We start from the raw sequence: 179,364 nt of genomic DNA, 5'->3' as shown, positions 1-179,364 counted from the left end.
GGGGGGAGTACCCCCGTGCGCTTCTTCACATTACTTCCAATGCCACGGTTACATTTAAGGCCGTCGAACCGAAGGCGCATCGTCATGCGGTTTCATGGCGGACAAGTGCATAAATGGCGATTACTCTCAACGGATAATGTCGCGCGACTGGAGGCCGGCCGTTCATCCCCCGCGTTGTACGTGCGGTCTGACCGGGTGTTGGTCGCGCAGACGAAACTGACAGGGCTGTCGTGAAAGGCGTATCGACTGGCGAATTAAGTCTTTCACGCACGTGCGTACACGCGCGTTAAGAAGGTCGAGCGTTCGTCAGGCTACTCGTCGAGGTGCTCGATTCCCTTTTTGGAGACGTTCCCCTTGGTAATCTTCCCTTCCATCCACCCCGGTTTATCTTCGGGTGCGTCGCTGTTCCACGCCCACGCGTCGAAGATGTGAACCTTGTCGGTTCCCTTCTCTCGAAGCCGAATCTCGATTGCGTTCGACTCGGCCTCATCTTCAGAACCGTGAGGGTCGAGCCGGCGTGCCGCCTTGAGCGCCGCTTGGCGTGGCATACTTCCCGAGAAGACACTTGTCTCTGTACCGTCCTCCTCTCGGAGCACAAAGTTCCGCTTACCGTCCTCGCGTACCATGATTTTCCACCTCTATGCCAATGAACCACATGGCACGTCATAAATATATCGCCGATTTTCGACCGACGACGGTACTGTACTTATATACTTGCCCCAGCGAGAGGTGCCTATAGTAGTCAAAAGATGAATATGTAATCGGATGTGAGCGTCAGTTCGAGGCGAAAAATCACCCTCAACGAGCAGACGGAGACAACACTTATGTATTCCCTGCGGCGAACCAACGGATAGACCCCCAGATGGTCCGGAAAAAGAAGCTCAGTCCGAGTGGCGCCAAAGACGAAAACGGCGAGTACCACAACGTCCACGTCAACCTCCACGAAGATGAACTCGCAGTCGCCGGAATGGAGATCGGCGACGAGGTATTCGTTCGCGTTCGAGACGGCAAAATCATCATTCAGAAAGCAGACCCAGAACAGGTCGAACACGACTTCTGATACGACCCCGTGACGTCTCGAAATAATTCCACCGACAGCGAACCGCACAAAGTACCACAATGAACCCCTACGCTCTCGCCAAGCCGTTTCTCTTCTCGCTCCCGCCGGAGACCGCACACGGGACTATCCACGGACTCCTCAAGACGGTCCGCGGGACGCCCGTCGAATCACTACTCGAACGCCGATACCGCGTCACCGACCCGCGACTTGCGACGAGCGCGTTCGGACTCGACTTCTCGAATCCGGTTGGAATCGCCGCGGGGTTCGACAAGAACGCGGAACTACCGACTGTCCTCACGGCGCTCGGATTCGGCCACGTCGAAGTTGGTGGCGTAACGGCGAAGCCACAGACCGGCAACCCGCGTCCCCGGATGTTCCGCCTGCCCGAAGACGGGGCGCTCATCAATCGTATGGGTCTCAACAACGACGGCGCGGACGTAGTCGGAAAACGACTCTCGACGGGAGCAACCCCCGACATTCCCGTCGGCGTCAACCTAGCACTCTCCGAAGTGACGCCGACCGAAGAGGCCCCGGAGGACTACCGCTACACCTACGAGCGTGTCGCCGACGGCGCAGACTACTTCGTCGTCAACGTCTCGTGTCCCAACAGCGAGGGCTTCCGCGACCTGCAAAACCGCGACTCGCTGGAGGCGATTCTCGGGACGCTCGTCGATGCCGGTGCCAACCCGCTTCTCGTGAAACTCTCGCCCGACCTTCCGGACCCCGCGGTCGAAGAGGCCCTCGACGTCGTCAACGACCTCGATTTGGACGGCATCATTGCGAGTAACACAACCACGTCGCGCCCCGACTCACTTCAGAACCCGAACCAAGCCGAACGCGGCGGTCTCTCCGGAAAACCAATCGAATCGGCCGCAACAGACATGATTCGGTTCATCGCCGAGCGGACCGACGCGCCGATTGTCGGCGTCGGCGGTGTTTCAGACGCAGAAAGCGCCTACCGGAAAATCAGGGCCGGCGCGTCGATAGTCCAACTCTACACGGGCATGGTCTACGAAGGCCCGGCTATCGCCCGGAACATCAACCGCGGACTCGTCGAACGACTCGAACGCGACGGCTTCGACTCAGTCGCCGACGCTGTCGGTGTAGACCTGTAAAAAACGTTTTTGAGGGCGTTTCAACAACCGATTGAACCTCAGTCTTTGATGATGATGAGTGCGCCGTCGGTCTCGACGAACTCACCCTCGCCGGAGTAGGTACGTTCTTCGTTGACCTCGAACGCGTCTGGACCGAGTTCGACACCGGCGACGTGGAGTTCGTCGCCGACGAGTTCGTAGTCGTCCTGTGCGAGTGCGGCCTCGATATCCGGAACCTTGCTTCCGTACTCGGGGCCGACGATGGAGTAGTCGAGGTCGATACCCGAGATGACGGACTCGATAGGCGGCTCCTCGTCGGTCGAGGTGAGCGAATCGACGTGCATCACGCCGCTGATGTCGTCTTCGAGACCAGAGATGTGCCCGTAAACTTCGACCTCGCCGAGCGGCGCGTTCATCGAGAGTTGTGCGTCGCTTTTGTATTTCCGGAGCGCGCCGACGACGGCCATCGCGGTTTCGCCGGCCTCGAAGTCGGCGTCGAGTCCGAGCGGGTCGGGCCACGACTGGTCGTGAACGCTCGACTCGTCGTACATGTCGCGCCACAGTTCCTCGGTAACGTGTGCGAGGATGGGTGCGAAACAGACGAGGAAGCGCTTGTGAGCGGTCTGGAGCGTGTAGGCCGCCGCGGGGTCGTCGCCCTCTCGAAGCCGCTGTTTTGCGATTTCGAGATAGTCGTCACAGAACGTGTGCCAGAAGAAACTCCGGAGGCGGTCGCGCGCCTTCGAGAACTCACGGGTCTCCAGTTTCTCGGTGACGAATTCGAGTTCGCGGTCGAGCGACGCGAGAAGCCAGCGGTCGATGGCCTCCAGGTCGTCGTGGTCGAACGATTCCGGCGCGTCCTCGGTGAGGCTCTCGACGAGTTTGGAGGCGTTCCAGAGCTTTCGCATCAGTTTCTCGCCCGCGACAAGACCTTTCTCTTGATACGGCAGGTCGTCGCCGACGGCGCTTCCGGCGGCCCAGTAGCGAGCGGCATCGACTGGGAACTTCTCTAGGACCTCGTCGGGCGAGACGACGTTGCCGACGGACTTCGACATCTTCTCGCGGTTCTCGTCGAGGACCATTCCGTTTATCATCACGCTGTCGAACGGAACTTCGCCGGTGTGCTCGTAGCATTTGACGACCGTGTGGAACAGCCAAAAGGAGATGATGTCGTGGCCCTGCGGGCGCATGTCGAACGGGTAGAGTTCCGGCTGTTCGAGTTCCATCGTCTCGGTTTCGGGGTTCCAGTCCCACCCACCGTTGATGAGGGGCGTCAGCGACGAGGTCGCCCACGTGTCGAACACGTCGTCTTCGGCGACGAACTCGTCGTGGCCGCAGTCGGGACAGCGATCGACCGGCGGGTCGTCCGAAAGCGGGTCAACCGGCAGGTCCGCGCGGTCGGCGACGACGGCGTGTTCGCAGTTCTCGCAGTACCAGACCGGGAACGGAATCCCCGACGAGCGCTGGCGAGAGATGGCCCAGTCCCACTGGAGTCCCTCGATCCAATTTTTGTACCGCGTGAACATCTTTTCGGGATACCAGTCCATCTGCTCACCCGCTTCGAGGTACTCCTCGCGCTTGTCGAGCAGTTTGATGTACCACTGGTCTTTGACGAGGAACTCGACGCTCGTGCCACAGCGTTCGTGGACGTTGACCGTGTGCGTGATGGCCCGCTTTTCGAGCAGTGCGCCGACGTCTTCGAGGTCGGGTACGATAGCCTCGCGCGCCTCGTTCGCAGACAGTCCGGCGTACTCACCCGCAACGTCAGTCATCGTACCGGATTCGTCGATAGCGACGCGGAGCGGCAGGTCGTGGGCCTGATACCACTCGATGTCGGTCTGGTCGCCGAAGGTACAGCACATGACGAGCCCGGTCCCGGTTTCGAGGTCAACGCGCTCGTCTTCGAGGATTGGGACGGTCTGACCGAAAAGCGGCACCTCGGCTTCCTGTCCGACGAGGTGTTCGTTCTCGTCGTCGTCGGGGTGGACGAAGACGGCGACACAGGCAGGAAGGAGTTCGGGGCGCGTCGTCGAGATGACGAACGACTCCTCGGAGTCGGCGACGCCGAACTCGATATCGTGGAAGTGCGCGTGCTGTTCGTCGTCTTCGGTCTCGACCTGCGAAATCGCGGTCTCACACTCGGGACACCAAATCGCCGGCGCTCGCTGGCGGTACTGGCGGTCCTTCTCGTAGAGGTCGATAAAGGAAAGCTGGGAGACGCGCTGGACCTCAGGTGAGATGGTCTGGTACGTCTGTTCCCAGTCGATGGAGATACCGAGGTTCTGCATCTTCTCGGTGAACTCCGCTTCGTACTTCGAGGTGACTTCGCGGCAGAGATTCTGGAACTCACGTCGCTCGTAGTCTTGGTGTTTGATACCGAGTTCATCCTCGGCCAGAAGCTCCGACGCGATACCGTTGTCGTCGTATCCGAACGGGAAGTAGACCTCCTTGCCGCGCATCCGGTTGAACCGGGCGACGAAATCCTGGAGGGTGAAGCCGTAGACGTGGCCCCAATGGAGACTCCCGGACACCGTCGGCGGCGGCGAGTCGATAGAGAATACAGTGTCGGGGTCTACCGCACGCTCCGGGTATGCGTACAGGTCTTCGTCAACCCACCTCTCTTGCCACTTCGCCTCGACGGTTTCCGGGTCGTATTCTCCGCTCGGCATTGCGTTGCCGTACCTACTGCCGGGCGGACTGTTAAACGCCTCGGTTAGATGGCCGACGTGACGGATTTCGAGCGACCGAGCGGTGAAACGGAAGAGGCTTCTCAGACCGTCGCCAGCGCTTCGTCGAGATCCGAAAGCAGGTCGTCAACGTGTTCGACACCCACGGACAGCCGAAGGAACGAATCCGAGATACCGAGAGTATCCCGGTCGGCCTGCGAGAGCGGCGAGTGCGTCATCGTCGCCGGGTGTTCGATGAGGCTTTCGACGCCCCCGAGACTGACCGCGAGCGGGAACTCGTCGAGGTGTCCGAGGAACGCGGCCGTGCCGTCGGGGTCGGTGTCGAGTTCGAACGAGAGAACGCCGCCAAATCCGGACTGCTGGCGGGCGGCGAGGTCGTGTTGCGGATGCGACTCCAGACCCGGGTAGAGGACGCGCGTGACGGCGTCGTGTGATTCGAGGAAGCGCGCGATTTCCATCGCGTTTTCCTCGTGTTGGCGCATCCGAAGCGGGAGCGTCTTGATGCCGCGGAGCGTCAGATAGGAGTCGAACGGCGAGAGCATCGACCCCATGCCGACGCGCTGGAGGAACGCGAGTTCGTCCATGATGTCGTCGCGGTCGGTGACGACGGCACCACCGATGGAATCAGAGTGGCCGTTGAGATATTTCGTGGTGCTGTGGACGACCACGTCGGCACCGAGCGACAACGGGTTCTGGAAGTACGGACTGAGGAACGTGTTGTCAACGCCGAAAACCGCGTTCCAGTCGTCGGCGATAGCCGCAATCGCCTCGATGTCACAGAGGTGCATGAGCGGATTCGACGGCGTCTCCATCCAGACGAGTCGCGTCTCGTCGCGCATCGCGGCTTCGACTTCGTCGGTATCGGTCGCATCGACGAACGTCACGTCAACGCCGAGTCGCTCGGCGAACAGGCGGTTCAGCATCGTCTTCGTGCCACCGTAGAGGTCTTCGAACGCGACGATGTGGTCCCCGGGGTGGACGACCGCTGTCATGGTCGCCGCGATAGCCGCTGTCCCGGAGACGAACGCGAGCGCGTGTGTACCGCCTTCGAGCGCCGCGAGTCGGTGTTCGAGAGCGTTCCGCGTCGGATTCGAGAGCCGAGAGTAGAGATACTCGCCCGCGTCGGGGTCGAGCGATTCGAGGTCGGCATCGGGGTCTACGTCGGGAATCGAGTACGTCGAAGAGAGATGGACCGGGATGGTAACGTCCTCGACGCCCGGTGCAGGTGTCTGGCCGCGTTCGCCGTGGGTCACCGCGAGAGTCTCACGGTGTAATTCATAATCGTTCATACGAGAACCGCAACGAGTTACATCCTAAAAGTTTCTATCGTATTCTGACTAAATGCACAAAAGGAATGACGTAGAATTGTAAATTACCACAAGTTATTGTTAACGTCCTGAACGACTGTTCATCGCCGAATTTGTCGGAGCGATGATGGGCGCGACGCCGAGACTCCGGCCGGAAAGTGGGTTCAAACAGCCACGCATGTGCTACTGCTGAGCCACGCGGTGGCGTTTCTCGTCGTCTCGCTTTCGGTCAGCAGTGCTCACCGCTCGGCGGTGAGACGCTCGTAAAAAGTCGAATCGAGAGCGCGCTTACGCGAGCGCCGACAGGTCGAACTCGAACGCCGCGACCGGTAGTTCGAGATCGTGTTCGACGATGACTTTGGGATGCAGTTCACCGACGACACCGACTTCCTCACCGTCGATGACGACAGCGGCGGTCCGTCCGGAGATGAACGACGGGTGGTCTGTCGGCGGCGTCTCGAGTTCGACATCGAAGTCGCGGCAGAGGGCCGCGAGCCGACCTTTCGCGTCTTCGTAGGTCGCGTCGTGACGAGCGAGCACGGCGGCGACGTGGCGAGCCTCAGAAACGCGCGTGTTCTCGTCGTCGTCGCGGTGGGCCACGTGGCCGATTTCCGCGAGGTCCTGCGGGTACGCTCGGTGGGTGTTATTCTCCAGAACCATCGTGAGCGACGGGAGCACCCACGAGCGGAGCATAGTGTAGTCTTCGCTGTACGGTTCGGTGATAGAGACGGGGTCGCCGCCGCCGAGCGTCGCCGTCCCGGGTTCGACATCCATGCGCTCGTAGTTCTCTTCCTCGGATATCATGTGGAAGTTGAGCAGGTCCTCGAAGCCGAGACCGACGAGCGATGTTCGCGCGGCGTCTTCCAGTCGGGAACGCTCGTGGCGCTGGCCGACCGTGCCAACGTCGGGGTAGCGCGGTTCGAGTTCGTTGAAGCCGTAGGCGCGGCCCACGTCGTCAACGAGGTCGAGTGGGTGAAGCACGTCAACGCGGTACGGTGGGATAGAGACCTCATAGACGGTCTCATCGCCTAGTTCCGCATCCGCGTCCAGTCCGGAGCGCTCGAACAGGTCGATGACCTCGTCGAGTTCCAATTCGACACCGAGGACCGTCTCGATTCGGTCGTGACTGACGCGTTTCGTCTCGACTTCGAAGTCGGGTTTGACGACGGTGCCGCCTTCGTACTGCACCTTGATATCCTCGATAGTTGCCCCGCGGGCGGCCAGCGCGTAGCAGATGATGTTGCACATCCGGTCGATAGTCCACTGGTCGGTCCCGGTCAGTTCAACGAACAATTCGCGCGAGTCGGTCGAAACTTCGGTTCGGCGGCCGTTGATGACCGGCGGGAACGAGAAGAGACCGATTTCGTCGTAGATGGCAGGGAACCGCTCGTACTCACCTACGAGGTCGGCGTACTTCCGGCCCGTCTCGTGTCGTTCGAGCACTTCGGCGGGCGTGAGTTCCTCGTCGGAGTCGAGCGCGACGAAGGTGTCGCCGTCGGGTTCGATACCGGTGTAGGTGATGGTGTTCCCCGAGGCGTCTTCCGAGAGCACCTCGCCTTTCAGCATCGTCAGGTCGTGGATGCCGATGGCACCTTTGGCGCGCTTTCGGCCCATCGTCGCGTGCAGTTTCTCTTGCAGTTGGATGAGCGAGTCGAGCGCGGCCTCGTCGAGGTCAACGCCGCGGACGACCGCACCCGTGACGTAGGGTCTCTCTTCGGGGACTGACTCGTCAACGGCGATAGTCCAATCGGAGTCGTTCGTCTTCGGGACGGCCACGCCGCGGGCATCGCCATACTGGTAACGAAGCGACCGAGCGACGCCTTCGACAGAGAGGCGGTCGAGACGGTCAGGACCGAACTCCAGTTGGAACGCCCCGTCGTCGGTCACGCCCTCGAATTCGAGGCCGAGCGCGAACAGGTCGTCTTTGAACTCCTCGTCGGACTTGTCTTCGTGGCCGGTCAGGCGGCGCAGTTCGTCTGGTTGAACGTCTACGACAGGCATTACTTGAGCACCTCCGTTTCGCGGAGCAGATCGAGGTCACACATCGTTCCGTGGACGTCGCGGATATCGTCGAACCCGTACATGAGCATCAACAGACGCTCCAGCGCGAGTCCCCACGCCATCACGTCGCACTCGACGCCGAGCGGCGAGAGGACTTCCTCGCGGAACATCCCGGAGTTGCCGATTTCGATAAGTTCGCCCGTCTCGGGGTGTCGGCCGAACAGTTCGAACGACGGCTCCGTGTAGGGGTTGTAGTGCGGTTTGAACTGGATGTCCGTGATGCCGAAATGCGAGTAGAACTCCTCGAAGGTACCCATCAGGTCGCGTACCGAGAGGTCTTCGGCCATCACCCAGCCCTCGATCTGGTAGAATTCGAGCAGGTGCGTCGGGTCCAGCGTGTCGTTGCGGTAGACCTTTTCGACCGAGAAGTACCGCTGCGGTGGCTCTAACTCGCCGACTTCGTGACCGGAGAGGTAGCGCATCGACAGCGACGTAGTGTGGCCACGCAGGGCGACGGCGCGGGCGAAGTCCTCACTCCACGGCGAGTGATAGCCGTCACCGTCGTCGCCGACACCGTTCAGGTGGGCCGAGCGAACGCGGTCGATGAGGTCCTCGGGGATGTCTTCCATCGGCGGTACGTCGAGGGCGAAACGGTCCCAGTGGGTTCGCGCCGGGTGGTCCTGCGGCATGAACAGGCAGTCGTTTATCCAGAAGTCCGCGTCGGCGTGCGGGCCTTCCATCTCCGCGAAGCCCATGCCGACGAGCACGTCTTTCACGCGGTCTGCGGTCTGCCGAAGGATGTGTTTCTTGCCGCCGCGAACTCCGGGCGCGTCGGCTTCGACGTTGTACTCGGTGAACTCGACGTCTTCCCACTCACCGGAGGTGAGCATCTCGGGCGTGAGTCGGTCAACCGTTTCGGCCGCCTCGACGCCCTCCATCAGCGCCGTCACGCCCTCGTCCGTGAGGGTGACCGCGCGGATAGTTCGCTCGTGGCGAACGACGAGGTTCCGCGATTCGAGTTGGTCGAGCACGTCGGCGGTGACCTCGTCGCCCGCGACGAGCGCCGCGAGCGCGGCGGCTTCTTCGTCACTGTCGGGGTCGGCGTCCGCGTCGGGGGCGAGTTCGCCCGAGTCGATGCGGCCGTAGCCCTTTCGCGCGAAGTTCGACAGCGCGATATCAACTTGGGGACCGCCGAGCGACGACGCGCCGATAACCTGTCCCATCGGGACCGATTCGCCGTCGTCCACGTCGAGCGCGGCGCGGTAGAGTCGAACCTCCGGGAGGCCGTCGTCGGCGTACTCGACGCCCTCGTCAGTCAGTTCGATGTCTTCTTCGACGGTCTCCGTGACGGAGACGAGACCGTCGTCGCGGAGGTCGAAGACGGCACCCGTCACCGTTTCGGGCTTCAGGTCCGTCTCCTCCGCTAACTGTGCTATCGTCTGTTCGTCCGTGGCGCTCGCGGCGTTCAACACCGCGACCTGTGATTCCGGAAGTCGCATCTGGTTCGTTGTGGCGTTAGCCGTCTGGTGGTCGGTTAGCAGTTTCGAAGCCTCGCCGTGCCGGCGAGTCTGACCGGAGGGGGTCGGTTTCGTCCGTCGGGCGCGGTCACACCCGAGTGGAGTCCGCCGACCTCAGGCGGTCAGAAAGAAAAAGCCGAACCCGTCGGTGGTCGGTTCGTGAGTGACGCAGACACCATCACAGACAGGTTCGGATGCCATTATCTTCGGGGATGACGTGTTCATTCAAAACAATTCCGGAATCGTGGGGCGTAGTGTCACGACCGTCGCTGATGCCGCCAGCCTGCAACGAATCCGACAGGGAGGGTAATCCACCACGTCAGTATGAGTCCGTAGACGAGCGCGACTGGACCGGCAATCGCACCCGCTTCCAGTCCCCCGATGAGCCTGGCCAGCGTCCACTGGTCGAAGAACATCGCAGACTGGACGTTCTCGGCGAAGACCGCGAGTGCACCGAGCACCGACACCACGAGGGCCGCACCGAGATACGTCCCGAGGACGGTCACGACGCCACCGAGGCCGCCCCGTCTGGCAGATGCGCCCGTCGGGACGACCCAACGCCACACGAAGATGCCGATTGCGAACGCGACGGGCGTCACGATGACGGTAGCGACGAGCCCGAGAAGCGGAAATAAAAGGAAGAACGAGCTACCCCACGGCTGCGACGCGGCCTGAACGGACTCGAAGACAGCGAGTGCGCTCACGCCGAGGACGAACACGAACGCGGCGACGAATGCTGCAGCCGCCATCGTGTACGCGGCCGCAACATGCGGAGCGTCGCCGTGAGGAAGCGACTGTGGAGACGGGAGAGAGGGAGTCGAACCCATAGTCGATATCGTGTTCGACGTGGCATAACAGTTTCACTCGAAGGGGCGTAATCCGCAGACTGCACATGGGTCGCACCCCGCGTCGGAACTGAGAGGATACCTTCATATCGGCAGCACTCCCACGGGCGACGAAGACGTATGCGAGATTTGGACGCGATGCTGTCTACGATTTGCCTCGGCGAGGAGGCGGCCCTCATCGTCAAACCACCGAACCGCCCGGACGACAGAGACGACGTTGACGCCGTTCTCGTTCAGTCGAATCCGGCCTACGAGTTCGACGACGGCGAGGTGACGTACCGAGTCGTCGAAGACGATGACCGCTATCGCGTCCTCGCGTCGCGCGACGTTGGCGACCCGGTTCGCGTCCTCGGCGAACTCCGAGCCGTCGTCAACATGAGCGCGTGAGCATCGACGCTCGTCTACGCCACGTTCTGTTTTCGTAACGTCTCACCCGATTCGAATCGGTCGAGCGAGAGCGCCGACACGTCTCTCTCGCATACGAGTCCGACGATACCGCCGCCGACGATGAGAGCGTGCATAGTCGTTTTTGAACTCCCTTCATCGTCATGACCCTATATGTGACACACTAGCAATTCACGAAACGTTCACCAGACAGCCCCGAGTAGGTGACGTATGGTTCGGATTCTCTCGGCGGACGCCGTCCGCGAGGTCCTCTCGCTTCCGGAGTTGCTCCCGGTGGTCGAGGCGGCGTTCGTCAAACAGGGTCGCAGAGCGGTCGAACGACCGCCGAGGGCGCACTTCCCCGTCGGCATCGACATGGACGCGGACAGCGAGGTGAGAGAAGACGACGCGGAGGAAACGACGGGCGATACCGGCGACCTACCGCCAGAGCGCGACACTCGCCCACCGCTCGGGACGGCGCTGACCATGCCGGCGTACATCCACGGTCGCGCGATGTACGCGACGAAACTCGCCTCGGTTCACGCCGCAAACCCCGACCGCGGGCTTTCGCCCGTGAACGCGCAGGTCGTCCTCAACGACGCGGCAACCGGCCTTCCGCTCTCGTTTCTCGACGGAACGGTCATTACCAACGCTCGAACGGGCTGTATCGGCGGGTTGTCCGTGACGCATCTCTCGACCGGTCCCGTCCGACTCGGCGTTCTCGGCGCGGGAACGCAGGCTCGGTGGCAAGCCCGCGCCATCGCCGCCGCGGCCGACGTCGAATCCGTCCGCATCTACTCGCCGAGTGAGTCGCGCGAGACGTGTGCCGCCGACCTCCGAGACGCGGGTCTCGACGCGGAAGCCGTCACGTCGCCGAAAGCGGCCGTTTCGGACGCGACCGTCGTCGTCACCGCGACGACCAGTACGGAACCAGTCTTTTCGGCTGAGTGGCTCGCTCCCGGAACGCTCGTCATCGCCATCGGTGCCTACACCGGCGAGATGCAGGAAGTCGGTCCCGCGACGTTCGAGCGCGCGGCCCGCGTCTTCGCGGACGTGCCCGAACCAGTCGCGGCCGTCGGCGACGTGCGTGAATCCGGGCTTTCGGAGGCCGACCTCCTGCCGCTTTCCGACGTGTTCGAGGGGAAAATCGGCCGGCAGTCGGACGACGAGATACTACTCGTCGAGAGTGTCGGCTCCGCGGTACTCGACGCGGCGGCGGCGGAGTACCTGTACGGGAAAGCGAGAGCGAACGACGTCGGAAAGACGGTTCGGGTGTAGACAACCGTCAGACGCCCCGAAAACCAAAAATCTCGGCGTTTGTCTCGCTCGCACTCGACAAACCACCGTATCGTCCTTCGCGCCTCACGAGCAACCGCCTCGCTAATGCTCGGCGGCTACCCCTCGTCGTTCCGTCTCCAAGTCGATGTCGAGCGAATCGAGGACTTCCTTCGCCTCGTCGCGCTTTTCGTGGTGGTCTTCGAGGAACTCGCGCATCAGCGTCGCGGCCTGTTCTTTACACCCGCCGCAGAGGCGCTCGCCGCCGACGCACTCGTCGTACACTTCCTTGGCGAGTTCGTCGTCGTCGCCCGTGAGGAGGTACGCGTAGAGTTCGTAGACGGGACATTTGTCGGCCTCGCCACCGAGTTCGCGCTGTTCGTCGGCAGTGTCGCGGCCGCCGGTCGTCGCTGACTTGACCTTGTCGTAGCCGTCTTCGGGGTCGTCGAGAAGCGAGATGTGGCTCGCCGGAATCGACGAAGACATCTTCCCGCCCGTCAGGCCGGTCATAAAGCGGTGATAGATTGACGACGGCGGGATGAAGCCGTAGCCGCCGTGGCGGGCCTCGACCTTCCGGGCGAGTTCCTCGGCTTCTGCAACGTCGAGGTCGAACGCGTCGATGTGCTGGTCGTATCGCCGCTTTTCGCCCTCGATGTCCTCGATGAGCGCCTCGAACGCCTCGTCGGTCGCCTGCCGGGCGAAGAAGCGAACGCGGGGGCGGAGCGGTTCACGACCTGAGCTGTTGAATCGACGCAGGAGTGCGTTGTATGCCGCTTCTGAGAGGGTCTCAGGAGGTGAGATATCAAACGGAACTAAGGCATCGGTTACCTGCTTCCACTCGTTTGCACTGTGGTCATGATTATCCAGTTCAACGAGCTGTTCAATGTCGACCTCCACTTCAGATGGCGAAACAGAGCCCGGATTAAGGAGGTAGTTTTCAAGACCTCGGAAGATTACCTCAGCCTGCGCATTATTGCAGTTTGCTTTGACCATGGGCGACTCCATTCCAAGCCCACCCTCGAATGCACGCTCAATTTCGTGATAGAACCACTTGAGGCACTGCCGTAAATCATCAGTGACCTCGTAACTGGAGTACGCCTCGGTTACTTTAAAGAATCGCATCCGCGTCGAGAGGTCACGAGCGAATCGAACGTGCGGGTCTTGGTCGGGACCGACCGGAATGACCGTCGGCTTGGGGTCGTCCAACTGCGGGTAGAGGATGTCGGCCATCTGCGTGACGACCGACTGCATGTGCGAGATGTTCGTCTCGCCGTCGAAGCCGTAGATGGACTCGAACTCGGAGAAGTTGGCCTTGCCGCCGAGTTCGAAGGCGAGTCGCTGAAGCGTGTCGTTGTCCGACTGCCGGTAGAGTTCGCCCTCTTCGGGGTCGAATCCGAGCGCGATGAGCGACAGCAGGTAGTCGCGGCTGTGCTCGTTGATTTCGTCCCACGCGATACCGCGGGCGGAGTGCGCCTCCATGTCGGCGATGAGACCGTACGCGTCGCCGCCCTGCTGTTGATGCCAGATGATTTCGTCGAAGACGAGTTTGTGGCCGATGTGGGGGTCGCCGGTAGGCATGAACCCCGAGAGAACGGCGAAGTCGTCGCCGTCGCGCATCGCTTCCAACACGCGCCGGTAGTCGCGGTGCCCGAAGATGACGCCGCGGCGCATCAGATAGTGGGGGTTCGGCACTTCGTCGAGGACTTCGTCGAACTCCTCGATGCCGAACTCCTCGAACAACTTCCGGTAGTCGGCGATGGTTGACGAGCCCCACGGGTCGAGAGCGACTTCGTCTGCTCCCTGTGCTGTGCCTCCGTCGGTGCGGATTCGCTCCGCGGGTTCGTCTCGTGTCATGGCGTGAGCCGACTGACCGAAAGCCAGTCTATCTCTCCGTTGGCATCGGTCAGCGCAAAAACCATTCGCTTGCGGACACCGCCAGCGAGTCGAACGTCCAACGAGAGGTCACGCGGGACGAACGTGTGGTCGGGCGTGACCACGCGCACGAGGAACTCGGAGTGTGAGAGGTCGTCTACCGTCTCGAAGTCGGTGTAGACGCGGAAGTCAGACCCGAACTTGAAGCCGCTTTTCGGAACCGTCTGCATCTCTCTGAGCGAGGCGTAAACCGCAAGCCTGCGGTCGAATCGCTCACCTTCGACGTCGTGACCGCAGGATATTACGTCGGCCTCGTCGATGGCGAGCACGTCCTGTCGGGCGAGATACGCGGCTTCGAGAAGCGACAGTTGAAGCGGGCCGCTGTCGGCGTTGCGGCCGTAGAGGCGCTGACCGAAAAAGCCGCCCTGATAGAGGCGGTCCACGCCATCCCACACGAGCGCGCGGTCCGAGAGGAGTTCGGCGTCGAGACCGGTGGGGAAGTCCTCGAAGGCGGTCCCGTCGGGAGCGTAGTCGCCGGTGTCGAAGTACGTCAGGTCGCCGTCTTCGTCAACGATGGCGAGCACCACGTCTCCGGAATCCGTCCGGCGGGCCGCCGAGCTTTGCTCGGCGACATCGCCGAGCGAATCGACGGGAATCGGCTGTCGCTCGCCGACGACTCGCATCCGATATTCGACGTCGCCATCCCACGGTCCCTTGCCGCGGGGGTAGACGAGGAAGTCAGCGCCCTCGGCGTCGGCGACGCCGGGCCAGTCGTCGCGGGCGGGCGAGAGGTAGAACCCGCGGTCGCGGAGGTCTTTGTAGACGACGAAACCGAGCGTCGTGCCAGTGCGCGCGAGGAGTTCGCGCAGGCCCATCCCGTCCACGCCGTCGATGTCGCCGCGCGAGAGCAGGTGTGCGGCCTCGACGGGCGCGACGTCGAGGTCGTTGCCGCCGGTCGGTCTCCCGTATCCGCGCGAGTCGTGGAACCGCTGTCGGGCGTCGCCCGGGAGGTGGACGACACCGTCTTCGAGGCGTCCTTGCATACCCGAATCGGGGCGTCCCGACGACAAAGGGACTGCGATGCCGACAGCGCAGGTTCCAATACGTCTCGGTTAGCTGTGTTCGCAGGTCGAGTCGAGACACCGCCGGCCGCGACCCGTCTCGAATATCGGGAGTCCGCAGTCGCAGTCGGCCGCGACCACACCCGCCGGAATCGAAAACGCGGTCTCGCACTCAGGATACGCGTCACAGCCGGCCAAGAGGCGGCCGTTCCGCCGGATGATTCGCATCGGCGACCCGCAGTCTGGACAGTGCCAGTCGCCGTCGAACCGGTCTCGAACGCGGTCGTCGAGCGGGTCGCACTGGCGGTCGATACAGACCTCGAAGGCCGCCCCGCGCTCGACGCGCATCAGGGGAAGTCCGCAGTCGTCGCACGTCGAATCGAGGACGATTGCACCGGCTGGGAGGCGGAACTCAGTTCCCGAGTCGAGACCGACGACCGCACCGTTCGTTCGAACCAGCGGCTCACCGGTTTCGGGGTGTGCGCCGACCGGAATGCCAGCCTCGCTGGCGGGGTACTCGGCACGGCCGGTCACGTCGTTCGATTCGACGGTGAGGACTTGCTCGCCCGCGCGGGCGACGAGACCAAACGACCTCGGTCCGGATTCGACGGTCAGCGAGTCGGCGCGGGTGAGCCACGCGACGGGTTGGTAGCCGGAGACGTCGTGGACGAGCACGGTTCGGTCCGGCTTGACCACGACGACGACACGGCCGCGTTGAGTCCGGTCGCGGGTGCCTTCGAACGTGACGGTACAATCGCCAGCGAAGATTCGGATGGATTCCATGCGTCGGACGTGGTCCCGCACTCCGAGTTGAACCTACGCGCGAAGGTTGACGTACGAAAGCGGATAGATGGGTTGGTGGGTGGGCTGAGCCATGCCGCGGCACGAAGGCCTTTGGTCGGGCGCTGTGGAGGGCAAACCATGGACGCGAGCGTCGTGCTGTTCGACATGGATGGCGTGTTGGTTGACTCGGAGCAGTACTGGCATGCTTTCGAGGACGACTGGGTGTTCGCCGAGGCCATCGAAGACGGCGACCCGGCCCACGAGGAAATCACGGGCATGAACTTCCGCGAGATATACGACTACCTCGACGAGACGTACGGAACCACCGTCTCGAAAGACGAGTTCGTCGCGGCGTACCACGAAAACGCCGAGGAACTCTACGGCGAGAACGTCGTCTTGATGGACGGTGCGGAAGCACTCTTTTCGGACCTCCGCACGGCGGGAAAAGTGGTCGCTATCGTTTCTTCGGCTCCACAGGCCTGGATTTCGACCGTCCGCGAGCGATTCGACCTCGACCCGCTCGACCTCGTGCTCTCCGCCGACGACATCGACAAGCCCGGAAAGCCGGAACCCCACATCTACGAGCACGCCGCCGCAGAACTCGGCGTCGCACCCGAAGACTGCGTCGTCGTCGAGGACTCGATAAACGGCATCGAATCGGCCGTGCGGTCGGGTGCGTACACCATCGCCTACCGCATCGACCACAACGCGGCGTTGGACCTGTCGCTGGCGGATGAAATCGTAGACGGGCCGGAGGAGTTGCGGGCGGCGTTGCTCGGCGAGGACGAGTGAACCGAGTAGAGACGCACTCGGTGAAAATCAGCCCCGAACCGACGAAAGATCGGGGCTGTCGTCACTTCGTTGCCGACCATTTCCGAGATGCAGGCACACTCTTTTGAGCAGGGGGCAAGTTGCCCCCAGCTACTTGCCAATTACCGGGTCTCTTGCGATTGCCGGGTCGAGGACATTAGTCCAAGTTCCGCAGTTGCATCAGTCTAACCGCGATGGTCAGCGTCACTGCAATGAACTTCAGTCCCATGAGTGTACCAACACACATGGTCGGTGGGCAACCACGATTAGTCACCCACTAGACAATACGGTACTCAGGCATAAAAATATGTTCCTGTAGTTGAGCAGACAGAATGTGTCTGAAGGCCACTACGGAACGCAAAATTTCGATTTCATTCGTGCTAACTATCTGTGAATCCACAATATATAAAGAATTGTACACTTCCCGGATTGTAAGGTGAGAGCCGAACAGACCGACTGGTAAAAGACGAGTAGAAGCGCGGTAGGATAAACACCCACCGCCCTGTGTGTTGGTACAGCTTTTACTTCGGACTTGATAGATATAATTCTTCCCCATACCAACCGACAGAGCGGATAAATCACTGGTTCGAAAGCGCAGGCTAGAAGCGTCATTCACTAAAGGTAGAATCGGACTGACGCTCTAAGACCTACGTCACCCGAACCGTCCGCGACTCCCGAATCGGGAGCAGTGGCAGGTCGGGGAACGTCACTTCCACGACGAACTCCAGTTGGTCGTCTTTTGCGCCGAAGACGCCGACAGGGACGGTCACGTCGTCGGAGAGGTAACACGTTTTCGCCGACATCTCGACGTCGTTGACGGTGACACGAACCCCGATAGAACCGCCGCCGCCGCCGTTCGTGACGCGGATGTCGTGCATGTCGCTCTCGCCGCGGCCGACCGAGTCGGGGAAGTCGCCCCAGTCGATTTCGGGTGCTGGAAGGTTCTTCGCGCTCTTGATGACGCGCTCGGCGACACCCTTCGAGAGTCCCGCGCGAGTGAGTTCTTTCACGCCGGCGTCGAGCACGTCGGCCGGGGCAGAAATCCCTCCCGTCGCAAGTTTGCGGGCGCGTCCGGGGCCGATACCGTCAACCGCCGTGAGCGCCGCGGCATCACTACTGACACCGTGTTCGACGCGTGCTTCGACGCGCTTTGCGAGGTTGGCCGCGCGAGCGTCAGCGAAGGTGTCGAGGAACTCGCGGAGCGCAGAGAGCAAGCGAAGCGCGTTCTGTCTGATGACCCACGCGTCGCTTCTGAGTTCGCTCGGCGTCGAGTTCGCCATGCTGGCGTGGAGAATGGCGAGTACCTTTCGTGGGCCGTCTTCGAGTTCGGTCGAGACGCCGGTCAGGACGGAATCGACGGCATCGACCTCGGACTGGCGGGCCGACACCTGCCGGAAGTCTGCCGCACCGGCGACCGTTTCGAGGATGTCGTCCGCGGAGATTCGGTCGCGGTTTGCGAGCGTCGAAAAGCGGGTTGCGGTCCCCAATCGAAGGTAGTATTTCGAGGTGAGCCGACCCAGCGCGGTCGCGTCGATAGCGAGGTCGTCGTCCATCTCGACGAAGCCGCGAGAGACCAGTCGGTCGAGCACGTCGCGGACGCGCTCGCGGAGGTCTTCGAAGTCGTAGGCCGCCGGGTTCGACTGCGCCCGGCGGTAGTAGAACGTCGTCTCCAACCACGACAGCACGTCGTCGAGGTCGCGGATGGTCCCCATCGCAATCTCGGCGTTGAGGTGCGAATCGAGGTCTTCGGCGAGTCGTGATTCGATTTCCTTGCCCTCGCGGAGCAGGCGGCGATACTTGTTCTGGTCTGCGTGGTCGCAGACGACCCAACCGTAGCCGACGTCGTCGTAGCCGGGGCGACCCGCCCGTCCGAGCATCTGGAGGATGTCGAGCGGCGAGATATCGACCTCGCCTTCGAGCGGGTCGTGGTGTTTCGTATCGCGGATGACGACACAGCGGGCGGGGAGGTTCACGCCCCACGCGAGCGTCGAGGTGGAAAAGAGAAGCTGAATCTTGCCCTCTTTGAACCACTCCTCGACGGCTTCGCGGTCGTCGCGGGCGAGACCTGCGTGGTGGAATCCGACGCCGTCGAGGACGCCCTTCCGAAGCGAGTCGTTGCTCAGTTCTTTGGTCTCGTTGTGGAAGTCGTAGTCTCCGCGGGCACCGATTGGAACGTCGCGTTTGGCGAGTTCGTCGCGGGCTTTGGCGGCGGCGCGAACCGCGTCCTGCCGCGAGGAGACGAAGACGAGTGACTGGCCGCCGTCGCGGATATGCGGCTCCGCGAGGTCGAACGCCCGGTAGAGTCGGCGGTACTTGTCGGCGAAGGAGTTCTCGCCGTGGGTGTAGGTTTTGACCCCCGCGTGGAGGTCCACGGGACGGTAGTCGTCGCCGAACTCGAAGGTCGTCTCGTCGGGCGCGTCGAGCCACGCGGCCACGTCGTCGATGTTCGGCATGGTCGCAGAGAGCGCGACGATTCGAGGGTCACAGATGCGTCGCATCCGCGAAACGGTCACTTCGAGGACGCCGCCGCGGGTCTCCGAATCGAGCAGGTGGACCTCGTCGATGACGACGCAATCGACATCCTCGATAAAGGAGTACCGCGCGGAATCGTGTTTGCGAGTCGCCGAGTCGGTCTTTTCGGGCGTCATGACGAGGATGTCGGCGCGCGCGGCGCGACGCGGGTTCAAATCACGTTCGCCGGTGACGACGTAGACCGAGTAGCCGAGGTCTTCGAAGCGCTCCCACTCGGACTCCTTCTCGGTCGTCAGCGCGCGCAACGGTGCGATAAAAAGCGCCGTCCCCTCGTCACGGAGCGTCCGGCAGATGGCGAGTTCGGCGAGCGCCGTCTTCCCGCTGGCGGTGGGCGCGGAGGCGACGACGTTGTGGTCGGTGTCGAGGATGGCGGACAGAGCCTCCCGTTGCATCCTGTTGAACTCCTCGAATCCGAACGCATCGGCGAACTCGGGGACCGCCTCGGAGACTTTCACGAAGCGCACCCCCGGGTGTGTGTCGATGCCGGAAGCGAGGCGAAGACGAGCGTCATACACGAAGCCGAGTCGTCCGGGGGGAAAGGCGTTTCTCCATCCAACGCGGTCGCTCACTGGGTGAAAAGTACAAAAGAGAGCCGGGGCGAGTGGGACCGAAAGCGGTGGGAAAGCGGCTTACGCGGCGACGGCGAGCGCGGCGATGAACGACCAGTTCGTTCCCGCGGTGGCCTCTTTCTTCTTCGATTCGACCTTCGACAGGTCGCGGCGGTGTTTCCAGTTCATACCTGTTCTAAATCTTTACTCGCGTATAAGTTTTTCAGTTTCATGATACATCTTGCACGGTTGTACATGCACGATGATGGAAAGAGATGATATATTCGAACCATACGTTTTCTTTTTCGTGATTATAGTGTCCGTTTGACCGATTTTTGACAAGCAGTGATAACACGGGGCAACCCGTCGCAGGCCGTCGATTTCGTGTGCCGCCGTTGCGGTCGGGTGCTCGGTCCACGACGTTTCACTGTCGGGAGGCTGACGCTACGCTTACCCTCACGTTTTTTCCCGGTTGCCCCGAAACTGACTGACCATGCGCACGCGGCGGAAGCCAGACTGGTTGAAGATGCGACCGCCATCCGGCCGGCGTTTCACCGATATCAAATCCACGCTCCGGGACCGCGACCTCCACACCGTCTGTGAGGAGGCCAACTGCCCGAACCTCGGCGAGTGTTGGAGCGGTGAAAACGGGCCGGGGACGGCGACGTTCATGCTGATGGGCGACCGATGCTCGCGCGGTTGCAACTTCTGTGACGTGACGACGGGCGGCATGGAGCCGCTCGACCCAGACGAACCGGCGAACGTCGCAGACGCAGTCGCCGAAATCGGCCTCGATTACGTCGTGTTGACCTCTGTGGACCGCGACGACCTGCCGGACCAAGGTGCGGGCCACTTCGCGGAGACGATTCGAGAGATCAAACGCCGCGACCCGGGCATCCTCGTCGAAGTGTTGATTCCAGACTTCCAAGGCGAGCCAGAACACGTCCGAAAGATAATCGATGCCGGTCCCGACGTCATCGCTCACAATATCGAGACGGTCGAACGACTCCAGTGGCCGGTCCGCGACCGTCGCGCGGGTTACAAACAATCTCTGTCGGTGCTCCAGCAAGTGACAGACGAGTCCGACATTCACACGAAAACCTCGATTATGCTCGGTCTCGGCGAGTACGCTCACGAGGTGTACCAGACGCTCTCGGACCTCCGCGAGGCCGACGTGGACATCGTGACGTTCGGCCAGTACCTCCAACCGTCGCGGAGTCACCTCGACGTGTTCGAGTACGTCCACCCGGACGCGTTCGACACATGGCGAGAAGTCGCCGAGGAGGAACTCGGCTTCCTCTACTGCGCGTCCGGCCCGATGGTCAGGTCGTCGTACAAAGCCGGTGAACTGTTCGTCGATGCACTCCTCCGCGAGGGGACGAGCGTCGAAGAAGCGCGACAGACTGCGCGTGCGGCGGCGGGTCAGTAACGACCAGAGAATCAACACCGCACCACCAACAACACTGGAACGCCGTCGGACCAGAGAACCGAAAGACGGCAGTCGAACCAGAGAACTGAAAGACGGCAGTCGAGCTAACATCGACAGCCGAGTGACGGTAGCTAGCGAACCACTCGGTTACGATTCGAAGGCGCACTGGCGTCAACCTCGACCGCGTTTTGCAACGTTGTCGATATTTCCGATTATTTCTCGGTGATGTGTGGGTTCACACTAATGACCATCAGGAAGAATCGTTTAGGAGCGAAAATGTCCAATTTTGTCCCGTGTGGGTTTACATAGCACGGCATGTGTGGAGGTATTCCGAGTCAAAGTAAATTATATACGAAAACAATATAACGGCGGCGGGAGTCGATTTTGCCATGAACAGGAGGGTTCTCCCGTGAGCGTGCTTCAACGTGACCCACAGGACCAGGTACAAGTACTCGACGAGAACGGAGCCGTCGTCGGCGAGGTTCCTGACATCGACGACGAAACACTGGTCGAGATGTACCGTAACATGCGTCTCGCCCGGCACTTCGACACGCGGGCGGTGAGTCTCCAACGACAGGGACGGATGGGAACGTATCCGCCGCTGTCGGGGCAGGAAGGCGCACAAATCGGCAGTGCAACCGCGCTCGAAGACGACGACTGGATGGTTCCGAGCTACCGCGAACACGGCGCGGCGATGATTCGCGGCCTGCCGCTGAAACAGACGCTTCTCTACTGGATGGGCCACGAGAAAGGAAACGAGATGCCGGAGGGTGCGAACATTCTGCCGCCGGCCGTGCCCATCGCCTCGCAGATTCCGCACGCGACGGGTGCCGCGTGGGCGAACAAACTCCGTGGAGAGACCGACACAGGTGTTCTCTGTTACTTCGGTGACGGTGCGACCTCTGAAGGCGATTTCCACGAAGCGCTGAACTTCGCGGGCGTCTTCGACACACCGAACGTCTTCTTCTGTAACAACAACCAGTGGGCGATTTCCGTCCCCCGCGAGCGACAGACCGCCGCGGAAACGATCGCACAGAAGGCGACGGCCTACGGCATGGACGGCGTGCAGGTAGACGGGATGGACCCGCTTGCGGTCTACTCCGTGACCGAGGCGGCACTGGAGAAAGCAAAGAACCCAGGCGAGGGCGAGACGCGCCCGACCCTCATCGAAGCGGTCCAGTACCGCTTCGGCGCACACACCACCGCCGACGACCCGACCGTCTACCGCGACGACGAGGAAGTCGAGCGATGGAAGGCGAAAGACCCCATCCCGCGGATGGAGACGTTCCTCCGCGAGACGGGGCGTCTCGACGACGAGAAATACGACGCAATCCAGACGGACATCGAAGAGACGGTCGCAGACGCCATCGAAGCGGCCGAGTCCGACCCGCGTCCGGACCCCACCGAGATGTTCGAATACGCCTACGCCGAACAGACCCCGGAGATTCGCGCCCAGCGCGAAGAGTTCGAAGCGCTCCGTGAGAAGGTCGGCGACGAAGGATTCCTCAGAGAATGAGCGAGCAGAATCTCACTATCGTACAAGCGGTACGGGACGGTCTCTACACCGAAATGAACCTCGACGACGAGGTGTTGGTCATGGGCGAAGACGTCGGCAAAAACGGCGGTGTCTTCCGCGCGACCGAAGGCCTCTGGGACGAGTTCGGTGACGACCGCGTCATCGACACCCCGCTCGCCGAGTCCGGCATCGTCGGCACGGCCGTCGGCATGGCCGCGATGGGCCTAAAGCCGGTTCCCGAAATCCAGTTCTCGGGCTTCATGTACCCCGGCTACGACCAAATCGTCAGCCACATGTCGCGGTTCCGCACCCGCACTCGCGGGCGGTACACCCTCCCGATGGTGCTCCGCGCACCCTACGGCGGCGGCATCCGCGCCCCGGAGTCCCACTCCGAATCCAAGGAGATGTTCTACGCGCACGAGGCGGGCCTGAAGGTCGTCATCCCCTCGACGCCGTACGACACGAAGGGACTTCTCATCTCCGCGATTCGTGACCCCGACCCGGTCATCTTCCTCGAACCGAAACTCATCTACCGCGCGTTCCGCGGCGAGGTTCCCGAAGAAGATTACACCGTGCCAATCGGCGAGGCCGCCGTTCGCCGCGAGGGGACGGACGTGTCGGTGTTCACCTACGGCGCGATGACGCGCCCGACGCTCGAAGCCGTCGAGAACCTCGAAGAAGAGGGTATCGACGCCGAGGTCGTCGACATTCGAACCATCTCGCCGCTCGACCGCGAGACCGTCGTCGAGTCGTTCAAGAAGACGGGTCGCGCGGTCGTCGTCCACGAGGCCCCCAAGAACGGCGGCTTCGGTGCCGAAATCACGGCGACGATTCAAGAGGAGGCGCTCCTCTACCAAGAAGCGCCTGTAAAGCGCGTCGCGGGCTACGACGTGCCGTACCCACTGTACGCACTGGAGGACTACTACCTCCCGTCTGTCGCCCGCGTCGAAGAAGGTATTCGTGAGGCGGTGGACTTCTGAAAACAATGGCACTTGAGGAATTCAAACTCCCCGACGTCGGTGAAGGCGTCGCAGAAGGCGAACTCGTAACGTGGCACGTCGCACCCGGCGACGAAGTAACCGAAGATCAGGTACTCGCAGAGGTCGAGACCGACAAGGCGCTCGTCGATGTTCCCTCGCCGTTCAACGGGACGGTCAAGGAACTGCTCGCCGAAGAAGGCGAAGTCGTCCCCGTCGGCAACGTCATCATCACCATCCAGGTCGGTGGCGAAGCCGAAGCCGAAGCCGAAGCGGCCGACCCCGAGACCGAAACACCGACCGACTCGTCCGCCGACGAAGGCGACGAGACCGAGGCTAAGGCCGACTCCGGCGGGCGCGTGTTCGCCTCGCCGAGCGTCCGACGCCTCGCCCGCGAACTCGACGTTGATCTCGCGTCCGTCGATGGAAGCGGTCCGAGCGGCCGCGTCACCGAAGGTGACGTTCGGTCGGCCGCCGAGTCCGCCGAGGCATCCGCGTCCGAGGACGCTGGCGAAGACCGCCCGCGCAACGTCGAGATAAACGGAAAGTCCGCGACGGCAAAGCGCGACGAGGGAACCGCGGCGGTGGCCGAAAGCGCCGACCGCGACAAGACGCTCGCCGCGCCCGCGACCCGTGCGCTGGCCGAAGAGAAGGGCGTTGACCTCGACGCCATCCCCGCAAGCGAGATGCGCGACGGCGACGCGTTCGTCACGCCCGAAGCCGTCTCCGAGTACGCAGAAGCCCAGCAACAGGCACAGGCCGCAGACGCAAACGCCGTCTCCGCCGAGGCCGATGCGGGCACCGCGTCCGCCGAGACGACGAGTGCAGACACCGGTCCCGCCGCCGGCGAGCGCGTCCCCTACAAGGGCGTCCGCAAGGCTATCGGCAACCAGATGGAGCAGTCGAAGTACACTGCACCGCACGTCACGCACCACGACGAGGTTGACGTGACGGAACTCGTCGAACTGCGCTCGCAACTCAAACCCGTCGCCGAAGAACAGGAGACGAAGCTTACCTACATGCCGTTCGTGATGAAGGCGGTCATCGCGGCGCTGAAGGACTTCCCGTACATGAACTCGCAACTCGACGAGGAGAACGAGGAAATCGTGCTCCGCGACGAGTACAACATCGGCGTTGCCGCCGCGACGGACGCTGGTCTTATGGTCCCAGTCGTCCACGACGCCGACCGCAAGGGCATGCTCCAACTCGCCGACGAGATGAACGAGAAGGTCCAGAAGGCCCGCGACCGCAAGATTTCGCCCGCAGAGATGCGCGGTGGTACCTTCACCATCACCAACATCGGCGGTATCGGTGGCGAGTACGCGACACCCATCATCAACTACCCCGAAGTGGCGATTCTGGCGCTCGGAGCCATCAAAGACAAGCCGCGCGTGGTTGACGGTGAAATCGTGCCGCGAAAAGTGCTCACGCTCTCGCTGTCGTTCGACCACCGCATCGTTGACGGCGCACAGGGCGCTCGCTTCACGAACCGCGTGAAGGAACTGCTCGAAGACCCCAAGCTGTTGGTGCTCGAATAATGGTCGTCGGAGACATTGCGACCGGAACCGACGTGCTCGTCATCGGTGCCGGACCGGGCGGCTACGTCGCCGCGATTCGCGCCGCACAGCAGGGCCTCGACACGACGCTCGTCGAGAAGGACGCCTTCGGTGGTACCTGCCTGAACTACGGCTGTATCCCCTCGAAGGCGCTCATCACGAGCGCAGATCTCGCTCACGAGGCGGGTCACGCCGAGGAGATGGGTATCCATGCAGACCCCGTCGTCGATATGTCGCAGCTGCGCGACTGGAAGGACGGCGTCGTAGACCAACTCACCGGCGGCGTCGAAAAGCTCTGTAAGGCGAACGGCGTCAACCTCGTCGAGGGAACCGCCCGCTTCAAAGACAAAAACGCGGTCCGCATCGCACACGGCGGCGAAGGACAGGGTTCGGAGACCATCGAGTTCGAACACTGTATCATCGCAACCGGCTCGCGCGTCATCCAGATTCCCGGTTTCGACTTCGCAAACGAGCAGGTCTGGTCGTCGCGCGACGCCCTCGCGGCCGAGACCGTCCCGGACGACCTCGTCGTCGTCGGCGGCGGCTACATCGGAATGGAACTTTCGACGACGTTCGCCAAACTCGGCTCCAACGTCACCGTCGTCGAGATGCTCGACGACATCCTCCCGACCTACGAGTCCGACGTGGCCCGCGTCGTCCGCAAGCGCGCCGAACTCCTCGGTATTGACATGCACTTCGGCGAAGGTGCAAGCGGCTGGCGCGAGGACGACGACGGTATCGTCGTCACCACCGAGACCGAAGACGGCGAAGAAAGCGAGTACTACGCCGACAAGGTGCTCGTCGCCGTCGGCCGCTCGCCCGTCACGGACACGATGGAACTCGAAAACGCCGGTATCGAAGCCGACGAACGCGGGTTCATCGAGGTCGATGACTTCCGCCGGACCGACGTAGACCACATCTACGCGATTGGCGACATCGTCGCCGACACGCCGATGCTCGCCCACGTCGCCTCCCAAGAGGGCGTCGTTGCGGCCGAGCACATCGCCGGCGAACCGGTCGCCTTCGACAGTCAAGCCGTTCCGGCCGCCGTCTTCACCGACCCCGAAATCGGCACGGTCGGAATGACGGAAGAAGAGGCCGAAGAGGCCGGCTTCACGCCCGCAATCGGTCAGATGCCGTTCGGTGCGTCCGGCCGCGCGCTCACCACGGGCCACGCCGAAGGCTTCGTCCGCATCGTCGCCGACGAGGACTCCGGATTCATCCTCGGGGCGCAAATCGTCGGTCCCGAAGCGTCCGAACTCATCGCCGAACTCGCGCTCGCTATCGAGATGGGCGCGCGACTCGAAGACGTCGCGGCGACCATCCACACCCACCCGACGCTCGCCGAAGCGGTCATGGAGGCCGCAGAAAACGCGCTCGGGCAGGCGATTCACACGCTGAACCGGTAATTCAGCAAAAAGGCGGCTTTTTTACGCGGTCGAATCGGCGTCGAGTTCCGGGTCGAAAAGGTCCTTGACGCGACACTCGAAGCGCGCGGCGAGTTTGAACGCCAGTTCCAGCGAGGGGTCGTCCCGCTCAGTCGGCGTCGCTCATTCGTTATCGAGCCACCACAGTCCCAACATCGTCCCCACCACTGCCACGGCGGCGGGAATCGACTGATCGACGCCCATCGTTTGGATATTAACGAGGACGACACCTTCGAGTTGGGCGGCGACAGCGAGAACGACGAAGGCGAACCCCGCTACCCATATCTCGGGTGTGTCAACGTCACTAATTGACATAACTTCCGATACGATGCCCCACATGATAAGTGTTAGCAACCCTCAGTAGTCACGCTTCGTCGGCTTCGAGGATGTTGTCGTCCTCGAACACCTTGCCGAGACGGTTCATCGAGGAGACGACGACGTCACAGGCCGGACGAACGGCGTCCTTCGGAGCGAAGCCGACCGAGAGACCGGCGACTTCGAGCATCGGGAGGTCGTTCGCGCCGTCGCCGACTGCGACGGTTCGGTCCATCGGAACGTCGTGTTCGGCGGCGTGGTTTTCGAGAGCGGTGTCTTTCGTGCCCTCGATGAGCGGCCCCTCCACGTCACCGGTGAGTCGGCCGCCCTTTACAGGGAGACTGTTCGAAACGATATCGTCTACTTCGACGTCCTCTTTTTCGAGTGCGCGCTCGACGCCGCGGCGGAACCCGCCGGTGAAGATGGCGACGTGGTGGCCGTAGTCGCGGAGGCGTTCGATGAGGGCGGCCGCGCCGGGCCGGAGTTCGACCTCGTCGTAAGCCTCCTCGGCGAGTTCTTCTTCGAGTCCTTCGAGCAGGCGGGCGCGCGACCGCAGACTCTCCGCGTAGCTGATCTCGTCGTTCATCGCTCGCTCGGTGATGTCGGCCATCTCGTCGGCGGTGCCGTTTCGTTCGCCGAGAAGGACAGTCATCTCCGAATCCGAAAGCGTGCCGTCGAAGTCAAAGGCAATGATTCGCATACGTGCCCGTCGTCCTCGCGGGGTTTCAAACCTTCCGCGTCGGCAGTTATCTGCGGCCGACCCGACCGCGCACCCACATACCAGTTGCGTAATTGACATGCAGTATGGACGACTCGCACGACGCCGAACACGAGACACTCCGCGAGGTAGAAGCCGACCTAACCGACGACTTCGGCGACAACGAGGAGAGTCCGCGGACCCTGTATTCGGGGTCGCCGTCCGTCTCGCGGGTCTCGACAATCCCGTCGAAGGGCTGTTTCAAAAGCGCCAGTTCGCGGTCCTTGACGAAGCCGGTGTCGAGCGTGAAGACGCCCGAAAACCCAGTCGCCGAGATACGACCGGTGATGACGTGAAGGAACTGAAACAGGTTTCAAGTCGGCGTACATGACGAGCGTCAAGAGGACGTGGAGACCGGCCCGCGCCAGCCGACTCGCCTCGTAGTGTTCTCTGAGCGCCTCTGTCAGGTGGATGCCGATACCGGTGAGGTCGTCCGGACTGGAGACGTACCGGAGGTTACTCTCGGCGGCCCGGTGATAGGGACGGACCCGGCATCGGGAAGCGACGGGCCGACAGCCAACTCGGTCATCGGCGAATGGTCGGGGCGCAAGCTCATTTGTTTACTCCACCACAGGTTTGTTAATAATACTAGTGCGAACGCGGGTAGAAACGCCGGCGGAACGAACCACTAGTAGATTCAAAGCGTGTGCGAGACATTTACAATGTCACGAAATCAGCCGTTGTGACAACTCTTAACCCCTGTGAGTCTGTGCCTATCCGCATGAAGGTACTCGTCACGGACCCGATTGCCGACGCGGGTCTGGACCGGTTACGCGAAGCCGGTTACGAGGTAGAGACCGCATACGATGTCGAAGGCGACGCGCTTCTCGAAGCCGTCTCTGGCGTGCACGGACTCATCGTCCGCTCCGGAACACAGGTCTCCGAAGACGTGTTCGAAGCGGCATCTGACCTCGTTATCGTCGGCCGCGCCGGAATCGGCGTTGACAACATCGACATCGAGGCCGCGACCGAACACGGCGTCATCGTCGCCAACGCGCCCGAAGGGAACGTTCGCGCCGCCGCCGAACACACGGTCGCCATGGGCTTTGCCGCCGCGCGCTCGATTCCGCAGGCACACACCCGTCTGAAAGACGGCGAGTGGGCGAAATCCGACTACCTCGGCAACGAGGTCAACGGCAAGACCCTCGGTGTCGTCGGTCTCGGCCGCGTCGGTCAAGAGGTCGCAAAGAAGTTCGCCTCACTCGGGATGGACATCGTCGCGTACGACCCCTACATCGGCGAGGAACGCGCAGAACAACTCGGCGCGGAACTCGTCGAGTTCGACCAGTGTCTCGCCCGTGCCGACTTCTTGACGGTTCACACGCCGCTGACGCCCGAGACGGAGGGTCTCATCTCAGCCGACGAACTCGAAACCATGGGAAGCGGCTACCTCGTCAACTGCGCCCGCGGCGGCGTCGTGGACGAAGCGGCCCTCGCGGCGGCCGTCGAATCCGGCGTCATCGACGGGGCCGCAGTTGACGTGTTCGCCGACGAACCCGTTTCACCCGACAACCCGTTGCTCTCGGTCGATAACGTGGTCGTCACGCCACACCTCGGTGCGTCCACCTCGGCGGCACAAGAGAACGTCGCCGTCTCGACGGCCGACCAAATCGTCGCCGCGTTCCGCGAGGAACCCGTGATGAACGCGCTCAACGCGCCCTCCGTCGATGAGAGCGCCTTCCCGCGCATCCGGCCCTACATCGGTCTCGCCGAAACCGCGGGCAAGATTGCGGGCCAACTCCTCGACGGTCGCCTCGGCGAAATCGAAGTGACCTACAACGGAGAGATAGCCGCCGAAAACGTCGAACTCGTCACCGCCTCGGCGCTGAAGGGCGTCTTCACGCCGCTCGAATGGCAGGTCAACGCCGTCAACGCCCCGAAGATTGCGAAAGAACGCGGTATCGAGGTCATCGAGTCGAAGTCCCGCCAGTCGGAAGACTTCCAGAGTCTCGTGACGGTGACGGTCCGCAACGGCGACGAGGAGATGACCATCTCCGGGACGCTCTTCGCCGGCGACGACCCGCGTATCGTCCGCATCAACGGCTACCGTCTCGACGCCATTCCCCACGGTCACATGCTCGTCGCCCGAAACTACGACAAGCCGGGCGTCATCGGCTTTATCGGGACTATCCTCGGCGAACACGACGTCAACATCGCCGGGATGTTCAACGCCCGCCGCTCCAAAGCGGGCGGCGAGGCACTGACCGTCTACAACCTCGACGACGAGGTGCCGGCGGACGTCCAGCAAAAGCTCCTCGACGACGACCGAATCATCGACGTGGACGCCATCACGCTCTAAACAGCCGCAATCAGCGGAACCCGAGCGACGACGCCACGCTCGCCACCGCGCGGCCGACGGCGGCCCGAACAGTGGCTATCGGCCCATCGGCTCGGTTTGACGGCCGTCGGTTCGACGACCCGCTCGCCGAGTGCCGACCGCGTTGCGGGTGGGTTCGACGCCGACTCTCGGCTAAGAGCTGTTCGTATCGGTCGATGATTTCCTGACGGTCCTCGTCGGCGGCGGCAAGTTCCGCCTTGAGTTGTGCGTTCGCCCGACGGAGCGCGTCGTTCTCGCGTTGGAGCGCGGTCTCGTCCGGGGTCGAACTGACCCGGTTTTCCGGAGGAGGTGACGCGGCTGTAGTTCCCGAACTGCGCCCGGAGTCGTCCGGCGGGTACGTTCTCGACCCGGCCCCGTCCCGGCTGACGGTCCCGGTCGGCATGCTACTGAGGGACATCGTGTGCCACATAGTACCACAGAATCAAAAGGATGCGTCAGACGGATCCCTGACGCGCGTCAGCTATGTCTTCGATGCGGGGTAGAAAGCGTCTGGGTCGAGCCGTGATGGTGGCCAGCAGGCTGTTTCAGCCGTTTCGTTGCGACGACAGCAGACCGAACGCACGCAACCCCAGCACGAATCCCGGGAACGCGAGAAACAACAGCGCATAGACATCGCCGAAAGTCGCACCGGGGCGAGCGAGATACGTGATCACCCCGTAGATTGCGGTCGAAAGACAGATTCCAGACGCCACCGCGAAGCCGGCGGCCGCGTCGTCTCGGAGCGGCTTGCGCCAGTCACCCATGTCGTATTTCGAACATTCTCTCGGCGTGTAAATAGGTGCCGAGAAAACGGGATGTGGTTACCGCGTCACTCCGCGAGGTGTTCCAGCACTGCTTCGGTGTCGTTCGGAACGGGTTCTGGGTCGTCGCCCGCTTCGAACGCGGCGTCGGGGTCCTTCAACAGGTGCCCCGTCGTGAGACAGACGACTCGTTCGTCGGCGTCGATGGTACCCGATTCGCGGAGTTTTCGAAGACCAGCGACGGACGCGGCGGACGCGGGTTCGACGCCGACGCCTTCAGCCGCGAGGTCGCGCTGTGCCTCGGTGATTGCTTCGTCGGAGACGGCGACGGCGGTGCCGCCCGTCTCGCGGATACCGGGGAGCGCTTTCGGCGCGTTGACCGGGTTACCGATGCGAATGGCGGTTGCCTTCGTCTCGACTTCGTCCCACCGCTTGGTCTCGTCCCAGTCGTGTTCGATGGCTTCGACCATCGGCGCGGCACCCTCTGCCTGAACGCCGGTGAGTTTCGGCACGTCCTCGGGGTCGAGCGCGCCCGACTGCACGAGTTCGCGGAACGCCTTGTAGAGCGCCGACGTGTTGCCCGCGTTGCCGACGGGGAGGACGATGCGGTCCGGGTAGGTGCCGTAGTCATCGGAGAACGCTTCGAGAATTTCGAGACCGATGGTCTTCTGGCCTTCGAGACGGAAGGGGTTGAGTGAGTTGAGCAGGTACGCCTCGCCGCGGGCGGCGAGGTCTTGGACGATGTCGAGACAGGAGTCGAAGTTGCCGTCAACTTCGAGGATGCGCGCGTCGTGCAGGGAGGCTTGTGCAATCTTACCGGCGGCGACCTTTCCGGCAGGGAGAAGCACGAGCGTCTCCATCCCGCCGCGAGCGCCGTAGGCGGCGAGTGCGGCCGAGGTGTTGCCGGTCGAGGCGCAGGCGAGTCGGTCCACGCCGAGTTCTTTGGCGACGCGGACACCGACGGTCATCCCGCGATCTTTGAACGACCCGGTTGGGTTCATCCCCTCGTGTTTGATGCGAAGCGTCTCGACGCCGATGTCGGATTCGAGACGCGGGACCTCGTGTAGGGGCGTCGCGCCCTCGGGGAGCGAGACGCCTTCTTCGAAGGGAAGTGCGGCGTTGTATCGCCAGACGCCGCGGCCCTCGAAGTCGTCCCACGTCGGCGGGGATGAATAACGGACTTCGAGGAGACCGTCGCAGTCGTCGCAGGTGTATCGAATGTCCTCGAAGGGCGCGAACTGCGCGCCGCACTCGATACATTCGAGCCAGGTGCCGTCTTCGGCGACAGATGGCTCCTCGGGAACAGGTGCCGTGAGTTCGAGGCTCATTGCTCGGGCGGTGGCACCAGAGGGACAAAAACGGGTGGGTTCGGGCGGCACCTGCCGGCCGAGCGAAACTGACACCCGAGTGTGGTGATTCTGTAGTCTTACTCGCCGAAGTTGTCGATGCGGGCGTGTACGTCCTCGGCCCACTCGTCGAGTGCGGTGTGCATCATCTCTTTTGCCTCCGGGAGCGGCGTCGCCGTGTACTGGTAGACGTAGCCACCGGGGTCGAGTAGGCGGCGTTTTCGTTCCGCCAGCCCCTTATCTAAAAGCGTCGTCAGCGAGCGATTGACGTTGCTTCGGTCGCGGTCGAGGACCTCCGCGAGTTCGGCGACGGTGCTTCCGGGATTGTCGAGAAGCGCAAGATACGTCCGGCTCTCGTGGCTCTGGATTCCGAAGACGCAGGCGAGGACGTGCCCGAAATCCGGGTCGTCGGTGTCCATCAACTCGTCCATGTCCGGTGCATCGGTCATGCACATCTGTTCGCCGTGCGTCGAATTAAAGCCTCACCTGCCGGAAACACAACCGCTGTCGTGGGACCGACATTCCGTCGTGAAACTCGCGGAGGCCCGACGGGGTAGACGCGGTGCAGTCGGTTATTCGGTGTCGTCTTTCGCGTAGCCCATCTTCGTCACGCAGGTCCGCATTCCCGCTTCGTCTTCGTGTTTGTGGAGCGTCGTCGGGGTGTCACAGTAAAAGGTCGTACCGTCGTGTCTGAGCGTGACTTCGTGGATACCACCGAGCATCTCCGCGCGGACGATGATACGGCGTCCCTCGCGGAGCGCGTCGAGGATTTCGTCTGCGGTCAACTCTCCGGACTCGACTCGGAGTGGCTCGGGCATAGTCCTACATCTCGGTCGAGTCGTATCAGTATTGTCGGTAGAGGACACATGTGCACTGCGAGCGTCAGAGCGCACCGAAACCGAAGTGAGCACGAATCGCCCGCGAGAATCAGTTCGTCGTGGACTTCGAGCGCTGTTCGTCGTCTGTGACCGGGACTTCCACGCCTTCAACCGCTTCCGCGACTTCCGTCTCTTTTGGCGTGTCGATGTGCCAGCGGTCGATTTCGTTTTCGAAGCCGCGGAGCGTCTCCGAAACCTCCGATTTCAGCTCGTCGTCGTTGACGTTCACCTCGAAGACGAACTCCTCGTCCGCCGTGCCGCGGCCGACCTTCTGGATGTTGGCGCTGACGAGTTCGTTGTCGAAATAGTAGGGAGCCAACTGGGTCATGACGTTCCGATACACGGTGTCTTCGACTTTCCGGAGGGCTTTCCGTCCGGCGGAGTCGGCGGCGCGGGCGACGTAGTTGATGGAGTCTTGCCACGATTCGACCGCTCCCTCGTCGTCGCCTGCTTCGACTTTCTCGTACGACCGCGAGAGTTTCTCACCGGCGGTTTTGAGGTCGTCGTTGGGCGTCTTCCCGGCCTTCTCACCTTCGCCTTCGCCGACGCTCGCCTGTTGTGACGTCTTCTCGCTCACGTCCTTGGAGAGGCGTTCGTGCGATTTGGGTCGCCACTCGTCCCAGTCATCGAAATCGTCGCCCCCGACGTCGGCGTCGCGGAGCGCACGGGTGATTCGCTCCCCGTGTTCGACGACCTCGTCCCAGGTACCGCGGCATTTGAACCCGGAGATGCTCTCTTCCATATCGTTGCCCAAACTACGTGCCAGACAGTATAAACTCTGCGAGGAACTCGATTTTCGACACTATCGCTCGCCGTAAATAACGCGCTCGGCGACGGCGTCGAGGCGTGCCGAAAGTCCCGCGACCCACGCCGCGGGCGAGACTGCGCGCAACGACGAGGCGGCGAGTTCGATTCGCTCCCCTTCGAACGGGTCTGTCCTCTCGGTTCCGGTCGCATCGACGACGGTCGTCATCGCACACCGGCCGCACGGTTCGCGGGGCGGGTCGGTCATGCGACACGCTTCGAAACCACCACGAATAAAAGATGGGTTCAAGCCGGTCGCGGTGGGCTTATACGCTCGAACGTGTTGCACCGTGTCATGGGATACCGAGTCGTTGACACGGAGACCGTCGAGCCGGTGTCGGACCGGCCGTGCGAACTCCGGCGCGTCGGGAGCGAGGCCGGACTGGAGACCGTCGCGCTCAACCGCTTCCGGGCGGTCCCTGGCGAGCAGGTACCGCTCACGTATCACTATCACACCGAACAGGAAGAGGCGTTTTACGTCCTCTCGGGGACGCTCTTCGTCGAGACGCTCGACGGGACGTTCGAGGTTCCGACCGACGGATTGTTCGTCGCCGACCCGGAGAGTCCGCATCGCGCGTACAACCCCGAAGACGCGAGCGAGCCGGTCGAACTTCTCGCGCTCGGGTCTCCTGCGGTGTCCGGCGATGCCGAGCGATACGAACCGGACGAAGAATGACCGACGCCGACTCACGAGAGCGGACAGAACAGGACCGCGCCGACTCGCAGGGGCGGGCGGGACAGAGCCGCGCCGACAGCCCCGTAGAGCGCCCCGAATGGGACGACGAGTACATCGACCGCGTCGCCGATAACCTCGTATTCAATTACGACCTCGAACGGGACTACACGGTTCGTGACGAGCGATTCGACCTCTTTGCGTCGATGCGGATGGAGAGCCAAAAGCAGTTCCTACACCGGTCTGTCAACTACGCCAATCACCACGCGAGAGAGTACATGTTCGCCCGTCGCGTCGAAACCCCGACGATTACCGAATTGGAGCGACTGGTCGAAGTCGGCCACGCGCTCGCCGACGAGTGGGTCGAACCGAGCGAAGAACATTTCGGGACGGATTTCACGTTCGTGCTCGTCGCCGACGCGGTGCCCGAGTCCGTCCGCAAGTTCGTTTCCGACTTTTCGGACCGGACGCTCATCAAGTTCGGTTACCACGGTCACTACGAAGTGAACGTCGCGGTCGTCGCGCCCGACGACGAGGACGCGATTGCGAGCCAAAACGCGGATTCAGTCGCCGCCTTTACGCTCTGGTCGGCGGCGTCGCCGGTCGCCTCTGGGGGGCTGTTTCGACGACTCGCCGAGCGATTTCGAAAACGGTGACCTGCGGGCGTCTCAGTCGTCGCTCGGTTGCGGACGACCGCCACCACCGCCGCCACGCGACCCACGAGCGTCGCTGATGTTCTCGTAGCCGAGTTTGACCAGCGACAAGGCCAAGTAAATCAACACGAGCGCGAGGACGATTTGGACGACCGCCGAGACCATTGCGAACGTCCCCGCCTGTTCCATCCACGACGGATTCATGAACTTCGCGTAGAGGTTGTCGTGGAACGCGATCCACAACAGTCCGAGCGACGTGATAATCGTCATGAGCGCCATCGGCGCGCCGGTGCTGATGAGTTGCTTCGAATCGTCCCAGTTAGCCAGCCAGACCGTCGTCGTCAAGAGCGCCAGCGCGGCGAGCAGTTGGTTCGCGCCGCCGAACAGTTGCCAGAGCGTCAACCACGACCCGCTCGTGATGAGGATGTACGCCGGAAGGGATTGGACGAACGCGTTGCCGTAGCGGTTCGTCGCAAACTCCTCGACGGGCGTCTCGGGCGTGCCGACGATTTCTTCCATCATGTAGCGACCGAGACGAACCGCCGTGTCGGTCGAGGTGAGAAGGAAGCTCACCAACACGAGCGCCATGAATGGCCCACCGAAGCTCGTCGGAATCCCGAAACTCGACAGGATGACGCCGCCACCGGCCGCGAACGTCGGCAGTGCCAGACCGATTCCGCCGCCGACGTCGGGTGCAACGATAGCGACCGCGGCGAGCGCGACGGTGGCGAGCAGTCCCTCGCCGAGCATGCCGCCGTAACCGATGGCCCGCGCGTCGGACTCCTTGTTCAGTTGCTTCGAGGTCGTGCCCGACGAGACGAGCGAGTGGAAACCGCTGATGGTCCCGCAGGCGATGGTGATGAACAAAAGCGGGAACAACGGCGCGCCGGAGCGACCGATAAAGCCGTAGAACGGGTCGAGATTCGTCACGAGCGGTTGGGTTGGGGTCGTGACGAACGTGCCGACGATGATAGCCACGAGCGACCCACCGACACCGGCGTAAAGCAGGAACGACGAGAGGTAGTCGCGGGGTTGCAGGAGAACCCACACGGGAAGCGCACTCGCAACCGCGCCGTAGATGAGAATAACCGGGACCCACGCCGCGGTGTTTCCGTTGAACGAACTCGCGCCCGGGAGCCACGCACCGGACCCCGAAAACAGGACGAACGTATCGGCCGGGGCGCGAGCCGCCGGTTCGAACAGCGCAATCGGGAACTGAATGCCCGCGTACACGCCGATAAACATCGCCGTGACGAAGGCGACGGTCCCCGGCAGGAACGGCAGGTTCAGTTGGTAGAGATACATGCCGAACAGCACCGCGAGAACGATGTAGACCAGACTCGCGGTGGCCGCCTCGGGGTAGGCGTTAAACACGATAGCCACGACGAGCGCGAACACCGCGACGACGAGGACGATAGTGAGGAACGCGAACCAAAGAAGCATGTTCTTGCCGCGCTCGCCGACGTACTCGCCGATGATGTAGCCGATGGACTTCCCGTCGTGTCGCAGACTGCTCGACAGCGATACGAAGTCGTGGACGCTCCCGAGAAGCGGATTCCCGATGGCAATCCACGCCAACGCGGGGGCCCAGCCCCACACGACACCCGCCGTAATCGGGCCGACGATGGGCGCGCCGCCCGCGATACTCGAATAGTGATGCCCCAGTAAGACCGGCTTTTTCGCCGGAACGTACTCCTGTCCATCCTCGTATTTGTGCGCTGGTGTCTCTCGGTCGTCGTCAAGTTCGACGAACTGCGCGAGATACCGCGAGTAGCCGAAGTACCCGACGGTAAACAACGTGAGTACCGTGACGACCAGCCAGATTACTTGTACCATGGTATTGGTGACCTATGTCAGACTCACGAATAGTCGTCTTAATTGTAACGATAGATGTGAATGTTCCATTCGAAAACAGGACCTCCGGACGGCGACGGGACGGAAAGACGGCCGAGAACAACGGGAGCGTGTCAGACCGGCGTCTGTACGCCGAGTTCGACGTCGAGTTCGTCGGCAACGTCGCCGAGAAAGTCGCCTTTGATTTCGGCGACGCGCGTCTCGATGGCCGCGACGAGCGGTGGTTCGAGGGTGTCGCGGAGTTCGCGGAGTCTCGCCTGTTCGGTCTCGACACGGTTTCGGAGGAATGTCGCACCCCGACCCTCCTCGTCTGGGTCGGGTTCGGGCGTGAGGCGGTTGACCGCAAGCCCTCGAACGTCGAGTCCGTAGGAGTCGAGTTCTTCGACGGCGCGTTTCGTCTCCCGAATCGAGAGTTCGTCGGGGTTGACGACGAGGAAGAAGGCGGCGTTCGCTTGGAGCGTCTCCTTGGCGAACGCGAACGCGTCGCGTCGCTGTTCGAGTCGGGCGATAATCGGGTCGCCGTCCATCATCCGCCGCGGTTCGTTGTTCCCGATTGCCGCGCGCTCGAACAGTTTGACGGACTGTTTTCGCTTGTGGAGGAGTCGTTGAATCCAGCCGTCGAGATGGCCCGGAAGCGAGAGCAATCGGAGCGTCCCGCCCGTAGGCGACGTGTCGAAGACGACGCGGTCGTAGTCGTCGGCCGAGCGCATCACGTCGATAAAACGGTCGAACAGCGCCGACTCGTGAGCACCGGGCGTTTGGTGAGCCATCTCTATCTGGCGGTCGATTTCGTTGACCATCGCCGGACTCACTTGGTCACCCATCGCCCGCTTCGTCTCCATGAGGTGGTCACGAACCTCCGTCTCGGGGTCAATCTCCATTGCGTCGAGATTCGTCTCACCTTCGACGGACGACGGGGAATCAGTGAACTGCTGGTCGAACACGTCGCGGGTGCTGTGTGCCGGGTCGGTCGAGACGAGGAGCGTCCGAATTCCGGCGCGGGCGCACTTGACGGCGTAGGCGCTGGATAGCGTCGTCTTGCCGACGCCGCCCTTCCCGCCGAAGAAGACGAATTTACGCATCGTGAGGGAGGTTAGAGGTGGTCGTGTGCATGTCGAACGTAGTTCGCGCGCATGTTAGAAGTGGTACTGGTGGCCCTTGCGTTCGAGGAGCGACCCGCGGTCCCACATCCGACGCTCCCACGCCTCGAACTCGTCTTCGAGAAACGGAAGCAGTTCGGCAGTGTAATACGAAACGGGCGACGGGATGCCGAAGGCGTCGGGAAAACACGCGAGCATGAACGCGTCTTCGTGGTCTTCGGCCTGTTTTTCGATTTTCTCGTAGGCGGGGTGAGAAATCATCCCGTGGTAGAGACCGCGTAGCCACTCCGCGGCGAGTTTGCGGAACGATGCGATTCGTTCGACAAGTGCCATCAGTTTACATACTCTTCCGTTCCGGGACAAAAACGTGTCGTTCACGAACAATCACGTCGGTTCCCGCGCGTTCATAAGCGAGGCCGCGGAAAGGCAGTCAATGAATCCGCACGAGGCGATTCCGGTGACAGTACTCGGCGGGAGCCTCGGCGCGGGGAAGACGACGCTTCTGAACCACCTGTTGACGAACGCGGGTGACCGCGACATCGCCGTGCTCGTCAACGATATGGGTGCTGTCAACGTCGATGCGGAGTTGGTCGCGTCGGAGTCCGACCTCTCGGTCGGAAACGGCGTGACCGAACTCTCGAACGGGTGTATCTGCTGTGAGTTGCAGGACGACCTCGAAACCGCCGTCGTCAGACTCGCACGAGAGCGGTCGTTCGACCACCTCGTCGTCGAGGCGTCCGGCGTCTCGGAACCCGGCCCGGTCGCGCGACTGTTCGTCACGTCGCGGGCGGCCGCGAGATACGAGGTCGCCGGTCTCGTGACCGTCGTGGACGTGCGTCTCTTCGCGGACACCTTCGTCGGTGGCGACCCGGAACGAACCGTCGCCGAGGAAAGCGACGGCGGGGTTCGCCCGCTTTCCGATCTCTTGGTCGAACAGGTCGAAAGCGCCGACATCGTCGTTCTCAACAAACGCGACCTCGTCGCCGACGCCGAACTGGGGGCGGTCCGCGAGGTCGTCGAAGCGCTCCGCCCCGACGTCGAAATAGCGGAGACGGCCTACGGCAACGTCGCCACGAAGAGACTGCTTGCTTCGCTCCACGACCCCGATGCGCCGGTTGGGTGGCGGACCGTTCTCGATGGGAACGAGGGCGACTCTCGTGTCAGTGACGGCGACGATGGCCACGGCGACGGCGACGACAGCCATCGCCACGGTCACGGCCACAATACCTCACACGCCGAAGCGACCTACGGCATCACCTCGTTCGTCTACCGACGACGGGCACCTCTCGACCCCGACGGTGCGGCCGCGGTGCTCGGTTCCCTCCCCGACTCGGTCGTTCGCGCCAAAGGCTCGCTGTGGCTCGCGGGGACCGAAAGCGTCCACTACACATACAGTCAGGCCGGACCCTCGGCGACCGTCACCGCCGCTGGGCCGTGGATTGCGACGCGTCCATCGTTCGAACAGGACGCGTACCGCCGGAACCACCCCGAACTCGACTGGCACGACACGTACGGCGACAGACGAACCGAACTCGTGTTCATCGGCCGCGACATCGACGAGGCAGGTCTCGCGGAGGCGCTCGACGAGCAGTTGCTCGAACCGGGGGCGTCAGTAGCGGACACCCGTTACCCGACCGAGGCCGGAAAAGAGCGCAGACTCGCCGAACCGGGGCGGAAAGAGCGACTGACGGCGATGGGCGGAGGGGCGGGAGATGAGTGACGGTACGGGCGAAATCGAGTGGGGCGACGGCGACCCGCGAGTGCTGTTCGTCATGAACCTCGGTCTCTCGACCGTCTTCGCGTCGATCGTCGTCTACGGACTCTCGTCTCTCGACCTCGCGGCGTTTTCGGTCGTCAACGTCGCGTCGGCGGCGCTGGTGTTGACGGCGGTTACATACCTCGTAACCAAGTGAGGCGGTTCGACGAGTAGACTATTCTATTCGTGAACTACCCGCAGGGGACCGCTGGCGGCCGATAGCCGCATTTATGTCCTTCGGGAGTCCGCATATTCGGTAAGATGCCAATCGAAGACCGAGACGATGCGTACCTCATCACGCATGCGCTGGCGAAGGACACGCTCTCACGCCTTCGGGACGTGGAAACGACGCAGGTCGCATTCCGGAAGGGCCTCGTCAAACTCGGCCGTATCTGTGGCTACGAGATTATCGACGGCGCGATGGAAACCGAGTACGTCAGTATTCAGACGCCGCTCGCTGAGACGACCGGTGAGCACGTGAAGGGTCTCGACGACGTGGTTATCATCAACGTGCTCCGCGCCGCGACGCCGTTCGTCGAAGGACTACTCAAGGCGTTCCCGCGCGCGAAGCAGGGCGTCATCTCTGCCGGCCGCGACGAAGAAGCCGGGATGGACGACCAAGGCGGCTTTCCCATCACCATCGACTACGTGAAGCTTCCCGAAATCACCGAGAAAGACACCGTCATCGTGGCCGACCCGATGCTCGCCACGGGTTCGACGATGTGTGCCGTTCTCGACCACATCCTCGAAAACGCCGACGTCGACCCCGAAAAACTGTTCGTTCTGTCTGCCGTCTCGGCTCCCGACGGACTGCTCCGCGTTGACGGCGAATTCCCCGACGTTGACCTGCTGACGGTCTCCATCGACGATTACCTCGACGACAACGGCTACATCGTCCCCGGTCTCGGCGACGCCGGCGACCGCGCGTTCCGTACGACGTAATCCGCGTCTCTTTCCTCTCTGTACTCGCCGTTCGCATCTGTGCGACTCGTGTTCGGGTAACGACTAAGTTACCACCCGCGCACCTCCGAACCATGGACGATATTCGCGTCACTGGAGGGACTCGACCATGAGCGACCCGTGCGACGGGTGTGGGCGCGCGGTCGAAGATGCGCTCGCCCGGGCGGTCCGCCTGCAAGTCGATGGCTCGGCAGTTGACGACCAACGGCTTTGCCCGACGTGCTTCGCCGACTGGATAACGAGATACGAAGAACAGATGTCGCCGAAAGCGTCGTCGTCGGCGTCGTCCGACTCCGAGATAATCGTCGATTGAAGCGCGGCCGACGGACAGACGGGACAACCCCTTCTTTTCGGGTCGAAAAGCGCCCGACTCGAATCCGATTGTGTTCGAGTTGAACGTCCCGAACTGCACCCCCGTTACCTATTGTGAGAGAGGGTTACACGGGGTTCGGTGGGGCGAGCCATGAACTCGCCGAACCCCTTCGTTTCGTGTCGAAAAACGTGTTCTGACGGCGGTGACGCCGACGACTCGTCGGCCACCGTGTGGGAATCAGTCTACGGACGCTGGTCTCGGCGTCGTGTCGTCACTCCAGTTCGACTCGACCGCTCGTCGCGCTCCGCAGTCTGTCGCGGAGACCGGGTCCGTCTTCGACGGGGACGCGAACCGAAAAGGAGACGCGCTGGTCGTAATCGGCGTCGAACTCGACGCCGGTCGATTCGAGGATTCCGCGCACGTCGCCGGAATCGTCGTACTCGACGGTCGCGGTGAATCGCTCGTGGGGAATCTCCGTTACGACACCCGCCGCGTCGAGGGCCTCCTTGACGGCGCGGGAGTACGCTCGGGCGAGTCCACCGACGCCGAGGTTAGTGCCGCCGTAATATCGGGTTACGACCGCGGCGACGTTGCGAATGTCCTGTTGGACGAGGACGTTCAACGCGGGTTTTCCCGACGAACCGGTCGGCTCACCGTCGTCGCTCTGGTACTCCCGGAGCATGACGTTCCCATCGCCGGGGACCGCAGAAGAGCCACTGCCGGCGGGGACTCGATACGCGGGGACGTTGTGTGTCGCGTCGGGGTGTCGCGCTTCGATGTCGGCGACGAACGCTTCCGCCTCCTCGACCGTCTCGGCGGGGGAGATGTATCCGATGAACTCCGAGCCGTTGACCTCGAAACGGGCTTCGGCCCGTTCCGCGACGGTTCGATAGGCGTCAGTCATGACTTCGAATTGGCGTCGCGGCATGCAAAAACATTCCTTCCCGTGCGGGCCGTGCGCCCGCTACGAGAGGACCGAGAAACCCGAACTACTGTCCGCAAGTGTTGGCGTACGACGTACAGCCGTTCTGAATACAGACACCGCACAGGTGTCGAACGTCCGAAATCGTCGCCCCACAGCACATACACGCACGGGTTCGAGTCATGACATAACATACCTCATTGAACTACATAAGTACTGTCCAGTTTAGAACACGATGTGGAGCAATTTGTTCATTAAAATGAGTAATGGTTGTTCGTTCGAGGTTCGATTGTCGTGATTCGTTTATCTATTCGAATAATTCCTGAGTCAGGCGATAGTGATTCGGCGGACGAAATCGAGACTCGAAAGCTCGTTGAGCAGGTCGCCCGGAACCGGTTCGTCGGTGATGATGTAGAGTTTCGGGTCGTCGGTGAACTCGGGGTCCTCGCTAATCGTCTGCCGGATGGAGATGTCCGCGTCGGCCAGTTTCGAGGTGACGGTTGCGACGATACCGGGTTCGTCGGCGTCGGCGACCTCGACGGTGAGCACGGAGAGGTTGAGCACCGGCGCGAGGTCCATCAGACTCGGAATCGCCGAGATGTTCTGGAAGATTTGGCGGAGGTCTTCGTCGGCGAGGATGGCGTCGGTGGTCGAATCGACGACTCGCCGGTCCACGTCGGCCTCTCTTGCGATACCGGTGTTCGGTATCTCGATGCCGCCGGAGACGACTCTGCCCTCGTCGTTGACGGAAAAACCGCGTTCCAAAAGGAGTCGAATGACAGCCTGCTGGCTCGGACTGCCCTCGAACTTCTCCATAATCTCGTCGAACATTCGTTAGGTCGGGGGTTTGCGGTCAGCCACATTAAGTGGTACGTCGGCCGCTTCGAACCGAGGGCCGAGAACCGCCAGACACGTGCCGGGTTCGGAACACGGCCGACTCCCGGAGATGGGTTTAACCGTCGGCGCGAACACCCGTCGTGCATGCGCGAGTTACGTACGTGCGACTTCTGTGGGACCGACGCGGTGGGTGTCTTCGAGGTACTGCCGCCGGAGTTGACTCCTGCCGACGACCAGCGCCGCGTCATCCTCTGTGAACACTGCCAAGAGACGCTTACCGACGTGATTGCGCCGCTTTTGTCTCGACTCGGCGTCGGTGCGGACGTGGACATCCCCGACGACGCGCCAGCAGAGACGGGTGCATCCACGACGCCGACGAGAGCCGGAGGTGAGTCAGTCGGCAACGCGGCGTCTGTCGACGTGGAATCCGTTGACCCCGCGCCGACGCCCGACGAATCGACCGACGGGCAGGACGACAAAACAGGTGGTGAATCGGTCGAGACCGAACCAAGCGGCGACGAACCGACCACCGGTGAACCCACCGAGGGTGACTCGCCGGACCCGCTCGGTGACGCGGGTCACTCGGCGACCAGCGTGGAAGCCGACGAAACGAGCGAAAACGACTCCGAGACGACTCCGGGTGTCGAAGCCGACCAGACGGGAGCGTCTGACGCGTCAGAGACGGAATCGGCGGACGAAGAGAAGTCCGGAGACAGCGACATGCGGCCCGAACCACCGAAGTTCCGCAAAGTCATTCGCATCCTACAGAACCGTGAGTTCCCCGTCGAACGGGCGGAAATCGAGTCGTTAGCGTCGGGCGCGTACGACCTCGACGACGACGAAGTTGCGGACATCTTCGACTACGCCATCGAACGGGACCTGCTCGTCGATGACGGCGGCATGCTTCGTCGCCCCTGAAGCGAGGGGGAGGAGAGAAGCGGGGAAGAAAAGAGAGGCAGGGGCGAGGCGATTCTCGGCCTAGAGTTTGCCTTTCGTACTCGGCGTGTCGGAACGCCGCGGGTCAACTCGCGTCGCATCGTCGAGGGCGCGCGCGAGGGCTTTGAACAGCGCTTCGACCTCGTGGTGGGCGTTTTCGCCTTCGACGCCGGCGTGGAGCGTGAGTCCGGCGTTCATCGCCAGCGACATGGCGAAGTGTTCGGCCATGACGCTCGTGAACTCGCCGACGAAGGGCTGTGAGAACTCGCCGGAGAACTCGAAAAACGGTCGTCCGGACACGTCAACGACGACCGAGGCGACAGCCTCGTCGAGCGGGACTTTTCGGTCGGCGTAGCGGACGATACCGCGTTTGTCGCCGAGCGCCTCCGTGAAGGCCTCACCGACGACGATAGCCACGTCTTCGACGGTGTGGTGGTCGTCGATGTGGAGGTCGCCGTCGCACTGGACGGTCAGGTCGAACAGGCCGTGTTTGGCGAAGGCTTCCAGCATGTGGTCGAAAAAGCCGATGCCGGTATCGACGACCGCGTCGCCGTCGCCATCGATGGCGAGTGTCACGTCGATTGTCGTCTCGGCGGTCTCCCGGGAGACGGCCGCGGTTCGGTCGGCGTCGCTCATGTCGCGTTCGAAGGGAGCCGCCCATATATGAATTCTCGTCGTGGCCAGTTTCGGCGATGCGGCGGGGAACGCGGCACGTCGACAGGCTCGCCGACCCGACGGCCCGTCGCCGGTACAAAAGCGATTAGTCGTCTATCTCCGGCGGCGGTCCCGCAGTGTTGACGCTGACCGAATACCGGTCGTGGTAGGCGAACACCGCCGACGAGACGAGAAACGAGACGGCGACGAGCTCGGCCCACGCCACCCCGGAGACGAGCGAAAACGGATAGAAACCGAGCCAGACAGCGCCGACGAGCGTGGTCGTCCCGAGCGAGAGGAAAAGAAAGTAGACGCTCCACGGCGCGTCGGTTCCGGTCGCCGTCTGCAGATACACGTCGAGTTCTCGGCCGGCGTCTGTGAGTTCGACCGTGCCTCGGCACGTATCGTAGTTGATGAGTCCTAATTCGTCCATCTTCGGCGCGTGAAACTGGTACAACGCCGTGTGGACGTTCTTTCGGTCGTCATAGGACAGTTGTTGGGGGTCAGTGCCCCGTTCCCAGGCCGCGACTTGTGCCGAAACCGCTGAGAGTTCGACGGGACCGTCCGCGTCGAGTTGCTTCAGGTAGTGCAAGGCGTACCGCCGCCTGCGGTTGCTCAGCGCCTCGAATACGTCGTCGCGCGTCGGTTCGGCGGCCGACTCACCAGCCACGGTCGAGCCAGTCCGGCCCACGCTCCCGTCGATTGGTTTAGATTCACTCATGGGTGTTCCGGTGAGGGATAGTAGTGTTTGCGCGTCAGTGTACACTCGGCCGAACGCTGTCGTTCGATTGGCCGTGTCCCCGGTTGCAAACGCAACTATAGGTAGCCCCAGCACTGCCAGCACGTACTGCATCACAGACAGTAGCTTAGTTACGGACCTCGTAGCCCGAATAATCGCAGTGTAACCATGATATTCACCGCTTACTGGAGCTGTTACGACTACCATGATGTCGTCTCAGCCGAGTGAATACACAATGTATATCCGAGAAACAGTATTATAAATTGAGCATATCAATGAATAATCCATCGTCAGACGCTCGTCTGCCGGAAGTTCATACCTTCGGATGAGAAGGGTCGTACATGCAGCGCAAGGGAGCGCTGGTGGTTGGCTACACCATCTGCGTTGGGGGGCTACTGCTCACTGCCCGCTCGGGAGTTGCCATCGCGCTTGGGGTCGTGCTCGTGTTGTTGGCAGTCAGTGCGGCGGTTATCGACGGAGGGGAACGGGACAGACGATAGGAAAGCGGGTTCAGTCACGATGCGAGACAAGAGACACCGACTGAGAGGTCGTCGCCGATGACGCGACGTGGGCCGGTAGCGAGTCCGAAGCGCGACGTGGTGACGCTCAGTATGCTCCTCCTCAGCGGGCCGTTTCTCAGTACGTCTCGCCCCGAAACGACGGCAATCGGGGTGTTGTTCGTCGCGGTCGGCGTCTACGGAACGGTTGACAGCCTCGGCAGACTCGTCGAGCGCTACGTTCGGTTCTGAGGGCGATTAGAGGCGGGTGGACAACCGTCTGCGGCGACTCGGCCGTGACGGCAGGGTTCGGGTTGTCTCCAGTTGCCTCAAACTGGTCCGTGCTCCGCAATCCTACACGTCTCTCGCTTCTTCGAGCGTAAACCGACCCTCGTAGAGCGCGGTGCCGACGACAGTCGCGGCCGCCCCGGCGTCTCGGAGCGCCCGAACGTCTTCCAGCGAAGCGACGCCGCCGGAGGCGACGACAGGAATATCGACCGCATCGACGACGCGAGAGGTCGTATCGAGGTGGACGCCTTCGAGTCGGCCCTCCACGTCCACGTCGGTAAAGAGTATCGCGGCGGCTCCGAGGTCCTCGTAGCGGGCGGCGGCCTCGGCGGGGTCGAGACCGGTCCCCTCGGTCCATCCGGAGACGACGACTTCGCCGTCTTTCGCGTCGAGACTGACCATCACGCCGTCGGGGTAGTCGGCGGCGAGTTCGGCGACGATATCGGGGGTTTCGACGGCGGCAGTGCCGAGGATGACGCGGTCAACCCCTCGGTCGAGGAGGTCGCGGGCACCCGCCGCGGTGCGGATGCCGCCACCGAGTTGGACCGGAACTTCGACCGCGTCGAGGACTGCATCGACCGCCGGAGCGTTCTTTCGGTCGCCTTCGAACGCGCCGTCGAGGTCAACGAGATGGAGAGTTTCCGCGCCGGCATCGACCCAACGGCGAGCGGCCTCGACCGGGTCGCCGTACGTCGTTTCCGTGCCGCGTTCGCCTTGGACGAGTTGGACGACTTCGCCGTCTTGCATATCGACCGCGGGGACGACTTCGAACTCCGGGAACATACGCCAGTGTGGGCGAGCGACGTGCCTAAACGCACCGAATGCGGAGACTGTCGCTTCGCCACGAGACGAAGTGGCCGGCGTGACGACGCGAAATTCGAGACGCGCGAGCGGCCGGCTATCTGTCAGCGAATCTCAGTGCTCGGGTAACCGAGAGTCAATAGTTCGGAACGGCTTTGTCTCGCCGGGATACAGACACACTCAATGAAACTCTTCGGTTCCAGCGGAACGCGGGGCGTGGTGGGTGAGAGCCTCACCCCGGAGTTCGTTCTTCGCGTTGCGAAGGCCGCTGGCACGGTCTGGAACGCTGACCGCGTTGCCATCGCACGAGACACGCGAACCACGGGAGAGATGTTCGTCAACGCCGCCATGTCCGGTCTCGCCAGCGTCGGCGTCGATGTGGACGACCTCGGCGTCGTGCCGACGCCCGCCGCCGTCAAGTACTGCGAAAACCAGCGCGTTCCGGGCGTCGTCATCACGGCGTCGCACAACCCGCCGGAGTTCAACGGCGTCAAACTCGTCGGCGACGACGGCGTCGAACTCGCCGTCGAAGAGTTAGAGCGCATCGAAGACCACATCCTCGCCGAGGAGTTCGACGTGGCCGCGTGGGACGGCGTCGGCGCTACCCGAACCGTCGAAACCGTCAACGACGACTACCGCGAGGAACTCCTCGCCAGTATCGACCGCGAGGCAATTGCGGACGCGAATCTCACCGTCGCGCTCGACCCCGGTCACGGTGCCGGGTCGCTCGTCACGCCCGATTTCCTCCGCGAACTCGGCTGTGAGGTTCGGACTGTCAACGCCCAACCCGACGGCCACTTCCCCGGTCGCCAGTCGGAACCCGTCCCCGAGAACCTGCGCGACCTCGAACGACTCGTCCGCGCGACCGACGCCGACGTCGGAATCGCTCACGACGGCGACGCCGACCGGGCCGTCTTCGTTGACGAACACGGCGATAGCATCTCCGGCGAAGCGTCGCTCGCGGCGCTCGCGGCCGCCGCCCTCGAACCCGGCGACGTGACCGTCTCCGCGGTAAACGTCTCTCAGCGACTCGTAGACGTGTGTGACGAGGTCGGTGCCGACCTCGAACTCACGCCCATCGGCGCGACGAATCTCATCACCCGCATCCGCGAACTCTGGCGCGAAGGCGAGACTGTCCCCGTCGCCGGCGAGGGCAACGGCGGCGTCTTCTTCCCGAACTACCGTCTCGTCCGCGACGGCGCGTACATCGCGGCGAAGTTCCTCGAACTCGTCGCCGAGCGCCCCGCGAGCGAAATCGTCGCCCCGTATCAGGGCTACTACAACGTCCGCATCAACCTCGGATACACCGAAGAAGCCGAGTTGACGGCGATGCTGAACGCCGCCGACGAGTACGCCCAGTCGGCCGATGCGACGCCGAACACGACCGACGGCTACCGACTCGACTACGGCGACGCGTGGGTGCTCGTTCGCCCCTCGGGGACCGAACCGAAGGTTCGCGTCTACGCCGAAGGACGAAGCGAAACGCGTGCGACCGAACTCGCCGAAGACGCCGCGGACGCGCTCCGGGCCGCCGTCAAAGACCTATAGGCGAGTAACGACTTTTGGTCAGGAGCGAGACGTTGCCGTATGGACGCCGACAGCCTCGTGACTATCGATATCAGGCCGCCAGCGTCACGCGCAGAGATACGAGGCGTCTGGCGGGTGAACGCCCGGTGTTGGGTCAAAGCGTACGACCACATTCTGCCGCCCGAGGCACTTCCCGACCGGAGCACGCCGCCCGACGAGACACGGCTTCGGGACCGACTGGACTACGCCAATACGCTCAACGAGACCGAATCGGGGCGGCACGTCGTCGCAGTCGAAACCCAAGGGGAAACCGACGAGGTCGTCGGGTTCGCCGCGACTCGATGGAACGACGACGAGACCAAGTCGTTCGTCGGCGACGACGACGCCGGATTGTGGCTTCTCTACGTCGAACCGTCGCGGTGGGGTGAGGGTATCGGGTCGGCACTGCTGGCTGACGTTGCCGCCGCGGTTCCCGACGGGTACGACCGTCTCGTCCTCGAAGCGTTCGCAGAAAACGAGGCCGCAATCGGGTTCTACCGCTCGCAGGGGTTCGAGACGCTTTACCGAGACGAATCCGAGGTCGGAGGCGAAATGTATCCGGTGGTCGTCATGGCGCGCCCGCTCACAGGCTAATCGCCGCGAAGACCAGCGCCAACCCGCCGAAGACGAGAAGCATGAAGCCGCGTTCGAGGTCGGTGGCGTCAATATCGTCGTCCGGGGGGTCCTCCCGAGTCGGGTCGAGGACGAACTCGGGGTCGTCGGAGCGAGCGACGCGTCGGGCGGCCGCACCGCTTTTGAGCAGTCGGGCACCGAAAACGAAGCACCCGAGACCGACGGCCGTCGCCACTACGAAGACCGCATTCACCATCGTTCTACTCTCGTGTTCATCTGTTCAGTCGTCGTAGACGTCGGCGGGGTCGAAGACGCGCTCGCCGACGTTCTCGCCTTCGACCGTCCGGTAGAAACACGACCGGTGGCCGGTGTGGCACGCGCCGACGTTCTGTTCGACGAGATAAAGAAGAGTGTCGGCGTCGCAATCGACACGAATTTCTCGAATGTCCTGTGTGTGGCCGCTCGAAGCACCCTTTTCCCAGAGTTCGTCGCGGCTTCGTGAGTAGTAGTGCGCTCGCCCCGTCTCGATGGTCCGTTCGAGGGCTTCGGGCGAGACGTAAGCCAACATCAGCACCGCCCCGGAATCCGCGTCCTGCGCCACGGCAGGAACGAGTCCGTCTTCGCCGAAATCGACATCGACCGTCATGGCTCTGCTTCGTGCCACGGATTCACGAAGGATATCTCTTGTGCGTCGTCAGTCGTCAGAAATCAGACGATTCCGAGCGCGCGGAGGGCACCGAAGAGGATGTCACCGTAGACGAACGCGACGACGAGACCGACGAACATCGGGACGATAAACGGGATGCCAGGCGAAATCCAGACCGAGTTGCGCGTCGAGACGAGTTCGAGACCGCCGCGCAGTTTGTCCGGCGTCGTCCCGTAGGCGGACCCCTCGATTTCGTCGAGGAACGCTTCGGCACCCCATGGGTCGTCGGAGTCGGGAGCAACACCGGAGTCGTCATCGGCGTCGTGAGTGAGTTCGGACGCTTCGGGGTGGTGGTCGGTCCCGTCTGCCGATTCAGCCGCAGTGTTCTCGCCTTCGGGAGTTCCCCCGTCAGTCGTCGCGCGGTGGACCGCACCGTCGGTCGGGTCGAACGTCTCGCCGATGCTTTCTGGGTCACGGAGCGACGCCGGATTCGCTCGGACGTCCGAAAGCGTCAGACCGCGCCAGCGGAGATACATCCGAAGTGCGTCGAGGTCGAGTCCACTTCTGGTGATGCCGTCGGGCGATTCGAACAGTCGGCCGTGGGCGGTCGAAAGGGACGAGACGGAGACTCGGCGGCCGACGAACGAAAGCGGAAACTCGAACTCGCCGTCGGCGAGGTTGCGAGCGGCGAGCAACAGCGGATAGGCGAGACCGACGATGACGGTGTTCGTGAGGATGGTCATCGAGAAGACACCGAGTCGCGTCGGCTCTGCGAGTGGAAAGCCGACGCCGACGAGTTCGTAACTCGGGAACGTCGGAAGGAGAATTGCAAAGACGATGAGAGCCTTCGCGTCGGCACCTCCGAAGCCACCGAGTCGCCAAAACAGGTACGAAAGCGGGACGACGAAGAAGACGCTCACGCCGACGCGGATGAGATAGAGTCGGTCGAAGACCGTCTCGGCCGGGAAGTGGCCCAGCAGTTCCCACGCGAGCAAGCCGAGTCCCAAGGCCGCAAGCGGATACCAGACGAGGTTGGGGACGCGCCGCGTGCGAATGTCGCGCCACGCGGTCCACGCGAGAACCGGGATGACGACCAGTCGCAAGAGGTCAGGGAGCGTACCGATACCGAACATACCGGCAGACGGAGGGGAGAGGAGTTAGGTGTTCGGGACGGGTATCAAACCTGAAACTGGCTGTGCCGGGGAGCAATTAAAACAACGCGGGTTCGAAGTGCGATACCGAGACGACTGTAGGGGCAAATCACCGCCGATTCGTGACGGTACTGTTGCTCACCGACGCGGCGTCAAAAGAAAATGCTGAGTTAGCGCCTTAGATGACGCGGTTCTGCAGGTAGTCGAGGTGCTTCGCGTTGTAGACGATCTTGACCTCGTCCGCAGTAGGCGAACCGATACAGGTGAGACGGACGTCCTTGTCGTTGACTTCCTCGTCGGAGAGGATCTGCTGCATGTCCATCTCGATGTCGCCTTCCTTGACGATGGCTGCACAGTTCGCACAGGCACCTGCGCGGCAGCTGAAGGGCCAGTCGTAGCCCTGCGCCTCGGCGGCTTCCAGGATGTATTCGCCCTGGTTGACCTCCATCTCACCGTAATCTTCGGCGTCGAGACCGGCGTCAGCGGCCTTGTTGAAGAGGTCGTCGTCGTCGAGGTCCCAGCCTTGGTCATCAAGAACTTCGTAGTTGAGGTAGGTTACCGTGGGCATCAACAAGCGATTCGGAGGCCACCCCATTAGACTTTGCTGTTCCGTGCGCCGAATTTGGGCCACATGGCGGCTTCTATCACAGATAACGGGTAACACACAACATGTCAAGCAGTAATTGAATTCGGGTGTGAAAGGGGAGAAATATAGCGTCTAAACGACACCTGAAGTGAGAACACCCGAAGAAAACAGCGCGTACGAAGCAATCGCTGAGAGCGACGGCGTGAGCATCCAAAAGAAGATGACGCGACCCGTCGTTCCGGGGTCGAACAAGTCCTGTGCGGAGAGTTCGTCGGGTGCCTCTTCGCCCATCTTCGGCACCTCATCTTCGCGTTCTGCGGCGAGGGCGTTGACCGACACTTTCGGTGCTTCACCACCACTGAGCGCCTCGCCGAGCGTGACGGTTCGGGTGGCACGGCCCCACCCGAGTCCGACGATGCACATGGTGGCGCTCACCGCGAGACTCGCTGGGATGCCGATTGCGGAGAGAAACGAGATGAGCGACGCACTCACGGTCTCGACGATGAGCGCGGCGAGGATAGGAAGTTGCGTGAGGTCGTTTCCGACGGTATCGAGCGTCCGGCGGGCGATGGTGAACGCGCCGAGACCGATTGCGCCGGCGGCCAGGAGGATACCGGCGTTCATCCCAATCGAGCCGTTGCCGACGAGCGGCGCGACGGCGTTGGCGACGTTGGACGCGCCCGCCGAAAACGCCATGTAACAGGCGACGAGGACGACGAGAACGGTACTGGCGAACTCGCGTACAGTCGTGTTTGGACCAAGTGTGAACGACGGAACCAACCGGTCGCGGTCGAGTTCCACGAGCGGGCCTGGACTCTGATCGAGTTTGAGCCATGCGTCGAGGTAGGGGTAGACGTAGCGACCGATGACGGCGCAAATCCAGAAGGCGATGACGGGGGCGACAATCCACCACGAGATGATTTCGAGCATCACGCCAGAGTTGAGCGACCCGCGGGCGAGGCCGAGACCGGCGATTGCCCCGACCGCCGTCATCGACGTGGAGGCGGGGACACCGAAGGTGTTGGAGACGAGAAGCGCCAGGCCGACGAAAAAGAGGACAGCGACGCTCGCTGTCAGCGTGAACTCGCTCTGTGGGACGATTTCGCCGCCCATCTTGGCGACGACTTCGCGGCCGATGGTCCAGCCCCCGAGGAGCGCGAACCCGGTCATCAACGCCGCCGCGGCGAGTTTTCCGAGCACGTTGCTTCCGACCGCCGGGCCGAAGGCGACTCCCGTAGACGACCCGCCGATGTTGAATCCGACGAACACTGCCACCAGCAGTCCGACGAAGAGGAGTACTTCTACCACGCAGTCACCTAACGGTCCAACCACAAAAGGGACGGCGGTCGGCCGGTGAGACGGTGTGTCGGGTTCCCGTCAACCTGATGCGACAGCGTGACTGTTTCCGGACATCCGACGCGGCAGTGCGGTCGATTCCCGACAGTCTGATTCGACAGCCAGTCGAATTTCATCAGCCCGTCGAGTCGCTATCAGTTCGACGCGGTTCGGATTGCTTGGTCGAGGTCTGCGACGATGTCGTCAACGTTCTCGATGCCGACCGAGAGACGGACCATGTCGGGGGTGACGCCCGCGGCGGCCTGCTCGTCTTCGGTGAGTTGCTGGTGTGTCGTCGATGCCGGGTGGATGACGAGCGTCTTCGCGTCGCCGACGTTGGCGAGAAGCGACGCGAGTTCGACGTTGTTGACAGTGCCTTTTGCGGCCTCGTAGCCGTCGGCGAGACCGAAGGTAATCATCCCGCCGTACCCACTCGAAAGGTACTCCGAGGCCAGCTCGTGGGTCTCGTGGGATTCGAGACCGGGATAGTTCACCCACGACACCTTCTCGTGGTCCGCGAGGAATTCGGCGACGACCTGTGCGTTCTCACAGTGTGCGCGCATCCGAAGCGGGAGCGATTCGAGCTTTTCGAGCGTCTGCCACGCGTCGAAGGGTGACTGGGAGTTGCCGAGGTCGCGTAGACCACGGGCGATTGATGCGTATGTGAACCCCGCATCGCCGAACGTCTCCGCGAAGTTGACGCCGTGGTACGCCGGATTCGGTTTGGCGATTTCGGGGTAGTCGTCGGCGTACTCGCTCCACGGGAAGGAGCCACCATCGACGAGCACTCCGCCGATGGTCGTGCCAGCCCCGTGAATCCACTTCGTCGTGGACTCCCAGACGATGTCCGCGCCGTGTTCGATGGGGTTACACAGGTAGGGCGTTGCGAACGTGTTGTCCACGACGAGCGGCGTCCCGTGGTCGTGGGCGATGTCGGCAATCGCTTCGATGTCTGGCGTCACGAGCGCCGGATTGCCGATCGTTTCGAGGTGGACGAAGGCCGTGTCCTCGTCGATTGCCTCCTCGTACGCGTCCACGTCGAGCGTGTCCACGAAGCGGGTCGTGACCCCGCGGCGCTCGACGGTGTGCGTGAGATACGTGTAGGTGCCGCCGTAGAGCGACGAGGCAGAGACGATGTTGTCGCCGGCGGAGGCGAGAAGAAAGTTCACGAGGTCGAACGCGGCCATCCCCGAGGCGGTGGCGACCGCGCCCACGCCGCCTTCGAGCGAGGCGAGACGCTCCTGTAACATCCCGACCGTCGGATTCATCAGTCGAGAGTAGATGTGACCTGGTTTTTCGAGGGCGAACTGCGCCGCGGCGTCGGCGGCGTCGTCGAAGACGTACGACGTGGTCTGGTAGAGCGGCGGTGCGCGAGCGCCGGTTTCGGGGTCGGGGTCTTGTCCGGCGTGCAGACTCCGCGTGTGGAATCCGGGCGTGGTATCGTCGGTCATATCTCGACTGTCGGCGGCGACGGGCCTAAATCGCGGTGTCGCGTGCAATTCCCGCCGGTGTCTGCAATTGATTCGCATGCGTCGCTGGACGGACCGCAACACCGCTGAACCCCGCCGAATCGGCGCTACCGACTGAAAAGCGACGAGTGAACCGGTGCGAAATCGGTGTCGGTGTCGGGTTCGCCGCCGTCGGTCGCCGTGTCCGTTACGGCCCGGCCGGCGACGCCTTCGGCGACGAAGTCCGCCAGCGGCGGGCCGACCTTCTCGGGTTCGACGAGGAAGGCGTCGTGGCCGTGGTCGGACTCGACGACGTGGTGGGCGACCGGGATGCCGACACGACGGAACGCGCCCGCCAGCGACTCCGACTGGTCGGTCGTAAAGTGCCAGTCGCCGGTGAAAGAGACCAAAAGCGCCTCACCCTCGAAGGCGGCGAGTGCGGCCGCGTCCGACTCGTAGCCCTCGGCGAGGTCGAAGTCGTCCATCGCGCGCGTGAGATACAGGTACGAGTTGGCGTCGAACCGGTCGGTGAACTTCTCAGCCTGATAGTCGAGGTACGACTCCACCTCGCGGTAGGGGAAGAACACCGCCGCCGGGTCCGCGGGGTAGGCGTCGCCGCGACCCCCACGCCCCGCAGACCGCCGACCGAACTTTCTGTCCATCGAGTCCTTCGAGAGGTACATCAGGTGACCGAGTTGCCGGGCGAGACCGAGACCCTGTTCGGGATTTGGGTGGTCGTCGCCGTAGTAGTCGCCGCCGTTCCAGTTCGGGTCGGTCGTGATGGCGCGCCGGGCGACGGCGTCGAGACCGAGACACTGCGGGTCGAGGCGGGCGGCCGACGCGACGACGACGAGGCGAGCGACGTCGTCGGGATACCGCACGGCCCAATCGAGGGCGTTCATGCCGCCGACAGACCCGCCGACGACGGCGTGAAGACGGCCGACGCCGAGCGAGTCGAGCAGGCGGCGCTGGGCGCGCGTCCAGTCCGCGACCGTGACGGGCGGGAAATCGGTTCCCCACGGCTCTCCGTCGGGTCCCTCGCTCGCCGGACCGCTGGTGCCGTAACACGACCCCGGAACGTTCACGCAGACGACGTAGTACTCGTTCGTGTCGATGGCTTTCCCCGGCCCGACGATGTCGGACCACCACGCGCGTGCTTGCCCGGAGACGCCCGATTCGTCGCCGTAGCCAGCGACGTGCTGGCTCCCGGTGAGACCGTGACAGACGAGCACGGCGTTTTGACCCGTGAACTCGCCGTAGGCTTCGTACGCGACTTCGAGGTTAGGAATGCGCTTGCCCGACTCGAACTGGTGGTCACCGAGGTCGATAACGCCGGATTCGACCTGTCTACCGACAGGGGTTCGGGTGCGACTCATGGCGCTGTACCCCGGTTCGACGACTGCCGACTCAGCGCGCGCTCGATGGCGTGGTCGAGGTCGGCGATGATGTCGTCGGCATTTTCGATGCCGACAGAAAGCCGAAGCATGTCGGGTTCGACGCCCGCGGCGCGCTGTTCGTCAAGTGAGAGTTGGGCGTGGGTCGTCGATGCCGGGTGGATGAGGACCGTCTTCGCGTCGCCGATATTGGCGAGGAAACTCACGAGTTCCACCGACTCGCAGACCGTCTTTGCGGCCCCGTAGGCGGCCTCGTCGTCCGCGCCGTCGAGACCGAACGTGAGCATCCCCGCGTACCCACCTTCCAGATACCGCGACGCGAGGTCGTGGGTCTCGTGGGTCTCGAAGCCGGGGTAGGTGACCCACGCGACACCCTCGCGCTCGCGGAGGAACGCGGCGACGCGACGGGCGTTCTCGCAGTGAGCATTCATTCTGAGCGCGAGCGTTTCGACGCCTTGGAGCGTCTGCCACGCGTCGAAGGGCGATTGGCAACTGCCGGTACTTCGAACCGCTCGCTGGCGGACGGTCTCGGCGAAGGCGCGCTCGCCGAACCGCTCGACGAAATCGACGCCGAACGCCGGGTTCACCCCGGAAAGTTCGTCGTAGTCGGCCGCGTCCCACGGGAAGGTACCGCCGTCAACGACGACGCCGCCGATGGTCGTTCCGGAGCCGTGGAGCCACTTCGTCGTGGACTCCCAGACGATGTCCGCGCCGTGTTCGATGGGGCGGCAGAGCGCGGGTGTTGCGAACGTGTTGTCCACGACGAGCGGCGCGCGATTATCGTGAGCGACGTCGGCGATGGCTTCGAAATCGGGGGTTTTGAGCGATGGGTTCGCCACCGTCTCGACGTGGACGAAGGCCGTATCCTCGTCGATGGCCTCCTCGTACGCGTCGATGTCGAGAGTCTCGACGGTTCGGGCTTCGATACCCCGACGCGGCGTGGTCTTCGAGAAGTACGAGGCGGTGCCGCCGTACATGTCCTCGGAGAGAACGACGTTGTCGCCGACGGAGCAGAGAACGGTCGTGATGGCGTCGATTGCGGCCATCCCCGAGGCGGTGGCGACCGCATCGACACCCGATTCGAGGGCGGCGAGTCGGCGTTCAAGAATACGAGTCGTCGGGTTCGAGATGCGCGAGTACACGTCGCCGTCGGCCTCAAGCGCGTAGAGGTCCGCGGCGTGGTCGGCGTCCTCGAAGACGTACGACGTGGTCTGGTAGAGTGGCGGGGCGCGGGCCCCTGTCGCCGAGTCGGGGTCCTGACCGGCGTGGAGACCGCGAGTGCGGAAGCCTCGGTTCATGTATGAGGTGCATAATACTGTACAGATGAATAACCGTCAGTTACGGCAATCGTTGCCCGTGTCCGGAGCCAGCCGGTTCGGAGGCGTATCTAACATATTGACACTCTGATTGGATGTGTCCAAAAATCATCCACATTAAGAGAGTTTAATCGCCGTATTGTCTACTTCGGAAAGTAAATTGCATACGCCCGCGGGGACGAGTACACGCATGAAGTGTCTCAGGGCTCACTTCGACGCCGACGAAAACCCGTTCGGGAGCCCCTACGACCTCTTTACCGTCGATGGCCAGTGGCCGCGCGGCGAGTTGCGCGACCTTCGGCTTCGCTCCGACGGGACGGTGGTCGAGCTTTGTATTCTCGAAGACGTGCCACCGAACATCGAGTCGCGGCTGGCTGAGCACCCGGATATCGTCGATTTCGACGTCGGTATTTCGTCCGACGGCGGCGCGGTGTGTCACGTCCACCTTGTCCCCGACGACGGGGTCCGGCAGTTGCTCGAACTCGTGGACGAACACGACCTACTGCTCGACACGCCGATTCGACTCACCCGCGACGGCGTCGTCGTCAACGTCCTCGGGAACCACGCGCAACTGAGAGGTGCCGTCTCCTCGCTACCGGATTCGCTCACCGACGCCTTCTGTGTCGAAGGGTTGTCCGACTACGAACCCGTGCGGAACGGCGTCCGCTCGGAACTCACGAGTCGCCAGCGCGAAGTCCTCGAAACAGCGGTCGAAAGCGGCTATTACGACATCCCGCGGCAGATTTCTATCGAAGAACTCGCAACCGAACTCGACTGCTCACAGAGCACCGTCTCCGAACATCTCCGGAAGGTCGAGTCGAGAGTCCTGACCCGGCTTGGATAGCCACTATATAAAGGGCCGATGGGCATCGGCAGTAAGGCCATCGGGGACTACCCCGTACCTCTATGTATGTCAGAAGCACCGCAACAACACCGTGAACAACCGCCGGGCCCTTCGGGCGTGCCGGTGGTACACAACACGCTCCAGTACGCGGACGACCCGCTTTCGTTTATCACCGAGGTCGCACGCGAGTACGGCCCAGTCGCCGAGTACGACATCGGTGGGATGTCGTTCTATCAGCTGAGCGACCCCGAACTCGTCGAACACGTCCTCGTACAGGAGAACCAGCGGTACATCAAGGGCGAACTCTTTCAGGATTCGCTCGGGACGGTGCTCGGAGACGGCCTGCTCACGAGCGAAGGCGAGTTCTGGCGGCAACAGCGCCACCTGATGCAACCGTCGTTCCTCCCGCAGATGCTCGAACGGTACAGTGACGTGATGGTCGAGTACACAGAACGGATGCTCGCGTCGTGGGAAGACGGAGAAACGCGTGACATCCACGAGGACATGATGAGCCTGACGGTCGAAATCGCCGCCAAGACCCTCTTCGACGTGGACATCCGCGACGAAGAGTCAGCCGTCGGCGATGCGCTCGAAACCGTCATGGACTACTCGTCCACCTCGCTTCGCCGCCCCGTTGACGTACCGCAGTGGGTTCCGACCCCGCGCAACCGTCGGTACAAACAGGCGCTCGAAGACCTCACCGACGTCGTCGGCGGCATCGTCGAAGACCACAGAGCGGGCGAACTCGACCCCGAGTCGAACGACATCGTCTCGCTCCTGTTGACCTTCCGCGACGACGACGGCAACCCGCTTCCGGACGAGCAGATTCGTGACGAACTGGTCACCATCCTGCTCGCCGGGCACGAGACGACGGCGCTCGCGCTCACCTACACGCTTCACCTCCTCGGGAACAACCCCGAGCAGGCCGACACCCTCCGCGACGAACTCGACAGCGTCCTCGACGGCGACAGCCCGTCGTTCACGGAGCTCGACGACATGACCTACACCGAACAGGTCGTCACCGAGGGGATGCGTATCTACCCGCCCGTCTGGGAACTCGTCCGCGAGGCCGCCGAACCCGACACCGTCGGCGGCTACGATATCGAACCCGGACAGACGGTCTCGGCCCAGCAGTGGGTCATCCACCGCGACCCCCGGTTCTACGACGACCCACTCGACTTCCGCCCGAGTCGGTGGACGAAAGAGTTCAAACGCGACCTGCCGAAGTTCGCGTACTTCCCGTTCGGCGGCGGCCCGCGCCGTTGTATCGGTGACCGGTTCGCGCTCCTCGAAGCGCGCCTCGCGCTCGCCACCATCGCGCAGTCGTGGACCGTCGACCCGACCCACGAACTCGAATTCGACCCCTCGATTACCCTCCGCCCTGAGGGTACCGTCGAGATGGTCGTCAACCGACGGTAACCGTCGGTACTCGGTCGATTCGGTCCCCTACAGGCTCAGACGGTGAACTCGAACAGTTTGTAGGAGTCTTCACCAGTGACTGAGCCGGGGTTGACCCCTTGAACCGGCTGGGTGTTCCAGTAGATACCGATTGTCGTTCCTGCCGCCGTACTTCCCGAAGGGTCGAGATACACAGTCTCGCCAGCCTCCCACGTCGGTCCGATGCCGACCTGCGGGTCGTTGTCTCCGCTGGCTTCGGTGAACGTCTCCCTCTGACTGGCGTACGCGTCGTTCGCGGGCGTACTACTCGTGGGAGACCCACCGATATCCAGTTTTTTTGAACCCATAACGTACAGATGGTCGGTCCTCACGGCATCGCCTGCTTCGAGCGTGACAGCGACTATTTCTCCGTCGTCAACGACCGTGTGCGAGACTTCTATCATCGGTGCTGGCGATGGCTCGGACGAAGCCTCACCGAATACGAACGTCGATGCCGTCGCAGCGAGAATGACGACGACCGACACCAACACAACAGTACCAATCACCTGGGATACGCCTCGACCGTCTCGTCTCAACGCGGGAAGCATTGACAGCAGATAATAGTTGAACAGTAAGAAACTGTCGTCTGATTTCCACTCAGCAGTGCGGACATCGGCTGATTGCCGCTCGATAGAGACACCGCACAGGGTACAGACTCCGCAGTACGGAACGTCGCATCCGAAAGAATATGCGAAAGTCGCTTTCCGTCGCCGACAGCGTACTTACCGTGTCTGTTCTTCGGCGAGTTCGGCTTCCGCGGCTTCGATACCGGCTTCGACATCCACATCGACACCGGCGTCTGCCATGGCCTCGCCGACGGTTCTAATCCCGCGAACGATGTGTTCGGGGGCGAGACCGCCCATGTTGGAGACGCGGAAGATTTGCCCGCCGAGGTGTGCCTGCCCGCCGGAGATGCTGACGTTTCGAGCGGTCACGCCGTCGAAGAACGCGTCCGAGTCGTCTCCGTAGACCGCTTCGGGGAGCGAGACGGCGGTAAGCGTGTTCGACAGTTCGGTCTCGCCGTCGGCGTTCGCAAAGAGTTCGAGACCCATCGCCTCGAATCCGGCGCGGAAGGCGGCAGACTGTCGGCGGTGACGCTCGATTCGGGCAGACATCGTCTCTTCGACGATGTCTTCGACCGCGACGGCGAGCGCTCGGAAGAGCGGGACAGCACTCGTAAAGGGCGTCTGGTGCTGTTCGGCCTTCCGGAGGTGCCAATCGAGGTCCTCGTAGAACGGCGCGGTCTCACCGTCGATTCGGTCTTTCACGCGCTCTGTGACGTACATCGCGCTGACGCCCGGCGGCGCGGCGAGCGCTTTCTGGGAGTCAGTGATGGCGATATCGACGTTCCAGTCGTCGATTTTGAACTCGTCGCCGCCGATGGACGTGACGCCGTCAACGACGAACGTCGCGTCGTGTGCCGCGGCGACCTCGCCGACCGCCTCGGCGGGATTCAAAAGTCCCGTCGAGGTCTCGTTGTGGACCATCGTGACCACGTCGGTGTCGTCGGTGATGGCCGCTTCGACGGCGTCGAGCGGGATAGACTCGCCCCACTCGACTTCGACGCGGGTCACGTCGGCGTAGCGGTCCGCGATGCGGGCGAATCGGCGGCCGAACTTGCCGTTGACAAGCGACACGACGTTGCCGCCGTTGCCGACGAGGTTGGCGACGGCGGCCTCCATACCCATCGTCGCGGTTCCGTTGAAGACAAGAGACGTTCCCTCCTCGGCGGTAGACGCTCCGGAGCGCGTCGAATTGGTGAAAATGTAATCCAGAGCGTCCTGTGCACGCTCGTACACCGCTTCGAAGTCGGCCGACCGGTGAGACACCATCGGCTCGGACATCGAGTCGAGCACTTCGTCGGTGACCGGTACCGGACCGGGGTTCAAGAGGAGGAAGTCCTCTGCCATGGTTCGACCTCACGCTCTCGCGTGATAAGGGTCGCGGGTCTCCGCAAAGGATGCCAATTGTCGTCCCACGCACGCGTTCGCGGCAGAACAGTAGCATAGAAATATGTATTTTTGATTGTTATTTCGGTTGTAATGGTCGTCACCGGCGTTGCGATTGCCGTCGCTTGAGTCGGTGCAACGCCGACGTCGGTCGGTGTGTTTACCCCCGGGTAGTTCGACCATCATACCGATGACGACCGCCGATGCTGACGCCGAGTCGAACCCGTATCTCCGCGACCCGCCGACCGAGTTCGAACCCGCCGAATCGCTCTCGCGCGAGGCGGCCGAGGCGCAGGCGGCTCTCCTCCGCGAGGCGGTCCGCGAACACGACCACCGGTACTACGTCGAGGCCGAGCCGCTCGTCTCCGACGCGGCCTACGACGCGCTGTTTTCTCGTCTCGTCGCGCTCGAAGGCACCTTCGACCTCGACACCACGAACAGCCCGACGCGTCGTGTCGGCGGCGAACCCATCGAGGCACTGGAGGCGGTCGAACACGTCGCACCCATGCTCTCTATCGACCAGAGCACCGACGCGGCCGACCTCCGCGAGTTCGACGAGCGCGTCCACCGCGAAGTCGGCGCGGTGGCATACGTCTGCGAGCCTAAATTCGACGGTCTCTCCGTCGAACTCGTCTACGAGGACGGCGAGTTCGTCCGTGCCGCCACCCGCGGCGACGGCCAGCGTGGCGACGACGTGACCACACAAGTGAAGACGATTCCGACGGTACCGCTCTCGCTCCGCGGCGACTACCCCGACAAACTGGCCGTCCGCGGCGAGGTCTACATGCCGAAATCCGACTTCAGCGACCTCAACGCCCGACGCGTCGAAGCCGGTGAGGACCCCTTCGCCAACCCCCGGAACGCCGCCGCGGGGACGCTCCGGAATCTCGACCCCTCGGTCGTCGCCGACCGCCCACTGGCCGTGTTCTGCTACGATATTCTCGATTCGAGCGCGACGCCTGACAGCCAGTGGCAATCACTCGACCGCCTCCGCGAGTGGGGACTTCGCGTCGCCGACAGAGTCGAGCGCGTCGAAGACGTGTCGGGTGCAATCGACTACCGAAATCGGATGCAGGACGCCCGCGACGACCTCGATTACGAAATCGACGGCACCGTCATCAAGGTGGATTCGCGGACGGCGCGCGACCAATTGGGAACCAAGAGTCGGTCGGTTCGATGGGCGTTCGCCTACAAGTTCCCGGCGCGCCACGAGGTGACGACCGTCCGCGACATCGTGGTTCAGGTGGGCCGGACGGGGCGACTGACGCCGGTCGCGCTTCTCGACCCGGTCGATGTCGGCGGCGTGACCGTCTCGCGGGCGACACTCCACAACCCCGACGAAATCGACGCGCTCGGCGTCGCCGTTGGCGACCGCGTTCGCGTGAAGCGCGCTGGTGACGTGATTCCGCAGGTCGTCGAAGTCGTCGAAGCCGACGAGCAACACTCGTCGGCCCGCCGGACGGAGTCCGGCCAAGACGCTGGCGACCGCTACGAGTTCCCCGACGAGTGCCCGGTCTGCGGGAGTCCGGTTGACCGCGACGGACCGCTCGCGTTCTGCTCGGGTGGGCTTTCGTGTCCGGCCCAGCGCGAGGCGTCCATCGGCCACTTCGCAATCAAGGGCGCGATGGACATCGACGGACTCGGCGAAGAGCGTGTGACGCAACTCGTCGATGCCGGACTCGTCGAGACCGTTGCCGATCTGTACGACCTCTCGGTGTCGGACCTCACCGAACTGGAGGGCTGGGGCGAGACGAGCGCACAGAACCTTGTCGATGCCATCGAGGCGTCGAAAGAACCGTCGCTCGACTCGTTCCTCGTCGGCCTGAGTATCCCCGAAGTCGGCGAAGCGACCGCCCGCGGTCTCGCCCGCGAGTTCGGGTCGGTAGACGAGTTGCCCCTCGACGAAGACATCTCTGCGTCCGCCTTCGACGAGTTCGAATCTCGGCTGACGACCGTCCCCGACATCGGCGAGACGGTCGCGCGTCGCGTCCGCGACTTCTTCGAGAACGACGACAACCGCGCCGTGGTTCGGTCGTTGCTCGACCACGGCGTCGAACCGGAACCCGTCGAAGCCGGTGGCGACGAACTCGCCGGACTGACGGTCGTCGTCACCGGGTCGCTCGAAGTGAGCAGAAGCGCTGTCCGTGAACTCGTGGAATCTCACGGTGGCACCGTCACCGGGTCGGTTTCAGGGAACACCGATTATCTCGTCATCGGCGAGAACCCCGGCCAGTCGAAACGCGACGCCGCCGCCGAAAACGACGTGCCGACGCTCACCGAAGCCGAGTTCGAAGCGCTACTCGCGGACCGCGGTGTGTCGTACCCGCCTGCGTAACGACGACTCACGACGAAGTACGACAAGAAAGCATTGCGTCGAAGGTTGGCGAAAGCCGCCTCAGAGGTCTGCTTTGCGGAACGACAGATAGCCGAGAATCGGTGGGACGACGATCCACGCGAGCAGGATTGCGAGAATGAACCAGCCGTTGAAGTAGAACGGAAGCGACTCCTCGAACACTCCTTTGATAGTCAGCCGCTCGCCGAGACTGGCCTTGAACAGGCGAGCCGCCACGGCCGGACCGTACAGCTCTGCGACCAGCGTCTCGTAGGCCCGAAGCGGATTCAGGTACTTGATGAACAGGCGCATCTCGATGACTTGCGTCATGCTCAGTGTACCGAGACCGAGCTGGTCCATGGCCCAGTTGACGACCCGCGGGACGCCAGTCGCCACCGTAGACCAGAGGACGGCAAAGATGAAGTACAGCCCGAAGGTTCCGAACAACGCCTGTCGTTGCGACGTCGAGGTCGCAGAGAGCCAGATACCGATAGAGACGAAGGAGGTGGCGAGAAGCCCCGAGAGGGCGACCTGCCCGGCGTACGAGGCGAACATGACCTGCCCGCCAAGGAACAACATCGCAAACATGGCGATGACGAACCCGACGAGCATCGAGACGAGGACGACGAGCGTCCGGCCGACGAGCTTTCCGAACACGACGTCGCGCCGGGAGTTCGGAAGCGAGAGCAGGAGCTTGATAGTGCCGGACTCGCGCTCGTCGATGAGCGAACCGTGGGCCGTCACGAGTGCGATAAGCGCGAGGACGAACCCGAGCATACCCGCGTACGAGAAGCTGAACAGCCCACCCGGTGCGGTAGTGAGACCGAACAGCGTCTCGGAGTTCGCTCCAGCGCCTTTCAACAGGACGCCGTAGAACAACGCCGTCGAACCGCCGATGAGCAGGGCGAAAAACAGCGTCAGACCGATGAGCCACCGAGAGCGAAGGGCGTCACGGAAGTCCTTGCGAGCGACCGATTCGACCGTCATGCGGACACCTCCGTTTCCTCGGTGGTCTTACCGCCTTCGGTGTACGCGATGAAGATGTCTTCCAGCGACGCCGTGTCAGTCTCGAAGTCGGCCACGGTCGCGCCACTGGCTTCGATAGCCTCAATGACGCTGGTCTTTGCGTCGTCGGTACACGAGACGGCGAGTCGCTCGCCGTCGGCATCGACCGAAGAGACACCCTCGACGTTCCGAACGGCGGCGAGGTCCGCGTTGCCGTCCACGTCGAGACGGAGGACGGAGTCGGTCCCGATTCGACTCCGGAGTCCTCTGATGCTGTCTTCGGCGATGAGTTCGCCGTTGCGCATGATACCGACGCGGTCACAGACCGCTTCGACCTGTCCGAGTACGTGGCTGGAGAAGAACACCGTCGCACCGCGTTCGGCCTCCGCACGGACGATTTCGCGCATCTCTCGCGCACCGGCCGGGTCGAGTCCCGACGACGGTTCGTCGAGGATGAGCAGATCGGGGCTTCCGGCGAGCGCCATGGCGAGTGCGAGCCGTTGTGTCATCCCTTTCGAGTAGCCGCCCGCACGGCGACCGGCGTCTTCGGGGTCGAGACCGACCCGGGAGAGCAGTTCGTCGGGGTCGTCGTCGGCTTCCTTCGACTGGATGGCGAACTCGACGTGTTCGCGGCCTGTGAGCCGGTCGTACACGTCGTACCCTTCTGGGAGGACACCGGTACGTCGGCGAACGGCCACACTCTCGGCTTGCGCGTCGTGTCCGAGCACGCGAATCGTGCCTTCTGTCGGACGCACGAAGTCGAGAAGCATGTTTATCGTCGTCGATTTACCGGCTCCGTTAGGGCCGAGGAACCCGAATACCTCTCCCTCCGCGACGGAAAACGAGAGGTCGTTGACGGCGGTGACGCTGGGGGTCGAAGACAACTGGAGTGTCTCGAACACTCCATCGTCGTCCTCGAACCGTTTCGTCACCCCGTTCAGTTCGATGGCGGCCATGGGCGGGCCTGCGTCGTACTGGCTTAAAGTGTTTTAGGTGCAGAAATCAGCGGCGATAACATCACCCCCGAAATTGACGAGGCGAGACTCATCTTCGAACCCGTTACGTCTGCCGGTTTCTCGCCGGGTCGGTCGGGAATCAACCCTCGAAGGAACCGCGCAGTTCGACGCTTACACTTCGTCGTCTGGGTCGTGCGAGTCGGCCATCTTCGTCGCTTCGGCGGCGTATCGCTCGCGCAGGTCGTCGTCCGTGACCGGTTCGAGGTCCGACGCCGGTGCGTCGATGGCGGCGGTCGTGACCATCCGTCGCTGGTGCATGACGGCCGCGGCCAACTCCTTGCGAAGTTCGTACGCGCCGTCAGTCGTCGCGTACGTGAGTATGATGAGGTCCCGGTCGTCGTAGGAACGTTCCACCAACCAGAGTTGCGTGGTGTCGTCGTCGCTCATGGCCCGTGGTTCGGACGGGCGTCCCTTACAGGTGCCGCATCTGTCGATGCCGCGGAGGACGCTGACGCATCTGCTCGCAAAAACCCCATCTCGACCGAATAGAGAACGCGCTCTTGGCCGCCTCAGATGTCGTTTCCGGTCAGCTCTTCGACTTCCGTGGCGAGCGTGGAAAGCGCCTGCGTGCTCTCGTCGGTGGCAGACACGATGCTATCGGCCGCGTCCTCGGTATCGACCGTCCGGTCCCGCACGTCCTCGATGGTCGCCGTCAACTCTTCGACCGCCTCGGCTTGCTCGTCGGTCGCACGCGACACCTCGGCGACGCCGTCGGCGGCCGTGTCGATTGACGAGGCGATCTCTTCGAACGCTTCCAACATCTCCGTGATACTCTCGTCGGCGTGTTCGATGCGGTCGTTCGACTCGGTTGCGGCGGTGACCGCCTCGTCGGTCCGCGACTGGATACCCTCGATTTGCGCCGTGATATCTTCTGTGTGCTGGCGCGTCTCGTCGGCGAGCGATTTGACCTCTTCTGCGACGACGGCGAATCCGTCGCCGTCTTGCCCGGCGCGCGCCGCCTCGATGTTCGCGTTGAGCGCCAGCAGGTTCGTCTGTTCTGCGACCTCCGAGATAATCTCGACGACGGCTTCGATGTCGTCCATGCGGTCGCCGAGTTCGGTCACGCGGTCAACGAGTTCGTCACTCATGTTGACGACGCTCTCCGTGGCTTGGCGCGCCTCACTGTTCGCCTCGCGGCCCTCTGCGGTGGCCGTCCGGGCTTCTGCGGCCGCCGTATCGACTTCGTCAGCGGTCGCCGCGACTTCCTCCATCGTGGCGCTGAACTGTTGCATCTGCGTCGCGCCCTCATCAAGGAGGTCGCGCTGTTCTTCGATGTTCTCGACGATGTTGTCGGCGGCGGACGCGGCGCGGGTGACGGCGGCAGTCGCCGTTTCAGTTTCGTCTTCAACGTTCGAAGCCAGCGTCGAGAGGTTGCGTGCGGTTTCGTTGACCGCGTCGGCGACGAGGAGGAGTTGTTCGTCTACGACGTCGCTCTCGTCGATAGTGGCCCGCGCGTCCAAGTTTCCGCGACTCAACTGCGTCAGCGTCTCTTGAATCTCGGAGACGAGTGCGGCGACTTCGCGGTGGCGTTCGACTTCCGACGTTCGGTTGCGGACAGTCTGGAGGACACCGACGAGTTCGCCGTCTTCGTAGAGCGGCATCGCCGTGTGGCGAGCGTGACACTCCGCGCCGCTGGCGCCGGTGAACGTCTCTTCGGCGGCGTAGAGCATGCGATTTGCGTCGTCCAGTTCGATGCCTCCGAGTTCGGCCGCGCTGTCGGGATTGTCGAGTACTTGGTCCGCGAGGACGGTCGCCGTCGAGTCGTCGTAAAAGAGGTCGCCGAGGTCTCGGCGGCCGAGCGCCGTCGCGGCAGTCGTGCCGGTTAGCGACTCGACGCCCGAGTTCCACGCCGCGATGCGGCCGTCGCCGTCGAGAACGAACGCCGGAAGCCCGACACCATCGAGAAGGACGTCGTCGTCAACGTTCAAATCAGGCGCGTCAGCGGTGACGGCCACGGTACCACCGTCGGTGACTGGCGTCTTGTCGCCAAACCACGACCGGAGATGAGCAAATAGTCGGAGTGCCATATGAACCCACGTTTAATATCCACACACGAGTAATTTTCGTGAACAGTATCAATTTTGAAAATGAATGTGCAGGTTCGCTATATAGCGACACACAATAGTCATTTCGACACACAGGAATGCAATGGTGACTATTTCGGGAGTCGATATTTGAGGAGTTAGAATTGCGAAGTTCAGATTTGGAAGTTGGTTCTACGGGTCTATTTCGGAGGGACGGGGCAAGGCTGGCGTCAATGTCGAGGGCGGGATTGATGTCAAGGAGTAAGGAGTCGATATTCGAAGTCCGGGAACGTTCCGGCCCGACGCGTCAGCCTCAAGCCGATTGCGCGGTAATCCACCGCAGATGGACGCAGGCGCGGTCAGCGAACGAGCAAGTACGCTCCCGTCCGACCCCGGCGTGTACCAGTTCGTCGCCGGTGAGACGGTTCTGTACGTCGGCAAAGCGGTCGATATTCGCGCTCGCGTGCGGTCCTACGCCGACCCGCGGTCCGAGCGTATCTCGCGGATGGTCGCCCGCGCAGAACACATCGACTTCGCCGTCACCGACACCGAGACGCAAGCACTGCTCCTCGAAGCGAACCTCATCAAGCGACACCAACCGCGATACAACGTCCGCCTCAAGGACGACAAGTCCTACCCGCTCGTCCAACTGACGAACCACTCGGTTCCGCGAATCGAAGTCACACGCGACCCCGACGACTCCGCGACGGTGTTCGGTCCCTACACCGACAAGGGCCGCGTCGAGACCGTGCTCAAGGCAATCCGCGAGACCTACGGTCTCCGCGGCTGTTCGGACCACAAATATTCGAATCGCTCTCGGCCGTGTCTCGACTACGAGATGGGCCTGTGTACGGCACCCTGTACCGGCGAAATCGCCGAAGAAGCCTATCTGGAGGGTGTCGAATCTGCAGTCCGGTTCTTCGAGGGCGAAACCGGCGTCCTCGCCGACCCACTTCGCCGAGCAATGGAAACCGCCGCGCAGGAAAACGAATTCGAACGCGCCGCCAACCTCCGCGACCGACTGGCAGTCGTCGAATCGTTCCACGGCGCGGGCGAGGCCGCGGTCTCCTCGCAGGCCGACGAGCGCGCCATCGACGTGCTCGGCGTCTCGCTCCGCGGTGATTCCGCGACGGTCGCCCGACTCCACGCCGAGCGCGGGCAGTTAGTCGATAGAACCCGACACGACCTCGACGCGCCCGAGGGCGAAGACCGCACAGCCGCCGTCCTCTCGGCGTTTCTCGCGCAGTTCTACGCCGAGCGTGAACTCCCCGACGGCGTCGTTCTCTCTGAGCATCCCGACGACGAAGATGTGGTCTCGTGGCTCGAATCCGAGGGCGTGAGCGTCCGCGTCCCCGGCGCAGGCCGCGAGGCGAAGTTAGTCGAACTCGCCTTGAAGAACGCTCGCCGTCGCGCCGGCCGCGACGATGGACTCGCAACGCTCGCCCGCGAACTCGACCTCGATGTTCGCCGCGTCTCCCGAATCGAGGGGTTCGACGTGAGTCACGCGCAGGGAACGGCCGTCGTCGGAAGCGACGTGTGTTTCGTCGATGGGAGCGCCGAGACCGCCGACTACCGCCGTCGGCGACTACCCGAACGCAACGACGACTACGCGAACATGCGCGAACTCGTCCGCTGGCGAGCGACCCGCGCGCTCGAAGGCCGCGACGACAGACCGGACCCGGACCTACTCCTCATCGACGGCGGGAAAGGACAGTTGAACGCCGCACTCGACGCGCTCGAAGAAACCGGCTGGGACGTTCCAGCTGTCGGAATCGCCAAAGACCGCGAGTTGGTCGTCACGCCCGACCGAACCTTCGACTGGCCGGACGATGCGCCGCACCTACACGTCATCCAACGCGTCCGCGACGAATCCCACCGCTTTGCCGTTCAGTACCACCAGACCCTCCGCGACGAGGTGAAGACCGTCCTCGACGACGTGCCCGGCGTGGGACCGAAGACTCGGCAGGCGCTCCTCACGCGATTCGGAAGCGTCGAAGGGGTTCGGGAGGCGTCGCGTGCCGATTTGACCGACGTGCCCGGCGTCGGCGAAAAGACCGCGACAGAAGTGAAGCGACGGCTCTGACCGGCTGATGGCGCGCGCTCGGCGCGGTGGTACTGAAAAAAGTTGGAACTGTTGCGTGGAACGAGTGAGAGCGGCTTACGCGATTTTGCCGTACTGGTCGCGGAGCTTCTCGGCCGCGTCGTCCATGAGGTCGGCCTCGTAGTCGTCGAGGTCCCATTCGACGACCTCTTCGATGCCGTTCGAACCGAGTTTGACGGGGACGCCGAAGGCGGTGTCCTCGTAGCCGAATTCGCCGTCGAGGACGAGCGAGCCGGGGAGCACTTCGCCGGTATCGTGCAGGACAGCCTCGACCATGTGGGCGACGCCGGTTGCTGGACCCCACTGGGTCGCGCCCTTACGTTCGATAACGTCCATGGCGGACTCCTTGAGGTCGCCGAGGATTTCGTCTTTCTCGTCGGCGGAGAACTCGGGGTCGTTTCCGTTGACGCGGACCTTCGAGAAGACGGGGACTTGCGCGTCGCCGTGCTCGCCGAGGATGGTCGCTTCGACGTTCTTGACCGGCACGTCGAAGCGCTGGCTCAGGACGTAGCGGAAGCGAGCGGAGTCGAGGCGGCCGCCGAAGCCGATGACTTTGTGGCGGTCGCGGTCGCCCGTCTCGTAGAGGTGGCGGTTGAGCAGGTCAACCGGGTTCGACGTCGTAATAGAGACGAAGTCGTCGTTGTACTCCGCGAGAGAAGAACCGATATCGTCCATGATGGGCGCGTTGTCGCCCGCGAGGTCGATACGGGTCTGTCCCGGCTGTCGCGGGATACCCGCCGTGATGACGACGACGTCGGAACCGGCGGTGTCCTCGTAGCCACCCTGTTTGACGACCGTGTTCGAGTCGTAGGCGATACCGTGGTTCGTGTCCGCCGCCTGTCCGACTGTCTTGTCTTCCATCTTCGGAATGTCCACGAACACGAGCTCGTCACAGACATCACGAAGCGCGAGGTTGTACCCAGCCGCGGCACCGACCGTGCCAGCCGCACCAATCACGCTAACTTTCGTCATACCACATTAATGACGCTGTGGATTCCGAGTAAACGTTTCGGAACGGGCACCACAGCGCTGTCTGTCGATTATCTATTCGTCAATTGACGAATTGAGTGGGTAGATTCGGCGTTGGCTCGGGGCGTTCTCATCGCTCCCTCGGCGACGCCGTGGGGTTTTTCGACATACGTCGCGTCCACACGGATATGAGCGACTTCGACAAAGAAGCGGAGCGTCAGCGACTTCGTGAGAAGTACGAGCGAGACGAGGCGAAACGTCGCTCGACACAGCGGATGAGCGAGCTATTACTGCAGGGTGCGACGATGACGAACAAGCACTGCGACCAGTGTGGCGACCCGTTGTTCCGCTACGAGGGACAGGTGTTCTGTCCGACGTGTCAGTCCGGTGAACAGGCGGCGGCGAGCGAGGACAAACCCGCGGATACAGCACAACACGCAGAAAATGCCGCTGAAAGTTCGGAGGCCACCGCCGAAGGTGCGGCGGGAACCACCGCTGAAGGTTCGGGGGCCGCCGTCGAAGATGCGACGGGAGCGAACGGACGAGTGACGGCGGCATCAGACCCTGAAGATGTCGGCCGTGACGCGACCGACGCCGGTGTCTCCAAGGTCAACGCTTCGGATGCCGAGGCGGCAGAGGTCGATACGTCTGGCTCCGACGTTGCAACTGGCGGTGTCCCCGAAGCCGACGCCGCGGCGTCTACTCGAGGTAAAACGGAGACAGCCGGAAGTCAGGAACCCCGTGTAACCGACCGACCGACTCGTCGCGTATCGACCTCGGCGCACACCGCGGGAACTCGGGAGACGACCGAACACGCGTCCCGCGACATCGACGGCGACGTGTCGAGCGCGCGCGCGTCGCTCGTTCGGACGCTGACGTGGGCCGCAGAGAAAGCGGAATCGACGGACGACCCACGGCAGGTCATCGAATATCTCGAAGTCGCGCGTGAGGCGGCCGAGACAATCGACGCACTCGACCGATAGTCGGCTTCGAAACCGCACCGGACGCCGGTAGAATTTACGCCCTCGCGGACCTCGTTGCCATATGGACATTCTCATCCCCATCGACGGGACGGACGCGAGCAAACGCGCTCTCGACTTCGCCATCGAGATGGCAGTCAGGATGGGAGCGACGCCGTACGTCGTGCACTTTACGAACAAACAGACAGACGCGACGGAAGCGATTCTCGAAGACGCTCGGGAGCGACTCTCCGCGGCCAATTTCCCGAACAAACCGGCACTCAGCACCATCACGGTGGACATCTGGACCGCCGACCGAGTCGGCAAGGAAATACTCGAAACGGTCGAGAAAAACGACTACGACCACGTCGTCATGGGACACCACGAAAGCGGCACGGTCGAGCGAGCTGTCTTCGGAAGTGCCGCCGAGACGGTTCTCCGAGACGAGAGCGTCCCGATGACCGTCGTCCCCTAACAGGACGGCAGTCCGACACCGAACTCTCGAAGTCCGACTCAAGCGGACCGAACCGGGCGAGACCCGCGTTCGACGCGCGTGAATCCGTCGTCAACCGCGGTGAGTGAGTGCGTACACTGGACGAACAGACTCCGCTCGTCAGCGCACGACTCAGTCGTACAGAAGATGTCTCGGTCCTCGACGTGGCTGTCGTCGTGCTGTGGTTCGCCGTACAACACGCGCTGGCGGGTCGGGTTGTCGGTGTGTGAGAAATAGTAACTCATGTTCGGGTAGTCAATTGGTCTCTAGCCACATAATGTTTTCTTCGAGGCAACAATATTGGAGATAATCAGGAATCGTGATAAGAACTGTCTCGGTTCTCGGAAGAGTCAGTCGGGTTGCCCACAGTCACAGTGGCCACGAGTGTCTGCAGTCACCGAGAACAATCAGCGGTAGTCGGAACCGATGACTTCCCGAATTCGTTCCGCAGTAACCTCTCCGACGCCCCGAACCTCACGGAGGTCATCTTCGTTTGCCGTCATAACCGCCTCGACGCTCCCGAACGCTTCGAGCAGGGTCCGAGCCGTCACGGGACCGATGTCGGCGATTGCGGAGACGACGTACTCCTGTTGTTCGTCGAGCGTCTTCGCGCTCTTGCCGCCGTGGACGCTCACGTTGCGCTCGCGGTCGGTCTGCTCGCGGCTGGCTATCGTTTTGAGCATTTCGGCGGTGTCGTCTTCGCCTTCGGTAAAGAGGACGCTCACACCGAAATCGACGGCGACAGAGGAGAGTGCGCCCCGAATCGCGCCGGGGTGGATGTTCCGTTCTTCGTAGAGACCGCGGCCCTCGATGATGAGAAGCGGACGCGCGTAGTGGCGCGTGAGGTCGGCGATTTGCTCGAATATCGAGCGGTCGCCGCCCGTGAGCGTGTCGAGGAAGTCCGAGACGCTCTTTCGCTCGACTGCGACCCGGTCCGAAAGGATGTAGTCGCCGACAGCGAGCGTCTCCAGTCGCGTCGTCAGGTCGTCGCGCTTCGAGAGCGTGCGAGCGATGTGAGAGTCGAGTTCCCGCTGGTCAACGACGATTTCGACGCCTGTCTCGTCGTCAGTTCCCGCTTTGGCAATCGTCGCGGTCTGGTCCGACTCGTCGTCCCCGCCGTCGCTCTCGGGCGTGTCCTGCTCGCCGTCAGATTCCGCACGGGCCAGTTGCTCGTCGGAGGGGGCGAACTCCGTGAGGTCCGGCTGTCCGTTCGTCGCGCTCGCGGCAGTGGTCGATTCCGCCGCCGCAGGATTCGCCGCGTTCTCGCTTCCCGAATCCGCATCATCGACCCCTTCATTTCCGGTGGAACCGTCGCGCTCGCCACGTCCGTCGCCACCCCCGCCCGCGAACTCGTCGAGGCCCCGTTGTGAGTGGTCGAGTTCGGCCTCGATGTCGGCCGCGGCACCTTTGAGTTCGCGGAGTTCGTTTTTCATCGTCTTCTCGCGTCGCCGCGAAATCCAGAAGTAGGCCTCGTCGCGGGTGTCCTCGGCGAGGAGGACGACCACCCGACCGTCCGCCTGTCGGCCGGTTCGACCCTTCCGCTGGATGGACCGAATCGCCGTGGGGACCGGTTCGAAAAAGAGCACGAGGTCGACTTCGGGAACGTCCAGCCCCTCTTCTGCGACGGAGGTGGAGACCAACACTTCGAACTCGCCGCCTCGGAACTTGTCGAGTGTCTCTTGTTGTTCTTTCTGCGACATCCCGTCGGACCCTTCGCGGTCGCCCTGCCCGACGAATCTGCGGACCGAGAAGCTCTCTGAGAGGAATTCCGTGAGCGCTTCAGCAGTGTCGCGCGATTCGGTGAACACGATGACGCGCTCTCCGTCGTGAATACCGAGCGTCTCGGCGAGAAGGATTCGCGTCTTTCTGAACTTCGGATGGAGACCGTCGAACGACTCGGCTTTCCGCATCGCTTCGCGGACTTTCGGCTCGGCGACGAGTCGCTGGCTTGCCTTCGACGCGCCCGACGACCGAGCGGCGTTACGCTGACGCTCGAAATACCGCCGCACCGACTCGACAGACTGCGTCTCGACGAGTTCGACCGCTCGGCGGAGTTTCATCACTTCCGCGTGCGTTGACATGCCCTTGTACCCCTCCGACTTGTCGGCGTTCATCAGACGCTGGAGTTCTCCGCGCATCCGATTGAGGTCTTTCTGCGACACGTCGGGTTTCGTAGAGCGCGCGACGCCCAAGTGCTTCAATTTCTCCAGCCGATCCGTGATAACCTCGTTGAGCGCGTCCCGAATCTCCAGAATTTCGTCCGGGAGTTGGATGCGGTTCCACTCGACATCCGTGTCGTGTGTGTACTCGGCGACGTCCGCGTCCTCTTCGGTCATCACTTCAACGTCGGCGATACCGAGGTTTTCACAGACTTCGAGGATGGCTTCCTCGTCGCCTCCGGGCGATGCGCTCATCCCGGTGACGAGCGGGTCGGTCGCGTCGGCGTGGTATCGCTCGGCGATGTAGACGTAGGCGTAGTCACCGCTCGCGCGGTGGCACTCGTCGAAAGTGAGATGCGTCACATCACGCAGTGAGATTCGATTGCCGATGAGGTCGTTTTCGATGACCTGCGGGGTTGCGATAACTATCTGGGCATCGTTCCACAGCGCGGCGCGGTCGTCGGGCCGAACGTCGCCGGTGAAGACGACGATTTCGTCGTCCGGAATGGTCAGCGCCTCGCGGTAGAAGTCCGCGTGCTGTTGGACGAGTGGTTTCGTCGGCGCGAGAAACAGCGACTTCCCGCCGGAGTCGTGTAACCGCTCAGCAGTGACGAGAAGGCTCACTGTCGTCTTGCCAAGTCCGGTTGGAAGACAGACGAGCGTGTGGTCGTCGCGCGCGGCACCTGCGAGTCGAATCTGGTAGAGTCGTCGTTCGATGAACGACGAAACGAGTTTCGGATGGTCTACGTACGCGACGTCCTCGGAAGCCGACATCGGTGACGATTATTCGTCCTCTCGAATAAGCGTTCGCAGAGGACGGTGAAAGTGAACGAGTCCGCCGACGAAAACCGCGGTGGCGGTCGTTAGCTCGCGCTGTCGGCGGCGTCGATGTCAGGGTCTTCTGGTCGCGCTGTCGGGAGCGACGCCCCAAGGAGCGACGCCCACTCAGCGACTTTTTCATTGTTCGATTTGGACATAGCGCTTCCCCAATCAGATATACTCTCAACAATAATATATAACGGTTGTGCCGATGGTAGGGCAGAAATCGAGTTCGCCGCGACTCTCCCGAATCGATTCAACTAGAAGGAGGTGACTTCGGGTTCCACCCGAAACGGCGGGGAGACGGCAATACTCCGGAGTCCCATCGAAAGCTGTGGGAACGGAGAACGGTTAGTCTTCGCGTTCGCCCGGTCCCCACGAGTCGGGGACTTCGATGACGTACCGACCGTCTTCGCGGAGCGAGATGATATATTCGTCGCGGTCGTACAGCTCCATGAGGTTGAGTTCGTACTGACCGGGGTTGACGATTTTAATACTCTCGAACTGGTCGTTGAGTTCCTCACGAAGTTGGTCGAGATTCGGTCGGTCGTCGGACGACGGTTCGATAACCGTACCGTCGGTATCGGTCGGGGCGTCGTTCGGAGCGGTACCAGACTGTCGCTCGGTCGGTGCGGTCTCAACCGGTTGTTGTGCCGTCTCCGGGTCAACCGGGGTCTCGACCGATTCGCGGCGGTTCGCGTCCGCGGCGGCGAGTTCTTCCGGCGATACGACCTCGCTTCGGGCGCTCTTCTGTGAGTTGTCTTCGTCGGTCTCACGGGCGTTGATTCGGTTGGGTTGTCGTTTGACCGAATCGCGCCGTCGCTCGTCGGACGCGTTCGACGGTTGTTGGTTCTGCGTCTCCCGCCGGTTCGAATCGCCGGATTGTGAGTCGTCGGGGGCGGCGGGCCACTCCCCCCACTCTCGCTTTTGTTGCTTCGGAGCGTCCGGTGTCTGTCGAGTGTGTTCTGACCCGGCGGTGTCGTTCGACTCCGCAGGCGGTCTGTTCGAGTCGTTTGGTTCGGTGGTGTTCGAAGACGGTTTTGCAGTGTTCGACGAACCGGTCGATTTCCCCGCCGACCGGTTGGGTTGCTTCGATTGCCCGGAGTCTGCAGATTCACTCGTCGTTCGTGCGTTCGCCCAGTCGCTGACGGTCATCGTGTCGTCGTCGCCTCCGGGACGAGACTGGGACTGTTCTGCCCGCTCGCGGACCGCGTCGGCCGCCGAGGACGTCAAGTCCCGCGTTCCGGCGCCGCCTGTCTGCGGAGCGTTGTCACTGTCGCCCGCCGGTCCGCCAGTGCTGGACGCGGGCTTGAACTGAAACTTGTTGCCGCCGCAGCTTGGGCACCCCGAAAGCATCTCTTTCGAGCCGTCGGGGAACACCTTACCGCACGTCGTGCATTGATGTGGCATTGGTGGATGTTAGCGCCGGATGGCGCGTGTTGGCGTTCGTCGGCCCCCTACTTCCGCGAGACGAGCGCGCTGATGAGATTCTCGTCCTTGTGGAGCGTCTGAATCTGATTTGCAGGACCGATAACCGTGAGCTTTTGTGTCGATTGCCGACCCATGAGTCGGTCAAGGAAGCTCTGGTCTGCGGTCTGCGAGCGCGGATACGTCTCGATTTCGATGCCGTTGAACTCGTCGGGACTGATTTCGGCCATCGTCACCTCGATGAGTTTCGACTCTTCGTCCGGCGATAGTCCCTCTTCGAGGATGACGATATTTCCGTCGCGGACGCCATCGAGGATGAGCCGAATCTTCTCCATGCTGGTGAGATTGGCCATCCGATTCCCGCTGAAGAGGTCTATCTGGACCCCATCGGAGGTGCTGTCGGATGCCGTTGCTTCAGGCATGGGAGATCACCCGAAGTACTCCGCTATCTTGGCGTACACTTCGTCCATGTTCTCCCCTTCGAGCGCCGACAGTTCGACCGTTTCGTGCTGTGGGTACGCGTTTGCGATGCGTTCGACGTTCGAGTCTTCGAGGTCGATCTTGTTCGCAAAGATGAGCACGGGCAGGTCTTGGCTCTCGATGATGCCGATGAGCATCGTGTTGACCTGCGAAATCGGGTCTTTCGTGCTGTCGAGTACGTAGACGACACCGTCAACGTCCTCGCGGAGCCAGTGCATGGCTTCGGCGACGCCCTCGGTCGCCTCTCGGGACCGGCGGACGGCGTCGTCTTTTTCCATGTCGTGTTCGAGGAACTCCTTGTAATCGACTTTCGTCGTCACACCCGGTGTGTCGACGATGTCGATAGTGACCTTCTTGCCGTTTCGCTCGATTTCGACGTTCTCTTTCCGTCGAGCGCGGCGGGTCTCGTGAGGGATGTGGCTCTCGGGACCGATTGCGTCACCGGTCCAATCACGGGCGATACGATTTGCGAGAGTCGTCTTCCCGGCGTTAGGCGGGCCATAAATACCGATTCGCTTTGGCTCGCTCTCCGAAAAGAGCCGGTCAACGACTCGTGAGATGCTGTCTCTGAGATCTGTGAGCAGTCCCATCCTGGGCCTCCCGCACCTCCCGACCACGTCGTGGAGGGCGTATGGAGGTATCACCCAACCGGACTCACTTAAGCACTACGTCAGACACCAGTCACGTTCCAGACAAAACAACAGAAAGAGTGAAACCCTCGCTCTTCGCCTCGAACTGAACGAATTCGATACTTTAGCTCGTGTCAGAACCCGCTGTCGCGTCGGAAACGGTAATTCGCAGGTGTTCTACATTCTTGTTTTCGTGTGTGCGCACACGAAGCGGTGGGCAGTCTGAATGGTCGAATAAACGTGGTATTAGGTCGGTCTGTCACTCTGCGTGTTACTTGACGCACTGGGGTCGTGGTATGCGATGCCACGGGATGAAACAAACCTCGGGTGGACACCCCCACCCCTTTGTTTCGGGTGGAACACCACGAAGGGGTGGGTGGGGGGTGACCGCTAGACGGCAGTCGAGTATTAATTCAATCTACCTCCACCACAACAATAATTGATTTTATCCCAGTGCGGATATGGTAGGACAATATCAGTAATAAAACCACCTCTTTACAAAAGCCACCGAGACCCCCGTCCTTCTGTTTCACGTCTCCACCCGAAACAAAGGGGTGTGGGGCATCCGAGAACCAAGGCTTTCCTGTCGAACTGGAGATCGACCACTTAATTGCACGGAAAATGGGGGGTTAAGTGACTCTCAAAACGTCGCTACCTGCTCATTTCAGCTAATTCCTGTTTCCCCGGTTTCCACACGAAACGAAGGGGTTCTCCAACCCAATTTTCACCTCGGTACACTGGTACCGTCGCTTCTCCATCCTAGGTTACTCCAGCTACCCGCTTCGAATTCGGTTCGTGGTCGGGTTGTCGCTCCGCCGTCAACCGCCCAATTCGGACTCGACCCGAAGCCGTCCCGGTTACCAACGCACAATCCGAGCATCACCCTCGCCGACGCGAAAGCATCCAGCGACAGCACCGAGTCTCCGATTGCGACGCTACCTTCGTCCCTCCGCTTCGAGTCGAAAGTTCTCGGTCTTCGTTTCTACGTTAGGTTCCTACCAAACCGACTCCGGTCATCACGCTCGTCCTAGTCGGTTGCACTCGACCTCCTCGTACTTATTCGAGGACCTACTCAACTTTCGAGAACACTTTGGAGACGAGTACATCTAACATTCCACTCTCGGAGGATTACGCGGGAACTTCCTCTCCCGAACGACTCGTACCGAAAGCTCTCGAACGACCCGTACCGAAAAGTTCGGCACATCGGACTCCCGCGATTATATCTCCAACTCTCGTGTTGAAACACTCCTCTCCGCCCGCGTTTCGGGTGTGGAGGGTCGAACAAGTCGGAGAAGTAAGTTTTTTGTACCAACTGTTCGTTTGGTTCCTTTGCATCATCTGGAATCGCCTTCGCTGGCACGAGGCGAAGATGCCGTTCGTTACCGGCATCAAGCTCTGAAATGGCCGATGTTGGCGAATATTCCACTTGAAACGAAGGGGTACACACGATGGACGAGGACGACAACTCACGAGGAGGGAATCGACGGGAAGACGGTGACAACCCTCGACGCGATGACGACACCGAGGCTGGTGATACACCGGCTGAGACCAGTGCATCCACCGAAGATGCCGTATCCGCCGAGGATATCGACATCCAGGCGAGCATCGGTCCCGATACCGACACGCCCGCCGATGACCTCGACCAGCACAAAGACCCCGACGTCGGACTCGACAAGGTCGTCTTGAACGACGACGAGGGGTCGAAGGGACTGTTCGACGACCTACTCGCCGGCGAACCGATCTTCGAGAACAAGGAAGTCCTTCGCCCATCGTACACGCCACACGAACTCCCGCACAGAACCGACCAAATCAACCAGATGGCGACGATTCTCGTCTCCGCACTGCGCGGCGAGACGCCGTCGAACATCCTCATCTACGGAAAAACGGGAACGGGGAAGACGGCGAGTGCGAAGTTCGTCAGTCAGGAACTGGAATCGACCTCCCAGAAGTACGACGTTCCGTGTGAAGTCGAGTATATCAACTGCGAGGTAACAGACACGCAGTACCGCGTGCTCGCGCAACTCGCCAACAAGTTCATCGAAAAGAACGTCGAGCGCATCGAAGCGGAACAGGACCGACTCGACGAGATGCGCACGCGAGCGACCGAAGACCCGAACGCGCTCGCCGAGACGCCCTACGACTCCATCGCCGAAATCGACGAGCGCGCGGACGAACTCGCCGCCGACGCCGACGAGATGGAGACCGTTCCGATGACGGGATGGCCGACAGACCGGGTTTACACGACGTTCTTCGACGCTGTCGATTACAAAGAACGCGTGGTCGTCATCATGCTCGACGAAATCGACAAACTCGTCGAGAAATCGGGCGACGACACGCTCTACAACCTTTCGCGGATGAACTCCGAACTCGACAACTCGCGGATCTCTATCATGGGTATCTCGAACGACCTGAAGTTCACCGATTTCCTCGACCCGCGGGTCAAATCGAGTCTCGGCGAGGAGGAAATCGTCTTCCCGCCGTACGACGCGAATCAACTCCGCGACATTCTCCAGCACCGCGCCGACGTGGCGTTCAAAGGCGGTGCGCTCACTGACGACGTGATTCCGCTCTGTGCGGCATTCGCCGCACAGGAACACGGTGACGCGCGTCGCGCACTCGACTTGCTCCGAACGGCCGGGGAACTCGCCGAACGCGGACAGGCCGACACCGTCGAAGAGGCGCACGTCCGACAGGCGCAGGATAAAATCGAACTCGACCGCGTCGTCGAGGTCGTTCGGACGCTTCCCACGCAGTCGAAAATCGTCCTCTTTGCCATCATCCTGCTCGAAAAGAACGGCGTCCGCAACATCAACACCGGCGAGGTGTTCAACATCTACAAGCGCCTCTGTGAGGAGATCGACGCCGATGTCCTCACACAGCGCCGCGTGACCGACCTCATCTCGGAACTCGACATGCTCGGCATCGTCAACGCCGTCGTCGTCTCCAAGGGCCGGTACGGCCGAACCAAGGAAATCAGTCTCTCGGTTCCCATCGACGAGACGGAGGCGGTCCTCCTAACGGACTCCCGTCTCGGCGATATCGAAAGCGCACAACCGTTCGTCCAAGCGCGATTCGACAACTGAACGAATCGAGTAGCGATTCGATATTCGAAGCGGTAGAGTCTGATTCCGTTCCGTGACGTTCCTATTCCAGAGCTACGCCGCGACCGCGCCCGACGGCGGATTCGACGCCGCTCTCGATTCCGATTTCGAACCCGACGCATTCCTCTCGGTCCCAGCGGTCTTCAGTTCAGTTCGTGACCGTTCCGTCTCCGGCGTGGTCGTGGTCACTTCGACAGCCGACACACCGGAGACGCCGGAGACACTGATTGACGATTCAGACTCGGCAACTGCCGCCTGTTCTGCCGCGTGGTCGAGAGCTATCGAAGAGCCAGCATCCGTTGGTGGGGTCGCCATCAGCCCGGCCGTTTCGGGGGTGACGGGAGACACGGTGAGCGTGTTTGCGAGCGTGAGGCGAACCCATCCGAGGAAGGGAATGCGGATGCGGGCGATGCCTTGTATCCACTCGGGTCGAACCGGGTCGCTGATACTGCTCACCTGGTCGTATCGCGGGTTGTTGTCCCCCTTGGTGATGAACGCGTCGTAGGGTGCGGGACAGTGAGCGAGTTGCTCGCAGTTCTCCGCGGAGATGTAGTCGGAGTTGGCCTTGTCGTACCAATTTTCACCTTTTTCCACGTGGAACATTGCACGGTGGATGATAGGGGGACCAGCCGCGCCCGGGTCGTGGTAGACGACGACGCTTCCGTCACCACCGAAGGAGCGATAACCGACTTCGGCTCCCGTTTCGGCGGTGACGACGGCGGTTCCATCGACGGCGGCGTCGGGGACGTAACGGTCGGGGCCGGAGATAAACACGAGGTCGCCTTTGTGCATGTGGGGTTCCATGCTCCCACTTTCGACGGCGACCATGGGTGGCCAGACGCCACTGATAGCGAAAAGAATCAGTCCAACAGCGAGGACGGTGAGAACACTCGTTAGTACTTCGCGGATGAACAGTAACGGTCCCTCGTCGAAGTCGAGACCGTCGAACAAGTCGTTGGAGGGCGGGCGGCCGTCGTCGGCACTCATCACTCTCTGTTTGGCCGGATTGGATTTCAACGTTCTGGGTTTCGGCATCCTTTTTGCCGCGCTCTGCCGACTCCGCGGTGTGCCACTGGAGACGCCGGCGCGCATCGTCCGGGCACTCGTCAGTCGCGGCTACAACGCAGAACGCGAGGCCGTGACTCTCATTGCCGGTTCGGACGACCCGGGCAACACGCTCGCCCGCGTCGTCGAAACCGTCCCGGACGACGCGCTTCGAATCACCGCCGACCACGTCCGCGAGGTGCTCGCGTCTGCGCCCGCCGCGGACCCGTCCGGAACCGCATCACAGAGCGCCGCCGCAAGCGACCCCTCCGTTTCCGGTGCAGTATCGGGTGACAGCACAACTCATGCTGGACAAAACACTCCAAGCGAAGCGAAGGGGTCTCCCACCGGACGGAACACAGACCAGTCGGTTCGCTCTCTCGACATTGCGAACGATATGACCGGTCAATCGACCGGCACCGGGGAGTACGACGACTTCGTGAAGGTGTTCCGCGACCGATACGCGAAACTCTCGAAGATGTTGCGCGGACGCGTCAACCACCGTCCGACCAAGGCGCTTTCGAACATGTCCGGTGGAGAGGACGCGGAACTCATCGGACTGGTCGATGACGTTCGATCGACGAAAAGCGGCCACTGGATTATCGATCTCGAAGACACGACGGGGACGTTCCCGTGTCTCGTGATGAAAGACAAGGGAATCGCGTCCTACGTCGATGACCTCCTGTTGGACGAGTGTATCGCCGTCGAAGGGACCCTTTCGGGCGACGGCGGCATCCTGTTCGTCGATTCGATGCACTTCCCGGACGTACCGCGAAGTTACCGTCCGAACACCGCCGACAGACACGTCCAAGCGGCGCTCATCTCCGACGTCCACGTCGGCAGTCAGGAGTTCATGGCTGACGCGTGGAACCGATTTGCAGAGTGGCTCCACACCGAAGAAGCAGAACACATCGAATATCTCCTCATCGCCGGCGACATGGTCGAGGGCGTCGGTATCTACCCGAATCAAGACGAGGAACTCGACGTAATCGACATCTACGACCAATATGAGGTGTTCTCGGAGCATCTCAAATCGGTCCCCGGCGACATCGATATCGTGATGATTCCGGGCAACCACGACGCGGTTCGACTCGCCGAACCGCAACCCGGTTTCGACGACGAACTCCGCGATATCATGTCCGTCCACGACGCACAAATCACGAGCAATCCGTCGATGGTCACGCTCGAAGGCGTCAAAATACTCATGTACCACGGCGTCTCGCTCGACGAGGTTATCGCCGAACTGCCCTCGGAGAAGGCGAGTTACGACGAACCTCACAAGGCGATGTACCAACTCCTGAAAAAACGACACGTCGCGCCGCAGTTCGGCGGTCACACGCGACTCGCACCGGAGGAACTCGACTACCTCGTCATGGAAGACGTTCCCGATATCTTCCACACCGGCCACGTCCACAAACTCGGCTGGGGGAAGTACCACAACGTGCTCGCGGTCAACTCAGGATGCTGGCAGGCACAGACCGACTTCCAGAAGTCCGTCAACATCGACCCTGACTCCGGATACGCACCTATCGTTGACCTCGACACGCTGAACATGACGGTTCGGAAATTCTCCTGAGACGGGCACAGCGGTCGTTTGAGCCGTCCCGGGTGTTCTCTTTGGCGATTCAGAACACGCACTGAGTCTGTTCGGCCGTTCTCCGAACCCCTTTGCTTCCACTCGAACTCGGACGGTCCCTCAGTCTTCGCTGTTCGCGTGTTCCCGCGTTCATCCGCGTGTTTCCCTTCACCCGAGCGTCACGTCCAGATAGAGCATCACGATGACGCCGGCCATGGTTCCGAACGTCGCCACCCGCTCGTAGCCGTTCGCGTGCGTCTCAGGGACGATTTCGTCCGAGATGACGAACAACATCGCACCCGCGGCGAACCCCATCGCGTACGGGAGGAGCGTTTCGGCGTATTGGATGGCCCACGCACCGAACACGGCGAGTGGAATCTCGACCAATCCGGCGCGGATTCCCGCGAACGTCGCGTACGTCGTGTCTCGAAGCCCGGCGTTGACGGCGGCGATAGAGACGGCGAGTCCTTCGGGAATGTTCTGGATACCGATTGCGAGCATCAGTGGGATGGCGGTTCCGAGGTCGCCAGAGCCGAATCCGACGCCGACCGCGAGACCTTCCGGCATGTTGTGAATCGTAATGGCGATGATAAAGAGGACGACAGAGGCCATTTTCTGGTCCGCTTCGGGGCTTTCGGTGCGCGTCTTCCCGGTGACGAGGATGTGGACGTGTGGAATCCACAGGTCCGCTTGGTCGAGAACGAGAACGCCGATGACGAATCCGACGAGTACGGGAATCGGATTCCCGCCCGCGGCCTCGATACCCGGAAGGATGAGACTCGTGAAACTCGCCGCGAGCATGACACCGGCCGCGAAGCCGAGAAGTGTATCGAGCGACCGCTTCGACGGGTCGCGCCACACCAAAATGAGGAGTGCACCGACCATGTTCAGACCGGCGATGACGAGTCCCCCCACGAGACCCTGCATCACGGGATTCGACCCGGCAATGGAGACGAAAACGTCCTGTATTGACGTCACAGACAGTCACCGTCCAACTGCCGAGCAGTACATCTGGTTGTCATAGGTTCTCAAAAGAGAGACACGCATGTATGCGCTCTGCCGACTATCGAAAGGTGAGAGACGCCGCGTCGATTAGTTCGTTTCGTCGAGATAGTACCGAACCGTCGGGGTTCCGTCGAAATTCGGACCGTATCCGACTCGTTCGAAGCCGACGTGCTCGACTGCCGTTTGGAGCGGTGTCTCGGATTCGAGGACGAGCACCTCGACCGGCAGGTGCTCACTGCTGGCGAACCGGAGGGGTTCTTCGAGGAGTCGTCGAACCGCATCTTCGGTCCCGCCGAGTCGGGTTACGTGAAGGACGCCATCTCGTACGTCGAATCCGACGAAGCCGAGCACCGAGTCATCGACGACCGGCGCGTCGGCGTTCGGGTCGGCATCGGTTTCAGCGGTTGCGATACGGACCGTTCGGTCGCGTATCAACCGACGCATCGCTCGTTTTGGCGCGTCGGCGACGGCGGCGAGGGCCTCGGCGTCCGCTTCGACGGCGTCTCTGACTTTCATACCTAGTCGTTCCGCGCCTTGGTTTATAAACTTCAGCACGGAAGAAGGTCGAGGGGCCGTCTCGGCGGCGGATTCGGTGGTGTCGGCAACCGTTGAAACGGAGGATATAATTATACGTCCACCTGCGTTAGCCCCTCGCATGTCTGTACATCGAGCGGCTCAGCGACACGTCCCGGCGGTGGAACGATGCGCGTAGTCGCAAAGTTCGGCGGCACCTCGCTCGGGAGCGGTGACCGAATCAATCGCGCCGCGGACTCCATCGCCGCGGCCGTCGAAGCAGGACACGAGATAGCCGTCGTCGCCTCCGCGATGGGTTCGACGACGGATGACTTACTCGACGAAATCAAGTTCGAAGCCGACGACAGAGACCGCGCCGAAATCGTCTCGATGGGCGAACGAACCAGCGTTCGCATGCTCAAGGCGGCGCTCGCGGCCCGCGGTGTTGACGCGCTCTTTCTGGAACCCGGCGCGGACGACTGGCCGGTCATCGCAAACGACCTCGGCGAAGTCGATGTCGAAGCGACCCAACAGCGCGCCGCGAAACTCGCCTCGGAGTTAGACGGCGTCGTGCCGGTTATCACTGGTTTCCTCGCGCAGAACCACGCCGGTGAAATCACGACTCTCGGTCGCGGTGGCTCCGACACGACCGCCGTGATGCTCGGAAAGTACATGGACGCCGACGAGGTCGTCATCGTGACCGACGTCGAGGGCGTCATGACCGGCGACCCCCGCGTCGTGGAGGGCGCGCGAAACGTCGGCCGAATCACCGTTGACGAACTCCGGAACCTCTCGTTCCGTGGTGCTGAGGTCGTCGCACCGTCAGCACTCTCTTACAAAGACGAAGCGCTCGACGTTCGCGTCGTCCACTACCAACACGGCGACTTACTCACCGGCGGGACGCTCATCGAAGGCGAGTTCCACAACCTCATCGACATGCAAGAAGAGCCGTTGGCATGTCTCACCGTCGCCGGGCGGGCGATTCGAAACCGACCGGGCATCCTCGCGGACCTCTCTGTCGCCCTCCGCGACGAGGATATCAACGTCGAGTCGGTCGCATCCGGCATGGACTCTATCACGCTCTACGTCCGCGAAGACGCCTCGAATCAGGCTGAGGCGGTGCTTCACGACCGCGTTGTCGCCGACGAAGCCCTCTCGTCTGTCACCGTCGATGACGACATCGCCGTGATTCGTGTCACCGGCGGAGAACTGCCGAACCGTCCGGGCGTCATCCTCGAAATCGTCCGACCGCTCTCCGAGGCGGGTATCAATATTCACGACGTCATCACCTCCGCAACCTCCGTTGCTATCTTCGTCGCGTGGGCCGACCGCGAAGACACACTCGAAATCATCCAAAACGAATTCTAAGCCGATTCGACCGCGCTCTCCGACGCCGATTTGAGTGTTCTGTCGGGGCGCGGTCAACACCGTATTACTCTTCCAACCGGGCGATTTGCGTCGATTCGCTACCGAGTTGCCGACTGGCGAAGTCGGCCAGGACTGCCTGTCCGTGGGTGTCACCAACACAGGCGAGCACACCGATGCACAGAACCGTCCGAAAACGCCGAGAAAATGGCTTCTAACCCCGTTTTCCCGCCTGCATTATTCTTCACATTCGCGGGCGTGAGTGGTGATATGCGCTCGTACAAAGCGAAGATGGTTGAACCCATCACTCTTCCCTCCCGCGAGGAGCGGGAGTCCGCCATCGAACAGGCGGGGTACAACGTCTTCAACCTCGATGCTCGTGACGTCTACATCGACTTACTGACCGACTCCGGCACCGGAACCATGTCGGCGGACCAGTGGGCGGCGATGATTCGCGGCGACGAGGCGTATGCAGGAAGCGACTCGTTCGCCAACCTCGCCGAGTCCGTCCACGACGTCATGGGGTTCGAACACGTCGTTCCGACCCACCAAGGTCGCGGCGCGGAAAACGTCCTTTACGGCGTCCTCCTTGAAGACGGCGACGTCGTCCCGAACAACTCTCATTTCGACACGACGCGGGCACACATCGTCAACCAAGGCGCGGAACCGGTCGATTGCCCCTCGCCCGCCTCCCGCGACCCCGACTCGACAGCGTCGTTCAAGGGTAACTTCGACCTCGACGCGGGGCGCGCGCTCGTTGAGGAAGTCGGCGCGGACTCCATTCCGGTCGTCGTCCTCACCATCACGAACAACTCCGTCGCCGGACAGCCGGTTTCGATGGAGAACATCCGCGCGACGGCCGAGTTCGCCCGCGATATCGACGCGCTGTTCGTCATCGACGCCTGCCGGTTCGCCGAGAACGCCCACTTCATCAAGACCCACGAGCAGGGCTACGAAGACGCCTCTATCGCCGAAATCGCGCGCGAACAGTTCGAGCACGCCGACGCCATCACGATGTCGGGGAAGAAAGACGCCCTCGTCAACATCGGTGGTTTCGCGGCGATGAACGACGAGGCGATATTCGAACACGCAAAACAGCGTGCAATTCTCTACGAAGGCTTCCCCACGTACGGCGGTCTCTCGGGTCGAGACATCGAAGCGATGGCCGTCGGTCTCCGTGAGGCGGTCACGCCGCCCTACGTCGGCGAGCGCGTCGAACAGGTGGCCGAACTGGGCGACTTGCTCTCCGAGGCAGATGTCCCGGTCTACCTCCCGACTGGCGGCCACGCCGTCTACCTCGACGCCAGCGAGATATTCTCGCACATTCCGAAAGAACAGTTCCCCGGACAGGCCCTCGTGTGCGCGCTCTACCGCGAGGGCGGCGTCCGCGGTGTCGAACTCGGTGGATTCGCCTTCCCCGGAACGGACCGTCCGGACCTCGTGCGCCTCGCGCTCCCGCGGCGCACCTACAGCCGCGAACACCTAGAACACATCGCCGAGACGGCCGCCGAGGCGATGGCGAACGCCGACGAGTACGACGGCCTCGAAATCGTCGAGGAACCGCCGATGAAAGAGCTTCGGCACTTCTCGGCGAGACTGAAACCCGTCTCGAACTGACTGGCATCGGCTCTCGATACTCCATTCCCCCCGATTTTCGCGTCACGCTCCTTCGTAGAGCCGACTCGCCAGCCGTTTCGGTAGCCCGACCTCGCTGACACGCTCTGCGACGCGGTCGATATCGTAGTTGACACGGTGTTCTTCGACCGTCATCGAATCGAGGTCAACCACCGAGTAGGCCGCTCGCGGGTCGCCGTCGCGGGGTTGGCCGACGCTTCCAGGGTTCAATACGATTCCTTCGTCGTAGCGCTCGTACGCTTGGACGTGGGTGTGTCCCAACACGAGGAGGTCTTCCCCCGAGAGCAGTGCTGGGGAGAAGTCATCCGGATAGGTGTAGCGGTCGGGGTCGTCGGGATGGCCGTGGACGATTCGAACGCGGTCGTCGGCGACAGTCCGCGTCTCTGGGAGCGAGTCGAGCCAATCGAGCGACTCGGAAGAGAGCGCTTCGCGGGCGAAATCAACGCCCGCGGCGGCCATGCTGTTGAACCGAAAGCCCGTCGCGGCCGCGACTGCCCGGTCGTGGTTGCCGGAGACCGTCGGAACGTTTCGATTTGCCAGTGTCGTCACGCATTCTTCGGGCCAGGGGTTGTACCCCACCACGTCACCCGCACAGACTAGTCTATCGACCGGTGGCATCGATTCGAGGACGGTATCGAGTGCCGGGAGGTTTCCGTGCACGTCCGAAATAATGCCCAGACGCATAGCTTGCGATTGGCTCGCGCGAGTGAAAAATTCGAGGCCGGTATCGGCGACGGTGCCGACTCGGCTCGATTAGTTGCCGTTGTAGAAGGCGGTCTCGACCGAGTCGGTGACCGTCGCCGCGGCGGCACAGACTGCGTGTTCGAACTCGTGGTCGTAGAGTTCGCGGGCGGCGTCGGCGGCGGTGTCGGCCGACAGGTCGAACGCTCGCGGTTCGTCCGCTTCGTAGGTCGCAACGAGCGTCGGTTCTTCGACTGCCGTCACGAGGAGTGCGTCCTTGCGAACGATGCCGATGTACGCGTCCTCGGCACCGACGACGCCCGCGATACGCGGCGTGTCGTAGTCGTCTTTCTCGTAGTCGAGCGCGAGCAGAATCTCGACGAGCGCGTCGCGCGGCGTGTAGCCGAGGTCGAGTTTTTCGGCGATAGGGTCGACTTGTGACCCGTTTCCGACGACGACGTAGTCGCCGCCCTCGCGGACGCAGTTGTAGGCGATGTAGGGGTTATCAGTCTCTGGAGCATCGGGCGTCGGCCCGACGGTCAGGGTTCCGTCTCGGTCCATAACCCGTCGATTCGGGAAGGACCGAGAGGAGACGCGGTAGGCACCGATTCCGGGACCGACGACGACGAATCGTCCGACGTACATACACGACAATGGATAGAACTGGTGCAAATAGTTGGTGGTTTATGCACGTCTGTTCGGTTGACTGGCACTATATGGCATGGGCGAACCGACACGCAACGTTTACAACTACCGACGAAGTACGAAACGATGCGAAGTCCCATGGGGTAGTGGCCAATCCTGTTGCCTTCTGGGGGCAACGACCCAGGTTCGAATCCTGGTGGGACTATACTGGTCAAACAGTTCGAACGTCGGGAGGTGACTCCCGGAAGTTCGAATCCTGGTGTGACTTTTTCCGTTCTCTACACCTTTCGGGGCGATGCTGTCCCCTGTTCTCCAGTTGAAACGAAGGGGTGACATTCTGAACCCGTGGGGGACCGTTTCGGGTGGAGAATTAGTGTTCTCAGTTCACTCAAACTCCGAAAGCGGAAGATATCGGAGTAGAGTCACCGTTCGACGCTCGTCTCTTTTCAGCGGTCAACCGCGAGGAGTGCTACGCGTTCTTTGACGAGTGCGGCGAGGTCGTCGTCTGCCATGGCACGTTCCTCGTCGCCGATGTCGAAAAAGTCGCAGACGAGCGATTCGTCGTAGTTGCCGAGTGTTTCCGCGGGCGTGAGGTCGAGGCGGTCGAACAGCGCGGCCTCCGCCGCTGGTTCGTCGCCGCCGTCGATGACGATAACGACGGGGTGCGTTCCATCGCTGACACCGATTTCGAAGGCGCGATTAATCTGGCGGCGACCGCTGGCGTAGAGGATGAACTCGACGGCGCGGTCGCGGGCGATTTCGTTGCCGCGAGAGATGGCTCGGTCGGCGAGTTCGACCGCCCGTTCGAGATGGTCGCGGTCCACGATGTACCGTGCATCGAACGCTTGAATCGTCGCTTCCGTGTCGTCTGCGACTGCTCCGACGGTGGCGATGAACGCGTCGAGGTCGGAGACGGTCGCGTTTGCTTCGAGTACTCTCATTCGAAATCACCGAGGCTGGCCTGCTGGTCGGCGCGGTCTTTCGCCGTCTCGAAGCCCGAATCGTCGGGGACCGCGTCGTCCGGCGCGTCCGATTCGTCGATGTCGTCCATCGACGGATTCTTTCGACCCGCCGCTTCGAGGATGTTCTCGGCGGTCTTGCGGCGGCCGCGGAGCGCGGCGAGAATCCGCGATTTGTCTGCCTCGCGGAGGTCGGCGCGGGTCTCGACACCCGCTTCGAAGAGCCGGCGGGCGCGCTTTCGACCGACACCGCGGACGCCGGCGAGGTCGAGCAGTTCTTCGCCGACGCCGTACTCGACGCGCTTTTTCGCCTCTCGGACCGCGTACACCGCGTCGAGGTCGAGTTCGGAGGCGAGCCGCTCGGCCGCACCCAAGAGCCACTCGGCGGTTTCGACCTTCCCGCGGATGTCGCCCGGGCCGACCCCATAGCGCTCCGTGATTCGACTTTCGTCAACCTCTCCAACCCAGTCTTCGAGTAGGGTGGCGGTTTTGAGCGCCGAGAGCCAGTCTTCGAAGGCGACGTCTTCGTACTCCGAGGGGACGCGCCCGAGGAACTCGGGTTCGCGTTCGTAGCACAGTTCGGTGTAGGTCTCTCTATCGCCGGACTTCAGGTACAGTTGGTACATGTCCGGCGTCCGGCAGACGAGGTGGTAGAGACCGAGCGGGGTCGGGTAGGTCTGGTCGGTCTCGAACTCCTCGACAGTGTCGCCGTTACCGCTATCGTCAGCGTCGCCACCGCAGTTGTTTCCGTCTCCGCCTCCGCCCGCCGAGACCATCTCGCTCGCTCGCTGGAACCCGGTGGAGTCGTCGGCTGTCTCTTGCTTCGTCTTCTCTCGTTTCGTCTTCTCTCGTTTCGTCTTCTCTCGTTTCGTCTTCTCTCGTTTCGTCTTCTCTCGTTTCGTCTTCTCTCGTTTCGTCTTCTCGGGCGTCTCGCCCGCGAGCGCTCGCAGTTTCTCCGAGCGGTGTTTCGCACCCCACTCCAGCCCGTCGATGATTTCGGCGGCGCTCATCGGGTCGAGATAGAGCCGCGAGACGGTGTGTCCGACCGGCGTCGCCTTGATGGTCTCGCCTTCAAATTCGATGAAGCCGTTCACGTCGAGGTAGTCGAGCACGCGGTCTGTGACCTGTCCAAGTCGCTCCGGGTCGTCGGTTTGCGTGGCGTAGAGCGTCTGGTCGAGAAATTCGAGCAGGCCCTCGCGGGTGTGTGCGAACCCGGAGGCGACGGTTGCGAGCAGGTGCGTCCGAAGTGCGGGCTCGGCCGCCAGTTTCGAGCGCACGTTTTCCGCTTCGGCCCAGATGTACCGCTCGAACAGTTCGTCGCGGGTGTCGGCGTCGGACGCGAGTAAGACCGCCTCGCCGTAGGGGTCGAGTCCGGGGCGACCGGCGCGACCCATCATCTGGTGGACTTCGAGCACGTCGAGCGGTTTCATGCCGCCGTAGTCGCCGTCGTAACGTTGCCAATCGCGGACGATGACGCGCCGACTCGGGGTGTTGACACCGGCGGCGAGCGTCGGCGTCGCCGAGATACACTTGATGAGTCGGTCGCGGAAGGCGTCTTCTACGAGCGTTCGGTGTTCCGAGGCAAGCCCGGCGTGGTGGAACGCCGCGCCCTTGGCGACGACGTTGGCGAGGTCCTCGGACGTCTCGGTGTCGGAGACGTCGCGTATCTCGGCGGCCAACTGTGCGAGTTCGCCGCGTTCGTCGCCCGTGATGTACTGTTCTGTCACGTCGGCCATCCGCCGGGCCGCAGACTCCGCGTTGCGTCGGGAGTTGACGAAGACGAGCGACGACCCTTGGTCGTCGTCGTCGTCACCGTCGAGAGCGTCCGCGACGAGGGCAGGCGCTTGTCGTTCGCCGCGACCGACCGAAACTTCGCGCTGGCTCCCGTCGTCGAAGTTGATGGCGTTGCCGTAGTGAACGCCCATCTTGAGGTCGATGGGACGCCAGTCGGACTGGACGAGTTCAGCGTCTAGCCACTCGGCGACTTCGCCCGCGTTGCCGACGGTCGCCGAGAGCGCAACGACCTGCAAGTCCGGGTTGAGTCGGCGGAGTTTCGCCAGCGTCACTTCGAGCGTCGGACCGCGGTTACGGTCGTTGACGAGGTGGACTTCGTCGGCGACGACACACGAGAGTTGGTCCATCCACGCCGCGTTGTTGCGGACGAGCGAGTCCACTTTCTCGGAGGTGGCGACGATGATGTCGCGCGAGGAGAGCCACTCACCGCTGGACTCGTAGTTGCCCGTCGAGACGCCAACGTCGATGCCGTACTCTTCCCACCGTTCGAACTCGGCTTTCTTCTCGGAGGCGAGCGCTCTGAGCGGGACGATGTAGAGCGCTTTCCCTCCTCGCGCGACGCTCGACAGCATTGCGAGTTCGGCGACGAGCGTCTTCCCGCTCGCCGTCGGGACGGCGGCGACGAGGCTTTCGCCGTCGGTCAGGCCGGCCTCGACGGCCTCGGCCTGCGGCGGATACAACTCCTCGATACCCTCGTCGTGGAGGGCCTCGGGAACGCCCGTAGGCAGGCTCGTTAGGTCCGCTGTTCGCATTGCATCCACCTTGGACCGTCCCTCGGTTTAAGCCATCGGGTCGGTCGTGGACGCCTGGAACCGTCAGACCCGTGGGACCCGTCGGCAGTCGTCGGCAATGCTATGTACGGGCCGCCGGAAGATGCCGACATGAAAGTCGAGTACGACCGCGACACCTGCACTGGCATCTTCCAGTGCGTCGATGAGTGGGAGGCGTTCACGAAGAATCTCGACGACGGGAAAGCCGACCTCGAAGACGCAGAAGAAGTCGAAGACGGCACGTTCGTCCGCGAGGTCCCAGAGGACGCCGAGTTCGACGCGAAGTTCGCCGCCCGCGTCTGCCCGGTCGAAGCCATCCGCATCATCGACGACGACGGCGAACAACTCGTTCCCTGAGCCGACTCCACTGTCTCAGTTTTGTTAGGTTACTAAAATGTGCGACGGCTGACCGTGGGTTGGTCTCCCGAACCCCTTCGTTTCGGGTGGAGATTCGCACGACGAGAGACTGTACAGATTTAAGCGGCGCGACGCCAACGTGCGACCATGAGCCAAGCGACGAAAATCGTGCTCGGTACCGTCGGCGTGTCAGCCGTGTTGGCCTTCGTGTTCGTCGGGATGAGCCTCGCCTGAGGACATGTTCGAGACGCGCACACTGCCGTCGGACCTCGAATCGGTCCGCGACGAGTACGCACCCGGAGCGCTCGTCGTGGACGTAAGCGGGGATTTCGACACCATCCCGCCGGAAGCGGCGGAGAACCTCGGTCTCGTGGTCGAGTCGCTGTCACCGGCGGCATACCCCGACGAGTGGCTACCAGACGCGGTACCGCAGGCGGTGCGCCGATACGCCTCCTCGGACTTCACCATCGGAATGCCGGGCGACGGCACTGTGACGTGGACTGAACAGACGTCGCCGCCGGTCGTCTTAGTGAAATACCGGGCGAAGGGGACGCCGGACGACTTTTTGGATTTCCTCATCGCCGAGGCGCTCGTACAGGCAGGGACCGACGATATTCCGGAACACTTCCTGCCCTTCTTCGGCGAGCAGTACCGCAACCTCGCCGACGCGATGCCGCTCGGTCCGAACGAGACGTATCAGGTCGCGGCCGCCCTCTACGAGGGGTGGGTTGGTCTCCACACCCGCGACGCGTTCTCGTCGTGGGACGGACGACACGACCGCCTGCACGACGCGTGGGTCGATGCGGGCGAGCGGCTCGACGAACGACTGGCGAACCTCCCGCGGTTGGTCGCTCTCGGCCAACTCTCGTTCCCCGAGGCAACGGAGTTCGCGTGTTCGGCCGTCAAACACGGGCGCGAGCTTCCAGCGCCCTTCGCCGCACTCGACACCGTGGCGTACCGCGACCACGGAGCGACCTACGCGGTCAAGTGGGCACAGAAGACGTTCGAACAACTCGCCGAGGCCCGAGACGAACAGGACGAACAAAACGACCCCGCGTAGCGTCGGCACGCGACGCTCACTGCTCTCGTCTTCGCTTCGACCATCACTCGCAAGAATAGATTCGACCGCTGACGCAGAGTGACTGCTGACGTGTGCGTCTCGCTCAGAAGTCGGTCGTGACGGTGCCGTCTTCGTTGAGGTCAACCACGCCGTCGAACAACTCGCGGAACCGGTCGAGCGTCTCTTGGTCGTGGACTTCTTTCGAGAGGTGGAACAGGCCGACCGCATCGTACTCCTTGAGTAGCCCGAGAATCCGCTTTGTCGCCTCGTAGGCGCGGTCTTCGCCGGCGTAGTAGGCCATCTCGGTCACCGAATCGACGCTGAGTCTGAGTTTGCCGTCGTAGCTCTCTAAGAACTGCCGCGTCTTTTCGACGATGGCGTCGAGGTCATCAGGTGAGGCGACGTAGTAGATGTTATCGGCGCTTCGTCTGGAGTAACCGCGTTCGATTGAGAGCGCGTCGAGGATAATCGCGCGAGATTCATCGACTTCGTAGTGCTCTATCTTCTGTTCGACCTCTCGTGCGGTGGTGCGCGTCGAGATGACGAGGAACTGGTCGGTATCGACCTTGAAGAAGTCCGTGTCGATGCGGTCAGTCTCGCCGATGCTCGGATGAACGAGTAAGATTCCTGTGCCGCCCGGAATCGTCTTGGGCGCGTCTTCGATGGCGAGCTCGTAATCCATACGTCATGCAGTTACCGTGCGGACTTAATCCTTCATGCCATTTCGCCCATGTGTTCGGCGTCGGATTCGATGCTCGGACCTGAAACCGCCCGGTAGCCGCGTCAGAACAGCGAGTCGGCGGTCGCCGCGCCGATGACGCTGAACACCGCGCCGACGCTCGTCGCTTTGAGCGTGACGCCGAGCACCGCGAGGTCGAGGCGCACGCCCATCGCGTCGAAGAGCACGCGACCGGATACATCCGTGAGGAACGTTCCGGGCGCGCCGAACGCGACCGCGAGAATGAACACCGAGAGGTACGAGACGCTAATCAGTGAGATGAAGCGGATCGGAATCCCGCCGACTTCCCGTTCTCTGTCCGGGTCACGGTCGTCGGCCTTATAGAGTGCGCCGTAGCCGACGGAGAAGACGATAATCACCGTAAACGCCGCTTGTAGGGGTGACATGTTCTGTGCGAGTTTCCACACCTCCTCGGTCACGACGAACGGTCCAGCGAGGAGGAATCCACCGACAATCTGTTGGGCGGTGTCCGAGAGCGCGAAGCGGCGGCGTACTCCAACCATACCCCGGTCGTGGCGACGGGCGTAATTAAAAGGCGCGGGGCGCGCGGTGTGCGGCGGACACCCCGTCGCAGTACTCGAACGGATAGCCATCCCGCCGCCGTGCTCCGAACTGATTTAGTCCCCGCACTGAGAGGAGGACGTATGAGCGTTCGTGACGAGTTCGACGCCTGGGCGGCCGACGGCCGCGACAAGGGCATGGAGGACCGACATTGGCACACCGCGAAGCACGCCCTCGCGCGGATGCCGGTCGAAGAGGGAGACACTGTCGTTGACCTCGGAACGGGAAGCGGCTACGCCCTCCGCGCCCTCTACGACACCAAAGGAATCGGTCGCGGTGTTGGTCTCGATGGCTCGCCGGAGATGGTCCAAAACGCCCGCGAGTACACCGACACCGACGACCTCTCGTTTCTCGTCGGCGACTTCGACGACCTCCCGTTCGACGACAACAGCGTTGACCACGTCTGGTCGATGGAGGCGTTCTACTACGCCGCCGACCCGCACCACACCCTCGAAGAGGTCGCTCGCATCCTCAAGCCCGGCGGCACGTTCTTCTGTGCGGTCAACTACTACGAGGAGAACATTCACTCGCACGTCTGGCAGGAGAACATCTCCATCGAGATGACCCGCTGGACCCACGAGGAGTACCGCGCCGCCTTCCGCAACGCCGGTCTCTACGTCGCCGCGCAGGACTCTATCGCCGACATGGACATCGAGATACCGCCGGCAGAGGAGTTCCCGACAGACGACTGGGAGACCCGCGAAGAGATGGTCGAGCGCTACCGGACCTTCGGAACGCTCCTGACCGTCGGCGTCGCACCGTAGCGTCGGCGTTCACCGTAGCGTCGCCAAACTCGGTCGCTGTTTTTCGCGCTAAATCTTTATTCGAGGATGTGCGCCGCAGTCGGGTCGAAACCGACTTCGAGTGTAGACCCGAGTTCGAATCGCCCGTCCTCGCGTCCCGACTCGTCGTCTACCGTCACCGCCACGTCGGTTCCGTCCCAATCGAGTCTGAGACGGGTCGTCGCGCCCTGAAACTCGGTATCGACGATGGTCCCGCGAATCCGGTTCATACCGCCTTCGATGCGGAGGGCCTCCGGTCGAACACAGAAGGTGAGCGTCTCACCGGGGGCGGCGCTCGACTCGCTTTGCGACGCCGCCGATTTGCCGAACGTTCGTCTCCCCTCCGAGAGCGCGAACACGTCGTCTCCGACGCCGACTCGCAGGCCCCCCGTTTCCGGTCGAGATTCGACGACGGCGTCGAAGACGTTGTTCTCGCCGACGAACTCCGCAACGAATCTGGTTCGCGGGCGGTGGTAGACTTCGCGGGGGTTGCCGACCTGTTCGACGCGCCCGCGGTTGAGCACCGCCACGCGGTCAGAGACGGCCAGCGCTTCGGACTGGTCGTGAGTGACGTAGACGGTCGTCACGCCGAGTTCGGACTGGATGTGCTTTACCTGTCTCCGGAGTCGGTCCCGAAGGCGGGCGTCCAGCGCGGACATCGGTTCGTCCAACAAGAGCAGGTCCGGGCCGGGCGCGAGCGCACGGGCAAGGGCGACACGCTGTTGCTGGCCGCCCGACAGCGAATCCGGGTCGCGGTCCTCGAAGCCCGCGAGGTCAACGAGTTCGAGAAGTTCGGCGACGCGGTCGTCTCGGGAGTTGCCTCCCGGTGTGTCGGTGAATCGAAGCCCGTAGGCGACGTTTTCGCCGACTGTCAGGTGCGGAAACAGCGCGTAGTTCTGGAAGACGACACCGACCCCCCTCGCTTCGGGTGGAACTCCCGCCATCGACTCGCCGTCGAAGCGGACAGCCCCTTCGGTCGGAGATTCGAAGCCGGCGATACACCGAAGCGTCGTCGTCTTCCCACACCCGGAGGGACCGACGAGCGTGAAGAATTCGCCTTCTTCGACCGACAGCGAGACCGAGTCGAGAGCGGTCGCCGTCCCGTAGCGCTTGGATACGTTGTCGAGTTGAAGTTTCACGGCTTTTCCTCCGTCACGTTTCTCACTCGCCGGTCGGCGCTCATAATTCTCCCCACCTGCCGCCGAACCGGTCAACCACGAAGAAACTCAGCGACGTGACGGCCAGAAGCACACACCCCATCGCGGTCGCGGGACCGAGTCGGCGGCCGAGGAATCGCTCGACTGCGACGGGCATCGTGTAGCTTCCCGACCCCTCTGCGAGGATGATAGTCGAATCGAACTCGCCGATGCTGATGGCGACGGCGAAGGCCGCTCCGGCGACGACGCCGGTCCAGACGAGCGGGAGTTCGATGTCGAGTAGTGCCCGCGTTCGGGTCGCACCGAGGCTTCGGGCGGACTCCACGAGTCGGCCGTCGAGGCGGGAAAAAAGCGGCGCGACGTTCCGGGTGACAAACGGGTACGCACCGACCGAGTGGGCCGCGACGATTGCGAGCGCGCCGGTCACGCTGATTCGCGTGCCGAACACGTCCACGCCGAAGACGAGACCGCGGAGCAAGCCGAGTCCGACGACGATACCGGAGACGGCGAACGGGGCCATCGACAGCACGTCGATGAGACCGCGTCCGCGGTACGTCCGAGTGGTGAGAATCGCCATCGTCACGCCCATGGGAACGGCGACGAGGAGCGTCCCACCGGCGAAGACGAGCGAGTTCACGATGGCGGGGAGCGGTTTTACCTGAAAGCTCGCGCCGGTCGCCTGTCGTTCGACGAGAAACGCGTAGTGTGAGAGCGTCAGGCCGCCGTCGCCGCCGGTGACGCTCGCAAGAATCATGCTGGCGATGGGGACGATGAAGACGAGACCGACGATGGCGGTGTAACCTGCGATACCGGCGGTTCGAAGTGTCGATTTCGGCGTTACGTCGCTCGGCAACACCGACTGTCGCGGCAGTGGGTTTGCGGTCCCGCCGGCGGCGCGTTGGTTCGCTTCGTACCGGAGGTACACCGCGGTCAGGGCGATCGAGATGACCGTCTCGATGACTGCAAGGCTGGCGGCTTCGGCGTAAGCGAGGTCGCGCACTTTCGAGTAGACGAACACCTCTATCGTCGCCAGTTGGAACCCGCCGAGTGCGAGGACGATGGGGAACGACGCGAACGTAAAGATGAACGTCAGGGTCGCGCCGATGCCGATAGACGGCAGGAGTTGCGGGAGGACGACGTCGCGGAAGGCTCGGCGGGGTGTCGCACCGAGCGAGCGTGCGGTTTCGACGGTGCGGGCGTCAACGCTCTCCCACGCGGCGGTGACGATGCGAGCGACGAGCGGCGCGTTGTAGAACGCGTGAGCGACGATGATAGCTTCGAGCGTGAAAAGCAACTCCACCGGCGGGAGACCGACAACAGAGAGCACGCGGTTGAGCGTCCCGTTGCGCCCGAACGTCGCCACGAAGCCGATAGCGACCATGATGGAGGGCATGACGAACGGGAGGATGGTCAGCGAGCGAAGCGTCTCTCGGCCGGGGAACTCGAAGCGGGAAAACAGCCACGCGGCCGGTAGTCCGAGCGCGAGGCTGGCGAGCGTCGAGTAAAACGCCTGTTTCGTGGTGAACCAGATAATGTCCACCAGATAGAACTCGCTCGTCAGAATCGCCACGAGTGGCTCGATGGTGAGACCGCCGTCTTCGAGCACCGCGTCGGCGAAGACGGTCGCAACGGGATAGTAAAACAGGACGAGCAGGATGACGGCGGTGAGTCCCGCGACAAAAGAGAGCAATCGCTGTTCGAAGAAGCGAGCGACCCGGCGAACCGGGATTCCGCTCACGTCACTTGCTTGCGAACTCTTGGGCCCACGCGTCGGTCCAGTCACTCAGGTTGTCCTTGAGGCGGTCGTAGGAGAACGTGACGGCTTCCGGTGGCTCGTGGGCGTATTTGGCGAAGTCGTCGGGGAGTTCCGCGGTGGTCGTCGCGGGGAACGCGACGTTGCGGGTGGCGATTTCGGCCTGTACCTCGGGGCGGAGCATGAAGTCCATGAACTCGCTTGCGAGTTCCGGATTCGCGGCGTCGGCGAAGGCCGCCATTCCCTCGGGGTTGGCGTATCCTTGGTCGTTCAGGAACCGAATCTGATGTTTGGCCATGTCCTCGCCGGACTCGGCGGCGTACACTTGGTCGGTCGAGTAGGAGACGACGATGGGCGCTTCCTCGTTGGAGTAGGCGGTGTAGGAATCTTCCCAGTTGCCGAGGACGCGAACGTCGTTTTCCTTCAGTTCCGCCCAGTAGTCGAGATAGCCGTCTTCGCCCTTCGCGTCGATGGTGTGGAGCAAGAACGCCTGGCCCGTCGCCGACGACGTGGGATTCTGTGCGAGAAGCGCCCCCGAGTACTCGGAGTCGAGAAGCCCGTCGAACGTCTCGGGAGCGGTGAACCCGCCGTCGCCGTAGGACTCGTTGTAGACGAGCGAGATGTAGCCGGTGTCGTACGGAATCGCCCGCTCTTTGGGGTCGAATTCTAGTTCCTCGTTCACGTCGTCGCGGCGCGAGAGGTCGGACGTGGAGGTAAACAGCTCAGAGTCGAGTTTGGTGTCGATGCGGACGAGCATCTGCGAGTCGAGACCGACGTAGAGGTCGGCCCCCGACTCGACGTTCCGAAGCGAGCGCTCGATGTAGTGGTTGACGCCGGAGTCTGGCGTCTGCCACTCCAGTGTGGCGTCGAACTCGGCTTCGAACTCCTCTTTCAGCCACGGTCCGGGACTCGTGCTCGGCGCGTCCACGAACGACCCGTACGTCCCGACGGTGAGTGTCGGCTTGTTTCCGCCGGTGGTCGTCCCTTGCGTCGTCGTATTCGTCGAACCGCCCGACTGCTCTGTCGTCGTCGAGTCGGTCCCCGAACCGGTACAACCGGCGAGGAGTGCAGAAACACCGCTGGCACCAGCGGCCTTGATGAAAGTACGTCGTCTCATTACTGGGTTGTTGTACTCTGTGGTATTTAACGGCCGTGATGTCCCGTATCTCGTTATCTGCGTCTGAGAGGTTGTGAGACGGTCGTATTTTGGGGAATCATTTTCTTTCTTGAGAGTGTACTAACATAAGTGTCCAACTCGCGTCCGTACGTTCTCGGCGGCGTTCTCGCGGTGTTCGCGTTGCTGGCGGCGTTCATCCTTGCCGACGTGTTGGCGACCGTCTTTTTCGCCATCACTGTCGCGTATCTCCTGATTCCGCTCAGACGCCGTCTCGAAGCCCGCGGCGCGTCTCGCTGGGTCGCAAGCACTGTCGCCACGGCCATCGCCGCAATTGCCGTCGTCGTCGTGCTCGCACCGCTTTTCGTCATCCTCTTTCTCCGCTTGAACGATATCTTCAGCCTCACGGCGCTCCTCCCCGATACCGTCTCGTTCGAACTCCTCGGTACCGTCTTCGAGGTAACAACCGACGAGGTACTCGCGGTCGGCTTCGGCCTCTTGGAGTCCCTCGGTCGCGTCGCCGCCACCACGGCTCCCGTCGCGCTCATCAAACTCACCCTGTTTGGCTTCCTGGTGTTTTCGTTGCTCCTCAGCGGCGACGCCGTCGGACGGACGCTTCTCGCGTTGGTTCCCGTCGGGTTCAAAGACGCCGCGCGGGCGCTCAACACGCGGTGCCGCGAGACGCTTTTCGCCATCTACGTGCTCCAAGCCGCCACGGCCCTCGGCACGTTCTTCATCGGACTCGTCGTGTTTTCGGCGCTCGGCTACGACTATGTGATTACGCTCTCGACGGTCGCCGCGGTGCTCCAGTTTATCCCCATCGTCGGTCCCAGTTTCCTGCTCGCGCTCATGGCCGCGTACCACGCCGCAGTCGGCGATTTCGGGGCCGCCGCGCTCGTCATCGTTGTCGGTGGCTTCGCCATCGCGTGGCTCCCGGACATTCTCATTCGCCCGCGACTCGCCGAGGAGACGGCCGACTTACCCGGGAGTCTCTACTTCGTCGGCTTCGTCGGCGGACTGCTCAGCCTCGGCCCAGTCGGTATCATCGCCGGGCCGCTCGTCGTCGCGCTCCTCGCGGAGTCGGTCGCACTCCTCGGCGACGAACTCAACGTCGAATCAAACGCCTCGGCCGCTGGCGACCCCGATTCGGTTACAGCCGCAACGGAATCATCCACGTCGCCGGCGCACGCTGACGACGGGAGTTCTCCCGAGCCGTCGAAGCCACCGGAGGGGACAGACCAGTCGGAACCGACCGACGTTTGAGCCGCCTCTGACTCCGCTTCCCGCCGTCGCAGGCGACGACTACTCTTCGACGAGCGCACCGTCTCGTGCGTTCCACTCGGTCAGGCTTCCCTCGTAGAACTCGACGGTTTCGTAGCCGAGGTGCGAGAGGACGACGTAGGTGTGGCTGATTCGGCGCGCCGTGTTGCAGTAGAGAATGATTCGCCGGTCGGACGCGACACCGACGTCGTTCAGAATTGCGTCGAGTTCGTCGCGGGGTTTCAGCCCGCGTGTCTCGTCGTCCACGAGTTCGCGCCAGTCGAGGTTGGCCGCGCCGGGGAGGTGACCCGCCGCGAACTCTTCTGGGTCACGGGTGTCTACGATGACCGCTTCCGGGTCGTCCAACGCCGCTTCGACGGTCTCGAAATCGACGAGTGGCGTCGATTCGGGCGCTGAGACCTCGTAGGTCGTCTCGACCACGTCGGACGCGTCGCTCGTCGTCTCGCGTTCGCGGTTCCACGCGCTGAAGTCGCCGTCCAGGAGATGCAGTTTTTCGGGGTCGTGGCCGTACAACAGCGCCGTCACGAGAAACCGGGCCGCGAAGACGCCGTGGGTGTCGTCGTAGGCGACCACGTGGTCGTCGACCGCGACGCCTGCGTTCGAGAGGAGTCGTTCCCACACGTCGCGTCCGGGGAGCATCCCCACGTCGCCGTCGGCGCTTCGGAACTCGTCGAACGGAATCGAGGCGGCTCCCGGAAGGTGGCCGATACCGTCGAACTCCCAGCCGTCTCGCACGTCAACGACGCGTACGCCACCGAGTCGGTCCGCGAGCCACGCCGCGGAGACCACGTCTATCATGCGACCACCTATCCCGTCCGTGGATTTAGGTTCGTGGCTCTTTGCATCCCTCGCCCCGTGTCCGGGGTACCAGACGATGTTGCCGGTTTATTACCACGGTGGCTCTATCGACCGCAAAACGGCGGTTGCGGGACCAAAACCGGTGGCTCAACCCCCTATCTTGGGGTGATAATTGCCGCATCACCCGGGGTCAGGACGTACATGCCGTCGCTGTGAAAGTTATGGGGGTTGCTTACGTACGAAGAATTGCGATGTCAAACTCCGATTACGCAAAGGACGTACTCGTCTCTGCGGACTGGGTGGCAGACCACCTCGATGAGTTCCAGAGCGACGACCCGGCGTACCGACTCGTCGAAGTGGACGTGGACACCGAGGCGTACGACGAGAGCCACGCCCCCGGTGCAATCGGCTTCAACTGGGAGTCCCAACTGCAGGACCAGACGACCCGCGACGTGCTGACGAAGGAGGACTTCGAGGACCTCCTCGGTTCCCACGGCATCTCGGCCGATTCGACGGTCGTTCTCTACGGCGACAACTCCAACTGGTTCGCCGCCTACACCTACTGGCAGTTCAAGTACTACGGCCACGAGAACGTTCGTCTCATGAACGGCGGTCGGGACTACTGGCTCGACAACGACTATCCGACCACCGACGAAGTGCCGTCCTTCTCGGAGCAAGACTACGCGGCGAAAGGTCCCTTCGAGGATATTCGCGCCTACCGCGACGATGTCGAAAAGGCGGTCGATAAGGGTCTGCCGCTCGTCGACGTTCGCTCGCCCGAAGAGTTCTCCGGCGAGATTCTCGCGCCTCCGGGACTCCAAGAGACCGCCCAGCGCGGCGGCCACATCCCCGGAGCGAGCAACATCTCGTGGGCCGCGACGGTCAACGCCGACGGCACCTTCAAGTCCTCCGACGAACTCCGCGACCTCTACGCCGACGAAGGTATCGAAGGCGACGAGTCCACCATCGCCTATTGCCGCATCGGCGAGCGCTCGTCTATCGCGTGGTTCGCTCTGCACGAACTCCTCGGCTACGAGAACGTCACCAACTACGACGGCTCGTGGACGGAGTGGGGCAACCTCGTCGGCGCGCCTGTCGAGAAAGGAAACTGAGGCCGCGTCGGTTTCAGGTCGGTACTGATTCGATTCGTCGGTTCGTTTCGCGGTTCACATCGGCAGGACGCTGACGCCCACGGCGACGATGACGCCCACACCGAGCAACACCATCACGCAGTAGCCCATGATGTCGCGGACCGACAGTCCGCTGATAGCGAGCAGCGGAATGGCCCAAAACGGCTGAATCATGTTGGTCCACGCGTCGCCCCACGCGGCGGCGACCGCGACTCTCGGAATCGACTCGCCGGACGCTTTCGCGGCCGTGACGAGCGTCTCGCCGATGATGGCCCACTCGCCCCCACCAGACGGGACGAAGAAGTTCACGAGACCGGCCGTAACGAAGGCGACCGCTGGGAGTGTCCCGTCGGGTGCGACAGCGACCATGCCCTGTGCGATTTGGGTCGCCAGACTCACAGAGCCGTCCGGTGCGTAGGCCATGATACCCATGATGCCCGCGTAGAAGGGGAACTGGAGGATGATGCCCCAGACGTTTTCGACCGCTTCGACGATGGCCTCGATGTACGCCTTGGGCGTCCCGTGGAAAGACAGCCCCAAGAACAGAAACGCGAAGTTGACGATGTTCAGATTCAGGTTGTTCCACGGCATCGTTCCCGACTGCACGCCGTTCAAGAAGTACAGGCCGACGGCGAACAGGCCGACGAGACCGATTCCCATACCGATGACAGACGAGTGTTCGATGCGCGTTGCAAGCGTCGTGTCGGCACCGAGCGTCGCCGATGCGGTCGAACCGCCGTCGGCCGCCGCCTCCAACTCCGCGGGGTCGATTGGCGTCTTCTTCGCGTCCGACTTCGGGTACATCAACGCGAAGAGCGCCGGGAGAAAGAGGAATCCGACCACCACGACGAGCGCGAGGTTCGCCGCAGTGAAGATGGTCCCGCCGGTGCCGAACGTCGTATCGAGGATGCCCGCTTCGATGAGGAAGTTGCCCTCGGTGTTCAAGAGGAGTGGAATCGACCCCGCGAGACCGCCGTGCCAGACGACGAACCCGGCGTACGCGCCCGCGACGACGATTGGGAAGTCGATGCCGCGGACTTCGGTTGCTACCTTCCGCGCGAACAGCGCGCCGACGACCAGTCCGAGTCCCCAGTGAACGAACGACGCGCCCGCGGCGACGACGGGAACCAGCGCGGCGGCCCCCCGTTCGGTACTCGGCACTCGCGCAAGTTTGGTGAGAAGTACGTCCACCGGCCGCGTTTGTGCGAGCGCGTACCCCGTCATCAAAATCAGCGTCATCTGCATCCCGAACGAAAGCAGGTTCCAGAAGCCGCCGTACCAGCCGTCCATCAGAACCCCGCTTGCGTGTCCGACAAGCGTCGTCTCCGCACCCGGTGAGACGAATGCGAACGCCAACGCGTACGCGACTCCCGTCAGGATGATTGCGAACACGAACGCGTCGGGCAGGTAGCGCTCGACGAGTTCCGAACTACGCTCCGCCGCAGACCTGATGACATTCACCATGGCTTGAACTACCATAATTATAAATTGATATAATTTTTAGGTTTCGACCTGTCTTCGGTCACAACCGTCGGTCGAGCGACTCCATGTGATTTTCACTTGTCTCGTCCCGTCGCAGAGCGCCGTCGGAACTCGCCGCCGCCGATGGGTACAAACCCGCCTCGGACGTACACGCGAATATGACAGATTTCCTCGACTCGCTCCGCGACGCACACGAGACGCCGCTGTCTCGCCTCGGTTCTTCGAAAGCCCTCTATGCCGTCACCGACGGCGAGATGGACGGTGACGCGGTTCGCTCCGCGGCCGCCGACGAGGCGGACGCCGCCGCCGACCTGTTCGACCGGTGGGCCGCCGACGAACCGAACGACGGGGCCGCCGCGCTCTTTTCGAACCTCGCCGAAACCGCCCGTGAACACGCCGACACGGTTGATTTCGAACCGTCGGCTGACGAACCGAACGTCTACGATGTTCTCTCCGAGTTCGAATCGACCGACGGTCGCCTCGGTGGCGCGCTCGCCCGCGCGCTCGTCTCACTGAAGACCGTTGAGCAGATGGTCGGCTTCTTCGTCGGCGACGCGGACCCGATGACCGCTAACGACTTCCGCACGCTCAAATCCGACCTCAACGACCAACTCGACACCATCGAGGTCGCTATCGACGACCTCGTCGAGGACGACGCAGTCGCCCGCGAAGCCGCCGACGCGGTAATCGAAGCCGCGTACGACGAGTACGTCGAGACGCTGGAAGGAATGGGTGTCAAGCCGAAGAACGTCTGCTGAATCGAGTGGTTTACATGTGGTAATATTGGGAACTTTAATATTTTATAATTAATAACATGGTGCATGGTCGAAGAAGGACGGCTTCCAGGGATAAACAAGCTAACTGAGGCATATTTGGACGCTTGGGATCAGTTTGGGACGAATCAATTTACTGCCGAGGGACTGAGAAATGAATTGCTTAGAGAGAGCAACGAACCAGAAAATGTACCAGACGAAAATTCGATATACAGCAGCTTGTACCGGGCTGCAACTATTGGACTCGTAACTTTCCATGGTGACAAGAAATTCAGCATTCGGATAACGCCGGAAGATAACAAAGACGTCAGACATGAAGTCGCGGTCGAACACATCGATCGCCTATGGGTGGAAATAAAAGATGAATATGATGAACGAATGAGTGCAGACAAACAAGAGAACCAAGATAAATCAGTAATTGAATATCAGGAAAATAGATATTTGCGAACGTTTGTTGGATACAACACAGACATAAAAGAGAATCTAGAGGGCTATTTCCAAGCAGCCCTTGATTTGGATGAACACTCTGGGGTTGTACTGGAGAGTTGGGTTTCTGTCGCAGAAGCGGCAGACAAGTTATCGAACAATCTTTGTAATGACGAACAGATGGAAGACAATGGGTTCTTGTACCGATTTAAGAAAGAGGGTGAAGAGATAACTAAAGATGAAGATGATGAGCGAATCATTCGGATATTTTTAGCTGAAACTCGGTTCTCGGACTAACAACTGACTGGGTTTCGTGCTCCAGTTGAAACGAAGGGGTATGTCTGCCGAGCGTCAGACGCTCAGCACGTTTTCACGGCGTTTCAGCCACCGAACCCGGTGTTGTGTCTCAGACGCCCGGCACGTCTTTGCGGTATTCGAGCACTTCCTGTCGGGCCTCGCGCACCGTCTCCGCAACGTCGCCGTCGAGTGCTTCCGCGAGGTCGTGGAGCACGGTCATGTGACGGGCGAGGCGGCCGTGGTCCGGTCCTTGGTCGCGGGTCGCCAGTTTCGCCAGTTGGTCGGACTGCTCGTAGAGTTGCTGTTGTGTCTCGCCGTCGGTCGCTTCGGCGGCCTCCTTGAGCAGATTACTCGCGCGTTCGAGTTCAGGTCGTGTCATACGGAGTGGTACGACGAGGCGGCGGAAAACCGTTCCTCCGGTGACAAGCACCGCCTCGCTCAAGTACACCGCGACCTAACGGCTGACAATGAGCGAGTCCGGTCCCTTAGCCGCCGATAGACCCGAGGTAGACCGCGAGTTCCACGTCGATGCTCCGTTCGACCCGGCGGGCGACCAACCCGAGGCAATCGAGGCACTGGCCCGCGGGTACGGCGAGGGTGCCGACGTACAGACCCTGCTCGGTGTCACCGGTTCCGGCAAAACGAACACCGTCTCGTGGGTCGTCGAAGCGATTCAGAAACCGACGCTCGTCCTCGCACACAACAAGACGCTCGCCGCCCAACTATACGAGGAGTTCAAGAACCTCTTTCCCGACAACGCGGTCGAATATTTCGTCTCGTATTACGACTACTACCAACCCGAGGCGTACATCGAACAGACCGACACCTACATCGACAAGGACATGTCGATAAACGAGGAAATCGACCGGCTCCGGCACTCTGCAACCCGGTCGCTTCTCACCCGCGACGACGTTATCGTCGTCGCCTCGGTCTCCGCAATCTACGGTCTGGGCGACCCGAAGAACTACACCGACATGTCCTTGCGTCTCGAAGTCGGCGAAGAACTCGGCCGCGACGACCTCCTCAAACGCCTCGTAGACCTCAACTACGAGCGCAACGACGTTGACTTCCGGCAGGGTACGTTCCGCGTCCGCGGCGACACCGTCGAGGTCTTTCCGATGTACGGCCGCTACGCCGTCCGAATCGAGTTCTGGGGCGACGAAATCGACCGGATGCTGAAACTCGACCCGCTGGAAGGCGAGGTCAAATCGTCCGAACCGGCCGTCCTCGTCCACCCGGCAGAACACTATTCAATCCCCGAAGAACAGCTCGAAGGCGCTATCTCCGAAATCGAGGAGCTGATGGAAGAACGGGTCAAGCACTTCCAGCGACAGGGCGACCTCGTGGCCGCACAGCGTATCGAAGAGCGCACGACCTTCGACATCGAGATGCTCCGCGAGACGGGCCACTGCTCGGGCATCGAGAACTACTCGGTCCACCTTTCGGACCGCGACCCCGGCGACGCGCCGTACACGCTTCTCGACTACTTCCCCGACGACTTCCTCACCGTCATCGACGAATCGCACGTCACGCTCCCGCAAATCAAGGGCCAGTACGCCGGCGACAAATCCCGGAAGGACTCGCTGGTGGAAAACGGCTTTCGCCTCCCAACGGCCTACGACAACCGCCCGCTGACGTTCGAAGAGTTCGAAGAGACGGTCGGCCAAACAATGTTCGTCTCCGCGACGCCCGGCGACTACGAGCGCGAGCACTCCGAGCAAATCGTCGAGCAAATCGTTCGCCCGACGCATCTGGTGGACCCGAACGTCGAAGTCACCGAGGCGACCGGACAGGTCGACGACCTGATGGCCCGCATCGACGAGCGAATCGACCGCGAGGAGCGCGTCCTCGTCACCACGCTCACGAAGCGGATGGCCGAAGACCTCACCGAGTATCTCGAAGAGGCAGGCGTTGACGTGGCCTACATGCACGACGAGACGGACACGCTCGAACGCCACGAACTCATTCGCTCGCTCCGCCTCGGCGACATCGACGTACTCGTCGGTATCAACCTGCTCCGCGAAGGACTCGACATCCCCGAGGTCTCGCTCGTCGCCATCCTCGACGCCGACCAGCAGGGCTTCCTGCGCTCCGAGACCACGCTCGTCCAGACGATGGGCCGCGCCGCCCGCAACGTCAACGGCGAAGTCGTCCTCTACGCCGATGAGATGACCGACGCGATGGAGGCCGCAATCTCCGAGACGCAACGCCGCCGTCGCATCCAACAGGAGTTCAACGAGGAACACGGCCACACACCGACGACCATCGAAAAGGAGGTCGGCGAGACGAACTTACCGGGGAGCAAGACCGACACGCGTGGCGTCTCCGGTGACACCCCCGCCGACGCCGACGAGGCGGCAGAACAGGTCGCGTTCCTCGAAGACCGGATGCAAGAGGCCGCCGACAACCTCGAATTCGAACTCGCCGCCGACATCCGAGACCGGATTCAAACGCTCCGCCGCGAGTTCGACATCGACGCCCTCGAAGACGGCGTCGCGCCCGAGTATCCCGACGATGACGACGCCGGACTCGCCCCGCCGGACGAGTCTTGAATGAACGCATCTAACTCCCCACCGACGCTGACGTTCGCCGCTGGCGGCCTGCTCCGCCGTGCTGACGGTCGTCTCTGCCTCGTTCACCGACCCCGGTACGACGATTGGTCGCTTCCGAAAGGAAAGCTCGAACCCGATGAGACGTTGGTCGAAACCGCCGTCCGCGAGGTCACAGAGGAGACGAGATGCGAGGTCGAATGCGGACGCTTTGCCGGGCGATACGAGTACCGCGTCGGCGACGATACGGCCACGAGAAGCGGTCCGAAAGGCGTCTTCGTCTGGCACATGCGACTCGTCGAAAAACGAGCGTTTGAACCCGACGACGAGGTCGATGCACGCCGGTGGGTCGCTCCCGACGAGGCCATCGAACGACTCACCTACGAGAATGAACGCGCACTCGTTGGGCGCGCCTGCGACCGCTGAGACGCCCACAGATTTCGGGTCGGAACACATGTCGCCGCTTTTTCGACGCCCGTTGATGTGGGGACAGTACCCAAAACCTGTATCGTCATCAAGACTTATTACCCGGACTTCGCTATGCCCGACCCACCGTGATCCACAATTCGGCGGACAAACCGACAGGACACGCCGTTCACCACGTCTATCCGAACGGAGGAATTACCTGAATGACCTCCGAAGTCGAGCGGTCGTCGTTCGATAGGCTGGCAGGTCGTTCGACACCGGAACTCCCGGTGTGCGATGCGGTCGCACCTTCTGACGTTGGTGAACACGCGCGGGTCGATTCCGCTGACAATTCGGTGTGCAGGCTGTTTTCGTCGCGTCGCTCCACACGAGCGGGCGCGGAGGCTACTTCGAACTGAAACAACGAGAACCATGAGCTCTCAGTCTCTCAGTCACGTCCAGAAGTCGTTCTTGAAGTACCAACACATTCTCGTGTTCATCGCACCCATGCTGTTCCTCGCCGCCGTGTTCACCATGGCGCCGACACCGGCCGACGCCAATATGGACTATTGGCTCCAATACTGGTGGCTCTTCCCGGTGTTCGTCACCGGGGCGACTATCGTGAACACGGTTGGAATCAGTGGGTCGGCCCTGTTCGTCCCGTTCCTCATCTTCATCTTCCCCATCTTCGCGCATCCCCTCGAACCCGCGACGTTGGTGAAGGTGGGTCTCATCAGCGAGGCGTTCGGCCTGTCGAGTTCGGCCGTCGCGTTCATCCAGTACGGACTCGTTGACCGCCGACTCGCGCTCACCCTCGTCGCTGGTTCGATTCCGTTCGTCGTCGGAGGGGCGCTTCTCTCGTTTATCATCCCGGAAGTCGTCTTCCACGCGCTTCTCGGTATCGCGCTCCTCGCGGCGTCGTACCTGCTGTTCAACACCGACCTCAGTCACGAGGAACCCGGTTCCAGCTCCAGTTCGAACTCGGACCACACCACGGCAACCGACGGCGGGACCGCCTCTGATCTCCCGAACGACCCCGGAAAGCTCGGTCCCGCAGGCGTCCACACGGCCGACGACGGAACCGTCACCCGTGTTGACCGCGAGGGCGACGATTACCGCTACACCCGCGGCGGCTACCTCCGTCGCTTCGCCAACTACAGCATCGGCGGCACGTTCCAGGGTCTCGCTGGCTTTGGTATCGGCGAACTCGGTATCATCTCGATGCTCGGGACGAAGGTACCCGTCCGCGTCGCCATCGGAACGAACCACATCGTGGTCGCGCTAACCGCCATTCTGGCGTCGCTCGTCCACGTCTTCGGCGGTGGTCTCGTCGGCGGTCACTCGCTGTCGCTCGCCAGCACGCCGTGGAACATGGTCGTCTTTACCGTCCCCGCGACGGTTCTCGGCGGCCAAATCGCTCCGTACGTGTCGAACGCGCTGGAGACTGACACCATCAAGAACTTCGTCGGCGTTCTCTTCGCCATCATCTCGCTGGCGCTGTTCCTGATGGCGTTCGGCGGGTTCTAACCGAGCCACCCCACTCTCGCATCGTCCAGTTTCTGAACCGAACCCCAACCTACTCCACTCTCGAACCCAACGTCCAACCCAGCTATTCCGATGTACGACCACATCCTCCTCCCGACCGACGGGAGCGACGCGACAGACGAGACAATCGAACACGCGGCCACGCTCGCTGAGACGTACGGCGCGACCGTCCACGTCCTCTCGGTCGCCGACTCGCGCAACCGATTCGAGACGCCGTCCGCCGGTATCGCACCCGACGTGTGGGAGAAGTCAGAACGCGAGCGCGCCGAAAACGCCGCCGACGCGGCTATCGACGCCCTTCCAGATACCATCGCCACCGAAAAACTCGTCGAGGAAGGTGTCCCGCACGACGTCATCCTTGACTACGCGGAAGACGCCGACATCGACGTCGTCGTGATGGCGACACACGGTCGAACCGGACTCGACCACTATCTCGTCGGGAGCGTCACCGAACGCGTCGTCAGAAAATCGGCCGTGCCCGTCCTGACCGTCCGGACCAGCGGCGACGAGTAACCGGCGCTCAATTCCGTCGAACCGGCGATTTCGGTCCGTAGACTCTGATTCTCGACATCCCTGATTTCCCGAGTTCTTCTGTAGTTCCCTTTGGTTCTCCAACCTCGGGTATTCGTCCCCGGAGAGAGTCCTCTCTGTGACCTGCCGGGCGAACCGCCGCTGACGACTCGTCCGCACACGTAAAACAAACACAATTGCACTATCACAAATTTGGTTGGCAAATCTTTTATCGCTTCGACCGGACCTTTGGGTACAGTCGGTTCCCCCGCGAATCTCTCGATTCGAGGCCACTGCGGCCGCTTTGTGAGTGGCTACACTATCTCTGACGCGAGTGGATTCGCCGGAAACCCGACGGTCGAAACACCATGAGTACTACAGCAACGACCGAACTAGACGAGATGATACGCGCAATCCTCGACCGGGCGACGGCGAGGACCGAGACGGACCTCTCCGACGAGACGCTCGACACGCTCCACGAGGAATCACAGCGAAATCTGTACGACGGCGCGACGCGCGAAGAAGTGTACGATGTCGTCACCGACGCCCTGACTGCGCGTATCGACCGCGACCCGAGTTACGACAGCCTCGCGGCTAACGTCTTCTTGCAGGGCTACTTCGAGGAAGTCGTCGGCTCGCGTCCGGACGACGAGACCCGTGACGACGTCTACCGCGACACGTTCGTCGAGAACATCCGTTTCGGCGTCGAGACCGACCTGCTCGACGAGCGGATGCTCATCTACGACCTCGACGACCTCGCCGCGGAACTCGCGCTCGACCGCGACGACCTGTTCGACTACACCGCGGTCGATACGCTCTATCAGCGCTACTTCCTCCGCACTGCCGACGAAGAACGACTCGAACTCCCGCAGGCCTTCTTGATGCGGGTTGCGATGGGTATCGCCCTCCGCGAAGACGTGGCCGACCGACAGGAACGCGCCAAGGAGTTCTACCACCTGCTTTCGACGCTTCGGTTCCTCTTTTCGACGCCGACGCTCTTCCACGCGGGAACGACGCACCCGCAACTCTCGTCGTGTTACCTCACGACCGTCGAAGACGACCTCGACGATATCTTCGACTCCTACAAGGCCCACGCGAAGCTCTCGAAGTGGTCCGGCGGTCTCGGCAACGACTGGACGAACATTCGTGCCGCTGGCTCGCTCATCTCTTCGACCGGCGTCGAATCGACCGGAACCGTGCCGTTCCTCAAGATTTCCAACGACGTCACCTCGGCCATCAACCGCTCGGGCAAGCGTCGCGGGGCGGCGGCCGCCTACCTCGCCTGTTGGCACATGGACTTCCCGGACTTCCTCGACCTCAAGCGCAACACCGGCGACGAGCGCCGTCGCACACACGACATGAACACGGCGGCGTGGGTGCCGGACCTGTTCATGAAGCGCGTCGAGGCCGACGAAGCGTGGACGCTCTTTTCGCCGGATGAGGTTCCGGACCTCCACGAGACGTACGGCTCCGAGTTCGAGGAACGCTACGAGGAGTACGAACGACTGGCCGACGAGGGCGAAATCGACCAGTTCGAGCGCGTCGAAGCCGCCGACCTCTGGCGGACGATGCTCACGCGCCTCTTCGAGACGGGGCACCCGTGGATTACGTTCAAGGACCCCTGTAACGTCCGCTCGCCGCAGGACCACGTCGGAACGGTCCACTCGTCGAACCTCTGTACCGAAATCACGCTCAACACCTCTTCCGAGGAGACGGCCGTCTGCAACCTCGGCTCTATCAACCTCTCACAGCACGTTGCCGCCGACGGCGACGGCTTCGACCGCGAGAAACTTGCCGAGACCGCGGAGACGGCGATGCGCATGCTCGACAACGTGGTGGACCTCAACTTCTACCCGACCGACCGCGCGGAGCGCTCGAACATGCGCCACCGCCCCGTCGGTCTCGGCATGATGGGCTTCCACGACGCGCTCGTCGAGCTGGGCGTGCCCATGGCGTCGGCCGACGCCGTCGATGTCGCGTCCGATGCGGCCGAACTGCTCGCGTACCACGCGATTCTCGGCTCCTCGAAGCTCGCCGCCGAACGCGGCACCTACGAGACCTACGAGGGTTCGAAGTGGGACCGCGGTCTCCTGCCGCAGGACACCGTCGATATGCTCGAAGCCGAGCGCGGCCGCGAGATTCCTATCGACCGGACCGAGACGCTCGACTGGGAGCGCGTCCGCGAACACGTCGCCGAACACGGGATGCGCAACTCCAACACGATGGCCGTCGCGCCGACCGCGACGATTTCGACCATCGCGGGCACGACGCCCTCTATCGAACCGCGCTACTCCAACCTCTACGTCAAATCGAACATGTCCGGCGACTTCACGGTCGTCAACGAACACCTCGTCTCGGACCTCGAAGCCGAGGGTCTGTGGGACGCGCAGATGCGCGACCTCCTGACGTATCACGACGGCTCTGTCACCGACATCGAGGCGATTCCGGAGGACATCCGTGAACTCCACCGCGGCGCGTTCGAAATCGACCCGCGGCACCTCCTGCACCTCACCGCACAGCGCGCCGTCTGGATCGACCAGAGCCAGTCGCACAACGTCTTCTTCCCGAGCACCGATGGTGAACTCCTGAACGAGGTCTACCGGACCGCGTGGAAACTCGGTCTGAAGACGACTTACTACCTGCGCACCCTCGGCGCGTCGCAAATCGAGAAGTCCACGCTCGACACGAGCGAGTACGACGACACGCAGTTCCGTGGTTCCTCCGGCGGCGACACCGCGGATGCGTCCGAATCCGACTCTGACGACTCGACGGAAGAAGTCACGGATGGCGGTCGATCTTGTGATCTCCCGAGCGTCGAGGACCCGACCTGTGACGCCTGCCAGTAACGACGTACCGACTACAAACACGACGGCACGGCCAGCAAGACAACAGACGGCACCGCAAGCAAATCGGTCACAGACGACACCAATCCACAGATGCCGATAGTCAACAACGACAATCAACACGACCCGAACAAGATACTGCCTATCGACTACGACTGGGCCCGCGAGTACTACAAACAGGGCGTCGCCAACAACTGGGTTCCCGAGGAAGTCCCCATGGGTGACGACGTCCAACAGTGGAAGACCGGCGACCTCACGGAGTCCGAGCGCCGTCTCGTCGAGTGGAATCTCGGCTTCTTCTCGACGGCCGAGTCGCTCACGGCGAACAATATCGTCCTCGCCATCTACGACCACGTGACCGCGCCCGAGTGCCGCCAATATCTCCTGCGGCAGGCCTACGAAGAGGCTATCCACACGGACACGTTCATCTACTGCTGTGACTCGCTCGGCTTCGACCCGGAGTACATGTACGGCATGTACGACCGCATTCCGACTATCGAGGCGAAAGACGACTACGTCGTGAGCCTCACGCAGGCCATCGACAACGACGACTTTACCATCGAGACCGACGACGACCTGCGCGCGTTTCTCCGAGACCTCGTCGGGTTTTACGTCATCATGGAAGGCGTCTTCTTCTACGCCGGATTCGCCATGATGCTCGCGCTGAAGCGCCGCGGCAAGATGGTCGGCGTCGGCGAGCAGTTCGAGTACATCATGCGCGACGAATCGCTCCACCTCAACTTCGGAATCGACCTCATCAACACGGTTCGGGACGAGAACCCCGGCGTCTGGACCGACGAGTTCGAAGCCGAAGTCCGCGAACTCATCGTCGAGGCCGTCGAACTCGAACGAACCTACGCCCGCGAGGCGTGCCCGCCGGACGTACTCGGCATGAGCGCCGACCAGTTCGCCGAATACGTCGAATACGTCGCCGACCGTCGCCTCGGACAACTCCGGATGAACGCCGAGTTCGGAACCGACAACCCGTTCCCGTGGATGACAGAGCAGGTTGACCTGAACAAAGAAAAGAACTTCTTCGAGACGCAGGTCACCGAGTACCAATCCGGCGGCCAACTCGACTGGTAACCGGCAGACCCGTTTCGACGGCCTGCGTTACGCGTTCGATTCCGCCAACGCGGCGCGGTGTTCTTCGCGCTTCCGAAGCGCCGAGTCCCGCAGTTCGCGCTCCTCGTCGGACTCACAGACCAGCTTCGGGACCGGTACCGGCGTTTCGTCTTCGTCCAGTGCGACGAACGTAAAAAACGACGTAATCGTCGCTCGCTTTTTCCCCTCGCTCGGACGCTCGGCGGTCACATCGACCTTGATATCCATGCTCGTCCGCCCGGTGTCGAAGACGTACGCCTCGACTGTCACCACGTCGCCGACGTCGATGGGTGCAAGAAAGTCCACGTGGTCCATCGACGCCGTCACGACCTGCCCCTCAGCGTAGCGACGCCCGGCGATTGCGCCGCACACGTCCATCCATTCGAGAATGCGTCCGCCGAGTGCCCGCCCGAGATTGTTCGTATCGTTCGGCATCAGAATCTCACTCATCTCGGCGCGGGACGCCGACAACGACCGCGTTTCGACCGACGGTTGTTGCTTCATGCACGTCGGTCTCTCGCGGACGCTGTTAACTTATTCTACGTCGTGAACAATAGAAATAAAATTGAATTAATCGTCCGGGTTCCCTCGGTGGCGGCGATGACGATGTCGGTGTCAGTGGCGGTGTTGGCGACGGTACCGGTGTCGGAAGTGGCGTCGGTGACGATGCCGCCCCGCCTATTCGACGCGTTCGGTCTCGGTCTCCATGCCGCCGTCTTCGATTTCGATATCGACGGCGTCCGACGAGATGTCCGCCGTCTCGTCGAGGTCGAGGTCACCGAGTATCTCGCTGATGTCGTCTAACCCGAGGAGTTGCCGGGTCTCTTGGTCGAATCCGAGACTGTCCAGACCGGCCGACGCCTGCACGTCGGAGCCTGTCAGTTGCTTCCCGTAGCGACCGAGCAGTGAGGTGAGTTCCTGCGGGAGGACGTAGGTCGTAGACGGCGACATCCCGATACTTGCCACCGTTTCCATCCCCTTGTCGATGATGGCGCGTTCGCCCATCGACTCGGCGGCGCGAGCGCGGAGCACCGTCGAAACGGCGTCACCCTGTGCGCGCAGGATCGCGGCCTGCTTTTTCCCCTTCGCTTCGATGATGTTCGCCTGCTTGTCACCCTCTGCGGCCTCCACAGCGGAGCGACGTTTACCCTGCGCTTCGAGAATCATGGCACGGCGACGGCGCTCGGCGGAGGTCTGTTGTTCCATCGCGCTTTCGACGGCTTTCGAGGGCTTGACCTCGCGGACTTCGACGGACTCGACGCGGACGCCCCACTCGTCGGTCGGTTCGTCGAGTTCCCGGCGGATACGCGAGTTGATGTGGTCGCGTCGTGCCAGCGTCTCGTCGAGTTCCATGTCGCCGAGGGCGGCACGGAGAGTCGTCTGCGCGAGAAGCGAGACGGCCCGCTGGTAGTGGTCAACTTCGAGGAACGCCCGTTCGGGGTCCATCACGCGAATGTAGACCACGGCGTCGGCCGTGACCGGCGAGTTGTCTTCGGTGATTGCCTCCTGTCTGGGTACGTCGAACGTCTGTGTCCGCATGTCGAAGCGGTACGTTTTGGAGATGAACGGCGGGACGACGTTCAGCCCCGGTTCGAGAATTCCGTTGTACTCACCGAAGACGGTGAGCGTCCGCTTTTCGTACGCTTGGACGATTTCGACGGCGTCGTACACTGCCGCGATTGCGAGCGCGAGGGCGACGTAGCCGGCGAGCGTCAGCGGCGTAACCGGGAAGGCGATGACGGCGATGCTGAACACCACCACCGCAACTGCGAGGGGACCGACCCAACGCGGAATGCGGGATGGACCGCTATCCACGCGACCGCCGCCGGACCCAGACGGTCTCGATGCCTCCGACGTTGACGCGGAGAGCTTTCCGAGTTGGTAGAACAGGCTGTCCATACAAGAGAGTGACACCGAAGCCGAATAAAGCTACGCGGCCACCAAGTATTTGTCTCCGAGCACCCGAGCGGCGGGTATGACAACGAATCGCGGCGGTATCGACCTAGAGGACCTGCTCAAAATCATCTTGGTCCTCGTGGTCGTCTGGCTCGTCCTCGAAATCATCGGCGAGGTGTTCGGCCTGTTTAGTGCGCTTATCGGGCTTGGACTCCCGCTTTTCGGTCTTGTCGCCGCGGCGCTCATCGTCCTCTGGTTCCTCGACTGGATTTAAGCCTCTCGCCGGTCCGGTCGCGGCGACGGCGACACGCCTTTGTGCGTCACCCGTGAGAAACGGGCGTGTACAGTCTGAACGTCCCGGTTCCGGGGCGGGTCGCCCGCCTCGCGTCCGACCTGTTTCCGTATCTCGCCTCGTTCGACCGCGTCCGCGACCGACACACGCTCGTCTGCAAGCGCTTCGAAGCCGACGATTTCGACCGTCTCCGCGAACGACTCCGGCAGACGCTCGTCGGGCAACCGGCGTTCGATGCCCGCGTGACCGGCATCGACTTCTTCGAACAGCCACCTCGCGGTTCCGCACCGGTCGTCTATCTCGAAGTCGAGAGTCCGGGGCTCGTCGCGTTACACGACCGACTCGTTGACGAATTCGGTGCTATCGACGGTCTCGAAGGCGACGACTACACCCCACACGTCACGCTCGCCCGCGGCGGGACCGTCGCGGACGCGCGGGCGGTCGCCGGAAGAGACATCGAACCCGTCACGTGGACCGTCTCGCAGATTGACCTCTACGACTCGTCGTTCCACGAAAGCGCCGCTTCGATTTCGCTTCCGACCTGACCCGCGGTGAAAACTGACGACGAAACCAGCTCTTGGCGAGCTACTCGCGGGCGTGTAGTCGCATCCCCATCGGCTCCTGTGGGTGCATCGTCAGCGACCCGCGGAGCGAGAACGGTTCGTCGCGGATGTAGTCGAGTTCGTACTGCTGGGCGACGGTTCCGAGGATAAGTCGCCCTTCGAGCATCGAGAGGTGCTTGCCGATGCAGTGGCGCGGCCCGCCGCCGAACGGGAAGTATGCGAACCGCGGTCGGTCTCGCGTCCGCTCCGGTGCCCACCGGTCGGGGTCGAATTCGAGCGGGTTGTCCCACCAGCGTTCCGAGCGGTGGACGACCCACTGCGGGAGCATGATTGCCGAGCCGTCCGGAATCCGGTAGCCGCCGAGTCGAACGTCCACTTTCGGTTCGCGGAACATGACGTACACAGGCGGATACAGCCGCATCGCCTCGTTTAGCACGCGCTCTGTGTACTCCAACTGCCGCACGTCCTCGAACGTCGGCGTCCGACCGCCGAGCACGTCGTCCAACTCGCGGTGGAGCTTCGCCGCTACGTCGGGATGTTGAGACAACAGATACCACGCGTACGTCAGCGTCAGCGCCGTCGTGTCGTGGCCCGCGAGGAGCATCGTCATCAACTCGTCGCGGAGGTTCGTTTCGGTCTGCTCGCCGGCGTCGTAGGCACGGAGGAGAATTGAAAGTAGGTCCATCGGCTCCCCTTCGACCGAGTCGTCGGCCGCCACTGACGACGCCGGTTGCCGCCCGAACTCGGTGCCGCGGCGTTCTTCGACGATATCCCAGATGAGGTCTTCGAGAACCGACAGCGCCTGTTTGTACTCGCGGTTTTCTCTCGTCGGTGCCCAATCAGGCGTGAGAAACCGAACCGGGTCCGGTTCGAAACGTGCACCCAACGGTTCGAGATTTTCCTGTACCTGCCTGATTCGCTCGTCGTCGAGGTCGGTCCCGAACATCGCATCGACGATGATTTCGACCGTCAACCGAGCCATCTCCAGTTGCACGTCGATGACGTCGCCGTCGGTCCACGTCGATAGCATCGACTCCGTTCTGTCGGTCATCATCCCGGCCATCGTCGAGATGCGTCGCATGTCGAACGCCGGTTGCGCCAGTTGCCGCTGTCTTTTCCACGTCGAACCCTCGCTCATTAGCAGGCCGTCACCGAGCAACTCACCGATTGCCCGGTCCTGAAACTGCGGCTTTCGGAACTTCGACGCCTCGCTCACGAGCACCGTCTCGATGTCGTCGGGATTCGTGAGCATGTAGGTGTCCAACGGTCCGAGGTCGAAGTGGATGACGTCGCCGTAGGCGTCCGCCACTGCCGTCAGGAAACTGAACGGGTCACGGGCGTACTGCCTGCTCGCGCCGAAAAGCGGGATGCCCTTCGGTCCGGGAGGGGTCGTGCTCATCGGGTATGTGTTGGTTCGAGGAGGTAAGAACCACACGGCGGCGGCGATTGGCGGGCAGTTCGCCGCGTCGGGTGCGCCAATAAAAACCTCCCGCAGGGGTGCGGCAGAGGTCCTATTCGCTGAACCGCCCTACAACAGCGTATGACGACACCTTCGTCCATGACGCTCGTCGCCTTCGGAGTCGGCCTTCTCGCGGCCGCTGGCATCGTTCTCATCTTGGCGGTCACGCTCACGACGTCCCGGCAGTGGTGGCCGCCGGGCGACAAGACGTGGGCCTATTACCTCCATTGGTCGCTCGTCGGCGCGTTCAACGTCTCGATAGTCGTCACCGCCGTGTTCGATTGGAATCAGTGGGTTCTGGTGCGACCGGCGTCGCTCGTTGCCGGAGGTGTGCTTTCGGCAGTCGGCGCGGCCGTCTTCGTCCGGAGCGCGGACGTGATGCAGTCCGACGAAGTCCGCGGCGTCACCGGCGACCTCTACACCGGCGGTCCGTACGCCTACAGCAGAAACCCGCAGTACGTCGGCATGATTGTCGGTATCGTCGGCTTCGCTCTCCTGACGAACTCGCGTTTCGTCGCCGTCCTCGCCGCGGCGCACGTCGGGTGGGTGCTGTTGTTACCGCTCGCCGAAGAGCCACACCTTCGCGCAGAATACGGTGCCGAGTACGAGGCGTACGCGTCCACCGTTCCCCGGTTCGTCGGACGACAGACGATTCGGGAACTGACGAACCGATTGGATGGGCACGAACTGACGAGTTGACTGGGACCGACTGACGGACACAAACTGAGAACTGACGCGGACCGACGAACTGGACGCGAACCGACGAACTGACTGCGATACGGCCGCCAACACCCCCTTCGACGGGATACAACCGTCACGCACCTTCGACGCGTTACGGTCGCGGCGGGTCGCCGTCGTAGGCGTCGTGGTCGTTGTAGAAGTTCAGCATCGCAAATTTGAGTTTTTTCGGGGTGATATCGACCATCTCGGCCCGTTCTTCGACGGGGAACGACCCGCGAACGCCGTACTTGCCCATCGACGAACTCTCGCGGGTGTATCGCTTGTCGGCGAGGATGCGAACGCCGTAATCGTCGGGCGCGCGAATCACGCGCCCGAGGGCCTGTCTGGTCTTTCGAATCGTCGGAATCTCGACCGCATAGCGCCAGCCAGCGTCTTTCTTGCCGCGGTAGATGCGGTCGTAGGCGTCTTGGACCGCTTCGAGTCGCTCCGAGAGATGCGGATACGGGACGCCGACGACGACGACGGTTCGCGCGTCGTCACCGTCGAAGCTCACGCCCTCGGCGAGCGTTGCCCACAGCGACGTGAAAAGCACCGCGCCGTCTTTGCCGACGAACTCGCGCCGCATCTCCTCGGCGCGGACGCCCGGTTCGTCCAGATAGAGGTCGATATCGACCGCAGAGTTCCCCCGGAGTCGTTCGTGATAGCGCTCTGCTTCCGAATACGAGGGGAAAAACACGAGCGTATTTCCGGGCGTGAACCGTGCGGCGTCGGCCAGCAACTGCTCGATTGTCTCTTGGGTTCCGGGGTCGTCGCGCTCGGAGGAAAACAGCGCGGGCAACGAGACGGCGAACGTCCGGCGGTTCGCCTCCGGATATTCGAGACCGTAGGCCATCGTCACCGGGTCGTCGAGACCGAGTGTCTCTTCTGTCACGTCGAAGGGCCGGAGCGTCGCCGACATCAGGATGCTCGCGTGAACTTCCTCGAACAGTTCGCGGGTTACTTCCCGCGGGATGCAGGTGTAGAGTTCGGCGCGGCCGTAGATGTCGTCGGTGCCGCCGTCACGTCGGACCGAGAGCATCGGATGGCGACCGAGTTCGCCGCCCATCTCCATCCAGTCGGCGATGAAGTTCGCGGCTTGGAGCGTCTGACACTCCTGCCGTGTCGTCGCGTCGCCGTTTTTGTACTCGTCTTCGTACTGTTCGTCCAGTCGCTTGCCCAACTGCAAAGCGAGTTCGACTTCGACGTCGATGCCGCGGCCCTCGTACGATTGGAGGAAGTCCATCGTCAGGTCGTCGCGGCGGCCTTGGCTGGCAATCGACAGGTCGTACCAGTTCTCGCCGACCTGTTCGCGCTCGCCGAAGCCGAACGCCTCCTCGTAGCTCTCTCGGAGCGAGTCGAGGAACGTGCCGATGACGTTTCGGGCGCTTTCTGCGCGGGAGTCATCGACGTCCTCCAACTCGTTCATGGCGCTTTCGAGGGTGTTTTCGGTGAGTGCCCTGCTCGCGTGGTCGCGGGCGGCTCCCTCGATGTTATGCGCCTCGTCGAAGACCGTAATCACGTCGTCGGGGTCGCGGTCCAACCACCGGAAGAACTGCTCGCGTATCATCGGGTCGAGCAAGTGGTGGTAGTTGCAGACGACGAGGTCGATACCCTCCATCCCCTCTTTCAGCAACTCGTAGCCGCAGAGGTTCTGCTTGCCCGCGTACTCGAAAATCTCGTCGGGCGTCCGCACGTCGTCGAACAACCACTGGAAGAACTCGTCGGTGTTGCGCGTGAGGTTGTTGTAGTAGTGCTCGCAGTAGTTGCCTTCTTTCAACTGCTCTAATTCGTCGTCGATAGCGTCGAGTTCGTCCGTGACGGCGCTTCTTGCGTCCGCCGCGCCGGATTCGCCCTCGCGCATCTGGTCGAGAAGCGTCTGGGCTTGTTCGGAGAGTTCGGCCTTGTCGGATTCTTTGTCGACGATACTTCGGGTGGTGTCACGGAGGGTCTGACACTCTTGAAAGCCCACGTCGATGTGGCACATCGAGGATTTCCCGCGGAAGACCACCGCACGAATCGCTTCCTCTCTCGTGATGGCGCGGGCGTCCTCGACGAACTGCCGCATCTGCTGGTGAACGTTCGTCGTGATGACGACTGTCTTGTCGTGCTCGCGGGCGTACGATAGCGCGGGCACGAGCGCGGAGATGGTCTTTCCGGTCCCCGTCGCCCCTTCGAAGAGGACGTTCCGCGTCTCGTCGAGGGCTTCTGCGATGGTGTCCATCGCCGCTTGCTGGTTCGGATACGGCTCGTCGTACGGGAAGAAACGCCACGCTTGCTCCGGGTCGCCGCTATCGTCGGGTGAGCCGTTGGCGTGGGTCACGAACACAACTCGGCCGCCATCCGATTAAAAGCCTCGGAGCGACACCCCCTCGATGCCGCCGTACCCGATATAAGTGTATCCCTGCGGTGCGGCGGTTTCACCCGGCCGAGAGAGCATTATTTGCAACGCTGTTGACCGCTGTCGTATGGCGTCAGAAACAGCCACTGCACGAACCGACTCGACAGCCACCGAACCGTGGGAAGCGGGCGTCGCCGCCGGCGCACTCGCCGCCATCGTCATGGGCGCGATGATGGTGTCGCAGATGCGTCCGGTCCTCGAAGTCGCCATTCCGTCGATGTACGCGCTGACCGGCGGCGCGGCGGGCTTCACGATTCACGTCGCCCACGGCGCAGTTCTCGGCGTCGTGTTCGCGGGTATCGCCGGTGCCGCCGAACTCGATTCGACCGCGAAGTCCCTTGGTGCGGGCGTCGCGTACGGCGTCGCGCTCTGGGCCGTCCTCGCAGTCCTCGTGATGCCGGTCTGGCTCGGAGTCGTCGGCTCGCCCGCGAACCCGCCGCTTCCGAACGTGAATACGACGAGCCTCGTCGGACACGTCGTCTACGGTGCGGTCCTCGGAGCGGCCTATCCGACGGTCGAAGGACTGTTCTAACGAATCACCCCGGCGCTTTTTCGCTCCGAGCTACGCGTCCAGCAGTTCGACGATGAGTCCCTTCTGGGCGTGGAGGCGGTTTTCGGCTTGCTCCCACACGAGCGACTGCTCGCCTTCGAGCACGTCGCCCGTGATTTCTTCGCCGCGGTGGGCCGGCAGGCAGTGCATGACCTGCGCGTCGGTTCCGGCGAGCAGACTCTCGTTCAACTGGAACCCCTCGAACGATTGGAGTTTCTCGTGGCGCTGTCCCTCCTGGCCCATCGAAATCCACACGTCTGTGTAGACGACGTCGGCCCCGTCGAGGGCCGTCTCGGGGTCCGTCGTGACGGTCGGTGCGCGTCCGAGTCGCTCCGCTTTCGCAAGCACCTCGTCGTCCATGTCGTAGTCCGGCGGCGTCGCCACCGTGAGGTCGATGCCAGCCATGGCACAGCCGAGGACGAACGACTGGCCGACGTTGTTGCCGTCGCCGACCCACGCCGCCTGCACGTTTTCGAACGCCCCGACGTGTTCGCGGATCGTGAGCAGGTCGGCGAGCGTCTGGCACGGGTGGGCGTCGTCGGTCAGGCCGTTGATGACCGGTGCCGTGGAGTGCTCGGTGATTTCGAGCAGGTCGCCGTGGTCGAACAGCCGGGCCATGATGGCGTCGCCGTAGCGACCGAGCACGCGGGCCGTATCCGAGAGCGGTTCGCCGTGGCCGAGTTGGATGTCTTCGGGACCGAGAAAGAGCGCGTGACCGCCCAGTTGGGTCATCCCCGTCTCGAAGGAGACACGCGTGCGGGTGCTCGGCTTCTCGAAGAGCATCGCCAGCGTCGTTCGGGGCAGTCGCGTCTCGTCGTCGCCGGCCTTGATGGCGGCGGCGCGGGAAAGCACGCGGTCTAACTCCGATGCGCTGATGTCGTCGATGTCGATGAAGTGTGTCGTTTCGAGCATTGTGATGTGTGTCGAGTCGATGCCTCAGTCGTCCGCGAGACGTTCGCAGACGGCGACCAGCACGTCGATGGCGCTGTCGAACTCGTCGAGTTCGAGGCGCTCGTCGGGCGCGTGGTCGAGGTCCGAATTGCCGGGACCGTAGGTCGCCATCGGGCAGTCCCACGCACCGGCGAAGATATTCATGTCGCTGGTTCCGGTCTTGCGGAGCAGGCGGGGTTTCGTCTCCCCGACGCCGCGGATGGCGACGCGGAAGGCCCGTGCAACATCGGTACGAGGGCTTTCCATCACCGGCGGAATCGGTTTGTTCCAGTGGACGCTCCCGCGAGTGAGTTCGCCTTCGGCGACTTCGCGCACGTCCTCGATGGTGAGACGCGGCGGGACGCGGAACTGCACGTCAACTGTCGCTTCGACCGCAAGCCCGTCGTCCGTCGGCCCGCCGTCGAAGCGCACGGGCTTCGTCGTCACCGTGTCGAAGACGCCGTCGCGCTCTTCGTCGAAGAAGTCGGCCACGTGCGACCACCACGCGACGGCCGACTGGATGGCGTTGTCCTCGGGGCGCGAGGAGTGGCCGAGTTCGCTCGTTGCGACGTAGGTTCCCGAGAGAAAGCCGCGGTATCCGAGGGTCACGCCATCCCAACCGGAGGGTTCGCCGTTGACGACGGCGGCGGGTTCCTCCCGGTCTTCGACGAGGTGCCACGCACCCCGCGAAGACGTTTCCTCGCCGACGACGCCGACGAACGAGACGCCCGTCTCGACGGCCGCGGCGGCCATCGAACAGAGCGGCCCGGTCGCATCGACGCTTCCGCGACCCCAAAGCAGGCCGTCTTCGACCGTCACGGGGATGTCACCGGGAACCGTGTCGATGTGCGAGGTCAGTAAGACCGAGTCGTCGGCGGGTGCGCGGACGTTGCCGACCTCGTCTATCCAGACCTCGCGGTCGTGGGTCTCGAAGAACGCCTTCAGCACCTCGGCGGCGGCCTCCTCGTCGTCCGAGACAGAGGGCGTCGAGACCATGTCGTAGAGGAGTTCGCGCGCCTCGGCCCAGTTGCTTCCCGCGGTCAGCTCTGCGGGTGCGTCTGTGTGTGCTCCCGAGTCGTCCTCTCCTGTGGCGTCGTGGTCGATTTCGGCGTTCATGACAACACGTTCGTCATCGCGTCCACCGCGCGGTCCGCGTGCGTCTCGTCGATTATCAGCGGCGGGAGGAACCGCACGACGGTACGTCCGGCAGGGAGCGCGAGCAGTTGCTCGGACAGCGCGAGATGCTTCAGCGTGCGATTCGCGCCGCGTTTGACCTCGACGCCGACCATCAAGCCGTCGCCGCGAACGTCGCGGACCGGCAGGTCGTGTTTCTCGACGACCGCTTCGAGTTCGCTCGTGAGGTAGTCGCCGACTGCGGCCGCGTGGCCGGGCAGGTCTTCCTCGACGATGGTGTCGAGCGTGGCGTTCGCCGCGGCACAGACGACTGGTCCGCCGGAAAACGTCGAACCGTGGGAGGCCGCGCCGTCGGCAATCCAGTCGGCACAGAGCGTCGCGCCGAGCGGTAGGCCGTTGGCGATGCCCTTCGCGCTCGTCAGGATGTCGGGGACGACACCGACGTTCTCGCAGGCCCACAGCGACCCGGTGCGACCCATGCCGGTCTGAATTTCGTCGAAGACGAGCGCCGCGCCCGCGTCTTCGGTCAGGTCGCGGGCGGTCTGAAGGTACTCCGCCGTGGCCGGGTTGATGCCGCCTTCACCCTGAATGGGTTCGAGGAAGACGGCGGCCGTCTCGTCGTCGACGGCTTCGGCCAGTTCCTCGGCGTCGCCGTAGGTGACGAACTCGACGCCGCCAGCGACCGGCTCGTAGGGCTTCTTGTACTTCTGTTTCCACGTGAGCGCGAGCGACCCGAGCGTGCGGCCGTGGAAGGCGCGCTTGGTGGCGATAATCTTCTCACGTCCGGTCGCCGAGCGCGCGAACTTCATCGCCGCCTCGTTGGCCTCCGTGCCGGAGTTACAGAGCCAGACGTTCTCGATGTCGCCGGGGGCGACGGTTGCGAGTTTCTCGTAGAGTTCGGTGCGGACCTCGACGGGATACGACGCCTGCACGTAGGTCAGCTTCGCGGCCTGCTCCTGAATCGCAGAGACGACGGCGGGGTGTGAGTGGCCGAGCGCCGCGACGGCGTAACTCGCGCCGAAGTCGAGGTATTCGGTCCCGTCGTCGGCGTAGAGGTACGCTCCCTCACCGGCGTCGATGGTGATGGGTTTTTCGTTGAAGACGAAGCCGCTCATTTCGCTTCACCTGCCGCTTCCTCCGCTACCAGCGCACCGGGCGACACGTGTGTGCCGCCGCCGTTGAGCGCCGTTACGATGGGGTCGTTCAGGTTCGCGTCGGCGACGACGACTTCGGCGGCCCCGCCGTCCAGCGCTTCCTTCGTCGCCATGACTTTCTTCGTCATGAAGCCTTCAGCGGCGTCTTCCAGCGCCGCAAGCTCGCTTGGCGTGTCGGCCGTTTCGATGAGCGTCGATTCGTCGTCGGGGTCCTCGTAGACGCCTTTTACGTCGGTGAGGACGACGAGTCTCGCGCCGAGTGCGCCCGCGACTGCGGCGGCGGCGCGGTCTGCGTCGGCGTTCACTGGGACGCCGTCGTCGGCGAGCATCGGAACGGTCACGATAGGCGTGTAACCGTCGCCGAGGAGCGTTTCGAGGAGCGAGGTGTTCACCGCGGTAATCTTTCCGGAGTGGTCACCGCGCTTGATTTTCTTTTTGCCGTCTTCGACGACGCGGACGGCCGACTTGCGCGCCCCGGTGAGAAGGCCGCCATCGACGCCGGAGAGACCGAGCGCATCGACGCCGGCCTCGCGGAACAGCGCCGTGAGGTCGGTGTTGAGCTTTCCGGGCATCACCATCGAGAAGACCTCCATGGTTCGCTCGTCGGTGAAGCGGCCGCTGACGCCGGCGGGCGATTCGACGTAGGTCGGTTCTTCGCCGAGTGCTTCGAGCGTCTCATCGACGGCGGTCGAACCGCCGTGGACGACGACGACGTCGGTGCCGTTTGCGACGAGATGCGCCACGTCGTTGACGGCCCCTTCGGGTTCGACGGCTTTCGCGCCGCCGATTTTGACGACGACGGGCGGTTCCGTTCCACCGTCGGTCATCAGATTCGCGTCGTTATCGACGAGCTGTTCGTGTGCCGCGAGCAGTTCCTCGCGTGTGTATCCTGTCATGGTCGAAATGGTGTGAGAGGTGGTCAGTCGGGGGACGAATGTTCGGAGTCGGTGCGCTCAGGGTGAGCCAATCGGGTGGTAGCCGGTGAATTCGAGACCGGCGGTCTCCTCTAAGCCGAATGCGATGTTGGCGGCGTGGACCGCCTGTCCGGCGGAGCCTTTCATCATGTTGTCGATGGCCGAAAAGACGACGAGTCGGCGGTTCGTCGGGTCGATTTCGAAGCCGACCTCGCCGTAGTTGGTGCCCGCGACGGACTTCGGCTCGGGGTAGCGATAGACGCCGCCGCCGCCGGCGACGGTGCGCATGAACGGTTCGTCGCCGTACACGCCGCGGAACGCCTTCCACATGTCGCCTTTCGAAACCGGGTCGTCGGGGAAGACGTGACAGGTCGCCGCCGCCCCACGGACCATATCGACCGCGTGGACGGTAAACGAGACCGAGAGACCCAGATACTCCTGAATCTCGGCTTCGTGACGGTGTCCGGTTGGTGCATAGGGCCGGACGATACCGGAGCGCTCGGCGTGCGACGACGCCTTGCTCGCGCCCGCGCCGCCTTCCGAGGAGCCGACTTTCACGTCCACGACGACCTGCTCGTCACCGGAGAGAATTTCGGCGTCGAACAGGGGCTTGAGACCGAGAATCGTCGCCGTCGCGTTACAGCCACCCGCCGCGATGAGTTCCGCGCCGGGGAGGTTCTCGCGGTTCAGTTCGGGGAGCGCGTACTCCGATTTGTCGAGGTATTCGGGACACACGTGGCCGTCGTACCACTCGTCGTACTGCGCTTCCTCGGAGAGACGGAAGTCCGCAGAGAGGTCAACGACGGTATCTGCGGCCTCTTGGAACGCGTCGATGTGCTCCATCGAAACGCCGTGGGGCGTCGCGGTAAAGAGCACGTCCACGGATTCGAGGTCCGCAGGCGAGGTAAACCGAAGGTCGAGGTGACGAAGATTCGGGTGGACGTGGCCGACGGTCTTGCGCTCATAGGAGCGACTCGTGGTCTGTGCCACCTCGAAGTTCGGATGGCCATCCAGGAGGCGCAGGAGTTCGCCGCCGGTGAAGCCGGACCCGCCGACGACGCCCGCGGTGAGCGTCTCGCTCATACGGAGGCCTCCGCGAGCGTCTTTTCGCCTTCGACCTTCGATTCCAGCCAACCGACGACCGCGGCGGGAACGTCCACATCGACGGCGTCGTTGAGCGCCTTGAACTCGACGGTGTGGTTGACCTCGTGGACCGTATAGTCTTCTCCCGCCTCCATGAGGTCGATACCGAGCAGGCCGCCGCCGACGGCGTCGGACGCCTGCTTCACGAGTTCTTTCGCGCGGGCGTCGAGTTCGAACGCTTCGGCATCTGCGCCTTTCGCGGCGTTGGTGAGCCAGTGGTCCGACGTGCGGGTCATCGCGGCGAGAGGCTCGCCATCGGCGGCGAGGACGCGGATGTCGCGGCCGGGTTTTTCGACGAACTCCTGAATGTAGAACACCTTGTGCTCGTAGTTTCCGAGCGTCGCTTTGTGTTCGAGGATGGCTTCTGCGGCCGCCTCGGAGTCGATTTTCGCCATCAGGCGACCCCACGACCCGACGACGGGCTTGAGGACGCAGGGGTAGCCGAACTCCTCGACGATGTCCATCGCTGAATCGACCGTGAAGGCCACTTTCGTGTTCGGCGTGGGGACGCCCGCGTCTGCGAGTGCGAGGCTGTTTTTTGCCTTGTCGGCGCAGATGTCGGCGGTCTCGTGGGAGTTGACGACGGGGATGTCGTACGACTGCAGGAAGCGCGTGATGTAGAGGCTCCTGCTCGTCGCCAGACAGCGATCGACCACCACGTCGAGTCCGTCGAACGATTCCGGCGGCTCGGTGAGGTCGAACTGCTCGTTCCGAACGTCTATCTTCGTCACCTCGTGGCCGCGCTCACGAAGCTCGTTGAGTAGGAGCTTCTCGTCGCGGCGAATCCGGGAGTAGAGCAGTCCAATATGCAATTTACTCTCCCCAGTCCTCTTCGAGTTCGGGTGCTTCTTCGAGTGTCACGGGGTCGAGTGAGACGACTTCGAGTTCCGCGCCCGTGGCGGGACTGTCGATGATTTCGCCGACTTCGACGTCGGACGGCAGGTCGATTTCTTCGCCGCTCAGCGGGTCTTCCGCAGTGATGGTGTCGCTCATTACATCCTTGGCTGGACGATGGATGGTATTAAATCCACCGAAAATTACACAGCAAAAAATACTGTAAAGAAGGCTCTAGCGGAGATTATCGGGCGAATCGGCCGGTTTCGGAGACCGGTCGAACAACACGTCGAGCTTGGGTGCCACGCTCACTCGACGCCGGGGACGGGACCGGTCGCGGAACCGGTCGAATCGTCCCCTGCGTCGGTCGCGGTCGCGGTTCCGGTCGCGGCCGTCGCGGACCCGAAACCGCTCGTCGCACTCGTCGCGGAGCGGTCGCTCGCGGCGGTCGCGGCAGACGGACGACCGGATCGACGTATTCGCGTTCAGGCATACTTCGAAACCTCCGTGTCGAGTGCTTCGGCGGCGGCCGCAAGCGAATTGCGCGCGTCGGCGACGGCGACCGAATCGGCTTCGAGTTCGGTACGGGCCGTCGAAAGCGTCGCTTTCACGGCGGCGGGTGCAGGTCCACCGACCGAATCGCGGCTGGCGACGCTCTTTGCGGGGTCGAGTGCGGCTTCGACGGCCTCGGCTGTCACGTGCGTATAGAGTGACTCACCTAATACGTCCGTAGCGACGGCGTCAAGTGTTGCCACATCGGGGGTTCCGTCGGAGCGCGACGCCGCCTCGGCGACGACTTCGTGGGCCGTGCGGAACGGCAGTCCGGCCATCGCCAGCAGGTCGGCGACACCGGTCGCCGTCGAAAAGCCGTCGCCCGCGGCCTCTGCCAATGCGTCTTCGGGCCACGTCGCGGAGGTGACTGCCCCGGCGGCGACGGCGGCCGCTTCGGTCACGTCGTCAACGGCGCGGAAGGCGTGGTTGTGGGCGCGTTGCAGGTCGCGGTTGTACGCGCGCGGCAGTCCTTTGAGCGTCGTCAAGAGACCGGTGAGTTCGCCGACCGCGTCGCCAGCGACGGCACGGACGAGTTCCATCGTATCTGGATTCTTCTTCTGCGGCATGATGGAGGAGGTTGACGAGTAGTCGTCAGAGAGTTCGACGAGTCCCTTGTTCGAGAAGACGACGAGGTCTTCTGCGAGTCCGGAGAGCGTGACGGCGTGGGTCGTCAGCGCCGACAGCGTCTCCGCGAGGAAGTCGCGGGTCGCCGAGGCGTCCATCGAGTTCTCCATGACACGGTCGAAGCCGAGTAAGTCGGCGACGAGTTCACGGTTCACGTCGAACGGCGTGCCCGCGAAGGCCGCCGACCCGAGCGGTGACTGGTTGATACGCTCGTACGCGCACACGAGACGGGCGCAGTCGCGGGCGACCGCTCGCTCGTACGAGAGCAAGAAGTGTGCCACCGTCGTCGGTTGGGCGGGTTGCAGGTGCGTGTAGCCGGGCATCACCGTCTCGGTGTGCTCGGCGGCCGTCTCGACGAGCGACTCGCGGAGAGCGAGTGCCGCGTCGAGCGCCTCCAGCACGTCGTCGCGCAGACGGTAGCGAATGCAGGTCGCTACTTCGTCGTTGCGCGAGCGCGCGGTGTGCATCTTCCCGCCGTCGGGACCGACGATGTCGATGACGGCGGCTTCGATGGCCTCGTGTACGTCCTCGCCGCCGGAGAGTGCGTCGTGACCCATCGCTTCCACGTCGTCGAGTGCGTCGAGGATGTCGGCGGCGACGTCCGAGTCGATGATGCCCTGTGCCACGAGCATCACGACGTGTGCCCGGTCGACGGCGAGGTCGGCCTCGAAGATGCGCTCGTCGGCCGCGAGGCTCGACATGAACCCGCGGGCGGGACCACCGCTGAAACGGTCCCGGCGGATGACGCCCTCGGAGTCGCCGTCCTCGCCCGTCATGTTATTCGGTACTGCCGCCGTCGGCGGCGAGTTCGGGCTTTTGTTTCGTCGCGCTCTGGTTGGCGAGACGCGCCTGGAAGCCGTGGTACTTGGCGACGCCCGTCGCGTCGGCTTGCTCGATACCATCGACCGTCTCCGTGTTGAACGACGCGGCCGATTCGGAGTACGCGGCGTAGTTGGAGTCGCGGCCGACCGCGCGAGCCTGTCCGCCCTCGAATTTGATGGTCACGGTGCCCGTGACGCGCGCTTGGGTCGTCTCGATGAACGAGTTCAGCGCGTCCATGAGCGGAGCGTCGATGAGGCCTTCGTAGGCCTTCTGGGACCACTCGTCGTCCACGGTGGCCTTGAAGTCGCGTTCTTCTTTCGTGAGGACGAGTCCTTCGAGCGCCTCATGCGCGCTGAGGAGCGTCGTCGCCGCCGGGTGCTCGTAATTTTCGCGCACCTTGAGACCGAGCATGCGGTCTTCCATCATGTCCGTGCGGCCGACACCGTGTTCGCCCGCTTTCTCGTTGAGGAACTCGATGAGTTCGAGTGCGTCCATCTCCTCACCGTCGATAGCGACGGGGGAGCCGTTTTCGAACTCGATTTCGACGAGTTCGGTTTCACCCGACGGCTGTTCGGTCCACTCGTAGATGTTCTCTGGTGGGACGTAGCTCGGGTCTTCGAGGTTGCCGCCTTCGATAGAACGGCTCCAGAGGTTCGTGTCGATGGACCAGACGCCTTCGTTGCCGCCCTGTACGGGAAGGTCCTTCTCGGCGGCGTACTCCATCTCCCACTCGCGGGTCATGCCCATCTCGCGGACGGGGGCGATGACTTCGAGGTCTGAGGCGCGCCAGACCGCTTCGAAGCGGAGTTGGTCGTTGCCCTTACCCGTACAGCCGTGTGCGATACCGTCACACCCTTTTTTCTCGGCGAGTTCGAGAATCGCCTCGGCGATGACCGGGCGTGCGAGCGCGGTGCCGAGCGGGTAGCCCTGATAGTCCGCGTTCGCACAGACGGAGTCGAGACAGAGCTGTGCGAACTCGTCTTTCGCGTCGATGACGTAGTGGTCGAGACCGAGCGCCTCTGCGGTTTCGTAAGCCTCCTCGAACTCTGCTTCGGGCTGGCCGACGTCTACGGTGACGCCGATAACTTCGTCGTATCCGTACTCTTCTTCGAGAATCGGGACGCAGACTGTTGTGTCCAGTCCGCCCGAGAACGCGAGTGCGACTTTCTTCATGTACCTGTTTGTGGCATGGACTTGTAGATAAATTCTTTGCATTCAAATTGTGAAATTAAGTAGTAGAGATGCCAATAGGCACGAAAAGCGAAGATTAGCAATTTCGACGTGTCCCCGAAGGATATGATACTAGTGGCCCTAAAGGGCCGGTCGTCGTCGGGTTCGGACAGCGGCGGCTCGCAGCGGGGTAAAAGTGGCGAGGGTGCTGCGAGTCGCCATGGTTGCGTGTGAATACACCGTCGTCCGTATTAAACGCTTTCGGGGACGCAACCTTCGCCGGCGTTCACCCCCGTGGTTCACTCTCGTGCGTTCTGTCGCGCCAAACAGTCACCAGAACCACATTTTTGTCTCTCTCGGACGATTCACTTCTCATGCACTGGCCCGCAGTCACCACTTCGGTATTCCCGCTCCAACTGGTGGTTTCACCCCTGTTTGTGGGGTCGCTTCTCATCGCCGCCGCCGCACTCGGTGTGATGGTCAAAGCCGCGCAGGTTGCGGTTGACCGTCTCACCGCTGTCGCGCGCGCGTTCGAGATTTCGGACGCCGTCCTCGCATCTACGATTGTCGCCGTCGGGACGAGTCTCCCCGAAATCGGGTCGCATCTCGTCGCCTCCGCGGGTATTCTCTCTGGAACGCTCGACTACCGCATCGCGTCGGCGACTGTCATGGGCGGCAATATGGGCTCTTCGACGGTCCAACAGACGCTTCTCGTCGGGGTTTTCGTCCTCGGTATCGGCCGAACTGCGTTTTCGCCCTCGTTTTTCCGCTCGACGTACTATCCGATGATACTCGCATTTGCCGCGACGCTCGCGCTCTCGTTCGACGGAACCATCTCGCGTCTCGACGGTGCTCTCCTGTTGGTTGGATTCGGGATATACGTCGTCGCGGGAATCCGAACCGCGCGCGAAGACGGTCAGTCGTACGATGGACGGAGCACGAACCGCACCCGCGACGCTCTCGTCGCGGTTGGCGCGCTCGTGCTCGTCTTCGGGGGCGCGTACGTCGTTCTCCTCGTCGTTCAAGATGTCGTGGAAACACTCGGTCTCAACGGGTCGATGGTCGGTGTCGTTACGATCGGTCTCGCTTCTGCCCTCCCGGAGTTGACAACCGTCGTCGAAGCCATCCGGCGGCGCTCAGCAGATATCGCTCTCGGGACGCTCATCGGGTCGAACGTGGTGAACCCGCTCGTCGGATTCGGACTCGGCGGGCTGATTTCGACCTACGCTGTTCCACCGTCTGTAATCCGCTGGGACCTCCCGTTCAAACTGCTCGTAGCCGTCGGCTTCCTGTTCGTCCTCCGTCGGAACGCCGGCGTCGCAACCCGGCGAGAGGGCGCGTGGCTCGTCGGTTCGTACTTCTTGTTCGTGAGCGTTCGGTTCCTCTTCTACGCGACGTGACCGCCTGTCCGACACACTCGGCGACGTTACTCCGTCCCATTTTCTTCGACCCCGGCCGACTCGTCGCGGAGTACGAGTCGTTCGACGAGGTCCGACCGTTGCATCAACACCGTCCCGAGCGCGCTCATGACGAAGACGTAACCGACGGCGAACGCCGGAATCACTTCTCGCATCACGGGCGTCGTCCCCGACGCGGCCAGCGCCGCAATAACCAGCGAGAACTCGCCGCGCGGCACCAACCCGACACCGACGCGGAGCGACCGGTGCGCCGAGAGACCGTACGTGCGACCGCCGAAGTAGCCGGATATGACCTTCGCTGGCGTCGTCAGCACTACCGCGAGCGTCAACGGAACCACGGCCGCGACCAGCAACGCCGGGTCGGTCCCGAGACCGATCCAGACGAAGAATACCGCCGCAAACACGTCTCGAACCGGAATCAGTAGGTCTTCGATTCGCTCTCGGTGTCCGCTCGTGGAAAACCCCATCCCGACGAAAAACGCCGCGACAGCCTCGCTCACGCCCAGTGCCAGCGCCGCACCGGAGACGGGAACGACCACGGCGAGCACTCGGAGGACGAACGCCTCCTGATTTCCGATGTCGAGGACGCGTGCGAACAGTCTCGTGCCGTACCGGACGGCAACGAAAAGAAGCCCGAGAAAGCCGAACGCGATTGCTAACGACCGACCGACCGCCATGAAACCGCCTTCGCCACCGAGGACGAGCGAGGTGACGACGGCCAGATAGACCGCGATGGCGAGGTCTTCGAAGACGAGCGTCCCCAAAATCGGCTCGGATTCGGGGTCGGCAATCCACCCGAGGTCGATGAGCGTCTTCGTCACGATGGCGGACGACGAGATGTAGACGATGCCGCCGAGGAGGAGCGCTTCGACGAGCGACCACCCGAGTCCGAGTCCGATTGAGATACCGAGCGGGAGGTTCACACCGAGGTCGATGACGCCGGCGCGCCCGATTTTCGACCCGGACGCGCGGAGTCGGTCGAGGCTGAACTCCAAGCCGAGAAAGAACAACAGGAGGACGATGCCGAGTTCTGCGAGGAGTGCAATGACCTCGCCGTCGGCGATATACGGGACGCCGAGGCGACCGGCGACGTACGGCCCGGCGGCGACGCCGCCGACGACGTACAGGGGGATGACCGACAGGCCGAGGCGCAGTGCGGCCGCTCCGGTGAGCGCGACGACGACGAACAGGTAGCCGAATTCGAGGAGCGCCGCCGCCATCAGCCCTCTGTCACGAGTTCCGCGAAGTTGCGGCAGGCTTCGCGCGGGCCGATGACGACGAGCGTATCCCCGGCTTCGAGCGTCGCATCACCGCCGGGAGAGGGGATGACTTCGTCACCGCGCTGGATGGCGATGACCGACGCGCCGGTCACCTGTCGGAGGTTCGACTCGGCGAGCGTCTGCCCGGCGACTTCGGTATCGGCACCGACTTCGACCCACTCGATGAGCGTGCTGTCGCCGAGCAAGGTCTCGATAGTGGTCGATTGCACCGGCTGAAAGTACGCCCCTTCGAGGAGTGTTCCGACCTGCCTTGCGAGTTTGTCGTCCAGTTCGAACAGTCGCTCAGAGTCGCTGTCGGCGCTTTCGCGTCGAAACACCTCTCGTCTCCCCGAGTTGTGCGTCACGATGACGAGCCGACTGCCGTCATCGAGTTCAACTTCGTGTTTCTTTCCGACGCCCGGAAGGTCGCTCTCGTAAATGGTCACGACAGTCCCCTTCGTCGGCGAGTGAAATAAAATCGCGTCACGGTGTCACAATACGGTACCCGAGTCGCCGGCTTCAGGCGACGAGCCAGAGCGTCCCCGCGATGGCGACGCAGGCGGCCGGCGGAATCGAGACGTTGTCGTCGATGACGTAGCCCGCGATGACGGGTTTCGCGCCGTCGGCGAGGGTCGCACCGGCGGCACCCGCGGCGGCGGCCGCGCTTCCGACGACGAGTCCGGACGTCGGAATCACGAACGGCGCGGCGAGGGCGAAACAGACGGTGAACATCGCCGCGAGCGTCCGCACCGACTTCAACTCGCCGACCGGCGCAGAGCCGAGAAGCCCGCTAATCGGGTCGCCGATGGTGAGCATGAGCATTCCCGGCACCGCGACGTGGGGGTCGAACACCAGCGCGACCGCGGTTTGGCTGTAGACGTACAGCGCGTAGCCCGCGAGGTTCTGTTGTTCGTACTCGCGGGTGAGTTCGTCGTAGATTCGCCAGTCGAGTCCGCCGAACAGCCGGAGTGTTTCGAGGACGGTCACGACGACCGAAAGAAAGACGAAGAGATACCCGAGCGTCTGCCACGTGACGAGACCGAGGACGTACAAAAGTGGCACCCCGGACCCGCTCGCGTGAACCAGTCGCCGCTTCACTTCGGCGGTGCTCGGGCGGCCCACGGCTAGATTACGCCTCGACGACCTCGTTTTCGTCGAGCACGTCGTCGAACGAGGTTGTTCCCGCGCGCAGGCCGACGAGCGTCTGCACGAGGCCGTCTACCGGCACTCGAACCTGTCGGCCGCTGTCGCGTTCGCGGATGGTCACGGTGTCTTTTCGGTCGCCTTCGAGACCGTCGCGGTCGATGGTGACGCAAAACGGCGTGCCGACTTCGTCCTGTCGGCGGTAGCGCCGACCGATACTGCCGGAGTCGTCGTAGACGACCGCGAATCCGGCGGCTCGAAGCTCTTCGGCCACGTCGTCCGCGAGGGTGACGAGTTCCTCGACGTTGCTGACGAGGGGGAAGACGCCGACGTTCGTCGGCGCAACCGCGGGCGAAAGCGAGAGGAACGAGCGTTCTTCGCCGTCAACTTCGTCGGTCTCGTACGCGTGCGCGAGAAGCGTGTAAACCGTACGGTCAACACCGAACGACGGTTCGACGACGTGCGGCGTGATATGTTCGCCCGCTTCGGTCTGCGTCTCGACTGCGAAGTTCGCAACGTCGGTTTCGACGGTGACTTCCTCGCCGTCGATGTCGAGTGTGACTTCGTCGGCGTCGAAGGCGTCGGGGTCACGCTCGGCGAGGGTTTCGAGCGCCTCGGCTACGTCTGCGGCCTGCGCGCCGAATTCCGGACCGAGCGTCGCCATATCCGGGTCAACGACCGCGCGTTCGACCGTCTTGGGTTCGTCGTACTGCTGGAAGACGGTGAAGTCGTCGTCACCGTACTCGCCGTGTTTCGAGAGGTCGTAGTCGCTTCGGTACGAGAAGCCGGCGATTTCGATCCAGTCGCCATCGACTTCGCTCTCGGCGTCCCAACAGTCCGCGGAGTAGTGTGCGCGCTCGCCAGCGAGGTGCTGACGGAACCGGAAGCGGTCCATATCGACACCGACGGTCTCGTACCACTCCTGGGCGACGCCGAGGAAGTAGCCAATCCACGCGTTGGCGATGATGCCTTCTTCGACGGCCTCACCGATGGTCGTCTCGATGTACTCGCCGTCGTCTTTCTCCTGTTCAGTCGCGGGGTAGAGCAGTACTTCCACGTCTTCGACCGCCGAGAGGTCGGCTTCGTCGCGCTCGGGGTCGATGAAGTGTTCGAGTTCGGCCTGTGTGAACTCACGGGTGCGGACGATGTTTTTCCGCGGGCTGATTTCGTTGCGGTAGGCGCGGCCGATTTGGGTCACGCCGAACGGGAGTTGATTCCGCGCGTACTCCTTGATTCGCGGGAACTCGACGAAGATGCCCTGTGCCGTCTCGGGGCGGAGGTAGCCGGGCGTCGTCGAACCGGGACCGATGTTCGTCTCGAACATCAGGTTGAAGCTCTCGACTGACTGCCCGGCGAGGTCGGCACCGCAGTTCGGACAGGCGAGTTCGAGGGCGGAGATTTCCTCGGCGGCCGCTTCGAGCGAGAGTGTCTCCGCGTCTTCGAGGTCGGAGTTGTCCTCGATGAGGTGGTCCGCACGGTGCGATTCACCGCATTCCGCGCACTCGACGAGCATGTCGTCGAAGCCGTCGAGGTGGCCGGACGCCTCGAAGACGGGTTCGGGCATGATGGTCGGCGCTTCGATTTCGAGGTTGCCCTCTTGGACGGCAAAGCGCTCGCGCCACGCCTCTTCGACGTTCGACTTCAGAGCCGCACCCTGCGGGCCGTAGGTGTAAAAGCCACCGACGCCGCCGTACGCCTCCGAGGAACCGAAGAAGAAACCGCGACGCTTCGCCAGTTCGGCGAGCGCGGCGGACTCACTGCCCTCACTCATGCAGGGCCTCCAGCAGGTTGATGTCGCGGACGATGCCGATGAGTTCGTCGCCCGTGACCAACGGAATCTGTTCGATATCCTCGCGGATCATCGTCTGTGCGGCGTCTTTCGCCGTGACGCGCGTCGAGACGGTCACGAGACCGTCGGTCATGAAGTTCGAGACCGGTTCTGCGGGTATCTCGACGTTTCGGGTCGGAATGTAGCGGTTGCCGACCGCTTTGATGCCTTCCCACATCCACTTGTCGTCCTGATTGGCGACGGAATCGCCGGTTCCCGCCTCACCTTCGACGACGCGTGCGACTTCGATAATATCGACTTCGGTCACGATACCCGCCAGCGACGCCTCTTTGTCGAGGACGACCGCGTAGGGGACGTTCGCGTAGTAGATTTCGCGTTCGACGACCGGCAGGGGAACCTCGACGTACGTCGTGTTCACGTCGCGGGCGGCGAGTTCGCCGACCGGCGTCTCGCCGTCGATGTCGCCGCGAGCGATGGCGCGAATCACGTCGGTGACGGTGATGATTCCCTCGATGGAATCACCATCTACGACGGGGACACGGCGTGCGTTTTCCGTGACCATCATCTCGGCGGCCGCTTCGAGGTCGTCGTCGGCACTGGTGGTCGGTACTTCGCGGACGAGGACCGCGAGTTGGTCTTCGTCCGGGTGTTTGATGAGATCCTCTCGAGAGATGAGACCGCGGTATTTCGTACCGTCGTCGGTCTCTTTCACTACAGGAACGGAGGAGAACCCACGCTCTTGGAGGTATTCCAGAACGTCGTCGCGGGTGCCCGGAAGGGACACCGTCACGACCTCCTCACCGGGAGTCATCGCGTCGGCTACTTTCATACCCCCGCTTTCATCCCCCCGCCTAATGTACTCTGCGAACGCTTTCGGCTGTTTGACACGCTTCGGGCAAAATATCGTCAGCCAATCTCTGAAAAATTCGTTCACTCCGTCTCCCCATCACCGCCGACCAGTTCTATGAGGGTATCGCGCTTCGCGGCCTCTCAGCACGCGCTTCTAAATCCTCTTCGTCTCGCTATTCGTCGTCGGCTTCCGCGTCTTCGGCTTCCGTTTCGTCGCCGTCGGCCGGCGCTGTCTCGTCGTCGCCGTTCGGCGCGTACCGACGAATCGCGTCCATGTTGGGGAAGAACTTCTCGGGGTCGTCGTGTTCGACGACGCCGACGATGGTTCCGTCGAGCTTCTGGAGATACGTGTACATCAGCCCGACTTCGTCGGCGACGGTCGCACATTCGAGCGCGTGGCGGAGGTCCCACGCACCGGCGATGAAGACGGCTGTCTCGATATCTGGCGCGAAAAGCGCCGTCACCATGTAGACGCGGCCGTCGTTTTCCGCTCGGTAGATTTCGTACTCGGGGAACGACGACTGCTCGAAGAGATCCGAGACCACTTCGGCCTTGTCGCCGGGGATGACGTACGCGAGACCGAACGCGTCGTCGTCTCCCTTCAGGCTCGATGGGCCGAACGGCCCGGTGTCTCCCGCGGCGATGCGGACTGTCGTCCACCCGTCCGCTTCGAACTCGTCGGCCATCGCAGTCATGTCGTCGAGCGTCGCACCCCACGCCTCGCGGCGACGGTCCGCCTCGCCGGCGATACGTTCAACGTCGGGTACTTCTTCGTCTCCGAGTTCGACCATATCTCTCGTGGACGATGGACATGGTAAAAGGCATCGAAGCACAGGGGGACGCACGTCACGCCCACGTGCTGTCTCAGTCCGCGATAAAATGCGAGACACGGAACGTTCGGCTCGTTCGCCGGACGGTCGGTCAGTAGTTGATGCCGAAGACGACTTCCATCACGAACGAGGTGGCGAGGATGCACACCGACGCGAGGAACAACTTCGTGCCGCTCGATGGCAGGTCGCTCGACTCTGGACGGAGTGACGACGGTAGTATCGCATCGAGCGCGCCGACGACGAGTTTTTCGATGCCGACCGGTTCGTCACTGCCCGAAAAGAGACCGCCGCCGTCTCCTCCCTTCCACGCCGCTTTCGGGCGAATCTTGAGCGAGGAGTAGCCGAGCATGGCAAAGCCGAGAAAGAACATGAGCCACTTTGCGCCCTGCAAGCCGCCTCCGGCGGCGAGGCTCACGAGAGCGGTTCCGGCGAACACCACGCCGGTAAGGACGACGGCGTAGACCACCGCGTCGATGGTCTTGAGACCGATTCGGCGTGGGCTGAATTCCATCGGTTACTGGACGAGGGTTTCGAAGACGGTCGACGGCTCTTCGTACTCGGTCTCGTGGCGGTGACAGAGGCTTAGACGACCCTTGTCACCGACACCGAGTTGTCCGGGACGTTCGTGGTCACAGACGCTTCCGAACTCCTCGCGGAGATACGTCCGTGCCGCGTCTTCGTCGTCGTTCTCGGCGTAATCTGCGGCCTCGTTGATGTGTTTCATCACGCCGCCGGGCACGTCGATTTCGCCGAACAGTTCGGTGACGATTTCGTCCATTCCGGACCGGTGGGTTTCGCGGCCGAGCAGTTCGCGGACGCGTTCGGTCACGGATGGACTGGCGCGCTCGCGCTCGCGGAGCACCTCACGGAACACCTCGATGCGCTCCCACACTTCGGTGTCGAGGTCCGTGTACGACTCCGGCCGAATCTTCACCGGACAGCGCGTGGAGAACGGACACCCAGCCGGCGGGTCGCGCGGGCTTGGCGGCGTCCCGCGAAGCGTAATTCGGTCGCGTCCGATGGTCGGGTCAGGCTCCGGAATCGACGAAAGAAGCGCGTGCGTGTACGGGTTCGCCGGCTCGTCGAACATCTCGTCGGCCGGGCCGATTTCCATGATGTTTCCGAGGTACATCACCGCGACACGGTCGCAGATGTGCCGAACGACTGCGAGGTCGTGTGCGATAAAGAGGTACGTCAACCCGAACTCGTTTTGCAGGTCTTCGAGGAGGTTGAGAATCTTCGCCTGCACGGACACGTCGAGCGCCGAGACAGGTTCGTCGAGGATGATGAAATCGGGTTCGAGTGCCAACGCGCGGGCGATACCGATGCGCTGGCGCTGACCACCGGAGAACTGGTGCGGATAGCGGTAGTAGTGCTGTTCCTGCAGTCCGACGGTTTCGAGGAGTTCACGGACGCGTTCGCGCCGTTCCTGCGGCGTCTTCCAGTCGTGTACGTCGAGCGGCTCGCGGACGATTTCCCCGATGGTCATCCGCTCGTTGAGACTCGAATCGGGGTCCTGGAAGACCATCTGTACGTCTTTACGGAACTGCTTGAGGTCGGACCCGGACAGCGTCGTGATGTCCGTGCCGTTGAGTTTGACCTCGCCCGCGGTGGCCTCTTCGAGGCGCATCAGCGTCCGGCCGAGCGTGGACTTTCCACACCCGGACTCGCCGACGAGACCGAGCGTCTCGCCGCGTTCGATGTCGAACGAGACGCCGTCAACTGCCTTCACAGGGTTACTGCTGAGGAGTCCGCCGTCTTCGTAGTACGTCTTGAGACCGTTGACTTCCAGAATCGTATCCTGGGACGTCCGCGTCTTCTGTTCTTCCTTCGTAGACGTTGTGCTCATCGCGTGTCACCTCCTCGTACCTCGCCGTTTCGGTGAACGGCGACCGCCTCTTCTGTCGAAACGTCGTCGGGATAGAGCAGACACGCCGCGCGGTGGGGTCCGGACCCGTCGCTTACGTCCACTGGTTCGGGGTGGACCGTGTCACACTCTTCGAACGCCTTGGGACAGCGAGGGGCGAACCGACAGTAGTTCGGGTCTTCGTTTGGCGTCGGCACGTCGCCCTCGATGGTTGCAAGACGTTCCCCGTCTTCGAGTCCCTGTCCGGGAATAGAGTTGAGAAGCCCCTGCGTGTAGGGGTGTTTCGGGGACTTGAACAGCTCGACGACGGGTGCGCTTTCGATGATTTCGCCCGCGTACATCACGTTGACGCGGTCGGCAATCTCGGCGATGACACCCATGTCGTGCGTGATGAACATGATACCGAGGTCGCGTTCCTCTTGCAGTTCTTCGAGGAGTTCCAGAATCTGCGCCTGGATGGTCACGTCGAGTGCCGTCGTCGGTTCGTCGCAGATGAGCAGTTCGGGGTCGCACGCGAGCGCCATCGCAATGACGGCACGCTGTCGCATCCCGCCGGAGAACTGGTGGGGATACTCCCGGACGCGACGGTGTGCGTCCGGAATCCCGACCGCTTCGAGCAGGTCGATGGCTTCCCTCGTCGCTTCTGATCCGCTCATACCGCGGTGCAGTCGCAGTGCTTCCTTAATTTGGTTCCCGACGGTGTAGACGGGGTTCAGACTGGTAAGCGGGTCCTGGAAGACCATTGCGATGCTTCCGCCACGGATGGCGCGCATCTGCTTGGGCGACTTGTCGAGGAGGTCCTCGCCGTCGTACATGATGCGCCCGTTTTCGATGCGTCCCGGCGTATCGACGAGCCGCATGATAGAGCGGGCGGTAACCGACTTTCCGGAGCCGGACTCGCCGACGATACCGACGGTCTCACCGCGGTAGATGTCGAACGAGATGCCATCGACGGCGCGGATGACTTCCTTGTCGGTGTAGAACGCGGTTCGCAGGTTCTCGACCGACAGGAGCGGCTCTCCTTTGGTTCGTGATTCGGTCGCTTGCTCGGTGCTCATGCACCACCACCTCCTGCGGCGGCCTCGGTTTCACTGCCAGTGTCTGCCTGCGGGTCGATGGCGTCGCGGATGCCGTCACCGAAGGCGTTCAGCCCGGTCACGACGAGCGTGATGAGGAGCCCGGGCAGGAGCGAGATGTGCCAGGAGGGGCTGGCGACGTACTGCTGTCCGTCAGCGATGAGCCGTCCCCACTCGGGCGTCGGCGCCGTGATGCCGAGACCGAGGTACGAGAGACCGGCGACGCTGATGATGATACCACCGAGACTGAGCGAGGCGTAGATGAGCATGTAGCTGAACACGTACGGAGCCATGTGCTTCCGCATGACCTGACTGGGTGTCTGACCGAACGACTTCGCGGCGTCGATCCAGTCCTGCTCGGAAACCTGGAACGCCGGACCACGTATCGACCGCCAGATGAACGGCCAGTAGACGATGCTGAAGATGAGGATGATAAGCACCGCCCCGTCGTACAGTTCCTTCACCCACGTTCCACGGAAGACGACCAGCATCAAGATGAGGACCATGATGACTGGTAACGCCTGAATCGAGTCGGATACGAGCACCGCCGCGAAATCAGCCAGCCCCTTGTAGTACGCCGTTATCATGGCGAGGGAGAGACCGATGATTCCTGCGATACCCATCGAGACGACCGCGATGGTGAGGGATACCCTGGCCCCGAACACCAACTGTGTAAATAGGTCCTTCCCATTTGTGGCTGTCCCGAACGGATGGAACCTCCCGTAGTCGTCGTAGGTCATCGGCGCGACGTTTTCGTCACCGGCACCCTGCGAGCCGGAGCCGAGGTTCGCTTCGCCGACGAGGACAGTTTCGACGTTCTGTGTATCTTCGTTCCAGTAACTGGTTTCGTAGTCGTACGGCTGGAGAATGTTCTTCTCCATGGTGGTCGGGCCGAGCGCAGGCGCGAATACCGCCATAATCACAAACGTGATGGTGATGATAAGCCCGAACTTGCCCCACGTGTGACCGCGGAAGCGGTTGACGACGTCGTCACGCGGCGTCCAATCGACGCGACGGTAGTGACGGCGGAAGGTCTTGTACCCGTTCCAGAGCCATCCGAGGACGGCGAAGGCGTACGCGTAGACAACGACGACGCGGACGGCCCACGCCATCGCCGGTGAGACACCGAGGAAGGTCCCGACGTACTTCGACCCGTCCCAGTATCCTTGGTTCGCAATCGTCTCGCGCGAGACGAGCGTTGGAATTCCGTCTACTGCCGCCTGCAGCGACTGCACTGCCGCCGCACCGGGGTCTCCGGGAAGGAGGTTCACGACGACGCCGGCGAGCACGCCGACGACTTGGAGGATAGCACCCAGTTCGACGCCGATGAGGACAGCACCAATCGCGGCCCAAATCAACGCAGGCTGGGGATTCTCAGCGACTCGTTGTCGAAGCGGAATTTCGGTTTCAGTTGTCGTGCTCACTGTGAATCACCCGTCGTACCCGACGCGCGGGTCGATAACCGTGTACAGGAAGTCTTGCAGGATGTTCGTGCCGACCAGGATGAGGATGAAGATGTACATCAGCGTCCCGATGAGCGGCAGGTCACCGTTGATGGCGGCGTTGAAGAACAGCCATCCGAGACCGTTGATAGCGAACACCGTCTCGACGAAGACAGAGCCGCCGAGAAGCAGGAATGCTTCGCCCGTGATGATGGGAACGAGCGGGATAAGCGCGTTCCGGAAGATGTGCTTCCAGACGAGCGACCGTCCAGATACACCTTTCGCGCGCGCGGTCTCGACGTAGTTCGAGTTGATAGTTTCGAGCACTGCCGTTCGGCCGATACGCATCTCGTTACCCATCGAAGCCGAACCAAGAACTAGCGCCGCTGGCGCTATTTGCTTTGTGGCTCTAATAAGCGAATTGAACCACCCGCCCGGATCAGCCATGAACCGTTCGATTGGTGACTGGAAGAAGCCGAGCGCTGGCGGTGTGACGACGTTCGTCTTTATGATCCACGTTTGCCACGTGAAGAGACCGTTCGTCCACGCCCCCAACTGCGACAGGGCAGTGACGAGCATGATTGCCAGCCAGAAGTTCGGCATCGCACGCCAGACGATTCCGCCGAAGGAAGCGACGTAGTCGGACGGCGTGTTCGGGTTCAAACCGGCGTAGAAGCCGAGCGGAATCCCGACGAACAGCGCGATGACTACCGACCAGAAGCCGAGCCAAATCGTCCGAGGTGCGTACACCTCGATAAGCTCGTACGCGGTCGTCCCGGGTGCGATGACCCACGACTGACCGAGCTGGAAGGTAAACAGGTCGTACATGAAGTCAAAGTATTGACTCCAGAGTGGCTGGTTCAAGCCGAGGTTCGACCGTATCTGTTCTGCCGCCTGAGGGTTATACTGCGTCCCCAGAATCGCTGACACGGGGTCGAGAGGGCCCAGACGGATGAGTGCAAACGTAATCGTCGTCCCGAAGATGACGACAGGAATCGACATCAGTACCCTGCGGAGGAAGTACTGCCATCGACTCATGGCACCACCTCGCAGACCGTTCGAGCGGACATTATTGTAAGGGTTTAATGAGTGGTATGGATATGTCTTGCGTTTCCGAGTCCTAATGTCGCAGTTTGAGCGACAGTTCTATCTGATTCTTACAGATAGTAGTGACTAACTGAACGCTTGTCAAAAATATTTGAGCGTTTCGATATAGACGGACTGTGTGAGTCCGTCTGGCGTGGTCGTATTACCGGTTGAGCTGAACCTTGTTCAGCTTCTGGCGGCTCGGACCCATGCCACCGAACGGTTCGATATCGACGGCGTCGTACCAGAACCGCTCGTCCTTGCGGTTGTAGATGGGGAGCATCGCCACGTCGTCCCAGTTGGACTTCTCGATGTTGAGGTAGCCCTCGTCACGGACCTGCTGTGCCTCGTCGGTCGGCGCAGGGTTGTTGACGACCTTCTGGTAGGCGTCGGTCGCCTTCTGGGTGGAGTCGCCGTTTTCGGACGTCCAGTTGACGTACGAGATGGGACCCTGCTTCGACGTGTCGGTTTGTGGCGGGTTCAGCAGCTGCAGGAAGTTGTCAGCGGCCGGCCAGTCGGCAATCCAGCCGAGCGTGTACGCTTCGAGCTGACCGTTGCGACCGCGTTCGAGGAGCGTCGAGAAGTCGGCCTTCTGAATCTTCATGTTGATGTGAGCCGACGCGAGCTGGTCGCGCAGAATCTTCGCCATCTCCTCCCACGTGTTGGAATTGTACTGGGTCCACTGGACCTCGAACTTGTTGTCCGGACCGTAGCCAGCGTCTTCCATGACCTGTTTGGCCTGTTGGATGTCCGTTTCGGCGACGCTGTAGGGGTATTCGGACTCGACGAGGTCGTCCGCCGCTTGCGCTCCACCGGGGAAGATAGTCGGCGGCGTGAAGAGGTATGCCGGGGTTCCGCGGCCCTTGAACACCTCGGAGACCATCTGGTCTTGGTTCAGCACGTACGCGAAGGCCTGACGAACGGCCTTCGGGACCTTGTCCATGTTGAAGCCGACGTAGAAGATCGAGAGCGTCGGCACACCAACGTAGTTGACGGTCTTGCCGTTACGAACCGGACCGTACTTCCCGATTTCACGACCGAAGTCGTCGGTCGTCTCCACTTGGGTCTTTCCGGGGTCGTACTGCGCGGTTGGCAGACTGAAGTAGTCTGCGTTCTCGTTCATCGCGTAGTTGTAGCGGGCCGAGTCGTCCTCGATGACCTGCCAGCGGACGTTATCGACCTGCGCCACGTCGCCGTAGTAGTCATCGTACTTGGAGACGGCCGCGGCAGTACCCTTCTCCCAGAAGGTGAACTCGAACGGACCGGCACCGATCGGGTTCTTGCTGGCGAACTCGGTGTACTCCATCTCGCCCTCGTAGTCGTCGATGTCGCCGACGACACCTTCCGGCAGTGCCGCGAAGGACGTGTAGGCGAGCATTTCGAGGGTGTCGTGGAACGGTTCGGAGAGGTTGACGACGAGTTCGGTCTCGCTTGCGGCTTCGAGGCCGAGCGTTCCGGGGACGTAGTCGCCTTCGTCGTCCGTCTCGTGTTCGATGCCGATAGAGTCGAGGACGAAGTAGGCGCGACGGCTGTTGTCGGATGCCACGAGGCGCTCCCACGCGTACACGAAGTCGGACGCTTTGACCTTCCGTCCGTCGTGGTACGTTGCGTCGGCGAGCTGGAACGTGTACGTGGTGAAGTCCTCGGAAGCCGTGTAGTCCGTGGCCAGCTCGTTTTCGACCGTCGGGAGCGCGTCCGGATAGGACATCAGGCAGTCGAAGACCTGCTGGATGACAATCCCGGACGACGTGTCGGTCGCGGCGACAGGGTCCATCGTCGTGATGGTCCCGGTGAGGATACGGTTGAAGACGGAACCGGAGAGTTCGGTTCCGGTCTGCTCTTCGGTCGTCGTGGTGTCTCCACCACTCGTTTCCTCAGTTGTCGTAGTTTCGTTGCCGTCACCACCGGTACAACCGGCGAGAGCGGCAGCCGTGGCGGCTCCGCCCGTTGCTTTAAGGAAACGGCGGCGCGAGAGTTTGTTAGTGTCTGGCATTCGGACCAATCTTCCCAGTCCTTGTGGATAAACTTACCGTATTCGATTTGTTTGATATAGTGTAGCGAGGGTGGGTAGTAGTTCCAACTCAATCGGCGAATTCTGCCAAGAGACTTCTTAGGACGGACGTTTTACTTTTTAAACCAGTTTTGGAGACGACAGAATAAGGAGACAGAACCGACCTCTTCGACCGTTGTTTCGGGCAACTTATATAGGGGTGACACTATGTATCATGCATGACGCCGGATGCGACGGCTTCCGTCGACGACTCGGGCGCCGAGGTTATGGCCTCGGTGGATAGCACCCAGACGGGCCAGCGTCTTATCATCGCGGATATCTCCCGCGACGACGCGTGGCTCGCCGCAGACGTAGCCGACGCACTCGCACTCGACGACTGGCGATAATCCGCCGGTTCCAGTCTCGTTTTCGACGACTTCACCGGAGTGACACTCCGGCGAGCGAGACCATTCACATTTTAGTCCGACTCGCTCGTGAGACAGTGCATGAACGCTCGAACGGTGACAGTGAGCGACGAGTACGTCGCTCGCCTCGAACACGGCGCGGACTGGCGTGAGGAGATTGAGGAGTTCTGCGCGCGGAAGGATATCGAGTCCGCGTGGTTCAGCGCCATGGGTGCCGTTCAGGACGCCGAACTCTGGTATTACGACCAGGCGGACCAAGCGTACCAGTCTGTCACCTTCGACGAACCGCTCGAAGTCGCTACCTGCGTCGGCAACGTCGCGCTCCTCGACGGAGAACCCTTCGCGCACACGCACGCGGTGCTCTCGCGCCGAAGCGGGCAGTCGCTCGCGGGCCACCTCGACTCGGCGACCGTCTTCGCCGGTGAACTGTACCTCCGCGCGTTCGAAGAACCGCTCGACCGCGACCGCGACGACGTAACCGACCTCGACCTCTGGTTGTAGACGTGCGAGAGGAGGATACGCAGTACTTCGCGCGCATCGAAGACCGACTCGACGAGGCGTTCGACCTCGCCCGCGCCGCGAAATCGACGGGCTACGACCCGAAAACCGACGTCGAGATTCCGGTCGCAAAGGACATGGCCGACCGCGTCGAGAACATCCTCGGAATCGACGGGGTCGCAGAGCGCGTCCGTGAACTCGAAGGTGAGATGTCCCGCGAGGAGGCCGCCCTCGAACTCGTGACCGACTTCGTTGACGGCAACGTCGGTGACTACGATTCCCGCGAGGGCAAGGTCGAAGGCGCGGTTCGAACCGCCGTTGCCCTCCTCACAGAGGGTGTCGTCGCGGCACCTATCGAGGGCATCGACCGCGTAGAAATCCTCGAAAACGACGACGGAACCGAGTTCGTCAACGTCTACTACGCCGGTCCGATTCGGTCGGCCGGCGGGACCGCACAAGCACTGTCCGTACTCGTCGCCGACTACGCCCGGTCGCTTCTCGGCATCGACGAGTACAAAGCGCGTACCGACGAGGTCGAACGCTACGTCGAAGAGATCAATCTCTACGACAAAGAGACCGGGCTTCAGTACTCGCCGAAAGACAAGGAGACCCGCTTTATCGCCGAGAACATGCCCATCATGCTCGACGGCGAGGCGACCGGCGACGAGGAAGTCTCGGGCTTCCGCGACCTCGAACGCGTCGATACCAACTCCGCTCGCGGTGGGATGTGTCTCGTCATGGCCGAGGGTATCGCGCTCAAGGCCCCGAAGATTCAGCGCTACACTCGCCAACTCGACGAAGTCGAGTGGCCGTGGCTCCAAGACCTCATCGACGGGACCATCGGAAAAGACGACGACACAGACGAGGGTAGTGACGAAGGGGCGGACGACGAGAGCGCAACCGAGTCCGAAGCCGGTGTCGAAGACGATACCGAAGCCGAGTCGGGCGGAGACGCGGATGCTGACGGTCCCGACGGCTCGGTTCGCGTCGACCCTGCGACGAAGTTCCTCCGCGACCTCATCGCGGGCCGCCCGGTCTTCGGCCACCCGTCGGCCCCAGGCGGTTTCCGACTCCGCTACGGCCGCGCCCGAAACCACGGGTTCGCAACCGCCGGCGTCCACCCCGCAACGATGCACATCGTAGACGACTTCATCGCCACGGGAACGCAGATTAAGACCGAACGCCCCGGGAAAGCCGGTGGCGTCGTTCCCGTCGATTCTATCGACGGCCCGCTGGTCAGACTCGCCAACGGCGACGTCCGCCGCATCGACGACCCCGAGGAAGCAAAGGAGTTGCAAAACGGCGTCGAGAAAATCATCGACCTCGGCGAGTACCTCGTCAACTTCGGCGAGTTTGTCGAGAACAACCATCCGCTCGCACCCGCCTCGTACGTCTTCGAGTGGTGGATTCAGGACTTCGAGGAGACTGACGCCAACGTACAGGCGCTCAGAGACGACCCGACTATCGACCTCGAAGACCCGACCGTCGAGACGGCCTTGTCGTGGGCGACAGCGTTTGACGCGCCGTTGCATCCGAAGTTCACCTACCTCTGGCACGACATCTCAGTCGCGGAGTTCGACGCCCTCACAGACGCCGTTGCCGACGGCGAACTCGTCGCCGCCGAGGTTGACGGCGGCACCAGCGCGCCGCTCGAAGCGGACAACGAACCAGAACACGGCGAAGAAGGAACGCTCGTCCTCGAACGCACGCCCGCTATCCGCGAGACGCTCGAACACCTTCTCGTCGAGCATCGGCAGACGGACGAAACGCTCAGAGTCCCCATCTGGCGGCCGCTCGCCCGCACCCTCGGACTCTCAGACGACCGAGAGCGAACGTGGTCCATGGAGGACCTCTCGATCCGCGCCCGCGAGTGGGACGACGGCGACAATGCCATCGAGGCGGTGAACGAAGTCGCCCCCTTTACGGTCCGCGAGCGCGCACCGACCCGCATCGGAAACCGGATGGGCCGCCCTGAGAAGTCCGAGCGACGCGACCTCTCGCCCGCCGTTCACACACTCTTCCCAATCGGTGAGGCAGGCGGGAGCCAGCGCAACGTGGGCGACGCCGCCCGACACCGCGGCGAGTCGGGTCGGCGCGGCGAGATTTCGGTCCGCATCGGACAGCGAAAATGTCCCGACTGCGGCGCGTTCGGGTTCAAAGCGAAGTGCTCGAACTGCGGCGGTCACACCGAACCGCACTACGAATGTGACGACTGCGGGTCCGTCGTCGAACCCGACGAGTCGGGCCGCGTCTACTGCGACCGCTGTGAGTGGGAAGTCGAAAGCGCCACGTGGCAAGAAATCGACCTGAACGCCGAATTCAGAGACGCTCTCGAACGCGTCGGCGAGCGCGAAGCCTCGTTCGATATTCTGAAGGGCGTCAAGGGTCTTACCTCCGCGAACAAGACGCCCGAACCGATCGAAAAGGGCATCCTCAGGGCGAAACACGACGTGTCCTCGTTCAAAGACGGCACCGTCCGCTACGACATGACCGACCTTCCGGTCACCGCGGTCCGCCCCGAAGAACTCGACGTGACGGCCGACCACTTCCGCGAACTGGGCTACGAGACCGATATCGATGGCGAACTCTTGCGATTCGACGACCAACTGGTCGAACTCAAAGTTCAGGATATCGTCCTCTCGACGGGCGCGGCAGAACACATGATGCAGACTGCCCACTTCGTTGACGACCTACTCGACCAGTTCTACGGCGTCGAACGGTTCTACGAAATCGAGGACCGGGACGACCTCATCGGCGAACTCGTCTTCGGGATGGCTCCGCACACGTCCGCGGCCGTCGTCGGCAGAGTTGTCGGATTCACGACAGCGGCGGTCGGATATGCTCACCCGTACTTCCACGCCGCGAAACGTCGGAATTGTGACGGTGACGAAGACTGTGTGATGCTTCTCATGGACGGTCTTCTCAACTTCTCGAAAGAGTATCTCCCCGACAAGCGCGGCGGGCAGATGGACGCGCCGCTCGTGATGTCTTCGCGTATCGACCCGTCCGAAATCGACGACGAGGCGCACAACATGGACATCGTTCGGCAGTACCCCAAGGAGTTCTACGAAGCCACGCTTCGGATGGAAGACCCGGACGACTGGGAAGACGAAGTGACCATCGCCGAGGAGTACCTCGGAACCGACCGCGAGTACACCGGCTTCGACCACACCCACGACACGACGGACATCGCCGCCGGCCCGGACCTTTCTGCGTACAAGACCCTCGGGTCGATGATGGACAAGATGGACGCACAGCTCTTCCTCGCGCGGAAACTCCGTGCCGTTGACGAGACTGACGTGGCCGAACGCGTCATCGAATACCATTTCTTGCCGGACCTCATCGGGAACCTCCGAGCGTTCTCCAGACAGGAGACGCGGTGTCTCGACTGCGGTGAAAAGTATCGCCGGATGCCACTCACCGGTGAGTGCCGCGAGTGCGGCGGGCGGGTGAATCTCACGGTCCACCAAGGCTCCGTGAACAAGTACATGGATACGGCGATTCAGGTGGCAGAGGAGTTCGACTGCCGGGATTACACCAAACAGCGCCTCGAAGTACTCGAAACGAAACTCGAATCGATTTTCGAGAACGACAAGAACAAGCAGTCCGGTATCGCGGACTTCATGTAATCGGCTGGAAGCGCACGCCTCGGTTCGAATCTCGACGCGTCAGTCTCGAAATTCAACACGAACCCGTCGGCGATGACGGTGTTACAGTTCGGTCATTTTTTCCGCACATTCAGGGATACGAAGCGGAAACACATACGAAACAATATAGCTTCTCACGCGCGCGAGAACGAAAAGCCGCTATCTTCCCGAGAGTCACGTTCACCGAGAGGTCGCCGTTACAGTGTCGGCCTCTCACGATAGCACAGTCGCCGGAACGACTTGTTGAGAGTTGGTGCGCCAACGCTGGCTCACAGACCCGCGGGTCGCCCACTCATAATTCTATATCGCAGTATCTAATTTATCATTTATACCGAGGTTGAGTGCCAGCTCTGTGCTTCCGCTGGCCGAACCGGACGACACATCCATCCGATTTTATTGGTCTATGTCACCAACAAACACGCATGGCCGAACGAACACAGCCGACGGTGGGAATGACGGTGTACGCTGAAGACGGCCGGGAACTCGGAACCGTTCGCGGCTTCGACGAGGACGGTTTTTTCGTCACGACGCGTGAGGGTCTCGCGGGACTATCAGTCGAACACGAACGCGCCGGCCACGAGTTCGGCGAGGCCGAACTCGTCTGGCGATGTAGCGACTGTGGTGAGGTGGGCGAACTCGACGACTTGCCGGATTCGTGTCCGAATTGTGGCGCACAGCGTGAGGCGCTCTACTACTGGACCGAAGACTGACGAGACGGCGTCGCCCGACGACCGCCGTCGAACCCGTGAGACTCCCCGATTTTTATCGTCCGCTGAGTACAGGTAGCTATGCGAATCCTCGTCTTCGGCGCGGGTAGTCTCGGCACCCTCGTCGGCGGGCTACTAGCCTCGGTCCACGACGTAACCCTCGTCGCCCGCGACCCACACGCCGCGCGTGTCTCGGCGGACGGTCTCGACGTCTGCGGCGCGGTGGATACACAGGTCTCGCCCGCCGCGACGACTGCCGAGACGGGACACGACGCCGACCTCGCGGTCGTCACGGTCAAATCGTTCGACACGGCCGCGGCCGCCGAAGCGCTTGCCGACTGCGACGTCGGTGCCGTTCTCTCGCTCCAGAACGGTCTCACGGAGGAAATCCTCGATTCGCGCCTCGACGCGACCGTACTCGCCGGAACCGCAACCTATGGTGCTCGGCTCGTCGCCCCCGGCCGGGTCGAGTGCACCGGCGTCGGCCGTGTCGTCGTGGGTGCGCTCGGTGGTGGGACTTCCACCCTCGCAGAACGTATCGGAAAGGCGTTCCGGGACGCCGACATCGACACCCTCGTTGCCGCGGACATGCCTCGTCGGCGCTGGGAAAAGCTCGCGGTGAACGCCGGAATCAACGCCGTCACCGCACTCTCACGGGTCGAAAACGGGCACCTCGCCGCGGGCGAGGCGAGCGACGTCGCTCACCGAGCCGCCCGCGAAACCGCCCGAGTCGCCCGATTAGAGAACGTCCGACTGCCGAACCGTGTCGCCCGCGACGCCATCGACCGAGTTATCGACCGAACGGCGAAGAATCGCTCGTCGATGTTGCAGGACGTGTCGGCTGGCTCCCGGACGGAGGTGGACGCAATCAACGGCGCGGTAGTCGATGTTGCCGCCGAGCACGACTTTGACGTGCCGACGAACCGGACGCTCGCGGCGCTCCTTCGGGCGTGGGAGCGCGGGCAAGATATTCGATAATCGATAATCCGAACCGGATATCGCGGTCACCAAAGCCCGCTCGCTTCGACTACCGAGCGAACCAACAGCCGCGTGGCTCGTGTTCGTCGGACTTTGCGTGACGGCATACTACAGAGCTTCGTCGCCGAAACGCCGTTATTCGAGGTAGCCGAGGTCGCGGAGTCGTTCCTGGGCCTCGTCGTCCATCTGTTCGACCGAGTCGTCCGAGACGTCGGTATCGAGCGCGTCGGTCCACGCACTGCCGATGGCGTCTTCGAACTCGGCGAGCGCACGTTCCGTCTCGGCGATGGCTTCGTCGTCCGAACCGGCGAGGTTATCGGTCTCGTCCGGGTCGGTGTCGATTCGATACGCTTCGTCCGGAACACGGTCGATTCGGGTGTATTTAGCATCGACGCGCCGGGCCGAGCGCATCCGGGAGTAAAAACGCGAATCCTCGGGGAGGACGATACCCGCGTTCGACGCCTTCTCTTCTAATTGCTTGAGTTCGACGACGGGACGAGAGTACTCGACGAAGGCGTATTCACCGTCACGTCGCTGTCCGGGGTCGTCGTTGGTCGCCTCGGCGAAGTCCCGGTAGTCCACGGACAGAAGCGACCGCGTGCGGTCGAGTCCGACGACGTCGTCACCGGGGCTGGTAGGTGTACCGCCCTCGACGCCGAGCGAGTCGAGGACCGTGTGGTAGAGGTCAACCAGTTCGACCTGCTCTTCGTGGCGTCCCGCGCCGAGTTCGGGGTGTTTCACCAGCAAGGGCACGTTGATAAGCGGGTCGTACAGGCAGAATTCGTGGCCGTACAGGCCGTGTTCGCCGTGGAGTTCGCCGTGGTCGGCACAGACGACGACCATGGTGTCGTCCCACTGGCCGGTCTCTTTCAGGTGGTCGAACAGACGTGTGAGTTGGTCGTCGATATGAGCGATTTCCGCGTCGTAGAGGCCGCGGATGTCCTCCCACTCGTCGTCGTCAATCTCGTATGCGCCGGCGTTGTACTCCTTCGAATTCTGGCAGACGTCGGTCGAATCGACGCCCGGCGCGAACTCCGATTTGTACTCTTCCGGTGGGTGATACGGGAGGTGAGCGTCCATGAGGTTGATGAACGCGAAGAACTCGTCGGAGTCGTCGATGAACGCTATCGTTTCGTCGATGACGGTCGGCGTCTTCGAATCCGCTCCGTCGCCGCTGGCGAGGTACTCGTGGGCAGTATTGCCGAGGCTGACGAGCTTGTCGGCGAGCGCCCGGAGCGTGTCGCTGTCGTTCATCGTCTTCCACGCCTTCGCCAGCGGGCCGGAGAGGAAGTCTCCCGGCATGACTTCGAAGAAGTTGTCCTGTTGGTCGAAGCCGTCGGTCAGGTGGGTATACGGCGTAATCCACGCGTTCGAAGAGTAACACGCGGTGTCGTAGCCAGCGGCAGAGAGCGTCTCTGCGAGCGTGGTCGCCCCTTCGAGATAGGGGTTTTCCTGATCTGCACCGTGCTGACTCGGATACATGCCGGTGAAAAGTGAGGCGTGCACCGGGAGGGTCCACGGCGCGGGCGCGACGGCCTGTTCGAACACGGTCGCCTCCTCGGCGAACCGTTCGAGGCCCGGCGTCGTCGGGCGGTCGTAACCGTACGGGGTGAGATGGTCCTTTCGGACCGTGTCCATGACGACGAAGAGGACGTTCTCGGGCGACTCGGTCATACCCGTGGGTGTGCGGTAAGCGCCGATAAAAGTCCTGTTCTCGGATGCGTGCCGCGAAGAAAATCCCGAGAAGACGCCTTAGAACGGGGCTTGTGGGCCTTGGTCGTCTTCGCGGTCTTCGCTGGTGTCACCGGGGAACGACGGACTGGCTCCGCCGCGGCTCTCGCCGCTCATGTCCCCGTCCATGCCGGTGTCGGCGTGGACTTCGTTGATTTCGGGAATCTCTTTTACCATCCGGGTCTTAATCGCCTGAATAGTCATCGGCGAGATACCGCACCCGGAGCAAGCACCACCGAGGAGAACCGTCACTTCGCCGGTTTCGCGGTCCAGGTCGCGGATAGCCGCACTGCCACCGTGCATCTGGATCTGCGGGAAATTCCGACGGAGGAAGTTTACAACACGCTCTTTGAGGTCATCCTCGCCGTCCTGCGTCTCCGTGCTCATGCAAACGGCTTCGAAGTGTACGTGCTTAGGCCTTTGGTTCGGGGTTACGATTCGACGCCGAAGACCCGTCGTAGCTCGTCTTCTATCTCTTTGACATACCGTTCGAGGACGGATTCGAGCCGGTCGTCGTCGATCTCGACGGCGGTGAGCCGGTCCGCCGGATTCTCGGGAAGCTCGACCGTGAAGTCACCGTCTTCGTAGAACGGTTCGGACTCGTTCAGAATCTGCTGGTCGATGCCGTGAATGAGCGACGAGTCGAATGCGTCGTTCATCGTCTCGAAGGCGTTTTTGTACGCGCGTTGGAGTTCGGGAAAGTAGTTGGCGTACTTGTCCTCGAACTTCTCCGGGTCGAAGTCGGCCATACTCGGTTCTTTCCCGTTGCCAGCAAAAAATCGGACGATTAGCCGGTGCGTTCCGCTCACGGCTGTGATTCCATATAGCGGATGATGGTTCATCACTACTCTCGGTACGGAGCACTATGTGGAACGGAGAGCGCTTTAGACGCCGAAAATGGAGTGACGTGCCGTCGTCACTCGATGAGTGGGGTGTCCACCCGAGCGGAGAGCAGTTCGCTCGCCGCGAAGATGGACACGAGTTCGTTGATTAGCTCGTCGTACGACTCTTCGTCCTCGCAAAGCGCGTCGAGTCGTTCGACGGTTCGACGGTTCAGCTCAACCATCTCTGTTTGTTCCTCCGGTTCGTAGCCAACCGGGTATTCGTATTCGAATCTGTGTGTTCTCGCGGACGCCATCGTCTTACCCTGCCCGGCCATGCGGGCCGGTATCATGTCATACACAAGCATCCGATATGAGGATTTCGTGGATTTTGGTGTGTACGAACGAGAATCTGCGGCTATTCTGACTTCTGAGATAGTTAGCAAACCCGCATCGATAAATCATATATTGCGATATCTAATTAGTATTGGCGTGCGAACTCGCTCCGGACAGACAGCGAGTCGTGAGGGAATCGAGTGAGTCGCTTGTTATTTGTTAACTGAGTACACACTCTGTGTATGGCGACCGACTCGGACCTGTATACTGACGACGGCGTTCTGAAGAAGAAACACTACAAGCGCGAGCTACACCGGTTGCAAGAAGAGTTGGTCAAACTCCAGTACTGGATAAAGGAAAACGACCTCCGGGTCTGTGTCGTCTTCGAAGGCCGCGACGCCGCGGGAAAAGGCGGCGTCATCAAGCGAATCGTTCGACGGCTCAGCCCGCGGGTCGCGCGTGTCGTTGCACTCGGAAAGCCCACAGACCGCGAACAGGGGCAGTGGTACTTCCAGCGCTACGTCGAGCAGTTACCGACCGAAGGGGAGATGGTACTTTTCGACCGGAGTTGGTACAATCGAGCGGGCGTCGAGCGCGTGATGGACTTCTGTACCGACGAGGAGTACGAGGTGTTCCTCCGTACCTGCCCGGAGTTCGAGCGGATGCTCGTCCAGTCCGGAACGATTCTTGTCAAGTACTGGTTCTCCATCAGCGACGACGAACAGGAACGACGCTTCCAGAAGCGCACCGATGACCCGAAGCGACGGTGGAAACTGAGCCCGATGGACCTCGAAGCGCGCTCGCAGTGGGTCGAGTACTCGAAGGCGAAAGACGAGATGTTCGAACACACCGACATCGAGGAGGCACCGTGGAACGTCGTCAATGCCGACGTGAAACGCCACGCGCGACTGAACTGTATCTCGCACTTGCTGGACCAAATCGACTACGAGGACCTCACGCCTGTCCCCATCGAACTCCCACCGAGACAGGACGACACCGGATACGAACGCCCGCCAATCGACAGTCAAAACTGGGTTCCAGCGAGGTTCGGAGAGAACCCGGTTGACGAGTGATGGGTCAGTTTCTTTTACGCTAACTGCTCGCCGACGATGCGGTCGGCCTCGGCGATGAACGTCTCAACTTCGCCGTTCGGAATCGTCGCGCCCGCGGCAACGTCGTGGCCGCCGCCGTCACCGCCGACTGCACGGGATGCCTCGCGCATGACCGCCGAGAGGTCGAGTCCGTTTTTCACCATCACGTATGACCCACGCGAGGAGACTTTTACTTCGCCGTCTTCTTTCTTGGCGAACGCGAGGACGGGAATTCCGTGTCGCGTCGCGTCGGTCCCGACGGCCATCCCGGCGACGATGCCGACGATAGTCTCGCGTATCTCGTCGCCCGCGTCGAACCACTGCAGGTTTTCTTCGACCGTGACGCCGTTGTCTTTCACCCATCGAAGCCCGTTCGAGAGGTTTTTGCGATGGTTTCGAAGGAGCCTGCGTGCTCTGTCGAGTGCGCGGTCGCGCTCGCCGAGACAGACTGCGAGACCGACGTCGGCCCGGTCGTACCGCGCCGTCGCGTTCAGAAGCGTCGAAAACTCGCTGACGTCGCGGAGTTCGGTTCCTTCGGTCTCCTCGGTGAGGACGTACGTCGTCCCCACGAGGTCGTCGATTCGATTCGCCGGGACACCGCTGGCGATTGCGCGGCGCATCAGCGCGCTGGCGAGCGTTTGTCGCTCGTCGCCCGTCAGGTCCACCCAGCGCTTCCATTCGCCGTCGTCGTCACGGCACGGCACGTCGAGCTCGGTCAGAAATTCGATTGCGCCCGCTTCGTTGTTCGAAATCCCCGGAATGCGAACGTCGGTCGCGTACTGGAGCAGTTTCGGGAGCGCGCGGGTCTGGCGACCGTAGATACGAAGGTCGGTCCCTTCTTCGACGACGCCGGCTTCGACGCCTTCGGCGACGATGCCCGCATTAGCACCGTGGAGTTCGCCGTTCGAGTCCTGCATGTCGCCGACCGCGCCGACGACTGCGAGCGCCGCGAGGTCGCGGTTGTCGCCGCCCTCGGGTTCGAGTGCGCGAGCGAGAACGTAACTCGCACCCGCTCCGGAGAGTTCGGTCGCGCCGTCGAGACCGAACCGAAGCGGGTTCAGGTGGTGTTCGGTCTCTACGCCGTCGGCGGGCTGGTGGTGGTCCGCGATGACCGGGTGGAAGTCGCCCGCGGCCTCGTGGTCGGCGACGATGTCGAGTTGGCCGCTCCCGAAGTCCGTGAACAGGACGGTGTCGTAGTCGGTGGCGGCGATGTCGGCGACGGCCGCTTCGTCGAGTTGGCGACAGAACACCGTCTCGAACGGGATGTCGGCGCGTTCGAGTGCGGTCGAGGCGATGCCGGCACTCGTCAACCCGTCGGCGTCGATGTGCGAGGCGAGAAGCACCCGGTCGGCGTCGCGGAGGCGGTCCGCACAAGCCGTCGCGTGCGCTGTAAGTTCGGGGACGGGTCCGTCCATCAGTTGAATACTCACGCCGTCACCGGCATAAACGCTGGTAGTTCGGCGGTGAAACACCGCGGTCGGGCGTCGTGCATACTGCGTCGCAGTTGCCCTGTCTCCGTACAAAAGTGTTCGCTCGACCGACGCGAGGCCGCCGGAACTAGATTAGAGTCGCCGTCTGACGACGAACAAGAGCGCGGTTGCGAGTGCCGTCGAACCGGCGACGAATCCCCATCCGGCCCCGTAGCCGACGAATTCGACCGCACCCCCGAAAAGCGGCGGTGCGAGTAGGCCGCCGACGTTGAGCGCTGTTTGGCCCCCGGCTGTCGCCGCGCCGATGTCGCCGTCGTCGACGACGGCGCTCAAACAGGAGTAAAAGACGCCGGTCGAGCCGTGGATAGTCAGACCGAGCGCGACGAAGATGCCGACCGTCATCACGAGCGACCTACCGGTACCGACGAGCAGAGCGAACAGTCCGACCGAACCGGCGAGTTGGACGAGTGCGACCGTTGCCGCCCCGCGCGCCCCGCCGAGTCGGTCGGCGAGGCTTCCGGCTCCGATACGGCCGATACTCCCAGTCACCTGCGTCGCCGCGAGGACGCCGCCTGCGATAGCGGGGCCGCGGCCGACCACGTCCTGCACGTAGAGGACGGTGTAACCGAGCATCGAGAAGATAGACGCGCCGATAAAGAGCGCGGCGGCGACGAGAGCGACGTAGGCGCGGTTGTCGCGCAGACCGCCGAGTCGCGGGCGTTCGAGGCGGCCGGTCCCGGCGTTTCCGTCGTAGCGAGTGGCGAAGACGAGCGCGTACCCGACCGCGACGGCCGCGATGAGCCAGAAGCCCACCTGCCACGCGGCGACGACGGCGATACCGGTAATGATGAGCGACGACGCGCCACTGCCGACCGTCACGCCGACCTGTTTCAGACCCATTGCGAGGTTCGTTCGGCCGGTGGGTGCGGCCGCGACGATGCCGCGGTTCGAGGCAGGCATCGCGGTCGAGTAGGCTCCACCGAGGAGCGCCGCCGTCACCAACAACAGCGCGTACGAGGGCGGCGACAGCGAGACGCCAACGAGGGCGATGGCGAGCGCGAGGAGACCAACGACCATCACCGGCTTTTCGCCGTAGCCATCGACGGCCGCGCCGCTCGGGAACAAGACGAGCGTGTAGCCCAACAGCCCGGCGGTCACGAAGACGCCGACGAGGGATTCTGAGATGACGAACTCGTCGCGGATGAATCCGGTTGCCGCGAAGATGGTGTAGTAACAGAGACTCGCGGCCGTCTGCCAGCCGGCGACACTCCCGACGGCCCGCCACGACCCGCTAGTGGTGTGGTCGGCTGTCGCGCCCGTGGCCGTCGCACCGCTGGCCGCCGCGGATCCGCCGTCTCGCGTCACTCGTTGTACGTGGGCGCGGCCGTCTCGACCACGTCGCAGGCGAGCGCTTCGAACGTCGCCTCGCCGGGGACAACGGTCACGTCGATGCCGTGTGATTCGGCCGTCTTGCGGGTCGGCGGACCGATTGCGCCGACGACGGCGCTGTTCAGTCCGGCAATCGTCTCGTCGCGGAGACCCCGCGCTTCGGCGGCGTCGAGCAGGTGTTCGACCGTAAGCGAGGACGTAAAGAGGACGGCTTCGAGGTCGCCCGCGGCGGCCATCTCGGCGGCTTTGCCAGCGCCCTCGGGGCGGACGAGTCGGTAGAGCACGGTCTCGTGGACCGCCGCGCCCGCCTCGCGCAGACCGTCGAGAAGGGCTTGACTCCCATGGTCGCTTCGAGCGACTTCGACTGTCGCGCCGTCAACCTCGGGTGCGAGGTGTTCGACCAACCCGACTGAGGTGTATTCGTCGGGGACGCGAGCAACCGTCCAGCCCGCGTCGCGGGCGGCGTCGGCGGTCGCGGGGCCGATACAACAGAGGACCGCGTCGCCGGGTTCCCACCCAGCCTCGTCGAGGAGTTCGACGCCCGTCTTGCTCGTGAGGATGACGAATTCCCCGTCTTCGGGCCTCGAACCGGTCGGCTCGATAGCCAACATCGGGTCGGGGACCGGCGTCGCGCCGAGCGACTCCAGCAGTTCGACGGCGCGGTCGATGCGGTCGTCGTCGGGTCGGAAGACAGCGGCGCGAACTTGCTGGCTCATTCGGCGTCCTCCGTGTCGTCGGCTGTCGCCCGCTCGGCAATCGCGTCAGCGCCGCCACCGAGGAGGAACGCTTTCACGCGGTCGCGGGTGGCCGCAACGTCGCCGACGACGGTGATTGCGGGTGGTTCGATGTCCGCTTCGTCGCGCACATCGACGATGGTATCGAGCGTGCCGGTTGCGACGCGCATGTCGGGCCACGTCGCCCGCTCGATGAGCGCGACCGGCGTGTCGCCGTTCAGCCCTGCCTCGCGGAGTTCGGCGGTGTAGAGCGGGAGTTTTCCGACGCCCATGAGGACGACGAGCGTCCCGCCGGTCGCGGCGAGGGCGTCCCAATCGACCGCGGACTCGTCTTTCGTCGGGTCTTCGTGCCCCGTGACGAACGACACGGACGAGACGTGGTCGCGGTGGGTGACGGGAATGCCCGCCGCGCCCGCCCCGGCGACAGCCGAGGTGATACCGGGCACGATGTCGAACGGAATCTCGTTTTCCGCGAGGTGTTCCATCTCTTCGCCGCCGCGACCGAAGACGAACGGGTCGCCGCCTTTCAGGCGGACGATGTCGTTGCCTTCGCGGGCGAGTTCGACCATTCGGTTGTTGGTGTACTCCTGTGGCGTCCACTCGCCGCCAGCGCGTTTGCCGACGTCCTCGCGCTTTTCGGCCGGAATCAGCTCCAGAATCTCCGGGCCGGGGAGCTTGTCGTGGAGGACCACGTCTGCCTCGTCGATGAGGCGGGCAGCCTTCATCGTCAGCAGTTCCGGGTCGCCCGGGCCGCTTCCGACGAGGTAGACCGTGCCGACGGTCTCGTTTCGGGTCGATTCGTCCGCCGCCGCGTCATCGGTCGCCGTCTGTTCGTCCGCCATCGTCATCTTACTCCTCCGCGGCCTCCTCGCGGGCGGCTTCTATCAACTGCCCGGCACCACGGTCGCTGAGGGTGGCCGCAAAGTCGCGGGCGGCAGTGGCGTGCGTGCCAACCGGCAGGTTGCGGGACGTTTTGATGGACTCCGTGCCGTCGGTTGCGAGCACCTGCACGTCCACGTGGACGTGTTCGCCCTGCAGGAGCGCGTGAACGCCAATCGGGGCGATACACCCGCCGCCGAGTTCGGCGAGGATGGTTCGTTCGACGGTGGTCTCGACGCGGGTTCGCGGGTGGTCGAGTTTGTCGTTGACGAGGTCGATGACCTCGGGGTCGGACGCGGTCACCGCAATCGCGCCCTGTCCGGGCGCGGGGACGAAACTCGTCCGCGGCAGTCGCTCGTAGTTGACTTTCTCGTCGAGACCGCTTCGCTTCAGTCCGGCCTCCGCGAGGACGATGGCGTCGTACTCGGTTTCGACCTTCCGGCTCATCGCCTGTCGTTCGAGTTCGGAGAGTCCGTCGAACCACTCGTCTGCGCTCTCGTCGAACTCCTCGTCGTGGTCGGTCTTGCCGCGTTTCTCCTGCCGTTCTTTGTCGTTTTCGACGCGAGCTTCGTGCTCGCGTTGGAGGTGCGTGGCGAGCAACTTCTGGATGCGCGTATCGACGTTCCCGCGGAGCGGCGCGACTTCGATGTCCTCGCGGTAGGTGAGCAGTTGGGCCTGCCGGCGGAGCGACGAGGTGCCGACGACGGCTCCCTCGGGGAGTTCGTCGATATCGTAGCCTTCGGCCGTGACGAGCACGTCGCCGGCGGGGGCGCGCTCTGGGACGCCTGCGACGACGAGGTCGTTCGGCTTCTCGGTCGGCATGTCCTTCATCGAGTGGACTGCGATGTCGAGTTCGCCGTCGAGAACGCGTTCGTCGAGCGCGCGGACGAACGCGCCGGTCTTACCCAGTCGGTGGATGAGTTCGTCCTGAATGCGGTCTCCCGTCGTCTCGACTTCGACGAGTTCGACGTCGAGGCTCCGGCTCACGAGCGCCTCCTGTATGCTCGCGGCCTGTGCGCGGGCGAGCGCCGACCCTCGCGTCGCCAAGCGAAGTGTCCGTGTAGTCATACGCTGTTGTCCGCCCTCCGCGTTGAAAAGCCCACCAGTTCGCGCCCGTCCACGTTCGGCCGTGACGCACTGTCATCACGGCGAATCCGCAAGCGAAAGTTCGATACGTCGCTCGCGCGACGACTCTCGCAATGCCCGCTTTCGATTCCGCCCTTCGGCAGGTCGGCGACTTCGTCGTCGTCGCGTTCCTCTTTTTCGGCCTGCTCCCCGTGTTCGGGCCGCTGGACGCTCTCGTACCGCTTTTCGGCTTCGACTCTCCAGCGTGGCTCGGCTTCGTCCTCGCGGGCGCGGTGGGGTTCGTCCTGCTGTGGAACCGCCCGCTTCGACTCCGTCTCGTCGTTCGGGTGTGGCTCGTCGGACTCGTAACGACGCTCACCTACGTCACGCTCTTTGCGCTCTTGTCTCTGCGGGAGAACGCGCTCGGAATCGCCATCGTCTGGTTGTTGGGCGTCGGTCTCGGCGTCGTCAGCGCGTATCCGCCCCTCTGGCGACGGGCCGAATCGCGGCTCCGCGTGGAGTGAGCACTCGGCAACGAAAGGTGGTGGACGGCACTGGCCCGTCCCGAGTGACGACGAAAGACAGTGACCGTCGATGCGAGCCGACCCTCCAGAAGCGTTAAAAAGTTGTTCTTCCACAAACAGTTTCGAGTATGCGTCTCACCCTCCAGTCGCTTTTGACCGCGTTCGTCTTCGCGTATCCTGTTGCGTTCATCCTTCTGCCGGACCCCACCGGCATGTTACCGATGCTCGTTGGTCTCGTCTCGACCATCGTTTTGACTCCCGTAATATATCTCTGGTACCGGCGCGCGTCCTCGTAGCACCGACTCCGAAGTCATCATCGCGTTTGTAAATCAGTGTGTTCGTGTAGAATTACTGTACTATCATGCTGTTCGACAGCGACGATGAAGCGTGCACAGGATTTTCCGCATCGCCCTCGCGTTCGGTGCCGCCGCCGTCGTCGCGCTCCCGCTCGGACTCTTTTTGGCCCCCGACCCGACCGGGTTCACTCCGTTCCTCTACGGCCTTGGAATAACCGCCGTCTTGGGTCTCCCGGCTCTGTTCGGGTTGCGACGAGTGTCGTCGTAATAGCGAAAATACGAGCCGGGTCGGCTCGGGTCGGCTCGGCGGTTGTGGAGTTACAGCGCCGTCTTGTACGCTTCCAGCGTCTCTTCGATGTCTTCGTCGGTGTGAGCGTAGGAGACGAACTGCGATTCGAACTGGTTCGCCGTGAGGAAGACGCCTTGGTCTTTCATCTCCTGCCAGAAGACGCGCTCCCAGCGGTCGGTCTCGGCCTTCGACACGTCCGCGCCGGTCTTCGGACACGCGTCGTAGTTGGGGCAGGATTCGTGTTGTGTACACCCGTCCGCGCACGCGTCGGCACGGTCGGCCGTCCCGTGGCGTGTGAAGACGGTTTTGAACATCGAGTCGGTGCCGACGACGGTGTACTCGGGCGCTTGGTCTTCGAGGATGTCGGTGATACCGCGGCGGAGTTTCTCGCCGAGGCGGTTGACGTGGTCGTATACGTCGTTTTCGGCGGCGTACTTCAGGTACTCGTGGCCCGCGGCCACCGTGACCGGATGGCCCGAGAAGGTGCCCGACTGGAACACGTCGCCGCCCGGGGTGAACTGCTCGATGAGTTCGGCCTTCCCGCCGATTGCGCCGACGGGGAAGCCGCCGCCGATAATCTTTCCGAACGTCGTGATGTCCGGCGTGACGCCGAATTTCCCCTGTGCACACTGGAGTCCGCCGACGCGGAACCCGGTGATGACCTCGTCGAAGATGAGAAGCGAGTCGTGTTCTTCGGTGATGTCGCGGAGAGTTTGGAGGTAGCCATCGACCGGGTGAACGATGGCCGTGTTTGCGAGAATCGGCTCTGTCATGACCGCGGCGATGTCGTCGCCGTGTTCCTCGAACACCTCACGTATCGCGTCCGCGTCGTTGAATGGGACGGGAAGCGTGTGTTGGGCGAACGCCGAGGGGACGCCGCGGGTACTCGGTTGCACGTTGCCCGGTTCGCCCTCGACGAGCGTGGACTCCTGTGCGCCGTGGTAGCCGCCTTGCATGATGACGATTTTGTCGCGGCCAGTGACGGCGCGAGCGAGGCGAACCGCCGAGACGGTCGCTTCGGTCCCGGAGTTGACGAAGCGAATCATCTCGACCGAGGGGACGTGTCGCGCGACGAATTCGGCGTGTTCGACCTCGATTTCGGTCGGCGCGCCGTACATCGGCCCGGCCGCGGCGTGCTTCTGGACGGCCGCCTGTACGGGTTCAGGAACGTCGTGACCGTAGAGAAGCGGGCCGTACCCGAGTACGTAGTCGATGTAGCGGTTGCCGTCGGCGTCGATGACGTGTGCGCCGTCGCCGCGCTCGACGAAAAACGGAGAGGGCTGTGTCGCCCTGACAGAGGAGTTTACGCCGCCAGCGAGGACCGAAAGCGCTCGGTCGTACAACGCCCGGGACTCGTCGTGTCTCATGCGCGGCGGTTCGAACCCTCGCGTCAAAGACCTTACTGGGTCGCCCGCTCGGCGGCGTCGGCGTCTCGAACCGACCCGGCGAGAAGCAGTCCAACCGCGTCGTTGAGGGCGTGAATCGCCACGAGGACGACTACGTCGCGGACGAGCAGATACATCGCCGTTGTCAACAGTGCGGGGACAGCGATTCTGGCGACTGCCTCGCGGTCCCATCCGACCGCGTGGCTCGCGGCGAACGCGAGAAAGGAGACGCCTCCGGCGAGAAGCGGACTGCCGGTGAGTTCGAGGAGTCGCTCGATAGCGTAGCCGTGAAACAGCACTTCCTCCGTGATTCCGGCGGTCGTGGCGACGAAGAGCCGGTGTCGAACCGAAAGCGACGTAAAATCGGCAATGTCGTCGTCGAGGCTCCCTACCCCGAAGCGGTCGAAAAGCGGCGCGGTCACCGCGTTTGCCGCGAAGAGGACGACGACACCGCCGCCGACAGCCGCGACGAACGAAAGTGGGTCGAGCGTGCGCCCGGTCATCGACGAGAGCGAACGGCCTTCGACGAAGACGACGTAGCTACACAAAAGCGCGAAGACGATCCATTTGTTCGCGTCGCTCACGAGGAGGTCCGCCCGGAAGTCGTCGGGTTCGGAGAGGTATCGGTCAGTGACGAGACCGACGGCGGACATGCCACCGAGCGCGATAGCGAGACCACCGAGCACTTCGACACTTACCACGGGAGGGCACCGCTCATCGTCACGTCGCTTAGTGCGGAGCGGAAAAATGGTTTCGCGTGGGTTCGACGCGTCACCGAGTCGAACAAATCCCTTCGTCAGACCGCGTCGCGCCCGGTCTTGCCGGTTCGGACCTGCATCGCGTTCTCGACGGGGAGGATGAACACTTTCCCGTCACCTTTCTCGCCGGTGTGGGCGGCGTCGGCGATGGCTTCGGCCACGTCTTCGGCGGGCGTGTCGGCGACGACACACTCGATTTTGACCTTCTGGTGGAGGTCAACCGTGTACTCCTCGCCGCGCCACTGTCCTTTCTTCGCCGGCTGTGACCCGCGGCCGGAGACGTTCGTAACCGTGAGCGACGGTGCGCCGACCTCGGCGAGCGCGGTCTTCACGTCCGCGAGTTTGTCGGGGCGGACGACGGCCATGACGAGTTTGATACCCGTTTCTGCGTCGCTCATCGCTCGTCACCTCCGTCGGTCGCGGCCATGGTGTCACACTCGGCGGTCCCGCCGTCGGTGCGAACGTCGCTCTCGTCGTCGGCCGAGGTACCTGACGTGTTCTCATCGCCAGCAAGCGTACCGGACGTGTTCTCGTCGATGGTGAAACCGCCGTCAGTTGCAGTCGGCGTCCCCAGTCCGGGGTCTGGTCCGGAGTCGCCGACGAACTCGGGGTAGACGGAGACGCCGTGCTCACCGATGTCCAGCCCTTCGAGTTCTTCTTCCTCGGAGACGCGGAGGCCGAAGACGGCATCTGCCAGGGCGAAGACGGCCGCGGAGGCGGCGATGGTCCACAGGGCGATGACGCCGACACCGGCGACCTGCATGACCAGTTGCGTGGCCGAAAAGCCGCCGACGGCGAACACCGGAATGAGGGCCGTGCCGACCGCACCGGCGACACCGTGGACAGCGAAGACACCGCACACGTCGTCGATTTTCAGCGAATCGACGGTCCAGCGGTACGCAGGGAGGACGATTGCGCCGCCGAGTGCGCCAAGGACGAGACCACCCCACCACGTGACGTGCGGAACAGCGCCCGTGACCGCCACGAGACCGGCGAGCAGACCGTTCGCCATCCAGAGCGGGTCGGGCTTGCCCTGGTAGGTCGTCGAGACGAGCATCGCGGCAACCGCGCCAGCACCCATCCCGAGGGTGGTCACGAGCGCGACGCGGCCGAGTGCGGCTCCCATGAACTCCAGACCGCCGCTTTCGGTGGTTGCGAGGACGGTCGCCTGCGTGCCGACGTTGAAACCGTACCAGCCGAACGCGAGGATGAGCGTCCCGAGGACGGCCAACAACATCGAGTGGCCCGGAATGGGCTGGCTCTCGCCGCTCGCGTCGAAGCGGTCCTTGCGCGGGCCGACCATCTTCGCGCCGACGAGACCGGCGACGCCACCGCACATGTGGACGACGGTCGCACCGGCGAAGTCGAGGTAGCCGACGCCGAGGGCGACACCGAGGTAGCCGCTTCCCGAGAGGAGGCCGCCGGACCACGTGAGGCCCTGTACGACGGGGTAGATGAATCCCGTGATGGTCGCCGCGAAGACGACGTAGGCACGGAAGTCCATGCGCTCTGCGACCGCGCCGGAGACGATGGTCGCGGCGGTCATGGCGAAGACGGCACCGAAGAGCCAGTCGATCCACGCGCCGGAGTCGCCGATGTACGAGAACGCGGCGGCGACGTCGATGCCGCCGGGCGAGGTGAGACCGCCGACGATTGTCGCCACGCCCGCGCCGACGACGAAGTAGACGAGGATGCCGAGCGCCCAGTCGGTCATGTTCTTCATCAGCACGTTCCCCACGTTCTTCGCACGGACCTGCCCCGCCTCCAAGAGCGCAAAGCCCGGTTGCATGAAGAAAATGAGGAACGACACGACGAGTATCCAGACGTAGTTGACGCCCTGTGCGACGACGCCGGGATCAACCTGCAGTGGACTCATAGGTGTCCACCTCTCACCGGCACAGGTGAACAATCGAGTATGTTTTCACCGAATCTGTGTAGATTGTGGTGCTTCATCACGGTCGAGGTTCATGACAACATATTACATAAGTATGGGGGTTGTACTGTGTCACTTTTGGCGTATTAAATTCTACAAACGACCAATCTATGGTAGAATATTACGCGTATAAGGTTGTAATCTGTCCAGAAAAGAGACTCACGTCCGGATTTCTGTGGACAGATGTTTCAGAAAATATTGCCGGTTGGTGGCGTTTTGCCAGCGCGCGCCGGGCGTTCGCCCCGCGCAGTGTGGTCGTTGCGTTCGCGGTCGGTTGCAGTCGCGGTCGAGCGTGGTCACAGTCACCGACTGTTCGGGAGCGATTCAGCGACACTCTCTGCGAAGTTATCGGACTACGTCCGATAGCCCGCCGAAAGCTGCTTCGCCACGCTTTCGGCGAAGTTGCCGAGCTACGCTCGGTAGCCCGCAGAGAGTGTCTTTGCGACACTCTCTGCGAAGTACGTAATAATGAGGTCCGCACCCGCGCGCTTCAGCGACAGGAGCGACTCGTGGGCGACGCCGTCGAGGTCGAGCCAGCCCTTCTCGGCGGCGGCGTGGAGCATCGCGTACTCGCCGGAGACGTTGTAGGCGGCGACCGGGTGGTCGTACGCCTCGCGGATGTCCCGAATGATGTCGAGGTACGGCAGTCCGGGTTTGACCATCAACACGTCCGCGCCCTGCTCCACGTCGAGAGCGACTTCACGCATGGCTTCGCGGGCGTTTGCGGGGTTCATCTGGTAGTGTCTGCGGTCGCCGAAGGCGGGCGCGCCGTCGGCGGCGTCGCGGAAGGGTCCATAAAAGGCGCTCTCGTACTTCGCGGCGTAGGACATAATTGGAATGTCCGAGTAGCCGGCGGCGTCGAGTCCTTCGCGGATGGCACCGACCATCCCGTCCATCGCGGCGGAGGGGGCGACCATGTCGGCACCGGCTTCGGCGTGCGAGACGGCCGTCTTCGCCAGCAGGTCCAGCGTTGGTTCGTTCTCGACGGTGAGCGTCGGGTCGTCTTCGGCGTGCGGCTCCAACACCCCGCAGTGACCGTGGTCGGTGTACTCGCAGAGACAGACGTCGGTAATCACGTAGGCGTCGGTTTCGGCTGTGATGCGCCTGACCGCCTCCTGTACGACGCCCGCGCTCGCGTACGCACGAGAACCCTGCTCGTCTTTCGACTCGGGGATGCCGAAGACGATGACGGCTTCGACGCCTGTTTCGAGGACTTCGGAGACTCGTTCGACCGCCGCATCGACGGGCACGCGCTCGTGTCCCGGCATGGATTCGATGGGGACGCGCTCGTCTGTCGTCGCGTCCACGAACACGGGCGCGACGAGGTCCGTCTCGTGGAGTGTCGTCTCCGAGACGAGCGGTCGAAGTCCGTCCGTTCGAAGCCGTCGCGGGCGGTCGGTGAGGTCCATACGAGCGCTTCGAGCGGCGGCGGCAAAATGCCGTCGCTCCCGACGTGACCGAGTATCACAACCGCTTTGTCAGCGCTGAAAAAAGCGCCACCGATGAGTGCCGTTGTCGCCGAACTGCCGGGATTTCTCCGCGACCTGCTCGCGTCTGACCTCGCGTTCGTCGCCCTGTTTTTCGTATTCGTTCTGGAGGGTGCGATGCTTCTCTACGTCGCACCGAGCGAACTGCTCGTCCCCGGCGCACTGATTCTCGTCGGCGAATCGAACCTCGTCCCGATTCTCGGTATCGCGGTTCTCGGTGCCACTGCCGGCCAGTTCGCACTGTTCTGTGTCGCTAAACGCGGTGGGCGCGACTACCTCCTCTCGCGGTCGTGGTTCCGGGTCAGCGAGGGCAAACTCGACCGGTTCGACGGCTGGTTCGACCGCTGGGGGCAACTCGTCGTTCCGGCAAGTAACACGATGTTGTTCACGCGCGGGATGCTCACCGTACCGGCCGGATTTGCCAACATGTCGGCCCGGCGATTTCTCGCGTTGTCGGCGGCGGGAACGCTCGTGTTCGAGGGCGCGCTCGCGGCGCTCTATCTTCTCGGTGGTCGCGTCCTCGCGTAAAATAAGCCGTCCGCGATTAGCGCTTGGAGGCGGTATGGAATCGGCATTCGTGGGGAGAGTACGTCCGTGAGTAGGGCGTCACTTCGTCCGGTTAATGTCGAGTTTTTCCTTTAGGGCGGCGAGTTCCTCAGACTCGGCGAGTTCCTCGACCCGCTTGCGGAAGTGTCGCTCGCAGAGGCCGACCTTGATGTGGTCTTTCTCGGCGGCGTATGCGGCCTCACGGTCGCAGTAGTGACACTGCATATCCCCCCTTCGGTTCCGATAGGATTTAACTCTACGCCCCTGGCAGACGACGACGTTAGGTACCAATTAACATGGTTAGAGACCATTTACCGCCGCCGCGAATCGGGCGTAGTCGGACCTCGGCGGCCCAGCGCGGCCGAGTCGTTCGTCGTGAGCGTCGCTCCCACCGGTTGCGAGCAGGTCGTGCGTCTCGATGGCGTCGTCGATGAGGCTCGTCTCGACTTCGTATCCGTACGGATAGTACCGTTCTACGGCGTCGAGGTCGGCACAGAGTTCGAGCGCGGCGGCCGGGTCGCGGTAGCGAAACGGGTGTGCGAGACCGACGACCGAACACGCATCGCGGAGCAGACGCACGCCGTCTTCGAACGATGGGAGGTCTCGCGGGACGTAACAGGGACCATCGCCGCCGATGAGTTCGTCGAAGGCTCCTTGATAGTCGTACGGGGCGTCGCTGGCGTCGATTGCGCGGGCGATGTGGGGGCGGCCGATGCCGTCGTGGAGGGAAACGTCGAGTGCGACACCGGTCGTCTCTTCGACGCGTTCGACGATTTTTCGCGCGCGTTCGACCCGGTTTCGCTGGAGGCGTTCGACTTCGGCGGTGAGCGCCGGTCGCTTGCTCAGACCGTAGCCAAGCAGGTCCACCCGGCGTTCGCCGGCATCGACGCGCAACTCGATGCCGTGGACGATGGTCACGCCGTCGCGCTCGACGACCGGCGCGTCGAGAGCCGGATGATAGCGGTCGTGGTCCGTCACGGCAACGACGCTCACGCCGCCCGCGCGAGCCGCATCCGGGAGCGTCTCGATGGTCAGCGCCCCGTCAGAGGCGGTCGTGTGGAGATGCAGGTCCGCGGCCGGAGGGTCCTCGCTCATAGCTGTCGTCGGCACGAGAGGGGGACAAACGTTGCGCCATGTTTGTCATTAAGGTTCATTAAATTCTACAATGGCTCTAAAGACATACATGGAAAATCATTAAGAATATGGGCTGAACAGCTGTGGGTGTAATGCGCCTGAACGGACTCGGCGACGCCATCGAACGCCACGACTATCCGACAAGCTCGACAGACTTCGCCCAGCACTACGGCGACGAGGTAATCGAGCTACAAAACGGCCAGGAGACAGTCGCAGAGATTCTGGCCCGTCTCGGCAACGAGACGTACACGTGCCCGCAGGACGTGCGGGACGCGCTCTTTACTGGCGTCGGCCACGAGGCAATCGGTCGTCGGTACTACAGCGACCGCGACCCGTCCCCATTCGGTGAGGACGGACCGCAGATGCTCTCGTTCTGAACACGCACGTCGTCTCCACTGCGGCCCCGCTTTTCGTTTCGAAGACTCCGCACTCGACGCCGAGCCTTCGGCTCGTCGGTTCTGCGGCCGAGAGAATCGTTTCGAGTTACTTGAGCCACGGCAGGTCCACGGGGACCGAGCCTTTCGCGTAGCCTTCGACGCGGCCGGACGGCCGGAGTCGGAAGACGACCGCCGGGCGGTGCCGAACGTCGGGTTTCTCGCCCATGATGGCGGCCCAATCGTCGTCGGGGAACGACGAACAATCGACGAACAGCGTCACGCCACCGCCGTGTTCGGCGAGTTGGCCCTGTCCGTTCGTCTTCGTCTGTGCGGTGTCTCGAATCGCGGCCACCGGATTGCTCACAGAGCGTCGATTCGGCGGGAGCGGGCGGGTCACCTCGATGAGCGCGCCGCCGGCGCGCGTGTTCTCGGCGCGGAAGTCGATGGAGTGTCCGGTCGCCACCTCGATTTCGGGCGTCACGTCGTAGCCCGCCTCCGAGAGCAGGTAGGCGACGTCGAACTCGCCCATCGCGGCGGCCATCCGTATCGGGTCGAAATACTCCGACGTGCCGAGTTTTCCGGCCATCACTTCGCGGTACTCGTCAAGGACACCCGTCGCAAAGAACGACTCGTAGAACGCCAGCGCTTCCTCGCGCGTCGCGTCCGGGAACCCCGCGGCGTGGTCGTAGAAGAACGACCGCGTGGTCTCTCGGCCGTCTTTTGAGAGGAACACGGGAAGGAAGAACCACGAGAGGTGCGGGTAGGGTTTCAGCCACGGCGATTCCTCGAACAGTTCGGCGATGAGTTCGCGTTGCGCCCATCGAGACATCTCGAACGGCGCTTCGCCGAACCCCTCCTTGTCGGTTCGCCACAGCGAACTCGGTGTTTCGGTGTTTCCAACCCAGTAGGCGTGGTCGTCGGTCCACGCGAACAGAGCGGTATCACCGTTCTCCATGTCGAAGCGTCGGGCGTCGTAGCCCGCGGGGGGCGCGTGCCACGGGTCGTTCATCTCGGCACCGAGGTTTCCGTCGAGCGGTTGGAACACCTCGCGGACGACCCGCGTCTCGTCCCAATGACCGGGGGCGTAACGAAATCGGAGAGGACGTGCCACACACGGTGTAGTCCGGCGATTGTTTTTACCCTTTCCTGCCCACCGACGTATTTATCATAATTGTGAACATCTCCGATAACTATATGTGGCACTCACACTCATGGTTTAATGAACCATGTCAATGGGTGCCTATGACGAAGCCGAACACGAACGCCGCGAGCGCATGACGAGTCAGGTCGAACCCGGCACCGACGACGACCGGCAGACCTACCGTGGCACCGTCGAGTACGACTCCGGTGACTCGACCGATGCGCTCCTCGAACAGTTCAAGCAGATGAAATCCGACGACTAACCCGCCACCTTCTCACCCGCTACCGCGATGTCCTCGTGAGCACCGCGGCCGCAGTGGAGACGAGCGTCACGGCCACGACGTGCCCGCCGACGGCGACGAGCAGTACCCGTTGGTCCAACACGAACGGAATCAACACCACCTGTGCGACGCCGAAGCCGACGTTGAGATAGTTCACTCGCTTGACCGAGCGGGCGGTCGGGTCGTCGAATCGGTATCGAATCGCTCCCCAGAGGTTGACGACGGCGGCCCACCACGACGTGCCGATGCGGTAACAGAGGTCCCACAGCACGAGGAGCGTCAGGTAGACGACCACGACGGGCGGTTTCGGGCCGAAGAGACTCGTCATAAGTGGCGTCTCAGACTGCTGGGGGTCGAAGACGAACAGGTGCGTCACGAGCGCGACGAACGCGAGTACGCCCAAGACGACCTCGATGCTCGACCCGAAGAGCAAGCGGCGGTACGGCGCGGGAACAGCGACGGCCCGGGTCTGTTCGCCCATCCGGAGCATCACGACGCTCCCGACGGCGGCGACGACGATTGCGACGGTTCCGGCGATTGCCGCAATCCACAGGTCGTACACCCACGCGAGGAAGATAACGGCGACCTCGAACACGGCGATTTGGATCGCAATCGCGCCCGCTTCGCCGATGTTCACGCCCGGTAACGCGCCGACGATGCTCTCGTAGACCCACGTCTCGCCGTACTCGGTCGTGTCGCTCACGCGCCGACCCTCCGTGGTCGCGGGTACGAGTAGCGATACGCGACCGGCTTCGGTCTCGCCCTCGCGCTCAGTCTGGGCACTCGGCTCCGTCTTGGGAGCGACACTGACCGGCCGCGTGTAACGCGTGCAGTCACGGTGTTGTCGTCGGCGTCTCGGCGGGAACCGTTGTCGAGTCTCGTTCTTCGAGAAGCGCCCGCTCTACCGCGATGTCGAAGGGCGTCTCCTCTACGTCCACGATGTCGCGGATGCGGTCGTCGGTGACGACGACCGGGTTCCGGAGACCCTCGATGAGCGGTCTGGCAACGCCGGTTTCCACGTCGGTGACGAGACCAATCCAGTACGACGAGAGCCGCGGCGTCAACACGGGAACCGGAACGATGCGCGGCGATTGCCCGAGTTGTGTCCCGACTCGCTGGAGCATTTCGCGGTAGGTGAGTACGTCGGGACCGCCGATTTCGTAGGTCTCACCAGCGGTCTCCGGGTGGTCGAGCACGCCGACGAGATAGGCGACGACGTCTTCGATGGCTATCGGTTGGCACCGCGTTTCCACCCACTGCGGCGTCACCATCACCGGCAGGCGCTTTGCGAGTTGGCGGACCATGTCGAAACTCGCACTCCCTGCGCCGACGATAATCGCCGCCCTGAGCGTCGTGAGTTCGGGCGACGACGACGCGAGGATATGTTCGACTTCGCGGCGCGAACGCAGGTGCGCCGAGAGTTGGTCGTGCTCTTCGCCGAGACCGCCGAGGTAGACGACGCGTTCTACTCCCGCGGCGTCCGCCGCGTTGATGAAGTTGCGCGCCGCGAGTCGGTCTCGCGCCTCGAAGTCGCCGCCGGACTGCATGGAATGGATGAGGTAGTAGGCCGCATCGACACCCACCATCGCTGGCTCGACCGTCTCGGGTTCGAAGATGTCGCCTTCGACCACTTCGACGTCGGCCGGACCGTCGTACCGCCCCGCCTCGCGGACGAAGACGACGACGTCGTGTCCCGCATCGAGCAGGGCTGGGACGAGATGCCGGCCGACGAATCCGGTCGCACCGGTTACGAGAACTCTCATGTGATATGCAGACGGCTCACTGGATGTTAAACGCTCTCACCACTGACATGCGAGGCGCGGACGACACGCGGGTCGCCTTCCGGTCAGTCGTCCGTTCGAACCGCGTCCCAGCCGGGCGTCTCCGGTGCGCCGCGTTCGACTTCGACCACGTCTGGGTTGGGCGCGTCGCGGGCGACGTCGCCGACCACACCGGCCAGCGACCGCCACGCATCGACCGCGCTCCCGGCCCACGATTCGCTTTCGAGCGCCCGCTTTCGCGCCTCGCGGGCGCGGTCGGCGTCAACGTCGGTCGAACCGGGATGCGACCCGACCGCGACGCCGACGAACTCCGCTCTATCCGCGGGCGACAGGCTCCGGTCTCGGAGCCGTTCGACGACGCCGGTCAATCGCTCCGGGTCGGGATGGGCGAACACTTTTGCGCCGAGGGCGTGGGGTCCGAGGAGAAGTCCGCGCTGGTCTTCCGGCGGCGTTCCGTCGAGCAGGCGCTCGCCGCCGTACTGTCTTTCGACGCGTTCGCACTCGGTCTTCTGTTCGAGGACGAGGTTGTGGCCCGGATACTCCGCGCACTCGTCGGGATACAAGTCGGTGTCGTGGATGCGGCACTGGAGCGTCTCGGGGTCGAGAAACGCGCACGAACGGAGCCACGTCCGCTCTAATCCGAACGGACCGACCGGTTTCGGCGGCTTTCGCATGCCGACGAAAAACGCCGGTCGTCCGGCGATAGCGGCCACTTCGACACCGCCGATTTCGACGCCTTCGCCGGGCGGTGCTTCCCACAACCGCGGTGTGAGAACGTCGCCGAACCCAGCGTCCACGAAGTTGCGAATCTCGTCGCGGGTCAGCGGGACGAGGTTGTACGTGTCGTCCAGCGGCGCGCGCGGCCCGCGTCGTTCGTGGTCGAGCGAGACGGGTGAGACCGGTCGCCAGTCGATACAGCACCCAGCACACTCCTCGCAATCGACGCGCATGCCGTAGAATTTGCACGCGTATCGACATGAAGGTCTCGGCGGTTCGCCGGTCAGTTCGGTGTCGTATCGTCACATATCGGCCCACGGGCGGGGCGTTTTTCCGGGTCCGACACCTCAGTTCTCGTATGACCTCAGAACCGTGTGATGTCTGCGGGAAAGATGTCCGTATCGCCGGCGGCATCGGCGACCTCTGGAACTTTCCGACTTCCTCGTCTGGCGGGATGACGCTCGAACTGGTCGATGGGTCCGAACACTTCCTCTGTTTCGAGTGTATGGAGCGCCTTCCGGGCGACCACGAACCGACGGCTGAAGACGTGGCGGCGCTCTAACGCGCGATTGCGCCGAGCCAGTTTCGACCGCGACACGAGGCGGTGACTTCCTATCCGGTAGCCGTCGCTGTATTCGCCGGGTCGTAACGATGAACAGTGGTCTTAGCCCTCCGTCCGCCTCGGATTCACTTGCCTGTGTGCCCCTTTCCTGTGTTCCTCTGCTAACTCCTGCCATGCCGTTTCTGAGGGGGAGCGGTGGATTTAGGCCCACCCGCCGACAGCAACCATCGTGGACCCGTCGCGCATCATCGACTCGTTTCCCGCACCCAGTTTCCGCGGCACGCAGGAGCAAGCACTGCGCGACATTCGAGACGCCTTCGCCGACGGCAACGACGTGGTGCTGGTTCGCGCGCCGACCGGGAGCGGTAAGTCACTTCTCGCGCGCTCTATCGCGGGTGCGGCGGCGACCGTCGAAGACACCTCGCCTGCCGAAGCGACCGACGCCTACTACACCACGCCACAGGTGTCGCAACTCGACGACGTGGCCGAAGACGGTCTCCTCTCGGACCTCAAGATAATCCGCGGGAAGTCGAACTACAACTGCATCATTCGCGGCGAAACCGAGACGCCGGTTGACCGCGCTCCTTGCGCCCGCAAGCGCGGGTTCGACTGTAGCGTCCGCCACCGGTGTCCGTACTTTTCGGACCGCGCTATCGCCTCGAATCGTCAAATCGCGGCGATGACGCTCGCGTATTTCATGCAGACTGCCGGTTCCGACGTGTTCAGAAAGCGCGACGTGGTCGTCATCGACGAGGCACACGGTCTCGCCGAGTGGGCCGAGATGTACGCGACTATCGACCTCAAGCCTCGGACCGTCCCGATTTGGGACGACATCGGCGTCCCCGACCTCGCGGACGCCGACGACCCCATCGAACGCGCCGTTCGGTTCGCAGACACGCTTGTCGGCGTCTGCAAACGGGCCAAAGACGAGTTGTTGACGAAATCCGAGTTGCTACCCGAGGAGGCCGCCAAACGCGACCGGCTCCAAGAACTCATCGGCGAGCTGAAATGGTTCGTCGATGACTACCGCGACCCGCAGAGTCCGACGACGTGGGTCGTAGACCAACACGACGGCGAAGGCTCGCCCATCGCCATCAAGCCGCTCGACCCCGCGAAGTACCTCCAGCACACCGTGTGGGACCGCGGCAACAAGTTCGCACTCCTCTCGGCGACGATTCTAAACAAGGCCGCGTTCTGCCGTTCCGTCGGTCTCGACCCATCGAACGTCGCGCTCGTGGACGTCGGTCACACGTTCCCCGTCGAGAACCGCCCGCTGTACAACGTCGCACAGGGGAAGATGACCTACGAACACCGCGACGAGACGCTTCCCAACATCGCCCGTCTCATCGTCCGGTTGATGGCGAAACACCCCGACAAGAAGGGACTCGTCCACTGTCACTCCTATGCGATTCAGGCGGAACTGCGTCGTCGTCTCGCCGAGATGGGTCTCGGAAATCGCATTCACGGACACGACCGAAACAACCGAAATACCGAGTTGGAGACGTGGAAGGCAACCGACAGCCCCGAAGTGTTCCTCTCGGTCAAGATGGAAGAGGCACTGGACCTGAAAGGCGACCTCTGTCGCTGGCAGGTCCTCTGTAAAGCGCCGTATCTCAACACGAACGATTCGCGGGTCGCACGGCGTCTCGAAGACGGCCAGTGGGCGTGGTATCGCCGGGCCGCCCTGCGAACCGTGATTCAGGCCTGCGGGCGCGTCGTCCGCGCCCCCAACGATTACGGCGACACCTACATCGCCGACAGCAGTCTGCTCCAGTTGTTCGAAAAGACGCGCACCGACATGCCCGATTGGTTCGAGGCACAGGTTGACCGGATGTCGAAGCCGGACCTTCCCGAGTTCGACCCCATCGCCGCCGGTGGACGCGGCAGCAACGTGACGACGGGACAGTCAGGATTCGGTGGCCAGTCGGCCGGACAGTCGGGGCCTGGAACCGGTTCGACCACGACGAGTTCGGGCGGTAGCCGGTCCGCTGGTGGGCGGTCGTCAGGCGGCAAGTCCGGGGGCGGCCACTCTCGTGGCGGACGCAGTCGCTCGCAATCGGATTCGAACGACGATGGTCGCGGCAACCATCCGCTTTCTGACGTCTGGGGCGAGTGATTACAGCGCGAAGCTAACCGCGATGGACACCGACGACCCCAGCATCAGTGCAACGAGTGTCAGTGCAATCAGTTGCTGTCTGTCCATGGGCGTACGACGTGGCTGGGTAGAAAAGAACGCTTCGGCATCATTCGCAGGTGTGATAACGGGAACGGGGCTGGCCTGCTTCGTAGTGTGTCCGCCCACTGCGAGGCACGCAGTGACTCGTTTCTACGTATCTCTCTCCGTGTGCCAATTGTGTCTCTGTCACTCTGAACGATTGGTGCAGTAAGTTCCGTCCGTCAAAGCGCATCTGGAACTCTCTGCCGAATCAACAATGATTGTTGGTGTTGTTGGGTGTATGTGGTTGGGAAATCTGATTCAATATGTGTATGTAAACCAATCCGACTGCATAGTTTTGGTTTGGCATTCTTTCTCACGAAATAGTTAACACTACTGCCACTGAATCGCTGTGTATCGGCCATGCACACCACCGCACTCGCCACGGCGATTACACTGTATCGTAGTGGGACGCTCACGCTCTCGCAGGCGGCCGCCCGCTCCGGCTACTCCGAGGACGAACTCGTCGTCATCCTCCAGCGCCACGGTGTGACGGTGCGCGAGGACACGCCCGCGACGGCAGTTTCTCCCGACAACCCTGCCCGCGCGGACTAACGGTAGCTCTCGCTTTCGATAGCTCGACACTCGGTAGCCGACGAGGGTGTTTGCTCGGCAACGTTTTTCGAAAAGAGAGCGCGCTGTCTCCCGCTCGTATCCTTCCGACTCCTCGATAGTTTCGTTCCTATTCCCCTTCTTCGTCCTCGACGGCCTCGTCAGGCAGGATGTGAAGTCCCGAATGACTCTTGAGGACGGGAACCATCGCGGCGTCAGGGTCGAAGTAGTCCGGTCGCGGGATGGTCTTTGCCTCGAACGTCTCCGGGTCGAGTACCTGTACCGCGTGTGCGTCTTCGACCGTGACGACGGTGGTCTCTTCGGCGTCGTCGAGAGAACCGAGATGTTCCGCGTCTGGCCGTTCGCCCTCTTCGAACTCAGATTCGTACTCGTCGCCAGATGTGAGACGAACCCCTTTCAGGCGTCCGCGGTTACTCTTGACGAGGACCGGCCCGTCGCCGTCTTCGGGGTCGATAACGTCGCCAGCGGTGTATCGCGGG

General features: G+C 62.7%; 174 protein-coding genes, 1 tRNA gene and 3 pseudogenes (1 of these 178 running past the window's edge). 67 read left to right on the top strand and 111 right to left on the bottom strand.

Going from position 1 to position 179,364, the window contains the following annotated elements; translation table 11 throughout:
* Window positions 1–311: 311 nt before the first annotated feature.
* Complete coding sequence (locus tag C440_RS09620) at window positions 312–626, bottom strand: non-histone chromosomal MC1 family protein (protein WP_008320226.1); 315 nt, start codon at window positions 624–626, stop codon at window positions 312–314.
* A gap of 236 nt (window positions 627–862) precedes the next feature.
* On the opposite strand from C440_RS09620, the gene C440_RS09615 reads away from it, so the two are divergent.
* On the top strand, window positions 863–1,060 hold the full coding sequence (locus C440_RS09615; protein ID WP_004059056.1) for a hypothetical protein: 198 nt from the start codon (window positions 863–865) through the stop codon (window positions 1,058–1,060).
* A gap of 59 nt (window positions 1,061–1,119) precedes the next feature.
* Window positions 1,120–2,175 (top strand): quinone-dependent dihydroorotate dehydrogenase, encoded by a 1,056-nt coding sequence (locus C440_RS09610; protein ID WP_008320225.1) that lies wholly within the window; start codon window positions 1,120–1,122, stop codon window positions 2,173–2,175.
* A gap of 38 nt (window positions 2,176–2,213) precedes the next feature.
* Here the strand turns inward: C440_RS09610 and C440_RS09605 are convergent, their stop codons facing one another.
* The 5 genes from C440_RS09605 to C440_RS09585 all read right to left on the bottom strand — a co-directional run bounded on the left by C440_RS09605 (window position 2,214) and on the right by C440_RS09585 (window position 10,490).
* A complete protein-coding gene (locus tag C440_RS09605) occupies window positions 2,214–4,820 on the bottom strand; it encodes a valine--tRNA ligase (RefSeq protein WP_008320224.1) in 2,607 nt (868 codons plus the stop codon).
* A 101-nt stretch (window positions 4,821–4,921) separates the two neighbouring features.
* Window positions 4,922–6,127 carry a trans-sulfuration enzyme family protein gene (locus C440_RS09600; protein WP_008320223.1) on the bottom strand — a complete coding sequence of 402 codons (1,206 nt, stop codon included), beginning with the start codon at window positions 6,125–6,127 and terminating at the stop codon, window positions 4,922–4,924.
* Window positions 6,128–6,433: 306 nt separating this feature from the next.
* Complete coding sequence (gene pheT, locus C440_RS09595; protein ID WP_008320221.1) at window positions 6,434–8,146, bottom strand: phenylalanine--tRNA ligase subunit beta; 1,713 nt, start codon at window positions 8,144–8,146, stop codon at window positions 6,434–6,436.
* Entirely contained in the window at window positions 8,146–9,645 is a 1,500-nt protein-coding gene (gene pheS, locus C440_RS09590) for a phenylalanine--tRNA ligase subunit alpha (RefSeq protein ID WP_008320220.1), read from the bottom strand. Before pheS ends, pheT begins: the two co-directional genes overlap by 1 nt.
* Before the next feature lie 275 nt (window positions 9,646–9,920).
* Window positions 9,921–10,490: a hypothetical protein gene (locus tag C440_RS09585; protein WP_008320219.1), complete on the bottom strand. Its 570-nt coding sequence runs from the start codon at window positions 10,488–10,490 to the stop codon at window positions 9,921–9,923.
* 138 nt (window positions 10,491–10,628) lie between these two features.
* Here C440_RS09585 and C440_RS09580 point away from each other — a divergent pair, with 138 nt between their 5' ends.
* Window positions 10,629–10,895: a hypothetical protein gene (locus C440_RS09580; RefSeq protein ID WP_008320218.1), complete on the top strand. Its 267-nt coding sequence runs from the start codon at window positions 10,629–10,631 to the stop codon at window positions 10,893–10,895.
* Between the two features lie 14 nt (window positions 10,896–10,909).
* On the opposite strand, the pseudogene C440_RS18240 reads toward C440_RS09580, so the two are convergent.
* Window positions 10,910–11,026: pseudogene (locus C440_RS18240) on the bottom strand (NAD(P)/FAD-dependent oxidoreductase); the annotation flags it as partial.
* Between the two features lie 97 nt (window positions 11,027–11,123).
* Between C440_RS18240 and C440_RS09575 the strand changes: the two are divergent.
* Complete coding sequence (locus C440_RS09575) at window positions 11,124–12,170, top strand: ornithine cyclodeaminase family protein (protein ID WP_008320217.1); 1,047 nt, start codon at window positions 11,124–11,126, stop codon at window positions 12,168–12,170.
* A 102-nt stretch (window positions 12,171–12,272) separates the two neighbouring features.
* Here C440_RS09575 and C440_RS09570 read toward each other — a convergent pair whose 3' ends face one another.
* From C440_RS09570 to C440_RS09560, 3 genes are all read right to left on the bottom strand, one after another.
* A complete protein-coding gene (locus tag C440_RS09570; protein WP_008320216.1) occupies window positions 12,273–14,021 on the bottom strand; it encodes a tryptophan--tRNA ligase in 1,749 nt (582 codons plus the stop codon).
* On the bottom strand, window positions 14,018–15,082 hold the full coding sequence (gene endA, locus C440_RS09565; RefSeq protein WP_008320215.1) for a tRNA-intron lyase: 1,065 nt from the start codon (window positions 15,080–15,082) through the stop codon (window positions 14,018–14,020). Before endA ends, C440_RS09570 begins: the two co-directional genes overlap by 4 nt.
* Window positions 15,083–15,151: 69 nt before the next feature.
* Window positions 15,152–15,883 carry a PDDEXK family nuclease gene (locus C440_RS09560; protein ID WP_008320213.1) on the bottom strand — a complete coding sequence of 244 codons (732 nt, stop codon included), beginning with the start codon at window positions 15,881–15,883 and terminating at the stop codon, window positions 15,152–15,154.
* 138 nt (window positions 15,884–16,021) lie between these two features.
* Between C440_RS09560 and C440_RS09555 the strand changes: the two genes are divergently transcribed.
* Window positions 16,022–16,675 (top strand): HAD family hydrolase, encoded by a 654-nt coding sequence (locus C440_RS09555; RefSeq protein ID WP_008320211.1) that lies wholly within the window; start codon window positions 16,022–16,024, stop codon window positions 16,673–16,675.
* 665 nt (window positions 16,676–17,340) lie between these two features.
* Here C440_RS09555 and C440_RS09550 read toward each other — a convergent pair.
* A complete protein-coding gene (locus C440_RS09550; protein WP_008320209.1) occupies window positions 17,341–19,680 on the bottom strand; it encodes a DEAD/DEAH box helicase in 2,340 nt (779 codons plus the stop codon).
* Window positions 19,681–20,266: 586 nt separating this feature from the next.
* On the opposite strand from C440_RS09550, the gene lipA reads away from it, so the two are divergent.
* From lipA to lpdA, 5 genes are all read left to right on the top strand, one after another.
* A complete protein-coding gene (gene lipA, locus C440_RS09545; RefSeq protein ID WP_008320207.1) occupies window positions 20,267–21,202 on the top strand; it encodes a lipoyl synthase in 936 nt (311 codons plus the stop codon).
* Between the two features lie 409 nt (window positions 21,203–21,611).
* Window positions 21,612–22,718 carry a pyruvate dehydrogenase (acetyl-transferring) E1 component subunit alpha gene (gene pdhA, locus C440_RS09540; RefSeq protein WP_008320206.1) on the top strand — a complete coding sequence of 369 codons (1,107 nt, stop codon included), beginning with the start codon at window positions 21,612–21,614 and terminating at the stop codon, window positions 22,716–22,718.
* A complete protein-coding gene (locus C440_RS09535) occupies window positions 22,715–23,698 on the top strand; it encodes an alpha-ketoacid dehydrogenase subunit beta (RefSeq protein ID WP_008320205.1) in 984 nt (327 codons plus the stop codon). The genes pdhA and C440_RS09535 overlap by 4 nt, the downstream gene beginning before the upstream one ends.
* A 5-nt stretch (window positions 23,699–23,703) precedes the next feature.
* Window positions 23,704–25,233, top strand: coding sequence for a dihydrolipoamide acetyltransferase family protein (locus tag C440_RS09530; RefSeq protein ID WP_008320204.1), 1,530 nt, complete (start codon window positions 23,704–23,706; stop codon window positions 25,231–25,233).
* On the top strand, window positions 25,233–26,660 hold the full coding sequence (gene lpdA, locus C440_RS09525; protein WP_008320203.1) for a dihydrolipoyl dehydrogenase: 1,428 nt from the start codon (window positions 25,233–25,235) through the stop codon (window positions 26,658–26,660). The genes C440_RS09530 and lpdA overlap by 1 nt, the downstream gene beginning before the upstream one ends.
* Before the next feature lie 21 nt (window positions 26,661–26,681).
* On the opposite strand, the pseudogene C440_RS18075 reads toward lpdA, so the two are convergent.
* The 4 genes and pseudogenes from C440_RS18075 to C440_RS18070 all read right to left on the bottom strand — a co-directional run.
* A pseudogene (locus C440_RS18075) lies at window positions 26,682–26,801 on the bottom strand (helix-turn-helix transcriptional regulator); the annotation flags it as partial.
* A complete protein-coding gene (locus C440_RS09520; RefSeq protein WP_049915586.1) occupies window positions 26,802–26,993 on the bottom strand; it encodes a hypothetical protein in 192 nt (63 codons plus the stop codon).
* Window positions 26,994–27,042: 49 nt separating this feature from the next.
* Window positions 27,043–27,693 (bottom strand): phosphoserine phosphatase SerB, encoded by a 651-nt coding sequence (serB, locus tag C440_RS09515; protein WP_008320200.1) that lies wholly within the window; start codon window positions 27,691–27,693, stop codon window positions 27,043–27,045.
* 166 nt (window positions 27,694–27,859) lie between these two features.
* Window positions 27,860–28,223, bottom strand: a pseudogene (locus C440_RS18070) (DUF7504 family protein); the annotation flags it as partial.
* Between the two features lie 248 nt (window positions 28,224–28,471).
* Between C440_RS18070 and serA the strand changes: the two are divergent.
* On the top strand, window positions 28,472–30,049 hold the full coding sequence (gene serA, locus C440_RS09505; protein WP_008320198.1) for a phosphoglycerate dehydrogenase: 1,578 nt from the start codon (window positions 28,472–28,474) through the stop codon (window positions 30,047–30,049).
* 10 nt (window positions 30,050–30,059) lie between these two features.
* Here serA and C440_RS09500 read toward each other — a convergent pair whose 3' ends face one another.
* The 7 genes from C440_RS09500 to C440_RS09470 form a co-directional block, all read right to left on the bottom strand.
* Window positions 30,060–30,485 (bottom strand): cell division protein ZapB, encoded by a 426-nt coding sequence (locus tag C440_RS09500; RefSeq protein WP_152417859.1) that lies wholly within the window; start codon window positions 30,483–30,485, stop codon window positions 30,060–30,062.
* Between the two features lie 127 nt (window positions 30,486–30,612).
* A complete protein-coding gene (locus C440_RS09495; protein WP_008320196.1) occupies window positions 30,613–30,831 on the bottom strand; it encodes a hypothetical protein in 219 nt (72 codons plus the stop codon).
* Between the two features lie 65 nt (window positions 30,832–30,896).
* The gene (gene thrC, locus C440_RS09490) at window positions 30,897–32,156 is read right to left on the bottom strand and encodes a threonine synthase (RefSeq protein ID WP_008320195.1); all 1,260 of its coding nucleotides are present in this window, start codon (window positions 32,154–32,156) and stop codon (window positions 30,897–30,899) included.
* Between the two features lie 98 nt (window positions 32,157–32,254).
* Window positions 32,255–32,623 carry a helix-turn-helix domain-containing protein gene (locus C440_RS09485; protein ID WP_008320194.1) on the bottom strand — a complete coding sequence of 123 codons (369 nt, stop codon included), beginning with the start codon at window positions 32,621–32,623 and terminating at the stop codon, window positions 32,255–32,257.
* Window positions 32,624–32,746: 123 nt separating this feature from the next.
* Window positions 32,747–32,992, bottom strand: a complete 246-nt coding sequence (locus C440_RS09480; protein WP_008320193.1) for a hypothetical protein — start codon at window positions 32,990–32,992, stop codon at window positions 32,747–32,749.
* Window positions 32,993–33,101: 109 nt separating this feature from the next.
* A complete protein-coding gene (locus C440_RS09475; protein ID WP_008320192.1) occupies window positions 33,102–33,794 on the bottom strand; it encodes a DUF5828 family protein in 693 nt (230 codons plus the stop codon).
* A gap of 60 nt (window positions 33,795–33,854) precedes the next feature.
* Window positions 33,855–34,064: a hypothetical protein gene (locus C440_RS09470; protein WP_008320191.1), complete on the bottom strand. Its 210-nt coding sequence runs from the start codon at window positions 34,062–34,064 to the stop codon at window positions 33,855–33,857.
* Window positions 34,065–34,151: 87 nt separating this feature from the next.
* On the opposite strand from C440_RS09470, the gene C440_RS09465 reads away from it, so the two are divergent.
* Both C440_RS09465 and C440_RS09460 read left to right on the top strand, forming a co-directional pair.
* On the top strand, window positions 34,152–34,532 hold the full coding sequence (locus tag C440_RS09465; RefSeq protein ID WP_008320190.1) for a cupin domain-containing protein: 381 nt from the start codon (window positions 34,152–34,154) through the stop codon (window positions 34,530–34,532).
* Window positions 34,529–35,185, top strand: coding sequence for a hypothetical protein (locus tag C440_RS09460; protein ID WP_008320189.1), 657 nt, complete (start codon window positions 34,529–34,531; stop codon window positions 35,183–35,185). The genes C440_RS09465 and C440_RS09460 overlap by 4 nt, the downstream gene beginning before the upstream one ends.
* Before the next feature lie 12 nt (window positions 35,186–35,197).
* Here the strand turns inward: C440_RS09460 and C440_RS09455 are convergent, their stop codons facing one another.
* The 3 genes from C440_RS09455 to C440_RS09445 form a co-directional block, all read right to left on the bottom strand.
* Complete coding sequence (locus tag C440_RS09455) at window positions 35,198–37,018, bottom strand: carbon starvation CstA family protein (protein ID WP_008320188.1); 1,821 nt, start codon at window positions 37,016–37,018, stop codon at window positions 35,198–35,200.
* 131 nt (window positions 37,019–37,149) lie between these two features.
* The gene (locus C440_RS09450) at window positions 37,150–38,118 is read right to left on the bottom strand and encodes an ArsA family ATPase (RefSeq protein WP_008320187.1); all 969 of its coding nucleotides are present in this window, start codon (window positions 38,116–38,118) and stop codon (window positions 37,150–37,152) included.
* A gap of 54 nt (window positions 38,119–38,172) precedes the next feature.
* On the bottom strand, window positions 38,173–38,469 hold the full coding sequence (locus C440_RS09445) for a hypothetical protein (RefSeq protein ID WP_008320186.1): 297 nt from the start codon (window positions 38,467–38,469) through the stop codon (window positions 38,173–38,175).
* Window positions 38,470–38,569: 100 nt separating this feature from the next.
* Between C440_RS09445 and C440_RS09440 the strand changes: the two genes are divergently transcribed.
* The 4 genes from C440_RS09440 to C440_RS09425 all read left to right on the top strand — a co-directional run bounded on the left by C440_RS09440 (window position 38,570) and on the right by C440_RS09425 (window position 41,165).
* Window positions 38,570–39,856, top strand: a complete 1,287-nt coding sequence (locus C440_RS09440) for a CobW family GTP-binding protein (RefSeq protein WP_049915583.1) — start codon at window positions 38,570–38,572, stop codon at window positions 39,854–39,856.
* A complete protein-coding gene (locus tag C440_RS09435; RefSeq protein WP_008320184.1) occupies window positions 39,849–40,049 on the top strand; it encodes a hypothetical protein in 201 nt (66 codons plus the stop codon). Before C440_RS09440 ends, C440_RS09435 begins: the two co-directional genes overlap by 8 nt.
* 104 nt (window positions 40,050–40,153) lie before the next feature.
* Window positions 40,154–40,834, top strand: coding sequence for a uracil phosphoribosyltransferase (gene upp, locus C440_RS09430; RefSeq protein WP_008320182.1), 681 nt, complete (start codon window positions 40,154–40,156; stop codon window positions 40,832–40,834).
* Between the two features lie 127 nt (window positions 40,835–40,961).
* A complete protein-coding gene (locus tag C440_RS09425) occupies window positions 40,962–41,165 on the top strand; it encodes a DUF7569 family protein (RefSeq protein WP_008320181.1) in 204 nt (67 codons plus the stop codon).
* A gap of 271 nt (window positions 41,166–41,436) precedes the next feature.
* Here the strand turns inward: C440_RS09425 and C440_RS09420 are convergent, their stop codons facing one another.
* The gene (locus C440_RS09420; protein WP_008320180.1) at window positions 41,437–42,069 is read right to left on the bottom strand and encodes an IMPACT family protein; all 633 of its coding nucleotides are present in this window, start codon (window positions 42,067–42,069) and stop codon (window positions 41,437–41,439) included.
* A 345-nt stretch (window positions 42,070–42,414) separates the two neighbouring features.
* Window positions 42,415–42,918, bottom strand: a complete 504-nt coding sequence (locus C440_RS09415) for an ACT domain-containing protein (RefSeq protein WP_008320178.1) — start codon at window positions 42,916–42,918, stop codon at window positions 42,415–42,417.
* 150 nt (window positions 42,919–43,068) lie between these two features.
* On the opposite strand from C440_RS09415, the gene C440_RS09410 reads away from it, so the two are divergent.
* Window positions 43,069–43,842, top strand: coding sequence for a hypothetical protein (locus C440_RS09410; RefSeq protein ID WP_008320177.1), 774 nt, complete (start codon window positions 43,069–43,071; stop codon window positions 43,840–43,842).
* Window positions 43,843–43,902: 60 nt separating this feature from the next.
* Here C440_RS09410 and hisB read toward each other — a convergent pair whose 3' ends face one another.
* Together hisB and C440_RS09400 are read right to left on the bottom strand one after the other, a co-directional pair.
* The gene (hisB, locus tag C440_RS09405; protein WP_008320176.1) at window positions 43,903–44,496 is read right to left on the bottom strand and encodes an imidazoleglycerol-phosphate dehydratase HisB; all 594 of its coding nucleotides are present in this window, start codon (window positions 44,494–44,496) and stop codon (window positions 43,903–43,905) included.
* Between the two features lie 124 nt (window positions 44,497–44,620).
* Complete coding sequence (locus C440_RS09400) at window positions 44,621–45,235, bottom strand: DUF7344 domain-containing protein (RefSeq protein ID WP_008320174.1); 615 nt, start codon at window positions 45,233–45,235, stop codon at window positions 44,621–44,623.
* 359 nt (window positions 45,236–45,594) lie between these two features.
* On the opposite strand from C440_RS09400, the gene C440_RS09395 reads away from it, so the two are divergent.
* Both C440_RS09395 and C440_RS09390 read left to right on the top strand, forming a co-directional pair.
* Complete coding sequence (locus tag C440_RS09395; RefSeq protein ID WP_241432026.1) at window positions 45,595–45,753, top strand: hypothetical protein; 159 nt, start codon at window positions 45,595–45,597, stop codon at window positions 45,751–45,753.
* Between the two features lie 57 nt (window positions 45,754–45,810).
* Window positions 45,811–46,002, top strand: coding sequence for a hypothetical protein (locus C440_RS09390; RefSeq protein WP_008320173.1), 192 nt, complete (start codon window positions 45,811–45,813; stop codon window positions 46,000–46,002).
* 102 nt (window positions 46,003–46,104) lie between these two features.
* On the opposite strand, the gene hisA is transcribed toward C440_RS09390, so the two are convergent.
* Entirely contained in the window at window positions 46,105–46,821 is a 717-nt protein-coding gene (gene hisA, locus C440_RS09385) for a 1-(5-phosphoribosyl)-5-[(5-phosphoribosylamino)methylideneamino]imidazole-4-carboxamide isomerase (RefSeq protein WP_008320172.1), read from the bottom strand.
* A gap of 201 nt (window positions 46,822–47,022) precedes the next feature.
* Here hisA and glmM point away from each other — a divergent pair, with 201 nt between their 5' ends.
* Both glmM and C440_RS09375 read left to right on the top strand, forming a co-directional pair.
* Entirely contained in the window at window positions 47,023–48,387 is a 1,365-nt protein-coding gene (gene glmM, locus C440_RS09380) for a phosphoglucosamine mutase (protein WP_008320171.1), read from the top strand.
* Between the two features lie 39 nt (window positions 48,388–48,426).
* The gene (locus C440_RS09375; RefSeq protein WP_008320170.1) at window positions 48,427–48,999 is read left to right on the top strand and encodes a GNAT family N-acetyltransferase; all 573 of its coding nucleotides are present in this window, start codon (window positions 48,427–48,429) and stop codon (window positions 48,997–48,999) included.
* On the opposite strand, the gene C440_RS09370 is transcribed toward C440_RS09375, so the two are convergent.
* The 8 genes from C440_RS09370 to C440_RS09335 form a co-directional block, all read right to left on the bottom strand.
* Window positions 48,989–49,234 (bottom strand): hypothetical protein, encoded by a 246-nt coding sequence (locus C440_RS09370; RefSeq protein WP_008320169.1) that lies wholly within the window; start codon window positions 49,232–49,234, stop codon window positions 48,989–48,991. The genes C440_RS09375 and C440_RS09370 overlap by 11 nt on opposite strands.
* 24 nt (window positions 49,235–49,258) lie before the next feature.
* Entirely contained in the window at window positions 49,259–49,642 is a 384-nt protein-coding gene (gene hisI / locus C440_RS09365) for a phosphoribosyl-AMP cyclohydrolase (RefSeq protein WP_275040243.1), read from the bottom strand.
* Window positions 49,643–49,686: 44 nt separating this feature from the next.
* Window positions 49,687–50,757: an A24 family peptidase gene (locus C440_RS09360; RefSeq protein ID WP_008320167.1), complete on the bottom strand. Its 1,071-nt coding sequence runs from the start codon at window positions 50,755–50,757 to the stop codon at window positions 49,687–49,689.
* 196 nt (window positions 50,758–50,953) lie between these two features.
* The gene (gene fer, locus C440_RS09355) at window positions 50,954–51,343 is read right to left on the bottom strand and encodes a ferredoxin Fer (RefSeq protein ID WP_008320166.1); all 390 of its coding nucleotides are present in this window, start codon (window positions 51,341–51,343) and stop codon (window positions 50,954–50,956) included.
* Window positions 51,344–51,493: 150 nt separating this feature from the next.
* Window positions 51,494–52,630, bottom strand: a complete 1,137-nt coding sequence (locus C440_RS09350; RefSeq protein WP_193788400.1) for an inorganic phosphate transporter — start codon at window positions 52,628–52,630, stop codon at window positions 51,494–51,496.
* 221 nt (window positions 52,631–52,851) lie between these two features.
* Window positions 52,852–54,147 carry an O-acetylhomoserine aminocarboxypropyltransferase/cysteine synthase family protein gene (locus tag C440_RS09345; protein WP_008320164.1) on the bottom strand — a complete coding sequence of 432 codons (1,296 nt, stop codon included), beginning with the start codon at window positions 54,145–54,147 and terminating at the stop codon, window positions 52,852–52,854.
* Between the two features lie 125 nt (window positions 54,148–54,272).
* Window positions 54,273–55,520 carry a homoserine O-acetyltransferase MetX gene (gene metX / locus C440_RS09340; protein WP_008320163.1) on the bottom strand — a complete coding sequence of 416 codons (1,248 nt, stop codon included), beginning with the start codon at window positions 55,518–55,520 and terminating at the stop codon, window positions 54,273–54,275.
* The gene (locus C440_RS09335) at window positions 55,517–56,836 is read right to left on the bottom strand and encodes an O-acetylhomoserine aminocarboxypropyltransferase/cysteine synthase family protein (RefSeq protein WP_008320161.1); all 1,320 of its coding nucleotides are present in this window, start codon (window positions 56,834–56,836) and stop codon (window positions 55,517–55,519) included. The genes metX and C440_RS09335 overlap by 4 nt, the downstream gene beginning before the upstream one ends.
* Before the next feature lie 208 nt (window positions 56,837–57,044).
* Between C440_RS09335 and C440_RS09330 the strand changes: the two genes are divergently transcribed.
* A complete protein-coding gene (locus C440_RS09330) occupies window positions 57,045–57,698 on the top strand; it encodes a helix-turn-helix domain-containing protein (RefSeq protein WP_008320160.1) in 654 nt (217 codons plus the stop codon).
* 66 nt (window positions 57,699–57,764) lie between these two features.
* A complete protein-coding gene (locus C440_RS09325; RefSeq protein ID WP_008320159.1) occupies window positions 57,765–59,117 on the top strand; it encodes a cytochrome P450 in 1,353 nt (450 codons plus the stop codon).
* A 35-nt stretch (window positions 59,118–59,152) separates the two neighbouring features.
* Here C440_RS09325 and C440_RS09320 read toward each other — a convergent pair whose 3' ends face one another.
* Together C440_RS09320 and C440_RS09315 are read right to left on the bottom strand one after the other, a co-directional pair.
* Window positions 59,153–59,683, bottom strand: a complete 531-nt coding sequence (locus C440_RS09320) for a type IV pilin (RefSeq protein ID WP_083894009.1) — start codon at window positions 59,681–59,683, stop codon at window positions 59,153–59,155.
* A 174-nt stretch (window positions 59,684–59,857) separates the two neighbouring features.
* Window positions 59,858–61,045 (bottom strand): pyridoxal-phosphate-dependent aminotransferase family protein, encoded by a 1,188-nt coding sequence (locus C440_RS09315; RefSeq protein WP_008320157.1) that lies wholly within the window; start codon window positions 61,043–61,045, stop codon window positions 59,858–59,860.
* Between the two features lie 229 nt (window positions 61,046–61,274).
* Here C440_RS09315 and ligA point away from each other — a divergent pair, with 229 nt between their 5' ends.
* Window positions 61,275–63,419, top strand: a complete 2,145-nt coding sequence (gene ligA, locus C440_RS09310) for an NAD-dependent DNA ligase LigA (RefSeq protein WP_008320156.1) — start codon at window positions 61,275–61,277, stop codon at window positions 63,417–63,419.
* Between the two features lie 60 nt (window positions 63,420–63,479).
* Here the strand turns inward: ligA and C440_RS09305 are convergent, their stop codons facing one another.
* From C440_RS09305 to C440_RS09290, 4 genes are all read right to left on the bottom strand, one after another.
* Window positions 63,480–64,403 carry an ABC transporter permease gene (locus C440_RS09305; protein ID WP_008320155.1) on the bottom strand — a complete coding sequence of 308 codons (924 nt, stop codon included), beginning with the start codon at window positions 64,401–64,403 and terminating at the stop codon, window positions 63,480–63,482.
* Window positions 64,400–65,377 carry an ABC transporter ATP-binding protein gene (locus C440_RS09300; RefSeq protein WP_008320154.1) on the bottom strand — a complete coding sequence of 326 codons (978 nt, stop codon included), beginning with the start codon at window positions 65,375–65,377 and terminating at the stop codon, window positions 64,400–64,402. Before C440_RS09300 ends, C440_RS09305 begins: the two co-directional genes overlap by 4 nt.
* Window positions 65,378–65,548: 171 nt before the next feature.
* A complete protein-coding gene (locus C440_RS09295; protein ID WP_008320153.1) occupies window positions 65,549–65,824 on the bottom strand; it encodes a hypothetical protein in 276 nt (91 codons plus the stop codon).
* 122 nt (window positions 65,825–65,946) lie between these two features.
* Window positions 65,947–67,464: a methyl-accepting chemotaxis protein gene (locus tag C440_RS09290; protein ID WP_008320152.1), complete on the bottom strand. Its 1,518-nt coding sequence runs from the start codon at window positions 67,462–67,464 to the stop codon at window positions 65,947–65,949.
* Between the two features lie 340 nt (window positions 67,465–67,804).
* Here C440_RS09290 and C440_RS09285 point away from each other — a divergent pair, with 340 nt between their 5' ends.
* On the top strand, window positions 67,805–69,544 hold the full coding sequence (locus C440_RS09285) for an excinuclease ABC subunit C (RefSeq protein ID WP_008320151.1): 1,740 nt from the start codon (window positions 67,805–67,807) through the stop codon (window positions 69,542–69,544).
* 75 nt (window positions 69,545–69,619) lie between these two features.
* On the opposite strand, the gene mdh is transcribed toward C440_RS09285, so the two are convergent.
* On the bottom strand, window positions 69,620–70,534 hold the full coding sequence (gene mdh, locus C440_RS09280; protein WP_008320149.1) for a malate dehydrogenase: 915 nt from the start codon (window positions 70,532–70,534) through the stop codon (window positions 69,620–69,622).
* Window positions 70,535–70,719: 185 nt separating this feature from the next.
* Here mdh and C440_RS09275 point away from each other — a divergent pair, with 185 nt between their 5' ends.
* The gene (locus C440_RS09275; RefSeq protein WP_008320148.1) at window positions 70,720–71,514 is read left to right on the top strand and encodes an Sjogren's syndrome/scleroderma autoantigen 1 family protein; all 795 of its coding nucleotides are present in this window, start codon (window positions 70,720–70,722) and stop codon (window positions 71,512–71,514) included.
* Between the two features lie 61 nt (window positions 71,515–71,575).
* Window positions 71,576–71,965 carry a universal stress protein gene (locus C440_RS09270; protein ID WP_008320147.1) on the top strand — a complete coding sequence of 130 codons (390 nt, stop codon included), beginning with the start codon at window positions 71,576–71,578 and terminating at the stop codon, window positions 71,963–71,965.
* A gap of 38 nt (window positions 71,966–72,003) precedes the next feature.
* Here C440_RS09270 and C440_RS09265 read toward each other — a convergent pair whose 3' ends face one another.
* The 5 genes from C440_RS09265 to C440_RS09245 all read right to left on the bottom strand — a co-directional run bounded on the left by C440_RS09265 (window position 72,004) and on the right by C440_RS09245 (window position 77,459).
* A complete protein-coding gene (locus tag C440_RS09265) occupies window positions 72,004–72,228 on the bottom strand; it encodes a hypothetical protein (RefSeq protein WP_008320146.1) in 225 nt (74 codons plus the stop codon).
* A gap of 162 nt (window positions 72,229–72,390) precedes the next feature.
* Entirely contained in the window at window positions 72,391–74,916 is a 2,526-nt protein-coding gene (locus C440_RS09260) for a DEAD/DEAH box helicase (protein ID WP_008320144.1), read from the bottom strand.
* A gap of 396 nt (window positions 74,917–75,312) precedes the next feature.
* Window positions 75,313–76,371 carry an OapC/ArvC family zinc-ribbon domain-containing protein gene (locus tag C440_RS09255; protein ID WP_083894008.1) on the bottom strand — a complete coding sequence of 353 codons (1,059 nt, stop codon included), beginning with the start codon at window positions 76,369–76,371 and terminating at the stop codon, window positions 75,313–75,315.
* Between the two features lie 47 nt (window positions 76,372–76,418).
* Window positions 76,419–76,811 (bottom strand): DUF2073 domain-containing protein, encoded by a 393-nt coding sequence (locus C440_RS09250; RefSeq protein WP_049915581.1) that lies wholly within the window; start codon window positions 76,809–76,811, stop codon window positions 76,419–76,421.
* 6 nt (window positions 76,812–76,817) lie between these two features.
* Window positions 76,818–77,459: an Era-like GTP-binding protein gene (locus tag C440_RS09245; RefSeq protein ID WP_004058835.1), complete on the bottom strand. Its 642-nt coding sequence runs from the start codon at window positions 77,457–77,459 to the stop codon at window positions 76,818–76,820.
* A 1,487-nt stretch (window positions 77,460–78,946) separates the two neighbouring features.
* Here C440_RS09245 and C440_RS09240 point away from each other — a divergent pair.
* Window positions 78,947–80,581 (top strand): Cdc6/Cdc18 family protein, encoded by a 1,635-nt coding sequence (locus C440_RS09240; RefSeq protein WP_008320139.1) that lies wholly within the window; start codon window positions 78,947–78,949, stop codon window positions 80,579–80,581.
* Between the two features lie 72 nt (window positions 80,582–80,653).
* Here the strand turns inward: C440_RS09240 and C440_RS09235 are convergent, their stop codons facing one another.
* The gene (locus C440_RS09235) at window positions 80,654–81,586 is read right to left on the bottom strand and encodes a S24/S26 family peptidase (RefSeq protein ID WP_008320138.1); all 933 of its coding nucleotides are present in this window, start codon (window positions 81,584–81,586) and stop codon (window positions 80,654–80,656) included.
* A 79-nt stretch (window positions 81,587–81,665) separates the two neighbouring features.
* Between C440_RS09235 and C440_RS09230 the strand changes: the two genes are divergently transcribed.
* Window positions 81,666–83,219, top strand: a complete 1,554-nt coding sequence (locus C440_RS09230; RefSeq protein WP_008320137.1) for a DNA-directed DNA polymerase II small subunit — start codon at window positions 81,666–81,668, stop codon at window positions 83,217–83,219.
* Window positions 83,220–83,387: 168 nt separating this feature from the next.
* Here C440_RS09230 and C440_RS09225 read toward each other — a convergent pair whose 3' ends face one another.
* A complete protein-coding gene (locus C440_RS09225) occupies window positions 83,388–84,146 on the bottom strand; it encodes a ZIP family metal transporter (RefSeq protein ID WP_008320136.1) in 759 nt (252 codons plus the stop codon).
* 165 nt (window positions 84,147–84,311) lie between these two features.
* On the bottom strand, window positions 84,312–84,740 hold the full coding sequence (locus tag C440_RS09220; protein WP_008320135.1) for a hypothetical protein: 429 nt from the start codon (window positions 84,738–84,740) through the stop codon (window positions 84,312–84,314).
* Between the two features lie 186 nt (window positions 84,741–84,926).
* On the opposite strand from C440_RS09220, the gene C440_RS09215 reads away from it, so the two are divergent.
* Together C440_RS09215 and C440_RS09210 are read left to right on the top strand one after the other, a co-directional pair.
* Window positions 84,927–86,105 (top strand): aspartate kinase, encoded by a 1,179-nt coding sequence (locus tag C440_RS09215; protein ID WP_008320134.1) that lies wholly within the window; start codon window positions 84,927–84,929, stop codon window positions 86,103–86,105.
* A 267-nt stretch (window positions 86,106–86,372) separates the two neighbouring features.
* Window positions 86,373–87,719 carry a tryptophanase gene (locus C440_RS09210; protein WP_008320133.1) on the top strand — a complete coding sequence of 449 codons (1,347 nt, stop codon included), beginning with the start codon at window positions 86,373–86,375 and terminating at the stop codon, window positions 87,717–87,719.
* Between the two features lie 42 nt (window positions 87,720–87,761).
* On the opposite strand, the gene C440_RS09205 is transcribed toward C440_RS09210, so the two are convergent.
* Both C440_RS09205 and C440_RS09200 read right to left on the bottom strand, forming a co-directional pair.
* A complete protein-coding gene (locus C440_RS09205; protein ID WP_008320132.1) occupies window positions 87,762–88,421 on the bottom strand; it encodes a metallophosphoesterase family protein in 660 nt (219 codons plus the stop codon).
* Window positions 88,422–88,490: 69 nt separating this feature from the next.
* Entirely contained in the window at window positions 88,491–89,063 is a 573-nt protein-coding gene (locus C440_RS09200; protein ID WP_008320131.1) for an IMP cyclohydrolase, read from the bottom strand.
* A gap of 132 nt (window positions 89,064–89,195) precedes the next feature.
* Between C440_RS09200 and C440_RS09195 the strand changes: the two genes are divergently transcribed.
* Window positions 89,196–89,268 (top strand) — tRNA-Gln (locus tag C440_RS09195).
* A 241-nt stretch (window positions 89,269–89,509) separates the two neighbouring features.
* Here the strand turns inward: C440_RS09195 and cgi121 are convergent.
* The gene (gene cgi121, locus C440_RS09190) at window positions 89,510–90,004 is read right to left on the bottom strand and encodes a KEOPS complex subunit Cgi121 (protein ID WP_008320130.1); all 495 of its coding nucleotides are present in this window, start codon (window positions 90,002–90,004) and stop codon (window positions 89,510–89,512) included.
* Window positions 90,001–92,568: an ATP-dependent DNA helicase gene (locus C440_RS09185; protein WP_008320128.1), complete on the bottom strand. Its 2,568-nt coding sequence runs from the start codon at window positions 92,566–92,568 to the stop codon at window positions 90,001–90,003. The genes cgi121 and C440_RS09185 overlap by 4 nt, the downstream gene beginning before the upstream one ends.
* A gap of 129 nt (window positions 92,569–92,697) precedes the next feature.
* Between C440_RS09185 and C440_RS09180 the strand changes: the two genes are divergently transcribed.
* From C440_RS09180 to C440_RS09175, 3 genes are all read left to right on the top strand, one after another.
* Window positions 92,698–92,943: a ferredoxin gene (locus C440_RS09180; protein WP_008320127.1), complete on the top strand. Its 246-nt coding sequence runs from the start codon at window positions 92,698–92,700 to the stop codon at window positions 92,941–92,943.
* Window positions 92,944–93,090: 147 nt separating this feature from the next.
* Entirely contained in the window at window positions 93,091–93,177 is an 87-nt protein-coding gene (locus tag C440_RS18275; RefSeq protein WP_449404597.1) for a hypothetical protein, read from the top strand.
* Between the two features lie 4 nt (window positions 93,178–93,181).
* On the top strand, window positions 93,182–94,003 hold the full coding sequence (locus C440_RS09175; RefSeq protein WP_008320126.1) for a DUF7089 family protein: 822 nt from the start codon (window positions 93,182–93,184) through the stop codon (window positions 94,001–94,003).
* Between the two features lie 103 nt (window positions 94,004–94,106).
* Here C440_RS09175 and C440_RS09170 read toward each other — a convergent pair whose 3' ends face one another.
* Window positions 94,107–94,685 carry a DUF7090 family protein gene (locus tag C440_RS09170; RefSeq protein WP_008320125.1) on the bottom strand — a complete coding sequence of 193 codons (579 nt, stop codon included), beginning with the start codon at window positions 94,683–94,685 and terminating at the stop codon, window positions 94,107–94,109.
* A 101-nt stretch (window positions 94,686–94,786) separates the two neighbouring features.
* Window positions 94,787–95,245, bottom strand: a complete 459-nt coding sequence (locus tag C440_RS09165) for a DUF2391 family protein (protein ID WP_008320124.1) — start codon at window positions 95,243–95,245, stop codon at window positions 94,787–94,789.
* Between the two features lie 141 nt (window positions 95,246–95,386).
* Here C440_RS09165 and C440_RS09160 point away from each other — a divergent pair, with 141 nt between their 5' ends.
* Window positions 95,387–96,067, top strand: a complete 681-nt coding sequence (locus C440_RS09160) for a class I SAM-dependent methyltransferase (protein WP_008320123.1) — start codon at window positions 95,387–95,389, stop codon at window positions 96,065–96,067.
* A gap of 56 nt (window positions 96,068–96,123) precedes the next feature.
* Here C440_RS09160 and C440_RS09155 read toward each other — a convergent pair whose 3' ends face one another.
* The 3 genes from C440_RS09155 to C440_RS09145 are packed head-to-tail and all read right to left on the bottom strand — an operon-like array spanning window position 96,124 to window position 100,112.
* On the bottom strand, window positions 96,124–97,224 hold the full coding sequence (locus C440_RS09155) for an ABC transporter ATP-binding protein (RefSeq protein ID WP_008320122.1): 1,101 nt from the start codon (window positions 97,222–97,224) through the stop codon (window positions 96,124–96,126).
* Window positions 97,225–97,264: 40 nt separating this feature from the next.
* The gene (locus tag C440_RS09150; protein ID WP_008320121.1) at window positions 97,265–98,980 is read right to left on the bottom strand and encodes an ABC transporter permease; all 1,716 of its coding nucleotides are present in this window, start codon (window positions 98,978–98,980) and stop codon (window positions 97,265–97,267) included.
* A 1-nt stretch (window position 98,981) separates the two neighbouring features.
* On the bottom strand, window positions 98,982–100,112 hold the full coding sequence (locus C440_RS09145) for a thiamine ABC transporter substrate-binding protein (RefSeq protein ID WP_008320119.1): 1,131 nt from the start codon (window positions 100,110–100,112) through the stop codon (window positions 98,982–98,984).
* A gap of 129 nt (window positions 100,113–100,241) precedes the next feature.
* Between C440_RS09145 and C440_RS09140 the strand changes: the two genes are divergently transcribed.
* Window positions 100,242–101,372, top strand: a complete 1,131-nt coding sequence (locus C440_RS09140; protein ID WP_008320117.1) for an AI-2E family transporter — start codon at window positions 100,242–100,244, stop codon at window positions 101,370–101,372.
* A gap of 39 nt (window positions 101,373–101,411) precedes the next feature.
* On the opposite strand, the gene C440_RS09135 is transcribed toward C440_RS09140, so the two are convergent.
* A complete protein-coding gene (locus tag C440_RS09135) occupies window positions 101,412–102,188 on the bottom strand; it encodes a sulfurtransferase (protein ID WP_008320116.1) in 777 nt (258 codons plus the stop codon).
* Between the two features lie 251 nt (window positions 102,189–102,439).
* On the opposite strand from C440_RS09135, the gene C440_RS09130 reads away from it, so the two are divergent.
* The gene (locus C440_RS09130) at window positions 102,440–103,300 is read left to right on the top strand and encodes a sulfurtransferase (RefSeq protein ID WP_008320115.1); all 861 of its coding nucleotides are present in this window, start codon (window positions 102,440–102,442) and stop codon (window positions 103,298–103,300) included.
* Window positions 103,301–103,354: 54 nt separating this feature from the next.
* Here C440_RS09130 and C440_RS09125 read toward each other — a convergent pair whose 3' ends face one another.
* On the bottom strand, window positions 103,355–104,782 hold the full coding sequence (locus C440_RS09125; protein ID WP_008320114.1) for a short-chain fatty acid transporter: 1,428 nt from the start codon (window positions 104,780–104,782) through the stop codon (window positions 103,355–103,357).
* A 176-nt stretch (window positions 104,783–104,958) separates the two neighbouring features.
* On the opposite strand from C440_RS09125, the gene C440_RS09120 reads away from it, so the two are divergent.
* Window positions 104,959–105,558: a transcription anti-termination factor gene (locus C440_RS09120; protein ID WP_008320113.1), complete on the top strand. Its 600-nt coding sequence runs from the start codon at window positions 104,959–104,961 to the stop codon at window positions 105,556–105,558.
* A 63-nt stretch (window positions 105,559–105,621) separates the two neighbouring features.
* On the top strand, window positions 105,622–106,296 hold the full coding sequence (locus tag C440_RS09115) for a hypothetical protein (protein WP_008320112.1): 675 nt from the start codon (window positions 105,622–105,624) through the stop codon (window positions 106,294–106,296).
* A 109-nt stretch (window positions 106,297–106,405) separates the two neighbouring features.
* On the opposite strand, the gene C440_RS09110 is transcribed toward C440_RS09115, so the two are convergent.
* A complete protein-coding gene (locus C440_RS09110; RefSeq protein WP_008320111.1) occupies window positions 106,406–106,675 on the bottom strand; it encodes a DUF7553 family protein in 270 nt (89 codons plus the stop codon).
* Window positions 106,676–106,763: 88 nt separating this feature from the next.
* On the opposite strand from C440_RS09110, the gene uvrB reads away from it, so the two are divergent.
* The 6 genes from uvrB to C440_RS09080 all read left to right on the top strand — a co-directional run bounded on the left by uvrB (window position 106,764) and on the right by C440_RS09080 (window position 115,234).
* Entirely contained in the window at window positions 106,764–108,848 is a 2,085-nt protein-coding gene (gene uvrB / locus C440_RS09105; protein ID WP_008320110.1) for an excinuclease ABC subunit UvrB, read from the top strand.
* Window positions 108,849–109,271, top strand: a complete 423-nt coding sequence (locus C440_RS09100; protein ID WP_008320108.1) for an NUDIX hydrolase — start codon at window positions 108,849–108,851, stop codon at window positions 109,269–109,271.
* Window positions 109,272–109,682: 411 nt separating this feature from the next.
* On the top strand, window positions 109,683–110,777 hold the full coding sequence (locus C440_RS09095; protein ID WP_008320107.1) for a sulfite exporter TauE/SafE family protein: 1,095 nt from the start codon (window positions 109,683–109,685) through the stop codon (window positions 110,775–110,777).
* A 90-nt stretch (window positions 110,778–110,867) separates the two neighbouring features.
* Window positions 110,868–111,308, top strand: coding sequence for a universal stress protein (locus C440_RS09090; RefSeq protein WP_008320106.1), 441 nt, complete (start codon window positions 110,868–110,870; stop codon window positions 111,306–111,308).
* A gap of 365 nt (window positions 111,309–111,673) precedes the next feature.
* Window positions 111,674–114,151, top strand: a complete 2,478-nt coding sequence (locus C440_RS09085) for a ribonucleoside-diphosphate reductase subunit alpha (protein WP_008320105.1) — start codon at window positions 111,674–111,676, stop codon at window positions 114,149–114,151.
* Window positions 114,152–114,241: 90 nt separating this feature from the next.
* Window positions 114,242–115,234: a ribonucleotide-diphosphate reductase subunit beta gene (locus tag C440_RS09080; protein ID WP_008320104.1), complete on the top strand. Its 993-nt coding sequence runs from the start codon at window positions 114,242–114,244 to the stop codon at window positions 115,232–115,234.
* Window positions 115,235–115,261: 27 nt separating this feature from the next.
* On the opposite strand, the gene C440_RS09075 is transcribed toward C440_RS09080, so the two are convergent.
* Window positions 115,262–115,756 (bottom strand): acyl-CoA thioesterase, encoded by a 495-nt coding sequence (locus tag C440_RS09075; RefSeq protein WP_008320101.1) that lies wholly within the window; start codon window positions 115,754–115,756, stop codon window positions 115,262–115,264.
* A 174-nt stretch (window positions 115,757–115,930) separates the two neighbouring features.
* Window positions 115,931–117,151: an SPFH domain-containing protein gene (locus tag C440_RS09070; protein ID WP_008320099.1), complete on the bottom strand. Its 1,221-nt coding sequence runs from the start codon at window positions 117,149–117,151 to the stop codon at window positions 115,931–115,933.
* 76 nt (window positions 117,152–117,227) lie between these two features.
* Between C440_RS09070 and C440_RS09065 the strand changes: the two genes are divergently transcribed.
* Window positions 117,228–117,422, top strand: a complete 195-nt coding sequence (locus tag C440_RS09065; protein ID WP_008320098.1) for a DUF7554 family protein — start codon at window positions 117,228–117,230, stop codon at window positions 117,420–117,422.
* Window positions 117,423–117,487: 65 nt separating this feature from the next.
* A complete protein-coding gene (locus C440_RS09060) occupies window positions 117,488–117,985 on the top strand; it encodes a 2'-5' RNA ligase family protein (protein ID WP_008320097.1) in 498 nt (165 codons plus the stop codon).
* A 40-nt stretch (window positions 117,986–118,025) separates the two neighbouring features.
* Here the strand turns inward: C440_RS09060 and C440_RS09055 are convergent, their stop codons facing one another.
* Window positions 118,026–119,402 carry a cytochrome P450 gene (locus C440_RS09055; protein ID WP_008320096.1) on the bottom strand — a complete coding sequence of 459 codons (1,377 nt, stop codon included), beginning with the start codon at window positions 119,400–119,402 and terminating at the stop codon, window positions 118,026–118,028.
* 141 nt (window positions 119,403–119,543) lie between these two features.
* Between C440_RS09055 and C440_RS09050 the strand changes: the two genes are divergently transcribed.
* Complete coding sequence (locus C440_RS09050; protein WP_049915576.1) at window positions 119,544–120,161, top strand: methyltransferase family protein; 618 nt, start codon at window positions 119,544–119,546, stop codon at window positions 120,159–120,161.
* A 133-nt stretch (window positions 120,162–120,294) separates the two neighbouring features.
* Here C440_RS09050 and C440_RS09045 read toward each other — a convergent pair whose 3' ends face one another.
* Window positions 120,295–122,502 carry an ATP-dependent DNA helicase gene (locus C440_RS09045; protein ID WP_049915626.1) on the bottom strand — a complete coding sequence of 736 codons (2,208 nt, stop codon included), beginning with the start codon at window positions 122,500–122,502 and terminating at the stop codon, window positions 120,295–120,297.
* Between the two features lie 145 nt (window positions 122,503–122,647).
* Here C440_RS09045 and C440_RS09040 point away from each other — a divergent pair, with 145 nt between their 5' ends.
* Window positions 122,648–123,112 carry a hypothetical protein gene (locus tag C440_RS09040; protein WP_008320093.1) on the top strand — a complete coding sequence of 155 codons (465 nt, stop codon included), beginning with the start codon at window positions 122,648–122,650 and terminating at the stop codon, window positions 123,110–123,112.
* Window positions 123,113–123,142: 30 nt separating this feature from the next.
* Here the strand turns inward: C440_RS09040 and argF are convergent, their stop codons facing one another.
* The 9 genes from argF to C440_RS08995 form a co-directional block, all read right to left on the bottom strand.
* Entirely contained in the window at window positions 123,143–124,042 is a 900-nt protein-coding gene (gene argF / locus C440_RS09035; protein ID WP_008320092.1) for an ornithine carbamoyltransferase, read from the bottom strand.
* 24 nt (window positions 124,043–124,066) lie between these two features.
* Window positions 124,067–125,176 carry a [LysW]-lysine hydrolase gene (locus C440_RS09030; protein WP_008320091.1) on the bottom strand — a complete coding sequence of 370 codons (1,110 nt, stop codon included), beginning with the start codon at window positions 125,174–125,176 and terminating at the stop codon, window positions 124,067–124,069.
* Window positions 125,173–126,309: an aspartate aminotransferase family protein gene (locus C440_RS09025; RefSeq protein ID WP_008320090.1), complete on the bottom strand. Its 1,137-nt coding sequence runs from the start codon at window positions 126,307–126,309 to the stop codon at window positions 125,173–125,175. Before C440_RS09025 ends, C440_RS09030 begins: the two co-directional genes overlap by 4 nt.
* The gene (locus C440_RS09020) at window positions 126,306–127,244 is read right to left on the bottom strand and encodes an acetylglutamate/acetylaminoadipate kinase (protein WP_008320089.1); all 939 of its coding nucleotides are present in this window, start codon (window positions 127,242–127,244) and stop codon (window positions 126,306–126,308) included. Before C440_RS09020 ends, C440_RS09025 begins: the two co-directional genes overlap by 4 nt.
* A gap of 57 nt (window positions 127,245–127,301) precedes the next feature.
* Entirely contained in the window at window positions 127,302–128,345 is a 1,044-nt protein-coding gene (argC, locus tag C440_RS09015; RefSeq protein WP_008320088.1) for an N-acetyl-gamma-glutamyl-phosphate reductase, read from the bottom strand.
* Window positions 128,342–129,217 (bottom strand): lysine biosynthesis protein LysX, encoded by an 876-nt coding sequence (lysX, locus tag C440_RS09010; protein ID WP_008320087.1) that lies wholly within the window; start codon window positions 129,215–129,217, stop codon window positions 128,342–128,344. The genes argC and lysX overlap by 4 nt, the downstream gene beginning before the upstream one ends.
* Before the next feature lies 1 nt (window position 129,218).
* Window positions 129,219–129,398, bottom strand: a complete 180-nt coding sequence (lysW, locus tag C440_RS09005; protein WP_004058739.1) for a lysine biosynthesis protein LysW — start codon at window positions 129,396–129,398, stop codon at window positions 129,219–129,221.
* Between the two features lie 326 nt (window positions 129,399–129,724).
* Window positions 129,725–131,191, bottom strand: coding sequence for an argininosuccinate lyase (gene argH, locus C440_RS09000; RefSeq protein ID WP_008320086.1), 1,467 nt, complete (start codon window positions 131,189–131,191; stop codon window positions 129,725–129,727).
* A gap of 1 nt (window position 131,192) precedes the next feature.
* Entirely contained in the window at window positions 131,193–132,410 is a 1,218-nt protein-coding gene (locus C440_RS08995) for an argininosuccinate synthase (protein ID WP_008320085.1), read from the bottom strand.
* A 371-nt stretch (window positions 132,411–132,781) separates the two neighbouring features.
* On the opposite strand from C440_RS08995, the gene C440_RS08990 reads away from it, so the two are divergent.
* Window positions 132,782–133,807, top strand: a complete 1,026-nt coding sequence (locus tag C440_RS08990) for a sodium:calcium antiporter (protein ID WP_241432024.1) — start codon at window positions 132,782–132,784, stop codon at window positions 133,805–133,807.
* Window positions 133,808–133,833: 26 nt separating this feature from the next.
* Here C440_RS08990 and C440_RS08985 read toward each other — a convergent pair whose 3' ends face one another.
* The 12 genes from C440_RS08985 to C440_RS08930 all read right to left on the bottom strand — a co-directional run bounded on the left by C440_RS08985 (window position 133,834) and on the right by C440_RS08930 (window position 147,159).
* On the bottom strand, window positions 133,834–135,045 hold the full coding sequence (locus C440_RS08985) for a cation:proton antiporter (RefSeq protein ID WP_008320083.1): 1,212 nt from the start codon (window positions 135,043–135,045) through the stop codon (window positions 133,834–133,836).
* On the bottom strand, window positions 135,045–135,530 hold the full coding sequence (locus tag C440_RS08980) for a cation:proton antiporter regulatory subunit (RefSeq protein WP_008320082.1): 486 nt from the start codon (window positions 135,528–135,530) through the stop codon (window positions 135,045–135,047). Before C440_RS08980 ends, C440_RS08985 begins: the two co-directional genes overlap by 1 nt.
* Before the next feature lie 73 nt (window positions 135,531–135,603).
* On the bottom strand, window positions 135,604–136,206 hold the full coding sequence (locus C440_RS08975) for a diacylglycerol/polyprenol kinase family protein (protein ID WP_008320081.1): 603 nt from the start codon (window positions 136,204–136,206) through the stop codon (window positions 135,604–135,606).
* Between the two features lie 7 nt (window positions 136,207–136,213).
* Window positions 136,214–137,998, bottom strand: a complete 1,785-nt coding sequence (gene glyS / locus C440_RS08970) for a glycine--tRNA ligase (protein WP_008320080.1) — start codon at window positions 137,996–137,998, stop codon at window positions 136,214–136,216.
* A complete protein-coding gene (locus C440_RS08965; RefSeq protein WP_008320079.1) occupies window positions 137,991–138,845 on the bottom strand; it encodes a CBS domain-containing protein in 855 nt (284 codons plus the stop codon). Before C440_RS08965 ends, glyS begins: the two co-directional genes overlap by 8 nt.
* A gap of 193 nt (window positions 138,846–139,038) precedes the next feature.
* A complete protein-coding gene (locus tag C440_RS08960) occupies window positions 139,039–139,656 on the bottom strand; it encodes a DUF7529 family protein (RefSeq protein WP_008320078.1) in 618 nt (205 codons plus the stop codon).
* A 130-nt stretch (window positions 139,657–139,786) separates the two neighbouring features.
* Window positions 139,787–140,206, bottom strand: a complete 420-nt coding sequence (locus C440_RS08955) for a DUF7555 family protein (RefSeq protein ID WP_008320077.1) — start codon at window positions 140,204–140,206, stop codon at window positions 139,787–139,789.
* 3 nt (window positions 140,207–140,209) lie between these two features.
* Window positions 140,210–141,544: an ABC transporter ATP-binding protein gene (locus C440_RS08950; protein ID WP_008320076.1), complete on the bottom strand. Its 1,335-nt coding sequence runs from the start codon at window positions 141,542–141,544 to the stop codon at window positions 140,210–140,212.
* On the bottom strand, window positions 141,541–142,620 hold the full coding sequence (locus C440_RS08945; RefSeq protein ID WP_008320075.1) for an ABC transporter ATP-binding protein: 1,080 nt from the start codon (window positions 142,618–142,620) through the stop codon (window positions 141,541–141,543). The genes C440_RS08950 and C440_RS08945 overlap by 4 nt, the downstream gene beginning before the upstream one ends.
* Window positions 142,617–144,062 carry an ABC transporter permease gene (locus C440_RS08940; RefSeq protein ID WP_008320074.1) on the bottom strand — a complete coding sequence of 482 codons (1,446 nt, stop codon included), beginning with the start codon at window positions 144,060–144,062 and terminating at the stop codon, window positions 142,617–142,619. Before C440_RS08940 ends, C440_RS08945 begins: the two co-directional genes overlap by 4 nt.
* Before the next feature lie 6 nt (window positions 144,063–144,068).
* The gene (locus tag C440_RS08935; protein ID WP_008320073.1) at window positions 144,069–145,118 is read right to left on the bottom strand and encodes an ABC transporter permease; all 1,050 of its coding nucleotides are present in this window, start codon (window positions 145,116–145,118) and stop codon (window positions 144,069–144,071) included.
* Between the two features lie 211 nt (window positions 145,119–145,329).
* Complete coding sequence (locus tag C440_RS08930; protein ID WP_008320072.1) at window positions 145,330–147,159, bottom strand: ABC transporter substrate-binding protein; 1,830 nt, start codon at window positions 147,157–147,159, stop codon at window positions 145,330–145,332.
* 236 nt (window positions 147,160–147,395) lie between these two features.
* Between C440_RS08930 and C440_RS17775 the strand changes: the two genes are divergently transcribed.
* From C440_RS17775 to C440_RS08910, 5 genes are all read left to right on the top strand, one after another.
* Window positions 147,396–147,563: a DUF7556 family protein gene (locus C440_RS17775; protein WP_008320071.1), complete on the top strand. Its 168-nt coding sequence runs from the start codon at window positions 147,396–147,398 to the stop codon at window positions 147,561–147,563.
* Between the two features lie 99 nt (window positions 147,564–147,662).
* Entirely contained in the window at window positions 147,663–148,082 is a 420-nt protein-coding gene (locus C440_RS08925) for a PPC domain-containing DNA-binding protein (protein ID WP_008320070.1), read from the top strand.
* Window positions 148,083–148,084: 2 nt separating this feature from the next.
* A complete protein-coding gene (locus tag C440_RS08920) occupies window positions 148,085–151,708 on the top strand; it encodes a DNA polymerase II large subunit (RefSeq protein WP_008320069.1) in 3,624 nt (1,207 codons plus the stop codon).
* A 440-nt stretch (window positions 151,709–152,148) separates the two neighbouring features.
* Window positions 152,149–152,436: a DUF7130 family rubredoxin-like protein gene (locus tag C440_RS08915; RefSeq protein ID WP_008320067.1), complete on the top strand. Its 288-nt coding sequence runs from the start codon at window positions 152,149–152,151 to the stop codon at window positions 152,434–152,436.
* Between the two features lie 78 nt (window positions 152,437–152,514).
* Window positions 152,515–153,411 (top strand): ketopantoate reductase family protein, encoded by an 897-nt coding sequence (locus C440_RS08910; RefSeq protein ID WP_008320066.1) that lies wholly within the window; start codon window positions 152,515–152,517, stop codon window positions 153,409–153,411.
* 135 nt (window positions 153,412–153,546) lie between these two features.
* On the opposite strand, the gene C440_RS08905 is transcribed toward C440_RS08910, so the two are convergent.
* The 4 genes from C440_RS08905 to C440_RS08890 all read right to left on the bottom strand — a co-directional run bounded on the left by C440_RS08905 (window position 153,547) and on the right by C440_RS08890 (window position 156,280).
* A complete protein-coding gene (locus C440_RS08905) occupies window positions 153,547–155,085 on the bottom strand; it encodes a sulfatase (protein WP_008320065.1) in 1,539 nt (512 codons plus the stop codon).
* Between the two features lie 78 nt (window positions 155,086–155,163).
* Window positions 155,164–155,529: a NifU family protein gene (locus C440_RS08900; protein ID WP_008320063.1), complete on the bottom strand. Its 366-nt coding sequence runs from the start codon at window positions 155,527–155,529 to the stop codon at window positions 155,164–155,166.
* A 44-nt stretch (window positions 155,530–155,573) separates the two neighbouring features.
* Complete coding sequence (locus C440_RS08895; RefSeq protein WP_008320062.1) at window positions 155,574–155,891, bottom strand: DUF5783 family protein; 318 nt, start codon at window positions 155,889–155,891, stop codon at window positions 155,574–155,576.
* A gap of 167 nt (window positions 155,892–156,058) precedes the next feature.
* A complete protein-coding gene (locus tag C440_RS08890; protein ID WP_049915624.1) occupies window positions 156,059–156,280 on the bottom strand; it encodes a DUF7557 family protein in 222 nt (73 codons plus the stop codon).
* Between the two features lie 261 nt (window positions 156,281–156,541).
* Between C440_RS08890 and ppk2 the strand changes: the two genes are divergently transcribed.
* On the top strand, window positions 156,542–157,372 hold the full coding sequence (gene ppk2 / locus C440_RS08885) for a polyphosphate kinase 2 (RefSeq protein ID WP_008320060.1): 831 nt from the start codon (window positions 156,542–156,544) through the stop codon (window positions 157,370–157,372).
* 14 nt (window positions 157,373–157,386) lie between these two features.
* Here the strand turns inward: ppk2 and C440_RS08880 are convergent, their stop codons facing one another.
* From C440_RS08880 to hemC, 5 genes are all read right to left on the bottom strand, one after another.
* Window positions 157,387–158,805: a DHHA1 domain-containing protein gene (locus C440_RS08880; protein ID WP_008320059.1), complete on the bottom strand. Its 1,419-nt coding sequence runs from the start codon at window positions 158,803–158,805 to the stop codon at window positions 157,387–157,389.
* A gap of 147 nt (window positions 158,806–158,952) precedes the next feature.
* Window positions 158,953–160,185 carry an MFS transporter gene (locus C440_RS08875; RefSeq protein WP_008320058.1) on the bottom strand — a complete coding sequence of 411 codons (1,233 nt, stop codon included), beginning with the start codon at window positions 160,183–160,185 and terminating at the stop codon, window positions 158,953–158,955.
* Window positions 160,182–160,925 carry a uroporphyrinogen-III synthase gene (locus C440_RS08870; RefSeq protein WP_008320057.1) on the bottom strand — a complete coding sequence of 248 codons (744 nt, stop codon included), beginning with the start codon at window positions 160,923–160,925 and terminating at the stop codon, window positions 160,182–160,184. The genes C440_RS08875 and C440_RS08870 overlap by 4 nt, the downstream gene beginning before the upstream one ends.
* Complete coding sequence (gene cobA, locus C440_RS08865) at window positions 160,922–161,785, bottom strand: uroporphyrinogen-III C-methyltransferase (protein ID WP_008320056.1); 864 nt, start codon at window positions 161,783–161,785, stop codon at window positions 160,922–160,924. The genes C440_RS08870 and cobA overlap by 4 nt, the downstream gene beginning before the upstream one ends.
* 7 nt (window positions 161,786–161,792) lie before the next feature.
* Complete coding sequence (gene hemC / locus C440_RS08860; protein ID WP_008320055.1) at window positions 161,793–162,890, bottom strand: hydroxymethylbilane synthase; 1,098 nt, start codon at window positions 162,888–162,890, stop codon at window positions 161,793–161,795.
* 131 nt (window positions 162,891–163,021) lie between these two features.
* Between hemC and C440_RS08855 the strand changes: the two genes are divergently transcribed.
* The 3 genes from C440_RS08855 to C440_RS17765 all read left to right on the top strand — a co-directional run bounded on the left by C440_RS08855 (window position 163,022) and on the right by C440_RS17765 (window position 163,975).
* Entirely contained in the window at window positions 163,022–163,411 is a 390-nt protein-coding gene (locus tag C440_RS08855; protein ID WP_008320054.1) for a hypothetical protein, read from the top strand.
* A 128-nt stretch (window positions 163,412–163,539) separates the two neighbouring features.
* Window positions 163,540–163,707 (top strand): hypothetical protein, encoded by a 168-nt coding sequence (locus tag C440_RS17770; RefSeq protein WP_169317790.1) that lies wholly within the window; start codon window positions 163,540–163,542, stop codon window positions 163,705–163,707.
* 91 nt (window positions 163,708–163,798) lie between these two features.
* Window positions 163,799–163,975, top strand: a complete 177-nt coding sequence (locus tag C440_RS17765; RefSeq protein WP_008320053.1) for a hypothetical protein — start codon at window positions 163,799–163,801, stop codon at window positions 163,973–163,975.
* A 50-nt stretch (window positions 163,976–164,025) separates the two neighbouring features.
* Here C440_RS17765 and hemL read toward each other — a convergent pair whose 3' ends face one another.
* From hemL to hemB, 5 genes are all read right to left on the bottom strand, one after another.
* Entirely contained in the window at window positions 164,026–165,363 is a 1,338-nt protein-coding gene (hemL, locus tag C440_RS08850; RefSeq protein WP_008320052.1) for a glutamate-1-semialdehyde 2,1-aminomutase, read from the bottom strand.
* A gap of 32 nt (window positions 165,364–165,395) precedes the next feature.
* Window positions 165,396–166,082, bottom strand: coding sequence for a CPBP family intramembrane glutamic endopeptidase (locus C440_RS08845; RefSeq protein WP_008320050.1), 687 nt, complete (start codon window positions 166,080–166,082; stop codon window positions 165,396–165,398).
* 95 nt (window positions 166,083–166,177) lie between these two features.
* Window positions 166,178–166,537 (bottom strand): P-II family nitrogen regulator, encoded by a 360-nt coding sequence (locus tag C440_RS08840; protein WP_008320049.1) that lies wholly within the window; start codon window positions 166,535–166,537, stop codon window positions 166,178–166,180.
* Entirely contained in the window at window positions 166,534–168,015 is a 1,482-nt protein-coding gene (locus C440_RS08835) for an ammonium transporter (protein ID WP_008320048.1), read from the bottom strand. The genes C440_RS08840 and C440_RS08835 overlap by 4 nt, the downstream gene beginning before the upstream one ends.
* Window positions 168,016–168,482: 467 nt before the next feature.
* The gene (gene hemB, locus C440_RS08830; protein ID WP_008320047.1) at window positions 168,483–169,481 is read right to left on the bottom strand and encodes a porphobilinogen synthase; all 999 of its coding nucleotides are present in this window, start codon (window positions 169,479–169,481) and stop codon (window positions 168,483–168,485) included.
* A gap of 93 nt (window positions 169,482–169,574) precedes the next feature.
* On the opposite strand from hemB, the gene C440_RS08825 reads away from it, so the two are divergent.
* The gene (locus tag C440_RS08825; protein WP_008320046.1) at window positions 169,575–170,087 is read left to right on the top strand and encodes a DedA family protein; all 513 of its coding nucleotides are present in this window, start codon (window positions 169,575–169,577) and stop codon (window positions 170,085–170,087) included.
* Window positions 170,088–170,165: 78 nt separating this feature from the next.
* Here the strand turns inward: C440_RS08825 and C440_RS17760 are convergent, their stop codons facing one another.
* Entirely contained in the window at window positions 170,166–170,330 is a 165-nt protein-coding gene (locus tag C440_RS17760; RefSeq protein WP_004045157.1) for a DUF6757 family protein, read from the bottom strand.
* Between the two features lie 75 nt (window positions 170,331–170,405).
* The gene (locus tag C440_RS08820) at window positions 170,406–171,200 is read right to left on the bottom strand and encodes a PHP domain-containing protein (RefSeq protein WP_008320045.1); all 795 of its coding nucleotides are present in this window, start codon (window positions 171,198–171,200) and stop codon (window positions 170,406–170,408) included.
* 131 nt (window positions 171,201–171,331) lie between these two features.
* On the opposite strand from C440_RS08820, the gene C440_RS08815 reads away from it, so the two are divergent.
* Window positions 171,332–171,616, top strand: coding sequence for a DUF5789 family protein (locus C440_RS08815; protein ID WP_008320044.1), 285 nt, complete (start codon window positions 171,332–171,334; stop codon window positions 171,614–171,616).
* Between the two features lie 106 nt (window positions 171,617–171,722).
* Here C440_RS08815 and C440_RS08810 read toward each other — a convergent pair whose 3' ends face one another.
* Window positions 171,723–172,727, bottom strand: coding sequence for a DUF5784 family protein (locus tag C440_RS08810; RefSeq protein WP_049915568.1), 1,005 nt, complete (start codon window positions 172,725–172,727; stop codon window positions 171,723–171,725).
* Window positions 172,728–172,842: 115 nt separating this feature from the next.
* Here C440_RS08810 and C440_RS17755 point away from each other — a divergent pair, with 115 nt between their 5' ends.
* The gene (locus C440_RS17755) at window positions 172,843–173,019 is read left to right on the top strand and encodes a DUF5786 family protein (protein ID WP_008320042.1); all 177 of its coding nucleotides are present in this window, start codon (window positions 172,843–172,845) and stop codon (window positions 173,017–173,019) included.
* Between the two features lie 19 nt (window positions 173,020–173,038).
* Here the strand turns inward: C440_RS17755 and C440_RS08805 are convergent, their stop codons facing one another.
* From C440_RS08805 to C440_RS08795, 3 genes are all read right to left on the bottom strand, one after another.
* A complete protein-coding gene (locus C440_RS08805; protein ID WP_008320041.1) occupies window positions 173,039–173,740 on the bottom strand; it encodes a DUF7530 family protein in 702 nt (233 codons plus the stop codon).
* Window positions 173,741–173,870: 130 nt separating this feature from the next.
* Complete coding sequence (locus C440_RS08800) at window positions 173,871–174,800, bottom strand: NAD(P)H-binding protein (RefSeq protein ID WP_008320040.1); 930 nt, start codon at window positions 174,798–174,800, stop codon at window positions 173,871–173,873.
* An 83-nt stretch (window positions 174,801–174,883) separates the two neighbouring features.
* Window positions 174,884–175,768, bottom strand: a complete 885-nt coding sequence (locus C440_RS08795; protein WP_008320038.1) for a YkgJ family cysteine cluster protein — start codon at window positions 175,766–175,768, stop codon at window positions 174,884–174,886.
* Window positions 175,769–175,893: 125 nt separating this feature from the next.
* Between C440_RS08795 and C440_RS08790 the strand changes: the two genes are divergently transcribed.
* From C440_RS08790 to C440_RS08780, 3 genes are all read left to right on the top strand, one after another.
* Window positions 175,894–176,097 carry a DUF7561 family protein gene (locus C440_RS08790; protein ID WP_008320037.1) on the top strand — a complete coding sequence of 68 codons (204 nt, stop codon included), beginning with the start codon at window positions 175,894–175,896 and terminating at the stop codon, window positions 176,095–176,097.
* 229 nt (window positions 176,098–176,326) lie between these two features.
* Entirely contained in the window at window positions 176,327–178,213 is a 1,887-nt protein-coding gene (locus C440_RS08785; protein WP_008320036.1) for a helicase C-terminal domain-containing protein, read from the top strand.
* A 462-nt stretch (window positions 178,214–178,675) separates the two neighbouring features.
* Complete coding sequence (locus tag C440_RS08780; protein WP_008320034.1) at window positions 178,676–178,867, top strand: DUF7317 family protein; 192 nt, start codon at window positions 178,676–178,678, stop codon at window positions 178,865–178,867.
* A gap of 127 nt (window positions 178,868–178,994) precedes the next feature.
* Here the strand turns inward: C440_RS08780 and C440_RS08775 are convergent, their stop codons facing one another.
* Window positions 178,995–179,364, bottom strand: the end of a protein-coding gene (locus C440_RS08775) for a 60S ribosomal export protein NMD3 (RefSeq protein ID WP_049915566.1). It continues 761 nt past the right edge of the window; only the last 370 of its 1,131 coding nucleotides appear in the window; its start codon lies off the right edge, out of view; its stop codon occupies window positions 178,995–178,997.

The sequence above is a fragment of the Haloferax mucosum ATCC BAA-1512 genome, assembly GCF_000337815.1.
In the GTDB taxonomy this organism is placed as follows: domain Archaea; phylum Halobacteriota; class Halobacteria; order Halobacteriales; family Haloferacaceae; genus Haloferax; species Haloferax mucosum.
The sequence above is the reverse complement of the archived record's forward strand: the minus strand, read 5'-3'. Positions and strand labels throughout refer to the sequence as shown.

Bases quoted from the DNA above. Each gene is read 5' to 3' on its own strand.
- C440_RS09575 (WP_008320217.1), top strand. From the start codon at position 11,124: ATGGTTCGGATTCTCTCGGCGGACGCCGTCCGCGAGGTCCTCTCGCTT.
- C440_RS08890 (WP_049915624.1), bottom strand. From the start codon at position 156,280: ATGGCGTCCGCGAGAACACACAGATTCGAATACGAATACCCGGTTGGC.
- lpdA (WP_008320203.1), top strand. From the start codon at position 25,233: ATGGTCGTCGGAGACATTGCGACCGGAACCGACGTGCTCGTCATCGGT.
- C440_RS09410 (WP_008320177.1), top strand. From the start codon at position 43,069: ATGCGCGAGTTACGTACGTGCGACTTCTGTGGGACCGACGCGGTGGGT.
- C440_RS18275 (WP_449404597.1), top strand. From the start codon at position 93,091: ATGAGCCAAGCGACGAAAATCGTGCTCGGTACCGTCGGCGTGTCAGCC.
- C440_RS08855 (WP_008320054.1), top strand. From the start codon at position 163,022: ATGCCCGCTTTCGATTCCGCCCTTCGGCAGGTCGGCGACTTCGTCGTC.
- C440_RS09605 (WP_008320224.1), bottom strand. From the start codon at position 4,820: ATGCCGAGCGGAGAATACGACCCGGAAACCGTCGAGGCGAAGTGGCAA.
- C440_RS09030 (WP_008320091.1), bottom strand. From the start codon at position 125,176: ATGAACGCCGAAATCGACCACGACGCCACAGGAGAGGACGACTCGGGA.
- C440_RS09070 (WP_008320099.1), bottom strand. From the start codon at position 117,151: ATGGACAGCCTGTTCTACCAACTCGGAAAGCTCTCCGCGTCAACGTCG.
- C440_RS09335 (WP_008320161.1), bottom strand. From the start codon at position 56,836: ATGAACCGAGGCTTCCGCACTCGCGGTCTCCACGCCGGTCAGGACCCC.
- C440_RS09215 (WP_008320134.1), top strand. From the start codon at position 84,927: ATGCGCGTAGTCGCAAAGTTCGGCGGCACCTCGCTCGGGAGCGGTGAC.
- uvrB (WP_008320110.1), top strand. From the start codon at position 106,764: ATGAGCGAGTCCGGTCCCTTAGCCGCCGATAGACCCGAGGTAGACCGC.
- C440_RS08790 (WP_008320037.1), top strand. From the start codon at position 175,894: ATGACCTCAGAACCGTGTGATGTCTGCGGGAAAGATGTCCGTATCGCC.
- lysW (WP_004058739.1), bottom strand. From the start codon at position 129,398: ATGAGCGACACCATCACTGCGGAAGACCCGCTGAGCGGCGAAGAAATC.
- argF (WP_008320092.1), bottom strand. From the start codon at position 124,042: ATGCTCGAAACGACACACTTCATCGACATCGACGACATCAGCGCATCG.
- argH (WP_008320086.1), bottom strand. From the start codon at position 131,191: ATGACGGGCGAGGACGGCGACTCCGAGGGCGTCATCCGCCGGGACCGT.
- cgi121 (WP_008320130.1), bottom strand. From the start codon at position 90,004: ATGAGAGTACTCGAAGCAAACGCGACCGTCTCCGACCTCGACGCGTTC.
- thrC (WP_008320195.1), bottom strand. From the start codon at position 32,156: ATGAGCCTCGAACTCACGGCACCTGTTCCCGAGGAGCCATCTGTCGCC.
- C440_RS09360 (WP_008320167.1), bottom strand. From the start codon at position 50,757: ATGTTCGGTATCGGTACGCTCCCTGACCTCTTGCGACTGGTCGTCATC.
- C440_RS09520 (WP_049915586.1), bottom strand. From the start codon at position 26,993: ATGTCAATTAGTGACGTTGACACACCCGAGATATGGGTAGCGGGGTTC.
- C440_RS09480 (WP_008320193.1), bottom strand. From the start codon at position 32,992: ATGCCCGAGCCACTCCGAGTCGAGTCCGGAGAGTTGACCGCAGACGAA.
- hemB (WP_008320047.1), bottom strand. From the start codon at position 169,481: ATGGACCTCACCGACCGCCCGCGACGGCTTCGAACGGACGGACTTCGA.
- C440_RS09445 (WP_008320186.1), bottom strand. From the start codon at position 38,469: ATGGCACTTGTCGAACGAATCGCATCGTTCCGCAAACTCGCCGCGGAG.
- C440_RS09395 (WP_241432026.1), top strand. From the start codon at position 45,595: ATGCAGCGCAAGGGAGCGCTGGTGGTTGGCTACACCATCTGCGTTGGG.
- C440_RS08795 (WP_008320038.1), bottom strand. From the start codon at position 175,768: ATGCGCGTCGATTGCGAGGAGTGTGCTGGGTGCTGTATCGACTGGCGA.
- C440_RS08925 (WP_008320070.1), top strand. From the start codon at position 147,663: ATGAACGCTCGAACGGTGACAGTGAGCGACGAGTACGTCGCTCGCCTC.
- C440_RS09570 (WP_008320216.1), bottom strand. From the start codon at position 14,021: ATGACACGAGACGAACCCGCGGAGCGAATCCGCACCGACGGAGGCACA.
- metX (WP_008320163.1), bottom strand. From the start codon at position 55,520: ATGAGTCGCACCCGAACCCCTGTCGGTAGACAGGTCGAATCCGGCGTT.
- C440_RS09240 (WP_008320139.1), top strand. From the start codon at position 78,947: ATGGACGAGGACGACAACTCACGAGGAGGGAATCGACGGGAAGACGGT.
- C440_RS08900 (WP_008320063.1), bottom strand. From the start codon at position 155,529: ATGAGCACGGAGACGCAGGACGGCGAGGATGACCTCAAAGAGCGTGTT.
- C440_RS09585 (WP_008320219.1), bottom strand. From the start codon at position 10,490: ATGGGTTCGACTCCCTCTCTCCCGTCTCCACAGTCGCTTCCTCACGGC.
- C440_RS09255 (WP_083894008.1), bottom strand. From the start codon at position 76,371: ATGCCACATCAATGCACGACGTGCGGTAAGGTGTTCCCCGACGGCTCG.
- C440_RS09050 (WP_049915576.1), top strand. From the start codon at position 119,544: ATGACGACACCTTCGTCCATGACGCTCGTCGCCTTCGGAGTCGGCCTT.
- C440_RS09330 (WP_008320160.1), top strand. From the start codon at position 57,045: ATGAAGTGTCTCAGGGCTCACTTCGACGCCGACGAAAACCCGTTCGGG.
- C440_RS08905 (WP_008320065.1), bottom strand. From the start codon at position 155,085: ATGACCGAGTCGCCCGAGAACGTCCTCTTCGTCGTCATGGACACGGTC.
- C440_RS08945 (WP_008320075.1), bottom strand. From the start codon at position 142,620: ATGAGCACCGAGCAAGCGACCGAATCACGAACCAAAGGAGAGCCGCTC.
- C440_RS09455 (WP_008320188.1), bottom strand. From the start codon at position 37,018: ATGGTACAAGTAATCTGGCTGGTCGTCACGGTACTCACGTTGTTTACC.
- C440_RS08815 (WP_008320044.1), top strand. From the start codon at position 171,332: ATGCGCCTGAACGGACTCGGCGACGCCATCGAACGCCACGACTATCCG.
- C440_RS09225 (WP_008320136.1), bottom strand. From the start codon at position 84,146: ATGCAGGGTCTCGTGGGGGGACTCGTCATCGCCGGTCTGAACATGGTC.
- C440_RS09615 (WP_004059056.1), top strand. From the start codon at position 863: ATGGTCCGGAAAAAGAAGCTCAGTCCGAGTGGCGCCAAAGACGAAAAC.
- C440_RS08880 (WP_008320059.1), bottom strand. From the start codon at position 158,805: ATGGACGGACCCGTCCCCGAACTTACAGCGCACGCGACGGCTTGTGCG.
- glmM (WP_008320171.1), top strand. From the start codon at position 47,023: ATGAAACTCTTCGGTTCCAGCGGAACGCGGGGCGTGGTGGGTGAGAGC.
- argC (WP_008320088.1), bottom strand. From the start codon at position 128,345: ATGAGCGAGACGCTCACCGCGGGCGTCGTCGGCGGGTCCGGCTTCACC.
- C440_RS09265 (WP_008320146.1), bottom strand. From the start codon at position 72,228: ATGAGTTACTATTTCTCACACACCGACAACCCGACCCGCCAGCGCGTG.
- C440_RS09465 (WP_008320190.1), top strand. From the start codon at position 34,152: ATGGGATACCGAGTCGTTGACACGGAGACCGTCGAGCCGGTGTCGGAC.
- C440_RS09220 (WP_008320135.1), bottom strand. From the start codon at position 84,740: ATGAAAGTCAGAGACGCCGTCGAAGCGGACGCCGAGGCCCTCGCCGCC.
- serB (WP_008320200.1), bottom strand. From the start codon at position 27,693: ATGCGAATCATTGCCTTTGACTTCGACGGCACGCTTTCGGATTCGGAG.
- C440_RS09145 (WP_008320119.1), bottom strand. From the start codon at position 100,112: ATGAGACGACGTACTTTCATCAAGGCCGCTGGTGCCAGCGGTGTTTCT.
- hemL (WP_008320052.1), bottom strand. From the start codon at position 165,363: ATGAGACACGACGAGTCCCGGGCGTTGTACGACCGAGCGCTTTCGGTC.
- C440_RS09460 (WP_008320189.1), top strand. From the start codon at position 34,529: ATGACCGACGCCGACTCACGAGAGCGGACAGAACAGGACCGCGCCGAC.
- cobA (WP_008320056.1), bottom strand. From the start codon at position 161,785: ATGGCGGACGAACAGACGGCGACCGATGACGCGGCGGCGGACGAATCG.
- C440_RS08910 (WP_008320066.1), top strand. From the start codon at position 152,515: ATGCGAATCCTCGTCTTCGGCGCGGGTAGTCTCGGCACCCTCGTCGGC.
- hisA (WP_008320172.1), bottom strand. From the start codon at position 46,821: ATGTTCCCGGAGTTCGAAGTCGTCCCCGCGGTCGATATGCAAGACGGC.
- C440_RS08935 (WP_008320073.1), bottom strand. From the start codon at position 145,118: ATGAGTCGATGGCAGTACTTCCTCCGCAGGGTACTGATGTCGATTCCT.
- C440_RS09425 (WP_008320181.1), top strand. From the start codon at position 40,962: ATGAGCGACCCGTGCGACGGGTGTGGGCGCGCGGTCGAAGATGCGCTC.
- C440_RS09555 (WP_008320211.1), top strand. From the start codon at position 16,022: ATGGACGCGAGCGTCGTGCTGTTCGACATGGATGGCGTGTTGGTTGAC.
- C440_RS09560 (WP_008320213.1), bottom strand. From the start codon at position 15,883: ATGGAATCCATCCGAATCTTCGCTGGCGATTGTACCGTCACGTTCGAA.
- C440_RS09300 (WP_008320154.1), bottom strand. From the start codon at position 65,377: ATGGCCGCCATCGAACTGAACGGGGTGACGAAACGGTTCGAGGACGAC.
- C440_RS09535 (WP_008320205.1), top strand. From the start codon at position 22,715: ATGAGCGAGCAGAATCTCACTATCGTACAAGCGGTACGGGACGGTCTC.
- C440_RS09055 (WP_008320096.1), bottom strand. From the start codon at position 119,402: ATGAGCACGACCCCTCCCGGACCGAAGGGCATCCCGCTTTTCGGCGCG.
- hisB (WP_008320176.1), bottom strand. From the start codon at position 44,496: ATGAGCGACGCCGACCGAACCGCGGCCGTCTCCCGGGAGACCGCCGAG.
- C440_RS09295 (WP_008320153.1), bottom strand. From the start codon at position 65,824: ATGAGCGACGACGACACCACGCAACTCTGGTTGGTGGAACGTTCCTAC.
- C440_RS09600 (WP_008320223.1), bottom strand. From the start codon at position 6,127: ATGAACGATTATGAATTACACCGTGAGACTCTCGCGGTGACCCACGGC.
- C440_RS09270 (WP_008320147.1), top strand. From the start codon at position 71,576: ATGGACATTCTCATCCCCATCGACGGGACGGACGCGAGCAAACGCGCT.
- C440_RS09375 (WP_008320170.1), top strand. From the start codon at position 48,427: ATGGACGCCGACAGCCTCGTGACTATCGATATCAGGCCGCCAGCGTCA.
- C440_RS09530 (WP_008320204.1), top strand. From the start codon at position 23,704: ATGGCACTTGAGGAATTCAAACTCCCCGACGTCGGTGAAGGCGTCGCA.
- C440_RS09025 (WP_008320090.1), bottom strand. From the start codon at position 126,309: ATGAGCGGCTTCGTCTTCAACGAAAAACCCATCACCATCGACGCCGGT.
- C440_RS08965 (WP_008320079.1), bottom strand. From the start codon at position 138,845: ATGAAAGTAGCCGACGCGATGACTCCCGGTGAGGAGGTCGTGACGGTG.
- C440_RS09325 (WP_008320159.1), top strand. From the start codon at position 57,765: ATGTCAGAAGCACCGCAACAACACCGTGAACAACCGCCGGGCCCTTCG.
- C440_RS09450 (WP_008320187.1), bottom strand. From the start codon at position 38,118: ATGCGTAAATTCGTCTTCTTCGGCGGGAAGGGCGGCGTCGGCAAGACG.
- C440_RS09500 (WP_152417859.1), bottom strand. From the start codon at position 30,485: ATGTCCCTCAGTAGCATGCCGACCGGGACCGTCAGCCGGGACGGGGCC.
- C440_RS08990 (WP_241432024.1), top strand. From the start codon at position 132,782: ATGCACTGGCCCGCAGTCACCACTTCGGTATTCCCGCTCCAACTGGTG.
- C440_RS09275 (WP_008320148.1), top strand. From the start codon at position 70,720: ATGAGCGACTTCGACAAAGAAGCGGAGCGTCAGCGACTTCGTGAGAAG.
- C440_RS09400 (WP_008320174.1), bottom strand. From the start codon at position 45,235: ATGAGTGAATCTAAACCAATCGACGGGAGCGTGGGCCGGACTGGCTCG.
- C440_RS09390 (WP_008320173.1), top strand. From the start codon at position 45,811: ATGACGCGACGTGGGCCGGTAGCGAGTCCGAAGCGCGACGTGGTGACG.
- C440_RS09415 (WP_008320178.1), bottom strand. From the start codon at position 42,918: ATGTTCGACGAGATTATGGAGAAGTTCGAGGGCAGTCCGAGCCAGCAG.
- C440_RS09440 (WP_049915583.1), top strand. From the start codon at position 38,570: ATGAATCCGCACGAGGCGATTCCGGTGACAGTACTCGGCGGGAGCCTC.
- C440_RS08825 (WP_008320046.1), top strand. From the start codon at position 169,575: ATGAGTGCCGTTGTCGCCGAACTGCCGGGATTTCTCCGCGACCTGCTC.
- C440_RS09485 (WP_008320194.1), bottom strand. From the start codon at position 32,623: ATGACCGATGCACCGGACATGGACGAGTTGATGGACACCGACGACCCG.
- C440_RS08895 (WP_008320062.1), bottom strand. From the start codon at position 155,891: ATGGCCGACTTCGACCCGGAGAAGTTCGAGGACAAGTACGCCAACTAC.
- C440_RS09135 (WP_008320116.1), bottom strand. From the start codon at position 102,188: ATGATAGACGTGGTCTCCGCGGCGTGGCTCGCGGACCGACTCGGTGGC.
- C440_RS09120 (WP_008320113.1), top strand. From the start codon at position 104,959: ATGACAGATTTCCTCGACTCGCTCCGCGACGCACACGAGACGCCGCTG.
- C440_RS17775 (WP_008320071.1), top strand. From the start codon at position 147,396: ATGACGCCGGATGCGACGGCTTCCGTCGACGACTCGGGCGCCGAGGTT.
- C440_RS09245 (WP_004058835.1), bottom strand. From the start codon at position 77,459: ATGGGACTGCTCACAGATCTCAGAGACAGCATCTCACGAGTCGTTGAC.
- C440_RS09475 (WP_008320192.1), bottom strand. From the start codon at position 33,794: ATGGAAGAGAGCATCTCCGGGTTCAAATGCCGCGGTACCTGGGACGAG.
- endA (WP_008320215.1), bottom strand. From the start codon at position 15,082: ATGCAAGGACGCCTCGAAGACGGTGTCGTCCACCTCCCGGGCGACGCC.
- ppk2 (WP_008320060.1), top strand. From the start codon at position 156,542: ATGGCGACCGACTCGGACCTGTATACTGACGACGGCGTTCTGAAGAAG.
- C440_RS08950 (WP_008320076.1), bottom strand. From the start codon at position 141,544: ATGAGCACAACGTCTACGAAGGAAGAACAGAAGACGCGGACGTCCCAG.
- serA (WP_008320198.1), top strand. From the start codon at position 28,472: ATGAAGGTACTCGTCACGGACCCGATTGCCGACGCGGGTCTGGACCGG.
- C440_RS08780 (WP_008320034.1), top strand. From the start codon at position 178,676: ATGCACACCACCGCACTCGCCACGGCGATTACACTGTATCGTAGTGGG.
- C440_RS09100 (WP_008320108.1), top strand. From the start codon at position 108,849: ATGAACGCATCTAACTCCCCACCGACGCTGACGTTCGCCGCTGGCGGC.
- C440_RS08985 (WP_008320083.1), bottom strand. From the start codon at position 135,045: ATGGCGGCGGCGCTCCTCGAATTCGGCTACCTGTTCGTCGTCGTCGCG.
- upp (WP_008320182.1), top strand. From the start codon at position 40,154: ATGCCAATCGAAGACCGAGACGATGCGTACCTCATCACGCATGCGCTG.
- C440_RS09260 (WP_008320144.1), bottom strand. From the start codon at position 74,916: ATGTCGGCTTCCGAGGACGTCGCGTACGTAGACCATCCGAAACTCGTT.
- C440_RS08960 (WP_008320078.1), bottom strand. From the start codon at position 139,656: ATGGTCGAACTCGGAGACGAAGAAGTACCCGACGTTGAACGTATCGCC.
- C440_RS09285 (WP_008320151.1), top strand. From the start codon at position 67,805: ATGGACGCAGGCGCGGTCAGCGAACGAGCAAGTACGCTCCCGTCCGAC.
- C440_RS09235 (WP_008320138.1), bottom strand. From the start codon at position 81,586: ATGAGTGCCGACGACGGCCGCCCGCCCTCCAACGACTTGTTCGACGGT.
- C440_RS09200 (WP_008320131.1), bottom strand. From the start codon at position 89,063: ATGTACGTCGGACGATTCGTCGTCGTCGGTCCCGGAATCGGTGCCTAC.
- C440_RS08870 (WP_008320057.1), bottom strand. From the start codon at position 160,925: ATGAGCCAGCAAGTTCGCGCCGCTGTCTTCCGACCCGACGACGACCGC.
- C440_RS09420 (WP_008320180.1), bottom strand. From the start codon at position 42,069: ATGACTGACGCCTATCGAACCGTCGCGGAACGGGCCGAAGCCCGTTTC.
- C440_RS09370 (WP_008320169.1), bottom strand. From the start codon at position 49,234: ATGGTGAATGCGGTCTTCGTAGTGGCGACGGCCGTCGGTCTCGGGTGC.
- hemC (WP_008320055.1), bottom strand. From the start codon at position 162,890: ATGACTACACGGACACTTCGCTTGGCGACGCGAGGGTCGGCGCTCGCC.
- lipA (WP_008320207.1), top strand. From the start codon at position 20,267: ATGCGCACGCGGCGGAAGCCAGACTGGTTGAAGATGCGACCGCCATCC.
- C440_RS09580 (WP_008320218.1), top strand. From the start codon at position 10,629: ATGCGAGATTTGGACGCGATGCTGTCTACGATTTGCCTCGGCGAGGAG.
- C440_RS09620 (WP_008320226.1), bottom strand. From the start codon at position 626: ATGGTACGCGAGGACGGTAAGCGGAACTTTGTGCTCCGAGAGGAGGAC.
- C440_RS08995 (WP_008320085.1), bottom strand. From the start codon at position 132,410: ATGAAGAAAGTCGCACTCGCGTTCTCGGGCGGACTGGACACAACAGTC.
- C440_RS08840 (WP_008320049.1), bottom strand. From the start codon at position 166,537: ATGAGCGACGCAGAAACGGGTATCAAACTCGTCATGGCCGTCGTCCGC.
- C440_RS08915 (WP_008320067.1), top strand. From the start codon at position 152,149: ATGGCCGAACGAACACAGCCGACGGTGGGAATGACGGTGTACGCTGAA.
- C440_RS08820 (WP_008320045.1), bottom strand. From the start codon at position 171,200: ATGAGCGAGGACCCTCCGGCCGCGGACCTGCATCTCCACACGACCGCC.
- pheS (WP_008320220.1), bottom strand. From the start codon at position 9,645: ATGCGACTTCCGGAATCACAGGTCGCGGTGTTGAACGCCGCGAGCGCC.
- C440_RS09210 (WP_008320133.1), top strand. From the start codon at position 86,373: ATGCGCTCGTACAAAGCGAAGATGGTTGAACCCATCACTCTTCCCTCC.
- mdh (WP_008320149.1), bottom strand. From the start codon at position 70,534: ATGACGAAAGTTAGCGTGATTGGTGCGGCTGGCACGGTCGGTGCCGCG.
- C440_RS09495 (WP_008320196.1), bottom strand. From the start codon at position 30,831: ATGGGTGACTGGCGCAAGCCGCTCCGAGACGACGCGGCCGCCGGCTTC.
- C440_RS09090 (WP_008320106.1), top strand. From the start codon at position 110,868: ATGTACGACCACATCCTCCTCCCGACCGACGGGAGCGACGCGACAGAC.
- C440_RS09170 (WP_008320125.1), bottom strand. From the start codon at position 94,685: ATGGATTACGAGCTCGCCATCGAAGACGCGCCCAAGACGATTCCGGGC.
- C440_RS08800 (WP_008320040.1), bottom strand. From the start codon at position 174,800: ATGAGAGTTCTCGTAACCGGTGCGACCGGATTCGTCGGCCGGCATCTC.
- ligA (WP_008320156.1), top strand. From the start codon at position 61,275: ATGACGACCGCCGATGCTGACGCCGAGTCGAACCCGTATCTCCGCGAC.
- glyS (WP_008320080.1), bottom strand. From the start codon at position 137,998: ATGAGTGAGGGCAGTGAGTCCGCCGCGCTCGCCGAACTGGCGAAGCGT.
- C440_RS09290 (WP_008320152.1), bottom strand. From the start codon at position 67,464: ATGGCACTCCGACTATTTGCTCATCTCCGGTCGTGGTTTGGCGACAAG.
- C440_RS09110 (WP_008320111.1), bottom strand. From the start codon at position 106,675: ATGACACGACCTGAACTCGAACGCGCGAGTAATCTGCTCAAGGAGGCC.
- C440_RS09250 (WP_049915581.1), bottom strand. From the start codon at position 76,811: ATGCCTGAAGCAACGGCATCCGACAGCACCTCCGATGGGGTCCAGATA.
- C440_RS09205 (WP_008320132.1), bottom strand. From the start codon at position 88,421: ATGCGTCTGGGCATTATTTCGGACGTGCACGGAAACCTCCCGGCACTC.
- C440_RS09180 (WP_008320127.1), top strand. From the start codon at position 92,698: ATGAAAGTCGAGTACGACCGCGACACCTGCACTGGCATCTTCCAGTGC.
- C440_RS08835 (WP_008320048.1), bottom strand. From the start codon at position 168,015: ATGAGTCCACTGCAGGTTGATCCCGGCGTCGTCGCACAGGGCGTCAAC.
- C440_RS09115 (WP_008320112.1), top strand. From the start codon at position 105,622: ATGGTCGAAGAAGGACGGCTTCCAGGGATAAACAAGCTAACTGAGGCA.
- C440_RS09020 (WP_008320089.1), bottom strand. From the start codon at position 127,244: ATGACAGGATACACACGCGAGGAACTGCTCGCGGCACACGAACAGCTC.
- fer (WP_008320166.1), bottom strand. From the start codon at position 51,343: ATGCCCACGGTAACCTACCTCAACTACGAAGTTCTTGATGACCAAGGC.
- C440_RS09075 (WP_008320101.1), bottom strand. From the start codon at position 115,756: ATGAAGCAACAACCGTCGGTCGAAACGCGGTCGTTGTCGGCGTCCCGC.
- C440_RS09345 (WP_008320164.1), bottom strand. From the start codon at position 54,147: ATGACCGACGATACCACGCCCGGATTCCACACGCGGAGTCTGCACGCC.
- C440_RS09320 (WP_083894009.1), bottom strand. From the start codon at position 59,683: ATGCTTCCCGCGTTGAGACGAGACGGTCGAGGCGTATCCCAGGTGATT.
- C440_RS09470 (WP_008320191.1), bottom strand. From the start codon at position 34,064: ATGACCGACCCGCCCCGCGAACCGTGCGGCCGGTGTGCGATGACGACC.
- C440_RS17760 (WP_004045157.1), bottom strand. From the start codon at position 170,330: ATGCAGTGTCACTACTGCGACCGTGAGGCCGCATACGCCGCCGAGAAA.
- C440_RS09095 (WP_008320107.1), top strand. From the start codon at position 109,683: ATGAGCTCTCAGTCTCTCAGTCACGTCCAGAAGTCGTTCTTGAAGTAC.
- C440_RS09040 (WP_008320093.1), top strand. From the start codon at position 122,648: ATGGCGTCAGAAACAGCCACTGCACGAACCGACTCGACAGCCACCGAA.
- C440_RS09080 (WP_008320104.1), top strand. From the start codon at position 114,242: ATGCCGATAGTCAACAACGACAATCAACACGACCCGAACAAGATACTG.
- C440_RS09610 (WP_008320225.1), top strand. From the start codon at position 1,120: ATGAACCCCTACGCTCTCGCCAAGCCGTTTCTCTTCTCGCTCCCGCCG.
- C440_RS09085 (WP_008320105.1), top strand. From the start codon at position 111,674: ATGAGTACTACAGCAACGACCGAACTAGACGAGATGATACGCGCAATC.
- C440_RS09165 (WP_008320124.1), bottom strand. From the start codon at position 95,245: ATGGTTGGAGTACGCCGCCGCTTCGCGCTCTCGGACACCGCCCAACAG.
- C440_RS17755 (WP_008320042.1), top strand. From the start codon at position 172,843: ATGTCAATGGGTGCCTATGACGAAGCCGAACACGAACGCCGCGAGCGC.
- C440_RS09175 (WP_008320126.1), top strand. From the start codon at position 93,182: ATGTTCGAGACGCGCACACTGCCGTCGGACCTCGAATCGGTCCGCGAC.
- pheT (WP_008320221.1), bottom strand. From the start codon at position 8,146: ATGCCTGTCGTAGACGTTCAACCAGACGAACTGCGCCGCCTGACCGGC.
- C440_RS09125 (WP_008320114.1), bottom strand. From the start codon at position 104,782: ATGGTGAATGTCATCAGGTCTGCGGCGGAGCGTAGTTCGGAACTCGTC.
- C440_RS08930 (WP_008320072.1), bottom strand. From the start codon at position 147,159: ATGCCAGACACTAACAAACTCTCGCGCCGCCGTTTCCTTAAAGCAACG.
- C440_RS09160 (WP_008320123.1), top strand. From the start codon at position 95,387: ATGAGCGTTCGTGACGAGTTCGACGCCTGGGCGGCCGACGGCCGCGAC.
- C440_RS09315 (WP_008320157.1), bottom strand. From the start codon at position 61,045: ATGGCAGAGGACTTCCTCCTCTTGAACCCCGGTCCGGTACCGGTCACC.
- C440_RS09435 (WP_008320184.1), top strand. From the start codon at position 39,849: ATGAGTGACGGTACGGGCGAAATCGAGTGGGGCGACGGCGACCCGCGA.
- C440_RS09305 (WP_008320155.1), bottom strand. From the start codon at position 64,403: ATGACGGTCGAATCGGTCGCTCGCAAGGACTTCCGTGACGCCCTTCGC.
- C440_RS17770 (WP_169317790.1), top strand. From the start codon at position 163,540: ATGCGTCTCACCCTCCAGTCGCTTTTGACCGCGTTCGTCTTCGCGTAT.
- C440_RS08955 (WP_008320077.1), bottom strand. From the start codon at position 140,206: ATGGAATTCAGCCCACGCCGAATCGGTCTCAAGACCATCGACGCGGTG.
- C440_RS09130 (WP_008320115.1), top strand. From the start codon at position 102,440: ATGTCAAACTCCGATTACGCAAAGGACGTACTCGTCTCTGCGGACTGG.
- C440_RS09185 (WP_008320128.1), bottom strand. From the start codon at position 92,568: ATGCGAACAGCGGACCTAACGAGCCTGCCTACGGGCGTTCCCGAGGCC.
- C440_RS09065 (WP_008320098.1), top strand. From the start codon at position 117,228: ATGACAACGAATCGCGGCGGTATCGACCTAGAGGACCTGCTCAAAATC.